At 51.8% G+C, this 230686-nt stretch carries 206 protein-coding genes, 1 tRNA gene and 2 riboswitches (1 of these 209 running past the window's edge); of the genes, 101 read left to right on the top strand and 106 right to left on the bottom strand.

What is annotated here, in order from left to right:
- A protein-coding gene (locus IE117_RS12090) for a GH3 auxin-responsive promoter family protein (RefSeq protein ID WP_189564671.1) crosses the window boundary here: on the bottom strand, window positions 1–79 show its start. It extends 1424 nt beyond the left edge of the window; only the first 79 of its 1503 coding nucleotides appear in the window; it begins with the start codon at window positions 77–79; its stop codon lies off the left edge, out of view.
- A gap of 172 nt (window positions 80–251) precedes the next feature.
- On the opposite strand from IE117_RS12090, the gene IE117_RS12085 reads away from it, so the two are divergent.
- The 7 genes from IE117_RS12085 to nadD all read left to right on the top strand — a co-directional run bounded on the left by IE117_RS12085 (window position 252) and on the right by nadD (window position 5005).
- Entirely contained in the window at window positions 252–1277 is a 1026-nt protein-coding gene (locus IE117_RS12085; RefSeq protein ID WP_189565354.1) for a rod shape-determining protein, read from the top strand.
- A gap of 36 nt (window positions 1278–1313) precedes the next feature.
- Window positions 1314–2156 (top strand): rod shape-determining protein MreC, encoded by an 843-nt coding sequence (mreC, locus tag IE117_RS12080; protein ID WP_189564670.1) that lies wholly within the window; start codon window positions 1314–1316, stop codon window positions 2154–2156.
- 44 nt (window positions 2157–2200) lie between these two features.
- Entirely contained in the window at window positions 2201–2659 is a 459-nt protein-coding gene (locus IE117_RS12075) for a hypothetical protein (RefSeq protein WP_308439290.1), read from the top strand.
- Window positions 2660–2913: 254 nt separating this feature from the next.
- Window positions 2914–3498: a sigma-70 family RNA polymerase sigma factor gene (locus IE117_RS12070; protein WP_189564668.1), complete on the top strand. Its 585-nt coding sequence runs from the start codon at window positions 2914–2916 to the stop codon at window positions 3496–3498.
- 83 nt (window positions 3499–3581) lie between these two features.
- Complete coding sequence (locus tag IE117_RS12065) at window positions 3582–3863, top strand: phosphohydrolase (protein WP_189564667.1); 282 nt, start codon at window positions 3582–3584, stop codon at window positions 3861–3863.
- A gap of 6 nt (window positions 3864–3869) precedes the next feature.
- Complete coding sequence (gmk, locus tag IE117_RS12060; protein ID WP_189564666.1) at window positions 3870–4436, top strand: guanylate kinase; 567 nt, start codon at window positions 3870–3872, stop codon at window positions 4434–4436.
- Window positions 4433–5005, top strand: coding sequence for a nicotinate (nicotinamide) nucleotide adenylyltransferase (gene nadD, locus IE117_RS12055; RefSeq protein ID WP_189564665.1), 573 nt, complete (start codon window positions 4433–4435; stop codon window positions 5003–5005). Before gmk ends, nadD begins: the two co-directional genes overlap by 4 nt.
- 6 nt (window positions 5006–5011) lie before the next feature.
- Here nadD and IE117_RS12050 read toward each other — a convergent pair whose 3' ends face one another.
- From IE117_RS12050 to cysS, 5 genes are read right to left on the bottom strand one after another with little or no spacing between them, the layout of a single operon-like run.
- Window positions 5012–5440, bottom strand: coding sequence for a PIN domain-containing protein (locus IE117_RS12050; protein WP_189564664.1), 429 nt, complete (start codon window positions 5438–5440; stop codon window positions 5012–5014).
- Window positions 5441–5743 (bottom strand): hypothetical protein, encoded by a 303-nt coding sequence (locus IE117_RS12045; RefSeq protein WP_189564663.1) that lies wholly within the window; start codon window positions 5741–5743, stop codon window positions 5441–5443. It abuts the gene before it with no gap.
- 55 nt (window positions 5744–5798) lie between these two features.
- A complete protein-coding gene (locus tag IE117_RS12040) occupies window positions 5799–6206 on the bottom strand; it encodes a hypothetical protein (RefSeq protein ID WP_229580779.1) in 408 nt (135 codons plus the stop codon).
- A 10-nt stretch (window positions 6207–6216) separates the two neighbouring features.
- Complete coding sequence (locus tag IE117_RS12035; protein WP_189564662.1) at window positions 6217–7239, bottom strand: M28 family peptidase; 1023 nt, start codon at window positions 7237–7239, stop codon at window positions 6217–6219.
- A gap of 46 nt (window positions 7240–7285) precedes the next feature.
- The gene (gene cysS, locus IE117_RS12030; protein ID WP_189564661.1) at window positions 7286–8770 is read right to left on the bottom strand and encodes a cysteine--tRNA ligase; all 1485 of its coding nucleotides are present in this window, start codon (window positions 8768–8770) and stop codon (window positions 7286–7288) included.
- 230 nt (window positions 8771–9000) lie between these two features.
- On the opposite strand from cysS, the gene IE117_RS12025 reads away from it, so the two are divergent.
- Window positions 9001–10185 carry a hypothetical protein gene (locus IE117_RS12025; RefSeq protein ID WP_189564660.1) on the top strand — a complete coding sequence of 395 codons (1185 nt, stop codon included), beginning with the start codon at window positions 9001–9003 and terminating at the stop codon, window positions 10183–10185.
- A gap of 93 nt (window positions 10186–10278) precedes the next feature.
- Here the strand turns inward: IE117_RS12025 and IE117_RS12020 are convergent, their stop codons facing one another.
- Together IE117_RS12020 and IE117_RS12015 are read right to left on the bottom strand one after the other, a co-directional pair.
- The gene (locus IE117_RS12020) at window positions 10279–11067 is read right to left on the bottom strand and encodes an NIPSNAP family protein (RefSeq protein WP_189564659.1); all 789 of its coding nucleotides are present in this window, start codon (window positions 11065–11067) and stop codon (window positions 10279–10281) included.
- A gap of 35 nt (window positions 11068–11102) precedes the next feature.
- Complete coding sequence (locus tag IE117_RS12015) at window positions 11103–12134, bottom strand: PorP/SprF family type IX secretion system membrane protein (RefSeq protein ID WP_189564658.1); 1032 nt, start codon at window positions 12132–12134, stop codon at window positions 11103–11105.
- A 325-nt stretch (window positions 12135–12459) separates the two neighbouring features.
- Between IE117_RS12015 and IE117_RS12010 the strand changes: the two genes are divergently transcribed.
- Window positions 12460–16377, top strand: a complete 3918-nt coding sequence (locus IE117_RS12010; RefSeq protein WP_229580777.1) for a PKD domain-containing protein — start codon at window positions 12460–12462, stop codon at window positions 16375–16377.
- A gap of 154 nt (window positions 16378–16531) precedes the next feature.
- Here IE117_RS12010 and IE117_RS12005 read toward each other — a convergent pair whose 3' ends face one another.
- On the bottom strand, window positions 16532–16759 hold the full coding sequence (locus IE117_RS12005; RefSeq protein ID WP_189564656.1) for a hypothetical protein: 228 nt from the start codon (window positions 16757–16759) through the stop codon (window positions 16532–16534).
- 125 nt (window positions 16760–16884) lie between these two features.
- Here IE117_RS12005 and IE117_RS12000 point away from each other — a divergent pair, with 125 nt between their 5' ends.
- The 7 genes from IE117_RS12000 (at window position 16885) to IE117_RS11970 (ending at window position 24642) form a co-directional block, all read left to right on the top strand.
- The gene (locus IE117_RS12000) at window positions 16885–18264 is read left to right on the top strand and encodes a leucine-rich repeat domain-containing protein (RefSeq protein ID WP_189564655.1); all 1380 of its coding nucleotides are present in this window, start codon (window positions 16885–16887) and stop codon (window positions 18262–18264) included.
- 308 nt (window positions 18265–18572) lie between these two features.
- A complete protein-coding gene (locus tag IE117_RS11995; protein WP_189564654.1) occupies window positions 18573–18926 on the top strand; it encodes a YtxH domain-containing protein in 354 nt (117 codons plus the stop codon).
- A 186-nt stretch (window positions 18927–19112) separates the two neighbouring features.
- Window positions 19113–21575, top strand: a complete 2463-nt coding sequence (locus IE117_RS11990; protein WP_189564653.1) for a penicillin acylase family protein — start codon at window positions 19113–19115, stop codon at window positions 21573–21575.
- Between the two features lie 3 nt (window positions 21576–21578).
- On the top strand, window positions 21579–21947 hold the full coding sequence (locus tag IE117_RS11985; RefSeq protein ID WP_189564652.1) for a hypothetical protein: 369 nt from the start codon (window positions 21579–21581) through the stop codon (window positions 21945–21947).
- A 139-nt stretch (window positions 21948–22086) separates the two neighbouring features.
- On the top strand, window positions 22087–22710 hold the full coding sequence (locus tag IE117_RS11980) for an OmpH/Skp family outer membrane protein (RefSeq protein ID WP_189564651.1): 624 nt from the start codon (window positions 22087–22089) through the stop codon (window positions 22708–22710).
- A gap of 83 nt (window positions 22711–22793) precedes the next feature.
- Complete coding sequence (selD, locus tag IE117_RS11975; RefSeq protein WP_374757968.1) at window positions 22794–23852, top strand: selenide, water dikinase SelD; 1059 nt, start codon at window positions 22794–22796, stop codon at window positions 23850–23852.
- Between the two features lie 28 nt (window positions 23853–23880).
- Window positions 23881–24642 (top strand): SDR family NAD(P)-dependent oxidoreductase, encoded by a 762-nt coding sequence (locus IE117_RS11970; protein ID WP_189564649.1) that lies wholly within the window; start codon window positions 23881–23883, stop codon window positions 24640–24642.
- A 7-nt stretch (window positions 24643–24649) separates the two neighbouring features.
- Here IE117_RS11970 and IE117_RS11965 read toward each other — a convergent pair whose 3' ends face one another.
- Window positions 24650–25957: a glucuronyl esterase domain-containing protein gene (locus IE117_RS11965; protein WP_189564648.1), complete on the bottom strand. Its 1308-nt coding sequence runs from the start codon at window positions 25955–25957 to the stop codon at window positions 24650–24652.
- A gap of 61 nt (window positions 25958–26018) precedes the next feature.
- Entirely contained in the window at window positions 26019–26330 is a 312-nt protein-coding gene (locus tag IE117_RS11960) for a hypothetical protein (RefSeq protein WP_189564647.1), read from the bottom strand.
- Between the two features lie 224 nt (window positions 26331–26554).
- Here IE117_RS11960 and IE117_RS11955 point away from each other — a divergent pair, with 224 nt between their 5' ends.
- Window positions 26555–27358 carry a transglutaminase domain-containing protein gene (locus IE117_RS11955; protein ID WP_189564646.1) on the top strand — a complete coding sequence of 268 codons (804 nt, stop codon included), beginning with the start codon at window positions 26555–26557 and terminating at the stop codon, window positions 27356–27358.
- Between the two features lie 108 nt (window positions 27359–27466).
- On the opposite strand, the gene accC is transcribed toward IE117_RS11955, so the two are convergent.
- The 9 genes from accC to IE117_RS11910 all read right to left on the bottom strand — a co-directional run bounded on the left by accC (window position 27467) and on the right by IE117_RS11910 (window position 34469).
- Window positions 27467–28810, bottom strand: a complete 1344-nt coding sequence (gene accC / locus IE117_RS11950) for an acetyl-CoA carboxylase biotin carboxylase subunit (RefSeq protein WP_189564645.1) — start codon at window positions 28808–28810, stop codon at window positions 27467–27469.
- A gap of 18 nt (window positions 28811–28828) precedes the next feature.
- Window positions 28829–29305 carry an acetyl-CoA carboxylase biotin carboxyl carrier protein gene (accB, locus tag IE117_RS11945; protein WP_189564644.1) on the bottom strand — a complete coding sequence of 159 codons (477 nt, stop codon included), beginning with the start codon at window positions 29303–29305 and terminating at the stop codon, window positions 28829–28831.
- 44 nt (window positions 29306–29349) lie between these two features.
- Window positions 29350–29916 (bottom strand): elongation factor P, encoded by a 567-nt coding sequence (gene efp, locus IE117_RS11940; protein ID WP_189564643.1) that lies wholly within the window; start codon window positions 29914–29916, stop codon window positions 29350–29352.
- A 107-nt stretch (window positions 29917–30023) separates the two neighbouring features.
- Window positions 30024–31028, bottom strand: a complete 1005-nt coding sequence (locus IE117_RS11935) for a beta-ketoacyl-ACP synthase III (protein WP_189564642.1) — start codon at window positions 31026–31028, stop codon at window positions 30024–30026.
- A 27-nt stretch (window positions 31029–31055) separates the two neighbouring features.
- Complete coding sequence (gene plsX, locus IE117_RS11930) at window positions 31056–31994, bottom strand: phosphate acyltransferase PlsX (RefSeq protein ID WP_189564641.1); 939 nt, start codon at window positions 31992–31994, stop codon at window positions 31056–31058.
- Window positions 31995–32127: 133 nt separating this feature from the next.
- A complete protein-coding gene (gene rpmF / locus IE117_RS11925; RefSeq protein WP_189564640.1) occupies window positions 32128–32322 on the bottom strand; it encodes a 50S ribosomal protein L32 in 195 nt (64 codons plus the stop codon).
- A gap of 116 nt (window positions 32323–32438) precedes the next feature.
- Window positions 32439–32996 (bottom strand): YceD family protein, encoded by a 558-nt coding sequence (locus IE117_RS11920; protein ID WP_229580774.1) that lies wholly within the window; start codon window positions 32994–32996, stop codon window positions 32439–32441.
- A 42-nt stretch (window positions 32997–33038) separates the two neighbouring features.
- Entirely contained in the window at window positions 33039–33671 is a 633-nt protein-coding gene (locus IE117_RS11915; RefSeq protein ID WP_189564639.1) for an acetyltransferase, read from the bottom strand.
- Between the two features lie 111 nt (window positions 33672–33782).
- A complete protein-coding gene (locus IE117_RS11910) occupies window positions 33783–34469 on the bottom strand; it encodes a hypothetical protein (RefSeq protein ID WP_189564638.1) in 687 nt (228 codons plus the stop codon).
- A gap of 118 nt (window positions 34470–34587) precedes the next feature.
- Here IE117_RS11910 and IE117_RS11905 point away from each other — a divergent pair, with 118 nt between their 5' ends.
- Window positions 34588–36057, top strand: a complete 1470-nt coding sequence (locus tag IE117_RS11905) for a M61 family metallopeptidase (RefSeq protein WP_189564637.1) — start codon at window positions 34588–34590, stop codon at window positions 36055–36057.
- Between the two features lie 4 nt (window positions 36058–36061).
- Window positions 36062–37567 carry a bifunctional metallophosphatase/5'-nucleotidase gene (locus IE117_RS11900; protein ID WP_189564636.1) on the top strand — a complete coding sequence of 502 codons (1506 nt, stop codon included), beginning with the start codon at window positions 36062–36064 and terminating at the stop codon, window positions 37565–37567.
- A 3-nt stretch (window positions 37568–37570) separates the two neighbouring features.
- Here the strand turns inward: IE117_RS11900 and IE117_RS11895 are convergent, their stop codons facing one another.
- The 3 genes from IE117_RS11895 to purU all read right to left on the bottom strand — a co-directional run bounded on the left by IE117_RS11895 (window position 37571) and on the right by purU (window position 39905).
- Window positions 37571–38407, bottom strand: a complete 837-nt coding sequence (locus IE117_RS11895; protein WP_189564635.1) for a fumarylacetoacetate hydrolase family protein — start codon at window positions 38405–38407, stop codon at window positions 37571–37573.
- A gap of 57 nt (window positions 38408–38464) precedes the next feature.
- Complete coding sequence (locus IE117_RS11890) at window positions 38465–38980, bottom strand: gamma carbonic anhydrase family protein (protein ID WP_189564634.1); 516 nt, start codon at window positions 38978–38980, stop codon at window positions 38465–38467.
- Between the two features lie 115 nt (window positions 38981–39095).
- Window positions 39096–39905, bottom strand: a complete 810-nt coding sequence (gene purU, locus IE117_RS11885) for a formyltetrahydrofolate deformylase (RefSeq protein ID WP_229580928.1) — start codon at window positions 39903–39905, stop codon at window positions 39096–39098.
- A 276-nt stretch (window positions 39906–40181) separates the two neighbouring features.
- Between purU and IE117_RS11880 the strand changes: the two genes are divergently transcribed.
- The 4 genes from IE117_RS11880 to IE117_RS11865 all read left to right on the top strand — a co-directional run bounded on the left by IE117_RS11880 (window position 40182) and on the right by IE117_RS11865 (window position 44640).
- Window positions 40182–41048, top strand: coding sequence for a sugar phosphate isomerase/epimerase family protein (locus IE117_RS11880; protein ID WP_189564632.1), 867 nt, complete (start codon window positions 40182–40184; stop codon window positions 41046–41048).
- A 64-nt stretch (window positions 41049–41112) separates the two neighbouring features.
- Window positions 41113–42495, top strand: coding sequence for an ATP-binding protein (locus IE117_RS11875; protein WP_189564631.1), 1383 nt, complete (start codon window positions 41113–41115; stop codon window positions 42493–42495).
- 99 nt (window positions 42496–42594) lie between these two features.
- Window positions 42595–44256 carry a response regulator gene (locus IE117_RS11870; RefSeq protein ID WP_189564630.1) on the top strand — a complete coding sequence of 554 codons (1662 nt, stop codon included), beginning with the start codon at window positions 42595–42597 and terminating at the stop codon, window positions 44254–44256.
- A 114-nt stretch (window positions 44257–44370) separates the two neighbouring features.
- Window positions 44371–44640 (top strand): UBP-type zinc finger domain-containing protein, encoded by a 270-nt coding sequence (locus IE117_RS11865; protein WP_189564629.1) that lies wholly within the window; start codon window positions 44371–44373, stop codon window positions 44638–44640.
- Between the two features lie 9 nt (window positions 44641–44649).
- Here IE117_RS11865 and IE117_RS11860 read toward each other — a convergent pair whose 3' ends face one another.
- The 5 genes from IE117_RS11860 to IE117_RS11840 form a co-directional block, all read right to left on the bottom strand.
- Window positions 44650–45387 (bottom strand): redoxin domain-containing protein, encoded by a 738-nt coding sequence (locus IE117_RS11860; RefSeq protein ID WP_189564628.1) that lies wholly within the window; start codon window positions 45385–45387, stop codon window positions 44650–44652.
- A 122-nt stretch (window positions 45388–45509) separates the two neighbouring features.
- Window positions 45510–46217: a peroxiredoxin family protein gene (locus IE117_RS11855; protein ID WP_189564627.1), complete on the bottom strand. Its 708-nt coding sequence runs from the start codon at window positions 46215–46217 to the stop codon at window positions 45510–45512.
- 105 nt (window positions 46218–46322) lie between these two features.
- Window positions 46323–47318: a polysaccharide deacetylase family protein gene (locus tag IE117_RS11850; protein WP_189564626.1), complete on the bottom strand. Its 996-nt coding sequence runs from the start codon at window positions 47316–47318 to the stop codon at window positions 46323–46325.
- Between the two features lie 74 nt (window positions 47319–47392).
- On the bottom strand, window positions 47393–49153 hold the full coding sequence (locus tag IE117_RS11845) for a DUF4153 domain-containing protein (protein ID WP_189564625.1): 1761 nt from the start codon (window positions 49151–49153) through the stop codon (window positions 47393–47395).
- Window positions 49154–49171: 18 nt separating this feature from the next.
- A complete protein-coding gene (locus IE117_RS11840; protein WP_229580772.1) occupies window positions 49172–49741 on the bottom strand; it encodes a Riean_0653 family protein in 570 nt (189 codons plus the stop codon).
- 121 nt (window positions 49742–49862) lie between these two features.
- Here IE117_RS11840 and IE117_RS11835 point away from each other — a divergent pair, with 121 nt between their 5' ends.
- The 3 genes from IE117_RS11835 (at window position 49863) to IE117_RS11825 (ending at window position 53464) form a co-directional block, all read left to right on the top strand.
- Window positions 49863–50846, top strand: a complete 984-nt coding sequence (locus IE117_RS11835; protein WP_189564623.1) for a hypothetical protein — start codon at window positions 49863–49865, stop codon at window positions 50844–50846.
- Between the two features lie 150 nt (window positions 50847–50996).
- Window positions 50997–52607, top strand: a complete 1611-nt coding sequence (locus tag IE117_RS11830) for an amidohydrolase family protein (RefSeq protein ID WP_189564622.1) — start codon at window positions 50997–50999, stop codon at window positions 52605–52607.
- 41 nt (window positions 52608–52648) lie between these two features.
- Window positions 52649–53464 carry a DUF6602 domain-containing protein gene (locus tag IE117_RS11825; protein ID WP_189564621.1) on the top strand — a complete coding sequence of 272 codons (816 nt, stop codon included), beginning with the start codon at window positions 52649–52651 and terminating at the stop codon, window positions 53462–53464.
- A 1-nt stretch (window position 53465) separates the two neighbouring features.
- On the opposite strand, the gene IE117_RS11820 is transcribed toward IE117_RS11825, so the two are convergent.
- Window positions 53466–54065, bottom strand: coding sequence for a GNAT family N-acetyltransferase (locus IE117_RS11820; protein ID WP_189564620.1), 600 nt, complete (start codon window positions 54063–54065; stop codon window positions 53466–53468).
- 95 nt (window positions 54066–54160) lie between these two features.
- Between IE117_RS11820 and IE117_RS11815 the strand changes: the two genes are divergently transcribed.
- The 8 genes from IE117_RS11815 to IE117_RS11780 all read left to right on the top strand — a co-directional run bounded on the left by IE117_RS11815 (window position 54161) and on the right by IE117_RS11780 (window position 59882).
- Window positions 54161–55084 (top strand): DUF72 domain-containing protein, encoded by a 924-nt coding sequence (locus IE117_RS11815; RefSeq protein WP_189564619.1) that lies wholly within the window; start codon window positions 54161–54163, stop codon window positions 55082–55084.
- A 257-nt stretch (window positions 55085–55341) separates the two neighbouring features.
- A complete protein-coding gene (gene hisH / locus IE117_RS11810; RefSeq protein ID WP_189564618.1) occupies window positions 55342–55932 on the top strand; it encodes an imidazole glycerol phosphate synthase subunit HisH in 591 nt (196 codons plus the stop codon).
- Between the two features lie 70 nt (window positions 55933–56002).
- Window positions 56003–56728, top strand: coding sequence for a 1-(5-phosphoribosyl)-5-[(5-phosphoribosylamino)methylideneamino]imidazole-4-carboxamide isomerase (gene hisA, locus IE117_RS11805; RefSeq protein WP_189564617.1), 726 nt, complete (start codon window positions 56003–56005; stop codon window positions 56726–56728).
- Window positions 56722–57504 (top strand): imidazole glycerol phosphate synthase subunit HisF, encoded by a 783-nt coding sequence (gene hisF / locus IE117_RS11800; RefSeq protein ID WP_189564616.1) that lies wholly within the window; start codon window positions 56722–56724, stop codon window positions 57502–57504. The genes hisA and hisF overlap by 7 nt, the downstream gene beginning before the upstream one ends.
- A 117-nt stretch (window positions 57505–57621) precedes the next feature.
- Window positions 57622–58221, top strand: a complete 600-nt coding sequence (hisIE, locus tag IE117_RS11795) for a bifunctional phosphoribosyl-AMP cyclohydrolase/phosphoribosyl-ATP diphosphatase HisIE (protein ID WP_189564615.1) — start codon at window positions 57622–57624, stop codon at window positions 58219–58221.
- Between the two features lie 100 nt (window positions 58222–58321).
- On the top strand, window positions 58322–58657 hold the full coding sequence (locus IE117_RS11790) for a phage holin family protein (RefSeq protein ID WP_189564614.1): 336 nt from the start codon (window positions 58322–58324) through the stop codon (window positions 58655–58657).
- Between the two features lie 107 nt (window positions 58658–58764).
- Window positions 58765–59541, top strand: coding sequence for a phosphoglycerol geranylgeranyltransferase (locus tag IE117_RS11785; RefSeq protein WP_189564613.1), 777 nt, complete (start codon window positions 58765–58767; stop codon window positions 59539–59541).
- Window positions 59542–59702: 161 nt separating this feature from the next.
- Window positions 59703–59882, top strand: coding sequence for a hypothetical protein (locus IE117_RS11780; RefSeq protein WP_229580769.1), 180 nt, complete (start codon window positions 59703–59705; stop codon window positions 59880–59882).
- A gap of 85 nt (window positions 59883–59967) precedes the next feature.
- On the opposite strand, the gene IE117_RS11775 is transcribed toward IE117_RS11780, so the two are convergent.
- Entirely contained in the window at window positions 59968–61425 is a 1458-nt protein-coding gene (locus IE117_RS11775; protein WP_189564611.1) for a M20/M25/M40 family metallo-hydrolase, read from the bottom strand.
- A gap of 229 nt (window positions 61426–61654) precedes the next feature.
- On the opposite strand from IE117_RS11775, the gene IE117_RS11770 reads away from it, so the two are divergent.
- A complete protein-coding gene (locus tag IE117_RS11770; protein WP_189564610.1) occupies window positions 61655–63754 on the top strand; it encodes a S9 family peptidase in 2100 nt (699 codons plus the stop codon).
- A gap of 102 nt (window positions 63755–63856) precedes the next feature.
- On the opposite strand, the gene IE117_RS11765 is transcribed toward IE117_RS11770, so the two are convergent.
- The 4 genes from IE117_RS11765 to IE117_RS11750 form a co-directional block, all read right to left on the bottom strand.
- A complete protein-coding gene (locus IE117_RS11765) occupies window positions 63857–65200 on the bottom strand; it encodes a Gfo/Idh/MocA family protein (protein ID WP_189564609.1) in 1344 nt (447 codons plus the stop codon).
- A gap of 107 nt (window positions 65201–65307) precedes the next feature.
- Window positions 65308–66156, bottom strand: a complete 849-nt coding sequence (locus IE117_RS11760; protein ID WP_189564608.1) for a sugar phosphate isomerase/epimerase family protein — start codon at window positions 66154–66156, stop codon at window positions 65308–65310.
- A 184-nt stretch (window positions 66157–66340) separates the two neighbouring features.
- The gene (locus IE117_RS11755; RefSeq protein WP_189564607.1) at window positions 66341–67012 is read right to left on the bottom strand and encodes a CBS domain-containing protein; all 672 of its coding nucleotides are present in this window, start codon (window positions 67010–67012) and stop codon (window positions 66341–66343) included.
- Between the two features lie 17 nt (window positions 67013–67029).
- Window positions 67030–67812: an alpha/beta fold hydrolase gene (locus tag IE117_RS11750; protein WP_189564606.1), complete on the bottom strand. Its 783-nt coding sequence runs from the start codon at window positions 67810–67812 to the stop codon at window positions 67030–67032.
- A 379-nt stretch (window positions 67813–68191) separates the two neighbouring features.
- On the opposite strand from IE117_RS11750, the gene IE117_RS11745 reads away from it, so the two are divergent.
- On the top strand, window positions 68192–69439 hold the full coding sequence (locus tag IE117_RS11745; protein ID WP_189564605.1) for an NAD(P)/FAD-dependent oxidoreductase: 1248 nt from the start codon (window positions 68192–68194) through the stop codon (window positions 69437–69439).
- Here the strand turns inward: IE117_RS11745 and IE117_RS11740 are convergent.
- Both IE117_RS11740 and IE117_RS11735 read right to left on the bottom strand, forming a co-directional pair.
- Entirely contained in the window at window positions 69429–70238 is an 810-nt protein-coding gene (locus IE117_RS11740; RefSeq protein ID WP_189564604.1) for a cysteine hydrolase family protein, read from the bottom strand. The two genes, IE117_RS11745 and IE117_RS11740, sit on opposite strands and share 11 nt — an antisense overlap.
- 29 nt (window positions 70239–70267) lie before the next feature.
- On the bottom strand, window positions 70268–70816 hold the full coding sequence (locus IE117_RS11735) for a hypothetical protein (RefSeq protein ID WP_189564603.1): 549 nt from the start codon (window positions 70814–70816) through the stop codon (window positions 70268–70270).
- Window positions 70817–71038: 222 nt separating this feature from the next.
- On the opposite strand from IE117_RS11735, the gene IE117_RS11730 reads away from it, so the two are divergent.
- Window positions 71039–71326: a hypothetical protein gene (locus IE117_RS11730; protein ID WP_189564602.1), complete on the top strand. Its 288-nt coding sequence runs from the start codon at window positions 71039–71041 to the stop codon at window positions 71324–71326.
- A gap of 60 nt (window positions 71327–71386) precedes the next feature.
- Here IE117_RS11730 and metK read toward each other — a convergent pair whose 3' ends face one another.
- From metK to IE117_RS11710, 4 genes are all read right to left on the bottom strand, one after another.
- The gene (metK, locus tag IE117_RS11725) at window positions 71387–72667 is read right to left on the bottom strand and encodes a methionine adenosyltransferase (RefSeq protein ID WP_189564601.1); all 1281 of its coding nucleotides are present in this window, start codon (window positions 72665–72667) and stop codon (window positions 71387–71389) included.
- Between the two features lie 104 nt (window positions 72668–72771).
- Window positions 72772–72871: riboswitch (SAM-I-IV-variant riboswitch) on the bottom strand.
- Between the two features lie 36 nt (window positions 72872–72907).
- Entirely contained in the window at window positions 72908–74068 is a 1161-nt protein-coding gene (locus tag IE117_RS11720; RefSeq protein WP_189564600.1) for a lycopene cyclase family protein, read from the bottom strand.
- Window positions 74065–74943, bottom strand: a complete 879-nt coding sequence (lipA, locus tag IE117_RS11715; RefSeq protein WP_189564599.1) for a lipoyl synthase — start codon at window positions 74941–74943, stop codon at window positions 74065–74067. Before lipA ends, IE117_RS11720 begins: the two co-directional genes overlap by 4 nt.
- A gap of 139 nt (window positions 74944–75082) precedes the next feature.
- A complete protein-coding gene (locus IE117_RS11710) occupies window positions 75083–75832 on the bottom strand; it encodes a hypothetical protein (protein ID WP_189564598.1) in 750 nt (249 codons plus the stop codon).
- Between the two features lie 127 nt (window positions 75833–75959).
- On the opposite strand from IE117_RS11710, the gene IE117_RS11705 reads away from it, so the two are divergent.
- A complete protein-coding gene (locus tag IE117_RS11705; RefSeq protein ID WP_189564597.1) occupies window positions 75960–76388 on the top strand; it encodes an OsmC family protein in 429 nt (142 codons plus the stop codon).
- A gap of 59 nt (window positions 76389–76447) precedes the next feature.
- Here the strand turns inward: IE117_RS11705 and ytxJ are convergent, their stop codons facing one another.
- Both ytxJ and IE117_RS11695 read right to left on the bottom strand, forming a co-directional pair.
- Window positions 76448–76801, bottom strand: a complete 354-nt coding sequence (gene ytxJ, locus IE117_RS11700) for a bacillithiol system redox-active protein YtxJ (RefSeq protein WP_189564596.1) — start codon at window positions 76799–76801, stop codon at window positions 76448–76450.
- A 134-nt stretch (window positions 76802–76935) separates the two neighbouring features.
- On the bottom strand, window positions 76936–77274 hold the full coding sequence (locus IE117_RS11695) for a phosphoribosylpyrophosphate synthetase (RefSeq protein WP_189564595.1): 339 nt from the start codon (window positions 77272–77274) through the stop codon (window positions 76936–76938).
- Window positions 77275–77343: 69 nt separating this feature from the next.
- Here IE117_RS11695 and IE117_RS11690 point away from each other — a divergent pair, with 69 nt between their 5' ends.
- Window positions 77344–78621 (top strand): 3-deoxy-D-manno-octulosonic acid transferase, encoded by a 1278-nt coding sequence (locus tag IE117_RS11690; RefSeq protein WP_229580767.1) that lies wholly within the window; start codon window positions 77344–77346, stop codon window positions 78619–78621.
- A gap of 22 nt (window positions 78622–78643) precedes the next feature.
- Here the strand turns inward: IE117_RS11690 and IE117_RS11685 are convergent, their stop codons facing one another.
- Window positions 78644–79864 (bottom strand): ROK family protein, encoded by a 1221-nt coding sequence (locus IE117_RS11685; RefSeq protein ID WP_189564594.1) that lies wholly within the window; start codon window positions 79862–79864, stop codon window positions 78644–78646.
- A 243-nt stretch (window positions 79865–80107) separates the two neighbouring features.
- Here IE117_RS11685 and rsgA point away from each other — a divergent pair, with 243 nt between their 5' ends.
- On the top strand, window positions 80108–81034 hold the full coding sequence (gene rsgA, locus IE117_RS11680; RefSeq protein ID WP_229580765.1) for a ribosome small subunit-dependent GTPase A: 927 nt from the start codon (window positions 80108–80110) through the stop codon (window positions 81032–81034).
- Window positions 81035–81066: 32 nt separating this feature from the next.
- On the opposite strand, the gene IE117_RS11675 is transcribed toward rsgA, so the two are convergent.
- Window positions 81067–82074, bottom strand: a complete 1008-nt coding sequence (locus tag IE117_RS11675; protein ID WP_189564593.1) for a Gfo/Idh/MocA family protein — start codon at window positions 82072–82074, stop codon at window positions 81067–81069.
- Between the two features lie 210 nt (window positions 82075–82284).
- On the opposite strand from IE117_RS11675, the gene IE117_RS11670 reads away from it, so the two are divergent.
- On the top strand, window positions 82285–83115 hold the full coding sequence (locus IE117_RS11670; RefSeq protein WP_189564592.1) for a DUF547 domain-containing protein: 831 nt from the start codon (window positions 82285–82287) through the stop codon (window positions 83113–83115).
- 18 nt (window positions 83116–83133) lie between these two features.
- Here the strand turns inward: IE117_RS11670 and IE117_RS11665 are convergent, their stop codons facing one another.
- Window positions 83134–85080: an SGNH/GDSL hydrolase family protein gene (locus IE117_RS11665; RefSeq protein ID WP_189564591.1), complete on the bottom strand. Its 1947-nt coding sequence runs from the start codon at window positions 85078–85080 to the stop codon at window positions 83134–83136.
- A 125-nt stretch (window positions 85081–85205) separates the two neighbouring features.
- Here IE117_RS11665 and IE117_RS11660 point away from each other — a divergent pair, with 125 nt between their 5' ends.
- The 7 genes from IE117_RS11660 (at window position 85206) to IE117_RS26245 (ending at window position 90199) form a co-directional block, all read left to right on the top strand.
- Entirely contained in the window at window positions 85206–86552 is a 1347-nt protein-coding gene (locus IE117_RS11660; protein WP_189564590.1) for a M24 family metallopeptidase, read from the top strand.
- Window positions 86553–86608: 56 nt separating this feature from the next.
- On the top strand, window positions 86609–87673 hold the full coding sequence (locus tag IE117_RS11655) for a hypothetical protein (protein WP_229580762.1): 1065 nt from the start codon (window positions 86609–86611) through the stop codon (window positions 87671–87673).
- A gap of 230 nt (window positions 87674–87903) precedes the next feature.
- A complete protein-coding gene (locus IE117_RS11650) occupies window positions 87904–88512 on the top strand; it encodes a hypothetical protein (RefSeq protein ID WP_189564589.1) in 609 nt (202 codons plus the stop codon).
- The gene (locus IE117_RS11645; RefSeq protein WP_189564588.1) at window positions 88509–89498 is read left to right on the top strand and encodes a DUF262 domain-containing protein; all 990 of its coding nucleotides are present in this window, start codon (window positions 88509–88511) and stop codon (window positions 89496–89498) included. The genes IE117_RS11650 and IE117_RS11645 overlap by 4 nt, the downstream gene beginning before the upstream one ends.
- A gap of 77 nt (window positions 89499–89575) precedes the next feature.
- Window positions 89576–89875 (top strand): nucleotidyltransferase family protein, encoded by a 300-nt coding sequence (locus IE117_RS11640; protein ID WP_189564587.1) that lies wholly within the window; start codon window positions 89576–89578, stop codon window positions 89873–89875.
- Complete coding sequence (locus IE117_RS26250; protein WP_229580760.1) at window positions 89868–90026, top strand: hypothetical protein; 159 nt, start codon at window positions 89868–89870, stop codon at window positions 90024–90026. The genes IE117_RS11640 and IE117_RS26250 overlap by 8 nt, the downstream gene beginning before the upstream one ends.
- Complete coding sequence (locus IE117_RS26245; protein ID WP_374757967.1) at window positions 90002–90199, top strand: HepT-like ribonuclease domain-containing protein; 198 nt, start codon at window positions 90002–90004, stop codon at window positions 90197–90199. The genes IE117_RS26250 and IE117_RS26245 overlap by 25 nt, the downstream gene beginning before the upstream one ends.
- 7 nt (window positions 90200–90206) lie before the next feature.
- On the opposite strand, the gene IE117_RS11630 is transcribed toward IE117_RS26245, so the two are convergent.
- A complete protein-coding gene (locus IE117_RS11630; RefSeq protein ID WP_189564586.1) occupies window positions 90207–91238 on the bottom strand; it encodes a PDDEXK nuclease domain-containing protein in 1032 nt (343 codons plus the stop codon).
- A gap of 210 nt (window positions 91239–91448) precedes the next feature.
- Between IE117_RS11630 and IE117_RS11625 the strand changes: the two genes are divergently transcribed.
- Complete coding sequence (locus tag IE117_RS11625) at window positions 91449–92057, top strand: hypothetical protein (RefSeq protein WP_189564585.1); 609 nt, start codon at window positions 91449–91451, stop codon at window positions 92055–92057.
- Window positions 92058–92132: 75 nt separating this feature from the next.
- On the opposite strand, the gene IE117_RS11620 is transcribed toward IE117_RS11625, so the two are convergent.
- The 15 genes from IE117_RS11620 to IE117_RS11550 all read right to left on the bottom strand — a co-directional run bounded on the left by IE117_RS11620 (window position 92133) and on the right by IE117_RS11550 (window position 110547).
- A complete protein-coding gene (locus IE117_RS11620; RefSeq protein WP_189564584.1) occupies window positions 92133–93530 on the bottom strand; it encodes a RagB/SusD family nutrient uptake outer membrane protein in 1398 nt (465 codons plus the stop codon).
- A gap of 44 nt (window positions 93531–93574) precedes the next feature.
- On the bottom strand, window positions 93575–96589 hold the full coding sequence (locus IE117_RS11615) for a SusC/RagA family TonB-linked outer membrane protein (protein WP_189564583.1): 3015 nt from the start codon (window positions 96587–96589) through the stop codon (window positions 93575–93577).
- A gap of 483 nt (window positions 96590–97072) precedes the next feature.
- Window positions 97073–98251: a sensor histidine kinase gene (locus tag IE117_RS11610; RefSeq protein WP_189564582.1), complete on the bottom strand. Its 1179-nt coding sequence runs from the start codon at window positions 98249–98251 to the stop codon at window positions 97073–97075.
- Window positions 98252–98271: 20 nt separating this feature from the next.
- A complete protein-coding gene (locus IE117_RS11605) occupies window positions 98272–99096 on the bottom strand; it encodes an alpha/beta fold hydrolase (protein WP_229580756.1) in 825 nt (274 codons plus the stop codon).
- A 167-nt stretch (window positions 99097–99263) separates the two neighbouring features.
- Entirely contained in the window at window positions 99264–99956 is a 693-nt protein-coding gene (locus tag IE117_RS11600) for a DUF3592 domain-containing protein (RefSeq protein ID WP_189564581.1), read from the bottom strand.
- A 185-nt stretch (window positions 99957–100141) separates the two neighbouring features.
- Window positions 100142–100822 (bottom strand): DUF2490 domain-containing protein, encoded by a 681-nt coding sequence (locus tag IE117_RS11595; RefSeq protein WP_189564580.1) that lies wholly within the window; start codon window positions 100820–100822, stop codon window positions 100142–100144.
- A gap of 3 nt (window positions 100823–100825) precedes the next feature.
- A complete protein-coding gene (locus tag IE117_RS11590; protein WP_189564579.1) occupies window positions 100826–101404 on the bottom strand; it encodes a hypothetical protein in 579 nt (192 codons plus the stop codon).
- On the bottom strand, window positions 101401–101913 hold the full coding sequence (locus IE117_RS11585; RefSeq protein ID WP_189564578.1) for a mechanosensitive ion channel domain-containing protein: 513 nt from the start codon (window positions 101911–101913) through the stop codon (window positions 101401–101403). Before IE117_RS11585 ends, IE117_RS11590 begins: the two co-directional genes overlap by 4 nt.
- A 3-nt stretch (window positions 101914–101916) precedes the next feature.
- Complete coding sequence (locus IE117_RS11580) at window positions 101917–102141, bottom strand: hypothetical protein (RefSeq protein WP_189564577.1); 225 nt, start codon at window positions 102139–102141, stop codon at window positions 101917–101919.
- Window positions 102142–102149: 8 nt separating this feature from the next.
- Window positions 102150–103079, bottom strand: coding sequence for a COG2958 family protein (locus IE117_RS11575; protein WP_189564576.1), 930 nt, complete (start codon window positions 103077–103079; stop codon window positions 102150–102152).
- Window positions 103080–103375: 296 nt separating this feature from the next.
- Window positions 103376–106606: a S41 family peptidase gene (locus IE117_RS11570; protein WP_189564575.1), complete on the bottom strand. Its 3231-nt coding sequence runs from the start codon at window positions 106604–106606 to the stop codon at window positions 103376–103378.
- A gap of 185 nt (window positions 106607–106791) precedes the next feature.
- On the bottom strand, window positions 106792–108051 hold the full coding sequence (locus IE117_RS11565; RefSeq protein WP_189564574.1) for an alkaline phosphatase family protein: 1260 nt from the start codon (window positions 108049–108051) through the stop codon (window positions 106792–106794).
- A 154-nt stretch (window positions 108052–108205) separates the two neighbouring features.
- On the bottom strand, window positions 108206–109258 hold the full coding sequence (locus IE117_RS11560) for a VOC family protein (protein ID WP_189564573.1): 1053 nt from the start codon (window positions 109256–109258) through the stop codon (window positions 108206–108208).
- Between the two features lie 87 nt (window positions 109259–109345).
- The gene (locus IE117_RS11555; RefSeq protein WP_308439285.1) at window positions 109346–109756 is read right to left on the bottom strand and encodes a DUF6157 family protein; all 411 of its coding nucleotides are present in this window, start codon (window positions 109754–109756) and stop codon (window positions 109346–109348) included.
- 71 nt (window positions 109757–109827) lie between these two features.
- Window positions 109828–110547: a TIGR04283 family arsenosugar biosynthesis glycosyltransferase gene (locus tag IE117_RS11550; protein WP_189564572.1), complete on the bottom strand. Its 720-nt coding sequence runs from the start codon at window positions 110545–110547 to the stop codon at window positions 109828–109830.
- 183 nt (window positions 110548–110730) lie between these two features.
- Here IE117_RS11550 and aroB point away from each other — a divergent pair, with 183 nt between their 5' ends.
- On the top strand, window positions 110731–111768 hold the full coding sequence (gene aroB / locus IE117_RS11545; protein WP_189564571.1) for a 3-dehydroquinate synthase: 1038 nt from the start codon (window positions 110731–110733) through the stop codon (window positions 111766–111768).
- A 99-nt stretch (window positions 111769–111867) separates the two neighbouring features.
- Window positions 111868–112440, top strand: a complete 573-nt coding sequence (locus IE117_RS11540) for a DUF4136 domain-containing protein (protein WP_189564570.1) — start codon at window positions 111868–111870, stop codon at window positions 112438–112440.
- Window positions 112441–112482: 42 nt separating this feature from the next.
- Here IE117_RS11540 and IE117_RS11535 read toward each other — a convergent pair whose 3' ends face one another.
- The 5 genes from IE117_RS11535 to gldB all read right to left on the bottom strand — a co-directional run bounded on the left by IE117_RS11535 (window position 112483) and on the right by gldB (window position 119594).
- Window positions 112483–113670 carry a M20 metallopeptidase family protein gene (locus IE117_RS11535; protein ID WP_189564569.1) on the bottom strand — a complete coding sequence of 396 codons (1188 nt, stop codon included), beginning with the start codon at window positions 113668–113670 and terminating at the stop codon, window positions 112483–112485.
- A 111-nt stretch (window positions 113671–113781) separates the two neighbouring features.
- Complete coding sequence (locus IE117_RS11530) at window positions 113782–114762, bottom strand: NAD(P)H-quinone oxidoreductase (protein ID WP_189564568.1); 981 nt, start codon at window positions 114760–114762, stop codon at window positions 113782–113784.
- A 109-nt stretch (window positions 114763–114871) separates the two neighbouring features.
- Window positions 114872–116671 carry a MutS-related protein gene (locus IE117_RS11525; RefSeq protein ID WP_189564567.1) on the bottom strand — a complete coding sequence of 600 codons (1800 nt, stop codon included), beginning with the start codon at window positions 116669–116671 and terminating at the stop codon, window positions 114872–114874.
- Between the two features lie 58 nt (window positions 116672–116729).
- A complete protein-coding gene (locus tag IE117_RS11520) occupies window positions 116730–118559 on the bottom strand; it encodes an ABC transporter ATP-binding protein (protein WP_189564566.1) in 1830 nt (609 codons plus the stop codon).
- A 36-nt stretch (window positions 118560–118595) separates the two neighbouring features.
- A complete protein-coding gene (gene gldB, locus IE117_RS11515) occupies window positions 118596–119594 on the bottom strand; it encodes a gliding motility lipoprotein GldB (RefSeq protein ID WP_189564565.1) in 999 nt (332 codons plus the stop codon).
- Between the two features lie 63 nt (window positions 119595–119657).
- On the opposite strand from gldB, the gene IE117_RS11510 reads away from it, so the two are divergent.
- The 6 genes from IE117_RS11510 to IE117_RS11485 all read left to right on the top strand — a co-directional run bounded on the left by IE117_RS11510 (window position 119658) and on the right by IE117_RS11485 (window position 125437).
- The gene (locus tag IE117_RS11510) at window positions 119658–120509 is read left to right on the top strand and encodes an NAD-dependent epimerase/dehydratase family protein (protein ID WP_189564564.1); all 852 of its coding nucleotides are present in this window, start codon (window positions 119658–119660) and stop codon (window positions 120507–120509) included.
- A gap of 285 nt (window positions 120510–120794) precedes the next feature.
- Complete coding sequence (locus IE117_RS11505) at window positions 120795–121307, top strand: RNA polymerase sigma factor (RefSeq protein ID WP_189564563.1); 513 nt, start codon at window positions 120795–120797, stop codon at window positions 121305–121307.
- 323 nt (window positions 121308–121630) lie between these two features.
- Complete coding sequence (gene crtID, locus IE117_RS11500) at window positions 121631–123160, top strand: bifunctional phytoene desaturase/3,4-desaturase (RefSeq protein ID WP_189564562.1); 1530 nt, start codon at window positions 121631–121633, stop codon at window positions 123158–123160.
- A 139-nt stretch (window positions 123161–123299) separates the two neighbouring features.
- A complete protein-coding gene (locus IE117_RS11495; RefSeq protein WP_189565346.1) occupies window positions 123300–124151 on the top strand; it encodes a phytoene/squalene synthase family protein in 852 nt (283 codons plus the stop codon).
- A gap of 132 nt (window positions 124152–124283) precedes the next feature.
- Entirely contained in the window at window positions 124284–124964 is a 681-nt protein-coding gene (locus IE117_RS11490) for a MotA/TolQ/ExbB proton channel family protein (protein ID WP_189565345.1), read from the top strand.
- 80 nt (window positions 124965–125044) lie between these two features.
- Complete coding sequence (locus tag IE117_RS11485) at window positions 125045–125437, top strand: ExbD/TolR family protein (protein ID WP_189564561.1); 393 nt, start codon at window positions 125045–125047, stop codon at window positions 125435–125437.
- 67 nt (window positions 125438–125504) lie between these two features.
- Here the strand turns inward: IE117_RS11485 and IE117_RS11480 are convergent, their stop codons facing one another.
- From IE117_RS11480 to lipB, 11 genes are all read right to left on the bottom strand, one after another.
- Window positions 125505–126956 (bottom strand): Gfo/Idh/MocA family protein, encoded by a 1452-nt coding sequence (locus tag IE117_RS11480; protein ID WP_189564560.1) that lies wholly within the window; start codon window positions 126954–126956, stop codon window positions 125505–125507.
- Window positions 126957–127107: 151 nt separating this feature from the next.
- Window positions 127108–127587, bottom strand: a complete 480-nt coding sequence (locus IE117_RS11475; RefSeq protein WP_189564559.1) for an energy transducer TonB — start codon at window positions 127585–127587, stop codon at window positions 127108–127110.
- Window positions 127584–129542, bottom strand: coding sequence for a M56 family metallopeptidase (locus IE117_RS11470; protein ID WP_189564558.1), 1959 nt, complete (start codon window positions 129540–129542; stop codon window positions 127584–127586). The genes IE117_RS11475 and IE117_RS11470 overlap by 4 nt, the downstream gene beginning before the upstream one ends.
- 31 nt (window positions 129543–129573) lie before the next feature.
- Entirely contained in the window at window positions 129574–130734 is a 1161-nt protein-coding gene (locus tag IE117_RS11465; RefSeq protein ID WP_189564557.1) for an energy transducer TonB, read from the bottom strand.
- A gap of 190 nt (window positions 130735–130924) precedes the next feature.
- Complete coding sequence (locus IE117_RS11460) at window positions 130925–132979, bottom strand: M56 family metallopeptidase (RefSeq protein ID WP_189564556.1); 2055 nt, start codon at window positions 132977–132979, stop codon at window positions 130925–130927.
- 45 nt (window positions 132980–133024) lie between these two features.
- Window positions 133025–134872, bottom strand: a complete 1848-nt coding sequence (locus tag IE117_RS11455; protein WP_189564555.1) for a TonB family protein — start codon at window positions 134870–134872, stop codon at window positions 133025–133027.
- 57 nt (window positions 134873–134929) lie between these two features.
- The gene (locus IE117_RS11450; protein ID WP_189564554.1) at window positions 134930–135298 is read right to left on the bottom strand and encodes a BlaI/MecI/CopY family transcriptional regulator; all 369 of its coding nucleotides are present in this window, start codon (window positions 135296–135298) and stop codon (window positions 134930–134932) included.
- A 181-nt stretch (window positions 135299–135479) separates the two neighbouring features.
- Window positions 135480–137837, bottom strand: a complete 2358-nt coding sequence (rnr, locus tag IE117_RS11445; protein WP_189564553.1) for a ribonuclease R — start codon at window positions 137835–137837, stop codon at window positions 135480–135482.
- Between the two features lie 163 nt (window positions 137838–138000).
- On the bottom strand, window positions 138001–138735 hold the full coding sequence (locus IE117_RS11440) for a 3'-5' exonuclease (RefSeq protein ID WP_189564552.1): 735 nt from the start codon (window positions 138733–138735) through the stop codon (window positions 138001–138003).
- An 87-nt stretch (window positions 138736–138822) separates the two neighbouring features.
- On the bottom strand, window positions 138823–139236 hold the full coding sequence (locus tag IE117_RS11435; protein WP_189564551.1) for a hypothetical protein: 414 nt from the start codon (window positions 139234–139236) through the stop codon (window positions 138823–138825).
- 101 nt (window positions 139237–139337) lie between these two features.
- Entirely contained in the window at window positions 139338–140054 is a 717-nt protein-coding gene (gene lipB / locus IE117_RS11430) for a lipoyl(octanoyl) transferase LipB (protein WP_189564550.1), read from the bottom strand.
- 86 nt (window positions 140055–140140) lie between these two features.
- Here lipB and IE117_RS11425 point away from each other — a divergent pair, with 86 nt between their 5' ends.
- Window positions 140141–140497 carry a YraN family protein gene (locus IE117_RS11425; RefSeq protein ID WP_189564549.1) on the top strand — a complete coding sequence of 119 codons (357 nt, stop codon included), beginning with the start codon at window positions 140141–140143 and terminating at the stop codon, window positions 140495–140497.
- Between the two features lie 120 nt (window positions 140498–140617).
- Here the strand turns inward: IE117_RS11425 and msrC are convergent, their stop codons facing one another.
- From msrC to IE117_RS11410, 3 genes are read right to left on the bottom strand one after another with little or no spacing between them, the layout of a single operon-like run.
- The gene (msrC, locus tag IE117_RS11420; protein ID WP_189564548.1) at window positions 140618–141103 is read right to left on the bottom strand and encodes a free L-methionine (R)-S-oxide reductase MsrC; all 486 of its coding nucleotides are present in this window, start codon (window positions 141101–141103) and stop codon (window positions 140618–140620) included.
- 4 nt (window positions 141104–141107) lie between these two features.
- Window positions 141108–142187 carry a YncE family protein gene (locus IE117_RS11415; protein WP_189564547.1) on the bottom strand — a complete coding sequence of 360 codons (1080 nt, stop codon included), beginning with the start codon at window positions 142185–142187 and terminating at the stop codon, window positions 141108–141110.
- Between the two features lie 2 nt (window positions 142188–142189).
- Window positions 142190–144127, bottom strand: a complete 1938-nt coding sequence (locus IE117_RS11410; protein ID WP_189564546.1) for a TonB-dependent receptor plug domain-containing protein — start codon at window positions 144125–144127, stop codon at window positions 142190–142192.
- A 94-nt stretch (window positions 144128–144221) separates the two neighbouring features.
- Window positions 144222–144435: riboswitch (cobalamin riboswitch) on the bottom strand.
- 135 nt (window positions 144436–144570) lie between these two features.
- Here IE117_RS11410 and IE117_RS11405 point away from each other — a divergent pair.
- Both IE117_RS11405 and IE117_RS11400 read left to right on the top strand, forming a co-directional pair.
- The gene (locus tag IE117_RS11405) at window positions 144571–145551 is read left to right on the top strand and encodes a DMT family transporter (RefSeq protein WP_229580749.1); all 981 of its coding nucleotides are present in this window, start codon (window positions 144571–144573) and stop codon (window positions 145549–145551) included.
- A gap of 145 nt (window positions 145552–145696) precedes the next feature.
- Window positions 145697–146452 (top strand): class I SAM-dependent methyltransferase, encoded by a 756-nt coding sequence (locus tag IE117_RS11400; protein ID WP_189564545.1) that lies wholly within the window; start codon window positions 145697–145699, stop codon window positions 146450–146452.
- Window positions 146453–146500: 48 nt separating this feature from the next.
- Here IE117_RS11400 and IE117_RS11395 read toward each other — a convergent pair whose 3' ends face one another.
- The 6 genes from IE117_RS11395 to IE117_RS11370 form a co-directional block, all read right to left on the bottom strand.
- Window positions 146501–147016 carry a DUF6691 family protein gene (locus tag IE117_RS11395; protein ID WP_189564544.1) on the bottom strand — a complete coding sequence of 172 codons (516 nt, stop codon included), beginning with the start codon at window positions 147014–147016 and terminating at the stop codon, window positions 146501–146503.
- A 74-nt stretch (window positions 147017–147090) separates the two neighbouring features.
- Window positions 147091–147666, bottom strand: a complete 576-nt coding sequence (locus IE117_RS11390; RefSeq protein ID WP_189564543.1) for a YeeE/YedE family protein — start codon at window positions 147664–147666, stop codon at window positions 147091–147093.
- A gap of 89 nt (window positions 147667–147755) precedes the next feature.
- Entirely contained in the window at window positions 147756–149162 is a 1407-nt protein-coding gene (locus IE117_RS11385) for an MBL fold metallo-hydrolase (protein WP_189564542.1), read from the bottom strand.
- A 123-nt stretch (window positions 149163–149285) separates the two neighbouring features.
- Window positions 149286–150083 (bottom strand): sulfite exporter TauE/SafE family protein, encoded by a 798-nt coding sequence (locus IE117_RS11380; RefSeq protein ID WP_189565343.1) that lies wholly within the window; start codon window positions 150081–150083, stop codon window positions 149286–149288.
- 146 nt (window positions 150084–150229) lie between these two features.
- On the bottom strand, window positions 150230–151615 hold the full coding sequence (locus tag IE117_RS11375) for an MATE family efflux transporter (RefSeq protein ID WP_189564541.1): 1386 nt from the start codon (window positions 151613–151615) through the stop codon (window positions 150230–150232).
- Window positions 151616–151937: 322 nt separating this feature from the next.
- Window positions 151938–153317 carry an MATE family efflux transporter gene (locus tag IE117_RS11370; RefSeq protein ID WP_189564540.1) on the bottom strand — a complete coding sequence of 460 codons (1380 nt, stop codon included), beginning with the start codon at window positions 153315–153317 and terminating at the stop codon, window positions 151938–151940.
- Between the two features lie 205 nt (window positions 153318–153522).
- Here IE117_RS11370 and hflX point away from each other — a divergent pair, with 205 nt between their 5' ends.
- The 4 genes from hflX (at window position 153523) to IE117_RS11350 (ending at window position 156719) form a co-directional block, all read left to right on the top strand.
- Window positions 153523–154782 carry a GTPase HflX gene (gene hflX / locus IE117_RS11365; RefSeq protein ID WP_189564539.1) on the top strand — a complete coding sequence of 420 codons (1260 nt, stop codon included), beginning with the start codon at window positions 153523–153525 and terminating at the stop codon, window positions 154780–154782.
- A gap of 53 nt (window positions 154783–154835) precedes the next feature.
- Window positions 154836–154907 (top strand) — tRNA-Arg (locus IE117_RS11360).
- A 133-nt stretch (window positions 154908–155040) separates the two neighbouring features.
- The gene (locus IE117_RS11355; RefSeq protein WP_189565404.1) at window positions 155041–155874 is read left to right on the top strand and encodes a HipA family kinase; all 834 of its coding nucleotides are present in this window, start codon (window positions 155041–155043) and stop codon (window positions 155872–155874) included.
- Window positions 155871–156719 (top strand): DUF3037 domain-containing protein, encoded by an 849-nt coding sequence (locus tag IE117_RS11350; RefSeq protein WP_189564538.1) that lies wholly within the window; start codon window positions 155871–155873, stop codon window positions 156717–156719. Before IE117_RS11355 ends, IE117_RS11350 begins: the two co-directional genes overlap by 4 nt.
- A gap of 113 nt (window positions 156720–156832) precedes the next feature.
- Here the strand turns inward: IE117_RS11350 and IE117_RS11345 are convergent, their stop codons facing one another.
- Window positions 156833–157840, bottom strand: a complete 1008-nt coding sequence (locus IE117_RS11345; RefSeq protein ID WP_189564537.1) for a YpdA family putative bacillithiol disulfide reductase — start codon at window positions 157838–157840, stop codon at window positions 156833–156835.
- 108 nt (window positions 157841–157948) lie between these two features.
- On the opposite strand from IE117_RS11345, the gene IE117_RS11340 reads away from it, so the two are divergent.
- Together IE117_RS11340 and IE117_RS11335 are read left to right on the top strand one after the other, a co-directional pair.
- The gene (locus tag IE117_RS11340; protein ID WP_189564536.1) at window positions 157949–159004 is read left to right on the top strand and encodes an aminodeoxychorismate synthase component I; all 1056 of its coding nucleotides are present in this window, start codon (window positions 157949–157951) and stop codon (window positions 159002–159004) included.
- Window positions 158946–159560 (top strand): aminotransferase class IV, encoded by a 615-nt coding sequence (locus IE117_RS11335; protein ID WP_189564535.1) that lies wholly within the window; start codon window positions 158946–158948, stop codon window positions 159558–159560. Before IE117_RS11340 ends, IE117_RS11335 begins: the two co-directional genes overlap by 59 nt.
- Before the next feature lie 117 nt (window positions 159561–159677).
- Here IE117_RS11335 and IE117_RS11330 read toward each other — a convergent pair whose 3' ends face one another.
- Complete coding sequence (locus IE117_RS11330; protein WP_189564534.1) at window positions 159678–164060, bottom strand: SdrD B-like domain-containing protein; 4383 nt, start codon at window positions 164058–164060, stop codon at window positions 159678–159680.
- A 116-nt stretch (window positions 164061–164176) separates the two neighbouring features.
- Entirely contained in the window at window positions 164177–164497 is a 321-nt protein-coding gene (locus tag IE117_RS11325) for an IS1/IS1595 family N-terminal zinc-binding domain-containing protein (RefSeq protein WP_189564533.1), read from the bottom strand.
- A 173-nt stretch (window positions 164498–164670) separates the two neighbouring features.
- Between IE117_RS11325 and priA the strand changes: the two genes are divergently transcribed.
- The 11 genes from priA (at window position 164671) to IE117_RS11270 (ending at window position 177066) form a co-directional block, all read left to right on the top strand.
- On the top strand, window positions 164671–167178 hold the full coding sequence (gene priA, locus IE117_RS11320; protein WP_189565342.1) for a replication restart helicase PriA: 2508 nt from the start codon (window positions 164671–164673) through the stop codon (window positions 167176–167178).
- 96 nt (window positions 167179–167274) lie between these two features.
- Window positions 167275–168711 carry a pyruvate kinase gene (gene pyk, locus IE117_RS11315; protein WP_189564532.1) on the top strand — a complete coding sequence of 479 codons (1437 nt, stop codon included), beginning with the start codon at window positions 167275–167277 and terminating at the stop codon, window positions 168709–168711.
- Between the two features lie 308 nt (window positions 168712–169019).
- Window positions 169020–169937 carry a 3-keto-disaccharide hydrolase gene (locus IE117_RS11310; protein WP_189564531.1) on the top strand — a complete coding sequence of 306 codons (918 nt, stop codon included), beginning with the start codon at window positions 169020–169022 and terminating at the stop codon, window positions 169935–169937.
- A 126-nt stretch (window positions 169938–170063) separates the two neighbouring features.
- Window positions 170064–171707, top strand: coding sequence for a TldD/PmbA family protein (locus tag IE117_RS11305; protein ID WP_189564530.1), 1644 nt, complete (start codon window positions 170064–170066; stop codon window positions 171705–171707).
- A gap of 220 nt (window positions 171708–171927) precedes the next feature.
- Window positions 171928–173274 (top strand): TldD/PmbA family protein, encoded by a 1347-nt coding sequence (locus tag IE117_RS11300; RefSeq protein ID WP_189564529.1) that lies wholly within the window; start codon window positions 171928–171930, stop codon window positions 173272–173274.
- 163 nt (window positions 173275–173437) lie between these two features.
- The gene (locus IE117_RS11295) at window positions 173438–174538 is read left to right on the top strand and encodes a DUF262 domain-containing protein (protein ID WP_189564528.1); all 1101 of its coding nucleotides are present in this window, start codon (window positions 173438–173440) and stop codon (window positions 174536–174538) included.
- Window positions 174531–175160, top strand: coding sequence for an MAE_28990/MAE_18760 family HEPN-like nuclease (locus tag IE117_RS11290; RefSeq protein WP_189564527.1), 630 nt, complete (start codon window positions 174531–174533; stop codon window positions 175158–175160). Before IE117_RS11295 ends, IE117_RS11290 begins: the two co-directional genes overlap by 8 nt.
- Window positions 175161–175537: 377 nt before the next feature.
- Window positions 175538–175762 carry a UPF0175 family protein gene (locus IE117_RS11285; RefSeq protein WP_189564526.1) on the top strand — a complete coding sequence of 75 codons (225 nt, stop codon included), beginning with the start codon at window positions 175538–175540 and terminating at the stop codon, window positions 175760–175762.
- Between the two features lie 2 nt (window positions 175763–175764).
- Window positions 175765–176214, top strand: a complete 450-nt coding sequence (locus IE117_RS11280; protein WP_189564525.1) for a PIN domain-containing protein — start codon at window positions 175765–175767, stop codon at window positions 176212–176214.
- A 196-nt stretch (window positions 176215–176410) separates the two neighbouring features.
- Window positions 176411–176689, top strand: coding sequence for a hypothetical protein (locus IE117_RS11275; RefSeq protein ID WP_189564524.1), 279 nt, complete (start codon window positions 176411–176413; stop codon window positions 176687–176689).
- 8 nt (window positions 176690–176697) lie between these two features.
- Window positions 176698–177066, top strand: a complete 369-nt coding sequence (locus IE117_RS11270; RefSeq protein WP_189564523.1) for a type II toxin-antitoxin system VapC family toxin — start codon at window positions 176698–176700, stop codon at window positions 177064–177066.
- Window positions 177067–177233: 167 nt separating this feature from the next.
- On the opposite strand, the gene IE117_RS11265 is transcribed toward IE117_RS11270, so the two are convergent.
- Entirely contained in the window at window positions 177234–177590 is a 357-nt protein-coding gene (locus IE117_RS11265; protein WP_189564522.1) for a winged helix-turn-helix transcriptional regulator, read from the bottom strand.
- Window positions 177591–177635: 45 nt separating this feature from the next.
- On the opposite strand from IE117_RS11265, the gene IE117_RS11260 reads away from it, so the two are divergent.
- The gene (locus IE117_RS11260; RefSeq protein ID WP_229580747.1) at window positions 177636–178322 is read left to right on the top strand and encodes an NAD(P)H-dependent oxidoreductase; all 687 of its coding nucleotides are present in this window, start codon (window positions 177636–177638) and stop codon (window positions 178320–178322) included.
- A 119-nt stretch (window positions 178323–178441) separates the two neighbouring features.
- Here IE117_RS11260 and IE117_RS11255 read toward each other — a convergent pair whose 3' ends face one another.
- The 11 genes from IE117_RS11255 to IE117_RS11205 all read right to left on the bottom strand — a co-directional run bounded on the left by IE117_RS11255 (window position 178442) and on the right by IE117_RS11205 (window position 197319).
- A complete protein-coding gene (locus IE117_RS11255; protein ID WP_189564521.1) occupies window positions 178442–181021 on the bottom strand; it encodes a cation-translocating P-type ATPase in 2580 nt (859 codons plus the stop codon).
- Window positions 181022–181259: 238 nt separating this feature from the next.
- Window positions 181260–182210, bottom strand: a complete 951-nt coding sequence (locus tag IE117_RS11250) for a fasciclin domain-containing protein (RefSeq protein WP_189564520.1) — start codon at window positions 182208–182210, stop codon at window positions 181260–181262.
- Between the two features lie 224 nt (window positions 182211–182434).
- Window positions 182435–183670, bottom strand: a complete 1236-nt coding sequence (locus IE117_RS11245) for an FG-GAP repeat domain-containing protein (protein WP_189564519.1) — start codon at window positions 183668–183670, stop codon at window positions 182435–182437.
- Window positions 183671–183773: 103 nt separating this feature from the next.
- Entirely contained in the window at window positions 183774–185207 is a 1434-nt protein-coding gene (locus tag IE117_RS11240; RefSeq protein ID WP_189564518.1) for a sulfatase, read from the bottom strand.
- 188 nt (window positions 185208–185395) lie between these two features.
- The gene (locus tag IE117_RS11235; RefSeq protein WP_189564517.1) at window positions 185396–187774 is read right to left on the bottom strand and encodes a GH92 family glycosyl hydrolase; all 2379 of its coding nucleotides are present in this window, start codon (window positions 187772–187774) and stop codon (window positions 185396–185398) included.
- Window positions 187775–187857: 83 nt separating this feature from the next.
- Window positions 187858–189717 (bottom strand): RagB/SusD family nutrient uptake outer membrane protein, encoded by a 1860-nt coding sequence (locus tag IE117_RS11230; protein WP_189564516.1) that lies wholly within the window; start codon window positions 189715–189717, stop codon window positions 187858–187860.
- A gap of 19 nt (window positions 189718–189736) precedes the next feature.
- Window positions 189737–193069 carry a SusC/RagA family TonB-linked outer membrane protein gene (locus IE117_RS11225; RefSeq protein WP_229580745.1) on the bottom strand — a complete coding sequence of 1111 codons (3333 nt, stop codon included), beginning with the start codon at window positions 193067–193069 and terminating at the stop codon, window positions 189737–189739.
- Between the two features lie 201 nt (window positions 193070–193270).
- Window positions 193271–194383, bottom strand: a complete 1113-nt coding sequence (locus IE117_RS11220; RefSeq protein WP_189564514.1) for a FecR family protein — start codon at window positions 194381–194383, stop codon at window positions 193271–193273.
- Between the two features lie 130 nt (window positions 194384–194513).
- On the bottom strand, window positions 194514–195125 hold the full coding sequence (locus IE117_RS11215; RefSeq protein WP_189564513.1) for an RNA polymerase sigma factor: 612 nt from the start codon (window positions 195123–195125) through the stop codon (window positions 194514–194516).
- 199 nt (window positions 195126–195324) lie between these two features.
- Window positions 195325–195939: a DUF6134 family protein gene (locus IE117_RS11210; protein ID WP_189564512.1), complete on the bottom strand. Its 615-nt coding sequence runs from the start codon at window positions 195937–195939 to the stop codon at window positions 195325–195327.
- A gap of 426 nt (window positions 195940–196365) precedes the next feature.
- Window positions 196366–197319 (bottom strand): fasciclin domain-containing protein, encoded by a 954-nt coding sequence (locus tag IE117_RS11205; protein ID WP_229580743.1) that lies wholly within the window; start codon window positions 197317–197319, stop codon window positions 196366–196368.
- 276 nt (window positions 197320–197595) lie between these two features.
- Between IE117_RS11205 and IE117_RS11200 the strand changes: the two genes are divergently transcribed.
- A complete protein-coding gene (locus tag IE117_RS11200; RefSeq protein ID WP_189564511.1) occupies window positions 197596–199131 on the top strand; it encodes an RtcB family protein in 1536 nt (511 codons plus the stop codon).
- A 91-nt stretch (window positions 199132–199222) separates the two neighbouring features.
- Here the strand turns inward: IE117_RS11200 and IE117_RS11195 are convergent, their stop codons facing one another.
- A complete protein-coding gene (locus IE117_RS11195) occupies window positions 199223–199963 on the bottom strand; it encodes a DeoR/GlpR family DNA-binding transcription regulator (protein WP_189564510.1) in 741 nt (246 codons plus the stop codon).
- A gap of 189 nt (window positions 199964–200152) precedes the next feature.
- Between IE117_RS11195 and IE117_RS11190 the strand changes: the two genes are divergently transcribed.
- Both IE117_RS11190 and IE117_RS11185 read left to right on the top strand, forming a co-directional pair.
- Window positions 200153–203311, top strand: coding sequence for a SusC/RagA family TonB-linked outer membrane protein (locus tag IE117_RS11190; RefSeq protein ID WP_189564509.1), 3159 nt, complete (start codon window positions 200153–200155; stop codon window positions 203309–203311).
- Window positions 203312–203379: 68 nt separating this feature from the next.
- Window positions 203380–204636 carry a RagB/SusD family nutrient uptake outer membrane protein gene (locus IE117_RS11185; protein WP_189564508.1) on the top strand — a complete coding sequence of 419 codons (1257 nt, stop codon included), beginning with the start codon at window positions 203380–203382 and terminating at the stop codon, window positions 204634–204636.
- Here IE117_RS11185 and IE117_RS11180 read toward each other — a convergent pair.
- Window positions 204629–204820, bottom strand: coding sequence for a hypothetical protein (locus tag IE117_RS11180; RefSeq protein ID WP_189564507.1), 192 nt, complete (start codon window positions 204818–204820; stop codon window positions 204629–204631). The genes IE117_RS11185 and IE117_RS11180 overlap by 8 nt on opposite strands.
- A gap of 105 nt (window positions 204821–204925) precedes the next feature.
- Here IE117_RS11180 and IE117_RS11175 point away from each other — a divergent pair, with 105 nt between their 5' ends.
- The 3 genes from IE117_RS11175 to IE117_RS11165 are packed head-to-tail and all read left to right on the top strand — an operon-like array spanning window position 204926 to window position 207633.
- On the top strand, window positions 204926–205420 hold the full coding sequence (locus IE117_RS11175) for an RNA polymerase sigma factor (protein ID WP_189564506.1): 495 nt from the start codon (window positions 204926–204928) through the stop codon (window positions 205418–205420).
- Window positions 205421–205431: 11 nt separating this feature from the next.
- Window positions 205432–206034, top strand: a complete 603-nt coding sequence (locus IE117_RS11170) for a hypothetical protein (RefSeq protein WP_189564505.1) — start codon at window positions 205432–205434, stop codon at window positions 206032–206034.
- A gap of 60 nt (window positions 206035–206094) precedes the next feature.
- The gene (locus tag IE117_RS11165) at window positions 206095–207633 is read left to right on the top strand and encodes a serine hydrolase domain-containing protein (RefSeq protein ID WP_229580740.1); all 1539 of its coding nucleotides are present in this window, start codon (window positions 206095–206097) and stop codon (window positions 207631–207633) included.
- Between the two features lie 9 nt (window positions 207634–207642).
- On the opposite strand, the gene IE117_RS11160 is transcribed toward IE117_RS11165, so the two are convergent.
- On the bottom strand, window positions 207643–209232 hold the full coding sequence (locus IE117_RS11160; protein WP_189564503.1) for a M81 family metallopeptidase: 1590 nt from the start codon (window positions 209230–209232) through the stop codon (window positions 207643–207645).
- Window positions 209233–209476: 244 nt separating this feature from the next.
- Between IE117_RS11160 and IE117_RS11155 the strand changes: the two genes are divergently transcribed.
- From IE117_RS11155 to IE117_RS11110, 10 genes are all read left to right on the top strand, one after another.
- Entirely contained in the window at window positions 209477–210442 is a 966-nt protein-coding gene (locus IE117_RS11155) for a dihydrodipicolinate synthase family protein (RefSeq protein WP_189564502.1), read from the top strand.
- Window positions 210443–210453: 11 nt separating this feature from the next.
- Window positions 210454–211845 (top strand): DUF3748 domain-containing protein, encoded by a 1392-nt coding sequence (locus IE117_RS11150; RefSeq protein ID WP_229580738.1) that lies wholly within the window; start codon window positions 210454–210456, stop codon window positions 211843–211845.
- A gap of 186 nt (window positions 211846–212031) precedes the next feature.
- Entirely contained in the window at window positions 212032–212340 is a 309-nt protein-coding gene (locus IE117_RS11145; RefSeq protein ID WP_189564501.1) for a nucleotidyltransferase domain-containing protein, read from the top strand.
- Window positions 212337–212726: a HEPN domain-containing protein gene (locus IE117_RS11140; protein WP_189564500.1), complete on the top strand. Its 390-nt coding sequence runs from the start codon at window positions 212337–212339 to the stop codon at window positions 212724–212726. The genes IE117_RS11145 and IE117_RS11140 overlap by 4 nt, the downstream gene beginning before the upstream one ends.
- 5 nt (window positions 212727–212731) lie before the next feature.
- Window positions 212732–214360, top strand: a complete 1629-nt coding sequence (locus tag IE117_RS11135) for a M1 family metallopeptidase (protein WP_189564499.1) — start codon at window positions 212732–212734, stop codon at window positions 214358–214360.
- Window positions 214361–214429: 69 nt separating this feature from the next.
- Window positions 214430–214663 carry a hypothetical protein gene (locus IE117_RS11130; RefSeq protein ID WP_189564498.1) on the top strand — a complete coding sequence of 78 codons (234 nt, stop codon included), beginning with the start codon at window positions 214430–214432 and terminating at the stop codon, window positions 214661–214663.
- Window positions 214660–215127: a PIN domain-containing protein gene (locus tag IE117_RS11125; RefSeq protein WP_189564497.1), complete on the top strand. Its 468-nt coding sequence runs from the start codon at window positions 214660–214662 to the stop codon at window positions 215125–215127. The genes IE117_RS11130 and IE117_RS11125 overlap by 4 nt, the downstream gene beginning before the upstream one ends.
- Entirely contained in the window at window positions 215124–217094 is a 1971-nt protein-coding gene (gene dnaG / locus IE117_RS11120; RefSeq protein WP_189564496.1) for a DNA primase, read from the top strand. Before IE117_RS11125 ends, dnaG begins: the two co-directional genes overlap by 4 nt.
- A gap of 46 nt (window positions 217095–217140) precedes the next feature.
- Entirely contained in the window at window positions 217141–218133 is a 993-nt protein-coding gene (locus IE117_RS11115) for an AAA family ATPase (protein ID WP_189564495.1), read from the top strand.
- A gap of 100 nt (window positions 218134–218233) precedes the next feature.
- Window positions 218234–219331 (top strand): Gfo/Idh/MocA family protein, encoded by a 1098-nt coding sequence (locus IE117_RS11110; protein WP_189564494.1) that lies wholly within the window; start codon window positions 218234–218236, stop codon window positions 219329–219331.
- A 79-nt stretch (window positions 219332–219410) separates the two neighbouring features.
- Here IE117_RS11110 and IE117_RS11105 read toward each other — a convergent pair whose 3' ends face one another.
- The gene (locus IE117_RS11105; protein WP_189564493.1) at window positions 219411–223367 is read right to left on the bottom strand and encodes an ExeM/NucH family extracellular endonuclease; all 3957 of its coding nucleotides are present in this window, start codon (window positions 223365–223367) and stop codon (window positions 219411–219413) included.
- A 226-nt stretch (window positions 223368–223593) separates the two neighbouring features.
- Here IE117_RS11105 and IE117_RS11100 point away from each other — a divergent pair, with 226 nt between their 5' ends.
- The 4 genes from IE117_RS11100 (at window position 223594) to IE117_RS11085 (ending at window position 227210) form a co-directional block, all read left to right on the top strand.
- Entirely contained in the window at window positions 223594–224013 is a 420-nt protein-coding gene (locus IE117_RS11100) for a hypothetical protein (RefSeq protein ID WP_189564492.1), read from the top strand.
- 134 nt (window positions 224014–224147) lie between these two features.
- Window positions 224148–225281, top strand: coding sequence for a Re/Si-specific NAD(P)(+) transhydrogenase subunit alpha (locus IE117_RS11095; RefSeq protein ID WP_189564491.1), 1134 nt, complete (start codon window positions 224148–224150; stop codon window positions 225279–225281).
- A gap of 134 nt (window positions 225282–225415) precedes the next feature.
- Window positions 225416–225697, top strand: a complete 282-nt coding sequence (locus IE117_RS11090) for an NAD(P) transhydrogenase subunit alpha part 2 (protein ID WP_189564490.1) — start codon at window positions 225416–225418, stop codon at window positions 225695–225697.
- A gap of 118 nt (window positions 225698–225815) precedes the next feature.
- Window positions 225816–227210 carry an NAD(P)(+) transhydrogenase (Re/Si-specific) subunit beta gene (locus IE117_RS11085; RefSeq protein ID WP_189564489.1) on the top strand — a complete coding sequence of 465 codons (1395 nt, stop codon included), beginning with the start codon at window positions 225816–225818 and terminating at the stop codon, window positions 227208–227210.
- A 21-nt stretch (window positions 227211–227231) separates the two neighbouring features.
- Here IE117_RS11085 and kdsA read toward each other — a convergent pair whose 3' ends face one another.
- A complete protein-coding gene (kdsA, locus tag IE117_RS11080; protein WP_189564488.1) occupies window positions 227232–228050 on the bottom strand; it encodes a 3-deoxy-8-phosphooctulonate synthase in 819 nt (272 codons plus the stop codon).
- Between the two features lie 227 nt (window positions 228051–228277).
- Here kdsA and IE117_RS11075 point away from each other — a divergent pair, with 227 nt between their 5' ends.
- From IE117_RS11075 to rnc, 3 genes are read left to right on the top strand one after another with little or no spacing between them, the layout of a single operon-like run.
- The gene (locus IE117_RS11075; RefSeq protein ID WP_189564487.1) at window positions 228278–228514 is read left to right on the top strand and encodes an acyl carrier protein; all 237 of its coding nucleotides are present in this window, start codon (window positions 228278–228280) and stop codon (window positions 228512–228514) included.
- A gap of 48 nt (window positions 228515–228562) precedes the next feature.
- Entirely contained in the window at window positions 228563–229816 is a 1254-nt protein-coding gene (gene fabF / locus IE117_RS11070) for a beta-ketoacyl-ACP synthase II (RefSeq protein ID WP_189564486.1), read from the top strand.
- Between the two features lie 20 nt (window positions 229817–229836).
- Window positions 229837–230586 (top strand): ribonuclease III, encoded by a 750-nt coding sequence (rnc, locus tag IE117_RS11065; protein ID WP_189564485.1) that lies wholly within the window; start codon window positions 229837–229839, stop codon window positions 230584–230586.
- Window positions 230587–230686: the final 100 nt, after the last annotated feature.

Here is a 230686-nt window from a genome sequence, read left to right as displayed (position 1 = left end):
GGCCATTTGCCATCCAGCGGCGTTGTTTTTTTACGATGTGGTGCGCCAGCGGGCGGCTTAGCCATGATCTGATTCCCATAGGTCGTAAAGGTAATCGTTTTTGCAAAAAAGTAGATATGAGGGGCATTTGCCAAGTACCTCCCACCTGAAAATTAGGCACTTGGGTTATTTATACAAAGACCTTTGTTTGTGGGTAATAATCACTAATTTTGCGGACTTCTAACCAAAAGCTGATCTTTTACGGACAAAACATGGGATTGTTTGACTTTTTGACGAGTGATATTGCGATAGATTTGGGTACGGCCAATACTCTAATAATCAGCAAAGATGAAGTGGTAGTGGATGAGCCTTCGATCATTGCGATCGATAAGGCGACGGGAAAAGTGCTGGCGATTGGTCATACGGCCATGCAGATGCATGAAAAGACAAACGAGAACATCAAGACAATAAGGCCGCTCAAAGACGGCGTGATCGCTGACTTTACGGCGGCAGAGATGATGATCCGGGGCATGATCAAAATGATTGACTCTGGCCGCAGCTTTTTCACTCCTTCTCACCGCATGGTGATTTGCATTCCGTCGGGCATTACCGAAGTGGAAAAGCGCGCGGTGAAAGATTCTGCCGAACATGCCGGGGCCAAGGAAGTATATATGGTACATGAGCCGATTGCCGCAGCCATTGGCATTGGCATCGATATCACCCAGCCCAACGGTGTAATGATCGTGGACATCGGCGGGGGTACTACCGAAATCGCCGTGATCGCCCTTTCTGGTATTGTTTGTGAACAGTCGGTTCGCATCGCCGGAGACGTATTCACCCGCGACATCGTGGACTACATGCGCCGCGAGCATAATCTGCTTATCGGGGAGCGTTCGGCCGAGATGATAAAAATCGCCATCGGCTCAGCCCTTCCTGAACTGGACGCACCACCCGAGGATTACCAGATCCGGGGCCGCGACCTGATGACCGGCATTCCCAAGGAGATTAAAGTAACGTATAGTGAGATTGCTTACGCGCTCGACAAGTCTATTTCCAAGATTGAAGAAGCCGTAATGAAAGCCCTTGAAATCTCGCCGCCCGAATTATCAGCAGATATTTACCGGAACGGCATCCACCTGACTGGCGGAGGGGCTCTGTTACACGGTTTGGACCGGCGCCTGGCGGCTAAGACCAAACTACCCATTCACGTGGCAGACGAGCCATTGCGGGCCGTGGTCATCGGTACGGGCGATGTGCTGAAAAATCTCGAACTCTACAAGCCGGTACTAATTACCTAGATATAATTTTTCGGCTGCCAAGCTTTTTCCCGGCTCATGCTGCAACTCGTCGAGTTCTTCTCCCGGAACCGCAACTTTATTTTCTTTGTCCTTCTGGAAGTGTTCAGTTTTTGGCTGCTCGTCCAGAGCAATTCCTATTGGGGGGCTACGTACTTCAACACCTCGAACTACTACGTGGCCAGACTTTTGACGGTATCCAGCTCCATCCGGGAATATACCCGTCTGCGCGACATCAACGAAAATCTGGCCCAGGAGAACGTAAAGCTCAATGCCCTGGTGGCACGGCTTCAGGAGCGAAGTCCGATGGACGCTCCCAGTGATTATAATCCTGACTCTCTGTTTGCCAACCGTTTTGAGTTCGTCGTAGGGAAAGCCATCATGGTCGAAACCAGCCGGGCCAACAACTACATCACGATCGACAAAGGAACCCGCGATGGCATCGAGCCAGGTATGGGTGTTATTTCGGCTACTGGCGTGGTGGGGAAAGTACGCTCCTGTTCTGAGCATTTCTCGGTCGTGACATCTATTTTGCATTCACAGTTCATGGTGTCTTCGCGCTTGGTGCGCAGCGACGAGATCGGTCCAGTACGATGGCAGAGCAAAGACCCGACGGTGGTTTCAATGATGGATGTATCGCGCTATAAGAAGGTTATCAAGGGCGACTCGGCAGTTACCTCCAACTTCAACTCCGTCTTTCCGCCGGGCATTATGGTGGGTACGGTCAGGAGCGTCAGGAACAGACCGGACCAAACCTTTTACGACATCGATCTTAATGTGGCAACCGATTTCAGTAACCTGTCTTACGTATACGTAGTCCTGAACCGCCTCAAGCTCGAACAGGATAAGTTGCAGCAACCATTAGAAGAAGAACGCCGATGAGCCTGGGTGAAATCATACGATATTCTTTGTGGTTTGCATTTTATGTGCTTTTGCAAATCCTCATTACGCGCAATATCGTGCTATTCAACTACGCCTTTTGCTTTGTTTACATTGGCGCCATCCTGCTACTGCCGGCTGAAGTAAACCGCACATTTTTGCTCATTTTGGGGTTTCTGACGGGCTTAGTGGTGGATGTTTTCTACAATACTCTTGGCCTGCACGCCGCCGCCACATTGCTGGTGGCCTACCTGAAACCTTTCTGGGTCGATATTCAGCTGGAAACCAAGGGTGCAACCGACCGTGTGGAAATTACTCTGAGCGAATTGGGAATTGGCACGTTTCTGACCTATTTGCTGCCGCTGGTAGTGATTCACCACGCCACGCTGTTTTTTATCGAGATGAGCCATTTCGGCATGCTTGGTTATACATTGCTGCGGATTGTAGCAAGCGTCGCCTTCACCACCCTGTTCATTGTGATTATTCAGCTCTTTTCAAAGCGATAGCCTGCTTCATCCGCTGACATTTTGGCCGTATTTTTTGCAGCTGGCGCGAATTTTGATATATCTTAATATTTCCAGTCTGCCATTTATCAATAAACCATTTCCCGCTTTCCGGGTTGGTAGCTTTAACCACCTTCCCAGCTACATCATGATAAACTGCTACTGATTGATTCCAGAGACCGTTCGTCAAGCATTAACGGGCTGCGTTTGGCTCTATTTCTAAAATTCGTAAATTGTGCATCCCTATGCCAGCTATCATGTCAGAAGCACCTAAAAAGAAAGTTTACACGGACACGCAGAAGCACGATATCTTCAATCGTGAATTCATGCCGCACATAGACTCGATGTACAACTTCGCCTACCGGCTTACCACCGACGAAGACGATGCCAACGACCTGGTGCAGGATACTTATTTGAAAGCTTTTCGGTTTATCACCTCCTTTGAGCAAGGTACCAACGCAAAAGCCTGGCTGTTTCGCATCCTGAAAAACAGCTTCATAAACGACTACCGGAAGAAAAGCAAGCAGCCTGCCAAGGTTGACTATCAAGAGGTAGAGACTACCTACAATTCGGAGGACGCTGATGCTTCGCATACGGTGGATCTGCGCACGGATTCGGTGCAGGACATGATTGGCGACGAGGTGGCCAATGCACTCAATGCGCTGCCCGTAGATTTTCGTACGGTTATCATCCTTTGCGACATCGAGGGCTTTACATACGAAGAAATGGCCAAAATTCTGGACATACCTATCGGCACAGTACGCTCGCGACTGCACCGCGCCCGCAATCTTTTGAAAGAAAAATTGCGCGACTACGCGGATTCAATGGGGTATGATGCTTAAACACTGAAACTTTTTTTGCGGGGCTTTCGGTTATAGGAGCAACTGTATCACTACTACTGGTTTTACGATTACCCGATTCCGCGATGAATGTATCATCTAAAATGACTGAGGTCAAGCAGGCGCAGCCCATCAAGCAAGAGTGCGAGAATCATGCCGAGTGCATGAAAATGATCCAAATGATCCTGGATGGTGAGGCTAACGCCGAAGACAAGGAGCATTTCCGTCTGAATATGGACAAATGCATGCCTTGCATCAAGACGTACCACCTCGAAAAATGCATCAAAGAATCTCTCCATAACAAAGTAGAGCGCCGCCCCTGCCCCGAAAAACTGGTGGCCGCCATCAAAGCTCAACTCAATAACTAAAAGAAGGTGGAAGGAAAGCTCCTCATTTTTTCCGCACCCTCCGGCTCAGGTAAAACCACTATAGTCCGGCACCTTCTCGATACATTTCCCCAACGACTTGCCTTTTCCGTTTCTGCCTGTACTCGCCCACGGCGCGACTACGAAGTAGATGGTCGTGACTACTATTTTCTGTCGATCACCGAATTTCGCGAGAAAATTGCGGCAAAAGGATTTGCCGAATGGGAGGAGGTGTATGCAGGGAATTATTACGGTACGCTCAAAGCAGAAATTGAGCGCCTGTGGGACGAAGGCAAACACGTGCTGTTCGATGTGGATGTAAAGGGCGGCTTGAAACTCAAAGAAGCCTACGGCGATCGCGCTATGGCCGTATTTGTTAAAGTCTCTTCCGAAGAAGAAATCAAACGCCGACTTAACTTTCGGGGTACTGAAACCGAGGCGACCATGGCCGTAAGAATGGCCAAAGTACGTTACGAATCGAGTTTTGAGAAAGAATTCGACGAAGTACTTGTCAACGATGACCTGGAAGCAACCCTTCGCAAAGCGGAGCGATTGGTAGAAGCATTCACACAATGAAAATCGGGTTATTTTTCGGTTCCTTCAATCCCATACACGTTGGCCATCTCATCATTGCCAACACAATGGCCACCGCCACGGATCTTGAACAAGTCTGGTTCGTTGTGAGCCCGCAGAACCCCTTCAAGAAAAATAAAAGCCTGCTGCACGAATTCGACCGTTTTGATATGGTTGAACGAGCCATCGCCGATAACGCCCGACTGAAAGCCACCGATTTTGAGTTTCACCTCACCCGGCCCAGCTATACCATCGACACGCTCATCCGGCTGCTGGAAAAGTACCCTCAGCATGAGTTTCGACTCATTATGGGAGAGGATAACCTAGCTCAATTCCCTAATTGGAAGAACTACGAGAAAATTCTTGAATACGTAGGACTGTACGTGTATCCACGGCCTAATGCGGCGCCTCATAATTTTGGCAACCATCCGCGTGTCACCTTCGTGGCTGCACCTTTGCTGGATATTTCGGCGACTTTCATTCGGGAAAGTTTACGAAACGGGCGTTCCATTCGCTATCTGGTGCCTGAGGTAGTTGAAGAAATGATCGGGCGGAAGAAGTTTTTTGTATAGAGACTTTTAATTGAGGCTGTCGTTTCTTGCCTCAAGATACGCCTCGGGAGTCATTACCCGGATCTTGCTCTTTCTGTAGTCTTTCACATTCCTAGTCAGGATGATACCGATCTTCTTACTTTGGACGGCAGCAAAATATTGCAGTGAATCCTCAAAATCAGTAAAATCCGAGTTGAGCGCGTCCAAGACAGTCATCCGGCTCATTTCTAAGATTTCTACTATAGAAAGCAATTGTTTCAACTTTTCGACTACTACGTCGCGGCTGTTCTTCCGTCTTAGTATATAATGTGCGTTCGCAACAATTACCGGGGTCAAATGGCCTTCTATGACTTTGGTCTCACAAAGTGCAAATATTCTTATAGCAAATTTGTCAAAAGGCACCCTCTCAGTTAGATAGTCGATCACTACATCCGTATCAATAAGTACCTTCTCCATTTAAAGATACTTACTAGCCAACCGATCTGATTTGAATTTTTTGTAATCAAAGTCATCAGGTGCTTTAAGGGAGCCTGCCAATGATTTGGTTATCGGAGGAAGGTCATCAAAATTAAATTCCTTATCACGCGCGATTTCTGACTTTTCAGCTTCGTCCTTGGCTCCCAGGGCCGTTCCTGAGGTATGCTTCCCTGGTTCCAGAAAACCTTTTTTCTCTTCCTGAATAGAAATCAACCCAAGTTCAGCCAAATCGTGTAGAAGAGCGGCGGCTTTGGGATGGATGATGCTTACTTTGTAAGTCATGATTCAATTATCAAGGTGATATTTCTGAAAATCGCGCAGCAAACTAACCAACAAATTAATCCGGCAAATCATTCTGATAGGTGATCTCTGAGAGCAGGCCAACGGCATTGAACCTGAGGATCACTTTTAACGCCGTAGAACTTTTAGTGATATCTTCGCACTGTGACCCTTTCTCCAAAAAGTACACGTAAAATTTCTGATTCCGAGACCCTAGCTGGTGAATGTCCGGCTTGCCCAGCATCTCTCCGACCTCGTCGGCAAACTTCCCCATCAGGTTTGCCTGTTCGATTTTGAAACCCTTCACCAGTGTCGGACGGATACCATTACACGCACTCCGATCCTGCCGCCACTTTACCAAATCCAACTGCCCCAGTCTTTCTGGCGCCGATGAGCAACCCGCCATCAATCCCAGCAGCGCGAAGCACAGAAGTCTGCGTTTGAAAACTCTCAACTTATCATTCATAACTCATCACTCAAATAGCAGGTTGCCCTTCATTATAAAGTACCTGAAGCAGGGTTTGCCCCACGGCTTTCAGGGTATTTGGGTCAATATTTTTCATATCGTCACCCGTCGTATGCCAGTCGTCAAAGAAAGTACGGTTTGGATCGTTCATTCGTGTATGAATTATATCGATCATGGGGATTTTGGCAACATCGTTGACCGGAAGATGGTCGTCGGTGATAGATGGCCCCTGCTGGTCGATAAAATAATTACTATATCCGAGTTGACTGGCCGTATTCCAAACGGTTCGCACTACTTCATTGGCACGTTGGGTAGAGAATCCCTCCTTCAGGAAAGTGGCCCCTTTGGCCCCTACCATGTCCAGTAAGATACCGAAGTATGCCGAATAGCCGGGAATATGTTTGTTGGCGGCCCAGTGTTGTGACCCCAGCGCAAAGCCAGAATACGGGTCGCCCTGAATCTGGCCGGAAGTACCCCAGTCTTCCACATCAAAGAAAACGATGTCCACGCCCAAGTCGGGTTTGTTTTGAGTTACGTGCAACACTCGTGCTATTTCAAGCAGAATACCCACGCCGCTACCGCCATCGTTGGCTCCCATGACGGGCAGCGTTTTTCGGGTAGAGTCCTGATCAGAATATGGTCTTGAATCCCAGTGCGATGCCAGCATGATGCGCTTGGAGGCCTGTGGCTGGTAACTCCCGATAATATTACGGGCGGCGAGTTTCTGGCCGTCGTAGGTCGTGGCTGTGAATTTCTGCTCCGTCACTGCAAAGCCGTATTGCTCCAGAGTTTTTACCAGATAATCCCCCGTTGCTACGTGCGCCTTTGTGTTGGGCACCCGAGGCCCGAAGGCCACCTGTCGTTCCACGAAGGCGTAAGCCGAGTCGGCGTTGAAGGTTGGGGCAGGTACCATTTGGACGGTTTGCGTGGTGGTTTGCTCGGAGGAGTCCTTGGTGTTGCAGGAATACCCAATTGCAACAATGCTAAAAAAGAGGATAAAGGAGCGAATCGGAAAACGATACCTTACTTTCATTGACAGAATATTTTTTTATACAATCGTTAGATCACAATGAAACAATTTACTCCTCGTAAGCCCAGTCGATCCGGTGCTTCATGTCCCGAATCACCAGGCCCTGATTTTTGAAGTAAGAACGCACTTCATCTACCTTGTCGTACTGTTGCGCGGCTTTGTATTCGCGGTACAGGTTCAGCATCCCCGTCAATACGGCGGTACCTTCAGCGGGTTCTTCCTGTAAGCCGAGGACATCCTCAAAGAAAATAATGAAGTTTTCTTTCAGTTTAGCAAATAAATCCTCGCCCAAAGCTGCTGCTTTCAACTGATTCATGTACAGCATGTTGACGTACTTCAACAAATTGAAAAGATGCGCGATGGCTACAGAAGTATTCAGGTCATCATTCATGCCATCGTAAAAACCTTGAAGAGACTTCTCGATGTCTTCGCGTTTTTTCTCATCCGAAACTACCCCTTCTTCGGCTACGTATTCCAAAGATTTCAAAACGCGCAGGCCATTAGCCAGTCTTTTAAAACCTTTCTGGGCGGCTTTCAGGGCGTCATTCGAGAAGTCCAGGGTACTTCTATACTGGCTTTGCAACATGAAAAACCGCACCGTCATGGGGCTGTACGCTTGCTCTAAAAGTTCATGATCCCCGCTGAACAATTGAGCCGGCAAAAACGAATTACCGAGTGATTTCGACATTTTCTGGCCGTTGACCGTCAGCATATTCGTGTGCATCCAGTAGCGGACGGGATCGGTGCCGGTGAGGCCCTTGCCCTGCGCGATTTCGCATTCATGGTGCGGAAATTTCAGGTCCATGCCGCCGCCATGGATGTCAAATTGATTGCCCAGGTACTTGGCACTCATGCAGGTACATTCGAGGTGCCAGCCGGGAAAGCCGCGTCCCCAGGGCGAGTTCCACTGCATGAGGTGTTCGGGCGAGGCATTTTTCCAAATTGCAAAATCCAACGGATTACGCTTTTCGGACTGGCCGTCCAGCTCGCGGGTTTCGTTCAGCAGATCTTCCAGGATGCGCCCCGATAGCTTTCCGTAGTCGTTGCCCGCCGCGTTGTAGGCATTTATATCGAAATAAACCGAGCCGTTCGATTCGTAGGCCAGGCCTTTTTTAATCAAATCCTGCACTGCCTCAATCTGCTCAATGAGATGGCCGGTAGCGGTGGGCTCAATGCTGGGCGGCAGAATATTAAAGTCCTCCATGACCCGGTGGAAATCGTTGGTATAGCGTTGCACGATCTCCATCGGTTCCAGTTGCTCCAGCTTTGCCATGCGTCCGATTTTGTCCTCGCCTTCGTCACCGTCACCCACCAAGTGGCCCACGTCAGTGATATTACGGACATAACGTACCTTGTAACCCAGATGCGTCAGATACCGAAACAGCAAATCGAAAGTCATGAACGTGCGCACATTGCCAAGGTGAGCATTGTTATATACCGTCGGTCCGCATACGTACATGCCCACATAGGGCGGCGCAAGGGGAGTAAACAGGTCTTTCTGGCGGGTGAGGGTATTGTATATTTTGAGCGACACTTTTTTTAATGGAAGGTTGAAAGTGGAGAGTCGATAGTACCGTGTACCGGTTGTCAGTAATCAACTACTTTTTTAGAGTAGCGCAAAAATAAGGAATTAGCCGCCGAAATTTGCATTAGGTATTTATTCAACTCTGGTAGTACAAGCATTTGCCCTATCTTCGCGGGTGTCTTTATCCTATCATCCTATCATAACTCACCGGGCAGGCGTTCCTGTCAAAATTGGCCTGAATGAAACTCCTAGAAGTCGGCAATGACCCGTTCCGGCAGAACGAATTCCTGCAACTTCCGGTGCGGATTTATCGAAAAAACCCTTATTGGATTCGTCCGCTGGACACAGATATTGAGGATATCTTCGACCCTGAGAAAAATAAATTATTTCAGCATGGTGAGTGTATCCGCTGGCTGGTGGTGGATCACAGTGAACAGACTGTGGGGCGCGTAGCGGCTTTCATCAATCAGAAAACGGTCCATGAAGGTAACGAACAGCCTACGGGAGGAATGGGCTTCTTTGAATGCGCCAACGACGCCCGTCTAGCCAAACTGCTCTTCGACGCCTGCCGCGACTGGCTGGCCCAACGCGGCATGGAGGCGATGGAGGGGCCCATCAATTTCGGCGAGCGCGACAGCCACTGGGGATTGTTGGTGGAGGGCTACGAAAAGGAGCCCACCTACGGCATGGATTACCATATGCCTTACTATCGGAATTTATTCGAGGATTACGGTTTCCAGAACTACATCGAGCAGTATACTTATTACCTGCCCATGCGGGAGGAAGAAGTACGACCTATGTTGCATCCGGCGGTGTTTCATCGAGCGGAGAAGATTTATGCTACGCCCGGCTACGACTTCCGGCACGTGAAGAAAAGTGAACTGGAAAAATTTGCGGAAGATTTTCGGATCATTTACAACAAAGCCTGGGCCGCGCATCAGGGCACAAGCGACATGAGCGTGGAGCAGTCGCGGGGACTCATGAAGCGCATGAAGCCCATACTGGAAGAAGAGTTGATGTGGTTCGGCTACTACGAAGACCAACCCATGTCCTTCTTCATTATGCTGCCTGAGTTGAACCAGATATTCAAGCACGTAAATGGCAAGCTTGACTGGTTAGGAAAATTAAAATTTCTCTACCACAAGCTGATGAAGACCAACCACAAGGCCTTTGGCGTCATTTTCGGTGTCATCCCTGAATTCCAGAAAAAAGGCGTCGAGTCCGCCATTGCGCTGGCCTACTCCAAAGTCTGCTGGCGGCCCGGATACCAGTATACCGATTTAGAACTAAACTGGATCGGCGACTTTAACCCCAAAATGATCAACTTCGCCAAGATGCTGGGTGGCACAATTGCCAAAAAACACATCACGTATCGTTATCTGTTTGACCGAGACAGGGAGTTCAAGCGGCATCCGATTATTTAGCGGCAAAGAGGATCGGGGTAGCCGGTTATTATTGAGTTAGGCTACTTTTTTTAAGCCGAACTACCAAAACCCCTAATAGCACAATGATTTTTTTTAAATATCCGAATAAGCCGTCGGGCGCACAAACTTCCCTCCGGTCTTCGAGGTGTTTTCCTGGTACTCAGGCATTGATTTGAGTTTGCTCCATTCGGCATCAGCTCCAAACGCTTTCCAATGCGCATCGCGGGAGGCTTTGTCGGAGAAAGTAATCAGGTACATAAGATTGGGCATGTGGCTTCCTGCAATGACCTTGGCAAAAAACACGGGGTTGAAGCCCAATCTTTTGAAGATTTCGACTTCGCCACCATCGTCGAACATTCTCACTTTGTTCAGGTAACGCTTCTCGGAAGAACTTTCGTAGTCGCGCAGTTCATAGACCCGCTCGCCCACCGGTACGGTCAACCCAGGCTTGGCGTGAACGGGCATTGTATCGAATGCTTCCAGAATAACCGTCTCGAAACGCTGGTAGGCGGGCTCCTTCAAAGGTGAGTCGATATACTCTTTCCCCGCTGAAAGGTACGCCTTATCCTTACTGAGTTTCTGCGAAAGCCCGGTCAACTGATCCAGTGACTGAAAAGGCGTCAGTACATACAGCAGTGAATCGTTGTCCAGCGCCTTAAACACACCCACGTTTTTGATCCCCGCCCGGTGCGCAGCAGGTAGGTATGCATTTTGCAAATAATTATCCATCAAGGCCATTTGCGGCCCATGCACGTGATAAATTTTCAGTTCGTAATATTCTGGCTTGGGAGCTGCACTTAGGGAGGAAAGAAGGGAGGAGGAAAGGAGAATGGAAAACAGTAAACGCAAAACAAAACTACGTTGGAGGTACTTTGTATTCATGCTAAAAACTGGGTTGAATAAACTTTAAACTCAAGTCAGAACTTCGGACACGACAACTCTTTGCTTCTCCGCTTGGTGCGTTTCTTGCCTTCAAGGGGTTCAAAGATGTAGGAAAGTGAGATTTCGTGCGCCCCTCCACTACCAAGGCCAAGCGTAGAAATAGTGGCGTCGTAGCTATAGCCGAGCGAGAACTTGTCCTGCCGATAGCCTGCCAAAAATATCAGTGACTCGTGATTGTTGATATTTTCGGCGTACTTTTTAACTGGAATACCCCGATACCAGGCACCAAGCACCAAAGGGGAATAGGTTACGTAAAGCCCGGCATCCAGTTGGTCGAACTTCCCTTGCTTTTTGTACAGGATGGCGGGCGAAATGGTTTTTTCACGGTCGATTTCGTTGCCCAGGTACGTGTAGCCCGCGAACGGGATCCGCAACCCGCCCTGAAAGCTTACTTTCATGGGCAGCGGAGCCGACTCCAACCCGCCGAACGACTGGTTGGGGCGGTTGAGGTGATGCACGGAAATGCCGGCCCAGTACCAATCGGAATAGAGCATGGTACCCGTAGAGAAATCTGCATAAGATACCTGCGGAATGCCATTCTGCACCAGTGGTTCCTGGGTAGGATTGCCGTTATAGCCCGTGTTACTGTACTGATCGCCAAAGGTCAGGCCGAAATAGTCGAGCGTGCGGGTAGCGTAAGCACCCTGCAAACCAAAGCGCAGGGAAGTGACGTCGTTGAGTTGGAGTTGATACGAATACTGCGCTCCAACCTCAGTGGATTTCAGATTACCCAGTCCCTGGCTGTCCATCAGCACGTAGAGCCCGACGCCACTATTGAAGCGCGAGAAATAATTGTCGACACCAAACGAACTGGTAACAAAGTTGGCCGACAGTGCAGGCCACTGGTTGCGGTAGTTGACCGTCAAGCGCGGGGCGAGTGCCCCTCCCGCCAGGGCGGGATTCAAGTACAATGGATTGGCATAGAACTGCGAAAACTGCGGATCCTGACACCAGCCCCGCAGGCCACTGAGGAGCAAAAAGGATAAGAGGAGTAGTTTCTTCATCATAGTAGTTCGTCTGCCACAATCATTCGTCCAAAAGTTGGTGAAGTAAGGGAATTTAATTCTTATTTCAACAAATAAGCCGCATTTTGCGTAATCAGTAGGAAAACCGGGCCTTTTTTATCAAAAAAAATGGCGTGAAATTTAAAGATTTTTTTTTCGTTAAAACAATGCCGCCGCTAAAAAGACGGTCAGGATTGCGAGTTAGTAACGAAGGATGAGGTTGATTTATAATAGACATAGGCGATTTTTTTGGATTTTGAGCGCGGGGCTACTGCTGCTGGCGGGTATGGCTCATGCGCAAACACCATTCGTGGTGAAAAACCAGTGCATGCTGAACCCCGAATGCGAGGATGACGTCACGACATTCAGTGATACGCTCCAAACTTCGGTGGCGTGGCAGTGGAACTTTGGCGATGGGGCCAGTGATGACAACACCGCCACTACCCGCAACACTGGCCACGCCTATCAGGCCCCCGGCACTTATACCGTAACGTTGGTGCGTACGCTGGCAGGTGGCAAGGTTGATAGTGTGAGCCAGACAATCGATGTCGGCCAACTACCCCCTTCTTTTAACCAATGGAAAACCGACACGACGATCTGCCCCGGCCAGACGATTACCCTTGATCCTTATGCAGGGGGCCAGGGTCCGGCGGGTGCGAAGTACATCTGGTACCCCAAGGGCGACACAACCCAGGCTTTGGAAATCGACAGCTCGGGCTGTTATTCGGTGGAGGTGATTTTACCCAACGGTTGCAAGATTCAGGACCGGGTTAACGTCAAGATATGCCTGGAACCCTCACAACAACAGGGAGCCAAGTGGTTTTTCGGCGCAAACGCCGGACTTGATTTTGCGAACGGCACCCCTACCGCCATCACCGACGGCTCGTTGTCTACTCCGGAAGGAACTTCTTCCATCGCCAACTCGAAGGGTGAACTACTCTTTTACACCGACGGGATAAAAGTCTATGATAAAGACGGCGCTGAAATGAAATGCCTGGCCGACTCCTGCAAGCCGCTGCAGGGCAGCAAGAACTCCACCCAGTCGGCCCTGATCGTGCCGCAGCCGACCTGTAAGGGTTGTGAGTATCTGTACAATATTTTCACAACTACCGACATCAACGATTCTACCAAGGCCCTCACCATAAGTGTGGTGGATATGCGCCGGGAAAATGGCAAAGGAGCTATCGTGGAGCAAAACACGGTACTTGAGCGTACTACCACAGAGCGTATCGCCTCCGTCCGTAACGACCGTGACAGTACCTATTGGGTCGTATCCCACGATTTTGGCAACAATACCTTCCGCGTATATCACGCCACGGCAGGTGGTCTGACGGAGGAAAAAAGCTTCGATCTGGGTATGGCCCATGATACCAAGGAAAAGGGCGAGGGGTACATGAAGTTCTCCCCTGCCGATAGTACTACTGGCGAGCGGCGTCTGGCGGTGATTGTTCCCGGCCCACCGCGCAACTACGTGGAAATCTTCACTTTCTCGGACTCTACGGGCGAGATGGCCTACGAACGTACCATAGACCTGGGCCCCGCTCCGCCCAAAGCCTACGGGATCGAGTTCTCGCCCAGCGGGGAGAAAATGTATGTTTCGTTTCAGGGACAGGATACTACCGCCTCCAAACTTGTGCAATATGACTTGACGCTAGGCGACTCCACTCTTATAGCCGATTCACGAATATTAATAGATAGTACAAGAAACCAGAAGTTCGGAGCCTTGCAGATTGGCTCCGATGGCCGGATTTATATGGCTGTAGATGGCAGTGAATATCTGGCTGTCATCGGCGAACCAGAGAATAATTCAGTCAGTGCTATCGAGTACGAGCTGGAAGGCGTAAGCCTGGGAGGCAAGAAAAGTAACCTCGGCCTGCCCAGCCTGGTGCAGAACTTTACCCAACAGAACGACGGTCCCGGCTTCGAGGCTGAAGGCTTCTGTACGGGAGCGCCTACGCAGTTCCAGGCCAGTCCGCTCTGCGACCCGATCAAGGATACCTACACCTGGAATTTTGGCGACGGCAGCGCACCCGTCAACGGCAAGCAGACGCAGGTTTCGCACACGTATAACCAACCGGGTATTTACCGCGTCAGTTTGCGAGCGGTTAATGAATGTAAAGACACGACGTTTTTTCAAAATGTCGAGATATTCGAGACGCCCAAAGCCATTGACCTCGGTCCCGACCAAGACGAATGCCGCAACAGCATTCAACTGGAAGCCAACGTAGACGCTGAGTTGTTCGTGTGGCTCTTCAACGGCCGCCCTGTGGGTCGCGAGAAAATATTTGAGGCTACTCAGACCGGTCAGTATGTAGCTATCGCTGCCAACGGCCCGCAGGGTGTGTGCTTCAGCGCCGACACCGTGGAGCTGACCATCCGCCGCCCGCCGCCCTTTTCCCTGGGACCCGATACGACTGTTTGCAACGACAGCACCATCGTACTTTCTGCCCCCGGCCAGACCTGGCGTGAGTTCAAATGGAGCACGGGTGACAACACCCGCGACATTACCGTCAGGCAAGCCGGGACGTATTTCGTGGAGGTCAAGAATGGTAACGACTGCTACAATGAGGATACGATTCAGGTTGTGGCGCGCCCCCGCGCCCGATTGCGTGCCGACCTCACACCGCCCACGGGCTGTACTACGGCGGATGGTAGTATCAGGGTGACGTCCATAAGCCCAGCGGGGCAGTATAACTACGCCTGGCTAAGTACCGACAGCACCACGCTCGGCAGCACGGCGCAGCTTACCGGACTCCGCGAGGGAAGCTATCGGCTTCGCGTCAGTGGCAATCCACTGGCCTGTACTACAGATACAGCCTTCGCATTGCGATCCGCGGCGAATCCTTTACGTATCAGCCCCGTAGCGAAAAATGCCGCCTGCGCCCAACCCGACTCCGGCTCCATAGGCCTGAACATTACGGGTGGACAACCCACGACTTTCCGCTGGCTCAATGCCTCCGGTCAGGTGGTAAGTACTTCCCAGACGGCGACCAATTTGCAGGCGGGTACATACAGCTTCGAGGCATCCGACGCGGGTGGTTGCACCTTCTCACAGACGGGTATCAAGGTAGGTTTGGATAAAGATAATCTGGCACTACTTGGTCCGGATCGCGGCAAATGCATCGGCGACACCATTCAGCTTTCACCCCGGGCCAATGACTTCGCCGGCAATCAGTACTTGTGGAGCAACGGTACAACTACGCGGACTCTGGTGGTCAGGGAAGCAGGTACTTACACCCTGACTGTCACTAACGCCGAAAATGGTTGCAATGGCACCGACGATGTGCTGGTAAAATTCAGTCCCAAACCCGAAGTGGAAGCGGGTAGTCCGCTCGATTTCTGCGCTAACCAGAGACCACAGCGACTCACGGGCGCAACGCCTTCCAATGGCTTCTGGCGCGGCCCCGGGGTAGATTCGCTGGGATTATTTACTCCGACGGATACTTCTTTGGGACAAAGACGTGTGACCTATTTCGTATCCAGAGACGGCTGCGTGGCCTCCGATGACCGCATTGTTAACGTGAAAGCAGCACCGAATGTCCGCCTCGGGCCGGACACTACGCTCTGCTACGACCCAAATTTCCGTTTGATAGCTGGAACGATCAGCGAGGCAACTTATCAATGGTCAAACGGCCAGACAACGGCCAGCATCAATCCCCGCTTCACAGGTACTTACACCGTCACAGCTACTTTGGCCGGTTGCAGCGGGCGTGATACCGTGCGGCTGGTGTTCCTGCCATCGCCCAAGCTAGAGCTGGCCCCCGAATCGCCCCTATGTACCCCCGAAAACGGCACTGCCGTTTTGGATAGCCGGGGTGGTTCGAACCAAACGTATTTCTGGCCGGAAACCGGCGACACTACCAGTCGTATCACTGTCAGCAGCCTGGGGCAGTACAGCGTGATTGCCACCAATAAGGAAGGCTGTACGCTGACCGATACCACGCAGGTGGTCGACCGCTGCGATCCACGCATTTTTGTCCCCGATGCCTTCACACCTAACAATGACGGCAACAATGATTTACTCGATGTCTTTGGGTTGTATTTCGTGGATTTTGAAATAAAGGTCTACAACCGCTGGGGCGAGGTAATCTATGCCGCCGACAGCATCGAGAAGAAGTGGGATGGTACTTACAAAAACATGAAAGTACAGCCGGGGGCTTATCCCTATGTCATTACTTACGGTAGCGAGTATTATCCTGAAAGGAGTCGCGAGAGGTTGAGGGGGTCGGTCATGGTGATCCGGTAAAAGAGATGTCTGCTACTGCCCCACCTCGCCCGCCGTTGTCTCCTTAAATGGTACTTCTTTCCAGTTCATTCCTAAATCAAAGGTACCATCGTGACTGACAAATACCGGTGAACGAATTCTCAATGCGGCTACACGTCACTCCAAAAAATACCTATTAAGACTTCCCCCGCATATTGGAAAGTGTAATGGCAATCCCCGCCATGCTGGAAAGTACGAAAAGTACATTTGCCGCCAGCGTCAGATAATTTCCGGCAGGGTGAAAACCCCGGTAGAAATCGTTTCTCAATAATAGCAGGAGCAGGTTTAGCACTCCCGCCAGTAGAAGCAGGATAAACAAGACCAAAGTAAGCTTCGCCTTCTGGGGGTTGGATTTCTTTTTCATACAATTTAGGGTGACCAAGACAAACGCATGCTATAAAAAATCAGCGCGTGTGAAATAATACCTTGCAAAAACTAGTTGTTTAGTTATCTTTACAAGATACTGTTTTCAACACAATCAGCCGGGCCATGAAAAATTTATTACTTCTACTGACTCTGTTAACTTTCGGGACCTTACAGGCGCAGCCAAAAGTCATGTCGCGCGATGACTTTAAGAATAGCAACCTCACCACCGAACAACTTTCAAAGGATTACCCTGGCGTATTGGATGCCGAAGTGAGTCGCAAATTCACAGACAGTCTGATTAAGATTATCAAAAGTACGGCTGGCGATCAACACGTGAAAAATTATGCCCTGATGTACACCGCTTACGTCAACGAGACGGGTAAGATCGATCTTTTGGTCTACAAAGTAATTGGTTCAAAAGTACCGGACGATTCCATAGGAGACAACCTGAATACCAAACTACCAAAATCTTTGCAGGACTGGGAGTTGAAAGGAGCCGGAGGAGCGCGCTTTACATTCTCAGGTATGTACTCGGTAGGCCGCCCGACTACTCCCCGCAATGTACGTACCGGAGACAGCCTGATTGCCACGCTGGAGGCGGCTCGAAATGAAGTGGATACCTTGAAAATAAAGGGCCTCCACCTCAACCAACTCGAACTGACCGAAGCCCCTTACGATCTCATCTACCGCTTCCCTAACCTTGAAGTACTCGATTTGCACGAAAATAAGCTGACTGCGCTTGATATTGACATGTCCCGGCTGCCGAAGCTGAAAAACCTGGATCTGCGCATGAACCAGATTGGCCACGACCGACTGAAGCTCACTAAGAACAAGTCGCTTAAAATTCTGAACATGCACACCAATGGTCTGACAGACGTCCCCGATGCGGCTCGCTCGGCCAAACATCTGGAAAGCCTTTGGCTGGGTGGAAATAAAGAACTCGCCCTTAGCAACCGCAGTTTCCGCCGACTGCGCAGTGTCAGCGACCTGAATTTTTACGGCTGCGGCCTCACGACTATGCCGCGGGGCCTGCGCAAGCTGCGCCGTCTGGAAGTACTGGACCTGTACTATAATCAATTCAAGGAACTACCGAAGTCGGTTATCAGACTTCGAAAACTCAGCCATCTGGCTGTGGCCAACAACCAACTTACTACGCTGCCCGAGCGCATCGACCGACTGAAAAGGTTACAGGTACTTTATGCCCACCATAATCACCTTAGTGCCCTGCCCGACCGGATCACACGCCTGTCGAAACTGCAACTGTTAGATTTGGGCTATAATTTTTACAGCGTTCTGCCCGTAGAAATTTTGAAAATCAAAGAACTAAGGGAACTTGATCTTTCGGGCAACAATCTTGCAAGCTTTCCCACTCCACTGACGGAGCTCGTGCATTTGGAGAAGCTGCATCTGCGTGGCAATCCCTTCCTGCGGCAGGAAACCGAGCAGGCGTATCTGCCTTTCATCAAAAAGCTGGAAAGCCACCCAACGGAGGTGTATTATTAGAAATAGCTGAGTGAAAGATGGCTTGGGATTGCTCTCTTTTTTTAAGATAGCAGGCAAATGCAAAGAATACAGCCCCGACTGCAAGGCTCGGAAGCATTCCTCTGATAAGATCCTTCCAGTAAATTTCCGGAAGGACTGAGGGAGGGAAACGCGAAAGTGTCATGAAAAAAGGAGCTAAAAAATGTAGAATTACTACCCCAGGACCCAATGCACGAGAAGAATACCGCCACTGCTTGGTTCTTGGCAGGATTTTAGTGATTTAGGAAATCAATAAATCTTATATCCTGAAATCAAAAATAAACTGAATTATGAAAAATTTCCTGAGAGGTCTGCTGGCTGGCCTGGCCGTTGGCTACCTCACCGCCCCACGTTCCGGAAAGAAAACCCGTGAGCAACTTTCCGATAAACTTAATAGCTACAAAGGAGATCTCGAAAATGCCCGCGACAAAATGGTCGGGTTAGTGGACGAGGTAAAATCCCAGACGGGTCTGGGCACACCTGGTGGCGTGGTTGGCAAAGTGGAGAGCAAGATCGACCACTACAAAAATAAGGCGGTACAAGCCAAGGAAGAAGTCAAAGACAATTACAACCACAAAGTGGAAAACCTGGCTGACGAGGCGAAATCAGGTATTGATACGGCAGAAGAAAAGTTGAAAGTATAGTATTCAGATATAAAACTCATGGCAAAAGATTCAACATCGTAAGAGGTGATGAATGAAGGTGAGTTGTGAAAAGCCGGGCTATGTAGCCCGGCTTTTTTTATGGCTGAAAGCCCAATATTTGCCGCTTTTGCATCGAATTCATACCTTGGAGAACTTATTTGAAAATCAGTACCCTCGACCCACTTTATGAAATATGTAAAAGCGCTGCTAAGCGTTGCCTTCGCCGTTTTTCTGGTGTACGCGCTCAGCCGTCCGTGGGGAGCCATCCCTGCCCTTGGTCCCTTCATCAGCCCTTACACGGGCTTTTGGCAAAATGGCGAAGCACCCCTCTCAGGACACTTTCAGGATCGCGAACTCGAACTCGACAGCCTGCGCGAGGGCGTAACGATCCGCTTCGATGACGTGGGCGTGCCGCACATCTTCGCCCAAAACAACTACGACCTCTACTATGCCCAGGGTTATGTTACTGCCAAGGACCGCCTGTGGCAAATGGATCTGCAAACCCGGGCCGCCGCCGGACGGCTCTCGGAAGTGCTGGGTTCGCGCACTATCGAGATGGATCGCCGCGCCCGCCGGATGGGCATGGGCTACGGGGCTGAGGTCAACCTGAAAACTACCATGAGTGATCCCGTTTCGCGGGAGGCACTGCTGGGCTACACCGCTGGAATAAATGCCTACATTGACCAATTATCAGCCAAGAACGTGCCGATCGAGTACAAGCTGCTGGGCTATGAACCCGAGCGCTGGACACCGATCAAGTGCATGTACATGCTGGAACAAATGACTTTGACCCTGGCGGGCCGCGCCGATGACCTGGCGATGTCGAATCTTTTGAAATCCCTGGGCCAGGAAACGGTAAACGAGTTGTTTCCCAACTACCCGATGCTGAACGAAAGCCCGATTATTCCTGCCGGTACGCCCTGGAATTTCACCCCCTTGCCGATTCCAAGTACTTCGAATCGGAACGGCGCACCGGATTCCACGAAAGCAGGAAACGAAATGATGCCCGCCATCCCTTTGTCCGAACCCAATGTGGAAGGGCTGGGTAGTAACAACTGGGCGATCAGTGCGGCGAAGTCTGCCACGGGCTACCCCATCCTTTCCAATGACCCGCACCTCGAACTGACACTGCCGTCGATCTGGTATCAGGTGCAGCTGCACACCCCCGACATGAACGTGTACGGCGTGTCGCTTCCGGGCATTCCGGGGGTAGTAATCGGCTTCAATCAGAATGTTGCCTGGGGCGTCACTAATGTGGATGCCGACGTACTGGATTTGTATAAAATAAAATTTCGCGATTCGACCCACGCCGAATATTGGTACGATGACGCCTGGCATAAAACCCGCAAACGATTGGAAATGATCGCAGTAAAGGGCAGTACTGACTCGGTACGTGAAAGCGTAATCTATACGCACCATGGCCCGGTCGTGAATTACGAAGGGGAAAAGGGCTATACCGGTCCATCGCTGGCGGCCAAATGGATCGGCCATGAGCCAGGCAACAGTTTCCGCACATTCTATGAGCTAAATATCGCCCGCAACTACGACGACTACCGTCAGGCTCTCACGCACTACGTGGGTCCGGCGCAAAATTTCGTTTTTGCCGACAATAGCAAGAACATCGCCATCACCGTCAACGGCAAGTTTCCTTTGAAGCGCAAAGAGCAGGGCAAATTTCTGCTCGACGGCAGCAACCCCGCCGACGACTGGCTTGGCTGGATTCCGATGGCGCAGAACCCGACCGTCAAAAATCCGCCGCGTGGCTACGTGAGTTCGGCCAATCAATCGTCCACTGACCCTAGCTACCCCTATTACATTAATTGGCGTTTTGCGCCATCGGAACGAGGAACCCGTATCAACGAGCGGCTCGAACAAATGACGCAAGCCACGGCAGATAGCTTACGTATGTTACAAAATGACAATTTCAGCGTTATGGCGCGCACGATTTTACCCACGCTGCTGGAATATTTGCGGGTGGCCCCTTTGGGGCCGGGTCAGAAAGCTGCCTACCAGACCCTGGCCGACTGGGATATGGTGAACAGCGCCGAGGCCATTGCGCCTTCCATATTTGAAGAATGGGTGGGCGCACTCGGCACAGCCATTTGGAAAGATGAACTCCATACCGATTCTCTGGCTTTTCGCTACCCATCCCGCGACCGCACCGAGTACCTAATTCTGAAACAGCCCGATGCCCGCTGGTTCGACAATGTGAATACGCCCGCCAAGGAAACCATTTCGGACATCGTGCAGCAAAGTTTTAAAGTCGCCCTCGACACCCTGACTGCGCAGCACGGCCCGATGAGCCCGGCCTGGCAGTGGGCCACGATCAAGGACACTGAGATTGTCCACCTCAGCCGGGCCTTGAAGCCTTTCAACTCAGCCCCCATACGCAACGGCGGGGGAGGCAGCGTGGTCAATGCCACCACGCACCATCACGGCCCTTCGTGGCGCATGGTGGTGGAGCTCGGTCCGCAGCCAAAAGCCTACGGGCTTTACCCCGGCGGCCAGTCTGGCAACCCGGCCAGCCCGTTGTATATGAATATGCTGGCGAAGTGGGAAAAGGGCGAACTGAACGAACTACTGTACATGAAATCGGCGGAAGAGAAAAACGATCGGCTGCAATCAACCTGGACCCTCAAAAAGAAATAAATTATGCGCGTTTTAGGCAATTATCTCATTATTTTGGTCGCTACGGCCCTTTTGCAATTTTTCATGCCCTGGTGGACCATCGCAGTCGTGCCTTTTCTGGTATGTCTGTGGCGTTCCGGACACCCTGCCGTTGCGTACGCGGTGAGCTTAGCGGCGGTTTCGACCGTATGGCTGGCCTACGCCACGTTCATTCACAACAGCACACAGGGCAACATGTCCGATCGCATCGCCGAGCTGTTCTCATTGCCCAGCGGCACCGCCCTGCTGTTTTCAGTCACGCTGCTGAGCGGCTTGGTCGCGGGCTTCGCCGGCATGGCAGGATACTACGTCAGGCAGTTGTTTGTCAAGGAACCTCTCACTATCCGAACCTAGTTCATACAGCAAATTTCCCGCCGACGCTTAGGGCTTGATCCACAATTCCCTATCTTTGCGGCCTATTTGAAGATAAGGCTGGGTACTCCTAAAACTGACCAGTTAAAAAATCAACGCACAAACAAATCAATAACAACCCGTGAACAACAATACCTCCCTGATCTGGAATGCCATCCTGACCGTTGCGGTCATCGTCCTGTTTTTCCTTCATTTTTCCGGCAACAAAACAGCTGCCTTCTCCGGTTCCGACTCGACTGGCATTGGAGGACGCCGCATTGTGTATGTACAGGTGGATTCACTTTTGACTAACTATACATTCTTTGACGATACGCGTAAAGAACTGGAGAACAAGCGTTATCAGCTGGAAAACGACCTGGCCAACCGGGGGCGCTCTCTGGAAAACGAAATCAAGTTTTTCCAGCAAAAAGCGCAAACAATGACCCTTGATCAGGCGCGCTCCACCGAAGCACAGCTTGGCAAAAAACAACAGGATCTGATCGCTTACCGTGACCGATCGGCCCAAACGCTGGCTCAGGAAGAGGCTGACAAAAACGCCGAACTTTACGACAAGATTTATCAGTACATTGAGAAGTACAATAAGGAAAACAGCTACGAGTTTGTCCTCGGGTACTCCAAAGGTGGTGGCATCCTCTACGCTGACTCCACGCTCAACGTGACACAAAAAATGATCGAAGGGCTGAACAAGGAGTATAAGGACAATAACCCCAACGCAGCCAAAAAGGACTCGACGGCTAAGAAGTAAAGGGCAGTCAGCGTTAGGCATTCGGCTGTCAGTTTTTTGTATGGTACTTCAATCTGCAATTTTTCAATTGAATGAATAATCCTATCGAAGAAAGTGTTCTGCTGACTCAGTACAGCCACGGCGCGGGCTGCGGCTGCAAGATTTCTCCCCAAATCCTGGATAGAATCCTGCACGGTAACGATTCCGCGGCCATGTTCCCCGGCTTGCCCACCTTCGATACGAGTACTTTGCTGGTTGGCAATAACTCGCGTGATGATGCCGCGGTAATGGACCTGGGTAATGGCGACGCGATTATCAGCACCACCGATTTCTTCATGCCCATCGTGGATGACGCCTACGACTTTGGCCGCATTGCTTCGGCAAACGCCATATCCGACGTTTACGCAATGGGTGGGCAGCCACTGATGGCCATTGCTATTCTGGGCTGGCCCATCGATAAACTGGCCCCCGAAATCGCCGGCAGAGTCATTGAGGGTAGCCGCGCGATCTGCGCCGAGGCGGGAATTCCGCTGGCGGGCGGTCACAGCATCGACAGCCCCGAACCCATTTTTGGCCTGGCCGTAACGGGTCGCGTGGCGGTGAAACACTTAAAGCGTAACAACACCGCCACGGAAGGTAATTTACTGTATCTGACCAAAAAACTTGGCGTCGGCATTCTGACTACGGCCCAGAAAAAAGGCCTGCTGCGTGAAGAACACGCCCATCTTGCCGCTGACCAGATGCGGCAACTCAACAAAGTCGGCGTAGCACTGGGCGCGCTGGAATCGGTGCAGGCACTGACCGACGTAACGGGCTTTGGCTTGCTAGGCCACCTCATTGAGATGGCCGAAGGCAGCGGACTAAGCGCCATCATCGATTTTGATGCAGTTCCCAAACTACCCTTCATCGAGGATTATCTGGCACAAAAGTCTTTTCCGGGTGGTACCGTTCGCAACTGGCAGAGTTACGGCCACAAAGTCGCGGAACTCACCGAAACCCAGCGCTATATTCTGGCTGATCCGCAGACCAGCGGCGGACTGCTCATCGCCGTTACGCCCGAGGGGCAGGCAGAGGTGGAGACCATCCTGCGCACGTTTAACATTGAAGCCGAGCCAATCGGGCGATTAGTAGAAGCGCGGGAGAAAGTGGTTTACTTAGGGTAAACCAAAAACATCACCAATCTTCCTGGCTATGCAGCGATTCACCGATCAAGTAGTTCTTATTACTGGTGCCGGATCCGGTATTGGCCGGGGCACAGCCCTGGCTTTCGCCCGAGGAGGCGCGACGGTAGTTGTGTCCGATATCAGTGAAGAGAGCGGGCAGGAAACGGTGTCGCTAATCGAAAATGACGGTGGACAAGGTACTTTTATTCATTGCGACGTAGCCAATACCGAGCAAATCTCCGATCTCGTGCAACTGACCGTGGAGAAGTACGGGCGGCTGGATGTGGCGATCAACAATGCGGGTATTGGAGGAAACATCGCCAAGCTGGCCGAAGTACCGGCGGCAGAATACGAGAAAGTGATGGCGGTGAATTTGGGAGGTGTTTTCTTCGGGATGCAACACCAAATCAGACAAATGCTGACGCAAAAAAGTGGCGGACGCATCGTGAATGTTGCCTCCGTAGCTGGTCTGCGTGCCATGCCCGGCAACTCGGTTTATACCGCCACCAAGCACGCCGTGGTGGGACTTACCAAAGCTACCGCCATGGAATACGCCCGGCACAAAATCCGGATCAATGCTGTTTGCCCGGCCTTTACGCATTCGGCTATGGTGGATAAGCTCTTTGCCCTGGCGCCCGATTACGAGCAAAAACTTCTGAAAAACATTCCTCTGGGACGCTACGGCGAACCGGAAGATATCGCCCAGGCCATCCTCTGGCTCTGCGACCCAGCCAATTCGTTCGTTACTGGCCATGCCCTACCTCTTGACGGGGGAATGATGGCGATGTAGAAACTACCTACTGCTTTTTGCCGAAGTGAAAGTCGGCAAAGTTCATAAAGTGCGTCCAGTCATACAGCAAAATATCATGCTTCCCATTACGCATATGATAGCCCGTCCATGTCTTTTGGCCGACGGGCACTTCTACCGCTGGTGGTGTGTCAGTAGATAGCGTATTCTTCCCATACAACGCATATACCGTTCTGGCGTGATAGGCACTCAGGTACTCACCCTTCGGGTCAGCCCATTGGTCGTCGGAGGCACTGGCCACGTATACCGGACGAGGCGCCATAAGGGCGATTAGCTCGTGATAGTCGACGGGCAGGTCATTTTCACGGCTATTATATTTTTTATAATTACCTGAAAACCAGTGCGGAAAATTGGTATTGATTCGCTCGATCTGCTCGCCGTACCCACGGCGGGTAATCGCCGCGCCGCCTTCACCCGAATCGTTAGAAATAATCAGCGCAAAGCGCTCATCCTGTGCACCGGCCCAAAGCGCGGCCTTCCCCAAACGCGAATGGCCAATGACCGCCACCAGTTTGCTGTTCACTTCCTGGTCCGTTTCCAGATAATCCATTGCCCGGCTTAGTCCCCATGCCCACATCCCGATGGCACCCCATTCATCATCGGCAGGCCGGGCCTGGTCTTTTTGAAAAAATAAGGGATGAATTCCCGCATTGAAGCTATCCGCCCGGTCAGGTTGAAGATCACCGTAGTATACCGTGGCCAGGCCATACCCACGCGCCAGGATTTGCTCCACGGGCCAGCGGCGAGCGCGGGTACCGCGACTTTCTTCGGTGCTGTGATTTTTTACGATACCAGGGTCTTTCCAGGCCGGTACCCAGTTCTGCGTGATAGCTATGTCCGGATCGGCGTGAACAGTCTGATTACCGGCAAAATTCAAACCCAGAAAAACAGGGACAGGTTCTCTGGATATCGGTTCGCCGACGCGGTTTGGGAGATAAATCAGGATGTCCATGTACTTCGCCTTGTCCACCGAAAAGTACCCCCGCACCTGCTTTCGCGTGGCCTTGCCGCCGAGCGCGTTCCTATCCAGATCCGTCACTTCGAAGCGGATGGGAATTTTTTGCGTGGGCGTTTTGCCATACACCTGTTCAGAAAACAAGGCCAAAATTTCGGGACGGCGTTTGGTCTCCCAATCGGTGACGGAGTTCACTCTCCGGCCATCCTGGGTAACCAGTACTTCGGGAAGGGTATAAGCCGGGACTTTGCTTTCGTCGTAGTTGGCTTCCTGGGCCAGGGACTTAGTACCATGGGCCCCGATTGCAGCAAAAAAAATGGATAGCAGGAGAATCTTTTTCATACCGCTAAAAGCTGGCAATGACTACTCTCCTACTATCCAAACCAATCAAATTTGCCCACTCCTACCTGGGACCCCGGCTACCGTAGTTACGATTGCTCCGGCCATTGCCGCGTCCGGCGTAACTACGCCCTGAATATCCTCGCCTGACCCGGGCTTTGCCACGGGGTGCGCTATTTCGGTACACAATACGGGGAGCGGGACGCACCACCACGACGCGGGGCGGGCGAACATAGCCGTAACGATGCGGGTGGCCGTATCCATTGGTATGACCGTAATGAGGGCGCGCCGGATATGATGAGTAACTACAGCTTGACAGAAATACGACAAATGCCAGCAGCAGGAACGGAAAAATACTCGTTTTCAACCTTTTCATAGCTTTTTTCAATTTCATTTTAAACTGGTACCATAACGCTTTTCAGACAATCGAGGTGCCACTTTCCCCTATTTCCTTCGTAGTTTTGCGCACTATATTTAGCGTGTAGCTCCACGTTTGCCTTTCAGGAACAGTTTTTATACAAAAAACAGAGTCAGTGACGAAACTGACTGACAATCAAATAACTGAAATATTTTATCCTATAAAAATACAATTCTCTCCTTATGAAAATGCGAGGCAAGTGCGTCTTTAACTACCAGGTAAATAACCCGACTCCCGTTTCGATGATGTTGCGTCCGCGGCGGCAGGGTGGCCAGGCCATTTATAAAGAAAATTTCGACATCGATCCGTCCGTTCACTTTTCAGAATTCATCGACAGCTACGGTAATTCCTGCCAGCGAGCCACTTTGCCGATGGGACAAGTGACAATAACTGCCGAGGTGGAGGCCGACGTGGTTGAGACACCACAGCTACCCAATCCGTTGCCGGGTTTCGTCAATATCGAAGAACTACCTGATGACATTATGCTCTATATTCTGCCCAGCCGCTACTGCCAGTCAGACTTGTCGCAGATCTATAATTTGGCTTCCCAGATCGTAGGCAATGCTGCACCAGGGTACCAGCAGGTAGAAGCAATCCGTAGCTGGGTGCACCAGAATGTGAATTATCAATACGGCGTTACCAACTCTACAACCACTGCCCTCGATTTGGTGAACAACCGTACGGGCGTTTGCCGTGACTTTACCCACTTGGTCATCGCGCTTTGCCGTAGTCTGAATATCCCGGCCCGTATGACGGTTGGCTATATCGACAAGCTGGAAGTAATGGACCTGCATGCCTGGGTGGAAGCTTACCTGGGTGACCAGTGGTATACCTTCGACTCAGTGCAGGAAAATACCCATGGTTACCGCATCGAAATCGGCCACGGCCGTGATGCCGCCGATGTGGCCATGGTCACGCAGTTCGGTAACATGCAATTACAGAATATGACGGTAGAGACCCAGCTCCTGGAAGCAGAGAATGCTTAGTTGAAAACGAGCAGGTAGTTTCCTTTCATGGCCTATACCGAAAAGCGGCCCTTTCCAGATGGAAAGGGCCGCTTTTTTTGAGATATCGGTAAGAGAAATATCGACAGACTACAAATCGCTGAAATCGAAACTCTCCAGAAACTTTGTCGTGAAGTTTCCGGAACGGAAACCTTCATCGTCCATGAGTTTAATGTGAAAAGGAATGGTAGTCTTGACCCCCTCGATAACGAATTCCTGCAAAGCCCGCTTCATGCGCGTGATGACCTCGGCCCGTGACTGGCCGCTGACAATCAGCTTAGCGATCATAGAGTCGTAGTTGGGCGGAATGGTATATCCGCTATACACGTGGCTGTCGATGCGCACCCCATGACCACCCGGAAAATGCAGGTTGGTGATTTTGCCAGGGCTCGGCCGGAAACCGTTAGCCGGATCCTCGGCATTGATGCGGCATTCCATCGCGAACAGCTTGGGTGTGTAGTTTCGGCCCGAAATGGGTTCGCCCGCCGCCACCTTGATTTGTTCCTTAATAAGATCGAAATCTGTTACTTCTTCTGTGATGGGATGCTCCACCTGAATACGGGTATTCATTTCCATGAAGAAGAAGTCGCCGTGTTTATCCACGAGAAACTCTACCGTTCCGGCCCCTTCGTAACCGATGGCTTGTGCACCTTTGATGGCGGCTTCGCCCATTTTTTCGCGTAGTTCGGGCGTCATGGCGGGTGAAGGCGTTTCTTCGAGAAGTTTCTGGTGCCGCCGCTGGATGGAGCAATCGCGCTCCGAGAGGTGGCAGACTTTGCCGTATTGGTCACCGATGATCTGGATTTCAATATGGCGGGGTTCCTCTACGAATTTTTCGAGGTACAGCCCGTCGTTACCAAAAGCCGCGCCGGATTCTTGCCGGGCGTCGTTCCAGGCTTTCTCGAACTCCGATTCCTTATTGATGACGCGCATTCCGCGTCCGCCACCACCCGCAGTGGCTTTCACGATAACGGGGTAGCCCATCTCTTTGGCAAGTTGCTTGCCTTGTTCAACTGATTCCAGCAATCCTTCGGAGCCTGGAATGACAGGAACACCCGCGCTACGCATAGTGGCTTTGGCTGTAGCCTTGTCTCCCATGCCATTGATCTGCTCCGCCGTAGCACCAATGAACTTGATACCATAATCCGTGCAGATTTGCGAGAATTCGGCATTCTCAGACAAGAAACCATAACCGGGATGAATGGCGTCGGCTCCCGTTACTTCGGCGGCAGAGATAATATTTTGGATACTGAGATAGGAAAGGCGGCTGGCAGGCGGGCCAATGCACACTGCTTCGTCGGCAAAACGAACGTGAAGGCTATCTCGATCAGCCGTGGAATAGACCGCGACTGTCCGGATACCCATCTCACGACAGGTACGGATAATGCGCAGGGCGATCTCGCCCCGGTTGGCGATGAGGATTTTTTTCAGCATGAGGGTTTAGAATAGGGTTCAGATAGGCTCGACCAGAAAGAGCGGTTGGTCGAACTCGACAGGTGTGGCGTTTTCCACCAGCACTTTCACGATCCGACCCGATACTTCCGATTCGATCTCGTTGAACAGCTTCATGGCTTCGATGATGCATACGGGTTTACCGGGTTTGATCTCATCACCGACTTCAACCAGCGTCGGTGCCTCAGGACTAGATGCCCGATAAAAGGTACCTATCATGGGAGACTTCACTGTGATGTAGTTCGTTGCGCTTTCAGCGGGAGCTGCTGCTGCGGGAGCAGGGGCAGGAGTTGGGGCCGCAGGTACAGCCAGAACGGGTGCCGGAGCGGAAGCTACTGAGGCCGCAACAGGAGCCGCGTTGGTCGGCGTCGCGTTGCGCTTCACCTTGATTTTTAGCTCAGAGGTTTCAATGTTCACTTCATCCAGTCCCGACTGGGCAATGAAGTCGATCAATTTCTGAATTTCTTTGGTTTCCATAGTTAGGGGGTAATGGTTCTGAGGGAAAACAAATGGTTGAAATATTATGATTTTACGCGTTCCACGTAGTCGTAGGTACGGGTATCGATTTTTAGTACGTCATCCTGCTCGATAAAAATGGGGACGTTGATTTTAGCACCCGTCTCCACTTCTACTGATTTTTTGGGTGAGTTGGCCGTATCGCCCCGAATGCCGGGTTCAGCATAGGTCACTTTCAGTTCAACAAAAGATGGTAGTTCGCATGTCAGCGGCGCATCGTTCTCGGTATTCATTAAAATCTCCACTTCCTGGCCTTCCTTCATCAGGTCGGCTCCGGTCACCAGCTGTTCTGTCAGCAGAATTTGTTCAAAGTTCTCGGTATTCATGAAGTTGTAGCCAACCTCGTCCTTATACAGGAACTGAAATTTCTGCCGCTCGACCCGTACGGGTGTAATGCTCGCCCCGGAGTTGAAGGTATTGTCCAATACCTTACCGGAAGTCAAGCTCTTCATTTTCGTACGGACAAAAGCATTACCCTTCCCCGGCTTCACATGCTGGAATTCAATAATTTGAAAAAGATCGTTGTTATACTCGATTACTAATCCGTTACGGATGTCAGAAGTAGAAGCCATTTTTTATGAATGGAAAATGAATAATTGATAATGGAAAATTATTCCGGTTAAGTACTTAAAAGATGCACAATGAATTCAAGAACGATCATTAAAATCATCCGTTCTCACTATTCATTATCAGCTGAATAAGCCCACTTCACGTAGGCCGTACCCCAGGTAAAACCACCGCCGAAAGCCGCCAGGACCAGGTTGTCGCCTTTCTTAAGTTGGGATTCGTAGTCCCAGAGGCAAAGCGGAATGGTGGCGGCAGTAGTGTTTCCGTATTTCTGAATGTTTAGCATTACTTTATCCATACCGACTCCCATGCGGTTGGCAGTAGCCTCAATAATGCGCTTATTGGCTTGATGCGGTACAAGCCAAGCTACATCGTCGCCAGACAGACCATTCTTTTCCATGATTTCAGCGGAACAGTCGGCCATTTTCTTCACCGCAAACTTGAATACCTGCTGTCCATCCTGATAAACGTAGTGCTGACGCTGGTCGATGGTTTCGTGCGTGGGCGGGTAACGACTTCCTCCGGCTTTTTGGTTGAGGTGAGGCAAACCGACACCATCCGAGCGGATAATCGAGTCCAGCAATCCATAGCCTTCATTATTGGCTTCCAGCAGCACAGCCCCGGCTCCGTCCCCAAACAGAATACAGGTGGTACGATCGGTGTAGTCGGTGATGGCCGACATCTTGTCGGCACCCACCACGATTATTTTTTTATATTTCCCGGTTTCGATGAACTGCGACGCCAGAGTAAGCGCATACACGAATCCCGAACAGGCTGCCTGTATGTCGAAACTACCGATGTTGCGGATACCCACCATATCACAGATAAGATTGGCAGTGCAAGGGAAAATGAAGTCGGGCGTGGTAGTGGCGCACACCAGCAGGTCAATTTCTTCGGGTGAGGTATTTGTTTTTTCCAACAGTCCCTTTACCGCCTCGGCCCCCATGTGGGAACTCCCTTTTCCCTCACCTTTCAGGATCCGCCGCTCCTTGATACCTGTTCGGCTGATGATCCACTCGTCGTTGGTATCGACCATTTTTTCCAGCTCGGCGTTAGTCAGAACGTAGTCGGGAACATAGCCAAATACGCCGGTGATGGCGGCTTTTACGTGGGTCATGTTGTGTGTTTCTTTTTTTTCCAATGGTCAGGCGAGGGCTTGGGCTATGTGTACGTAGGCATTGGCTTCTACTTGCTTCACAGCCCAGGAAATCATGTTTTTGATGGCGAGTGGCGATGACATCCCGTGTGCGATCATTACGTTGCCATTTACGCCGACGATGGGGCTGCCGCCCACCCCCTCGTAGTTGGTACGGGCAATGAACTCATCCTCAACGCCCCTGCTTTTCGTAACCTCATAGAGCGATTCACCAAGCTTGAAAAGGATGTTTCCCGTAAAGCCATCCGTCACGATGACATCGGCTTTATTGATAAACAGGTCTTTGCCCTCAATATTACCAATAAAATTGATGCGCTTATTATCTTTCAGAAGTTGATGCGCCGCCTGAGCGATGAGCGAGCCTTTCGTCTCTTCTTCGCCAATATTCATCAGCGCAACACGCGGTCGTTCGATCTGGAAGGTATGCTGAGCGAAAAGCGAACCGATTTCCCCGAATTGCCCGAGCACGTCGGGCTTGCAGTCGGCGTTGGCACCGATATCGATCATGACGGCATACTGCCCGTTCACCTGAGGCACAAAACCCGCAATGGCAGGCCGTAAAATACCTTCAATGGCCCTGATGCTGAAAAGTGCCCCCACGTGCATGGCTCCGGTGTTCCCTGCGCTGCAAAAAATATCCACCGCTTTTTCCTTTAAAAGCTTAAACCCAACTCCAATACTGGAATTGGGTTTCTGCGAAAGAGCCTTGGTAGGATGTTCGCTCATCTCGATCACATCCTCTGCATGGACGATTTCTATCGATGAACCGGTAAATTTATGCTCCTGTAATATATCGCGGATGGCATTTTCCCGTCCAATCAGGACAATCTTCGCGTCGGCCGGCAGATCGGAGACGGCCATAATGACGCCTTCGACAATCGCCTTTGGAGCGAAATCACCACCCATCGCATCTACCGCAATCTTCATTTACACACCTTTTTTTATTGACTAAAAAATGAAAACGTGGGGGTAAATTTAGCAGATGCCAGCCAGTAAAAAAGAATTTCGCAACAACTATTTGCAAAGCTGTTGCGAAACCAGGGCCGTAAGCCACGTCCAATCAGACTACTTTCGCGTAATCCTCGATCATCAGCTTACCCTTGTAGTAGAGATTGCCCTCATATACATGGGCGCGGTGCGAACGGTGAACTTCGCCCGTCGTAGGATCAACCGACAGTTGCTTGGAAATCAGCTTATAGTGCGTGCGACGCTTGTCGCGGCGAGTGGTGGAGTGTCTCCGTTTAGGATGTGCCATTATTTAATTGTAAATGAGCGGTTCTCCGCCCGGTGAATTATTGAATAAGCTCTTCGCTCTATTTAAAAATCTAAAACTTTATGATTAGCCGGATATGCAGCGCTAATCAGGCTCTGCTATTCGTTTTTCAGCTTCTTTAACGCCTCCCAGCGAGGGTCAGTTTTATCAGACCCTTCACTGCTGTCTTGTTTTTCGGAACTGTATATCAGGGTTTCCGTTTCGTCTCCGTCCTCCTCCTGATTACGCAGGTCAGGATGAATTTTCTTCATGGGCAGAGCCAGGGCGATGAACTCGTAAATGTAGCCCGCGACATTGATCTGCGTCGCGTTGCGATTGATAATGGAAATTTCTTCAGTCAACTCTTCTTCACGGTCTCCGAACTTCAAAATCATCCGATTCTGCGTGTCCACAGGCTCATCGAATGGTTCCAGTGATCGGTCGCAGGTCAACTCTGCACTTCCCTTGATGTCGAACCAAAGCTGAATCATCGTGCTGGACTTCTCCAACCGCAAATGTACCTGAAAATCACCTCGTTCAATTAAGTCCTGGGCTATTTCCTGGAAGAATGCCGGGCCAATCTCATAATCGAACTCGTACGGCTTGTCCTCCAAACCGTAGATACCAATGTTATATTTGCTCAGCTCTTTCACTTCGTTCTGCAAAAAGGACTGCAAAGATAAGGTCTTTTTTTTTAATTAAAAACGGGCTCCTCCTTTTCAGACAGGTTGCGCTGGATTCCCAAATACAGTCGCATTGTCTGCCACATCGGCGATGACCAGGGACCCGGCCCCGACGCGGGCGTTTTTACCAATGCGGATCCCCGAAACAATGACCGCTCCCGTACCTACGAATGCGCCCTCTTCAAGAGTGGCATGATCGCCGATGATGGCTCCCGCTCCAATATTTACCAGATCGCCGATTGTGGCAAAAGGCTCTACGATGGCGGCTGTCTGCAAATGCACGTGCTGACCAACGACAACCTGCGCGCCCACTGTAACACGGGCACCCACAAAGTTTCCGTGGCCCAGCGTGGCCATTTTGGACACAACCGCCGTATCGTGGATGGCATTGACAGGCATCGTTTTGCGACGCTCGTTGAGCATAGCCACAAGCCGCTCGCGTACAGGCCGCTCACCGATGGCCACAAATGCTTCGCACTTGTTCCCGATAATTTTTAAAAAGCCACCGTCATCCGTATCACCGAGAATGCTCACTTCACCGATTTCGGTACCGTGCAGCTCTTTGTTGTCGTCCAAAAAGCCATAAACGACCACGCCGTTGCGCTGAAAAATATCAAGCGCCTGGCGGCCCGTAGCCCCTGCGCCAAAAATAAGTACTGGATTTTCCAATTTTTTAATTTTGAATGAGTGAATGAGTGAATGAGTGAATGATAGAATACTGGCAAAAGCAATCCTTAACGCACGGCCCTGTCGTTCTATCATCCACTCATTCAAAATTGATTACAGAAACGTGATCCTAAAAATGAAGGGACTGGAATAAGGGGATATGTTACGTCCGGTATAGGGGCTGATCTGGCTATCGTAAGAGAGGTTGTAGAGCGCCGTCATGAGAATACTGCGCGTAAACCGCCCGCCCAGCGGCTGGGTGTAGGCACCACCGATAAGTGGTGAGCCGATCCAGGTACGGTCAAGATCCCGGCCGTTGCTGTACTGCACATTGAGTCCTTCGTATTCGGCCTGCAGCGTCACCATCGGGAGAAGGGTGTACATCAAAAAAGCCCGTGCGCCGTAATTGCTGCTCGACACCCGCTGGCTGGCACTGGCTCCAAAGGGACGGTAGCTCGCGAACATATACGTAAGTCCGCCGCCCGCCAGCAATTTGTCGGTGAGGTTGAGGCCAGCCATGGGTGAAAGGTTGATATTGGTATAATTGCCCAGGGACAGGCCGAAACTACCTCCAAGGCGCAACCGGTCCAGCATGGACATGGGTACTTCCGAGACAGGCCTCCCCTCCACGGGCTTTGAATCGACCGGATTCTGGTTATTTTCGACCTCGTTGGGGATAATGATCGTACTTTGACGACGTTGTTGAGGAAGTGTATCTTTCTTGTAATACTCTTCGTTTTGGGCAAAAGCCGTCAGATGCAGCCCTAAAAGAAGAGTGAATAGTGGAATAAACCTTTTCATATCAGAAACGATTGTTAATTTTACTTTCCAGTAACAACGAACTACCCCGAGCCTTTGGTTTGTTGGCGGCTAAGCCATCACCGCGCCTCCACCTCACGACTACCCTACCCTCAACCTCATGCACTACCGCATCGCCGTGCCGGTCCCCGAATCACACTTTGCCGAAATCACTTACACATTAGACACATACGGCAGTCAAGCCATTGAATTACAACTACCTGCCTGGCGACCCGGTCGTTATGAGATTCAGAACTTCGCTAAAAACATTCAGCGTTTGGAGGCACGCGGTGGCTCCGGCCAGCCACTTTCGGTGCGCAAAGTTACCAAAGATCGCTGGCAAGTCACGACGACGGGCGAAGAATCCATCGTAGTCACCTATAATTTCTACGCCAACATTCAGAACGCCGGGAGCAGTTATGTCAATGGTGAACTGTGGTATCTCAATTTTATCAACTTTACCCTTTACGCCGTTGATCGCATTCAGGAACCCTGCATTGTAGAATTGGCTCTGCCCGAAGGCTTTCGCATCGCCTGCGGTTTGGTGGCCACGGAAAACGCCAATGTGTTACAAGCCGACGATTACTACCAACTGGTAGACAGCCCGTTGCTGGCCTCGGCCACGCTGCACCACGAAACCTACGAGGAAGCGGGTGTCCCCTTCCACGTCTGGATGCACGGCAATCTGCAGCCCAACTGGAAACGCATCTGCACTGACTTCGCGGCTTTTTCCCGCGAGCAGATCGCCACGATGGGCGAGTTTCCCGAGCAAGAATTTCATTTCATAAATCTCATTCTGCCCACAGCTTTTTTCCATGGTGTCGAGCATCATAACTCCACGATGATCGTGCTGGGGCCAGATGATGAAGGCGAAGGGCTTTACAATGATTTGCTGGGTGTGAGCTCGCACGAACTATTTCACGCCTGGAACGCCATTCGCATTCGCCCCAAAGAGCTTTTGCCCTACGATTTTACGCAGGAAAACTACTTCACGACCTGCTTCGTGGTGGAGGGGTGCACAACGTATTACGGCGACCTCTTCCTGCGTCGCGCGGGCGTCTTCGATGACGAACTTTACGTTAAAGAATTGCAGGTGTACATGAAGCGTCACTTCGAGCATAGTCGCAACGCCACGCAGTCGCTGCTCGAATCCTCCTGGGATTTGTGGCTCGACGGTTATGAAAAAGGCATTCCGGAGCGCAAAGTGTCGGTGTACCACAAGGGGGCGTTGGTCGCATTGATTCTGGATTTGTATCTGAGAAAAAAGACCGACCACGCCCGCTCCCTCGACGACGTCATGCGGATGCTATGGCAGCGCTACGGGCAGCCATTTGTCGGGTACTCTTACCAGGATTACCAATCGGTGGTGGAAGAAGTGGCCGGAGAACCGCTGGATTGGTACTGGGCCGAGTGCATCGCCGGAACGACACCACTTGAAAGCCGCCTGAACGAAGCCTTAGCCTTTATCGGGTTGCAGATGACGACATTCAGCAACGGAAACATTCAGCTCAATGTGCTGGACGATGCCCGCGCGGCCCGGCAATGGCAACGCTGGCTGGCTTCGGCACAGATGCTTTCTCCCCAATCCTGACCCTATGTTCCAATCCCTTACTTCCCGATTTACGCTTCTCCGCTGGGTATGGCTGCTGATTATTTTGACGGGCTGCCAATCAGGCCGTACGATCACATTCCTGCACATTAACGATGTCTACGAAATCGCGCCGCTCGATAATGGCAAAGCGGGCGGTCTGGCGCGGGTGGCGTATCTCAACAAGCAATTGAAGAAGGAGAACCCCAAAGGTACTTTTTTTGTGCTGGCGGGCGATTTTCTAAGCCCTTCGGTTACCGGGACGCTGCGCTACGAGGGCGAACGCATCAAAGGCAGGCAGATGGTGGACGTACTCAACGCGGCCGGCCTGGATTTGGCTACCTTCGGCAACCACGAGTTCGATTACGACGATGATGCACCCTCGACTTTAAACCAGCGGATCGAGGAATCGAAATTTCGCTGGGTAATCGCCAACATGCAGCTTCGGCAGGGCAACAAGGCCGTGCCGTTCAGCAAAGACGGCGCCAACTTCCCGACTTCACTGGTGCTGGACAATGGCAAGGTGCGCGTGGGAATTTTCGGCATCTGCATTCCCGTGAATAAAGAGTATGTGCAGGTTACCGATCCCTTTGATGCTGCCAGGCGCGAATACGAAGATCTTAAAAACCGCTGTGACGCCGTGGTGGCCCTCACCCATCTCGACGTCGTTGACGACCAGCGCATGGCCGAACAAATTCCCGGCCTGACGCTCATCATGGGCGGGCACGACCACGACCACATGCAATTGAAAGTAGGCAGCACCGTGGTCGCCAAGGCCGATGCCAACGCCAAAACGGTCTATATACACCGCCTGCATTTCAACCGAAAGAATCAGCTGATCAATCTCGAATCGGAACTAAAAACGATTGACGAAACTACCCCCGAAGACCCGGCGACCGCTGCTTTGGTGACCAAGTGGCAAACTATCGCCAACGAGAGTTTCCGCGAGCAGGGCTTCGACCCCAATGAAGTGGTGTACACTACCCCCGAGCCCTGGGACGGACTCGAGGCTACGGTCCGCCGCGAACACGGTACGTTAACTACGCTCATCGCCGAAAGTATGTTTCAGGCGTTTCCGGGCAGCGACCTGGCGGTATTCAACGGCGGTTCCGTGCGGGTGGATGATGTGTTGGAAGGACCTATCTCGCAGTATGACATCGTGCGCATTCTCCCGTTTGGCGGCGGTATCAAACAAGTAAACATGACGGGCGACTTGCTCCATAAAGTACTGGAAGCCGGGCGGCTGAGCCGGGGGAAGGGCGGTTTCCTGCATCACGCCAACGTCCGCTACGCCGACGATTCCCGTACCTGGTACATCGCCGGGCAGCCACTCGATCAGACGCGCACTTACCAGGTAGTTTTACCGGAGTTCCTGCTTACGGGCAAGGAGTTTGGGATGAGCTTCCTCATTCCCGCCCACCCCGGAATCATACAGCCCATCTTCACCCCCGCCCCCGATGACCCGCGCTCGGACGTGCGGAAGGTGTTTATCGATTATTTGAGGAAGAAGTGATGGTTATTCCACTGTATTCACCAGCGTCCCGATCGGCTCGATGGTAATGTAGATTTTATCCCCCGACTGCAAGGTGAATTCCGAAGGCGGAATGATGCCCGTTCCTGTCATCAAATAGACACCCGTCGGAAAGGCCATTTCGCGGAACAGGAAGCCGAGCAGCTCGTCGGGTTTGCGCTTCATTTGGGAAAGGAGTACCGTATTACCAAAAACCTCCTCGCCGTCGCGGATGATGGCGATGCTGATTTCGGTATCGGGCGAAAGTACTTCGTCGGTCACGTACAGGCAGGGACCGAGGGCCGCGCTGCCATCGTACGATTTGGCCTGAGGTAGATAAAGCGGGTTTTCGCCCTCGATGCTGCGCGAACTCATGTCGTTGCCAATCGTGTAGCCCACCAGTTTACCGGAAGACGTAGCGAACAGCGTCAGTTCCGGCTCGGGAACGTCCCAGCCAGAGTCTTTGCGGATACGCACCTTTCCCGAATCTCCCACGACACGCCAGGCATTGGCTTTGAAGAATAGCTCTGGCCGCTCGGCGGAGTAGACACGATCGTAAAAACTACCCCCACCCGCTTTTTCCGACTCCTCCATCCGGGCCTCACGGCTGCGAAAGTACGTCACGCCCGACGCCCATACTTCCTGCGTGCCGATGGGCGCGATCACCTCGGGCATGGGCGAGCCATCGGTAAAGGGCAGCAGCAGTAAACTCTCGGTTTGGGTCACGAGCCAGGCGTGCAGGTCGTCGCGGTTTACGACAGTGTCCCAGTCGGACTCGTGCAGGCGGTAGTACTGGTTTTCTTTTTCCAGCAGAATTCCGTGTAGGGTGCGGTAAAGTTTCATTGTTTTGCGGATTTAGGATAAATTCAGGAAAGTAGATTAATAAAATTCTTTTGCGCCTTATTGCGATCGATACCAGCCCGCGTAGGTGACGTAGTTCATCGCCGTGCGGTCAATCATGGCATCCAGTTCGGGCGTGATTTTCTTCAGAAAACGGGCCGGGTTGCCGGCGTATATGCTGCCGGGTTCAATCTGCGTACCCTGCGTGACAATGGCTCCGGCGGCGATGATCGACCCCGTGCCGACCGTCGCTCCGTCCATCACGATGGCTCCCATACCGACCAATACGCGGTCTTCAAGGGTGCAGCCGTGCACGATGGCGTTGTGCGCAATCGAAACATAGTTACCAATGGTAGTTGCGAAACGCTGATAGGTACAGTGAATCACGGCCCCATCCTGGACATTGGAAAAGTCGCCGATGCGGATGCTATTGACATCACCACGCACCACAGCGTTGAACCAAACGGTACAGTTCTGGCCCATCACCACATCACCTACTACGGTGGCGTTGTCGGCCAGCCAGCAATCGTCGCCGAAAGCGGGGGTCAAGTCACGAACAGTTTTAATGAGGGGCATGGCGTGAGCGTTTTGGTTTTATTAGGAAAGCCCGATTACAAAGAAACCTAATCCTCGACGGCCCGGCGGTCCGGTAAAGACAGACAAGGTTCGCCGTAGTCAAGGTATAAGCGGTCTACAAAATTACCGTCCGGTTGTCGTGAATGAAAACGCGGTCGTTAAAGACCAGTTTGAGCGCCTTCGATAGTACTATTTTTTCGGTGTCGCGGCCCAGGGTAGCCATGTCGGCGGCCGTAAGCCGGTGATCTACCTCTTTTACGTCTTGGGCAATGATCGGACCTTCATCCAGGTCATTATTGACGAAATGTGCCGTGGCCCCGATGATTTTCACCCCCCGATTGTACGCCTGACGGTAAGGATTGGCCCCCATGAAGGCGGGCAGGAATGAGTGGTGGATATTGACAATGCGGTTATTATACTGCTGCACAAAAGTCGGCGTCAGTACCCGCATGTACTTGGCCAGCACCAGGTACTCCGGCTGGTACACCTCCAAAGTCCGCAAAATGGCTTCCTCGTGTTCTTCGCGGCTCTTGTGTTCGTGCGTCACAAAGTGGAACGGAATGCCGAACTTGCTCACCAGTGGTTGTAAAATATTATAATTGCTGACTACTGCCTGAATATTGGCATCCAGTTCGTCGAAAGCATAGCGGATGAGTAGTTCGGCCAGACAATGGTGCTCCTTGGTCACCAACAACACGATGTCTTTTTTTTTCGTGGGGTTAATGCGCAGCCCGATGCCTTCGGGTAGTTCGGCATTCAGTGTTTCGGTAAGTTTCGTCAGGTCGGCTTCGCCTTCGAACTCCGTCCGCATGAAAAACTGCCCCGATGGGCTCACGTATTCGTCGTTCTTAATGATATTCTGATTATTTTCGAACAGAACACGGGTCACGAGGTAGATGAGCCCCTTATGATCGGGACCATTCATCAGGAGGATATGACGATGGTTTTTGGGCGGTTGGCGGTCGGCCATTTTTTTATTTTTTGTGGCGAAACATCAAATTCTGAACGACAAAGTAACGACAAAGCTGACTTGTACAAAAGCAGCATGGCCGCAAGTCGGATTTTAACGATTGAAACAGCGAATCTGACTTTGGTTTTGTATGAGTAAAGCTTTGCGAAAGTTAACTTTGTCAGATACAGGTCGATTCAAAAAACCGACCTTCCACAAGTGCCTTAAAATCAGTAACCTATCTTTTTTATAATGAAAAAACTTCTTATCCTCATTGCGGCGATCGCCTTCCTGGGTCTGGATTGCTCCGATGTTTTAGCACAGAAAAAGGGCAAGGCGCTCTACACGCATCCGCTGGGCGTACAAGCCTACACTTACCGCAACCACTGGGACAAAGGCGTGGCGGCGGTGCTGGACACGATCCAGAAACTGGGCATTACAGAGATCGAGGCAGGCGCGCCCGGCGGCCTGACGCCCCAGGAATTCCGCAAGATGTGCGCCGCTCGGGGTATCGACATTGTCGGCACCGGAGCGGGCTATGAGCAGATCGTGAAAGACCCGATGAAAGTCGTGGAGCAAGCCAAAGCCCTGGGTTCCAAGTTTGTGATGGTAGCCTGGATTCCGCATCAGCGCGGAAATTTCACGCTCGACAACGCCAAGCAGGCAGTGGAGGACTTTAACCGGGTGGGAAAAGTACTGGCAGACAATGGCCTCACATTCTGCTACCACACCCACGGCTATGAGTTTCAGCCATACGAAGAGGGTACTTTAATGGACTACATGATTAAAAATACTGACCCAAAGTACGTTTCCTTTGAAATGGATGTGCTATGGACACACTTCGGTGGCGGCGATCCGGTGGCGCTCCTCAACAAATACGGCAGCCGCTGGAAACTGATGCACCTCAAAGACCTCAAAAAGGGTGTGAAAGGTGACCTGACAGGTGGAACGCCCCACGAAAATGACGTCCCCCTCGGCACCGGGCAAGTGGATATCGAAAATATCATCCGCGCGGCTAAAAAGGTCGGCATCAAGCACTTTTTCATTGAGGACGAAAGCGAACAGGAGCTGGCTTTTGTACCAATCAGCATCGAGTATCTGAAGGGGCTGAAGCAGTAATCGGAAAGGAAACTTTCCGTTGCCCGGTCTGCGTTAGCCCCACATCCCCTCACTCAACGTTAATATGGACATCCTGAAAGAATTGAAAGGCAACGAAAGCCTTTCCTCCGTTCCCGAGCCGGAGCTGCAGTGGCTCGTGGAGAACTCCGAAATTATTGAGGTAAAGGAAGGCGACTACCTTTACCGGAACGGCGATCCGGTAGACTATCTGCTGATCATCATTGCAGGTCGGCTGCGGATGTTTGTCAACCGCAATGGACAGCACCGTGAACTCGGCTTCAACGAAAAAGACTACATCGGGGGGCTCCTGCCCTATTCACGGATGAAGATCGGGGCCGCTAGTGCCGTAGCCCTGGAAAAAACCACTGCGTTGCGGTTGCACCGGGACAAGTTTCCAGAGATGATCACCACCCAACACGAACTGGTCGAGAGTTTCGTCCACCTGATGCTGGATCGAATTCGCAGTTTCACGAAGCTGGACCAGCAAAACGAAAAAATGATCTCGCTTGGTAAACTTTCGGCGGGCCTGGCGCATGAACTCAACAACCCGGCGGCAGCGGTTGTGCGCAGTGCATCAGCCCTGAAAAAACATCTGGGTTTTGTACCCGAGAAATTCAAGCAGGTCATTTCCATTGAGTCCGACGAGGCGCGGGTAGATCGGATAAATGAAATTTTGAGCGCCGTACTCCAGCGGGGTGCTCCGGATCAAACGCTGATGGAACGCTCCGGGCTGGAAGACGAACTGACTGACTGGCTGGAAGATCATGAAGTGGAGGAAAGCTTTGAGATCGCCGAATCTTTCGCCGAGTATGGCATAAAGATGGAGGAACTCGAGGAGATTGGCGAACTGATCCTACCCAAGGATCTGACGGCCGTGCTCACTTGGGTCAACAGCGTACTGACCACCGAAAAAATGGTGGATGAAATCGCCGAGGCCTCCCAGCGCATCGGCGACCTCGTGCATTCCATTAAGGAATACTCCCACATGGACGGCGGAGCTGACAAGAAGATGATCGTGCTGCGCGATGGGGTAGATAGTACCCTGCGTATCCTCCAACACAAAATAAAAGCCAATAACGTAAAGGTGAAAGTGGACATGCCCGACGACCTGCCTCAGGTATGCGTAAGTCCGGGCGAGATGAACCAGGTGTGGACCAACTTAATCGACAATGCCATCGATGCCTTGCCCGAGGCGGGCGAAATACGCATCGAGGCGCGGCAGGATCGCGAATTTGTCATTACGAAAGTGATCGACAACGGCACTGGTATTCCGGCCGATGTTCTTGAACAAATTTTTGATCCTTTTTTCACGACCAAAGAAATTGGCAAAGGCAGTGGCCTGGGCCTGGAAATCGCTCAGAATATCGTCAAACGCCACAACGGCCAGATCAAGGTCAATTCGCGCCCGGGGCACACGGAGTTCAACGTCTGTCTGCCAATAGAGTGATCCGATTTTGAATTTGTGAATTATGGAATGACCAGGAAACGGAAGACTCCCCTGCTTATTCCGACATTCACTCATTCACTCATTCCAAATTAATAGCATATGAAGCAGCCCATTATTATTGCCGTGGATGACGACGCGCAGGTACTTCGCGCCCTGACGCGGGATCTGCGTAGCCAATACCGCAAGGAATATAAAGTCATGAGTACCGATTCGGCGCAGGAAGCGCTGGATGCGTTGAAAGATTTAAAGCAGAAAGGCGAAACCGTGGCCCTCTTCGTTTCGGATCAGCGGATGCCCGAGATGCTCGGCGTCGACTACCTTACGGAAGCGAAGAAGATTTTTCCCCACGCCAAGCGGGTGCTGTTGACGGCCTACTCCGACACCGATGCGGCGATCAAGGCCATTAACGACGTGCAGCTGGACTACTACCTGATGAAGCCCTGGAATCCGCCCGAGGAGAAGATGTACCCCGTGCTGACCGACCTGCTGGAAGATTGGCAGATGAACAATATTCCCGAGTTCGACGGCATCCGGGTCATTGGCTACCAGTTTTCACCCAAGTCGCACGAGATCAAGGATTTCCTGTCGGGCAATCTCCATCCTTACCAGTGGTACGACCTCGAAACCAGCGAGCGTGGTCAGGAACTCATGACCCTTAATAATCTGGAAGCCAAGGATGCGCCTTTTGTGTTTTTTGAAGACGGTAGTTTTCTGGTGCAGCCCGAACTTCGGACCATTTCCGAAAAGCTGGGCCTCAGCCTGCAGACTACCCATGAAATGTACGATGTCGTGATCGTCGGCGCGGGACCGGCGGGACTATCGGCGGCGGTGTACGGTGGATCGGAGGGTTTGAAAACGCTGATGATCGAGAAGCGTGCTCCCGGCGGACAGGCGGGTACGAGTTCGCGGATCGAGAACTACCTCGGCTTTCCATCGGGATTGAGCGGGGCCGAACTATCGCGCCGCGCCATCACCCAGGCCACGCGTTTCGGGGTAGATTTCATGTCGCCCGAGGAGGTGGTAGGCATCGAAATCAAAGACAACTACAAAATTCTGACGCTGGGCAACGGCAAGACGGTCAACACCAAGAGTATCGTCATCACGACGGGTGTCAACTACCGCAAACTGGAAACCCAGGGAGTCGAAAACTTCACTGGTGCGGGCGTGTATTACGGGGCAGCCACCACCGAGGCCAACGCCTGCCGCGACAAGGAAGTGTACATCGTGGGTGGCGGCAATTCCGCCGGCCAGGGCGCAATGTACCTTTCGCAGTTTGCCAGGAACGTTTACATCCTCGTCCGCAAGCAAGATTTATCCGCCACCATGTCGTCGTACCTGATCGACCAGATCGACGCTACCGATAACATACACCTGCTGCCCTGCACCGAAATCGCGGAAGCCAGGGGCGACGGGCATTTGCAGGAATTGGTATTAGAAGACCTGAACGATTCCAGCACCCGGACGGCAGAAGCGGACGCGCTATTTATTTTCATTGGTTCGAAGCCTTACACCGAGTGGATCACCACCGAAATGCTCATCGATAAGCGCGGCTTCATCGAAACGGGCCGCGCCCTGGTCAACTACCCCGATTACAAGAAAATCTGGAAGAAAAAACGTGAACCCTACACCCTCGAAACCTGCGTGCCGGGTGTGTTCGCGGCGGGTGACGTCCGCGCCTCGGCCATGAACCGTGTCGCCTCCGCCGTTGGAGAAGGTGCGATGGCCATTAGTTTTGTGCACAAGTACCTGGCGGAAATGTAGGTTTTTAGCGGTCGGCCATCATCTAATGGCCGTCTGCTTTTTTTTGCCTCGAAAGCAAGCGAATTCCATTGTCCACCGCTCGGGCGGCCCCGTATCAATTATCCATTGACTAATATGGCTGAAAAACTTTGTAATCACCTGACCGCGATTGAAGAAATCAAGACGGCGGAAGGGCGCGTCTGCGAGGAATGCGTGAAAATCGGTGGCCGGTGGCTACACCTCCGTACCTGCCAGGAATGCGGCGTTACGCTCTGCTGCGACTCTTCTCCGAACCGCCACGCCACGGCGCACTTTCACGAGACGGGCCACCCCGTGGTTGCCTCCGCCGAACCGGGTGAGCAGTGGCTGTGGTGCTACGAGGATGAGCAGTTTGCGGAGTATTAAAGGCGGGGGCTATTTTTTGAAGTACTTTTCCAGTTTCAGGGGCGATCCCCGGTCGATGATTTCCAGCAAAACGCCATTGGGATCAATAAGAAGGAAACTGCCGGGATTTGGCATATTATATTTCCGAGTAAAACCACGGGCATTGGGAACAGGGATAAATCCAAGGCTGTATTCGTCCATTGCCGCCAAACTTTCTTCTTGAGAATCGAGAGTAATACCCAGTGATACTACTTTCGCTCTGTTAGCTTGCGCTTTTTTAAGTAAGGCCATGATGTCTTTGGTAGACTCATCTTCCTGAAAAAACGGTTTGCTTAGCTTTACCCAAAAGCTTAACAATACGTAGCTTCCTTTTAAATCTTCCAGACGATAAGTTTTTCCATCGGCCCCTTCCATGACGAAGGGGGGGAGCGGTTGGCCAATTTCGGGACGCTTCCGATCTTTGTAGGGATTGATTCGTCCCGTTTCCCGCTCCTCTTCGCTGTTTTTTTTGAGTACATAGTAAGCGGGCTTACCGTATTCATTGATTTCCGGGTCGAGACGAAAATCCCTGGGTGTATCGTGGTTTATTTGACCAAACTCTTGGATCGTGATGCGACGGCCCGTGGCTTCGTCGTAAATGATTGTGTTCTCATCCATCCGCTCGCCCTTCGTTACAACCTTCGCGGTCCTGACTTCGATAACCTGAGCAAAAGCAGCTGAGCATAAAACTGCGATAAGTAGAAAGGTATTCAACAGGCGATTCATCATGGCTTTTTTTGCCAAATGTATCTGTTTTCCGGAAAATCTTCAAGCGATTTCCAGTCAATTATTTTGGAAGAAGTAGCCGTCGTGCGCACCTACCAGGAATGTGGCGTAACGCTACGTTGAAGCTACTTCTTGAAGTACTTTTCCAGTTTCAGGGGCGAGTCGATCTCACTTGTAGCCAGCACTTTTCCGTCTGGGTCAATCAATAGAAAAGAAGGTGTATTCAGAGACGCATACCGTATTGTAAATCCTCGTGAATCAGGAATTGGCACGAATCCCAAGTCGAACTCTTCCATTGCGGCGCGGCATTCCTCCGCCGAACTGTACGAAACGCCCAGCGAAACCACGGGAATTCCTTTTGCCTTTACGCTGCTTAGCAATGCTACCAGATCCTTGGTATTGCCTGGCCCAAAAAAAGGTTTCTTAAATTTCAGCCAGAAACTAAGCATTACATAACTACCTCTCAACTGTTCAGAATCGTATGTCTTCCCGTCGGCGCCCTGCATTACAAAAGGTTGCACAGGCTTTCCGACAATAGGTTTTTCAAGCTCGCCGAACATATCCACTTGTCCCGTTTCCAGCTCTACTTTCAATTTTTTACGAACCAGGTAATAATCAGTATTACCGTATTTGTCGTAAACCGCGATGGGAAGATATTGATTAGGAAACTCGCGATTCAGCCGCTGAAAATCTTTGTATGTTAATGGCTTTCCAGTTTCCTTATCGAGAAAGCGGGTTTGGTCGTCCATGCGGTGGACGGTTTCGAACTGGGCTTTTGCCAGTTGGACAAAAGTCAGGGTAAAAAACAGGGTGAAGATCAGGGGTAGTTTCATGGCATTTTTTGCGCCAAAAATATCTGATTTTCATTGAATTTTTAAGCGATTTCCACCCAGTTTTCGCTAACAAAACCGGTGAGATTTCGCCGGGAAATTCCCCACTTACTTCACTTTCCCACGTCGCTGCATGGCCTCGCGCCAAGTAGTTAGAATGATGCCTTCCTTTTCTATGTAAGCTTTCAATTTGGGATCGAGCATGGCGAGCAGGTCGCCCTCGCGGGTTTGGGTAGAACCGGAAATAATGGGGAATATTTCGGTGGGGTCAGTGCAGTGCATGATGACCATCGTCAGGCCGGGTTTCAGATCGCGCAGCCCTTCGATGTACTTCTGAGTTTTGAAGCTTTGCAGATTCTCCTTGGTGGCTTTGGTACCTTCGGGTAGTTTCCAGCCGTAGCTGGTATTATGCAGATCGTCAAGCACCGGCAACCCCGCATTCCAAAGCTGTTTGCCGATGGTCTGAGTCATCGCGTACATATCGTCGCTCATATTTTCGTCCACCCGGACGGCGGTATTGTGCCCGCCTGGAAGCATAACCGGGATTTTTTCCTGCATCCCTACCTTGATGTAGCGCTCGATGAAAGCGGGCGTAGCGAACAAAGTACCCATGTGCGAATCCAGGTGCGTAGGTTCAAAACCCATCGTGCGGGCGCGTTCCAGTTGTGCCCGGATTTCGATTTCCACTTCGTCGGCGGTAGCGTGTTTTACCACATCGGCCACGCTGGGCCACATCGCTCCTTCGGCATCGACGAGGCCTTTCACAGCGGGCTTACCGGCCAACGGTCCCCAGCGGTACTCTTTCCATTCCGAAGTCAGTGTCAGGTGCAAGCCGGCGTCGATGTCGGGATATTGCTTGAGATAATGCACAAAACCCGGTACCCAGCCGCAGGGCATCATTACGCTCACCGAGGTAGCCACGCCGTCGCGGATGGCTTTGAGCGATCCCTCGTTGGAATCGTAGGACATTCCGGCATCGTCTACGTGCATGATAATCACCTTTTTACCCGCCGGGTAGCCTAATTTTTCAGCGTAGGTAGTATTCTGGGCAGAGGTTTCCTGCATCATGGCAAAGATCAGTAGTAGGGAAAAAATGGTTTTCATGATAAGAACGGATCAAAGTTTGGATAAACAAAGTACTGGTAGCTACTATCATACTTTTTTCCACGCGATTCGGCCTATCTTTCTTTCATCAGCAACACCCCCTGGTAGGAGTAATAACCGCCACTTCTGGAAAATTTTTCCAGTTTAAGTCGCATACCGGGGCGGTCAAAGGTGAGGAATTTTGAGTCGACCAGGAATGTACTCATCCCGTATTGCTTCTCGATTTCCGTAAAGCGGGCAGCCATATCCCAGGCAGCGATCTCTTCATTGTTTATGTCCGAAAGTACCAGCTTAGAGCCCCGGTCGGAGGCAGTCAATTTCCACTTTCCGGCTTCATCCTCCCGCGAGGCATCGCTGTACAAGTTGAAGGAAATCATGTAGTCGAAGCCGCGAATATTCACTCCGAACATGTCGGTATTGCCGGAAATTGCGTAATCGACTCGCCCAGAATTACCTAGTTGCAATTCCTTTACATTCACAGCCTTATTAAGCTGATACTCCATTTGCGTAGCTACCTCCTGCTGATTTTTAGTATCGGGCAAAGCAGAGAAAAACGGAGTCAGCGTATTGATTTCATTACGATCGCGAAAATAACGGATGCCCGACACCAAGCGCTCGTAATCTTCCCTTGGCAAAGTATCGGCACTGGCAATTTTCCCACTGTTATCCAGCAATTTATATTCCCGCAAAAGCGACCCAAACCTCTCGGCCTGATTCTGCCGGGAGTAAGCAAATATGCTCCACGGCCCCACCGCCAGCAGAAAACTCGCCACGCAGAGCGAGAGCGGAATCCAGCGGATGTCGTCTTTTTTACTGATCAAAAAGTAGAGCGTGACGCCCGTAAGCCAAACCGCCAGCGCGGCCACCAGATAGCGGTTTTCGGTGACGCCATACTCACCAATGCGGCGAAAAATAGCCACACCCAGCAGCACGATAAGAGGGAAAAGCGCCAGATAAAAACGCTGGGAATAAAGCCTGATCCAGCGCTCTTCGGCGCTGTCGCGGATGGGGTAAAGCAGCAGCAGGGCAAAAATTCCCGCCACCGAGAAGGCCATCACGAGGTAGGCCACGCCGCCTTCGGGCAGTTGCCATTGAATGAGAATTTTGGCTGTATAAACGTACAAAATCAGCAAGTACACTACTTCCAGCGGCAACAGCACGTACTGCGTAAACAGTTTCACGCCGCGCGAATACGACTTCTGGGCTTCCAGCAAATCCAGTTGGGCAGGAAAGCCATTCAAGAAAAACAGCGTATGAAAAAATCCGCCGATCAATACAAAAAGGTCGAGTTCTATTCTGGTGGAATACGTCACGTCGAACAGGAAGCGGACTGTTTCGACAGCGATGATGATGCCGATGTATAACGTTCCGGCGTAGAGCGTAGCGGTCAGGAATTGCAGCAGCATGGTTTTGTTGAACTGCCAGAAACCATTGGGTTCGTCGTAGCCTACGAAGGGCGCGAACGATACCAGCAGATGCGCACAAACCAAAAACATCCCGAAGCGGTAATAGTCGCGCTGAATCGGGCTTGGACTAATAGTAAAATAGTAAAGAACCAGCAGAGCCACCACGCCTAAGACTCCGGCGGCCAGTACTCCCAGACTCCACTTGCGCCGCTCGGCCACCAGATGCAGGCTCAGGAACAGTGGCAAAGCCAGGAAAAGTACCAGTGTGGTTTTAAGATATAACGGCGGAGGGTTGGGAACAGGAGGGCTTTCAATCAAAATGTAAAGCATCACAGCTTTAAAAGCCGCCGCAACCACTACCAGCGGAAAGCGGCGAACTACCTGCTCAACGCCGTAAGTGAGGTTTTTAATCGAGGGAAATCGGAGCATTTATTATAGTTAATGAATTTATTGGCCAGCATAGTTGACGTCAAAGCGCCCCTTCGTGACCTTATGCGTTCCAGTTGCCAAATTACTCGCTGGCCCCGCCTCAAATTCAAACGTTCCCGATACCGTACCTGTTGTCGTATCGGCCTTGGTAATCTCAATATATCCTGTATGAAGGGAATCCGTTGCGAAGGCTACTCCTTTACCACTATGGTATGAAGCAAAGCTTACAGGTTTCAGGTAACCTTGATAGGGTGTGGTATCTCGATTCAGCAAGTACTTACCCACTTTGCTATCAAATACGAATAAATGTATGGCCTTACCGTCCTTTGACCGTGCTGTTACACTAATCACAATACCCTTTTTAAAGATTATGTCACGAGCAAATCCTCCTTCGACTGGGCCGGGGGCCATAAACCCCTTAGCACCATTCGGAATCCAGTTTTCTCCATCAATCTTGCAACCAAAGGTGTTGGCCCCTGTTTGAGTGGGCTCAGGCAGCGGGTCCTTGATCTGGCAACTATTGAAAATGGCAAGAAACAATGACAGGCAAATCAGTACGCTTAGTCGTTGGGGATGAAGCTGCTCCATAACAAAAGGCTGTTTTCTGAATAAGAACACTTTATCAAAACTACCCAAACCGCCGCCGCATTCCAAGCAATAGCCTTTTACCTTTGTCGTTAATTGGCAACGAAATCACCCAACGCTCCCCATGAAATCCACCGCCGCTCTTTTTCTCTTTATGTTCCTTGGAATTACCACCTCAACCCAGGCGCAGCAACTCGGCCTTAGCCGTCTTTTCTACCCTAATGCTACTTTAAGCGCCAACTACATCGTCCCGACCAACTCGGCCACAACCCCCAACTTCGGCCTGACACGCACGAGTTTTCTGGGCATTATTCCAATACAAAGCGAAGTGCAGGGTAGTTTTAGTCTGAAAAAGAGATTCGATTTGCGGGCCGTCCACACGGTGCTGATCGGACAATTCACGCAGCTACAACCAACCGTCGAAGGCACAAACTTTCCTGACAATGGCTACAAAACGATATCATTGGGCGCGGTACGAATGCAGGCCAGCGTTAAGGACAAATTATGGGTCTATGGTGGGGCCATCGGCATGACGGAATCCAACGAGACGTTTTTTACGCCGCAGCCTTTCTTCTGGGGCGGCGCGGCGCGGATGCGAATCATCGGCTTGCGCAGCCAGATTGTGTACGGCTCCATTCTGGCTTACAGCCAAAAACTGCGCGTCGTTCCGGTCTTTGGGATCAACCAACGGCTGGGCAAACAATGGCGGGCCACTGCGCTGCTGCCCTTCATGGTGGATCTCAACTACCACCCCACCAAATGGTTCAGCATGGATGCGCTGGCGGGGGTAAACGGCTACAGCGGCGGCTTTCAGGTGCAGACCGCCGAGGAAAAACTACTCCGCCGCCAGAACTACCAGCACGTTAAATTGGGAGTGTCAGCCAACCTGCACTTACTGACGGTATTCAATATTTCCGCCGAAGCGGGCGTGGCGGGCTTCCGGCAGCTGCGGACGTTCAACGGTGCGCGCGAAAACCTGACTTCCTCTACCCCGCCCTTTGCGCCTTACGTTGGCGTGAGCGTCCGGTACCTGACTTCGCGCTCCAAGTTTTCGTCCAAGTTCATCGGAAAATTCGGACTGGGTGATAAGGGGTCAGTCAACTTTTAGGGTAAAGTACCCTTCGATCGTTCCGGCGACCCGGCGCACCGGCGACCCGGTTCGCTCGAGATTATTCCCGATTTTGCGGAAATAGCTTAGCGCTTTGCATAATTTGCTATTTTTGGCAGATGTAGAAATTATCAACTGCCAATTGATCAAATGCTAAAACGTTTCCTCCTCCCGCTCTGCCTTTTTTCCGTTCTTCTTGCGAAAGCCCAGATCACCGACGCACCCGCCCGCGCGGAAGGTGACGGGCCCTACGACCGGCTCATCATCCGGGGCGTGACGCTCGTCAATAGTACCGGCGCACCGCCCATTGGCCCGGTAGATATTGTGGTGGAGAAAAACAAGATCAAATCCATTCAGCAGGTAGGCAATCCCGGCGTGCCCATCGATCCTAAACGCCGTCCGCAAGCCAAAGCGGGCGATAAGGAACTCGACTGCTCGGGCATGTACCTTATGCCGGGACTCATCGATATGCACGGCCACATCGGCGGTAAGGCGCAGGGTACACCTTCGGAGTACGTCTTCAAGCTGTGGATGGCCCACGGCATAACTACCATCCGCGACCCTTCGGCGGGTAACGGGCTGGACTGGGTGCTTGAACACAAGAAGAAAAGTCAGGAAAACAAAATCACCGCCCCGCGCATCCTGGCGTATACGGCTTTCGGTATGGGTGCAAAAGAACCTATAAGTACCCCCGAGCAAGCCCGTGACTGGGTGCGGCAAAATGCCAAGAACGGAGCCGACGGCATCAAGTTTTTCGGGGCCGAGCCGGAGATTTTCAAGGCTGCCCTGGACGAAAACAAAAAGCTGGGCCTGCGCTCGGCCTGCCACCACGCGCAACTGGAAGTAGCGCGCATGAACGTGTTGGCTACGGCCAAAGCCGGACTGACCACCATGGAACACTGGTACGGCCTGCCCGAGGCAATGTTCGAGGACAAAACCATCCAAAACTACCCCGCCGACTACAACTACAACAACGAACAAAACCGCTTCGAGCAAGCCGGGAAACTCTGGCAGCAAGCCGCTAAACCCGGCTCCGACAAATGGAATCAGGTGATGGACGAACTCATTGCCCTGGATTTCACCATCGACCCGACTTTCAACATCTACGAAGCCAACCGCGAACTGATGCTGGCCCGCCGCGCCGAGTGGCACGATGAGTACACGCTGCCGTCGCTCTGGCGTTTTTATGGGCCTAGCCGCGTGTCGCACGGGTCGTACTGGCACAATTGGGGTACCGAGCAGGAAGTAGAGTGGAAGCGTAACTACCAGCTGTGGATGCAGTTTATCAACGAGTACAAGAATCGCGGCGGCCGCGTCACGGCGGGTTCCGACTCAGGTTTCATCTACCAACTTTACGGCTTTGCCTACACCCGCGAGCTGGAACTACTGCGCGAGGCGGGCTTCCACCCGCTGGAAGTGATTCGCGCCGCGACCATCAAAGGTGCAGAGGCCCTTGGCATGGCTGATCAGATCGGTTCAGTGGAAATAGGAAAACTGGCTGATTTCGTGATCGTGGAAGAAAATCCGTTGGCCAATCTCAAGGTACTTTACGGCACCGGAGCCATTCACCTCGACGAAAACAATGAAGTGACCCGCGTCGGTGGCGTGAAGTATACCGTCAAGGACGGCATCGTCTATGATGCTAAGAAGCTACTGGCAGATGTCCGCGCCATTGTAGAAACAGCTAAAAAGGACGAGAATTTCCAGATCGTGCAGCCGGGCATGCCGCAGCCTGCCGGGAAGCTGGGGAGTGGAAATTGAGTAATGGAGATCTATGATAATCAAATTTAATTAGAAAAAGTATGAATGTTATTCTTGACGCAATAGAAGAAAATTTACGGCAGATGAGGGTGCAGTTTGAAAAAACGTTGCCTTCATTTACTAGAGACAGGAAGCAAACAGGGGATATAAAAGAAGTGTCTGTTCAAGAACTTATTCAAAGTTTTCTATTAGATACTTACCAAGTGAAAAAGGGAGGAATCTTTCACGAACAAGGTCAGACAAACGAGATAGATTGTATAATTTTAGCTCCCAATCATCCAAAATTGTTGACACCAATCAGAGAAATAATTATTGCTGAGGGAGTTTATTGTGCGATTGAAATCAAACCTGATATAGCGACACTCACTTATAAATCAGAGTTTTACCGCTCCTTAGTACAAATCAAGTCAGTAAAGGCTATTAATAGAAAATTAAAACTGCTATCCACTCAGAAGGATCTACCTGATCACCTTCATAGAATACCAAGCTGCATTTTTTCAAAAGACGCTCGCCCAGCAGAAGATACTGTCGCTTTTATGCTTGATTGCATCAACCAAGGTAAGCTTACTACATACGAGTTACCAGATGCTATTGTCGTAATTGATAACTATATCATATTTCATTCCACGAATGTAGGTAGCACAATATTTAAAGATTGGGCGAGTGATAGAACGGCTGAAGAAGACGTATTCTTAATACTGAAAACCGAAAAAAGTTCGATTGCGATTTTTTTGCTAATCTTGTTTAATTTTCCATCGCCTATTCCTGATATTACAGAAAATATTCTATTAAAATATCTTAAAGTTGGGACGGTAGATTATGATGTTGTGCCGATAGCATCAGTATTGAATAGATAATTTATGGCCGTACCTTACTCATCTCAAATTCCAGCGACATTTTCACGGTTTTCCATTCCGATTGGATAATGGAAAATACCACGGTATCGCGCAGCAATCCCTGTTGGTCGATGCGGTGATTTCGTAGCACTCCATCCTGTTTCGCCCCGAGCCGGAGGATGGCGTTGCGCGAGCGGTAGTTGAACCAGTTGGTTCTGAATTCTACCGCTATCGTATGGAGACTTTCAAAGGCGTGTCGGAGCAGCAGGTACTTGCATTCGGTGTTCACGCCCGTGCGCTGAACGCTTTTGGCGTACCAGGTATGGCCTATTTCCAGGCGTCGGTTTGCCGAATCGATATTGCAGTACCGTGTCGTGCCGATTATTCTGCCATCCGCTTTATTGACCACCGCGAACGGTAGAGACTTCCCATTCTCCTGCTCCCGAAAAGCATTTTCCAGGTAGGTGTCGATTGTCTCTTCTGTGGGTATCAGTGTGTACCAGATATTCCATAATTCGCCATCAGCGGCGGCTTTCATCAGACCTTCCCGATGCGATTTTTCCAGAGGGACCAGGTCTACTTTTTTTCCTTCCAGTTTTATGGAATTCAACCAGTTTGGCATAGTATTGTTGTTTTTATAGTTTAGGAAACAGGCAAATATAAATAGCCTGTCGCTCTAACCGATTGCCCTACTTTTTATTCTTTAATTGGCTTCCTATGGATTTCGGAAAACTGGACAACATTGAAGGCGTAGACTTCACGCTTCCTAATACGCATACGTTCACCACAGAAACGCTGGCAGACGCCGCGCTGACAAGCGTTACGCCTTCGCCCAAAATGGAGGTGTACGTCGGGCCGCCGATTTGGGCCAACAAAGAGTGGGTAGGCAAGATTTACCCGACCAACGCCAAAGACAAAGATTTCCTCTACCACTATACCCGGCAGTTCAACACCATCGAACTGAACGTGACGCACTACCAGATACCCACCGACGACACCATCGACCGCTGGCGCGACACCGCCCCCGACGGCTTCAAGTACTGCCCCAAGTGGCCGCAGGCCATCAGCCACGATGCTCAACTGGTGAACGTGATACTGCCTTCGGATGAATTTGTGCGGGCAGTCCTAGGCTTGGAAGACAAGTTGGGGACTACTTTTCTGCAATTGGGGCCTTCGTTCGATACGTCCAAATTCTCAAATCTCGAGTTTTTCCTGAAAGCTCTACCCAAAGATTTTCCCATTGCGGTCGAGTTTCGGCACCCGAGCTGGTTTACCGATGACTATGCCTGGCAGCGCACGCTTGAATTGTTTCACGAATTGGGTGTCGGCACGGTGATGTCCGATGTGTCGGGTCGCCGCGACGTGCTGCACATGGCGCTCACCACGCCTACGCTCACGCTGCGCTTTGTGGGTAATGAGCTACACCCGACCGATTATTCGCGTACCGACGAATGGCTGCAGCGTATCCGGGCGTGGATGGAGCAAGGCTTGCAGCGGGTTTTTATTTTCATCCATACCGAAGACAATACCTATTCCCCGGAATTGGCCAAGTACTGGATCGAAGGCTTCAATGCCAAGATGGGCCTCTCCGTTCAGCCGCCCGAAATCAGGGCGCAGGTGATTCAGGGAGAATTGTTTTGAGCAAGTATTTCTATTTTCCATCAAAAACATTTTTTATCTTTGCCCCATGTCAAAGACAATATCCCGCTGCCTGCTGCATCATCGCCTTTTTGGTTAAAGGCTTCGGGAGGAGTGTCGACAAAAGATAATACTGTGTAATAAGGTTGAATACAGTGTACCCCGAAGCCCGGTTCCGCAAAGAATCGGGCTTCTTTTTGTGAATTATTCAGATTATACTTCGACGGATACCCTAAACAATTCATTACATCAACAGCCCTTTGAAAACTGTCATTATCAAATACAACGCGGGTAACGTCCAGTCGGTCATGTATGCACTGGATCGCCTGGGCGTAAACTACCTTTATACCGATGAGGAAGAAGAAATCCGCTCGGCAGATCGGGTGATTTTCCCCGGCGTAGGCGAGGCAAGTACCGCGATGGCCTACCTGCGCAGCAAAAAGCTGGATAAGCTCATACCGTCGCTAACGCAGCCCGTGCTGGGTACCTGCATAGGAATGCAGCTCATGTGCCGTTATTCCGAAGAAAACAGCACCGACTGTCTGGGGATTTTCGATGTGGATGTAAAAAGGTTTCCAAAAACTCCCGGCGTCAAAGTACCCCATATGGGCTGGAACAGCATCTACGACTACCAAAGTACCTTGCTGACAGGACTGGAAGAGAAAGCCTATGTCTATTTTGTCCACAGCTACGCGCCGCCCGTCTGCGACTACACCATTGCTACCTGCAACTACATCCATCCATTCAGCGCCATGCTGCACCGTGATAATTTCTACGCCGCCCAGTTCCACTGCGAAATCAGCGGCGATGTGGGCGAAAAGATTCTAAGTAATTTTTTAAAAGGTGAATAAATCAATCAAAACGCTTCCCGCCAAACTACACTTTTTGCCTCTGTACCTTTGAAACTTTGCCCCTTAAAAAATGAACATCATTCCCGCCATAGACCTCATCGAAGGCAAGTGCGTTCGCCTCACACAGGGCGACTACGCACAGAAGAAAATCTATAATGAAAAACCGCTCGAAGTAGCCAAACAGTTTGAAGACGCCGGACTCACACGCCTGCACCTGGTGGACCTGGACGGAGCCAAAGCCAAGAAGGTCGTCAACTGGAAGGTACTTGAAACGATCGCCGGCAAAACAGGTCTGCACGTAGATTTCGGCGGCGGTGTTCAGTCAGACGACGACCTGCGGGTGGCTTTCGAGTGTGGTGCCAAACAGGTGACGGGCGGCAGCGTAGCCGTAAAGCAGCCTGATTTATTCGAGCATTGGCTGAAAACCTATGGCGGCGAGAAAATCATCCTGGGTGCCGACGCCAAAAACGAGAAAATTGCCGTCAGCGGCTGGGAGGAAGGTACCGAACTTTGGGTGTATGATTTTGTGGAAAAGTACCAGCAAAAAGGCGTGAAGTACATCATCAGCACTGACGTCGCCAAAGACGGCCTGCTGCAGGGTCCGTCTTTTGACCTGTACAACAATCTGCAAGACAAATGCCCCGATCTGCACGTCATCGCCAGCGGCGGGGTCAGCGACATGGGCGATCTCGAACGGCTGGCCGAGATGGGACTTTATGGCGTCATCGTGGGCAAAGCCATTTATGAGGGCCGCGTAACGCTGGCCGAACTAAGCAAATTGAACGAACTATGCTGACCAAGCGCATTATTCCCTGTCTGGATGTCAAGGACGGGCGTACCGTAAAGGGTGTCAACTTCGTGAACCTTCGTGATGCAGGCGACGCCGTAGAACTCGGAGCGCTCTACGCCGCACAAGGGGCCGACGAACTGGTATTCCTGGACATCACTGCTACCGTGGAGGGCCGGGGTACTTTCATTGAACTGGTAAGACGCGTGGCGCATACGGTCAATATACCCTTCACGGTGGGAGGCGGGATTTCTTCCAAGGCCGACGTGTCGGCGCTGCTTCATGCCGGCGCCGATAAGGTTTCGATCAATTCGGCCGCAGTGAGGAACCCGGCCCTGATCGACGAACTGGCGCTGGAATTTGGTAGTCAGTGCATCGTGGTGGCGATTGACAGCCGATACGTGCCGCACATTGAGGACGTGCCCGACGCGGGCGGTGACCACCTCGTCCACACCCACGGCGGGCGTACACCCACTGCTATTAAAACAATTCCCTGGGCCAAAGAAGTAGAAGACCGCGGCGCGGGCGAGATCCTGCTGACCTCGATGGACACGGATGGCACTAAAAACGGCTTCGCGCTGGAACTCACGGCTACCATTTCTGGTGCCGCCAATATTCCTGTAATTGCCTCGGGCGGCGCCGGAACGATGGATCACTTTCAGGAAGTGTTTACCACCGGCAAGGCCGATGCCGGACTCGCCGCCAGTATTTTTCATTTCCGGGAAATCGACATTCCCGATTTAAAGCAATATTTGCAAGACAAGGGACTACCGATGCGCTTGTAATGTGGTACGGCCAGCCTGGCCGTCTTATCGCGTCGCTGGAAAGCCGTATCGCAAGTTCTACCCAACTGCTGACGCATGCCGGGCGGACACACAGCCCTCCCCTCAATAATTTGAACTATGAATCTTGATTTCCAAAAATCCCCCGACGGCCTTCTCCCCGCCATCATTCAGGACCACGCCACGGGCAAAGTACTGATGTTGGGCTATATGAACGCCGAGGCGCTTGACAAAACCAAAGCCGAAGGCAAAGTGACCTTTTTTAGCCGTAGCAAGCAACGGCTCTGGACCAAGGGCGAAACAAGCGATAACTTCCTGCACGTTAAGGAAATACTCACAGACTGCGACGGCGATACGATTCTGATCAAAGCCGACCCCGCCGGACCCACCTGCCATACCGGGGCCGACACTTGTTTTGACGAAGTCAATGACGGTCAGGCTCCGTTCTTGAATTACTTACAAAAGAGGATCATCCGCGACCGCAAACAAAACCCTTCCGACACCTCTTACACAACTTCCCTATTCCGAAAAGGGGTCAACAAAATTGCTCAGAAGGTTGGGGAGGAAGCCGTGGAAGTCGTGATCGAGGCCAAAGACGATAACGACGACCTGTTCAAAGGTGAGGTTGCCGACCTGCTCTTCCATCTTTTGGTACTTCTGGAACATAAAAATATTGACTTAGACGAAATAATCAGCGTTCTTCGTACCCGTCACCAATAATTGAGTTCATGAGTCGGTAAGTTTATGAGTACATGAGTTTTGCTGACTCCTGAACTTTATCAAACTTATACACTCATAAACTTTAAACTCATAAACTCCAATGAACCTCCTTCTCCGTCTGGTCATCAGCACCGTCGCCATCATCGTTGCGGCCAACCTGCTGGATGGCGTCGTCGTCACCAACGTCACCACTGCGCTCATCGCCGCCATCGTGCTGGGCTTTCTCAATGCCTTCGTGCGGCCCGTACTGCAAATCCTTGCCCTGCCCATTACAATTCTGACACTGGGGCTCTTTTACTTTGTCATCAATATTCTGATGGTGTACTTCGCCGCCGCGCTGGTGGATGGCTTTGCGGTGAATGGCTTTATTTCGGCAGCCCTTTTCGCCCTTATCGTCGCCGTTATTTCGGGGATTCTGGGAATGTTCCTGGACTAAGCGGAAACCAGAATCAGTCCAAATCAGAAAGCCTTTGCCGGCAATTCATTACTTTTGGGCAATTTCGTGAGCAGTCAGCAATAAGTGACACTACCCAGAATCACCGGATGCAGCAGAAGAATACTAAAATAGCGGCCCTTTTGAAGAAAAAGCGTCACGAGCAAAAGAAATCTTTTGCCGTGCTGTTGGACCCTGATAAGGTAGATTTCTCCAATTTTCCGGAATTTCTGGCAAATGCCGCCTCTTATGGCGTCGATTTCTTTTTTGTGGGAGGCAGCCTGGTCACCCGTTATGCCATCGACCAGTTGGTGGCAGCCATCCATGAGCATACCAGTATTCCAGCGATCCTTTTTCCTGGAAACAGTCTGCATATCGAGCCGAGTGCGGATGCGATCCTGTTGCTTTCCCTCATATCCGGGCGCAACCCCGAATTACTGATTGGCCAGCACGTCATCGCTGCTCCCCTACTACGGCAGAGTCAGCTTGAAATTCTGCCAACCGGCTATATGCTGGTCGAGAGTGGCAAGCTCACTACGGTTTCCTACATGAGCAACACGACCCCCATGCCTCACGATAAGCCCAGCGTGGCCGCCTGTACTGCCATGGCGGGTGAGATGCTTGGCTTGAAGCTCATGTACCTTGACGCGGGCAGTGGCGCGCAGTATGCCGTACCGGAAGCCATTATAGCTGCAGTGAGCTCGGCCACCGACACCCCGCTGATCGTGGGTGGCGGCATCGACTCCGGCGAGAAGGCCTATACGGCGCTGGAAGCGGGGGCTGATGTAGTCGTGATCGGCAACGGAATCGAGCGCAACCCACTCCTGCTTCCCGAAATAGCACAATGCGTGAAGGCCTTCAACCAAAAATCTGTCAAGGCTGTCTGAGCAAAATATATATCTTAGAAGCTGCTTTGTATAAAAACAAGCACTTGCATCATTTTCTAAGGAAATTCTAAGTTCTGGGAAAAATACAACCCAAATAATTTTGCAGATCATTTTTTCGTAGTACATTTGTCCCATCAAAAACCTTATTAACACTACAAAAAATGAAAAAAGTACTTGCATTCGCATTCGTTGCCGGCATGATGGCATTCGCTTCTTGCACCAGCAAACCTTCTGAGGACGCCGCTATGGAAGATTCAACTACCATGACGATGGACACTGACACTATGATGATGGACATGGACACTATGTCTATGGACACCATGATGACTGACACTTTGTAATAAAAAGTAAAGTCGAACAAATAAAAAGGCCAATCCCAAATGGGGTTGGCCTTTTTATTTGTGTCAAACCTTCGTTATTTCTTATTTACCACCGCCAGTCCTGACCAAGTACCAGCTCCTGCTTGAGCCCCTGCGTGGTGAGGTAGTCGCGGGTCTGGTTGTCGTTGAGCCGCTTGGCGGTAAGTGTTTTTGCATTTGCCAGGGCATAGAGGTACATCGAGCCAATACGGACAGTGTTTTCCAATTGCTGCTTATCGACCAGTTCAAAGCGGTCGCAGTCGGCATGATAGCATTGGAGAACCGACATGGGCAAACTACCCGACAAGCCTGCCACCGGCACTCCCTGCAGCATGAACGGCTGGTGATCGCTGTGCAGGCCGGCACGACTGGTGAATTGATTTCCGAAAGCCGGATCGACCTTTTTGATATCGGCTCCCACCTGCTGAAAAAAGTCAGCCATATCGGCGCGTCCGAAGCCGTTGGCCCCTTTGGGGTCATTGGTCATGTCAAGATTCATCATGTAGGCCACCTTCTCGATGTCGCCCGTCCGGACAAGTTCCCGCACCATGTGCTTGGAGCCGAGTAACCCCTGCTCTTCGCCCATGAACATGACAAACTTGATGGTACGCCGGGGCTTGTCCTTCAACGCTTTGAACGTACGGGCAATATCCAGTACGCTAAAAGAGCCGATCCCGTTATCGATTGCACCCGTGGCCAGGTCCCAGGAGTCGAGATGTCCGCCGACGATCACGCACTCGTCACTCTTTCCTTTAAGCGTAGCGATGACATTACGCGCCTTGATGGGCTTTGAGAAATTGCGCATATTGATATGGGCTTCCAGCGGGCCTTCTTCGCCCAGCCAGGTGCGCAACTCACGGCCACTGTCGTTGGATATGCACACCGCCGGAATAGCGATGAGGGCCCCCGTCACTGAGGCCGTGCCCGTGAGCAGGATTTTGCCCGGTGCCTGATTGACCATGATAATACCGCCCGCGCCGTACTTGATGGCCAAGGCAGTTTTTTCGGAGCGGTGCAGATTCTTTTTTCCCGGCCCGCCTACGAGCCCAATGTTGGCCACGGCAATTTTGCCTTTGATCTTATCCTTTACGGCTTCAAAGTCCTCTTCCAGCCCGTTACCCACGTCCACGATGCCTGCTTTCATGTCGGACATCACCGGTGAATGTGCCAGCGAAACCACCGGAACCTCCCGGTAGTTGTCGCTGCTCTCGGGAACGATGCTCAGCGTTACCGTGTCGCGGCTCCACGACTCCACCTCAAAGGGTTGGTACTGTACATCGTTGTAGCCATAGCTTTTCAGCAGATTGAAAGCATACTCTTCGGCTTTCATGCCTTGGGTACTTCCCGTCAGTCGATGGCCGATTTTCCTGGTGGCTTCGCCGAGGGTTTCGTATACCCGGCTGCGTTGTCGTACTTCGGTATCGATACGGCGGAAGGATTTTTCCCAGCCTTCCTGATCCGGGCCGAATCCGGCTACCACTATCACCACACCGCCCGCGAGGGCCATTCGTAATTTTTTATTCATGGGTTAGAAAAATGGATATTAAAAAGCTGACAAAGACACGAGTGTCATTATCAGTAATGGAGTGACATTATAACAGATTTCGGGGAAATAGGTGCGCTGGAATTGCCTTTTAAAGAACTAAAATAGGCAAGAATTCCATTTCTAGGGTAATCTTGACGGTTAAACTGCTGTTAAATTTTCATATTCATTCCATTTCACTTCCAAACACCGGCCCCAATTCCAAAAAAATATGCTTTTTGATAAAAAAAATACGGCCCCCAAAGCCGCAAAACTACCCACTACCTTTAACCTTCACGACGACACCCGCACCGACGATTACTACTGGTTGCGCGAGCGGGAGAGTGAAACCGTACTGGCCCACCTCCGCGCCGAGAATGCCTATACCGATTCCGTAATGGCTCCGTTACAGGATTTCAAAGATCATCTTTTCCAGGAAATGAAGGGCCGCATCAAGGAGAAAGACGAGTCGGTACCCGTTCGTGACGGTGCTTACTGGTACTATGCCCGCTACGACGAGGGGGCCGAGTATCCGCTATACTGCCGCAAGCACCATAACCTGGAAGCCCCGGAGGAGGTCATGCTCGACCTGAATGAGCGTGCCGCCGGACATGGTTACTACTCGGCCACCTTCCCCGAAACCAGCGACGACGATATTGTAGCCGCCATCGGCGAAGACACCGTGAGCCGCCGACTCTACACGCTGCGCTTCCGCAATCTGACCACAGGCGAGTGGTATCCCGATGTCGTCCCTAATACCGAAGGGGGTAGTTACGCCTGGGCCGCTGACAATCAGACGATTTTTTATATCCGTAAAAACGTGGACACGTTGCTGGGCTACCAGGTGTGGCGGCATAAGCTGGGGACCGACGTCCGTGACGATGTGCTGCTTTACCAGGAGGCCGACGAGCAATACTACCTCGGCTTATACCGGACAAAATCCAAGAAATACGTTGCTCTGGTAGCCGCCCATAACGGTGTGGCTACGGAATACCGACTTCTGAATGCTCAAAATCCTACGGGGGAGCTGGAGGTGGCGATTCCGCGCCGGCGTGGGCATGAATACTCGCTGGAACATTATCAGGACATCTTCTACCTGGTCACTAATCAGAACGGCGCCGAGAATTATAAGTTAGTGCAGGTCGCTGAAGCTAAGGTGCGGGATGAAGACCAGTGGCGGGAAGTTATCCCTCACCGCACCGATGTATTTCTGGAAGGGATCGAAGTATTCAGCCGGTATTTAGTGGTGCAGGAGCGCCACGAGGGCCTGCTGCGCATTCGGGTGATTCCGCAAAATGCAGGAGAAGAAGAGCATTATCTCGATTTCGGCGAAGCGGCCTACACTGCCTACACCAGCAGTAATCCGGAGTTCGAAACCACCACGCTACGCTATGGCTACACGTCGCTGACCACACCCAGTTCGGTGTATGATTACGACATGAGCACGCGCGCCAAAACGCTCATGAAAGAACAGGAGGTCGTGGGAGATTTTGACAAATCCCAGTATACCACCGAACGCCTTTATGCCCCCACCCGCGATGGAGCCAGGGTGCCGATTTCAGTGGTTTATAAAAATGACTTTGTGAAAGACGGCAACGGTCCGCTGCTCCAGTACGCCTACGGTTCCTATGGCTCATCCATGGATCCCACTTTCAGTTCAGCTCGGCTGAGCTTGCTCGATCGGGGATTTGCCTTCGCAATCTGCCACATCAGGGGTGGTCAGGAGATGGGGCGTGCCTGGTACGACAACGGGCGGCTATTGCGAAAACTCAACACCTTCACGGACTTTATCGATTGTGCCGAATTTTTGATCAAGGAAAAATGGACATCGCCCGCCAGCCTGTACGCCATGGGTGGCAGTGCGGGCGGCCTGCTGATGGGGGCGGTCGCCAACCTTCGGCCCGACCTCTACCACGGCATGGTGGCGCAGGTACCCTTCGTGGACGTGGTAACGACGATGCTCGACGACACCATTCCACTCACTACGGGGGAATATGAAGAATGGGGGAATCCGAATGAAAAGCCGTTTTATGACTACATGAAGACGTATTCGCCCTACGATAATGTCAGGGCGCAGGCTTATCCCAACCTTCTTGTCACCACGGGCCTTCACGACTCGCAGGTACAGTACTGGGAACCCGCCAAATGGGTGGCCAAGTTGCGTGAATTGAAAACCGATGAGAACCTCATCCTGTTGCATTGCGATATGGAAACGGGCCACGGCGGAGCCTCTGGCCGATTCAAGAAACTCCATGACATAGCGCTTGAATTCGCCTTTTTGTTAGGGCTTGCGGAAAAGGCTTCAAAACCAGTGGAAGACCTCGTTAGTTAGCCTGACCATTTTGGAGCTTCCGTATTCGTAACGTTTCATACATAAGAAAGCCGCAGGAAAAATGATTTTCCTGCGGCTTTCTTATAAACTACCTCTGAGGTATCAGAGCTTTGGTTCCCAGCCTGGCTGGTACTCACGGTCCCAGTATTTCATGGCTTTCTTGTCCATGATTTTGCCATTCTTGGGATCAACATCCAGCGGCTGCCCTCCCGTGCGATAAGCGATGTTGGCCAAATGGCACAAGTGTACACTCTTGGCCCCTTCGGCGATCGGCGAGTTCTGCGTGGCCGTACCGCGCACGGCGTCGAAGAAATTGACCACGTGCAGCGTGCTCATGTCGCCTCCACCGCCCAGGGCGGTACCGGCTTCGCTGCCTTTCGATTCACTGCTTTTGATCAGCTTACCACTGCGGTCGTAGAGTTTGTAGCCCCCCCGGTCGACGTAAACATTGCCCTCGGTGCCAAAGATCAATGTCCCGCGGTCGCTGCCGAAGGTATTGTAGCCATTGCGGCTTTGGCCCTGCCATTGAACTATTTTATTGCCTGGAAAACGGAACGTGGCTTCCATTGTATCGTACATCTCCCAGCCATCGTTGGGAAAGTACCGCTTGTCAGCCTCGATTTCAACCCGTTCGGGATAATCGGCCTGCAAGGCCCAGCGTGCCACGTCAAGCTCGTGCGTTCCGTTATTTCCCGACTCGGCGGTACCGTAGTTCCAGCCGTACCAGTGCCAGTTGTAATCCCAGGTTTCACTGGTGTAGTCACGGTGTGGAGCCGGCCCCTGCCACAGTTCCCAATCGAGTCCTTCGGGAATGGGCGCCTTCTGCTGTTTGGGTACTTCGCCACGCGCACTGGCATAAAAGGCAATGGCTTTATAGGGCTTGCCAATGGCACCATTATGGATTTCCTTGATGATCTCCTGCGATTCAGGGGCTGAGCGCTGCTGGTTACCCATCTGAATCACCTTGTTGTACTTTTTCTGAAACTCTACCAGCAACTCGCCTTCCCGCGGATTGTGGCTACAGGGTTTCTCGACATACACGTGCTTGCCTGCCTTCACAGCCATCCAGGTGCCGGGCGCGTGCCAGTGGTCGGGCGTGGCATTGATGAGGGCGTCAATCTTCGGATCTTCGATGACCTTGCGGATGTCGTTCTCCAGCTTGGGAGCGTAGTCGATGTGCTTGGAAAACTTCTTCGCCGCCGACTCACGCTGGCTTTTCATGACATCACAAAGATAGACCAACTCTACATTGCTGCTTTTTAATCCAATGGGCTGATAGTAGGCACCCAAGCGACGGCCCAATCCGGCGATGCCGATCTGCAGACGATCATTGGCGCCAATAATCTTGGCATAGCTCCTGGCCGACATGCCTTTTGTTACGCCCGCTAACGTGATTCCTGCTGTGCCAAGCGCAACTTTTTTTATGAATTCTCTTCTTTTTTCCATGTTTCTAATGTTTGTGAATGCGCCGATAGACGCCCCCCAGGTACATTACCCAGGTAGTCGATTTCGATTCGTTGTAAATAAAGTCTCTTCTGCCGACCCTTGCTGTTTTACCCCTTCCGTGTTGCATCCAGTACTCCCCGGAAATAACCGACGGATTCGGCAATACCAGCCAGCGGATCACTCATGTCTTTCTCATATTCCAAAGCGCAGACGCCGCTGTATTTAACCTTGCGGAGCGTCTTGACCAATTTGGGAATATCGATGACCCCACGTCCGAGTTCATTAGTCTTGCCATCGCCTGTGGCAGCAGTGACGTTTTTCAGGTGCATGTCGAAAATTCGCTTGTGGTACTTTTCGAAATCGGCGATGGGGTCGTTGCCATAGCGCATGTCGTGACCGATGTCAAAACACATTCCTACGCGCGGATCGAGGTCTTTGATATAGCCATTAACCGTTACGGCATTGGGGTACACTTTGTCTCCCGGTCCGTGGTTATGAATAGCGTAACGAATATTGTATTCCTTTACCTTTTGCTCCACATAAGGGAGATCGCCGGTTTCGGGAATGCCTACGATCAGGTCGACGCCGACGCGCTTGGCGTAATCAAACGCCTGGTCGATGGCTTCGCGGGTTTTCATGTAAATCGGCCCTACGGCGTAGCCCTTTATGTCCGATTCCTTAAGCTTGGCATGAAATGCTGCGATTTCTTCCGCGCTGCTTTTCATGGGCAAGTGAAAATCTTTGATACACAGCCAATGCACATCCACCTTCTTGATCATTTCTAAAGCAGGATCAAGCTTGAACTTCACGAAAGTGTAGCCCGCTATTCCCAAGCGGAAGCTCTCTTCTTCCTCATGAAGCATATTGTCCCCATTGGCTCGCGTAAAGCCGGGAGTCAACAAAGATAGCGCCGCCGCTCCCGATGCGCCTTTAATGAATGTTCTACGTGATGACATTTTATTTGATAGAAAATTGACGATAGACAATGGATAATCAAATCCACTACCTATAAGGACGATAATGCCAAACATTACCCTTAGAACGGAAGGGAGCTAACAGAAAAAGAGGGAGGACGGTGTCGAAAGTGGTATCAGAGTCCAGCGCCTGATTTTGCATTGTCCATCTTCAACTATACACTGACTAAGTGGCCAGATACCGCAGCAGCATATCGAACCGCTCCTGGTCGATACTCTCGACCGGGTCGTTGGCGTGGGCCTCCTCAATGGCGTAGCCGTAGCGCTCGAGGGTGGCGATGACAGGGTTGATGTCGGTCCGGTTGAGCTTGAGCGTCAGGCGGGCATCACCGGGATCGGCGTAGGTCGCGGCTGAAGCGTAATAGCTACTGATGATTTTAGTACCGTTGGACTCGATCAGGCGGCTCAGTTCTGAGAGGGAGTAGTCACGCTCGGCTATCTTGAGAACCAGCACAGCACCGATCTCCTGCACGCCAAGTACTCCGGCAAAGTTTTCCAGGAGGTCGTTCATCAGGATAGTCCCCGCCAGCTGCCCTTCCCCGTCGATAACCGGAATCACTTTCAGCCGGTACTGGTTTGCCAGCCGAAGCAGCTCGTACACATGCTGCCCCTCGTTAGCGTACACATCTTCATGCTGCCGGATGATGTCGGCCAGTGGCACGGTGTCGTCGATTACATCGAGCAACAGATTTTCCGATACAAGCCCCTTATAAGTACCATCCTCTCCCACGACCAGCTGCGGAGTAGCATACTCATCCATCCAGGCCAGCGCCGTACCCACTGTATCAGTAAGTTTCAACGTGGGCAGCATGGGATTGAGTAGCGTGGCAGCAAGCATAGGTGTGGGTGGGATTTTTAATTAATAGGAACGGGTTCTAATAACGTATGCTTGGCCAAAAATTGTTCGAGGATGACATTGAACTTACCGGGGTGCTCCATCATAGGGGCGTGGCAGCATTTGTCGATAAAGTGCAGTTCGGAGTTTTTGATCAGGCGCTTGAACTCATGACCCACGTAAGGCGGTGTGATCGTATCGTTCAGTCCCCACACCAGTAGTGTCGGGATGTTGATACGGTGCAGTTCCTTGGCCAGGTTATGCCGCTGGGCCGATTTGGCAATACCTACAATGCTCATGCACTTGGCGATGCTCGAAGTCGTCTCGAACACCTCGTCGATCAACTCTTTGGTAGCTACCTTGGGATCGTAAAAAGTATAGGCGACACGTTCGGCGATGTAGGAATAGCTACCTCGCTTCGGGAAGGAGCCTCCCATTGAGTTCTCGAACAACCCCGAACTACCCGTAAGGATTAGTCGTTGGACGTTTTCGGGATTTTTGAGGGTGTAGAGTAAGCCGATGTGTCCGCCCAGAGAATTTCCCAGCAGCGTGAGGTTTTTCAGCTCTTTGAAATCCAGAAACTTTTCCAGAAAATCCAGAAGGGCCTCCAATCCGGCTTTACGGGGTGGGAGTTCGTAGATTGGCAGAACCGGAATCAGCACCCGGTAGCGATTGGAAAAACCGTCGATGACACCGTCCCAGTTGCTCAAGGCTCCGAAAAGGCCATGCAGCAGCAGCAGGTTTTCGCCCTGGCCCTCGTCGATGTACCGGAATCCGCCTTCCTCGTGTACCTGGTATTTCATTTATTGTATGGATAAAAAGTTGTGTTGTATTGGAGGATGATATTTTGTACTTGCGTTGGGAGTCGACGGGACAGCCTTCGCTGCTTTACCTTCATTGATACAAAGTACGGGTGCCCGGATGCTCACCCGCGCAAATAATCGCCAATGTAGTGGGAGCTTATTTTATGACTAATCAAATCCACAATTAAACGGAACCGTTCGCTATAATAAGCAAAATGCACGGATCGTGTATAAAAATATGCCTAATTTTCCAGAATTATAGATGCGTACGGGTTCAAAGCTACGGTTTTTTCAAAAAAACAAGGGTACTTCCACAAAAAAAATCTGTTACTCAATCTTATAAATTTTATATTAAAACAAAACATTTAGCTCAATAAACATGGAAACGTCCTATCCCATTGTGATCATAGGCGGCGGCATGGCAGGCCTGACGTGTGCACGATACCTGCAAAAGGCGGGCCGTAAGAGTCTCATACTGGAAGCCGGCGACGCTGTTGGCGGGCGCGTTCGCACTGACCTGCACGAGGGTTTCCGGCTCGATCGTGGTTTCCAGATACTGCTCACTTCATACCCCGAGGCAAAACGCCTGCTGGACTATGACGCACTCGATTTGAAGGCTTTCCGCTCGGGAGCGATCATCCGGCAGGAAGGCAAAGGCCGCGATGGCTTCACCGAAATGCCGAATCCCCTGAAAGAGCCGCTTGGCATTTTCAAAGCGCTGGCCGCGCCGGTAGGTTCGCTGGGCGATAAACTGCGGCTGGTGGAACTGATGCGGGAGGTAAACGAGGTGACGCGGGCGGAAGATTTTTTTAAGGATGCGGACACTTCTACCCTGGAATATTTGCAGGATTACGGATGGAGCCAGGAAATGATCGTTGATTTTTTCCGGCCCTTCTTTGGCGGAGTTTTCCTGGAAAACGAACTGGTCACGTCTAGCAATTTCTTCCGCTTCGTATTTAAGCAATTTTATAACGGAGATGCAGTCGTTCCGGCGAAGGGCATGCAGGCCATTCCCGAGCAGCTGGCGGCCAAACTTCCTGCCGATTCGCTGCGGCTGAATACGCCCGTCACGGCTATCGAAGGCCAGACTATTTATTTGAGAAATGGCGAAAAGATTCAGGCCGATACGATTGTCATCGCCACCGATGCCGCCGCCGCCGACCGCCTTTTGGGAAATAACCAGGAGCGGGAATACAACGTAACTACCTGCACCTACTTTGCAGCAGCGCAGTCGCCCTCGCGTAAGAAAATGCTGCTCCTGAATCCCCACCAACTTTCTGCCGTAGATCACTTGTGCGTCCCCAGCGACGTTGCGCCCGATTATGCTCCCGCCGGGCAGAGCCTGATTTCAGTCAGCACGCAGAATCTCGAACTGTCGGATGACACCAAGCTGGCTGATGACATTAAAATGGAACTCAGCGAGTGGTTTGGAGAAGAAGTGCGGGCCTGGCAGCATCTGCGCAGCTACCATCTGCCGCAGGCCCTGGTACGCTTTGCGGCAGGTAGTTCAGCTGAAACTCTGCGGTTATCCCCCGACCTATACCGCTGTGGTGACTATACGGCTTATCCGTCGCTGAATGCTGCCATGCAGACTGGCCGCGAAGTGGCAGAAATGATCATTGGGTAGAATCCGCCGACAGCTGGGATGACGTGGTAAAATTCAGGCCAAGGTCGCGGGCTTCGGCGTAGATGGGTTCAGCCAAATGGCCCAGCCCCGCAACGTCGGAGGTACAGTCGGTAAGCAGCGTTACTTTTTTCGCCAACTCAGGGGCGTGGTGGAGAAGCTGGCGGAGACTTGTAGCCACACAATGCGAACGGGCTTCTCCGGCCAGCCATATGTGGTCGTACTGAGCCAGGTCGTCGAGCAGTGGGCGGTTCAGGCCCGTTTCGGGCGAACCCGGTACCGGAATTTGGGCCTGGAATACGCCAAAATGTTCGGCCAGCGGGTGCAGCCCTTTCATCACTGCCGCATAATTTTTCTGCTCACGCTGCGACCACTGCCGCAGCACCGTTGCCAGCGGCTCGGCCAAGGATGCCCCGCGCGTACCGACCAGGCAATGCTCGGGCCAGATAAAATGCTGGAACTCGCCCTGCGCTTCCAGTTGCCGAAGGTAGTTTTTCACGTAGTCGAACTCAAAAACGGGCTGCCAGGTACCTGCTTCCACATCAGCCAACCCGATAGGCGTAAAGGGAACGGGTGGCTTGCCGTCAGCATCCTGCCAAAAGCCAGGATGCGCGATATCCAGCACATGGTGCGTGTCAAGCGTAACGATAATGTGGTCGATACGTTTACCACTCCGCTCGACCAAACTTGCCAGCCGCTCCACATCCTGGACGGCCCCCGGTACAAATAAGGCTCCGTTCGGGTCGCAAAAATCAAACTGCGCATCGATAATCAGCAGAACGACGTTTTCTTTTTCAGGCATAACCGCTACTTAAATTTTTGTCAAAAAAATTAATTCCACTCCCGAGGCAATTCCATCTGCCTGGCGTAATGCTGGGAACACATGCTGTGCACGTATTGCAGCAACTTCTCCACGCTTTCCGCGAAATCCACGTAGTAGTCTTCGTCCAGCTTCGCGAGTTGCTTCAGGATTGTCTGAGTTTTCTTGGTAATATACAGCGCGCACTTATCCGAGCGTGAGGTGTAGTTGGTGAGTTGCTTGGGATGATTCTCGAAAAAATCGTTTAGCAGGGCGATGTTCAGTTCTATCTCGCCGTATTTGTCCTTCGTAATCTTCACATGGTGAGTGATATCCCCGCTCAGGGAGCGCATATCCATCATAATCCAGCCCGGCGAATGCTGGCTCATCTGGGCAACCTTAGCGATCCTCGACCGGATGGCTTCCCGTCTTTCGGGCAGGGTACTTCCATCCTCGATCAGCTCAAAGTGCAGCCGGTCGACCAGATTTTTGTCCTTATTGATCAGCCTGAGCAGTAGCTTATCTTTCTCTTTTCCGGGCATTTGCAAGATCGCTTTTTTGAGCGAGTCGGGTAGAGCCATGTCAATAATCTGTTTTTGTCAAAACATTGTTTTCGCACCAGAATCCCTGTGAAAAGTAAATAAGGCAAAATGCACGAGAATTTACCGCCTGGGCCGGGCATGATGGCTTGTAACCCCGCCTGGCCACCAACTACCTCTATTGAGTAAATAAGTCGCCTCGTTTGTTTTTGTGAACGATTCGGTCGAATCAGTTTTTCCTCAACTCCCTAAACTTTCAGTATTATGAAAAAAGAAATTACTCGTGTTGATGTAGGTTCCGTTGCCCTCATGTACGGGGGAATTCTGGCTTCGATCGGCTTGGTCATTGGCATTCTTTTCGCCATTTTTGGCTCAATGCTGATGTCATTGAATGCAAAATCTTCGATGCCGATGGGTGGCGGGATCGTATTGGCCGTTCTTTTGCCAATCATTTACGGCGCCATTGGTGCAATTCTAGGTGCTCTGTTCGCCGTTGCCTATAACTTTATCGCCGGGCGCATCGGCGGCGTGAAAGTTTACGTACGGGATTAAATATAAAAAGCCGGAGGATGATCCCTCCGGCTTTCAGAAAAAAAGCAGGCGGTTGAATTATTACAATCCAAACGCTTCTTTTATCTTTTCCACGAAATCCAGCTTCTCCCAGGTAAAAAGCTCTACTTCCATTTCCTTCTCGGTGCCATCGGCGCCTTTGAAGGTTTTCTTCACTACCTCGTTTACGCGCCCCATGTGTCCGTATGCAGCCGTTTCAGAGTAAATCGGGTTGCGGAGTTTCAGGCGTTCCTCGATCGCATAGGGGCGCATATCGAAAATCTGCTCAATCTTGCGGGCAATAGCCCCGTCGTTCATTTCTACTTTGGCCGTGCCTTTAGTATCCACAAACAAGCCGCAGGGCTTGGCTACTCCGATCGCGTAGGAAACCTGCACCAGCACCTCGTCGCAGAGGCCGGCAGCGACCATATTTTTGGCAATATGGCGTGTTGCATAGGCCGCCGAGCGGTCTACCTTGGAAGGATCTTTGCCTGAGAAAGCGCCACCACCGTGTGCCCCCTTGCCACCATAAGTATCCACAATAATCTTGCGGCCCGTCAGCCCCGTGTCGCCGTGCGGACCGCCGATTACAAACTTTCCGGTAGGGTTGATGTAATAGGTGATGTTGTCAGTGAACAGCTTTTGCATCTCTTCATTCAGCTTTTCCTTCACCCGTGGAATGACGAAAGAGATCACATCGGAATTGATCTTCTTCAACATGTCGGCCTCGCTGGCGAAGTCGTCGTGTTGGGTCGATACAACAATCGTGTCAATGCGCTGCGGTACATTGTCATCGCTGTACTCAATGGTCACCTGCGCTTTGGCGTCGGGGCGGAGGTAAGGAATCAGTTCAGGTTCGTTATTCCGGATATTGGATAATTCTTTCAGGATGCTATGGGCCAGGTCGAGGGCCAGCGGCATGTAGTTCTCGGTTTCGCTGGTCGCATAGCCGAACATCATGCCTTGGTCGCCCGCGCCCTGGGCGTTGGCTTTAGCCTCGAAGTCCTGACTTTCCGAAGCCCGATCCACCCCCTGATTGATATCAGCGCTCTGGTCGTGAATGGCCGAAAGCACACCGCAGGAGTTGGCCTCAAACATATACTCGCTCTTGGTGTAGCCGATTTTACGAATCACTTCCCGCGCGATTTTCTGAACATCGAGGTAGGTATTGGTCTTGACCTCACCGGCCAGCACCACCTGTCCGGTTGTGACGAGAGTTTCACAAGCCACCTTGCTATTGGGGTCCCACGCCATGAAGTTGTCGATGAGGGCATCCGAAATCTGGTCGGCTACTTTGTCGGGGTGTCCTTCCGACACTGATTCCGAAGTGAACAAATAAGGCATTTTTTTAATAAATTATGAGTGATGAATTATGGAAATGCGGCCCCTGTAAAAAATGGACACAGAAATGCCGGTTCGGAATTGCAGAATTCAGGAAGCAGGGCGGGAGAAGAGAACTTTATTGGCTTTTGACCCGCATCGTTCTTTTTCCACCGTGGTGTTCTGTCCCGGTTGGCGCTTCTTCGCAGAAGCTTCTGGATGCCGGCGCAAAATTGATTTTTTTTGAGAAAATAACCAAACTTGTCAGAATCTCTTTATCAGCGTATGGACCATTCCCTTGGTGAAAGCCCAGAGTGGAACAGTGGACATAATGCGCAAGTCATCCCATAAGGAATTTTTTCCGTCCAGAAACGCCAGGAGTACTGGGGTAGGACTTTTCCGATAGAGACGCGTGAAAATATCTTTTCCCGAGTGACGCTCATTCAACAAGACATTGAGTAATGTACTGTCCAGCAATCGCTTGAACCACGATCGTAGTGTTTCTTTCGGCGGCGATGGCTTGCCTGCTGTCAGGAGTTGCCTCACCAAATCCTGAGTAAACCACTGCGTGCGTTTGAAAGCGTAACCCGAGGATGCCTTCACGTAGCCACCGGAAGTACCGATCCTGATGACCTGACTGTCGCGGGATGTTTCAGGTACTTCATCCGTCATCGGAATAACGCCAAACTCTTCATGATGAATAGTGAAGTCTTCTACTCCCAGGATGTCGCGCAGGTAAGTGTGAAGCTCACGGTCGTAATCGGCGGGAGCCAATAATTTGTCGGAAAACACCGTGTACTCCACAAAAGCACGTTTTTCGTCAATGGGCAGCACATAACTGAACCGAACGCCGAGGCCGGCTTGTGCCACCCGGTAGTCCATCATGATCGGCACATTCGGGTCGAAGACGGGTTGTGGGGTGGTGATTTCCCAGCCCTTAAAGTGCTGGAGCATGTTTTCCCGCTTCTCGTTGTCGAGCCGCAACGGCGTCACACTGTCAAAAACATAATCGGCAATGAACTGCCCCGCTTCCGTGATTACAAAGCCGCCGTCGGCAGTACTGGTGAGGCGTTCAATATGGGTGTGCAGGAAGGTGATGTTGGGATTGGCAGCAAGATCGGTCTTGACAAAATCGTAGAAATCGATGCCCCGAATCCATTTATAAGCATAGTCGCCGAGGTCAAGTTTTTTCTCAAAACCGCCACTACCGTAGAAATAGACTTCCGGCCATTTACGGAAGATGATCGGATCAAACGGACTCTTCACATCGGTTTCCCAAAAGCACCAGGTCCGGTCGTTTTTATCCTTGCCATCTTTGTCAATGATAAGGATGTTTTTGTTACGCAGCACCGACTGATTCATGTAATAAGCCAGGCTCAACCCCGCCAAACCACCGCCCGCTATGATGTAGTCGTAGCGTTTCAAATCGGCACGTTCACGTGCCGTTCGGCATGGTAGCTGGAGCGTACAAGCGGGCCGGACTCAACATATTTCAGTCCCCTGCGCAGGCCTTCTTCGCGGTACATATCAAACATCTCGGGCGTAATCCATTCGATCACTTCGTGGTGCATCTTGGTGGGCTGGAGGTACTGGCCGAGCGTCAGGATATCAAGTCCATGGGCGACCATGTCATCCATTGCCTTGAACATTTCGTCTTTTGTTTCACCCAGGCCGAGCATGATGCCCGACTTGGTGCGCTGCCTGGCTTCCTTGGTACGGCGGATTTGTTCCAGACTGCGCTCGTACTTGGCCTGCGGGCGTACGCCCCGGTACAAACGCTCCACCGTCTCGATATTATGTGATACTACTTCCTGTCCGCCTTCGATCATCCGGAACAGCGCATCCCAGTTGTTTTTTACGTCGGGAATCAGCGTCTCAATGGTGGTCGAAGGGCTTTGTTCTTTTACCTGACGCACGGTTTGGTACCAGATTTCGGCCCCCCGGTCCTTTAACTCGTCACGGTTGACCGAAGTGATAACAGCGTGTTTGACGCCCATCAGCCGAATGGCCTCGGCCACGCGTTGCGGCTCCTCGGTATCGTACTCGGGCGGGCGTCCCGTGGCCACGGCGCAAAAGCTACAGCTACGGGTGCAGACATTGCCCAGAATCATGAAGGTGGCCGTACCTGCGCCCCAGCACTCGCCCATGTTGGGGCAACTACCGCTCTCGCAGATCGTGTGTAGTTTGTAAGTATCCACCAGCTGCCGCACCCTCAGAAAATCGGGGCCTGCAGGAAGTTTTACGCGCAGCCAATCGGGGCGCTTTTTGCGTTGGGAGGGAATGACGGGGAGTTCAATCATTTCAGGTATTCGGTTCTTGGCGGTCGGCTTTCGGCTGCTTTCTTCAGGTAGCCGTATCGGGTCAGACCGCTCTTACCGTAAATTTATTTTTACAAAAACTTGACGAGAGAGGGTACTAAGTCAATTCAGTTTCAAGGTGTCACTTCTTAAGTCCGTAATACAGCGTCACGAAGCCGGAGGTGAACAAGCTGCGGTTCTGGGCCTGAGGCATGATGATGATTTCACGGGAGAATGCTTCCGTTATGAAACCGATTTCGATTCCCGTCATGTTTTCACGGAAGGCGCTCAACTCAAAGCTGAGGGCTGCCTTGATATGCAGCCCAGGCACTATTTTGGCTTTGTCGAAGCCGGCAAAAAAACTACCCGCCCCAATAATGTCACCCGGCAGGTCTGGTGTGTACGGCACCGAAGTGACAACCCCCGCGCGGGGCTGCAGCTGCACATAATAAGGTTTCTCGATCCCGATGGACGGGCCGGCCGCCAGAATGCCGCTGATTGAAATTCCCTCATTGGAGTGGCGGTTGTAGAACATCAGTTCGCGGCCATACTCGGGGCGCAACACAAAAAAGTAGTTTTGCTTACCGTAGGTAAGACGAGAGCCATTGCCAGGATAAGGTGACGAAAATTCCTTCGGATGCTTTACATTAACCGCTTCCAAAGCCAGGTACCGGAACTGCTGCTTGCCGAAGAGAGTCCCGGGAAGGGCCTTGGAACTACGAACGACCGCACCTCCCAGCAGACCGGAGTTCGTATTGGTGGTCACACCACCCGAAAACAGCGAATTATACGTCTCGATGTCGGTATCCGGCTGGCCGCGCCGTTGCGCCCAGCTAAGGGTTGTCAGTAAAAAGCACAGGCTGCCGAGCAGTAAAGTTTTTGTATTCAGCATAGTATGAAGTTGCCAGGAAAGTGTTCCAAAGGGTGAAAATAGAGAATTTTGTTTGTTTCTCTATTTAATAACGCACCTTCTTAACGGTTTTTTATAATTTTATGTTCTTCTCACCAATCAGAAACTCATGCCGACGATCAAAACCGACTATTTGGGCGAATTACGCACGCAGGCCGTTCACCTGCAATCAGGCACCCAAATCCTCACCGACGCTCCCACCGACAATCAGGGCAAAGGCGAAGCTTTTTCACCCACTGATCTCGTAGCGGCGGCACTAGGCAGTTGCATGATGACAATTATGGGCATCGCCGCTCGTCGCGACGGCCTCGAACTGCAAGGCTCCGAAATGGAAATTACAAAGGGAATGTCTGCCGACGCCCCGCGCCGCATCGCCCGCATAGAACTCGAAATGAAAATGCTCACCGACCGGGAGTTGTCTGATGCGGAACGCGCCAGGCTGGAGCGTGCCGCTCGCACCTGCCCGGTCGCCCTTAGCCTGCATCCAGATGTAGTGCAGGCCGTGATCTTCACCTGGAAGGTATCTCAGGAAGCATAAAAAACGGGCGTGTCAGGAAATATTTTCCCGGCACGCCCGTCTTTACCTTTATACAAACCCTACACGAATTCTATACGGCTGGCTTGCTGGCTGATTTCATCGAAACTGATGTCAAAGTGCGACGCATCGTACACGCATTCACCTTTCGAAATAAGTAATACTTGCGGCGACTCGTGACGAACACCGAAAGTCTCTGCTATCTCGTTGGACAAAGAACGTAACGAAACCAAATCCAGATAGTAGGGAGCGAGGTCGCCCGCTTCATCGTCTTTCCATTTCCTTTCAAGCCTTGCCTTGGCCGTTGCACTGATATTACAGCGGGTGCTGTGTTTGAATATCAGAACCGGATGCCGCTGCGATTCTTCTCTAATTTCTTCCAGCTGTGAAGCCTGAGTCAGTTGGTGCCAATTCATAGTGTTTGTTTGGTAGCTTGTGCATTTGGTTGGGGAGGTCTCAAAAACCTATTGTAATAACAAATGTCGAATCGATCAGTTCCGACTTGCGCCTTATGCCATAAACGACTCAACGCCTCCCTCCCAAACAAAGGCTACTGCTTCACATGTCGCGTATCGAGTTTCTTAATCATCTCGGATGACAATGCATCGGCATAAGTACCATAAGCGTTGACGAGGGTTCCCTTCAGTCCCCCCTCTGACTCGATCGCATACAGAATCGAGTTGTCTGAGGGGTTCGTCATTCCTTCGAAACGGTGTACTTCTGTGATATCGAACTCTCCGGGCGAAAGCTTGATAACTTCCTCTTCGTTTTTGTGTTCCAACCCATCAGACAATAGGTTGAAGTTACAGGTATATCCTTTTTTTTCCAGAGCGGCGAGTGCCTCAGTCATGGTGTCGTAGCCGCCGTCTTCATTTGGTTGCGCTTTCATGGTAGTTGCTGTTTAGAGAATGGTTATTATTGAGAATAGGTACATTTGCAAAAATCTTACTAGCCTTCTTTGTTCACCGTATTATATCCCCTTTCTGTCCGTGCTTACGCATTGCTGATGCGTCTGGCAGCGTTTTTTCATCCCAAAGCCCGCCAGTGGGTAAACGGTAGAAAAAATCTCCTGCCCCGGCTCATTTCCGACCTCCCATCGCTGGTTCAGGGCCGGCCGATAGCCTGGTTTCACGCGGCTTCGCTCGGCGAATTCGAGCAGGGGCGTCCGGTAATGGAGGCATTTCGCGCCCGTTATCCTGACTATTTCATTTTCCTGACTTTCTTTTCGCCGTCGGGCTACGAAGTACGAAAAAACTATGCCGGAGCCGATTTTGTAACGTACTTACCCATCGATACGCCCGGCAATGCCCGACGGCTGGTAGGCTTACTGCGTCCACGCGTGGCGTTCTTCATTAAGTACGAATTTTGGTACAACTACCTTCGGGAGCTCCGGCTCAGCGGAGCCGTGATCCTGTCTTTCTCGGCCATTTTCCGCCCCGACCAGCTCTTCTTCAAATCGTACGGCAGGTTTTACACCGAACTCCTGCGCTATTTCGACCATATTCTGGTTCAGAACGATGAATCGGCCCGCCTGCTGGGAAGCATAGGTATCTCGTCAGTGACGGTGGCGGGAGACACCCGCTTCGACCGGGTGCGGCAAATTGCCGATGCCGCCCGCGACTTGCCCGAAATCGCTGCCTTTGTCCGGAATGAGCCCTGTCTGATAGTGGGCTCGGCTTGGGAGGCTGACAGAATGGTGATTACCCCGGCTTTGAATAATTTAAAGAGGCCGCTGAAAGCGATCATTGCTCCGCACGAAATCCACGAAACCGAGCTCGCCCGTTGGGAGCAAAGCCTGGCCGGACAAACGCTCCGTTACTCGGCGTACCAGGCTGCGGGATTTGAGATCAATAAAAATAAAGCGGCCCGATATTTACTTATTGATAACATAGGAATGCTATCGTCGCTATATCGCTACGGGCAGGTAGCATACATTGGTGGCGCATTCGGGGCCGGGCTGCATAATATTCTGGAAGCTGCCACCTTCGGCTTACCCGTCATATTCGGAAACAAGAATTTTGAGAAATTTCAGGAGGCCGTCGATCTCATCCGGCAGCAAGGCGCGTGGGCGGTGGGCGATGCCTCTGATTTTCAAAATAAACTGGAACTGTTTCTGAGCAACCCTTCCGTCCGGGCGGAAAGCGGGGCAATCAACCGTGCGTATGTTCAGACCCGCACGGGAGCCACCGACGATGTGATGCAGCGGGTGGCGGAGTTGTTGACTACAAAGTCCTGACCGTACGGTCAATTGCCGGTTGCTAACTGAATTCCCGCGCGACCAGCTGCTCCACCAAATGCACCTGAATACCCCACTGCCGGGCTTTGCTACCCAGCTGTGACACCCGTAACGAAAGGGTGTCCCTGAAATCAGAGAGGCAGTATTGATGAATAGCCTGCTTCACGGGATCGGCGATGAATGGTCCGGCCTCAGCCAGTAAGCCCGTAATGATTACAATCTCGGGATTGAACATATGGACAGCAGTGGCGATGCCCTTGCCCAATTCCGTTCCCAGGTCAGTCAGGAGTTCAATACAAAAAGCATCGCCACTGTGGGCGGCCCTGATGATATGGTGCGTGTCCAGCGGCTCGCTTTCCTTCTTCATCTGCAACAAGACCGTACTCCTACCGGCTTCTATCCCCGCCTGAGCTTCCCTGATCAGGGCAAAACCTGAGGTGATCGTATCCAGGCAGCCTATTTTTCCGCAGTGGCAGAGTAGCCCGTCGGGCTGTACCTGAATGTGGCCCAGCTCGCCCGCAAAGCCTGAGGCGCCGTTGAATACTTCGCCGTTGAGCAAAATACCCAGCCCCACACCCCAGTCAATATTGATCGTCAGAACGTGTTTTTTCCCCTTGGCCAGACCAAAGCGATGTTCGCCGATGGTGGTGGCGTGGGTGTCGTTGACAAGTATTACGGGTAGCTGAAACTGCCCTTCGAGCCTCGCCGCCAGAGAAAGATCGGCCCCCGTCAGGTGCGGGTAGGTTTGGTTGGTTCCCTTCTGAACATTGATGAGGCCGGGCATAGACACCCCGATTCCCCAGAGCCGGTTGTGGTCAAGATTATGCGCTTTCAGGAAAGCGCCCGTTTCATCAATGAGCGTATCCAGAAACGTTTCCGAATCGTCGAGTTTGAGGTCGATTTGCTTTTGGGCGACAAATTCGTTGGCAAGGTCAAAAACGACCAGCCGGGTATCGTGCCGCGTGATGTCGAGGATGAGCGTGGAGTATTTTTGCGTGTTCAGGCCGTACAAGGCGGGCGGCCGGCCGGCCCGCGCGACCCCGGTACCCGTTTCCTGAATCCAACCCTCCCTGATCAAGTCGTTGACAATTCCCGTCGCTGACGGGATGCTGGCGTGGAAGAGACGAGCCATTCGGTTGATCGAGGTCTGCCCGTTCTGGTATAGTTCGAGAATCAAATGGCTTCGCAGACGATTGCGGCGAATATCAATGACAGAACTGGCTTCGGCGGGAGGAGTGGTCATGAGGAAATAGAATATAGGGACGAAATGAATATCGTCCGTCGGAATCATATTAATCGAACTTGCACTGTGAAACAAACTTACACCAAGGTAATCATCCGGCAAAGGAATCTCGTTCACAAAGAAAAGGGAAAGCCCGTTTTTACTCAATGAAACAACAACAACCGGCGAATTCTGCGCAATAAGCCGGAATTTCTACCTTAAAATCATTACTTTCGTCATTTCATCTAATCCAAAAGTACTCATTTGAAGCAAGGATTGGTAATGCGTTCCACAGGTTCGTGGTATGATGTCCGTGATTCCGGCAGCCATCTGTGGCAATGCCGCCTGAAAGGCAAATTCAAGATGAAGGGTTTCAAGGTCACCAACCCCATTGCGGTGGGCGATCGGGTGACGTTCGAAATTGAAGACGAAACGGAGAACACCGGAATCATCACCGATATTCTGCCGCGCGAGAATTACCTTGTCCGGCAGTCAGTTCATAAAACAGCCCACGCGCATCTGCTGGCGGCCAACGTGGACCAGGCGATTCTGGTCGTGACCCTGTATTTTCCTCGCACTTCACTGGGCTTTATCGACCGGTTCCTGGTATCGGCGGAGTCATTCCGCATTCCGGCGGTACTTATTTTCAACAAGCAGGATCTGCTGGACGATGCCATGCGCGAATTCCAGGCCGAGCTCATGGCCCTTTACGAGAGCCTGGGTTATCGCTGTCTGGCCACCACCGCCACTGCGGGCGAAGGACTGGACCAGGTGAATGAATTACTGATGGGGAAAGTGTCGGTACTTTCAGGGCATTCGGGCGTTGGAAAATCCTCCTTGCTCAACGCCATCGCGCCCGGCCTGGCGCTGCGAACAAAGGAGGTTTCCACCTTTGCCAACAAGGGGGTCCATACCACGACTTTTGCCGAGATGTTCGAGCTCGCCCCCGACACCTACCTCATCGACTCGCCTGGTATTAAGGAACTGGGTTTGTCCGACACCGAAGCCGTTGAAATCAGCCATTATTTCCCCGAAATGCGCGAATTGCTGAATGAGTGCCGCTACCACAACTGCCAGCATATCAATGAGCCCGGCTGCGCCGTGAAGGAGGCCGTCGAGGAAGGACAGATCGCGATGAGCCGCTTCGACAGCTACCTGAGCATGGTGGGTGCGCAGGATAACCGGCGGTAGGTGCCAATCGCGGTCAGAAGGGAAGGCTGAACTTATTTATTCTTCGATCGGGCTTTTTTCAGCACGCTTTCCAGCGTTACCGCCGCACCGGCCTGCCGCTTGCTTTCGTCGGCAGCTTCCATGAAGGCATAGATTTCCAGCGTTTCCTGCGACGATACCGGCGGCTTGCCGCTCTCAAAAAACTTCACGATTTCCTGCAATAAAGGCTCGTAGCCCGCGTAAGGCCCAAGGACGACATTTCCGTTTTGAGTAAAAACCGTCCCGCCGTACTCATGCTTGCCCGAGCGAGTCCCCCGGAAAGTACCCACGCGGCCATCGGCCCAGGTACCTATCACGATATCGGTCAGGTCAGTATGGATGCGTTTCACGCTCCGACAGCCTGCACCCATGGCCGTAAATAGGGTCTCGACGCCGTGAATTCCGTACCAGAATAAATCAGGATGCGTTTTTTCGAGTGTGGCCGGGCTGAACGTATCGGCCCCTAGGACCGTGCTTTTATCCAGATCCTGCACCCCTTTGATGTACCGCAGCGAAGACGCCGAGAAGAGTGGTACGTTGTAGCGCTCGGAAGCCGCGAAAATAGCGACCGCATCAGTAAGCGAACCGGCAACGGGTTTGTCCACGAAAACCCTTTTTCCTGCTTTCAGCACCGGAAGTACTTGTTCAAGATGCGGACGGCCGTCATTGGTCTCCAGCAACACCACATCTACTTTATCCAGCAAATCCGGGATAGAATTCACAATCTCGACGCCAAGATTCTTCACAGTCTCGGTGTATTCCGGAACGCGTTTCGTGCTGGATTCGATGTCGGAACTGCCCTTCGGATAGGCTGCCACTACCCGGTAGCCCTGGTAGGCGGCGTTGGGTTCGGCAGCGTTGAGAACCTTGGCGAAAGCCACACTATGTGAGGTGTCGAGGCCAATGATCCCGACGCGCTTTCCGGCGGCACTTCCCGGGTTGCCAAAATCGGCATAGGAAAGTCCGATGCCTGCCAGCGTAGCCGACTTAATGAATGTCCGGCGGTCTTGGGTGTTTTTCATATATCAGGAAAGGAAAAAGTGTGTATTCTCTACCTTTCTTGCCCTGATTATGCTCCGGACTAGTTGCCCGAATGCCAGCTGAGATGTTTTTATCAGGACGAGGGCAAAAAATTGCCCATGTTTTGTTCAATGTCAGGCCATTCCATGGATGAGCAAATTGGCCTGACTGTTTTAAGCAGCAACAAAAACTTTTTGTAAAAAACAGAGTATATGAAAACCAATAATAAAATCCTCCATGCCTTCTTTCTGCTAACCATAGTGGCAGGATGTGGCCCCGATAACAAACCAGACTCTGAGAAGTCTGCCGAGGAAATAAAAGAGGACAAGTCTGAATGGAAATACGCCACTTTACCCATCAGCCACCAGAAATGGGACGAATTGCTGCAGGCTCACGTCAACGACGAGGGCCGCGTAGACTACAAGGGCATGGCGAAGGATGAGGCCAAACTTGACGAGTACCTGGCCCTGCTCAGCAACACGCCTATCGTGAAGGACGAATGGACCGAAGACCAGCAAATGGCTTACTGGATTAATGCCTATAATGCTTACACGGTGAAGCTGATCCTAAATCACTACCCCGTGAAAAGCATCAAGGACATCGGCCCTGATTTTCAGGTAACGTTTGTCAATACGCCCTGGGACATCAAGTTTTTCGAGATTGGCGACAAGAAATACGACCTCAACAAGATCGAGCAAGGGACGCTCCGCAAGCGTTTTAAAGACGACCCGCGCTTTCACTTTGCGCTGGTCTGTGCTGCCAAGTCATGTCCCAATCTGCGGCAGGAGGCGTACGTGCCCGAAATTCTGGATCAGCAGCTGCGGGATCAGGGAAAGCACTTCATCAATAATCCGGCGAAGAATAAAATCACCGACGCCAACAACGCCAAGCTCTCGCCTTACTTCGACTGGTACAAGAAGGACTTCAAGCGTGGCGACGACACAGTCGTCGACTGGGTCAACGAATATTCGGATATCAAGCTGAACAAAGACGCTAATATCGCTTACATGGATTATGACTGGTCGCTGAACGAGCAGGAATAGCAGGGTATCAAACTACCACTACTCGTTCACCAGCAAATGCACGATCCGGCAGGCAGTTCCGACGCTTGCCGGATTTTTTGTGTCGGCAATGGTCAGTTTGAGTTTGTGTTTTCCGGGTTTCAGCTCATTATCCAGCACCAGGTACCACGGCAGGTGCAGACTCGTACTCCATTGGGTGAAGAGATCAAGCGTTTGCGGTTTCTTACCGTCGATTTGGTAAGAAATCACGCCTGCGTCGGGTCCTGAAATAAGCGCGAGACCCACGGCTCTTCCCGTAAAAGTAAATTCAAACGAGTCGCCCGGCCTTTCGCCCACCAGCATGGGTACATTCACAAAACCTTCACGGGTAGATTTCGGCGGGTCGGGCTTCCAGGACGGGTCGACGGAGAATCCTTGGAGTGCTTTTGCTTCGCCGATGGAATGGTAGCCGGCTTTATTGTAGGAAGCTTTGTTGAGCGGAGCAGGAAGTTTGGCTGGCTGCCCTTCGTCCTGCATCGGCGTATTCTGCAAGAGGTACTTGATGGTCTGGAAATACACCTCCTGTCCATATGGCGAAGGATGAAGATTTTTGAAATCATATTCCCAGGAAAACTCCCCGGCCTTTACGCGGTCGTATACTTCCTGCGAAAGGTCGATGAACGCCGCGCCGTAATGCGCCGCCACTTTACGGTGAACTTCTACCTCTACGGGCTTCCTCCCGGCATCATAATCACCGAACTTATCCGGATCTGCGAATGCCATCATCACTATATTCATGGCCGGATTGGCGGCGTAGGCTTGCTGCAAAATCCCCTCCAGCGCACGAACTTGCGCCTCTTCTGAAAAACCGTTCGAGCGATCATTGACTGCACTTTCCACGAAAAGCAGATCGGGGGTACCCTGCGTCAGGACATCACGGCCGAAGCGGAAAGCGTGGGGCGTACTTCCCAATGACGGAATCCCGGCAGCAATAAAAGTGAATTTCGTCTCGGGAAAACGCTCGCCCAGGTATTTGGCCGTCTTGTTGCGCCAGCCCGGATTGTGGGTAATCGAACCGCCCAGGAAAGCCACCGTTGCCTCTTTGCTATTTTCAAATTTGGCAAAAGCCGCCCCCAGGCCACGGTTAGCCACTACATAGGCGTCCCTGGCCAGGGGCTTTTCTACCGGAACGCTATGCTGCTGAATAAAATCCGCCCAGCGGTCGATGTGCTCGATCACGAAGTGGTGGCCTTCCAGGGTCTGCTTGCCCCGGCTCATGGGGTACACTGCGGCCGGACCACCCAGCCGCATGTACTTCTCAATGAGCGGGAAAGTATTTTCCTCAGGCGGCACGATCTTGTCCTGCAGGCTCACGACGTGCAGCACCGGAATCTTGAAAGCCGCCATTCCTTCCAGGTCGTCGAGCGGACTATCTTTAAAATCATTCGCCGTAGTTTCAGTCAGACCATTCAGTTCCAGCCAGCTTTGCCAGTCCTTGGGTGAGCCCTGGCCTTTCCCTTTCCCGCCTGGCCAACTTCTGGGGTCGCAGACGGGTGCTTCCGCGTAGATGCAGGCTACTTTATCGGGATTGCGCTTAGCCCAACCGTATGCGTACAGCCCACCCCGGCTAATGGCCTCCAGTGCCACCCTGGGCGCAAAGTTCTTCTGCATTGTGAGATAGCGGTAGAACTTATCCCAAACCTGCATCGCCTTCGGATGACCGAACAGATTGTTGGTATTGACATAAGCCAGATGAAAGCCCCGTGCTACCAGCAAGCTGTCCATTTCGGCGTGGAAGCCGGGAAAATGCGCCCTCCAAACCCAGGGGTTGCCGGGCAGGGGTTGTTTGGGCTTAATGTAATAAGCCGTGGTGTTTTCAAAAGGAAAATCTATTTTCTCGAAGCCCTTCCAGGAGGAGGTAGTTTCGGCGGGAGATTGCGCGAAGACCAGGCCGGTACCTTCTAGAAGTGCAAAAACGAATAGTATCAGGGCGGGGTTTCTTTTCATTTTACCAAAAGAAATCGAAGCCGGAAGTTTACTATCGGTTTATCGTCAGCTGAAAAATTTGAACCGCAAGTTTTTCCACCCTAATTTTAGAACCTCAACCCAGGCGCAATCTCATAGCGATACCCATGTTTCAAAAACTACTGCTTCTCTGCTTTTTACTTTCCGCCAATGCATTTTCCCAGTCCCTCCCCGTCGTTATTTCCGAGCGAGAACGCGCCGAGACCGTGGACGCCATTCTGGAAGATCGCTTCGAGAACCTGCTTCCCCGGCTGATGCGCCGCGAAGGCGTGGATATGTGGGTCATCATCTCGCGCGAGTACAACGAAGACCCCGTCATGCGCACCATGCTGCCAAGTACCTGGCTCTCGGCGCGGCGGCGGACCATCATGGTCTTCTATGATCCGGGCGGCGAAAAGCCACTCGACAAGCTGGCCATCGCCCGCTACGATGTGGGTACTTTACTCAAAGGCGAGTGGGACCTCAGCTCCAACCCCGATCAGTGGGAAGCGCTGATGAAGGTGATCAAGGAAAAAAATCCGAAGCAGATTGCGCTCAACTACTCCAAAAACTACGCCCACGCCGACGGCCTGACCTACACCGAGCAGCAGGAATTCATGCAAAAGCTGCCGAAGGAGTTTCAGGCAAAAGTCACCTCCGCCGACCGCCTGGCCGTGGCCTGGCTCGAAACCCGCACCGAGAAGGAAATGGCGATTTACCCGATGATCTGCCGCCTGTCGCACCAGATTATCCAGGAAGGCTTCTCTGAGAAAGTGATTCAGCCCGGCGTAACTACCACCGACGACGTGGTGTGGTACTTCCGGCAGCGCGTCACGGATCTGGGCCTCGACACCTGGTTTCACCCGACGGTGGACATCCAGCGCGCCGACGCCAGCAACTTCGACCACCTCCGCACCTTTGCCAAGCGGCCCGGCCAGCAGGTCATTCTGCCCGGCGACCTCATTCACGTGGATTTCGGCATTACCTACCTCCGCCTCAACACCGACCAGCAGCAGCACGCCTACATCCTGAAACCCGGCGAAGACGACGTCCCCGACTACCTGAAAAAAGCCTTTGAGCAGGGGAACCGTCTACAGGAAATCCTGACGGAGCAGTTTACAGCGGGCAAGTCGGGCAACCAGATTCTGGCTGACGCCTTGGCGCAATCAGAGCGCGAAGGCATCAACGGCACGATCTACACCCACCCCATCGGCGTGCATGGCCACGCCGCCGGCCCCACCATCGGGATGTGGGACGCACAGGGCGGCATCAAAGGACCGGGCGACTACCCGCTCTTTCCCAACACGGCTTACTCCATCGAACTAAATGCCGCCGTCAAAATCGACGAATGGAACAAGACCATAAGGATTATGCTGGAAGAAGACGGGTACTTTGACAAGGATGGCTTCCGCTACATCGACGGACGGCAGCGGGAGATTTATACGGTACCGAGGAAGCTGGGGTACGTGCGATAATTTTGAAACTCCAACTTGATCAGAACCTAGTTACAAATCGAAAAAGCGGCCTGGCTATGAAGTTCCTGATACTCAATTTACTGGTAATGTTTAGCCAGGCAACCATTGCTTTTGGACAGAAAAATAATCTTGCTGATAGGTATATAGACTCTTACAAGCAGTACCTGGGCGCGTCATGTCCGTTGGAAAAAGATGCCATAAAGCACTTTGTCTATTTTGCCCGCGATAGGCAGAACATGCGCGATCATTCCTTTTTGAGGGTGGGCCGATTTGAGGGAGCCCAGATCATGTACGCGTGGAGGGAGTTGGAGCCGGAGAAGGACACCTACGACTTTACGATCGTACGGGAAGATTATGAATACCTCAAAGCCCACGGCAAGAAATTATTCATCCAGTTTCAGGATGCGACCTTTTTGCCCCAGTACAAAGCAATACCGGCCTACCTGCTTGCCGCGGAATACGACGGAGGCACAGTGACTCAGCTCGACGACAACGGCAAGGTGGAAGGATGGGTGGCGAAGCGCTGGAACCCCGAGGTACAAAAACGGTTTGCCTTATTGATGTCGGCTTTGGGCCAGGAATTTGACGGAAAAATAGAAGGGATCAACCTGCAGGAGACGGCCATTGGAGTTACGGCGAAGGTCGATGCAAGTTTCACTCCCGAGAAGTATGTGCAAGGTTTGAAGGCAAATATGCTATCCCTCAAAAAGGCCTTTCCCCAATCCACAACCATGCAATACGCCAATTTCATGCCCGACGAATGGTTGCCTTACGACGACAAGGGGTACCTGCGCGCGCTCTATGCCTACGGCGAGCAGATCGGGGTGGGCCTGGGTGGCCCCGACCTGATGTACACCCGCAAAGGAAACCTCAATCATACCGTGGCGATGATGCACGAGTCTGATTACAAGGTACCTCTCGGCATTGCCATTCAGGATGGGAACTACGTGGGTACCACCGGCAGCAACGAGGTAGTAGCCAAACGGAAAAACCTCGTCCCGGTTCTGCACGCCTTTGCCAAGGACTTTATGAAAGTAGACTATATGTTTTGGGTGGCTCAGGAACCCTATTTCAGCGAGGATGTGGTACCTTGCTTTGCGCCGGGAGAAGGGAAGAAATAACAGCCAAAGTACTTGGTATTTAAGGGTTTGGAGAAAATTGGTATTGGTGTCTACCCTAGCTAGTTTCGTTGTATTGACTGTTGATAGGGAGATAACTGACCTGAGGGCTGAGGGATAGTTGTCACTTGGCAAAGCCGAGCGACTGCTGAGGAAAGATTGAGTACGTACGGTGAATAATTTGGCATAAACACTTTAATCGATATATTACGGAAGCATTATTTCATAAAACCATGGAAGATTTTTTCAAATCGTTAACTCAAACAAAAGACGAAGAAGAATTAATCGATTTTTGTAGAAAAAATATCTTACACGGAACCCCAAAAATATTTATAAACAAAGAAGGCGACTACTACGATTTTAGAAAGCGTATTTCGAACGAATATTTCATTGATTTTCATGAAGTTTATATTACGGGATCAGCCAAGCTTGGATTTAGTCCTTATAAAAGAAAGGAGTTTGATCTAGAATCTGATATTGATGTTACAATTGTTTCTGTCAAACTTTATGAAAGGATAATGAATTTTATTCAAGACTATCAATTACAACTTAGAGAATCTAGAAAAACCGTCTCCGAAAAGGAAATAAAAGAGTATCATAAATTCTTAGAATATACTGCTATTGGTTGGATGAGACCTGATCTACTACCAATATCTTTTAGGGGTAATGAAATTAAGAGTTCATGGTTTCAGTTTTTCCAATCAATTTCATATGGCAGGTCAGAAGTAGGAAACTACAAGGTAACAGCCGGAGTTTTTAAATCTCATAAATACTTAGAAAGATATATTGTAAGTGGCATTAAACAATTAAAAAAATCAATAGAAATCGAGAAATTGTCATGATAGATCAAATCAAGCCATCTGTTACCAACCCTACAATTGCTGATATTTATGAATCTATCAACTCAGGTAGACTTATTTTAAGGCCTGATTTTCAAAGAAAATTTGTTTGGACTAGCGACCATCAAGAAGATTTTATTGATACTATATTGAATGGTTATCCTTTTCCTGAAATCTATGTCAGCCAAGGTGAGATAGATTTACAATTTTTAAAGACGACTCGAAATGTTATAGATGGACAACAGAGACTTACTACAATTAAAAAATATATTGAGGGAGATCACGAAAAAAAATTTACGAAAATCCTAAAATATGATCAGTTAACAGAAGATCAAAAGAAAGGCTTTTTATCATATCAAATAGTAATGCGAGACATTGGCAATGTCAAAGAAGAAACTGTAAGAGAAATATTTAGAAGAATCAACCTTACAAAATTTAAACTTGAAAATATTGAAATACATAATGCTATCTACGACGGAAAATTTATTCAAACTGCAAAAGATATCCTTGACAATATAGACCTTACTGAATATGGAGTTCTTAAAGAATCTGAATTTACAAGAATGGCAGATTTACATTTTATTTTACTAATTATGTCTACAATTGAAAATGAGGGTTATTTTGCACAAGATAGAGAAGTAGAAAATAAAGTGTCAAGCTTGAATGAGGAATATCCCAATATGGATAAAATGAGAGAAGTATTAATTCGTACATTTTCCATTGTTTCATCATTAGATTTACCTACTGACTCTATGTGGTTTAGAAAATCTAATTTCTTTTCACTAATTGTCGAAACTGCTAACCATATTGATTCAATACCACATGACTTAAAAGAAAGACTTCTTAAATTCGAAGATATGGTCATGAGCAATAAAACCAATACAAGCTCTGAGTTTAGAAACTATTATTCTTACATGTATCAAGCTACGCATGGAAGAACAGCAAGGGTTACGAGAGGAGACTTTATAAACAAGTATGTATTTAGCTAAATCCGCGCTAATCTCTATTTTGAATCAACTGGCATCTGTAATGATATAATACTTTTTCAATATGACCTATTCAAAGAATGACTCTGAACCACTTACAAACCGAAGAAATGAAAAACCTTTGCAAAGCAAACATAGTAAAATCTCTTTTTGCCTTTGGTTCAGTTGTAAGGGATAATTTCAACGAAGATTCGGATATCGATTTAGTGGTTGATTTTGAGGAAAACGATCCCTTCAAATACACGGATTTATATTTTAGTCTTAAAGAGAAGCTGGAAGCATTATTCAACCGTCAGGTTGATTTATTGGAAGAGCGAGCGATTCACAATAAGCTATTCAGGCAGCAGCTCGATCGTACTAAAATTAAAATTTATGGATAGTAAGGTCCAAACCTGGCTGCTGGACATCGACCAATCCATTGATAAAATCTTTGAATTCCTGGGAGATAAACGAGATTTCTCAGATTACAAGCGCGATTTAAAACAAAGAAGGCGGTCGAGAGGAATCTGGAAATTATCGGTGAAGCAATGAGCCGGATTCTTAAACAGGACAGTGCCTTCCCGATTAAAAATGCCAAAAATATAATCGGAACTAGAAACAGAATTATTCACAGTTACGTTAATACCTCTGACGAAATCATCTGGACCATCATTGTCCGTGAGCTTCCCAATTTGAAAATTGAAATTGGGAAGTTGTTAACTTAGCTACCCCTCATCCAATCCCCTTCAACTCTTCCTCAATTTCTTCCACCGTCGGCAGGCTGCTTTTCAATTCGTCGGGTAGTACTTCCGTAAATTGAAATTCACTCACGCCCATGGGTTTGTTGAGGTCGCGCAGGGCAAACTCGGCCTCCACGTTGTTTTTATCCCGGCAGAGCAGGATGCCAATCGTGGGCTTATCGTCCGGTTCTTTCACTAAGGTATCCACCGCCGACAGGTAAAAATTGAGTTTTCCCGCGTATTCTGGAATGAATCTGGTATTTTCCAGCTCAATGACCACGTGGCATTTTAGTTTGGTGTGGTAAAAGAGCAAGTCGAGGTAATAATCATTGCCAGCCACTTCGAGATGGTACTGCTGACCGAGAAATGCGAATCCTTTGCCCAGTTCCAACAGAAACTTCATGACGTGCGAAACCAGTTGATTTTCGATATCCCGCTCCTTGTACGGCGCGGTCATGGTCATAAAATCAAAGATGTAGGGGTCTTTGAGGGTTTGCTCGGCCAACTCGGACTGGGGTGAAGGAAGCGTATGCTTGAAATTCGTGATGGCTTTCCCCTGCCGCTCGTAGAGCCGGGATTTGATCTGCAAGGCCAGTACATCCCGGCTCCAGTTGTTTTCCAGCGTTTGCTGCAGATAAAAATTCGCCTCCTTAATATCGATCGACTTACTGAATATCAATACATTATGCCCCCAGGGAATTTGGGCAACAGGCTGTTGGCTGAATTCTGCAACAGGCTGTTGCAGAATTGAAGATGAATAAAAAAGATAAAACTGACGGCATAAAGCAAGGTTTCGATAAGATAGCCCCTTCATTTCAGGAAATTCAGATTTCAGGTCTTTGGATAGTACGTCCAAAAATTGGCTTCCGTAACCCGTATGCCTTTCCTCGATCATTTTTCCCAGTTCCCAATAGAATTCAATCAGGGCGGAATTGACCGCTATGGCGGCTTTCAGCTGCACGGAGCGGATTTTGGCTTTCAGTTCAATCAGCCAGGATTTGTATTCGGGATCGGATAGGTTCATGGGAATTAGTTAGGTAATAGCAAGATAGGCAGGAAAATTGAAAACTGAATCTGCTTTGCAAACGCCAGCTTGCCAGTGTCCTATATCCGATAGATCAAGGTATCTTCATGTTGAAATGATTGTTATGCAACTTTATTACACAAGGGATGTTCACCGAATCGACCGCGGTAGTATATTTGATAAACTCATGTACTACATAACTCCCACCTTATGAAAAGTGTAACACTTTTGGCCTGCTGGCTTGGGGTTGTATTTTGTGGGCCCGCTCAGGCTCAAAAAGTAAAAATTTTTCAGGCGAAAGTCATTCATTATGACTACTCTTCAATTAAGGGAATCGTGTATGATGTCAGCCCGCAGGGGCTGGTTATGCTTGACAAAAAAACGGTAGCGGCCATGTCAAAGAAAGAGGTCAGACAGGCCCTGCTGGACAATCAACTACCCACTTTTGTGGTTCCTTTTCAGGAAATAGGCCAGATAGCTATCAGGCGCCTGAACTCTGCCGGGAGAGGCTTCGGAATAGGCTATCTGGCCAGCTTCATCACCCTGGAAACTTCCATGGTAGTAAGTACCCTTTCGGACAATTCCATGGGTTGCGATGGCACTCAACGGAAACCAACGCTTGGCGATGCGATCATTGGAGCAAGCTGCGCCGCCCCTCCGGGTATCCTGGTCTTTGGTGTGGTTTCTCTGGTTGGAGGCGGCATAGGTAGTTTGGTAGGCCTGATTCCCCGCAAACAGATCCAGCTTAATTCTATTTATCCGGAAGAAGATGCACGAAAAAAACTGGGACCCTACGCACTTGCACTTCAAGGCAAGTAGACCTTAAAACACCGGCCCCACGCTGACAGTCAGCGTGGGGCCGGTATAAACCACAGATCGTACTACCTTACAGAATCAATAGCCTTGATTCTGAGTAATATTCTTATTGGCATCGAGCTCTACCTGTGGAATAGGCAAAATGCGGCGCGTGTCCGTAAAGTCAATCTGTGTTGCCGAGGCAGGGTACTGCGCGTTGCGAGCGATGGGACGGCCCAGGCGGTTGAGGTCGGCAAAGCGGTTGCCTTCGAAGGCCAGTTCCTTACGCCGCTCGGTAATAATGTTCTCAACGAGGGCATTGCCCGACGAGCTGTATCCGGCAAAAGCCGGGTCGCGCGTCTGGGCCACCTGGTTCAGATACTTGAGCGCATTGGCTTGGTCGCCCGTACGGGCGTAACTCTCAGCCAACTGAAGCAAGAGCTCAGAATAGCGCAGCACCTTGGTGTCGTCCTTATCATCCGGATTCGTGATGTTCTGGTATTTATTGACAATATTGACGCTTTCGCCACCACGGGTACCTGGAATAATTAACGATTTGCGTACGTCGGTATTGGAGTACAGGGCAAACAGATCATTGGCCACCAGTCCGTCCCCGTAGCCGCTCTGCGAGTACATGTTGACCAAGGCATCAAAGCCTGCATTGTTGACGCCATCGGAAGCCACTTCAAAAATCGTTTCAAGCTTATTGCTTACCGGAGCAGGATTTTTCCAGTATGCTCCATACTCGGCCGCCGGAGCAAGTTTGTAGCCGCCTTCGTTCACAACTACCAGCCCTTCCTGAATGGATTTGGCGTAATCGCCCATGTAGAAATACACTTTCGACAGCAAAGCCTTGGCCACGTATTTAGAAACATACGACGAGTTCTTGGTAGTGTTGGTCATCAACGAGTAAGCCTGAGTGAGGTCGTTGATCATCTGAGTATACACTTCCTGAACGCTGTTTCGGGAAGGTTTTAGCGTAGGATCGAACTCAAGTACGATAGGTACTCCCAGGGCCGAAGGATTGCTGGTGTACGGCAGTGCATAAATCCGGATCAATTCAAAGTACATCAGCGCACGGACCGTCAGCGCCTCGCCCCGAAACTGATCGGCTTGAGCCGAGCTAACCTCGGCATTGATAATGTTGTTGGCCCGCAGGATGGCAGTATAGGCATTGTTCCACGTCCCCAGGTTATCGCCATTCTGAGAATTCACTGAATAGTTGAACAGGGGTAAATAACGTCCCGAATTCTGCACTGACAGGTAGACATTGTCGGCCAGCAGGTCGTTTGTAAACGGAATGGTACGGCCATACAGGCCCACCGAACGCAACATGGAATACAACCCGTTGGTGGCCACCTCCATGTCGGCAGCCGTGGTGATGGCCGTAGAGGCCGGCAAAGCATCGTAAGGATCCAGTTGCAGAAAAGATTCCTTGCATGAGCCCAGCGACAGTAAGACTGCCAGGCTCAGCGTATATATCATTTTGTTTTTCATGTCTTGATTTAAGCTAAAATAAAATTTGTCGACTAGTTACCATCTTAGAAACCCAGGCTCAACCCAAAAGTCATTGTTTTGGGTATGAACACATTAAGGTTGTTACGACCGTCTACCCCGACCTCGGGATCAAACGTTACCTCATCGTCAAAAGTATAGGTCCAAAGGTTAAGGCCCCGGGCAAAGACGCTGACGTTATCCATCTTGATGCGCCCCGTCAGGGTTTTCGGCAACGCATAAGTGAGCGTCACGGTCCGTAGTCTCATATAACTACCATCGTAGATGAAGCGGCTTGAGTATTCCTGCGAATTGGTCGTGTTGTTGTAGACATACTTCGGCACATTGGTGATATCACCGGGATTTTGCCAGCGCTCCAGCAGCTTCCGCGATTTATTGAAGCTGGGGTTCCAGCCGTCACTTTCGGTATAGCGAGCCCAGATGGCGTTGATGGAGTTACCGGTTACGAAGTTGAGTTGGGCATCCAGGGTAAATCCTTTGAAGCGCATCACACTCGATAATCCGCCAAAGGCATTGGGCATGGCTTGCCCGACTATGACACGCTCGGCATCGTTATACACCGTAGTTTTTTCCGTTTTGGCGGCATCTTTCCACCATTGAGGCGCGCCCGTTTGTGGATCTACCCCGGCCCAGTCGCGGGCGTAGAAGCTGGTGAAGTTCTCGCCCACCCGACGAATGAACGCACCATCGATGTATTCGTCCTGACCTTCCGCCAGATTCAGAATTTTGTTTTTATTGAACGATATGTTGAAGTTCAGATCCCAGGTAAAAGGTCCCTCGAATGGGGTGCCATTCACCGTGAATTCCAGGCCCCGGTTTTCCATGGACCCTACGTTATCGAGAATGTCGGCAAAGCCAGACGTGCGGGACAACGGTACGCGCAACAGCAGGCGGTCGGTTTTACGAATGTAGTAGTCGACGATGAAACTTAGCCGGTTATTGAACAAGCCCAGATCCAGCCCTACGTCAAAAGGTTTGTTCTGTTCCCAGGTGAGATTGCTGTTTCCGATCCCATCGGGAGCGCTACCCGGCTGCTTGTTGTAGTTTCTGCCGAAGCCGTAGGTAGCCTGCCACTCGTAGTTGCCAATACCCGCGTTGCCGTTCACGCCGTAAGAGGCACGCAGCTTGGCCGAAGATACCAGAGAACTTTCTTTCAGGAAGGCCTCTTCGTCTAAATTCCAGGCAGCGCCTACCGACCAGAAGTTACCATAGCGGTTGTTGGAACCGAAGCGCGAGGAACCATCACGACGGAAACTGCCACTCAGTGAGTAGCGGTCTTTGTAGTTGAACGCAGCGTTGCTCAGGATCGAGTTGAAAGAATAGTCGGAGCCAAAAGCGGAGGCCGTAGTAGGTGTAGCCGCCACGTTAGGCAGAATCAGGTCCGTGGTGGGCGGGAAGCCCTGTCCCTGAGCAGAGATGCCGTATAGTTTCGATTTCTGGGCTTCGTACCCGAGTTTCAAATCCAGGTAAATATCCTTGGCATCGCTCAGGTCCAGCCGGTAATCCAGGATGTTGGTCCAGTTCCAGTTGAACGACCGCGTGTAGTACGTAAAAGAGCGTCCGTTGGTATTGCGTCCGTCGCCGAAGAAGGGGTTGTCGTACTGCAATTCCTCGATGCTGTTGGCATCCAGGCCCAGCTTAGTGCTGAATGTCAGGTTGTTCAGGATACGGTAGTCGGCTCCGATATTCCCTAGCCCCCGCAGGTTGGCAAAGCGCCGCTTATTGAAAGCCACGAGTGCCACCGGATTATAGATGCTGGGAAAATCGGCCTGCGAATAATTGGGATCGCCGTTGGCGTCGTAAGCAGGGCGGGTAGGTAGCAGAAAGTACGACGACAGAATAGGGTTGGCAAAAGCTCCACCGGCGTTCGGAGCGGTGGATTTGGTATGGCCCAGGTTGACTCCTATTTTGAAAGACAGTTTCTTGGTGGCATTGTGGGTTACATTCACATTGCCCGAAATGCGGTCAAAATCAGAACCGATGACCGGGGCCGTCTGCTGATAGTACCCGGTAGAAGCGAAAAACTGAGTCTTGTTATCGCCCCCCGAAGCCGAGATGTTGTACTGCTGCTGGGTTCCCTGGCGCGTCACAAGGTCGTACCAGTCGGTACTGACCGGCATATTGGGATTCTGTGGGTCCATAGCATTGGCTCCCAACGAATTGAGCGTAGTATTTATCTGAGCCTCGGTACGCCCGATATTCCGCAGTCCTTCGGTGGTGAGCATCAGGTATTCGTCCCGGCTCAGGGGCCTGGCCTGATCGTTTAACGCAATGTTGGTCACGCCGTTTTCAGCATCTACCTTGAATCTTGTTTTGCCGTTGCGGCCTTTCTTTGTTGTGATCAGAATGACCCCGTTGCCTCCTCTAGATCCATAGATAGAGGCTGAAGCGGCGTCTTTCAAAACCGTGATCGATTCGATATCGGTAGGGTTGATGCCCGCAAGCGCATTGGTAGAGGTAGTTAGCCTTGATTGGTCGCCCGCATTGATAGGAATTCCATCCACGACGTACAGGGGTTCCGAACTGGCGGTGATCGAGCCTATACCCCGAATACGAATCTGCTGAGCCGCCCCAGGCTGACCGCTGCTGGACAATGACTGTAGACCGGCCACTTTACCCTGCAGTGCCTGATCTACCGAAGGCAGGGGCGTGTTTTCGATTTTTTCGGCCGAAATATTAGACTGAGCCCCGGTCAGGGTTTTGCGCGACTGAGTACCATAACCCACTATCACTGCTTCTTCAAGCAGCCGGGTGTCAGAGTCCAGGCTTACGTTAATTGTGCTTCGATTTCCTACGGTTTCTTCAAGTGGGGCAAACCCTACAAAGCTGAAGACCAGCACATCGTTGGCCGACGCCTCGATCCGGTAGTTACCGCTGGCGTCGGTAGTTGTGCCGCGTGTGGTACTCTTAACCTGCACGCTGACACCAGGCAGAAAAGAACCGTCGTCTGCCGTGACCCTCCCGGTCACGGTTCTGTCCTGAGCCAGCGCTAAGCCGACAATCAGGAAGGTCCCAATGAATGATAGCAAAAGTTTTCTCATACTTTAATAGATTAGTTTGGTGAAAGAGTTGATACTTGCAAGTTAACACCAAAATCGGTAAAAAATGTTTGAAATATTGTTACAGATTTATAACGAGAATAGGCAAGTACACAAAATATAACGATTGCGCGTACCGATTAATCTCTAAATATATTTTGGCAGAAGCTTATTTCGCAGTTAAAAACACCATAAAATACGTTTATAAAAACATAATTATTACTATAAAAAATTAGCTAAAAGCAACTATAATGAAAACCCATTTACCCTTGCGATGAGCAAATCTTTGGGATATCTCCAAGTACCCAGTGAGCGGTAGCCGGAAGCTCACATTGCCGCCAGTTCACAATGAGTGGCTCATTGCAAAGCAGGTCAAAGACTTGCGTGCTCTTACCAGACATATTTCAAAACCGCCCGCTTACCAATGTCAGGTATCCGACAAATCACGTCTTCGTCAACCATCTACTAACTGTAGCGCCATACCACTCACGCCACGGGCAGCAGCACCGTAATCTGCGTACCCTGTCCCGGCTCGGAATTCGCCGAAATCTGGCCGTTGTGTTTTTCTACAATTTTCTTTGAAAGGGCCAGGCCCAGCCCGATACCGGGCGAGCGGGCGTCCAATTTTTCCATGATTCGGAAGATGTCCTCGCGGTAGCGGTTATCGAAGCCGATGCCGTCGTCGGCCACGACGATGCGCACGTAGTCGTTGTAGCGGTACTTGTCGGGCAAGTGCTGAAAACTATTCACACTCAGGACGGTGCCACTGATCTGAACAGTGAGTGGACGATCGGGATGCCTGAACTTCACGGCATTGTCGAGCAGGTGCCGGAAAAGCCGGATCAGTTCTTCCCGGTCGCCCAGCACGGCGGGTAGTTTTGTTACCTGAAACAGGGTGTCCGCTGCGCTGTACTCTTCAGCAACAGTATGCACGAGTGCTTCGGTATCCACCACTCCGACCTTATCCGAGGAGCGCACGTCGTGGCTGAAGTACAGCTGCAGGTCGGTGATGAGGGCCCGGAGCCTGGCCGAAGACCGGGCGACGCCATCCAGCGCGCGGCGTCCCATAGTCGTGAAAGCAGCGGGTTCTTCGCGGGTAAGCAGATCGGCAAAGAGATTGATCTTACGCAGTGGCTCCTGCAAATCATGGGATATGATTTTACTGAACTGCTCGAGTTCATCATTGCGATGCCGTAAAAGTCCTATTTGGCGGTCGAGATCAGCCTGTTGCGATTGGAGTTGCTGCTGCAGCCGGCGTAGCTCATCGTTGCGCAAGAGGGCATCTTCGGCAGACTTTTTGGCATTGATGAGCTCCTGCTCGAATTTACGCCGCTGGTAGACGGGGATAAATGCATAGTAGGTCCTGATCTCACCGTCCTGATCGTGGGTGGAAACATTGAGTAGTACGGGAATCCATATACGCTCACGCGTTTGCAGGGTCAGGTATAGCTCATCGGCTGCTTTCTGGAGCGTAATCAACGGGTACAGGTGGGTTTGGAAATAAATCCGGCTGGCCGTTGTCAGCAGTCTATCTATCTTTTCGCCCAGAAGATCGGCCTCATCGTACCCCAGAAGCGTGCAGGCGTAGGGATTGATGGTAATGATGCGACTTTCGGCGTCCAGCACCAGCACACCGCCGGGAAGAAGCGCAGTCGGATCAGGCATGGTTTGGTTCGTTGGCCCACTCAGTTAGTGCGCGACAAGTACTCACGAATGGCTTCGACTGTTTCGGTGGGAGCGCTCAAGTGGGGACAATGGCCCGTGGCCGAAATCATGCGAAAGCTGCTGTTGGGAATATTTTTGGCAACGTACTCCCCCACCTCGACGGGAGCAATCACGTCTTCCAGGGATTGAATGACCAGCGAGGGCGTTCGCAGCTTCGGCAGATCGCTGCGATTGTCGCCGTAGAACGTTACGCGGGCAAACTGCTGCGCTACGTCCAGGTCGGTCTTGCAGAAACTTTCGGTCAGTTCCTGGCTCAGTTCGGGACGGTCGCCGTTGCCCATGATCGTGGGACCGAGTGCATTGGCCCAGCCCAGGAAATTGCCGTCCATCATCTCCAGCAGGCTTTCAATGTCCTGCCGCTCAAACCCTCCGACATAGGCACCATCATTGATGTAGCAGGCCGACGGCCCCACCATGATAAGGCGGGCAAAACGGTCGGGCTCCTGGATGCAGGCCAGCGCGCCGATCATGCTGCTGACCGAGTGCCCCACCAAGATAACATTGTCCAGCTCGAGAGCGTGACAGATGTCCAGAATATCCTGAGCGTAGCCTTGCAAACTGGCGTAGCGATCCCGGTTGTAATGCTCGGGACTGGTGCGCCCGTGACCGATGTAGTCAAACATCACGAGCTTGTAGTCCTGCTCAAAAGCAGGGGCCACATAGCGCCACATGTTCTGGTCGCAGCCAAAGCCGTGTGCAAACAGGATCACCTGCTCACCCTGACCGTGAAAGGTAATGTTGTAACGATCAATAATGCTCTTTTGCAATGGGTTTGAATGGATCATCGTCGGAGGTTACAGGATAGCAGAACAGGACACCTTAGAACCTAGGTTTTTCGAAAAGAGCCGAAAGGTAGCGAAAAGCCACCAGACAGTGTTAGGAAATTGTGCTTTGGGCGTGCGGTGCGTAAAGATTTGGCCCTGGCTCAGCTGAGCGGTGTCATCCGTTCACTTTAAGCTTCGACGGGTAGAAAGGCCGTGTCGACGTAATATCTTTTTTTGGGGTTCAGGGGGTCGATCCAGACCTGAACGAGGCGGTTGACCAGGAACGGAGTGGGATCAAAATAGAATTTTTCACTGTCGAAAAGATATATTTTCCCATCCTCCGGGTTGTGCCACTCCGATCGAACGTAAAATTCCGTCTTCGATTTCGATTGAACCTTTTCGGCTCTTCCCGGTAGTTCGATCATCCTGCCTGTCCGGGGTAGTTCCTCCCGCAACCGGTTGAGGCGCATGGCGGCAACGATAGTACTGATTCCGATGGCCAGAAAAATAAGACCAAGACCCGCCGCTATCGAAACGATGCCCCATATCTCCCAAAATGCCGCGATTACGGCCGTTGAAGGCTTGCCTGCCTCGTAGCGCACCCTGACAGACTCACCGATCTCGTAGGAAGCGGGGGATGACCCCACGCTTGAAACAAAGGTCTGTTCCCGCCCTCCGGCCCCCCGGTAGGTGATGACCGGGTAGTAGGTTCTGCCGTTTTTTGAAGACCTGGAATCCAGGTCACTGACCACGCCATCGACCACCACAGAGTTTTTCAGAAATTCCAGCTTCCCTACAAAAAGGTAGATTCCTCCTACCAATGCCAACGTCCCGACCAAAAGCAGGACGATGGTCGTGTTTCTTTCTGATCTTTTTTTCATCGGAGAGGGCTTTTTACCGGTTGAAGTAGAAAAGCACCCGGTAGCTGTCAACTACTGCCATCAGCGGGAGCATGACGGACTTGACCAAGGGGTAGTTGCCACCGACAAATTATCGCACTGACGGAATAAGTACTTTAAAACTGCATGAGCTGGAAAAGAAGTCCAACGGCGGGACTCCTCGGCAATCAAATCCCAATATACCAGGTCAGAGGCAACCAAAAGGCATTTTCCGGGGAACCCGTGAGAAAATCAGATAGCCGGTAGTCGACCCCGAACTCTATTTTATTATTGTCATTGAAAGCATAGCCCAGCGATGGCACAAAACGTATTTCCAGCCCGTACTTTCCTTCGTTCAAGGCGTTGAGGTACTCGTGGTTAATTTTCAGATAAAACTCCCGGTCGTCCACTTCCCGCCCGTTCAGCGGAATGTCGAACGAAATCCGGTAGCGCAGGCGAACTTCCGCAGCTTCGGTTCTGGAAAAAGTCTGGTCGGCAGAAAAGCGGTGGGCCAGCCGGAAATAGTCAAAGCTCCTGACCAGGGTGTATTGCTGGATCAGACGGTGGGCGGGGCCGCCCTTTTCCAGGCGAATCAGATACCCACCCGCCAGTGAATTGTTCAGCCCCACCTTCCGGGAAGCAACCACCGCCAAGTCGGTCAGGCTGTGTTGCACTTCAAGAGGCGTCGGTTCGGAGAAACGCCCCTCAGCGCCGAGCAACCGGGATTCCACCTTATAGTTGAGCCGCCAGGTTCCGGTTATTTTTTGGTTGACATTCAGAGCGGGCAGCAGCCCCGCTAGATAGGTACTCTGCGCCAGGAGGGGGGTACTTAGCAGGCAGAGAAAAAGAAATGAAACAAGCTTTTTCATCGCTCAGTATTCCAAGTTATCCGTATTCCTGAAAACCAATTTCGCCCTTTTTTCCAGCCTGCCTTCAGCCGAGAAGGTGTACTCAAATTCATCCGTTTCCCCATCTTTTCTACCTCTTAATACTAGCTCGTATTTGATGGTCAGTCGATTGCCATTGCCACGCTGTCCGAGGTAGTTCAGTACATCTTCACTTTTTCCCGTAAACTGCCGTTGTACTTTTCTTATTCTGAATCGTTTAAATTCATTTTCCAGGTTTTGTTCGATGTTTTTCCGAAGGGCTTCCGGCAAGTCTCTCCAACTCACTTCAATTTCTACGTCCTGCAGCCGCCCCGTAGTATCGAACTCCACGCTGTACTTTTGTCCTCCCCGCTTACTTTTTGCTTCGATGGACTTTCCTTGCTGGCTCACCTCCACGTACCACCGCACGCGCCGTTCAAAGTCCAGCGAATCCACAAACTGCCGGGCTGCGGGCGGGATATCCACCGCTTTGAGCCGGTACTCCTTCTCATACTTGATCTGCCCCAGCGATACTTGCGCGGTTGAAAAAGAAATCAGGAAGCAACAGATTATAAAGCGTTTCATTGAGGTTTAGGCGGGGCTTGTACCCCAATTTTCACCATCTTCTGAAAAATCATTGAATTGGGGATCGTTATTTCGTTATTCTCATCCGTAGTGATGGATATAAAAAACAGACCAATATCACTAATGTCTCCACTGATGTTGAAATCTTTGTCCAGTACCTGCACGCGATCCCCCACTTTGGCCGGATGGTTGACAAACAAAATAATCCCAGCCGTAATGTTGGACAACAGCGACCATTGGGCAAAAAGCGTGATGCCCAGGATCGTCAGAAAAGAGCTTACAAACAGCAGCACGTCACTCTGCCCGACTGACCAGATGGTCAGAATAAAGACCAGCGCTACGGCGTAAAGAATAATGTCCTTGATCTTATTGATCAGCCGGAAGCGGCGTTCCTGCAGGTCGAGATTCTGGTATATTTTCTTTAAAACACCGCCAAGGATTCTTCGTCCGACGATCACGGCCAGCACGACCAGCGCGGTTTCCAGGAGTTGAATTTCGGGTAGTTTCATGGATTACTGCTTCGCTCGTTGATATTCACATCTGCGCTTTATTATTTCCAGAATATTTTCCTGAATGTCGAGCATGATGCGTCTGCTCCAAAAACCACTGTAAAAATTAAACCTTATGGATAACCGAAACTGAGCGCTGAGGTGCAGGCGGATTTCACCATTGTTCAGTTTTTCAATTTCGTATTTGCCTTCCAGCGCATCGAAGTACTCGCCGACTTTGCGCGGCAAGTAAATAATTATCTCTTTTTAGTAATTGATTTAATTAATTCTTCCGGTTCATAAACTCTGTCATACTCTTCTTTACGGATTTCATTACTGGTCAAATCATTTTTGATCCTTTTGAGAAAATCTTTAAAATCTCTATTGAGCGTGAGCTTATTGATTGTTTCCCAATCTAGATTTTCTCTTGTTCTTGCTGGTAAAATAACTTCTGACGAAAGTGGATTCTCGATATCTAACCTTATAATACCGATTCCAAAAGATGTAGAAAGTCTGGTCAATTCATTCAGAAAATCTTCGTTTTTAGAGATCTCGGCCGCTACAAGATAACTCTCGTTTGCCCAAGAGGAGTTAGACACTGTTTGAAAAAAATTCTCACGTAACGAACCTAGATTCAATTCCCTTTTTAGTTCAAACGATTTGATATTTATAGAGTTATTCCCTACACTCGAACTCAAATTCAATACTTCAGTGCTCCATTCCCCAATCGGAAAATTACAGCCTACAACATCCGGATGCACCCATTCCCCAAACTCCTTTTTATTTGATTTAGAGTGGTTTATAGTCTTGGTGTAACACTTTAAATAGTAATAGGCGAAATGAGCCAAAAATGGATGTAAATCCTTTTCAAGGTACTGAGTTCTGGTTTTCTTGTCTGTAATCTCTTCGGTATTCTCCGTAGTTTCAATTTGTTCTAAGTCGAATAAACTAGCTTGTTCTTTTAAATAAAAACGCTTCGGCCTTTTCCCTACAACAGCAAACGGAGTCTGGCTATTGTCCCTCTCATTTACGTAAATCTGAGCTCCCAGCGTTGCCCACGGTGTCTTTCCCTGACTATTTAGCTGGGAACTGTATCCTTTATTTTCGGCAACTTTCCATATCTCATTCGCCGTTAGAGGAGATTTCTCTTCTCTCAAGACTCTTTCTGCTAATTCGATAAATGTCATTGAAGTGTTTGCCACTTGTGTTTTTAATTAATTGTTTAGCTCAGCCATTGGGCGAACACCTAGATTCGCTCCCACAATTTGACAACAAACTGCCGCGAACCATTAACCGCTTCACCTTTTATTGATAGGCGAATTGATTTGAAAAGTAAAGTAAGCGCGATCTGTTTTTTCGACCCCTACGGGGTCACCTGTTTATAGCACTTTGGTTTTCTATAAGCATATGAACCCGAAGGGGTCACAACTTTCAAACAACTTGTATTTTGCAACTTTGCTCATCCATCAATAACTTTCTACCTCTACTTCACCTCCGCCATAAGTACCTCCACCGCCTTCTCCAGCTGAGCGTCTTTGCCCTTCGCTACCTCTTCGTAGGCATTCCAGACTTTCACATCCGGTTCGGTTTGGGCGTTTTCGAGGTACTGTCCGGTCATGGCTTTCACGCCCAGCGGGGGTACCCCCCAGCGAATGGTGTTGTCCTGCAAACTTTCCCAGCCCGCAAAAGTACAGGTACCCGGCACCGGCTGCCCGATAAGCTTGTTGATTTTCTGATCCTGCACCATGAAAGCGTAGCAATGGCCGTCGGAGTAGTTGGCTTCGTTGGCCAGCGACACACTCGGCTTGGTCCAGCGGAAGTTGGGCTCGTAGCCATTGGAACGGGTATCGGTGGTGTAGTCCATGAACTTCTTGCCGCTCAGGAACATCGCCAGGTCGGCCACCAGGTCGCCGCCGCCGTTGAAACGGGTGTCGATCACGATGCCTTTTTTGCCCGCGTACTTGCCCATGATTTCCTCGTAGGTGGTGCGGTACGCGCCGTCGTTCATCCCTGGAATATGGACATAGCCCAGGGTACCTTTGCTCAGTTTTTCCACTTCCTCCTGGTTACGCTTCACCCAGCGGGTGTAGAGCAGGCGGCTTTCTTCCGAAGGCTTGATAGGCTTCACCACAATGTCGCGGCGCTTGCCGTTTTCCATCAGCGTGAGCAGCGTATTCTGGTCGGCCTTGCGGTTGAGATACTGCGCCAGATCGCGGTCGGGCGCGATGGTCTCGCCGTCGATGGCTTCGATGACAGTACCGGGCTGCACGTCGAAACCCGCCTTGTCAAGCGGTCCGCCCCTCACTACCTCCGTCACGCGGACACCGTTGCCGCTATAGTCATAATCGTAAAAAGCACCAAGCGCCGCCGTGGCGTCGTCGGTAGGTTTGGAATCGGAGTAGCGCGCGCCGCTGTGTGACACGTTTAGCTCGCCAAGCAATTCACTAAGTAGCTCGGCAAACTCGAAATTGGTGCCGATGTGCGGCAGGTACTTTTCATAATCCGGGCGGTAGCTGTCCCAATCCACGCCGTGCATGCTGGCCGTGTAAAACGTGCTCTTGGTGCGCCGCCACACGTGGTCAAACATGAATTGCCGCTCGGCGGCCAGATCGACCATCATTTCGCCGTTGATCTTGATGGTTTCCTGCTTGGCTTTTTCGGGATCTATTTTCAGGATTTTGCCGTCAGCATTCAGGAAAATATTTTTCTGCTCCCTGTCCCAATCCATCGAGCCATTGCCCGAATTCATCACAAGTACCTGCTTGGTCTCTTTAGTGCGCAGATTGGTACTCCACAGATTGTAGCCTTTCTCGAATTTGGCGAGGTAGTACAGCGTTTCACCATCCTTGCTCAACAGCGCATCCCCGAGGCTCGACGAGTGAATGGTCAGTTTGGCCTTGCGCATGTCCAGCCCGTCCCACTCGATGGTGACGGTCGTGTCCTTGGGTGCCTCTTTCTTTTTGGTAGAATCTTTTTTTGTCGAATCACCCTTGGCGGCTTTCTCAATGTCTTTGGCCAGGGCGGCCTCTTCCTTACTCATATTGAAATCGTCGAACGCCTTCTGGGTCAGAAACATGGCGTACACATCTGATTGCGCCCCGCCACTCTGCGCCTGGCTGCGCAGTCCGTCACGAGTACTGAACCAGAGAATCTGTTTGCCCCCGTTTACCCACTTGGCGCGGTAATCCTGAAAACCATTTTGGGTCAGGTTGACCACTTTTCCCTTGCCATCGGCCGCGATCAGGCCAATTTCGCCGCTGGCAATACCGGGGACGCTGTAATCAAAGGCAATCCATTTGCCGTCGGGGCTCCATTGGAAGTACTGGTCGTTGTCGCGCATCGAGAATAACTCCTGGTTGGTCAGCAGCGTGCGGGATTTTTTGCTATCCAGATTATAGACTTTTAGCGTCATGCGATCCTCGATGTAGGCGACTTCCTTGCCATCGGGCGAGTACACGGGCTGGTAGTTCTCCTGCTTGTTTTCAATGATCGGCGTTTCCTTCAACACCGTGGAAGCATAAAAATACGGCTCTTCCTTGCGGTTGATCCGGGATTCGTAGATATTCCAGCTGTTGCCACGCTCGGAGGCGTAAATGAGTGCCTTGCCGTCGGGCGAAAAGCTTACTTCCTGCTCCTGTTCGGGCGTGTGGGTGATGCGTTTGGTCATGCCTCCTTCCACGGCAGTCACAAATACCTCGCCCCGGTAGATGAAGGCTACCTCTTTGCCATTGGGCGATACCGCCATCCCGCGCGCACTGCCGCTCACGGTCATCACTTTTTCGTTGTTGCTGCGGGCATCGGACGCGATCTGCACGTTGACTTTTTGCGGCTTGGCGTCGGGTTTCAAAGTATATAGTTCTCCGTCGTAGCTGAAACACAAGGTACCGTCATTGGCACGGCTCAGGAAACGGACGGGATGTTTTTTGAAGGAAGTTAACGTCTCAACAGTCGCTGGGTTATCCAGCGCAAAGCGGTGTACGTTGAACGAGCCCTGTCGCTCGCTGAGGAACGTGACGGTCTTGCCGTCGTCGCTCAAAATAGGGTTACGGTCTTCTCCGGCGAAGGTCGTGAGTTTGGTATGCTTGCCCGATTTGGTGTCGTACACCCAAATATCCCGCGCGATGGAGGAAGTGTGGTGCTTGCGCCAGGCATTCTCGCCCCCTTTTTTGTCATGATACACTAATTTACTGCCATCTTTGCTGTACTTCACGTCCTCGGCGGGCGTACTGAAAACCTGATCTACACGCCCCCCTTTGGTAGGTACCTGGTACAACTCCGGCTGCGAACCCGTGGGAAACTGGCGGTTGGCGGCCAAATCCTGCCGCGCCGAACCGAAGATTACATTTTTGCCATCCGGCGAAAAGTCGTAGGGAAACTCATCCGCCGAGTGGAACGTCAGTCGCTTGGGTTCGCCGCCCGTGGCAGGCATCACAAACACATCGAAATTGCCGTAGCGATCCGACGCGAAGGCAATGCTCTTGCCATCCCGTGACCATACGGGCATGAAATCCTGCGCCTCGTGCAGCGTGAGCGGCGTGGCGTTACCGCCAGCGGCGGGTACTTTCCACAAGTCGCCTTTGTAGGTGAAGACGATGGTGCTGCCGTCGGGGGAAATGCTCGGATAGCGGAGCCAGGTGGGGGTAGTTTGGGCGTGGGAGATTGACGCTGCAAACATTGAGGTCAGCAGCAGAATAGCGAAGAAGATCTTTTTCATGAAAGACAGGCGGACGAAAAATTGTTGTTATATCAACAAAAATAGGTGAGTAAGAGCAGGTTTGCAAGGAGACAGACGGTGGGTTACTCCATGCTGTGCATCGAGACAATTCACTGGCGCGAATGAAACGTTTGACGATACGACCGGGCGCGGTTTACCCTAATTCAGTGACTCCGGTTCCTGATTTACTCCACCACCCAGGTGTTCAGCGCATTGTGCTGTCCTTCAACGACAATTTTGTAAAACTTCGAAGGTACCTTCGACACATCGAGCCGGGCTTTTTCATCGGACAGGGGTACCTCGGCCATTAGCAGATAGCGGTCCTGGCCGCCTTCCTTGAATTGATTGGTGGGTGCGAGCCAGATTTTCACTTTTCCGGCTTTGGCAACTGATTTCCAGGTCAGGTCGATGTGGTTGCCGTTTTTGGTGGCGGAAAGTTGCTGCGCCGAGAGAGGACCGATCAGGGGTACCCCGTCGATCTCGAAGGCTTGTTCTTTGGGCAGCGCAATATTCAGGTGCCTCGCCAAAGTAGGCATAATATCCACGATGCCCGGCGTGGATACGTCGGGTATGGAGGTGAAATGAGCGTTGCGGTTTTTGGCATTGGTAACCATCCAGGTACTGCGCTCCCGGTCCGACTGTCCGCCGTGTCCTTTGCCGGTAGTGGCGTCGCGGCCGTGGTCGGTGGTGATGATAAGCAGCCAGTCCTCGGCAAAGTTTTTCTCCCGGAATTGAATAGCTTTCCACAGGCGCCCCATCTGATCGTCCATCAGGCGGATGGCTTCGTGAAATTGTTCGCTGTCGCCGTAGCGGTGGCCCATGTCATCCGTAAACTCCAGATACACCCAGCTCAAATCCGGAGCCTCTGTCTGGATGTAGGCGGCGGCTTCGTTCGTTACTTTTTCGTCAATCGTGCGGATGTAGTGCTTTTCCTTATCGTGGGGAAAATTAACGGTATCCAGCTCAAATCCATCGAAGGGGTATTGAATCCGCAGGTAGTTCGTCTGGGGCAGTCCCTCGCCAATCAGTTTGGTACGGTTGTCGAGCCAGGTGGAGAATACCGCGCTTTGCTTATGCGGATATTGCTCCCGCAGAAACCGGAATATGGTCCAGTAGTGGTAGTTGGGGTCTTTGATACCGTTGCCCCACACGTTGTGTTTATTCACCCAGGTCCCCGTCAGCAGACTATTATACCCTACTGCCGAAATGGTAGGCGTTTGCGAGTAAGTACCCTTACCACCCCCCACATGGGCGCGGGTGTATCCGCCCACCGCTGCGATGGCATCGAGGTTGGGCGTTTTGATTTTCTCAACCACATCGCTGGAAATGCCGTCCACGATGACAAAAAGAGCTTTCTTCTGCCGGGTTTGGGCCAGGGAAGCGTGATCGCCAAAAAGGAGCGATGCGTAGAGAAAAATGATGGAAGACAGGAATAGGATGCGCATGGGATCGACTGGTAATTACAAATCCAAAAGTAAAGACTATCCCTTTGGTCCATGTTAAGCGGATGTTATCAAAAGCGAATCGATGACGATTCGGTCTCTTGGCCTTGGGTGATCGACTTTCGTTCACATCTGTTTCAATCCCCTCCCTTTTCCCTCAGTCTTTCACCCGACCCAATCCCAGCAACCGCAACATCCAATTGGGCAGCGGGCGCTGGTCTTTCCGCTTTTCGATGTTGAAGTACCACCCTATTTTTTTCAGAATGGGTAGTTTGTGAATTTCCACGAGTTCGACCAAAGTACCGTCCGGATCTTCAACGTAGGCAAAGCGTCCCGCCGCCGACTCCATACCGAACGACCCGCCGCTGTCCACCGTGAGTGGGTAGTTGTTTTCGGCCAGGCGCTTTTTCATGGCGTCCATGTCCAGCGTGTCGAAGCACACGTGAATAAAGCCAAGATCCCCCCAGTAGCGGTTGGCGAAAAGCTTTTTCGGCTCCCGGTCGAGGGCCTGTAGAAGCTCGATATTGACATTGCCGAGCATTTTGCTGAACGCTCCGTGCGCGGTGACTTTCTTGCGCACCACCACCCGCCGGAACCGCTGGTTGGGCACGGAAGTGGGCAAGTCCTCAAAGACTGAGATTTTGTCATACACGACCTCGCATGGGTTCAGGATGGTCTGGTAAAACGCAATCGCCTTGTCCATATCCGAAACACCGATGACAACCCCCGCCACGCCGCCGACGGCCTGCTCGGTATGTCCGAACCACGACGAGTCTTCCGCGATTTGGAAGGCATTTCCGTAGGGATCGACGCCCCAAAAACCCGGTCCGTCGGGAAATTCACTCAATGGTCCGACCTGGGTTTTTGCCTGTTTTTGGAGCCATTTGTGTGCTGAACCAGCATCGGGGGCTTTGATCCTGACCGCAAAAATCCCCAGATCGCCCGGCTCGGGCTGAAATGAAACGGCCTCCGGCGTACGGCTAGTAAACTGCCATATTTCCAATCCGCCGCCGCCCGCCATATTGAGGGCCATCACAGCGTGGCGTCCGTGTACTTCGCCACCCGTGTAGTCGATCATCAATTTAGCCTCGGCGTGATCGTCGAAAATAGGCACATCGAAGCCCATCACGCGGCGGTACCATTGCCAGGCTTCGCCGGCGTCCGCGACGCCGATGCCTACTTGCTGAATGGCGGTAATGAGTGGGGTCATTTAGTAAATAAGGGATAGTTGAGAGTTGAGACGGGGCCGCCCGTTTGGCGACTTCTGGTTAAGCGTTTGGCTCCGGACAGAGATTGCCTAGGCTCTTTTCGAGCGCATGGCTTTGGTATGTTTCAGTTTTTTGTTTTCAGCCAGTTTTTGATAATCATCCGATTCGACGGCGACCAGGGCTATTTTTCCTTCTGCATCGCTATGGATGCCCCAGCCGTACCTTTTAGGCAAGGGTGAAGCGCGAAAACAAGGCTGGCCTTTCGAGAAAAAAGCATTTCTTCCCTCTTCCTTCTCGCTGTCCGTCAAATCCTGCTTCTGGGCAAATACTTCGAAAACTACGTCATCCGACGTAAATTGGTAGGGGTTTTGATGCACCAGTTCGAATTGCAGATTCGCGGCTGACTTCTTCCCACCCTTTATTGGCGGCACCTCCGCCCTGCCCACCGGACAGTCGTCAGCTATTTCAATGAATGTATCGTAGTAATTGGTGGTGTGCATTTTAATTATTCGATCAGTAACAGCGGACAGTGCGGGTACCCCGTGGCGATACTTTTGTATCACTTTCATTATCAGCTGTCCACTGATTTGACGCCGTATTTCTCTGTTTTTATAAGTGACTTGTATGTATCGATCAGTTTTTGTTGCGAAGCCCCCCGGAAGTACATCCACATCACCACGGCATTGGCCAGGTTTACGCGGAAATAGGAGTTTTCGTCGTACTTACGGGACGACACGATGATGTTCTTCGGGATAATCTTGAAGCGATGCTGTTTCCGCGCCCTGATGATAAACTCGTAATCTTCCATCACGCGGTGTTTTTCGCAGTAGCCTTCGAGTTGATCGAATTCTTTTTTGGTAATGAAAAGCGTCTGATCCCCTCCCCGGCTCCAAATCCGGTCGAAACGCTGGAAAAAGGCGTTGATTTTCAACAGTAGCCGGGGTGAGTCGAACTGGTAGCGGTAGCATCCCAGAGTGTAACCCTCCGCCACGGCCTGCTCGATGTCGTCGACGTAGTCGGGGTGAATATGCACGTCGGCATGGACGAAGTACAGTACCTCACCCGTGGCAATCTGCGCTCCGGCATTCATCTGGCAGGCGCGACCCGGCTGGTCGGCCACCACGACTTTCGCCCCGGCTGCCTGAGCCACCTCGGCGGTGCGGTCTGTGCTGGGGGCATCCACAACGATTACCTCCGCCAGTTGCGTGCCGCCGTATTGCCGCAGCTCGCTAACCAAACGGCCGATATTATCCTCTTCGTTATAGGTTGGAATGACAACGCTTATCCGCATACTCTCACTGACTCGCCATCTGGTTCGGCTTCGTTTCTATGAAATATTCCGAAAAACAATGCTACGAAATAAAACCCTAAAAGTACGTAAAATTCGGGGAGTAGTACTTTCACCAACGGCCAACTCTCAGACATCCCTCGTATCTTTGACCCCTACCCATCCTCATTTTTTAACCGAAAATAAATGGACAACTCCGTACACATCAATCCCATTATCAGTAGCTTAGAAAGCCTCCTGGAAAATAAAGACTATTCTAAAATAATTGTAATCGCCGATACAAATACCCGGAAATTCTGCTACAACCGATTTAAAAGCAACCTTCCGAAGCATTCTGTCGTAAGTGTTCCTGTTGGTGAGGCACATAAGACTTTAGCGACCTGTGAGCAAATCTGGGAAGCCATGACCCGTGCCGAACTCGACCGCCACGCGTTGGTTATCAACGTCGGTGGGGGTGTTATCGGCGACATGGGTGGTTTTTGTGCCGCGACCTACAAACGTGGCATAGATTTTATCCAGGTACCTACCACGCTACTCGCGCAGGTAGATGCCAGCGTGGGCGGCAAGTTGGGTATTGATTTTCAAGGGTTCAAGAATCACCTGGGCGTTTTTCAGTTGCCTATTCGGGTACTGATCGATCCGGTTTTTCTGGAAACTTTGCCGGAACGTGAGCTGCGCTCGGGCTTTGCCGAAGTTGTGAAGCACTGCCTGATCGCCGATGTTGAAAAGTGGCACGAGATCAGGGAAAGGGATCTGGAAAGGCAAAACTGGCCTGATCTGATTGCACACTCGGTGGCCATCAAACAGGCCATCGTGGCGCAGGATCCCACCGAAAAAGGATTGCGGAAGATCCTGAACTTTGGCCACACGCTGGGCCATGCGGTAGAAACGCTGTTTTTGGCCAAGACACCGAAGGAGCGCCTAATGCACGGGGAGGCTATTGCGGCGGGGATGGTGATGGAGAGTTACCTGGCTTACCAGAAAAAAATGATTGATCGCCAAACCCTTGAACAGGTTGAGGAGTTTATGTTTTCGGTGTTTGGCAAAACCGCCATTCAGACCGACGAAGTAGAGACAATCATTTCGCTTACCCGGCAGGATAAAAAAAATCGCGGAAACGAAGTGCGCTTTTCGCTCCTGAATGCCGCCGGAAACTGCGCTTACGACGTTGCTGTGGCCCCGGCAGAAATGAGAAAGGCATTGCAATATTACATCGGCCTTTGAGTTACGACTTTGTGAATAATTTGTTAACGAGTTGATTGTTACGTTTTAATAAACTATATTTCGTTCCTTTTTCTTAACCTTTAAAACCTGAAATAGTATATGTTGAAATCTACTACGCTTTTGGCTGCCCTGGCGGTAGCTTTCATTCTGGCGGGCTGCTCTTATGGCCGTAAAGTATTCGTCGAGCATGATTACAGTTACGAAACCAATTTTAAGGACTACTCAACTTATACATTTCTGGAATGTGAGCGCGATACAAACAATCTCTGCACCGAAATTTATGAATCCATCCGCCGCCAAATGCAGGCGCGGGGCTACAAGCTGACCGCCGAGCGTCCGACGCTGCTGGTCAACTACGGCATCTTCTATGACAACCTGCGCTATCAGGGCTATATGCAGCCCGTCATCAAGACCTGGGTTGATACCGAGAACGACGGCTTTCGTTACGAACCAATCAAATATGCGCTCGACAAAGGCACACTCATCGTATCATTGATCGACGCCGAGAGTGATCAGGTCGTGTGGCGTGGCTACGCTTCGGGCCTTTTCAACGCCGGGCAGGATAATCCCAACAACTACTACCGGAACGTCGTCCGCCGCATCTTCGACCAGTATCCGCTGTTCGCCAAGGGTTACGACCCGCGGCGCTATACCGAGGAAATCGGCAGATAATCTGCCAATACTTTTTTGAAATTCCGACCCGACCAACTCCCCTTAGCGTTGGTCGAGTTCTTTTACGGCCAACCAGGCCATCAGTCCCGGCCCGATTTCCAGGGCACTTTCGTCAATATCGAAGGTTGGGGTGTGAACGCCCGAGACGATACCCCGCGCTTCGTTCCGGGTACCGAGTCGATAAAAGCAGGAATCAACCACTTGTGAGTAAAAAGCGAAGTCTTCGCCCGCCATCCACAGATCCAGATCCACCACATTGTCAGCGCCCATGTACTCCACAGCAGCGGCTCTGGTACGGCGGGTGAGTTCAGGATGGTTTTTCAGGAAAGGATACCCGTTCACGATTTCAAAGTCGCAACTGCCGCCCATCGCCTCAGCCATACCCTCAGCCATTTTCTTCATCCGGCGGAGTCCGTCGGCCCGCCATTCCTCGTCCATGCAGCGCCAGGTACCCTGAATCTTGACCTCATTGGGAACCACATTCGTGACGCCATCGGCAATAAACCGGCCGAACGAAAGTACCGACGGATTGGCAGGTTGCCGGTTGCGGCTGATGATCTGCTGCAAAGCCACGATAATGTGCGAGGCAATCAGGACGGGATCGATGAGTTGATCGGGAACGGCACCGTGGCCGCCCTTTCCGATAACGGTCAGGTAAAGCTCGTCGGTGCTGGCCATGTACATTCCCTCGCGGAAACCGATCTTCCCCACGGGTACATTGGGCGCGACGTGCTGCCCCAGCATTCCGGCGGGACGCGGATTTTCCAACACGCCATCCTTAATCATCAAAGAAGCACCACCCGGTGCCTTCTCCTCGGCGGGCTGAAACACCAGCTTAATCGTTCCCTCAAATTCGTCCCGCAACTGCGTCAGGATTCGGGCTGTCCCCAGTAGCGACGATGTGTGCACGTCATGACCACAGGCGTGCATCACGCCGGGATTTTGGGATTTGTAGGGAACGTCATTAGCCTCCGTAATCGGCAGTGCATCCATATCGGCCCGCAATCCCACCACGCGGCTCTCGGGATTGCGGCCTTTGATTAGCGCCACTACGCCCGTATCGGCCACGCCCTCCTGCGGTTCCAGTCCCAAATCTTTGAGCCGGTCTGCCACGAAACGGGCCGTTTTGTGCTCATTGAAAGACAATTCGGGATTTTGGTGTAAATGGCGGCGAGTCGCCACCGCATCAGCGGCCATTTCGCGGCTCAGGTCTTTTATTTTTTGAATCATAAAGTTTTTTTTCGGTTAAAGGTCAAGGGTGAACGGTGCTCAGATTTTGATAAAAGTAATCGAAGAACACCGTTTAACCTTTTCCCATTCACCCTTTAACCCAAAAACTAACTATTCCTTAATCTGCAAAACTACCTTCCCCGCACTGAGATTGGCTTCCATGTAGCGGTGCGCCTTGGCAACGTCGTGCCAGGAGAATACTTCATCCACGACCGGGCGAATGGTTTTGTTTTCCAGGGCTTCGTAAGCAAAATCCTTAAACTCCTGGGTGAGTTTGATCTGATACGCACGGCTACGGGAACGCAGGGTCGTGCCTGAAATCTGCAACCGCTTGAACACAATGGGTCCGATGTTCGCCGACGTCTTACCGCCCGCCATCACGGCCAGCATCACCAGCCGACCATCAGTTTGCAGCGCTTGAATATTCTGGTCAAAATAATCGCCGCCGATTGGGTCCACGATTAGGTTTACGCCTTTGTCTTCGGTGAGATCTTTCAATTTTTCCAAGAAAGGCCCTTTGCGGTAGTCGATGGCATGTTTTGCGCCAAGTTCCAGGCATAGCTCGTGCTTACCGGACGAAGCGGTTACGATCACTTCGGCCCCCATGAGTTGGGCGAGTTGGATGGCGGCGGTACCTACGCCGCTCGCTCCCGCGTGAAGCAGCACGGTTTCGCCTGCTTTCAGGCCTCCTACCCAATGCAACGCCTGGAAAGCCGTCAGGAAAACCTCCGGCACCGCGGCGGCATCGGTAAATTCCCAGCCGTCGGGTATAGGCATTGCCATGTCCTGGTGCATCACGGCAAACTCCGCGTAGCCACCACCCGGCAGCAGGCCGAACACCTTATCGCCAATCTGCCAGCGGGTGACGTCCTCGCCCACCGACTCTACTTCACCCGCGATTTCCAAGCCCATGATCAGGCTCGCGCCTTCGGGTGGCGGGTACTTTCCCTCGCGCTGCATGATGTCGGCGCGGTTGAGGGCCGTCGCGTGGACACGGACGCGGATTTCGTTCGCCTCGGGTTTGGGCGTGGGAAAGGGAGCCAGGTACAGTTCGTCGGCGGAGCCGGGTTGTTTTATTTGTATTGCGAGCATTTTTTTACTGAGAGTTTGAGAAATGGGCAGACTTGTTCATCATTTGCAAAATAATCTTGCCCATACCCCGATAAAACTATTCAACCAGTCGGACATCCACTTTAACACCTCACTCCCCCACCGCGATTCCCATCATGCGCATTAGTTCACTGGCGTTGAAGCTCTGGCAAATGCCTTCGTGCAGGCGATAATCGAAAACCAGTTTGCCATCCTGCACGTCGGAGCGGAAGTGGAAGTTCTGCACGAAAGGCTGAGTAACGCCCCATTCGCCCAGTTCGAGGTCGTGGGTGGATACCATGCCAGAGGCGGGCAGCGGGTGTAGTTGCTTGATGAGCGCTTCCGCTCCCCGATGGCGGTCGGCGGAGTTGGTGCCTTTCAGAATTTCATCCAACAGGTAGAAGATAGGTAGTTGCCGGGCAGAATCACCAGCCAGTTCCAGTAGTTGCCGCAGCCTTTTGAGTTCGGCGTAAAAAGAGGAAGTATTCTCGACCAGCGAATCCTGTGTCCGCATGCTACTGAATACCTGCACGGGTGCACAGGCCAGGCTCTCGGCGCAGACGACAGTGCCCATTTGCGCCAGCACCAGGTTGATGCCAACGGTGCGCAGAAAGGTACTTTTACCCGACATATTCGATCCCGTCACGAGCATCGTGTGTCCCGTACCCACTAACGAAAAATCGTTACTTACCCGCGCCTCAGCGGGAATGAGCGGGTGGCCCATCTGTGCGGCTTCGATGTGAACGTCATCTTCCCAGGCTACCTGCGGCAGCGGGTAGTTTGGGTGAGCAAATGCGAAGCCTGACAAGCTATTCATGGCTTCTGTATCAGCCAGGGCGTCGAGCCAGGCGGCCAACTCGGTACCGTGCGCCTTTTTCCATTTTTCAAGAGCCGCCAGACAGTGCAAATCCCACAAGAAAGGAATTCCTACGAATATAAGGAAGATAGGGTGCAGGCGATAGTCGAGCCGGGCAAACCACTGACCGACCGTGCGGATGGCGGCGGAGGCTTTGTTGATTGCATTCTGTCGCAATTGCCACCAGCGCGATTGGTGTGGGGCGTCATTAGCCAGTTCCAGCAGGTCGGCGTAGGCCACCAGCGTCAGTCCCAGGTCGGTAGTGCGATTAGTGAGGTCCTGAATGCCCGCGTTGTAGCGTTTCAAGATAAAGCCCTGCCACAAAATACTCAGCCAGAAAAACCAGCTTGACAATATGCCAAGTGCAGCCAACACGCCGAGCACTACCGTTACGGCGGGCCACCACCGCCAGCGCAGCGATTTTTGCAGCGACTCATCCATAACTTCATTCACCCAGGTTCGAAGCGCGCCCACCTGCTGTGAGGCGTGATCGTGGAGCAGGGCGGTCGCCTCCCAACTTTGCCGCCAGTCGACGTGTGACTTGAATTCCCGCACGGCTTCCTGCCGCATCAGAATTTCGTCCAGCGGGGCGGGGCGGGTGAGCCAGTGCGCCAGGCGGCGACTCCCTTCGTCGGTGCGGGTGCGGTTCAGAAGCCGGTACAGCGAGTGTTTGCCAAAAACATCGAGATCAGTGGCATAAGGATGGAGCGGATCAGTGTACTGTTCGCCCGTTTCGGAACGCAGGAATTTGAAATCAAGACGCGCCAGTTCATCGGTGTTGGTAGTTTGGAGATTGCGCAGAAAGTTGCGCCGCCGCTTGGCCTTTTGCTGCCGACCCATCAGGGCTACGAACAGGATACCCGCCGCTAATCCGAGGACACCCCAAAGTGGCTCATTCTGGTTGCTCCATAAACCCAGCGAAACTACCAACGCCACAAACGACAACAGCCTTCCTCCGGCCAAGCCGTTGAAAAGCTGTTGCGCAACCTCCTCCTTCCCGGTGGCATCTTTTAATTGTGCCTGGAAGTAGTCGGCGGGTGAAAAATTTTGCTCCATAGTTTTCTTTTCACCCAAAATATTGATGATCGAATTTTAAATAATTGCAACTGTTGTTTTACACTTCTGCGGCTTCAAACTGCAATTTGATCAGGTTGGCGTAAAGGCCATTATCGATCAAAGCCAGCTGGTTGTGTGAGCCGGACTCGACGATCTGCCCTTCTCTGATGACGTAAATCGTGTCCACCTTGCGGATGGTGGCCAGCCGGTGAGCAATGACGATCGTCGTGCGGTTTTTCATCAACTCATCCAGTGCCGATTGTACCAGTTGCTCGCTCTCGGCGTCGAGCGAACTTGTGGCTTCGTCCAGGATCAGAATTTTCGGATCTTTCAGGATGGCCCTCGCGATAGCCACACGCTGCCGCTGCCCTCCCGAAAGTTTCACACCGCGCTCTCCGACGATGGTTTGCATTCCCTCGGGGAAAGAGTCGATGAATTGCAGAGCATTGGCCTTGCGGGCCGCTTCCCTGACCTCATCCGCCGCCGCACCGGGCCGACCGTAGGCGATGTTTTCCTGGATCGTGCCCCCAAACAGCATTACTTCCTGCGGTACGATGGCCATCATGCTCCGTAATGCGCTGAGCGGATAGGCGGCCACATCGACGCCGTCCACCAGGATTTTACCGTGTTGCGGATTGTAAAAGCGCATGAGCAGCTGCACAATCGTGGACTTGCCCGCGCCGCTATAACCAACAAGCGCGATTTTCTCACCCGCCGCCACGTCGAATGATATACCTTTCAAGACCTCCACATCAGGACGGGAGGGATAGTTGAAGCGAACATCCTGGTAAGCAATATGGCCCTCCACATTGGGGATAACCTTATCCTCTTGGTCAAGATCGACTTCCGAAGTCTCACCCAGAATCTCGACCAGCCGCTCGGACGAGCCGATAGTCTTGTTGATTTGGGCATACATATCACCCAGGCCGCCCATGGCACCGCCGATAAACGTAGTGTAGAGCACAAAAGTGAACAGGTCGGCGATAGTCAGCTCGCCAGTCTGCACCAGATTGGCGCCGTACCATATGACCCCTACAATACCCCCAAACAGGGCAAAAATGATGAACGAGACGAAGCCGCCCCGGAAGTTGGCCGCTTTCAACGCATTTTCCACTACGCGGTCGAGAGCGGTTCGGTAGCGATTCACTTCCAGCCGCTCATTGGTAAAGGCCTTTACTACCTGCACCGATTGCAGGGTTTCCTCGGCGATAACGTTGGCTGCCGCCAGCTCGTCCTGTGCTTTCTTGGAAAGTCGCCGGATGTACCGCCCGAAAAACATCGCCGCTACGACCATGATCGGGAAGGTCGCCAGCATAAACAGGGTCAGCTTCCAGGAAGTGAGCGAAATGAGAGTGATGCCCACAAAAAGCGTGGCGATTTGCCGGAAAAATTCGGCGATGGTGAACGACAGCACATCCCGCAGTTGCGTAACGTCGGAGGTGATGCGGCTTGTCAGCTCGCCCACGCGGCGTCCTTCCAGAAAAGGAATGGGCAATGTGATGATGCGGCTGTACACATCGCGGCGGACATCGGCCATGGCCCACTCGCTTACCCGGGAGAAAAGATAGATGCGGAAATAGGAAAATACGGCCTGAAACACCAAAATCACGATCAACACGCCGGTGATCTGGTTGATCGTATAGCTGGATTTCCCCTCGATGACCTCGATGATACTGCCAACCAGCTTGGGAAATGCCAGCGAAGTACCCGTAGAAAGAATCAGAAAGATAAATCCAGCAATAAAGTAGGATTTATAAGGAAGGGTGTATCGGAAAATTTCCAGGGTTTTCTTAAGACCCGTCCAACTCAACTTCTTAACGGCAAAAGGCGACTGCGAAGATTTGTCTTCTTCATCGTCGTCACCTCGCCCAAATCTGCTTTTAGCCATTTTCTTCTTAGTTATTGAATTTGAGGATGTGTTTCATCACTCGTCAATCTGCCCCTTGTAGCCCGACTGCTGTAGTATCTGCCGGGCGTCGGGATTTTTCATCAGTTCCTGTAAAGTAACTTCGGGATTGTTGGCCAGGTACATGCTGACAATGCGCCAACCGAGCCAGCGCCCGATGCCGCCCGGTACGTCTTCCCCTATTTCGGGGGTAAAGGGCCGCTCTCCCACGTATTTCTGTTTAATCTGTTCTGCCTTTTCATAAAGCAGTTTATTTTCCACCACAAATGCCCAAATCTGCGTCTGGCTATTATACGTACGCACGAGGTCGCGCTCCGAAAAACCGAGGATAAGGCTGTCGGGCGTTTGGGGCACGCAGTGCTTTACAAACTCGAACGCTTTGCCATAACCAATCATATCAGCCAGTAAAGTCCTGTCCTGCGGATCGGTGCGCACATAACGATCTGACATAAAGAACAGGATGGATGGAACCAGGTATTCCTTCTGGTACCGACTGAGCTGATAAGTGTACACCTGCGGACGGTAGGTGGCTTTCGGCCCGCCGAAATATTCCAGACCAATGATTATCAGGCTGTCTGATACATACAGATCATTACCCAGAAACCCTGTCACAATGGTTTCTACACGGGGCGGCTGAAAATCAGGGTAGTAGTACTTAAGATGCCGGAAGGCTTCTTCCAGCGGCTCTTCCAGAGTGTCCTGCGGCTTGCCAAACAAAGAATCTACCTGGTTTTTGAATCTCTGAAGTTCGTTATTACGTATCTGTTCGTAAAGTCGACTGGCCAGAGAAGTATCCTGGGCGTATCCTTCAAAATAGACCTTCTGAAGGTAAGAATGCCGGTTGAGGAATGATTTTACTTCTTCCAGGCTCCGGCAGGCGAACAAAGCGCCTTCCAGTGATTCCACTTCTACATCTGCCCGAATGCCGCTCAAGTCGGGTTCGCGGTTGGTGAGGGAGTCGCAGCCAGCCAGGAGAACGGCCAGGCAAAGAAAAGCAAAGATTCGGTTGAGGTACATTCGCTCGAGATCGGGAAACACGTTAGTCGAACACGCAAAAGTAATTAAAAAGTTGCAGTCCCTATGCCCGACCCGACCATCAAAACAATAAGCATCATCGGCTGCGGCTGGCTGGGTTTCCCATTGGCTACTCACCTGCTGGAAAGTGGGTACCCCCACATCAAGGGTAGTACCACTTCATCTGAGAAATTGCCAGTGCTCCGGCAGGCAGGAATCGATGCTCATATAGCTTCGCTTACCCCCGAACCGCAAGGCCAAAACTGGCCCGACCTGCTGGCAGCCGATACGCTCATCGTGGACATTCCACCCCGGCAGTCAAAACAAGGTGAGGATTTCCATCCCCAACAGATGCGTAATTTGGCTTCACTGATTGAAAACTCCCCCCTGTCGGAAATTATTTATGTGAGTTCTACCTCTGTTTACCCCGAGTTGAACAAAACAATGTCCGAGGACGACGTACTAGACCCTCAGCAGTCGGCCTCCCCCCATTTGGTGGAGGCCGAACAGATAATCACTGGACTAAGGAAAGCAGGCAAAACGGTGACTATTCTGCGTTGCGGCGGTCTGATGGGCTACGACCGTATTCCGGGAAAATACGTGCGGGGCAGAAGGGACATCACGACGGGCGATGTACCGGTCAATTACATCCACCGTGACGACGTGGTGGCAATCATTAGTGCCCTCCTGACGCAGGAAATCGGCAATGAGACCTTCAACGTGGTGGCCCCGGAGCATCCGCCGCGCCGCGCGGTCTACGAGAAATCCTGCCTTGAGAACCATTGGGAAGTACCCACTTTCACTCAGCCTGAGAGTCCTGAGTCATTCAAGGTAGTGTCCTCAGAGAAAATAACCCGTCGCCTGTCCTACACTTTTGCTTATCCCAATCCCCTCGACTTCCACTATTACAAAGGCTAAAAACATAGCGGCACAATTGTTTAACCTTCTGTGCAAAAATCGAGCATCCCGTTATACGTAGACCAATCGATCGAACGGACTCTAAATAATGAAATTCCGACTTTTTTTTTAAATATTAAACACCGATACTATTTTATTTTTCAACATAAGTAACGTGTTTAATATTAAAACCTTCTATAATCCGTTAGTATTTTAAAAAATAATTGAGGTTAGAATTTGGAATTTTGTTTAACATTCATTTATTTTGGTTCAACAAAACGAGGTCATTAAAAACAGCTACCCACTATGACTGCCCTTGAATTCACTTACAATCTGGACCAGGTCTCCAAGACGCTGCGTCCCTTTGCCCTCCGGCTCACTCGCGATACCGAAGATGCAAACGATCTGCTACAGGATACAATGCTGAAAGCGTTTACCAATCGCGAAAAGTACACTGATGGTACCAACCTGAAGGCGTGGCTTTACACGATTATGAAGAACACCTTCATTACCAACTACCAGCGCATGGTGCGGCGGAAGACTTTCATCGATACTACCGACAACCTGCACTATATCAATACGGCTGATAACAGTACAGACAACCAGGCGTATACCACATTCGCAATGGAGGACATCACCCAAGCCATTGAGTCACTGGACGGAGCGTATAAAACGCCCTTCATGATGCACTTCCGGGGATTCAAATACCATGAGATTGCGGCGAAGCTCGAAATCCCCATTGGCACGGTCAAAAATCGCATTCACATCGCACGCAAAGAGTTGAAAAGAATGTTGCGGGTGTACTCGCGGCTTGATTGATGAAGCTATGAGCGGTTGACCGTGCAGCGAATATGGCTGATAGCCCGGTAGGGTGAATCCGCTCCAACCAATGGTTTTACTTGAACAAAAGGCCAGATCAGTACTTTCTGGCCTTTTACTTTTTCAAGCAATCCACTTTTCCTATTCTTGCCGGAAAATTAATGTTCTTTGCAGGACATAATACGATGAATGGAATCTGTGCCTGTATTTTGTTTTGAATTGTCGTTCACCGCTCAGAAGGCGAACCAGAATTTGGTGGGCCGCAGCGGTAACTACCCACCTGGCCATGCCACCATTCTATCATTCACTCATTTTATCGCCGCATGGGCGGTTCCGTCAAATTGAACAGAGTCATCGTCATAGGTTCCGGTTTTGCCGGGCTTTCAGCAGCCACGCGACTGGCACAACGAGGGTATGATGTCACGCTATTGGAAAAAAACAGCGTCCCCGGCGGACGGGCGCGCGTGTTTGAATCCCACGGCTTTACTTTCGACATGGGGCCAAGCTGGTACTGGATGCCCGACATATTCGAGGATTACTTCGCCGAATTTGGTAAAAAACCCGCGGACTACTATGAACTGGTCCGGCTGGACCCTTCCTATAAAGTGGTCTTCGGGCCTACCCAGGACATGGACCTTCCGGCGGATATGCCGGGACTCAGAAGTCTGTTCGAGTCTGTTGAACCGGGAAGTGCCGCACAGCTGGATGAATTTCTGCGGCAGGCGGCATATAAGTACAAAGTGGGAATCAAGAAATTCGTGTGGAAGCCCAGCCGGAAAGTCTCGGAATTTTTGAGTTTGAAGCTACTCTACGACGTTACCAGGCTGGATGTCTTCCAGCCTTTTGCCACGCATGTGCGTAAGTTTTTTAAAGACCCGCGACTGCTGCAACTTGTCGAATTCCCCATCCTGTTTTTGGGTGCGACCGCCCAGAAAACACCCGCCATGTACAGCCTGATGAACTACGCCGAGATGACCATGGGGACCTGGTACCCAATGGGGGGCATGCACGAAATCGTGCGCGGCATGGTGGCTTTGGCCGAAGAGGTGGGCGTCAAAATCATTATGAACCAGAACGTCCGGCATATTTCGGTCAAAGAAGGCCACGCCGACCGCGTACTTACTGAGGAGGCCACCTACGAAGCCGACATCGTGGTGGCCGGGGCCGACTACCACCACGTGGACAGTCAATTGCTGGCCGAACCTTACCAGAATTACGACGAAGGCTACTGGGATAAGCGCGTCATGGCCCCGTCGTCGCTGCTTTTCTATTTGGGAATCAATAAAAAAGTACCCAAACTAACGCATCACAATCTTTTCTTCGACGAGGATTTCGCCCTGCACTCCCAAGAAATTTATGAAGACCCGAAATGGCCCTCGCGTCCGCTATTTTATGTTTCGGCCCCTTCCAAAACAGACCCTGGCGTTGCTCCCGCAGGCAGCGAGAATTTATTCGTCCTGATTCCGGTCGCACCGGGGCTGAGCGGCGACACCGAGGAAGTGCGTGAGAAGTATTATAATCTGGTAATGGAGCGGCTGGAAGCCTACGTGGGTGAACCCGTCCGTCCGCACGTGGTATTCAAGAGAAGTTATGCGCATGCTGAGTTCATAGCCGACTATAACGCTTTTAAGGGAAATGCCTATGGGCTGGCTAATACGCTGCGGCAAACGGCCATCCTGAAGCCCGGTCTGAAAAACAGGAAAGTAAAGAACCTGTACTATACGGGTCAATTGACTGTTCCCGGCCCCGGCGTTCCGCCCTCTCTGATCTCCGGGCTTGTCGTAGCCGGGGAAGTAGAAAAAGAGTTTCCCGTGGTACAGGCGGCGCGACGGTCGCCAGCCAGCCTGTCTTAGTTGCAGTGGCATTTTGTTACTGTCCAGGACTCAGTTATACCAGACTTTGCGTGCTTTCAACGGCACTCAAATCTAACAAAGCCAAAAAAATCAGGTTATATTGACAAGAAATTCTGCCAAGCCCCGAAAGGCCTACCCTATGCTGGAACTATTCAACCGCGCGAGCCTGCAATGCAGCAAGATAATTACGGAGCATTACAGCACCTCCTTCACGTTGGGAATCCGTACCCTCGACCGCAAGTTCCACCTGCCGATCTATGCGATCTATGGTTTTGTTCGCTATGCCGATGAAATTGTGGACACATTCCATGATTTTGATAAAAAAGACTTGCTGGATCGCTTCCGCGCCGATGCTTTTCAGGCCATTGAAGAGAAAATAAGCCTCAACCCCATCCTCCATTCCTTCCAGTTGGTCGTCAATCAGTACGGCATTGAACACGAGCTGATCGAGGCTTTCCTGCACAGCATGGAGATGGATCTCTACGAACACGAGTACACGCCCGATGGCTATCAGGAGTATATTTACGGCTCAGCTGAGGTAGTTGGACTCATGTGCTTGCGTGTGTTTTGTGAGGGTGACACTGCACAGCACGATCACCTCCGGGAAGGCGCCCGAAGTCTCGGGGCGGCTTTCCAGAAAGTCAATTTCCTGCGCGATCTCAAAAGCGATTTCCAGGACCGGGGCCGGGTCTACTTCCCCGGCGTGGACTTCAAAGCCTTTGATCCTGAGGCCAAGAAACGCATCGAGGACGAAATTCAGGCCGATTTTGATGCTGCCTACCAGGCTATCCTGCAACTACCAAAAGGAGCCCGGCAGGGCGTGTATCTGGCTTACGTGTATTATTGCACCCTTTTCAATAAAATAAAAAGCCTTCCCGCCGCCCGCATTCAGGAGGAGCGCATCCGCGTTCCCGACAGCCACAAGCTGGCCCTACTGGCGCAGACCTACGTCAAGTTCAGGATTAGTGCCCTGACGGCTTCAATGTGGTAAGGATTATTTTCAGTAGGGAATTTTTCTATCTTTGCTTCCCAAACAATAAGGCTTATACGCTTCCGTTTATTTCAGAAGCCAGTGGCCGCTGTGCTGAACAACCCTTTAACCATTCACCTTTTCACTCCAAAAATAATGCTGCTGCAAGCACTCACTGACTCTACGATGGTTGCCCCAGGGTCGGGCGACGGTCTTTCCGTTCTCGATTTGTTGATAAAAGGTGGTTGGGTCATGCTTCCCCTTGGGTTTTTGTTTGTCGCTACAATCGCCATGATGATCGAGCGTTGGATGGGCATCACCAAAAACGCCAAGATAGAGCAATCGTTTGTGAACAACGTGAAGGATTTCATTCAGCAGGGGAATCTCAAGTCGGCCGAATCGCTGTGCCGCAACCAGAATAATGCCGCTGGACGAATTCTCGAACGTGCTACGGGCCGCATCGGCTATCCGATCAAAGACATCGAGTCCACGATCGAGAACGCCAGCCAGATAGAATTGCAACGCATGGAGGGTAGTTTGCCTTACCTGGGCGTCATTGCCGGTATCGCACCCATGCTGGGTTTCGTAGGAACGATCGCGGGTATTATCCGGATTTTCTATGACATCTCCATCTCCAACGACTTCAACATCAGCACTATTTCGGGTGGTATGTACGAGAAGATGATCACGTCGGGTTCCGGCCTCATCATCGGTCTGATCGCCTACGCGGGTTACCACCTGCTCAACATGAAGATCGACCGCTTCGCCCTGAAACTACAAATGGCCGCCTCCGACTTCCTGGATGTGTTGCAGCGTCCGGTCGCATCGAGGTAGTTCAGCGCGACAACCACAACTGTTTTTACTGAGCATGAGAATGAAGTTAATTCATCACTCATCATTCCATCACCCGATACATGAAAATACGCCGTAAAGCCCGTTTTGCCCCGGAAGTGTTTACGCACTCGCTGAACGATATCATGTTCTTCCTGCTGCTGTTCTTCCTGATCATCAGCACGATGTCAAACCCTAACGTCATCAAACTGATGCTGCCCAAGGCATCGTCGTCGCAGCAGGTTTATAAAAAGCAGATTACGTTATCGGTAGACGATCAGAAGAATTACTTCATCGACAAGGACCAGATTCCCGCCGGACAGCTGGAAACGGAGTTGGCTACTATTTTTACCAACGTGGAAGAACGCACCGTGGTGCTTCGCGTTGACAAGAATCTCGCCGTTCAGGATTTGGTGGATGTGCTGGAAGTAGGCGCGAAGCTGGACATTAAGATGGTGATGGCGACCGCGCGCTGATTCGCGTAAAAGCATAGGAAAGCCCCGGAACGACTGACGTTCCGGGGCTTTTTATTTTGCAGATACCTCAGACTTTCAGGTCTCCCCAACCGTCGCGGTAGTCGCGCTTTACAAACTGGTTGGCAGCGTCGTAGTTGGTAACCTTCATGTTCTGCGCATCCCAGAACAGCTTTTTGCGGCCCATGTACTTGTCCACCGCCCGCTTGGCCGTGGGATTGTCGCGCAGCATCCAGCTCCTGATTGCCAGATTTCCAATCAGGATGCTTTCCGTAAACGGCCCGGCGTATTCGAAGGGCGAGCTTGTCACACCCTTGCCGTAGCCTTCCAGACAGGCGTTGACCCATTGCAAATAGTGGTCTTCATTAGGCACCCGGGCAATCGTTTCGGGAATGTTAATGATTTCATTTTCTTTCAGGGGAAGCAGGCGCGGCTTGGCCCCGTAGCAATCGGCCATCAGCTTGCCTTTGGACCCGATGAAAAGTACCCCACCATCCGAGTTACCAAAGGCTTCGCCGGGCAGCAGTTCTTCAGGTAGCTCGGGCAAAATCCCGCCGTCGTACCAGCTCACCTTGATATTGCCATTACCATCGTTTCGGGGGTAGTCCAGGTGTATGGAGGTCGTGAAAGGTGTCCAGGCGGGATTGTCGTCTTTTTCGCGCAGGGTGAAAGTCCAGGTACCGCCCACACTGCACTCCACCGAGGTCGGGTACAAAATGGGCAGGATGCGGTACACCGGGTCCATGATGTGGCAAGCCATGTCACCCAGGGCGCCCGTGCCGTACGGCCACCAGCCGCGCCAGTTCCAGGGCAGGTACTCTTTGTTGTAAGGTACTTTGGGCGATGGACCCAGCCAGAGATCAAAATCCAGTTCCTTCGGAATCGGATCGACGTTGTCGGTAGGGACCGCTTGCGGCCACACGGGGCGATTGGTCCAGCAAAGTACCTTGTGTACGTCGCCGATAATGCCCGAATCGTAGATTTCCTTCATGCGCCGCACGCCGTTGCCCGAGCCGCCCTGATTGCCCATCTGAGTAATAACTTTGTACTTCTTGGCTGCCTGTCCCAACATCCGCGCTTCGTAGATGTCGTGCGTCAGGGGCTTTTGGGTGTACACGTGCTTGCCCAGCTGCATTGCCGCCAGCGTGGCTACGGCGTGGGTATTGTCGGGCGTGGAAATAGAACAGGCGTCGATATTCTTATGCTCCTTTTTAAGCATCTCCCGGAAATCCTTGTAGTAGGTCGCCTTGGGGAAACTCTCCCGCGAAGTAACAGCCTGCCGGTCGTCCACGTCGCAAAGGGCCACGATGTTGACATTAGGACTTTTGGCAAAACTGGCCAGATCGCTTCTGCCCTTTCCCCCGACACCAATACCGGCGATGTTCAGCTTATCGCTCGGCGCTACGTAGCCTTTGCCCAGGACGTGGCGCGGCACGATGAAGAAAGAAGACGCGGCCAGGGAAGAGGCCTTGATAAAAGTCCGGCGGGTAGGTTTTCCGTCCGGAGTTAGTGAGTCAGCCATTCGTTAATAAGGGTTTAGATGGGAATAAAAGAAAGGGAAAAGAACGTGTACAATACCGCCCAATCTCAGGATTAGGCTATTAAAATCTGCAATCCTACATAAAAAAAGCGCAGAACCTTTCAGTTCTACGCTTCCTGTGATGATCTCATGCTCACAAACCCTGTCTACTGATAGCGCGCTGCTTCAGCGCAAAGCTGACTGGCAAGACGTATTTGACCGAGACTTTTTCACCACTTTGTCGGCCGGGCGTCCATTCGGGCATGGCTTTCACTACCCGCAAGGCCTCTTCGTCTAGGCCAAAACCTATTCCCTTCAGTAGTTTCACATCACGGATTTTGCCGTTAGAGCCGACGATGAAGGACACAAAAACCTTCCCCGTCACGTTTTTTGTTTTGGCCTCGTCGGTGTAAACAATGTTATCGCCCAAGAAATCGTACATCGCACTCATACCACCGGGATATTCGGGTTGCTCCTCCACAACTGTGTAAACCTGTTCGTCTATGTTCTCGTAGTCGGACTGTTCGGCTTCCCTATTAGAGCCTGAGATTCCATCTGAGTCCTTGTTGCTGGTATTGCAGCCGCAGAAGGTGAGGGCCGTGACAGTCAGCAGGCCGAGGATGATTCTTTTCATTTCAAATTTTCGATAGAACGTAGTGGGTTTTGATAATTCATGAACCTGGCGGGCTGAATACTATCCTTGATGAAAATTATCTGCTCAGTACTGATATCTTCTGTAAATTTTTGCTTTGAATAGATGCTGTTTGGCATGCGCACCCCGCGTATTGTTGAGAAATTTGAGCCATGTCCTGGTATTCCAAGATCCACCGCGTCCTCAAATTTAAAATCAGGCACTGACATTCGCATGGTTCTAAAATTATTGGCCTTTCCCTGCCGCTTTTCCTTGTCTTCCTTAGGTTCCGGCTTTTCCAGTTTGAACTCGATCGGCAGTACATACTCCATCGCCACGGGACGTCCATTCTGTATAGCGGGCTGCCAGGTGGGCATACTAAGCACCACGCGCAGGGCTTCTTCGTCGGTACCACCGCCCACCCTTTGAATCACCTGAGGGTTGCGGATGCGGCCCTTGTCGCTTACGGTAAAGGCAACTATCACTTTTCCTTCCAAATCATCGCGTACGGCCTCGGTGGGGTACTTGATTTTACGAGCCAGGAATTTGTACATTTCCTGAATGCCACCCGGAAACTCAGGCATTTGTTCTAGCACCAAAAATTCATCATTTCCAGAACCCAATTTGGTACTATCGGCACCGGACCGAGGTCGGGTACTTACTCCTCCTACGGGTGGGTAAGATACTACTACTACGCTTCCCAGTGCATTCTGCTGCCACTCCAACACAATATTCACTACCTGATTTTTCTTCGTGATCTCTAGCACTCTGGTTTCGAAACCCACGTAGCTAATCGCCAGTTTGCCGTCGAGCGGCACTTCTTCCAATTCAAAAGCCCCATTGGCGTCCGTGGTGACTCCGCGCGAAGTACCCGCCAAGATCACGTTTGCCCCCGGTAAAAGATCTTTGGTTTTGGAACTGCGGACGGTACCATTCACGGTCGTGGTTTCGGCCAGAGCCCCCCCCGCTGCTTGTATAAGCAAAGTACTGGCTGGGGTCATCACTTCGGTGCTGTTTTCGATGACATCCACCACGCGTTCGCGGGCGGCAGTAAGAATCAGCACCAAGCCGATGAGCGGCGCGACGGCCAAGTACTTACCCAGCGCCCATTTCGAGTTTCGGTTTTTATAAAGCATCTTGATTCGGTTTTTCAGGTTGGAAGCGTTCAGGAAATTGTTGGTCAAAGCATTCGAAGGTTTTTTCAGGGCGTAGGACAGCAGGAAATCAGCGTAGCGGTCACGCTGTGGGGCGGCAGCATCGGCCAGGTACTCGTGGACTTGCTGCAACGATTTTTTGTACAAAACCAAAACCGGGTTGAACCAGAAAACTACCCGCAACGCCTCCACCAGAAGAATGTCCCAACTGTGCCGTTGCCGCACGTGGACCAGCTCGTGGCGTAGGACGGTATCAAAATCATTTTCGTAATCATGGCGGTTGATGACAATGTAGTTCAGGAAGGAAAAAGATCCCGGCGACGCCTCGCCGGGCGACGCTTCACCCGTTCGGTCGTCATCCAGCAGAACCAGCGAATAGCCATCCAGGGCAATGCGATCACCTTTTCTAAGAAAAGAAAATAACCGATAAAACTGCCAGAATAGCCTGACGAACATAAAAACCACCCCGGCGGCATACAAGGCCAGCAGCAGGTCCAGCCAGGGAAACGGCGCGGCGGCAGTAGCTTGCGGCCTGACGACAAAGGGCTCGGCCACTGCCATCGTGGCGGATTCCAGCGGCAGAGCAGCCATCTCGTACACGGCCACCGGGATGGGCGACATAGTGATGTCCGGAGCGGCGGCGGGGTATTGCAGCAGCGGCAAACCGAACGGCAGCACCAGCGCACCCAGCAAATAGGCGCGATTCCAGACGAAAAACGTCTGGCGGCGCAGCAATAGCCAGTAGCAGCCGTACAGCAGCAGCCAGTAAAGATTTAACTGAACCAGGTAAGGGAGAATCGTCATACGTTAGAGATTGAATAAAGTGCCGTTGCGCTTACATTTTTTTCGCTGCCTTTTTGGTGACAATGGCCACGACACCGTTCGCTCCTTTCTCACCGTAGAGTTTTTGGGCGGCGGCTCCTCTCACGATATTGACAGACGCGATGTGATCAGCAGGAATCTTGCCCATCGCTTCCTGGTTGCCGACAGGTTTGCCATCCAGCACGTACAGCGCGTTATCCAGACCATATTTATCGCCGAACCCTTTGAAGTAAACCATAACGGAATGAGGTCTTTGGCGGATGGGTTGATAAAATCTGACTACCGCATAACTCGCAGCTTCGCCATACAGATAGGCTCGGGCTTCGAGCGTACCAGCTTTCCGAGAGTCGGTAGCCAGACGATAATCGAGGATGAGTTGGTAAGGCATTTCGACCTTTTTGCCGTTTTGCTGGCCGGGTACCCAGGTCGGCATAGACGCGAGCAATTGCAAAGATTCTTCTTTTAGGCCAAAACCCGGACTTTTCAGAACTTCCACATTTTGTACTTCTCCATTTTCTGAAACCACAAAACTCAGTAGTGCTTTTCCTTGAACATTGGCTCGGGAAGCTCTGGCAGGATAAGTGACGTTACGCGCGATGAATTCACGCAAGCCATCACTGCCGCCGGGAAAAGCGGGTGGCTGGCTGTTGTCGCTTAGGAAATGGTATTTTAACGTTAGCGCCGAATCACTCCTGGGCTTCGTGTCGGGCATAAACTTTGGAATGAGTTGTCCAAATCCACGCCGATCAGGATCCACCGTTTCTTCTTTTATGATGGGATAAACATTCGCAACCGACGAATCGGTGGCGTCTGATGCCGCCAGAACGATGTTTACGATTCGGTCTTCATCATTTAAGTCAACCACGATGGGCTTGTATTTTTGTCCACTGAATTGCAGTTGGCTACCCGCCGGGACCATCATCTCATATTGGCCCAATAGATCGGTGACAAAGACGTTCCGGCGCTTGGAGGTCTTCACAAGAACGTCCGGCAAAGGCATCTTGTAGCTATTCACGACAATGCCTTGCACCTTTATCATCTGGGTAGTTTGGGCAAACGTCTCATTCTTCACCGTAGGTTTGAATGCCATCAGGAGGGCTACGCTTCCCACAAATGCCACCACGGCCAAGTACTTACCCAGCGCCCATTTCGAGTTTCGGTTTTTGTAGAGCATGGCGATACGGTTTTTTAAAGTGCTAGAATTTAGGAATTTATTGGTCAAAGCATCGAAGGGGTCGCCCAAAGCGTAATCGAGTAGGAGTTGGGCGGAGTGGCATACACGGGTAAAACTAGTTTGACGGAGATGCGTTGGTATTTTCATAGAAGACAAGCTCTAATGATATTTTCAACTTAAAATTCATCTGCTATTTTACATTCTGTTGATTTTTCGCGCCCTGTTTTGTAGTGACAAGTACCACGCCGTTCGAACCACGCACCCCGTAGAGTTTTGTGGCTTTTTCGCCTTTCAAAATTTCAATTTTTTCAATGGCGTTCGGTGAAATATCATTAAAATATTTTGGGTTTTCGATTGGTGATACAACGCCATCCAGAACAAAAAGTGGTTCGTTTGAACCAATGAATCCCCTACCACGAATACTCACCTTAAAGTTTTTGTCAAACTCTTCTCCGCTATTTGGCAGACGAAATTTTAGACCAATCAAACTATCCACCTCCGCGTTTGCATCTGGCTTTCGTATTACTGTCACGATCGGTAAGTCTTTCTCCACTAGCACTGCCTGCCCAATCTCCTTTTTCTCCTTCGGGAGGACGAAACTGATCGGAAGGTTGTACTTCACGTTTACTTTTCTGCCGTCTTCCTTAGCACCGGGCTGCCATCGGGGCATATTCTTCACCACGCGGATAGCTTCTTCGTCGGTGCCGAAGCCCATCCCTTTCAATACTTGTATATTTTGGATGCTGCCGTCAGCATTGACCACGAACGCCAGGAATACCTTCCCTTCTACCTTGGCGAGGCGAGCGGCGGCGGGGTACTTTATGTTGTCCTGAATGAACTTGTACATGGCTTTGAGGCCGCCGGGAAATTTCGGCTGCGTGTCCACGACGGTGAAGACCGAATCTTCTGCGTAGTCGGAAGTGAGCGCTTTCTCAACTCTTTGATCCATTTGAAGCCTGCCGGTTTCGGTAGACACGCGTTCCGCCAGGGAAGTTTCCGAAGCCTTTTCTTCGGCCAGCGTCACGCGTACACTGCCTTGCTCCCGCATTTCGAGGGAAGCCTTTTTGAAGCCCATGAAGCTAAAATCCAATTCGCTGCCCGCCGGAGCCATAATCCTGAATTCTCCCTGCGAGGTAGTTGTGGTCCCCATTTGGGTACCTTTCACAACGATGACCGCTCCCGGCAGGGGTTGGCCTTGTTTGTCCAATACAACGCCCTCTACCAAAATAGGTTGAGCGGTAACGGCGGCCGTTGGCTCGTCGTCCTTATTGGCTTCCCGGTTGCAGGAGGCCACCAGCAACGACATAAAGCCAATCAGTAGGGCCACGGCGGCGTATTTGCCGAGCGACCAGTTGGAGTTTTTGTTTTTGTAAAGCATAGCGATTCGATCTTTTAAAAGTGATGACTTGAAGAATGGATTGACCAAAACTGCCGATGGCGTCCTGGTCAGAGCGTAGGAAAGCATGAACTCGGCATAGCGATCACGATGTGTGGCATCCCATTCGCAGACTTCGCGATCGGCCAGGTACTCGTGGACTTGCTGCAACGACTTTTTGTAAAAAATCAAAACCGGATTGAACCAGAAAAACACACGAAGTACCTCCACCAATAGAATATCCCAACTGTGCCGCTGCCGCACGTGGGCTAGTTCGTGGCTGAGGACAGTGTCGAAATCGTATTCGTAATCGCGGCGGCTGATGACGATATGGTTCAGGAAAGAGAAAGAACCCGTTGTGTCGCCCGGCGTGGATTCGCCCATCGCATCGTCATCGAGCAGATACAAAAGGTAGTTCTTCATATCCAGACAAGTCTTTTTGTGAAATAAAGACGCCACGCCGCGCAGATGACGGAACAGCCGCGCCGCCATGAAAACCACACCCAAGACGTAAATAACCGCCAGCCAATCCATCCAGCCCAATTTTGGCATAGCGCTTGCCGGGGTAGTTTCTGTCTGCGAAATTTCATTTGCTATGCCGTAGTTTATGGCAAAGTCAGTCTCCTCCAAACTACCTACCTCGACTTCTGCCAAAGACGCCGGAGACATCTCGAACCACATCGGCAATGGAGGCATAGCGATGCCCGGCGCCGCTTCGGGGTACTGCACCAGTGGCAGCGCGAAAGCCACCACGAGGGAACCGAGCAAATAGGCCCGGTTCCAGTGCAGGAAGGTGTGCCGCCGCAGAAATAGCGCGTAACAGAGGTACAACGCGACCCAATAAAGATTGACTTGGGTGAGGTAGTTCATCCTGGTGAAAGGGTTAAGGTGAACAGTAAGCGGACGATTGATTTACTACTTCTTGGTCGTGATTTCGATGACGCCGTTGGCCCCTTTATCACCGTAGGCTTTGGTGGCCTTTTCACCTTTCAGCACATTGATCGACTTGATGTTATTGGGGTCAATTTTTTTTACATCATAACCAGCATCTTGCATTACCCCGTCGATAAGCACAGTAGCCTTTCCCAATCCCGACTTATCGACGAAGCTCATGCTTGCTGCCTGTCCTTCGTGAGGGTGGAGGGAGAATGAACTGTTCTTTATTCGGTCAAGGATAATAGCCTCATTTTCCCCCATGTTTTTATCTACCCCTTCGATTTTCGCTTTTTCACCACCTTCTGTCTGAAAAGCAATCGGCAGATTGTAGCGTACATTCACTGCTTTGCCACTTTGCATGCCAGGTTCCCAGCGGGGCATCTCTTTCATTACCCGGATAGATTCCTGGTCGGCACCGAAGCCTATTCCTTTCAGGATTTGGATGTCTTTAATCTCCCCTTCGGTGGTCACGATAAAGGATAAGAATACCTTACCCGTCACGTTGGCTTTTTTCGCCGCTTCGGGGTACTTGATATTCTCACCCAAAAACTTGTACATGGCCTGAATGCCACCGGGGAACTGTGGCTGCTGCTCCACGACCGTAAAAATCATGTCGCCGTTCAACTCCCCGGTCTGAACCGCCACCTTTACGGATTGCCCATCCGACGAAGGCACAAACCGCATATTGGGCCTGCCGTCTTTTGTGGACATTACGATATCGTAATCCGCGTTTCGGTACTTTGGATTGACATCCAGAACCATGCTCCCGAAGCCACTGGCATTCACACCCAAATGGCGGTTGCCTGCCGGAACTTTGAGTGAGAATCGGCCAGCGTTGTCTGTAGTTGCGCCTCTCTTGCCATCAATATCCATGACGGTAGCGCCAGCGAGAGGCTTGTGATCGGGCGTATTAATAATACCCGTAATGTTAATATTGCCTTTTACTATCTCATCGCCGTTAGCGGACGAAGGAAGTACGTCGCGTTCGCAGGAGGCTACCATCAGGGAGGCAGAACCGATCATCAGGGCTACGGCGGCGTACTTGCCGAGCGACCAATTGGAGTTTTTGTTTTTGTAAAGCATAGCGATTCGGTTTTTTAAGAGTTTAGGATTGAAAAATTGATTGGTGAGGATAACTGTCGGCGCGTCAAGGGCATAAGCCACCAGGAATTCAGCGTAGCCATCGCGGTTGTCGGCTTTCGCCTTTTCATCGGCAAGAAACTCGTGAACCTGTTGTATAGTTTTCTTATATATTATTATAATCGGATTGAACCAGAAAACTACTTGCAGGATTTCTAAAAAAATGATGTCCCAGCTGTGCCGCTGCCGCACGTGGACCAGTTCATGATTGAGAATCGTGTCGAAGTTGCGCTCGTAGTCTCCGCGGCTGATGACGATCCAGCGCAGGAAGGAGAAAGTACCTACCTGATTATCATCCAGTAACACAAGCGAATGGTCGTCCATATCGATGCTCTCGCCTTTTCTGATAAAGGCAAAAAGCTGGCGAAAATGTCGGAACAGGCGAACGAGCATGATCGCCACACCAAGAAAGTATACGGCCCAGAGCGCATTCTCCCAGGTCAGCAGCGAGGGCGAAGGTGCCGCCACCACCGTGAACGACGACACCGAAACTTCGTACACTACGGGCAGCGGCGGCGCGGCTTCGGGGTAAGTCACCAGCGGCAATACGAAGCCCGCTACCAGTGAACCCAGTAAATAAGCCCGGTTCCAGCGCAGGAAAGTCTGCCGCTGCAGCAATAGCGCGTAGCAGAGGTACAGCGCCAGCCAGTAGGCGGAGAGTTTGAGGATGTAAGGAAGGATTTCCATGAGGGTTAAAAGGTTAAGGGTTAACGGTCAAAGGTTAGACGAAGCTGCCTATCCCAACTATGATTTCCCTTTTTTCATAATCTTCATAATCTCGTCCAGCTCCTTCTCGTCCAGCGGTTCGTCTTTGACAAAAAACGAGACGAGCTGCGGCAGGGAATTATCGAAGTAGGTCGAGATCAACTGCTTCATTTCGGAGCGCTTGTACTCGGCCCGGGTGATGAGCGGGTAGTACTCGTGCGACTTGCCATACGCATTGTAATGGACGATGCCCTTCCGTTCCAGAATGCGAATGATCGTCGAAACGGTGTTGTAGGCCGGCTTGGGTTCCGGCATTTCGGCCAGAATGTCCTTAACGAAAGCTTTCTTTAAGCGCCAGAGGATGAGCATAACCTCTTCCTCAGCGCGGGTCAATGTGCGAATTTCCATAGGGGTGATTGTTTTGGTTTCGGTACTTTTGGTTTACTCTTCCAAAGTAAAGACTATTAACTTAGTTTCAAAACTATTGTTATAGTTTTTTTTTAGAATATTTTATTCTTTAAGCCCAAAAAGCCGTCCTGCGAATCGCAGGACGGCTTTTTGGGCTTAAAAATTTCTCAGATAGATTCAGTTATTTTCTTCTTCTTCTCCCCCCACCCTTTTTCTTGGGCATGGGCACCGGACTACCGGCCCGTTTCTTCTGCTTTGTTGCGCCAATAGATCTCTGATTACCGCGAGGGGACGACGACTTCGCGGCTTCGTTGCGGCGGCTGCGCGAGTGTGAATCAGGGCTATCGGCCAAAAGCAGATCCATGCTGCGACGGGCAAGGTTAGTATCTTTCACCTTTACTTTCACGCTGTCGCCGAAGGTGTAGATTTTCTTGGTTCGCTGTCCGATAAGGCGGTAGTTTTCCTTGTCCAGTTCATAGTAATCACCGTCGAGATCAGATATGCGGATAAGCCCTTCGGAGGCGGTGGCAGTGATTTCGACAAAAATACCGAAATCGGTTACGCCCGTGATGATACCGTCGAACTCCTGGCTGTGGTCCATCATGCTCATGTACTCGACCTGCTTGTACTTGATTGAGGCGCGCTCGGCTTCGGCTGCCATGCGCTCACGCTCCGAGGAGTGCTTGCAGGCTTCGTCGTAAGGTTCAGCCTTGGGCGAAGCGCCGCCGTCGAGGTAGTGTTGCAGCAGGCGGTGGGCCATCACGTCGGGGTAGCGGCGGATGGGCGAGGTAAAGTGCGAGTAGCGTCGGAACGCCAGGCCAAAGTGACCGAGATCCTCGGTGGTATAGCGGGCCTTGGCCATTGTCCGCACGGCCAGCGACTCCACCAGATTCTGCTCGGGTTTACCCTCCACTTCTTCCAGCATGTGGTTCATGGATCTGGCAATCTCCTTTTCCTCATCGGTCTCGACCTTGTATCCCAGCTTAGCTACGAAAGTGGCAAAGCTTTTCAGCTTCTCGGGATCGGGTGCTTCGTGCACGCGATAGACCATCGTGTTCTTGTTCTTGCCCTTCGAGAGTTTATAAACAAACTCGGCCACCCGGCGATTGGCCAGCAGCATGAACTCCTCGATAAGTTTATTGGAATCCTTACGCTCTTTCTGGTAAATGCCCAGCGGTTTACCGTTCTCGTCCAGCCGGAATTTCACTTCCACCGTCTCAAAGTTGATCGCGCCTTTGCGGAAACGTTCTTTGCGCAGAGTTTTGGCAAGATTATTCAGTAGTGTCAGAATTTCGGGATAATCGCCCGCGCCGGTTTCGATGACTTCCTGCGCTTCTTCGTAGCTGAAACGGCGATCTGAGTGGATCACTGTCCGGCCAAACCATTCGCCCACGAGCTTGCCCTTGGTGGTCATTTCAAAGACGGCGGAAAACGCCAGCCGGTCTTCGTTGGGCCGCAGCGAACAAAGGCCGTTGGAAAGCTTTTCGGGCAGCATTGGCACGGTACGGTCCACCAGGTACACCGAGGTAGCGCGGAGATAAGCCTCTTTTTCCAGTTCAGTATCGGGCCGCACGTAGTAGCTTACGTCAGCGATGTGAATCCCGATCTCGACATTGCCATTTTCAAGGTACTGTACTGACAGCGCATCATCGAAGTCCTTAGCGTCGGCGGGGTCAATAGTAAAGGTAGCTACCTCCCGCATATCGCGGCGATTTTCGATTTCCTTTTGGGGAATCTTATCCGGAATAGCTTCCGCCTCGCGCTCGACGTGTTTTGGAAAATGAATCGGCAGGCCGAATTCGGCCAGGATGGCGTGCATTTCGGCGTTGTTCTCTCCCGCCTTACCAAGTACCTCGATGATACGGCCTTCGGGCTTGCGGGTACGGCTGGGCCACTGCTCGATGAGCGCGATGACTTTTTCGCCATCGTTGGCGCCGCCGATTTCATCAATCGGAATATGAATCGGATCGTAGATTTTGCGGTGATCCGGCTCGACCAAAGCGTACTTGGGCCAAATCTCGATCACGCCCACTACCTCGGGTCGTCCGCGCTCAAGTACCTCCACGACGCGGCCTTCGGTCCGCTTACCGTCGCGCCCGCCGCCATCGCGGGTTACTTCCAGTCGCACGATGTCGGTATCCATCGCCCCTTTCAGATTCTCGGTTTCGACGTAAATATCGTCATCGCGCCCGTCGATGATGACGAAGGCAAAGTTCCGGTTAACGTGATCGACCTTACCGACCAGGGCCGCATCGGGCGTGGCAGCGGTGGCGCCATAGGTATTGCCGGAATGGCGACGAAGTTTTCCTTCTTCTTCTAACTCATGAATAGTATCGTTGAGCAGATTACGGAGTTTCTTATCCTGTGCGCCGAAATGATCGTGTACTTCCTGGGCGCGGAACGTTTCGCCCTCATTGGTTTCGAAGAAAGCAGCGACTTCGGTTTTCAGTTTGTCCACGAAGGACAAGAGATCATGGCTGCTTTTGGAGCTGGGTTTCTTTTCCTTTGGCTCCCTTTGGGGTTGTTTTTTAGAACGCATGTATATTGGCTGTAGGCTTTCAGCAATCGGCTCTCGGTTTTTTTGTTCCGATGGGGCGGCAATTGTTAGCCTGATTATATCTTGGTTTTTGTAAAATAAAAAAATTTAGAGAGGGTATACGTTGGGCAAAATAACATAGCAACTGGGATTCAGCATGCAATTATCACTCCACCCGGATAATATTCTCGTCGGCTACCATCTTTTGGCTATGCAGACATAAGTATAACTGTGCCAGCACGACTACGTCTTCGCGGCAGTAACGATTTATTTTTTCAATGTCGTTGTCTTCATAAAAGGTGGGCGTCACTTCGGCACCGCTCATTTCGTTTTTACTGCTGGCAATCCCGAACACGGCGGCGAGCAGGTCCAGTCCTGTGTAGTTCTTGTAATCACCGAATTTCCAGAGTTCCAGTGTATCCTGGTGCAGGATTTCCCAGGGTTTCTTACCCGCGAGCTGCATGGCGCGGGGTAGTTCGATCCCGTGAATCAGCATCCGGCGACACAGGTAGGGGAAATCAAATTCCTTGCCATTGTGGGCGCACATCACCAATTGCTCGGCAGGGTACTTTTCAACCAGTTCCTTGAACTCCCGCAAAAGCGCGGCCTCATCGGAATTGGAAAACGACCGCACTTTGAAAGCCAGTTCGTCTTCGTCATTCCAGAAAAAGCCGCCAAAAGCGATGCTCACCACCCGGCCAAACTCAGCGTAAATCGCGCCCTGTTCATAAAACATTTCGGCGTCGGTGCGCGCGTCGTCGGGCTTGCGGAGACGGGCCGCTTTTTTATTCCACAACGTCTGCATCCGTTCGTCGAGCTGCTCATAGGAGGCGTGGGAAGCCACGGTCTCTATGTCGAGCATGAGCAAGTTACGGATACGGCGTCGGAATTCTGGGGACATAGAGGGCAATTTGGAATGTGGGAATTAGTGAATGTCGGAATAAAATCTAAACTCTATTCACTCATTCCGACATTCACTAATTCCAAACTAAACATGCAGCACTCCTTTCAGGCCTAAAATCTCAATATCGATCAGGTTATCGGGAACGATGCTGTCTGGCACGAAGATAAACTTTTTATCATAAACCTGCTTGCCAATGAAATAGCTGACCCAGTACTCGTTGGTGAGGGCAAATACTTCGGGCATGATCGGCTCGACGATGACGTTACCGTCGGGCAGCACCTCGGGGAAAAAGTGCCGAAGCGTGGACGTTTTCTGGCCGGTATCCTGATCGAGCTCGGAGCTGGCGTATCCTTTGGAAGTAACGAAAACGTTGTCGATCGGTTCGTCATTCCGGTTGATGAGGACCACGTGCCACTCCTCGGCGTTTAACTCGTTGATTTTGCGAACGATGGCGACTTGAACGCCTTCAACGGGGAGAAAGGGGATGTCTTTTTTCATTGTTTAATATAAAGTAGCAGAATGCGGGGCGCAAAACGACAAAGTAAAAATTCGATTGCCGTTGGCTTCAGCCAACGGATGCAAAAGAATAAAAATCTACATCAGATGATTTCAAGACCAAACAACTCCGCTAAGTGTGCCCTTAGTTTCTCCTCGACCTCCTGCATATTGACGGTTACCCCCAACTCTTGCTGCATAGAGGTAACGGCTTTGTCGTCGATGCCACAGGGAACAATGTGATTGAAGTACCCAAGGTCGGTATTGACATTCAGCGCGAAGCCGTGCATCGTAACCCAGCGGCTGGCTTTTACGCCGAGGGCGCAAATTTTACGAGGATTTTCAAGAGTTTCGTGATCAAGCCAGACGCCCGTCAAGCCTTCGATTCGTCCGGCAGTGAGTCCATAATCGGCCAAAGTACGAATGATGCTCTCTTCCAGCGTCCGCATGTAACGGTGGATGTCGGTAAAGAAATTGTCCAGATCCAGAATCGGGTAGCCCACCAACTGACCGGGGCCGTGGTAGGTGATGTCGCCGCCGCGGTTGATTTTATAGTATTTGGCCTCAACATCGACTAGCCTGCCTTCGTCCAATAAAAGATTTTCCGGCTTCCCGCTCTTACCGAGCGTGTACACATGCGGATGTTCGCAGAAAAGCAGGTAGTTGGGCGTCGGCGCTTGACTTTCGGGCGGGATGCCCCGGTTGGCTATTTTGGTAGCGACGACTTCGGCAAAAAGCTCCTCCTGCAAATCCCAGGCTTGCTGGTAGTCGATGAGGCCGAGGTGCCGGAATTGGGTCTTTTTATTGAGGTTGAAATTCATGCAGGGTATTGTTCCAAAAAACGCAGCCGGAAAGTCCGGCTTTGTTTCCGTCACCAATAACAGTACTTTGGAACAAAAATGTTCAGATGGCAACTCATAATGACACCGGACACTGGGGCGAAGTAAAGGCGGCGGAGTACTTACAAGCCCAGGGTTACGAGATCGTGGTCAAAAACTACCGCCACCGCCACGCCGAAATCGACCTGATCGCCAAACAAGGAAAGTTGATGATTTTTGTCGAGGTCAAAACCCGCAGCGGCACGGGCTTCGGCATGCCGGAGGAATTCGTAAACTACGCCAAGTCCCGCTTGATCATGAAGGCCGCCGAAAACTACATCTTCGATCATGACTGGCTATACGACGTCCGTTTTGACATTATTTCAATTCTGATCAGGCCAAACGGCGATCTGACTATTCGCCACATAAAGGATGCTTTTTGTTGATTTTTCAAGCGACAGAGGCGCAGAACGACAAAGGCACAAAGGGTAGGAATGCTGTTCGTGTTCCTAACCTTTGTGCCTTTTGACCGCTGTGGCAGCGACGAACCGCCGTTGACCGAAAAACTAAATTTTCCTCACCAGCAAGCCTGCGATCTTTTCCAGGCCTACCCGGTCCGCTTCGCTAAAATCGTCCGGTTCGTCGCTATCCACGTCAAGTACCATCGCCACCGTTCCGTTCAGACGAAAAACGGGCACAACGATTTCGGATTTTGAAGCCGAACTGCACGCTATGTGGCCGGGAAATTGCTCGACGTCGGGAACGATGATCGTTTTTTGCTGCGTATAGCACGCACCGCAGACGCCCTTGTGAAAGGGGATCCGGGTGCAGGCAATCGGTCCCTGAAACGGACCGAGGACAAGTTGGCCTTCTTTTACCATATAAAACCCTACCCAGAAGAAACCGAAGGCTTCTTTCAAGGCCGCTGCGACATTGGCCAAATTGGCGGTCAGGTCGCTCTCGGTGGCCACCAGGGCTTCGATCTGCGGATAGAGCGCGTCGTACAATTCGGCGCGACTGGTAGTTGTGGGGAGCGTGAGCGTTTCAGCCATAATTTTACTTGAAGACAAAGCCCGAGGGCGCGATACCTACCTTGATCGAATCCAGTTTCTCGCCGCTGGGCCGGTAGCGGACCACGTAACCCGCCTGCTTGTAGGAAGGCGTCACACCGCCATAAATCAGTCCTTGTAAAGGGTCGACCCCGAGGCCCGTGAAAGCGCGGTTGATGACGGGTTTGTTGCCGGGAATCGACGTATCATCAATACCGAAATAGTGAGTTTCACCCTTATCCACTCCGCTCACGGAATCGTAGAAAGAGTAGATGTAGTAAAAGCCCCGACCGTCTGGTGTAATGGCAAAAGAGGAGGGCGACTTGCGGGGATCGGTTCCCACCCGCATGTTGGCCTCGACCTGATCCGTTTTAGGGTTTAAACGCACGACCGAGAAGCCCGTTTTTACCCAAAGTTTGCCGTTGACATCGGGCGATATTGGCTGAGGGCCAGCCCCGATTTTGAGGGTTCGTTTTACGGCGTCGGTCGCAGTGTCGATTACCAACAGTTCGGCCGCGCCGCTGGCATTGCCCAAAAAGACATCATTGCCCAGTTTCACCATTTTCTCGGCTCCCATGGGTGCCGGAATTTTCTTGACAACCTTCAAGGTAGTTAGGTCGATGACCGCCACGTAGCCGGGATTTGCGAAGTAGTTGGGGTAAACTCCGGTAGCCCCGTAGCATGAAACATACGCTTTGGTAGGACTAACACCCACCACCGAACGGGGGTTCTCGATGTCGGGCGCACCCAGCGAAGCTTCCGAAGTCCATTTGCCGAGGTTCACGATTTCCACTTTATCCAGCCCAACTTTGTCGTTGTCTACCAGGATGAGCGAGTGTTCGCCCGTTTCGGCGTAGCCCTGCACGCCACCATTGAATGCGCGGTTGTTTTCCTTCTCGAATAGATCAACGATGGCGGTAGTTTTTTCCCGCTTGAAATACGAAATACTGCCGTTATTATCGAAGAAATTTCCGGAGTTCAGCACCATCACACCCAGTTCGTAGACTTCGGGTTCCGGGTCTTTTTCGCGACAGGCGTTCAACGACCCCACCAACAGCACTACGCCCAACACTTTGAAAAACTTCATTTTCATTTTGATTCAGAATTATAAGTAAGTAAAAGATTCAACGAAAAACTGCGCCCCGGCATGGCGTTCCGGCCTACATTTAAGTACAGGGCATTAAAAATATTATTCGCCTGCGCCTGCAGGTCGGCCCGCCAGTGCCCCCGCTGTCCGGTGACCTCAGCCAGCAAATTGACCAGCACATAACCGGGCAAATCTCTTGAATTATCGAAAGTAGTAAAACTCCGCGTTTGGCCGCGCACCTGGGTGGTAAAGCGAAAAACGCCGCGCTGCGCATACGCATTGAAAGTACCCTGGTGCACGGGGACATACACCAGTTGCTTGCCCACGATGTCTCCGGCGTAGGCGTTATACACCCGCTCCTGCGAGGAACGGTTGAGCGCATAACCCAAAGTGGACCCGGTCTGCCAAGCCGGAAAATCGGCCCGCCATTGCGCCTGCATTTCCACGCCCCGCGCCACGACGAGTTGCAGGTTTTCGACGCGGTAGTTGCGGTCGGGATTCCAGTACGTCCAGTCGTCCACGCGGTTGTGGTAAGCGGTGAGCGAAGCCGTGACTTGCTGCGATTCAGAGGGCTGCCATTTGGCTTCCAGACCCAGTTCTTTATTCAAGCCGCTTTCGGACCGGATTTCCGGGTTACCAAGTACCTTCCAGTAACGCTCGTTCAGCGTCGGAACGCGGTAGCTGCGGCTCACCGAACCTTTGGCGGTTAAGTGGTACTTTGGCCCGTTCAGCAGGCGGTACTCCGTACCGAGCGAAGGGGTGAGCGGCGGATCGAAGCGGGTAACGAACGCCTGCCGCACATTGGCCGATACCAGCCAGCGCGGACCGAATTGCCAACGGCTCAACGCAAAAAGATCGGCGCGGTTTTCTGAAATGAAAGCTGCTGTGTAGTCGTCTACACGGGTACGGTAGTGCGCCGCTTCGCCGCCTACCCGCAGATTGACCGTCGCGCTCCCTCCCCCTAGCTGCCACGCCATTTCTTTTTCAAGATGCGTCAGGAAACGGTCGGTGGCGGTGTGGTCGAGCTGCGAATAATCGCCCGCGCCGAAGTCGATCAGGTCACGGGTGAAGGCGGTGCGCCACGTCCAGGAGGGCGTTTGGTACTGTACCAGCGCCCGGCGCGACTGGGTACGGGTAAGTTGACGAGCGTCGGGATTTTCGGGCGTCAGGGTACTTCCGTTGTCGGTGAGCCACAGGTGCGCCGAGAGTTTTCTTCCTTTTTTTCCTGCCAAAATTAAGTCCTGCACGAATCCCCGCTGCTCGGCGGCGGAAGGTTCCATATAGTAGCCGCTTCGCTCGGTGTAAGGGTACTTGTTTTTCATGCGCCCGTCGTAGTAGAGCGTCTTCCCCGAAAAGTGGAGCACATCGCCAACCTTCGCGCCGTAAGTACCTCCGGCCTGCGTCTGCTGGTTGCCGAAACTCGCCTGCCGCCGCCCCAGAAAAAAACGGATGCCTTTCGGTTGCGTCCCGCTGCTTTGCAGCAAAATACCACCCCCTACCGCGTCAGTCCCCACTGCGCTGGCCGCCGCGCCATACTGCACCGACAAACGCTCGAAACCTGCCACGGGTAGGGTGGAAAAATCGGTTTGCCCCAGATTGGGTTGATTGATATTCAGCCCGTTCCAAAGTACCGCCGTGTGCTGGGCCGATGTCCCCCGGAACGAAACGGTATTCAGCCGCCCCGGCCCGTAATTTTTGAAAGCCAGCGGTGTGTTGAACGCCAGCAGGTCGCCGATGCTCTGAAACCGGAACTGCTGCAGCGTAGCCGAGTCCAGACGCTGGATTTTCAACCCCGCCATGAACCGCTCGGGCGCAAAGCCTACCACCGTCACGGGTTCCAGCGCGATGGTATCGCGCTGCGCGAAAGCAGTAGTGCTTATGGCCAAAGCCAAAAAAATGTGGTACAGGCCGCTGGCCCGTCTTACCGCACGTAAAAACATGAAACTCCAAAAAGTAAAACCACGCAGTTGGTTCAAGAAAACTGCAACAATCTTAAAGAACCAACGCCCTCCCGGTCTTTCCTCCGAAAACCGGAACAGCGGATCATCCTTGGCAGGTCTCCTGACTCGTCTCGCGGGTTCCGGGCCTTCCCGCATCCTGAAAAAATGCAGTGGCAAGTGGATCGAACCAGCTATTATATATTGAGACTTACAGTTGCGGGGACAGTTCCCGGTTCGCACGGGATTCCCTTTTCAGCCTTGAAAGCTTTCTTGAAAAAGCATCAGGCACCAAAAACTGCGACAAAGGTAGTCAACTTAATGAATAGTGGATAATGGACCATGAAAAATTAATGGCTCTTTATCATTCACATTGGGGGGCAGGTTAGCAAAGGTGGCCTTTTTGAACGGCCGGGCGGACCTAGTTATTTCCGGAATAGCTACCTTTGGCCGACTTCTCCGATTTGAACACAAGGTACCAGCACTTGGCCCTCACTACCACGACCGAATTGCCGCCCGTTTCCCGCAAGGGGATTTTCTACATGCTCGGCGCAGTGATGTGCTTCGGAACCGTGGGGGCCATGGCCAAGTGGCTCAGTCGCGATTTTGACACGGTTGAACTGGTGTTTTTCCGCAATCTCGTGGGCGTTGTATTCGTGTTGATCAGTATGCTCAACCGTCCCCTGCAACAAACCGGAGGCCGTCCGCTGCTGCTGGTGTGGCGCGGTGTCATTGGCACGTTGTCGCTGTACTTGTTCTTCTACGCCGTGCAGACGCTCGGCCTGGGTGCAGCCACGACTTACCAGTATAGCTACCCTATTTTCCTGGCTCTGCTATCCTGGGTTTTTGTGGGCGAAACGCTCACTAAACGCGAATGGCTGGCAATCTTCGTAGGATTCGCGGGTATCCTTTTTATTTTCCGTCCCGACCTGACCGCCCCGCTGGGCCACCACGCCATCGGTCTGAGCAACGCGATTTGTACCGCCATTGCCTACCTCTCGATCCGGCAGTTGAGTACTTTTTACGACACGCGGGCCATCATTCTGTCGTTCATGCTATCAGGTATTCTGATGCCGATTCTTTCGATGCTGGCGGGCGAGTACCTCGATGTCGAGGGGTACGGCTTTTTGATCGGGCATTTCATCATGCCCGTCACCCTTACGCACTGGCTGGGCTTCCTGGCCCTGGGCATCGTGGCGATGGTCGGGCAGTACTTGCTCACGATTGCCTTCCGCTACGACAAAGCCGGACGCGTGGCGTCGGTGGCTTACGTGAATATCCTGTTTTCCGGCCTGCTTGGTCTGTGGCTCGGCGATCCCTTTCCGGGTACGCTGACCCTCATCGGCATGGGCTTAATTATAGGCGGCGGGGTGTTGGTGTCGTTGCGGGGTTACAGGGAGCGACAAAGCGACAGAGCTTCAAAGTAACAGAGTTTCTAAGCGAGCGCTCCCACTTGTCTATTTGCAAATAATATCTGCGGCTTTGCTAGTGTAACAGTAAAGGCAGAAACCTAACTTTGCCGCTCTGTCGCTTTAAATCTTTGTTGCTTTACAAAACTCAACTACTAAACTCATGGCCTGGTATCGTACCTTTTTTGAGGGCTTGCCCCAAACCGCCTGGAAAGAAAGTCAGTCGGAAGAATACACCGACTGGGAAGTGGATTTTCTGGCCGATGTGCTGGAATTGAAAGAGGGCGACCGGGTGCTGGACGTGCTGGCGGGATACGGCCGCCACGCCCTGCCGCTGGCCGAGCGCGGTTTCGAACTGACTGCCGTAGATATTTCAGAGGAATACTGTCAGGAATTGCAGAAGGAAGCCCACACGGCAAAGCTTCCTGTGACGGTAGTGCAGGGAGAATTTGACGAAATAAAACTACCTGAAACTACCTACGCGGCGGCCTATTGCCTGGGAAACAGTTTCAGTTTCTTTCCCCGCGAGAAGATGAAAAGCTTCTTGCGAAAAATAGGGGAGCAAATTCAGCTCGGAGGCTACTTTGTGGCGCACACACAGTTACTGGCGGAAAGCGTCTTTCCCAACTTCCAGGAACGCACCTGGATGCCCGTGGGAGATGACATCACGTATCTGGCCCACAATGAATTCGACGTGGCGGAGGGCGTCATCCGCGCTGAGCTTACCTACACCCGCGGCTCCGAGAAAGTAACGCGGAGCATCGAGCAGTACGTTTACTCGCTGGCCGAGCTATCCGCCCTGCTGCAGGAAGCCGGGTTGACCGTCATCGAAACGTTTGGCAGCCTCGACGGCGAACCCTTCGCGCTGGGCGATGAGCAAGCCTATATTTTAGCGCGGAAGTCAATTTTGAATGAGTGAATGTTGCTGTCGCCAGCTAATATTTATTCTCTCATTCAAAATTAATAATCAATGCGGCAGCCGCTCCCGAAAGTACCCGTACGTCCAGGTACCTAACATCGCGCTGAGCAGGGTGATGATGACGACCAGAAAACCACTGCCGATTTGGGCGTAGAGCGGCCCCGGACAAGCACCGGTCAAAGCCCAGCCCAGGCCAAAGAGCAACCCACCGTAGATCTGACCTTTCTGAAAAGTCTTGGGGGCAATGGTGATTTTATCTCCCGATAGCGTCTTGGCATTCCATTTCTTAATCAAGAAAATGGACAGCATACCTACCATGACGGCCGAGCCGATCACGCCGTACATGTGGAAAGAATCCAACCGAAACATCTCCTGAATCCTGAACCAGGAAATGATTTCGGCCTTCACGAAAACGATTCCGAACAACACTCCCACAATCAGGTACCTGCCCAGGTTGGCGACATTTTCCGGGTTGCGCTGTTCGTTCTGAACACCCGGTTTCTGTTCCGGGGTCAAATCAGGAGCAGACGGACTGACAACGAAATTTTCTTGTGTATTTTTCATATTCTATAAAATCCTTATGTACATCTGCCTTAAATAAAGGGAGTTACTCTATGCTATTGCAACTTTACCCCTTTCTACCCCACTAATCCCATCAACCAGGGAAGCAGCACGAGCGTGCCGACAAAACCGCCAATCATGAAGCAGATAGTAGCGACCAGCGAAGGCCATTGCAGGTTGGCGATTCCCATGATGGCGTGCCCCGAGGTGCAGCCGCCCGCGTAGCGAGTTCCAAAGCCCACGAGAAATCCACCAAAAACGAAGAAGATCAAACCCTTGAAGTTGAAAATGTTTTCAACCGAAAAGAGATCGGCGGGCATCAGTCCCGAAAAATCGGTAATGCCCAGCGCGGCCAGGTCTTGCTGGGTGTCGGAGGCAATCACGATGGCGTTGGGGTCGGCCAGGAACTGCGTGGCGATAAAGCCTCCTAAGGCAATACCCAACACGAAGATCAGGTTCCAGGATTCCGCTTTCCAGTCGTACTTGAAAAAGGAAATATTGGCCGGAACACAGGCCGCGCACGCATGGCGCAACGAAGAAGAAATGCCAAAAGGCTTATTCCCGATGATTAGCAGGGCCGGAACAGTGAGCCCGATGAGTGGCCCGGCTATGTACCACGGCCAGGGCTGCCGGATTAATTCAAGAAAATTCAAGAGAAAAAAATTATAGTGTATGTATAGAAATACTGGTACAGAAAACTTTCCGGTCTGATGAAAAGTTTCTGGGCAAATAGCCTTGGCTATTAGTTACTCGCTGCCGACTCCTGGCCACTGACGGCAACGCCTGCCTTCGTCATGGCTCCGTAACCACCTTCGATGTTGACGACGTTGTCGAAACCACGGGCTTTCAGGATCGAGGAAGCGATCATGGAACGGTAGCCGCCCGCACAGTGGAGGTACATGGGCTCATTTTTGGGAAACTCCGCCATGAGGTCGCTGATATGATCGAGCGGCAGGTTTTTAGCTCCTTCAACGTGCCCCTCGTCAAACTCGGTGGGCTTGCGCACATCGATGATCGTCAGGTCGTCACTTTTGAATTTTTCCGCGAAATCGTCCGCTGCCACCGACTGTACCGTGTCCGTTTCACTCCCGGCATCCTGCCAGGCCGCAAAACCTCCTTTCAGGTACCCCAGCGTGTGGTCGTAACCCACCCGCGCCAGGCGCGTAACTACCTCTTCTTCGCGACCCGGTTCGGTGACAAGCAATAGCGTTTGTTTCAAGTCGGGAATTAAGGCGCCCACCCAGGGAGCGAAACTACCATCGATGCCAATATTTATAGAATTGGGAATAAAGCCTTCGGCAAAGTCCGCCGCTGCCCGGGTATCCAGAATCAACGCACCCGTTTCGTTGGCGGCCACCTCGAAGGCCGCCGGACTGAGTGCTTGTGCACCACGTGCCAGCACGTCATCGATGCTTTCGTAGCCTTCCTTGTTCATCTGGACATTTTGCGGGAAGTACTGCGGCGGCTCGTCCAGTCCGTCCGTGACTTCCTTGACAAATTCTTCCTTCGTCATGTCGGCCCGCAGGGCGTAGTTGAACATTTTCTGGTTACCCAGCGTATCGGACGTCTCCTTGCTCATGTTCTTGCCACAAGCCGAACCTGCCCCGTGGGCCGGATACACGATCAGGTCGTTGGGCAAGGGCATGACCTTATTCCGCAGGCTATCGAACAAATGTCCGGCTAAATCCTCCGTCGTCAAGTCGCTCTTTTGCGCCAGGTCGGGCCGACCTACATCGCCGATGAATAGCGTGTCACCGCTGAAAAGAGCCGTTTCCTTACCGTTTTCGTCCAGAAGCAAATAGCACGTTGACTCCATGGTATGGCCAGGCGTGTGCAGGGCTTTGATGGTGATTTTTCCGAGTTTGAACTCCTCTCCGTCAGCCGCGATATGCGCAGCAAAGTTCGGATTGGCGTTCGGCCCGTACACGATGGGCGCGCCGGTTTTCTCCGAGAGATCGAGGTGTCCCGACACAAAATCGGCGTGAAAGTGCGTCTCGAAGACATACTTGATCGTCGCGCCTTCGCGCTGCGCCTTGTCCAGATAAGGCTGCACTTCCCGCAGCGGATCGATCACCGCTGCTTCACCTTCCGATTCGATAAAATAGGCTCCCTGCGCCAGGCAGCCGGTATAAATTTGTTCTATTTTCATGATTTTTAAGTTAATGAGTACCCTAGTTCCTAAGTACCTAAGTTTATCTTATTGTCCCCGCCAAGTGCCAAAAAAGTATTGGTGAATACAGCGCTCAGGTAATCAAGGACTGAGGTACCTCTTTCAATAAAATTCTTTCCACAAAATCACCGCTGCCATCCCCAGTACAAACCACCCGAAGACTCGCTTGAGTTTCTCCCCGGAGATAAACCGGGTGAGGTAAGAGCCCAGAAAAATCCCCGAAATCGACAGCAATGTGAACACGGTCAGGAAGTGCCAGTCGATGGCTTGCTGCCCCAGGTCGCCCAAAAAACCGATGAGTGACTTGGCAGCGATAATCAGCAATGAAGTCCCTACGGCCATTTTCATAGGAATTTTGGCCAGCAAAACCAGGGCGGGGATAATCAGGAAACCGCCGCCCGCACCGACCAATCCGGTAAGCAGGCCCACGGCGGCCCCTTCCAGAGCAATAAGTGGCAGATTAAAGCTGACCTCGCTGCTTTCTGACTCGTCGCTGGCATCTTTGCGCTGCCTGATCATGGAAAAGGCCGCCGCCAGCATGATCAGGGCGAAAAGACCCATGATGCCCGCCCCCTTTTGCAACGTAAAGTCGCCAAGTGTGAATACCGGGTCGGGAATGGCTGGGACGATGAACTTACGGGTTAGAAAAACGGTAACGAAAGAAGGTACCGCAAATACCAGCGCGGCCCGGTAGTTAACCAGCCGCTTCTTCATGTAAGTAAAAGAGCCCACCAGCGAGGTCGTCCCGACCACAAACAGCGAGTAAGCCGTAGACAGGACCGGGTTCAGCCCAATCAGATACACCAGCACAGGCACGGTGAGGATGCTGCCGCCACCGCCAATCAGCCCCAAACTGACACCAATTAAAACAGACGATAAATAACCCAGTATGCTCACAATAGCTTTTTTACAAACCTGATGGCCAGACGATTTCGTCCTGCCCTTGAATCACTGACACAAAAGTAGGGGGAAAAGATTGGCCGTTCTGTGACAATTATCACGCAGGCTAAGACTTCAACTAAACCGATCAATACTAGGTGCGTCCGTCATACCTGGGTTTGGCGCCATCGCCCGCGCCGGAAGGCTACAATTCCTAAAACAGCCAGTAGTGTCTCCCCGGCGGGCACGGAAACAAACACCCCGATCGGGCCCCATTCAAGTACCAAACCCAGCAGGTAGGCCAGCGGAATCTGGACCAGCCAATAGCAAATCAGGTTGAGGTAGATGGGTGTTCGGGTATCGCCCGCGCCGTTCATGGACTGCACGACCACCATGCCGTAGGCGAAGGCTCCGTAGCCCAAGCAAAGTACCCGCAGGGTGGTGACGCCCGTCTGCACCACGGCCGGTTCCGTGCTGAACCAGCCGACAATGGGTTCAGCGGCGATAAAAAATAACGCAGCCACACCCAGCAGGAACCACATGTTGAGCTTGGCCGTGCGCCAAACGGAACTTTCAGCGCGGTCGGGTTGGTCGGCTCCGAGGTTTTGGCCCACCAGCGTGGCGGCGGCATTGGCCATGCCCCAGGAAGGTAGCAGAGTGAAAATGATAATCCGGATAGCAATCGTGTAGCCCGCCACCACATCACTGCCAAATTCGGCCAGGATGCGCGTCAGGAAAATCCAGCTCGCCGAAGAGATCAGGAATTGACCCGTGCCACCTGCCGAAATATTCAGGATGTTTTGGATAATTTTCCAGTCGGGCGTAAAATCCAACCACTTTATGGAAACCGACTTTTTGGTATTGTATAAAAAGTACAACTGGTACCCTACACCCACCGAGCGGCCAATGGTAGTTGCCACCGCCGCCCCCGTTACGCCCATTTCGGGAAAGAAACTGATGCCAAAGATGAACAGCGGGTCGAGTATCATGTTGAGCCCATTCGCGATCCACAGCGATCGCATGGCCGCCGAGGCTGAACCCGCCCCGCGCAACGCCCCGCTCAGTGAGTACAGCAGCACGATGACCGGACTACTGAGAAACGAAATCTGCGCGTAGCGCGTCCCGACGGCAATCACCTCGGGATCGGCCCCCATGAGTTGCAGCACATCCCCGGCAAAATAGGTGCCGAAGCCCGCCATGACCACCGAAACGCCCACGGAAATGAGTATCACCTGCCCGATGGCCTTCCCGGCCTGGGCGGGGCTACCCTCCCCCACGCGCCGCGCCACGATAGCCGTGGCGGCGGTACTTAGCCCGATGGCCACGGAGTAAATGAGCGTAATAACCGATTCCGTCAGGCCGACCGTCGCCACGGCTTCGGTGCTGACTTGCGAGACGAAGAAAACGTCAACCACCGCGAAGAGCGATTCCATGACCATCTCGAGGATCATCGGAACAGCCAGCAGAAAAATAGCGCGGTCGATGCTGCCGCTGGTATAGCTCTGTTCGGAGCCATCCAGGGCCGCTCGGAGCAGTTTTAGGTACTTTTTCAAAATTTCAGGAGGATTGTAAGCGGGTTTTATTTCTTGAATAGGCAAAAGGTACGACGCTCCCATTTGGACACAGGCTGCGTCAGTATTTCTGTTTATTTAAGAAGGAAAACCTGATTTTGGATAGAAAATAGTACCCGGCTTTTTGCAGAAAAAGCGCTATGGTACTGGCAGGAAGACCGATGGGGATCGGCTTGCGGGCAGGCTGAACGGAGACAGCCTAGACCCAAGTGAGGAACTTCATGGGCTTGGAAATTTTGACAAAGCTAGAAAAAATATTCTGTCAATGATTAAATTCCATCATAATTATCTAACCATTAACAGATTAAACTTGTGACATTTTCCACTCACCGCTTCGGAATACCAGTATACTGAGAATAGCCAGTAGTGATTCCCCGATGGGGATGGAGGCAAACACACCGATGGCCCCGTATTGCTGGCCCAGCAAATATGCCAGCGGGATTTCGGCCAACCAAAAACAGATGAGGTTGAGATAAAGGGGGGTCTGGGTATCGCCCGCGCCGTTGATAGACTGGATAATAACGATTCCGTAGCCGTAAAAGCCGTAGCCCAGGCAGAAAATCCGCAAAGCGGAGACGCCTGTATTCAATACCGCCGCGTTGCTGCTGAACCAGCCGATGACCGTTTCGGCCTGGAAGAAAAGAACGACGGCAATTACGAGCAAAAACCACATGTTGCAGCGAGCCGTACGCCATACCGACACGGCGGCCCGGCCCGGCTGCTGTGCGCCCAGATTCTGACCGACCAGCGTGGCGGCGGCATTGGCCATGCCCCAGGATGGCAGCAGGGTAAAAATAAAAATCCGGATGGCGATGGTGTATCCCGCCACTACCTCGCTGCCAAAACCCGCCACGATGCGGGTCAGGAAAATCCAGCTGGCCGACGCGATGAGTAACTGTCCCGTTCCACCCACCGCCAGGTTGAGCAGTCGGCTTAGGTAGGTGCGGTCGGGTATCAGGTCCGACCATTGGACCGAAATCTTTCTTTGGCTGGCGTACAGAAAGTACAGCTGATACCCCACGCCCGATGTCCAGCCAATCGCCGAAGCGACCGCCGCTCCGGTAATTCCCATTTCGGGAAAGGGGCCGAGACCGAAAATGAAGAGCGGGTCCAAAAGGATGTTGATGCCATTGGCAATCCACAGCGACCGCATGGCCGCCGAAGCCGCCCCCGCCCCGCGCAACGAACCGCACAGCGCGTACATCAGCACAATGACCGGGCTGCTCAGGAATTCGATTTGGGCAAACCGGGTGCCTACCGCAATGACTCTCTCCTCGGCTCCCATGAGGCGCAACAAATCTCCGGCGTAGTGCCAGCCCGCTACCACCAATGCGGCGGAAAAAACCAGCGCAATGAGAATGACCTGCCCGACTACCATTCCGGCCTGCCGGGGCTCTCCTTCGCCTATCCGCCGCGCCACCAGGGCACTGGCCGCCACCCCAAGACCAATCGCCATCGCGTCGACGAGCATCACTACGGTGGCGGTCAGCCCGACGGTGACTACCGCTTCGGTGCTGAGCAGGGAGGCGAAGAAGATATCCACCACCGCGAAAAGCGACTCCATCCCCATTTCCAGTACCATCGGCACTGCCAGCAGGAAGATGGCGCGGTCGATGCTACCGCTGACGTAGCTCTGCCGGGAACCGTTGAGTGACAGCTTGAGAAGTTTGAACCATTCTTTCAAAACGTTGGGTTTGCGTTAAGGGAATGATCTAAAGTACCGGGCTTGGCGGGCAATGCCTAGGAATCAGCCGCCGACTTAGTGAACGGTCATCAGAACTAATCCGACGAAGAAGAGGTTATTTTCTGCTTGCCGAATGCTTTTTCGTACATGCTTCTGCAGGAAATAACCAAATAGATAAGACCTAACCATTTAACAGCTGATAGCTTTGGTAGATAAAAGAGCAACCAATTCCACCGAGAAAAAACAGGAAACCGCCGTGCTGGTGGCCGTGAGCCCCCAAAAGCAAAGCGCGGCTCAAACCCAGGAATACCTCGACGAACTGGCCTTTCTGGTGTCGACGCTGGGTGTGGAAACTACCCATACCTTTACGCAAAACCTGGAAAAGCCCGAGTCACGCACCTACGTGGGAAGTGGCAAATTGCAGGAAATCAAGACGTTCATCGCCGCCGAACCCGTGGACATGGTGATTTTCGATGATGACCTGTCGCCCTCGCAAGTACGCAATCTGGAAGCGGCGTTTGAGGAACACGAAATTAAAGTACTGGACCGCAGCCTGCTGATTCTGGACATTTTCGCGATGCGCGCCAAGACCGCCCAGGCCAAAACGCAGGTCGAGCTGGCCCAGTACCAGTATGTGTATCCACGCCTGACCCGCATGTGGACGCACCTTAGTAAGCAGAAAGGCGGCGTCGGGATGCGCGGACCCGGTGAGAAAGAACTCGAAACCGACCGCCGGATTATCAACGACCGGATCTCTTTGCTGAAAGAAAAGCTGCGCAAGATCGACCGCCAAAGTACCACGCGCCGCAAGGAGCGTGACCGTCTGGTGCGCGTGGCGCTGGTGGGCTACACCAACGTGGGGAAGTCCACGCTGATGCGCCGCCTGGCCAAGGCAGACGTGTTTGCCGAGAACAAACTCTTCGCCACCGTGGACTCGACCGTGCGAAAGGTCTCGGTCGGGAATATTCCGTACCTGCTGACCGATACGGTGGGCTTTATCCGGAAACTACCCACGACGCTGATCGAATCCTTTAAATCCACGCTGGACGAAGTACGTGAGGCCGACATTTTGGTCCACGTCGTGGATATTTCGCATCCGGGCTTTGAGGAACAAATGGAGGTAGTCAGCAGCACGCTGGCTGAAATCGGCGCGGCCGACAAGCCGACCATTATCGTTTTCAACAAAATCGACCTCTACGAGCAACCCGAAGAAACGCAAGACGAGCAAGACTGGCAGGAAGTGACTGAAGACACAAAGCGCCTACCGATGGACGCTCTTATCGAGCAACTTCGCAAGAGCTACCACGCCAGCAAAGCCGAACACGTAGTGTTTGTTTCGGCGGAACATAACGAGAATATGGCCGAGCTGCGCCGCCACCTCGCCGACCTCGTTCGCGACAAGCATTTCCTGATCTATCCCAACTGGCTCGACGTGGGCTACTACGACGAAGAATACGCTGAATAGCGAAGTTTTGGTGAGTCAACGAAAATTACCGAAATTCGCGGGCTAATTCACCAGACCCCGTAGTTCAACGGATAGAATAGAAGTTTCCTAAACTTTAGATGTGGGTTCGATTCCCGCCGGGGTCACGTTTTTTGAATCCCCTGCAAGAATGTCTCTTGCAGGGGATTATTTTATGGCTTTTATATTTTCGATACTGCTTTTTTTTCACAAAAGTTTATATTACCGGTTTTATATTCTTTTTATTACAAAAAATGATGGATGCTGAAAATTACAGATGAGGGCTACTCGTTGCCTGTTATCCACGCCTTAGCCAGCTTTAGAACCTTATCAAGCGGATCGACCGAGCCGATGCTCGTGAGCGGTGTAGACGAAATCACTGGCGCGCGGGGTCAATATGTGGTCAAATTTATGAAAGCCCCTAGGATGAGTACTAAGGCGGCCTGTTGTGAACTGCTCGGTGCCTGGATTGGCAAAGAGTTGGATATGACTGTTGCCGAGCCTGCCGTTATTCGAGTTAGTGCAGAATTTGCGGACACACTTGCTGGGCAGGGTAGCTATAAAAATGTCGCAAACAGCGTTGGGCTAAATTTTGGCACTATGTATGAGGCTGGGTACTCCTCTATAATTACTTCAAGCATATCGTCCGGTAGTCGACTATTTGATCAAGCCAAAGACGTTCTGGCCCTCGACACCTACTTGTCAAATGCTGACAGAGGATCTGCCAAGCCAAATTTGCTAACGAACGGGAATCACTTTTTTTTATTTGACCATGAGTTGGCCTTCTCATTCACATCCTTGCTCTCATTTTTGAGGAATGCCACTCCTTGGATGCTAAACGACTCAGAAAAAGATATGTGCAGAAAACACTGTCTATACGTATCACTAAAAGATAACGTTGTTGATTTCAAGGGATTTGTGGATGAATTTTCGAGAATCAATGATTATTTTTGGGAGAGGGTAGAGTACTTTATTCCTGCCGCCTGGCTTAGTGAGCAAAAAGATTTTCTCAATGATGTTAAAATGCATTCGCAGGCCATAAACGCTCACAAGAAAGAGTTTTCCGACAGCTTAACTAACGTTCTGATCGCATGAAAAAATATCAATATCAACTACTCAGATACGTTCACGACCAGTTTACGGAAGAATTCGTGAATGTGGGCATCGTAATGTATGCGCCCGATGCGGTGTTTCTGCAAACCAGAATGCTTCATAAGTTTAGCCGGATCACCTCCTTTTTCCCGGGTGCCAACGGACGCCACCTTATTCAATCATTGCGCCGATTTGAGCAAGAAATTAGCCGGGTAGCCTCTGAATGCTTTGAGCTATTCAAGCCTTCGGAGGATTTAAGCCAGATTACATGTAAAATCCTACCGCCGGACGATAGCGCCCTGGTACTTACCGAAGTACATTACGGTATAGATTTGGATCTTAAAGCGGCGCTTTCCGGTTTGTATGAGGATTTAGTAGAAAAGTACCTTGACCAAAATACGGCTCTATCTCTTACCAACGAGGAAGTTTGGAAACAGAAGTATAAGGCTTACTTCGATAAATACAGAATTACCGAAAAGCTGGTCGAGCACAATGTCGTCACAAAAAACGACACCTTCATTTTTGACAAATCTTGGAAAAACGAGATTTGGCACTGCTACCAACCTTTGTCTTTCGATTTGCAAAACGCTGAAGCTATAAAAATGAAAGCATATCGATGGTCTGGGAAACTGAAGGAAATCAGTACTACATCCGAAAGCATTCACCTTACGTTCTTAACTACTTTGCCCAAGGCTGACAAATCTTTGAAGGAGTTTATTATCGATGCCTTGAATTGGGATCATGGTGACCTGAAGATTGATGTGATATTGGACTCCGACGCCGAAAAACTGGCGCAACATATAAGTTACCAGTTACAGGAGCACGAGGATAAAGTTACCGATTTATAGACGTAAACCCCACTCGCCCAAGTATTGCTAAAAAACCACACATCTTCTATCCCCAATCTAAAATGAGAACTACGTCTCATTTTAATACGGGAGTGTGTAGTATGTCATCAACCCTAAATCCTGTCAATCAACTCCGGCACCTTCCTCACTTCACGCCCCGTGAGGTGATCGGCGATCGCGGCGGCATGGTCGCGTCCATTTTCGATAAATACTTTTTCAGTACGGACGCCCGCCATGACCGTGCCGCAAAGGTACAGGCCCGGCACGTTAGTTTCAAAGGTTTCGGGGTCGTAGGTCGGTATTTTCGTGACGGTGTCGAGTTCCACGCCACAGCGACGCAGCAGGGCTTCGTCGGGCAGGTACCCCACGAGCAGAAATACGAAGTTGGCGGGTAGCCATTGCTGCTCGCCCGTCAGGGTACTTTCCACCAAAACCTGGTCGGGCTCGATGGCCTTGACGACGCTGTCGAACATGGTGTTGATCTTGCCTTCCTTCACGCGGTTTTTTACGTCGGGAACAAGCCAGTACTTCACCGTTTTACGGAAATCGTCGTCTTTATGGACAATAGTCACGTTTACATCGTGGCGGTAGAGTTCCAGCGCGGCTTCCACAGCGGAGTTGGAGCCTCCCACGATAATTACATTGGTGTAAGAATATTTGAATGGCTCGTCGTAGTAGTGCGACACGTGTGGCAGATCTTCTCCGGGGATATCCAGCATGCGCGGGAAATCGAAATAGCCCGTGGCCAGCACTACATTTTTGGCCTGGAAAGTGCGCCCGTCGGTGGTAAAAACGAAGAAAGTACCATCCTCCTGCCGCTCCGTGCGATCCACTTCCACAAATAACTCAAAGTTAAGATGGTAGTAGCCTGCCACCTTCCGGTAATATTGCAAGGCCTCGTCGCGGTTGGCTTTCACGCCCGAAATGGGAAACGGAATGCCACCGATCTCGATATTTTCGGCGGTGGAGAAAAACCGCATACGTTTGGGGTAGCGACGGATGGACTCCGTAACGCTACCTTTTTCCAAAATCAGGTGATCCAGCCCGCTTTTGGCGGCTTCGATGCCCATCGCCAGGCCACAGGGGCCACCACCGATGATAATAACGTCGTGTAAATGCATGATTTTTTGCTCAAAATTCCACTACGCAACACCTTGTACGTGCGAATGGTTTCTGAACTTTGTGCAAAACCGGACTGTTAAAAATCGTTCTCTCAACTGATCCGTCCCTTGTTTTTTCCTCCGTCCAGTTCCACTGAATCTTTCGTAAACCACCTGAACGCGTGGGGACGAGCGGGCATCCCGTTTCTATTCCTGATCGACTTTGCGGGCAAAGTACCCCTTGCCTGGCGTATGGATGAAGTCGATCCGGCCCGGTTGCGGTTCAATCTCAACGGCATCACTAACGACCCCGCCGATGACAGCCCGTTGCCCACTTTACCGCCTTATCATTTTAAAAAGTACCCTCTTTCACTCGAGGCGTATCGGCCAAGATTCGACTATGTGTTGAAGAATATTCAGCGCGGCAATTCTTTTTTGGTCAATTTATCGGCCCCGACCCCCGTCGAGACTAGTTTGTCGTTGCTGGATATTTACCGGCACAGCCGTGCGCCGTTCCGCTTCTGGTTTCGCGATAAGTTCGTTTGTTTCTCTCCCGAGGCTTTTGTCCGGATCAAGAATAACCGCATCTCGTCCTTTCCCATGAAAGGCACGATCTCGGCACACATTCCCGACGCCGGGCGGATCATTCTGGCCGATGTCAAGGAGGCGGCCGAGCATGCCACCATTGTCGACCTGATCCGTAATGATCTGAGCATGGTCGCTGAAAAGGTTTGGGTCGAGCGTTATCGCTATCTCGACAAGGTCACCACCCACGAGCGTTCACTTTTGCAAGTCAGTTCGGAAATAGCGGGTTTGCTGCCGGACAACTTTGCCGGAGCTTACGGAGACTTACTTGTGAAACTACTTCCCGCCGGGTCGATCAGCGGTGCTCCCAAGCCCTCTACCCTCCGTATCATTCAGGAAGCCGAGGGATACGACCGCGGCTACTACACCGGCATTATGGGTAGTTTTGACGGCGAAGTATTTGAAAGTGCAGTCATGATTCGGTACCTCGAGCAACAGAACGAAAATCTGGTTTTCAAGAGCGGCGGAGGGATCACTGCCCGCAGTAGCGCCGAGGGCGAGTATCAGGAATTAATCGATAAAGTGTACCTTCCTTTTAGTGATGAATCAACCCCAGCTTTGCTTCGAGACGATTTGCGTCCATCAGCGGAAATTCAGTGAGCGGCTTCCCTACCACGAAGCACGGATGAACCGGACCCGGCAGCTATTGTGGCGCGCGCAGGAGCCTCTGGCTTTGAAGGATTATCTCGAAATACCCCATTCGGTGAACGACGGCAAGCACAAATGCCGGATTACCTACGGCGCGGAAATAGTAAACATCGAATGGGAGAAGTACCAGCCCCGTACCATTGGTAGTTTACGGGTGGTGAAAGCGGACGGTCTGGATTATGCTCACAAGTACAAAGACCGTCAGGCGCTCAATTCTTTATATGATCAGCGGGGTAGTTGTGATGATGTGCTTATAATGAGGCAGGGCTTTATTACCGATACCAGCTACGCCAATATTGCGCTGTTCGATGGGGCCGGATGGTACACGCCGGAGCACCCTCTTCTGGCGGGAACGCAACGTGCCTATCTATTGGACCAAGAGATCATCAAGCCCAGAGCCATTCGCGCTGATGACATACCTGCTTACGTTCACCTCCGGCTATTCAATGCCATGCTTCCCTGGGAAGAAGGTCCAACGTTGGAAATCGAAAGGTTGTTTTTTGAATAAAACGAGGGTAAGGACCTTTCAAAGAACCGTAAAATTGCCTAAAAAAAGACCTAACTCTCTACAAAAAATGGGTCCTCAAAAGCAGGGACCCATTTTTTGTAGTTGCTGAAAAACCACTTACATCTTCTTTACCCTTTTCACTGAAACAGGAACGCACACAACCGGACACTGGCAATCGACCGGGCCAAGTGAAACGAACAGATCCAGGAAACAGCCCGCCTCATTGAATACCCGCATGGTAAACGGCGTATCGACTGCCGGACTTGCCCAGTCTGAGCCAAAGTTGCCATCCTTTGGTACTGCGGCGGCGGTAGAAAAGGTAGCATCACCCGAGTAATCAGCATCTTGCACCAGATCATATCGCATGGGCGCCTGAATGCCCGAAAGGGTCATGATGCCATTGGCCAATGGGATTCCGTCGTTACAGGTAGGCGGGGTAATGCTCAAAAACCCAATCGGCATAGGCTGTATCACAAATTTCACGGAGGCCGTGTCCGCACAACCACTCTGATTGCTGGCGGTCAAAACGTAGGTCGTGCTCTCGTCGACCTGCATACCATTCGTAACGGGTATAACAGCACCACTCGCGCTACCCAGATGCCAGACCGGGTTAACCAGATTGGCATAGCCGGGGATATAGCTCGTCAGGTTGACGGCAGTTGCATTACAAAACGTAGCGACGGTATCCCGCAAGGCCAAAGCCGCACTGCGGACAATGCGCATGGCTGCCGCACTTGTACAAACACCTTCCCTTAGTTTCACTTCATATACGCCATTCGCAGTAAAGCCACTTACCGAATTCTGAACATTATTGATTTCGATGGGGGCCGCATTGTTGAACTCAGTGAACCACTCCTGTCCCAGGCCGATGGGCGGAGCCTGTACCTGGGAGGTAGGTTCGCAAATACCGACGGATGCCAGGGGTAGCTGCGGCGGAACCAATTCTTCCAAAACATCCAATGTATCAGCAACAGAAGAACATCCGTCTGCTGCCAGGCCGGTTAAAATGTATCTCCCGGACTTGCTGACGGAAATTACGGAATCCGTACTGGTAAAATTATCGGGTCCTGTCCATAGGTAGGCGATATCACTGGCATCGGATGTGGCCGTCAGGGTCACCGAGCGTTGCGTACAGGTCAAAATTCCATTGGCCAGAGCCGTGAGGGTAGCCGAAGGTACTTTTATGAACTGAACTGTGGCCGTGTCAGTGCAACCGAACCTATTGGCGGCAATCAGCACGTAGGTGGTACTCTGTTCAAAGGTGATTCCATTGATATCGGTAACTGTTGCGCCAGTAGCACTGCCCAGGTGCCACGTCTGGCCGGTGAGGGTATCGTAGCCGGGGATGTAGTCGGGCAGGTTGACCGTCACGGATGCGCAAAGGGTGACACTGGAATCTTTGAGAGCCAAAGATGGATTACGGGTAATTTTCAGCGAGTCGGAGCTAATACAAATGCCTTCCCGCAATCTTATATGGTACGTTCCGTTCGCGGACAGGCCACTGGCTGTGTTTGCCACCGTGTCGACAGCTACTGTTACGGGATTGAAAGCACTCACGAGCCACTCCTGCCCCTTCCCGATGGCAGGTAGTTGCACGGAGGTGAGGGGCTCACAAATGACGAGTTCGGGAGTTGGAAGGGCGGGAGGTAGTTCCTCTTCTACAACGATTACCGTATCAGGGGACGAGACACAGCCTTGCGCCGAAGTACCAACTACAACGTAAGTACCCGGCACACTGACCGGCGCAATGGAGTCGGTGCTGACATGGTTACCGGGCCCTGTCCACGAGAAAGAAGCAATACTCATGCTTGATCTGGCTTTCAGATTGACGATGCGCTGGGTGCAATTCAGCGTTCCGTCCACAGTCGCCACTACCACCGGAATTGGGCCGATCGTGACGGTGCCGTTGTCCACGCCCAGTACCGCCGTATCCCTGGTCAGCAGCAGCGCACATACTACATACGAAGCGGAGTCTCTGGTTGCATTGACCGGGAAAATCACGTTGGGTAAGGTCGCCAGCCCCGTTCCGTCAGGCGCCACCTTGCCGAGCACCGTTCCTGAATTGAGCTTTTCGTCAATGGTACCAGGAATATTATCGTATAGGACAAACGCCACGCTATCCCCGGGGAGGACGCTTGCGGCCTGCGCAATCAGCACTGTCACTTCTCCTGAACATATCCGAATCGAGTCGGTTACCAGCTCAATTTTCGATGCCGGACCAAAACCGTAGTCGTAGGTATGGTCGTTCTGACCAATACCGCCTGAAGTTACCTCAATTTTCACATAAGGCTCCTCGGCCAGGGCGGCAGCCAAACGGCCATTCTTCGCACCGGGTCCGGGAGCAGCACCAGGGATCACCAGTATACCGTCCGAATCGGCAACCGGGTCACCGATATTGGGCGGGGCAGGCTGCAGGCTATCGGTAGTAATGGCGGGCTGAAGCATGCTTATCCGCACCTCGTATTTATGATTAAATTCCACTCCTCCGGGTACGTTGGCATTCGTAAAGTAGTACTCACCTTTGGCATTCGTAGTGTCGCTGGCAACCTGGGAAAAGCCATTTTCAGCGTCGTGCAGCGTCAGGATAATTCCTTCGACGCCCGGTTCACCCGCATCCTGCACACCGTTACGGTTCCGATCGAGCCAAACGCGATTGCCGATCTCGACGGGGGCGGCGTTGCAGGCCGCCACGATATCGCCCAGGCCCGCCGACTTACCGAAAGTCCCGACGTAATCCTGGTCGTACACCACAAACTCGCGAACCACACGGCCCGCCATCGCGCCACTATTGCGGTAGGCCTGCCAGCCTGAGGCAAGGTAAACACTGTTATCGTCTGTGCTGAGCGGGTCCATGGCAGTGGAGATGACTTCATCGGAGCCGGGCACCAAGGCCAGAGAACCATTATTGATTTCGCCGTGGGCCACTTTACCGTAAAAAACCCATTCGTCCCCGCAGTAGAACTCGCCGCCGCCCGGCCCTTCGTCATTGCCCGTGCCGCAGCCCGTCTCATCCCCAACCATTCCGTTGAACTCCAGGGTATAAGTACCATCGGCGTTCAGGCCGGCCCGCATCAGATCGCCGCCACTGAAGCCCGTGTACACATTGCCAGCGGTGCTGCTCCCGCCGTAGTTGTCACGGCCCGACTGGTGACCGAACCGGTCCATGATACCCAGAATCATATCGCCGTTCACGTCGAATTCAAGGTCGGAAATGATCGGTTGAGGATTCAGGACAAAGCTGCCGTTGCAAGGCGCCGGAAAGGCATCGTCCCAGGTACTCCAGTAATTGCGCACGCAACCGACCGACATGTCCGGAGAGCCTCTTTTGAATGAAAAAGGAAAAGAAAGTACCTGTGTAAAGGTGGGGTTGGTTTCCTTCGGATCAAATTTGTACACGATGCCCCTGAGCTTTGCCGTATCCCCGCTCGTCTCGCCCGAACATACAGTCCCCACGTAGATATCGCCCCGGTAACCTTTCAGCGCCCAGGGCCGGAAATCCCCGGGATCGGCACAGTTGTTGGGAATGGTGAAGGCGCGAACGCTATCCCGGGTTGGCGTGTTGAGATTTCCGCTCACATACAGGCTGTACACCTTGCGATCATTCAGGTTGCTGAGGAAAATCCGCTCCCCGCTCTCATCGACGGCCAGGGCCCCCAAGCTAAGTTTTCCGATTTTTCGTAAGGCGACAGTGTCCAGGCTGGGATCTCTGAAGTCGGCCGATAAACCTATATGCGGGTCGTCGCCGGTGTCGATGCCCAGGGTTTTCACATCAATGAAAGGAGTCGATATTCCGGTAAGGTAGTTGGTAAGGTAAAGCCCTCCCGTGCCCAGCGGGCCAAAACCAGCGTGACGTTTGAGAATGGCCGATGTTACAAATTTCTTGCTTCTCATGTGGTATAGCACGCCCCAAATAGCGCCGACTTCTTTGACCAGGCCCAGCGGTGTGGCCGGAAAGTTGGCGGGGCCAGTCAGGCCCGAGGCTTCGTAAGGAAAACTAACCAGAGCGACCTGGTCGCCCGCGTTTCCACCCGCATTGGGGTCGCCATTGATGAAACAGGAAGTGACGATGACCGGAGACCGCGTGTCGCAGTATTCAGCAGGATAGAAAATGCCAAAGGAGATCCGGTCGTTGGGCGCCTGCACGAATTGCAGGCTTGTGCCGCTTTCCGCGCCATAAGGCCCGCTATAATTCATTTTTCCCAGATCATAAAATTCCAGTTTGACCTGGCTGCCTGCCGGAATCTGGGTGGCATTGAACGAAAACACGCCTTGTTCGTCCGTCGTGGACAGCAGGGGAGTTGAACTGTTGCCAACATAGGCCCGGACTTTTACGTCACTGGCCCCGATCTCATTGGGATTGACCGATGTGCGGGTGCCGCTCCCATCGAAGTCGCGGTACACGACGCCGCTAATCTGGGCGTAGGCGGGAAGATGAAACAGTGAGGCTGAAAATAGCAAAAGGAGCGCAATGCGCCTGGTGGTGGAGTAATGAGAGGACATTCAAGAAGTAGTAAAGTATAACGAAGAGGAATATGCATGCTATCAAATCACAGATATGTGATAGTGGTAAACATGTAATGCTCGATTTGCAAAATTGATGCCAAAAACGCTGTCCCTCAGCTTGATTCACCTGATTTGGAATCTGCCTTTCCGAAATCGGGCACTTCACCAGAAATCCCCTTCTCACCCGAAAGATTTTTAGTGAAATCCAGCACCCAGGGGAGGCTGACACCCAACACCCGACTAATAGCCCGCATAGACAAACCCTCCCTGAAAAGACGGGCGGCCAGCTCTCTATCCTTTTGGCTTACAATCTTTTGCTGAGGATTTTCCACAAAATTTCGGCCGCAGGTCTTGCAATAATAGTTTTGTTTACCGTTGTGGATATGCCCGTTCTTCTTTATATCTCCTGAACCACAACGTGGGCATTTTTCCATTCTTCATATTTGTCTCAATAATCGTATTAACCGGTTGGTGTATAGTCTTATTTCGAGCATGGCGCGCGTTTCAGTGTCAGAAGTGCAGCAATTTCCCTGCCATTTTTGATCAGGCGACTATCTAAATGTTCCTTAACTTGCAGCATTATCCCGATACCGCGGTTCCCACCCAAATGCTTGTCCAGAATACCCTCCCATTCGAAGAAGAAAGCACGGTCTTTGCCGACTTGATTCTGCCCGTTCCCATCCCTAAACTGTTCACCTACCGGGTGTCCCGGGCAATGAGCGGCTTGATTAAAGTCGGTGCCCGAGTCATCGTACAGTTTGGGAAAAACCGGGTGATCACGGCCGTAGTCGGCAAACTGCACCACACGCCGCCCGCGAACTACCAGGCCAAATACGTGCTGGAACTCCTTGACGAAGAGCCCCTGGTAATGGCCAGCCAACTGGAGCTATTCCGCTGGATGGCCGACTACTACCTGTGTACCATCGGTGAGGTGATGAACGTGGCCCTACCGTCGGGTTTGAAGATCACGAGCCAGTCGAAAGTGCAGTTCAACCCTGACTTCGACTACGCCGAACTGCTTACGGAAGAAGAAGTGGGCTTGCTGGAAGAAATAAAAAAGCACAAATCCCTTTCATACGACGAAGTGGCCCGGCTAACGGAGGGCGTAAACGTCAATGCCGTCATCAAGTCGCTGGTAGGAAAACGGGCGGTGATTCTCTTCGAGCAGGTCAAGGAAAAGTACAAGCCCAAAATATCCCGCAAAGTACGCCTGACGGAAAGCTACGCTTCGGCAGCAGGCGTGAATGGGCTGATGAAAGAGCTGGAAAGACAACCCAAGCAGCAGGAAGTCCTGCTGCGCTACCTGAGCTTTGTCCCCGTCCAAAGCAACGCCGGGCTGAATCAGAAGGGCCTGGAGAAAGCAGCCTTTACGCAGGACGACAACTCTTCAAACTCTTCGCTTCAGACTTTACTGAAAAACGGGGTATTCGAGCAGTTCGAGGTCACGGTGTCGCGCTTCGCCGACCTTCCCGAGGCACCCGCGGCGGTCATCAATCTCAGCGAAAGTCAGCAGGGGGCCATACGGCAGATTCAGGACCATTTTCAGGATAAGGAAGTGGTACTTCTGCACGGCATCACGGGCAGCGGCAAAACGGAGGTGTATATCCACATGATCAAGCAGGCGCTCGAAAGCGGTACGCAGGTACTTTTCCTGTTGCCCGAAATCGCCCTGACGACCCAGATCGTAGTGCGGCTGCGCAAAGTGTTCGGCGACAAGATGGGTATCTACCACTCCAAATTCTCCGACAACGAGCGCGTGGAAGTATGGAAAGGCATCATCGAAGGAAAATTTCAGTTTGTCGTCGGGGTACGGTCGGCGGTGTTTTTACCCTTTACCAATCTGGGCCTGATCATCGTCGACGAGGAACACGAGACGTCCTACAAACAATTTGACCCCGCGCCCCGCTATCACGCCCGCGACGTGGCCGTGGTGATGGCTTACATGCACCACGGCAAGGTAGTTCTCGGCTCGGCCACGCCTTCCCTCGAAAGCTACTACCACGCGCAGCATGGCCGCTATGGCCTGGTGGAGATGTTTGAGCGCTACGGCGATGCGGCTTTGCCGGAGTTCCTGCTGGTGGATATCAAGGAAGAGAAGAAATCGCGCAAGATGAAGAACGAGTTTTCGTCGGTGATGCTGAACTACATGCAGTACAACCTCGAACACAACGAGCAGACGATTCTTTTCCAGAATCGTCGCGGCTACTCTCCTTACATTCAGTGTGAGGAGTGCGACTGGATTGCCCAATGCAACAACTGCGACGTGAGCCTGACCTACCACATGAAGGTGGCCGAGCTGCGTTGCCACTACTGCGGTCATAAAGAACAAGTACCCCGCACCTGCCCCAACTGCGGCTCGCCAAAAGTGAAGACCATGGGCTTCGGCACCGAAAAGATCGAGGATGAGCTGCACCTGATTTATCCCAATGCCCGCGTGCAGCGCATGGATATGGACACGACCCGCGCCAAAAACGCCTACCAGCAGATCATTCAGGATTTCGAAAACGAGCAGATCGACATCCTGGTCGGTACCCAGATGGTCAGCAAAGGGCTGGATTTTGGCAACGTGAGCGTTGTCGGCATTTTTGACGCCGACCGCATGATTCACTTCCCCGAGTTCCGGGCATCGGAGCGGGCCTTTCAGATGCTCACGCAAGTGAGCGGGCGAGCGGGTCGTCGGGCGGGCAAGCCCGGCAAGGTGTTGATCCAAACCCACAACCCGGGCCAGGAAATTTTGAGGTGGGTGATCAGGAACGATTACCGCACGATGTACAACACCGAAATTAGCGAGCGGGAGGAGTACAACTACCCGCCGTTCAGCCGCCTTATCAAGCTGATTGTCAAGCATACCGACCGCGACACGGCCCAGCGGGCCGCTACCACCCTTGCCGAATTACTGCTCACCGAACTTGGCCAAAGTCGCGTGCTGGGCCCCGAACCGCCGCTGGTCGAGCGGGTCCGAAATCAGTATTTGTTCAACATTCTCATTAAACTTGAAAGGGAAAAGATTAATTTTAAGGCCGTAAAGTCATTCATCCAGGAAAAAGTCACCGACATTCTCACCGATAAAACGCTGAAAAACGTGAACGTGGTGGTGGATGTCGATTCAATGTAAATTCCAATTTGGAATTAGTGAATTTGGAATGTCGGAATACTCATACCTTCCTTCTTATTCCGACATTCACTAATTCCGACATTCACTAATTAATTCATGTCCCAAAAGAAAACCAAAATCGTCGCCACCGTTGGCCCCACATCAGAAAGTAAGGAACAGTTGCTGGCACTGGCCCGGGCCGGGGTCAATGTCTTTCGCCTGAATTTCTCGCATGGCAGTCACGCCGACCACCTCGAACGGCTGAACCGCATCCGCGAAATCAACGAAGAGCACGACATGAATCTCTGCGTATTGCAGGATTTGCAGGGCCCGAAGATCCGTATCGGCAACGTAGCTGAGAAGGATGGCGTCCTGATCACGGCCGGTCAAAGGCTGGTGCTGACCAATGTCGAGGTACTTGGTACCGCCGAAAAAGTGAGCACGCCGTACGACGGCATGTACAACGACGTCCGCATTGGCGACCGCATTCTGATGGACGACGGCAAACTGGAAGTGAAGGTGACGGGCATTGAGGATAGCGACGTAGTGACTGAAGTCGTATACGGTGGCTATCTCAAATCCAAAAAAGGCGTCAACCTGCCCAATACGCAGGTGTCGATGCCTTCCGTGACTGAGAAGGATTACGAAGATCTGGACTTCGGCCTGGAACACGGTGTTGAATGGATCGCGCTGTCGTTTGTCCGCCGTGCGTCGGACATCCAGGAAGTGAAAGATTACATTAAGTCCAAAGGCAAGGAAGTACGCGTGGTCGCCAAACTGGAAAAACCAGAGGCGATCAGGAACATTGACGAGATTATCGCCGCCACCGACGCCGTAATGGTGGCACGGGGCGATCTGGGCGTGGAAATGCCCGCCGAGGAAGTGCCGATGATCCAGAAGATGATCGTGGAGAAATGCAACCGGGCGGGCAAGCCCGTGATCGTGGCGACGCAGATGCTGGAAAGCATGATCGAAAGCCCGCGCCCAACCCGCGCCGAGGTCAACGACGTGGCCAATTCCGTCCTCGACGGAGCCGACGCCGTGATGTTGAGTGCCGAAACCGCTTCGGGAAAGTACCCGCTGCTGGCCGTGCAGAGCATGACCAAAACCATTGAGCAGGTCGAGAAGACGGGCGCTGTGTACTATAAGTGGCACACGCATGTCAACCAGAATCCCAGCGAGGATCAACTGAACGACAACGTGGTGATGAGCGCCTGCCGCCTGGCCCGCGACACCGAAGCGAAAGCCATCATCGGCATTACCCGCTCGGGCTACACGTCATTCCGGCTGTCGCACCACCGCCCTAAGGCCAACCTCCTGATTTTTACCTCCAACCGCCGCCTGATGAACACATTGGGACTGTACTGGGGTACCCAATGCCATTACTACGAAGCCGATGAGGAAGCTTCTACCGACGAACTTATCAACGACATTAAACAACTCCTTGTCGAACGCGGTGAATTATCCTCGGGTGATGTGTTTATCAATACACTGAGCATGCCCATTTCCAAGCATCGTAAGACGAATGCCTTGAAGCTGAGCGTGGTGGAATAAATTTCCGAGTTCCAAAGTATCTAAGTACCTGAGTAAAAAATACTCAGGTACTTTCTTTTTATACGCCCCAATAAGTACTATCCTCCCGGCTGCGCGGCGGCTTTCAACAGGATAGGGCATTGTGCCAGCAAAGCGCTGTCTGCCCCAATGGAAAGAAGCTGGGGTGATTCTTCTCAGCCGCCGAACCTAGGCCTTCTTTGCAAAGTACCCTCATTCGCACAGCTGTGTGTCTGCACAGACAGTAGTATTTTGTCCAAATCACCTTCTCGAAGGAAAATCCGACGCAGCAAAACCAACTACCGACTACCATGAGAAATCTGCTATCCGCCCTGCTCCTTGTTTGTCTGACCACAGGTATGGCCCGGGCCCAGTCCAATGCCCCCAAAGCCAGCGATTGGATTCAACTCTTCAACGGCAAAGACCTTACCGGCTGGGATGTCAAAATCGCGGGCTACGCCATGAACGACAACTATAAAAATACGTTTCGGGCCGAAGACGGGATGATTCGGGTGATGTACGATGGCTACGACCGCTTCGACGGACGCTACGGGCACCTGTACTACAAGCAGCCTTACTCTCATTATAAATTGAAGTTCGAGTACCGTTTTCTGGGCGATCAGTTGCCGGGCGGTGATAGTTGGAACGTCCGCAACAGCGGCGTGATGCTGCACTCCGAACCCGCCTGGAACCTGGGTAAAGACCAGACCTTCCCCGTGTCGCTGGAAATGCAGCTACTGGGTGGACTCGGCAGCGGCGAACGGCACACCGGCAACCTTTGTTCGCCGGGTACTATCGCCGATGTCAATGGCAAACTCAACATGGCCCACTGCATCGATGCCGCTTCCAAAACTTACAACGGCGACGTCTGGGTGAAAGGCGAAGCCATCGTGTACGGCGACTCGATCATCCACCATCTCATCGACGGCGACACCGTGCTGACCTACACCCACACGCGTGTCGGCGGAGGATTTACCAGTACCAAAAACGATAGCTTCGAAGTGGCGCACTTCACGCCCGAAAGCGCTGCCGCCTGGCGCAAACTGGACAACACCCCGCTCAGTGAAGGGTACATCGCCCTGCAAAGCGAAAGCCACGCGATCGACTTTCGTAAAATTGAACTCCTGCCCCTGAAAGGCTGCATGGACCCGAAAGCATCTAACTTCAAAAACTACTACGAAATTTCGGACAAAGGGGCTTGCGAGTACGGAAAAGGGAAGAAGAAATAGTTAGCACAACAAAATGTTTGGCGTTCTCAGTGCAAAGCGGCATTTTTGCTAAGTTTTGACACAGTACCCGTATGTACTGTCTCCGATCGTGCAACGTCCTAGTAGCTAACAACCCAACACCAAAAAATGCAACGTAGAAAATTCATGCAACTTTCCGGCCTGACGGCGGGCGCGGCCATGCTGCCGTTTGGCCTGGTCATGGGCCGCGAAGTCGATGCCGCCCAATTGCTGGAACCCGCCGCCGACGCGGCCGCGAAGAAAAAAATGGCCGACATTGCCCTCAACGCTGCCCGCAGCAAAGGCGCCACCTACACCGATGTCCGCATCGGCAGGTACCTGCAGCAGTTCCTGTTCACCCGCGAGATGAAGGTGCAGAACGTCACCAACGCCGAGTCGTATGGGATTGGCGTGCGCGTGATCGCCAACGGTACCTGGGGATTTTCGGCCACCAGCGACGTGACGCCCGACGGCATCGCCAAATGCGCCGAAACCGCGGTGGCCATCGCCAAGGCCAACTCCAAAATTCAGACTGAACCCGTGATTCTGGCCGCGCAGAAAGGCGTGGGCGAAGTCGCCTGGAAAACGCCTTTGACCAAAAATGCCTTTGAGATTCCGGTCAAGGAAAAAATTGATCTGCTGATGAAGGTCAACGGCGCGGCGATGCAAAACGGCGCGGGCTTCGTGACGTCCAACCTCTTTTTTGTTAACGAACAAAAGTACTTCGCCTCCACCGACGGCTCTTACATCGATCAGGATATCCACCGGATCTGGCCCACCTTCACCGTGACGGCCATCGACAAAGCTGCCGGAAAATTCAAAACCCGCGACGCCATCAGTTCGCCGATGGGCATGGGCTACGAGTACCTCGACGGGCTGGCTTCCGAGAAGATCCCCGGCCCCAACGGTCTGGTCGGCTACCGGAACTCCTACGACATGGTGGAAGATGCCACCAACGCCGCCAAGCAGGCGAAGGAGAAAATCGGGGCCAAGTCGGTCACGGCGGGCAAGTACGACCTCGTGCTGGACCCCAACCACCTCGGCCTGACGATCCACGAGTCCGTCGGTCACCCGCTGGAACTCGACCGCGTGCTGGGCTACGAGGCCAACTACGCCGGCACCAGCTTCGCCACGCTCGACAAGTGGAAGGCGGGCGATTTCAACTACGGCAGCAAGGAGGTTACCATCGTGGCCGACCGACTTCAGCCGCATACGCTCGGCAAAGTCGGCTACGACGACGAAGGCGTTCCCAGCAAAGAATGGAACCTCATTAAAGATGGCGTTTTGGTAAACTACCAGGCCATCCGCGACCAGGTGCATATCATCGGTGAGAAGGAGTCGCAGGGTTGCTGCTACGCCGATAGCTGGGATTCGGTGCAGTTCCAGCGCATGCCCAATGTATCACTGAAAGCAGGTACCGAGAAGCGCAGCGTGATGGACATGATCAAAGGCGTGGACAAGGGGATTTACATCATCGGGCGTGGCTCCTACTCCATCGACCAGCAGCGCTACAACTTCCAGTTTGGCGGGCAGCTTTTCTACGAAATCAAAAACGGTGAGATCGTAGGCATGCTCGACGACGTGGCCTACCAGTCCAACACCCAGGAATTCTGGAACTCCTGCGCCCAGCGCTGCGACCAGGACGACTACCGCACCTTCGGCTCGTTCTTCGACGGCAAAGGCCAACCCTCCCAGGTCAGTGCCGTCTCCCACGGCAGTGCCACCACGCGGTTCAACGGGGTGAATGTGATCAACACGGGAAGGAAGATATAGTTGACAGTGGAAAGAATAAGGGCAGGAAGGAAAAGTTGTCTTCGATTAAAGCACCCGGTATAGGTGAAACATTTGTAGAAACTACCTACCCAAGACCACATTAGACGCCGTGGGGTCACACAATACTCTACTTTTCCATTACTATAAATATGTCAACCCTACGGGTTTTCTATCGCTCAACTAACAGAAACCACCTACTATTCTAAAAGCGAATAATTCAATGGCAACTCTATCCAAAGCAGAAGCTAAAAAAATCATAGATAAAGTCCTCTCCTACTCCAAGGCCGATGAAGCGAGCGTGGGGTTGGGCGGCAACCGGACGGGCAACATCCGCTACGCCCGCAACTCGGTAACTACCAGCGGCGAAACGAACAACCTGTCGCTGGCCATAACATCCGTATTCGGCAAGAAGTCGGGTACGGCGACGATCAACGAGTTCGACGACGCCTCGCTGGAAAAGACCGTCCGCCGGGCCGAGGAAATCGCGCAACTCGCGCCTGAAAACCCGGAGTACGTGCCGATGCTCGGGCCGCAAAAGTACCTTGAACCCAAGAGCTACGTGGAAGCGACCGCCAAAATCGACCCCGACTACCGCGCGCAGGCAGCCCTCGACAGCCTCGATCCCTGCCGTAAAAAGAACCTCGTCGCGGCGGGGTACCTGGAAGATTCCGCCGGATTCAGCGCCATCGGCAACAGCAGAGGGCTGTTTGGCTACAACCCCTCGACTTCGGTGGATTTCTCGATCACCGTCCGCACCGCCGACGGGTTAGGTTCGGGCTACGCCATTCGCGACGTGAACGACGTGACCAAGCTCAGCACTAAAAATGCCACCGAGATCGCGATGCAGAAGGCGCTGGCCTCGGTCAACGCCCGCGCCCTGGAACCCGGCAAGTACACCGTGATTCTGGAACCCGCGGCCGCCGTGGATCTTCTGGAAAACATGATGCGGAATTTTGACTCCCGCTCCGCCGACGAAGGCCGCTCGTTCCTGAGCAAAAAAGGCGGCGAAACCCGCCTGGGCGAAAAGCTTTTCGACGAGCGCGTCAACATCTACTCCGACCCTATGAACCTCGAAATCCCCGGCTCGCCCTACGGCGGGGGCGGCGGACGCTTCGGCGGCGGTGGCAGTGACGGACGCCCCCAAACCAAGATGTCGTGGATTGAAAACGGTGCGGTCAAAAACATGTACGCCTCGCGCTACTGGTCGCAGACTAAGGGCGTGGCCGATATCCCGCCGCCTTCGGGTTTCATCATGGCGGGTGGCACCGAATCGCTGGCCGAGATGATCAAAAACACTGAGAAAGGCATCCTGGTCACGCGCTTCTGGTACATCCGCGCCGTGGACCCGCAGACGCTGCTCTACACCGGCCTTACCCGCGATGGTACTTTCTACATCGAAAACGGCGTCATCAAATACCCCGTCAAAAACTTCCGCTTCAACGAAAGCCCGGTCATCATGCTCAACAACCTCGAAGCGATGGGCGTCCCGCAGCGCATCGGTGGCAACCTGATTCCACCGCTGAAAATTCGCGACTTTACGTTTTCGAGCTTGTCGGACGCGGTGTAGGTAGTTTCAAATCAACGAATAATTAGTAAATAGATCCGAGACACAGCTTTTGGCTTTGTTCTCGGATCTTTTTTTGCGAACGCTAGGTAAGGTAACCCCAATCACAGATCAGGTTAGCGGGGTGTATATCGTAATTCTGATTGTTAATTAATTGAGATTATAAATGCTTAAAAGTGAAATCGAGGAAGCAAAGCGTGCAGTTAATACTGATACGGTTCAAATCACCATAGGCGAGGTTGCAAATATGTATAGTCAGGATGAGCTGAACATTTTACCTGACTTTCAGCGTCTTTTCCGCTGGTCTAATGAGCGAAAATCTAACTTCGTTGAGTCTATACTAATCGGAATTCCTATCCCGCCTGTTTTCGTATATGAAAACGGAGATGCCACATGGGAACTTATAGATGGTCTTCAGCGCATTTCGACATTATTGGAATTCATGGGTATCTTAAGGGATGTTGATAGCGGTGAGATAAGACGGAGCATATTACTTAAAACAAAATATCTTCCGTCATTAGAGAATGTTGTTTGGAACGCATCAACACCAGGTGAAAATGAATTAGAAAAATCATTACAGCTTTTCTTCCGTCGTGCTCGTATTGACTTTCAAATCCTGAAGCATCCGAGCGATCCGAAAACCAAATTTGACCTTTTTCAACGTCTAAACCGCGGTGGAGCGTATGCTAATGAACAAGAAGTTCGTACTTGTTCGATGGTGTTGGCTAATAGCAGCTTTACCCAAAAAATCAGGGATTTTGCGTCACGCACGGATTTTCAAAAGATATTCCAAATTAGGGGAGAACAGCGTGAAAATCAGCGAGACATTGAGTATATCGTACGGCTTATTGTTCACGGGAATGTGGATTTTGAGAAGGGCTGGGATGTACAGGAGTTTCTTGATTATACAATTGTAGATATTTTCACGAATGAAGATGAAGATAATTTGTTGCTACCCATCGGATGGACAGTTGAAACACTTTTCCGACTCTTCGGTGAAACTGCACTTATTCCTCCTATTGGTTCACCAAATTCAATCGCCTCCAGGTTTTCTCTTAGAGCTTTAGAGACTATTGCAGTTGGTATGATTCGGAACTATTCATCTATTAAACAGTTAGATAATCCTGATGCATTTGTTAAGGAAAAAGTTGTAGAACTTTGGCAGCAGCCTCAACTTGCAGAAATGAGCGCATCTGGCCTTCGTGGAACAGTGCGCATTCAGCGTACGGTACCTTTTGGCTCCAATTGGTTTAATCCGAATGGATAACATTGATAAGTTTTTCGACGATATCGATATCGCACGTTTGCGGCGCGCCCGCGAACTTTCTGAAATAAAACGATCGTTTGCTGAACTTGTGCGAACAGATTTGTCGGACATCGCCTCTAAGGCTGTCGTAGTGCTTACATACGCTAATTGGGAAGGTTTTTACAATGAGTGTGTCCAAACTTATATCGAGTTTTTGCGACATAAGGGTGGCCGGGTTCGCGATTCAGATTGGATGTTATTGTTGAGCGCGCTCAATGCCGACTTCGAAAGCATGAGAGATCGAAACCATTCTCTTGAATCACGATTAAAATTTGTTGATGACCTAAACTCAAAAATTGACTGTGGATTCGAGCTTGTCGACGCTAAGCTTATTGAGGCTCGTTCAAATCTCGACTTCTCTCGTCTTACACAAAATTACCGACTTTTAAGTTTCGACTTGGGAATTTGGCAACGCTGGCGCAATCGACTTGATAAAGAATTAGTTGGGTGGCGACATTCTGTTGCGCATGGAGAATCCCCTAACCTAAGTAGTTTAGACGTTAATGATCACATCGATTTTACTTCAAATATGCTAATGTTAGTATCAGATCAATTCCAATATGCAATGTTAGAGCGAGTCTAACTCTACTAGTGTGTGTATTCTGCTAACCTTAGTTATGTGTAGTCTTCCTCGCCATTGTGCGGGGTCTTCCAAAGGATAACCGCGTACCAAAGATGACAGGCCGTTTGCAACGGCCAGCGTCGTTAAGCACTAAACGATCCATTTTTTCGTATCTTCATCGCTCATAAAAGTTTACCAATCATGACTCTTATACTGAAATAAGGCCAGCGGCTGGAAGACGTACTTTCAAAGACGAACGCGAAGGTACCCGCCAAGCGGCTCAATGCTATGAAGTACGTCGGAGTGCTAAAAATTGAGGAGCAGCCTATGGAAATTCAGAAAAGAATGCGCGATGAGTGGGAATAGGGCTTAAGGAATCGTTTTAAAAAAATTTAAACATGAAAGTACTTAACACCGAGCTCCCTGACGAAGTGGAGCCATACGAAGCAAAAATGGTACTAGCCGCGTACATGTTCGATAGAGAAATCTTATCCTCAGGCCAGGCGGCTGAATTTGCTGGCATTTCCCGGAAGGAGTTTCTGGAAGAGGTCGGTAAATACGGCATATCGATATTCGGAGAGACAGGCGAAGACCTGGCAGCAATCCGTGGGCTGAAAATCTGACTATGCGAAAAGTCATAGTCGATGCAAGCTGTTTAATTTTATACAAAAAAATCGACAGGCTGGACATATTACAAGCATTGTTTCCTGAATTGATAGCTACCCAAGAAGTTATCGAAGAGTGTGGATTCAAGCCTGGTTGGATACAAGTGAAAAGTTTCACATCCCCAGCAAAGTACCTGGCTCTGATAGTTGGCTTGGGCAAAGGTGAGGCAAGTTCGATTGCCTTGGCTATGGAAACTGACCATAGCTTACTTATCATCGATGAGAAGAAAGGACGGAAAAAAGCCAGAGAGTTGAATCTTGAAATAGTAGGCTGTCTCGGCATATTGTTACTTGCCAAGAAGTTGGGGGTGATCGAATCGGTGAAGCAAATAGTTGATCTGATTGACAACACGAATTTTAGATTATCACCAACACTTCGAGCCAAAATTCTGAAAGAGGCTAACGAATAGATTTCTCCGAGCATGGCGTAGTATTCCGCACAGCGCGGTTGTAGGTGGTCCTCCGAAGAATGACCCCGTACTAAAAATAAGAAGGTAGTCTCCGACTGCCCACTGCCAAGTTAACGCCAAAGCCAGAAAACCAGCAATCCACTACTTGCCGCATGGGCGGCTCCGTTCTTTTTCCTTATATTTGAGAAAAAAGATTATGAACGCTCTACGCCAATTCGTCACTTCCAGTGACGGTATCATTCAGATCGAGGTACCTGCCGAATATACAAAGCGCCGTTTGGAAATCATCATCTTGCCCGCTGACGACGCCAATCAAACTGATTATGATGAGGAGGGAGCCGTAATATCATCATTGGAAAGCTTGCAGGAAGCGCACCGGATTATAGATGAAGGAGGTGGAATTGAAAGTCCGGCGAAATTCTTAGCTGATTTCGAGCGGAGTCGTCAAGATCGCTCCCTACCCTTTCGAGACTGATTTTCTCTATGCGCATCCTCGACAGTAACCTCATCATTTATTCGGCTCTGCCTGAATTCGACTACCTGCGCTCTTTGATAAAAGATAAAGATAGCCGGGCTTCCATATTTTCAAAATTAGAAGTACTGGGATTTCATGGCTTAGATTCGAAAAGCAAAAGGTACTTCGAAAGCGTATTTTACAGTCTCCCTCTTTTTCAAATTACCGATGCGGTACTATCGTCGGCCATTGGACTACGTCAGCAGCATAAAATGTCGGCGGGAGATGCTGTCATCGCGGCTACGGCATTGCATTATAATTTTGAACTTCATACCCGAAATGTTGAAGACTTCAAATGGATTTCTGGTTTGAGAATTGTGAATCCCATCTTATCCTAGCTAAACTAATTGTCTCACGTCTTGCCTTATTGCGAAATTTCCGTTCGTCGTATCGTAATGTTGCGCGCTGCAATGTTGTAGTCAATCTTCTATAGAATGCGCCGCACCATAGATAAAAGTTAGCAGCAAGGTCGACTCTGCCCTTTTTCCTGGTTCTCCCCTTTCTGTTACTCTTCCGTATGGATAATCTTTTGGCGATGCTCACTTCCCCACTTCGCCAAACTTTCAATAACCGGAAAGATCGTTTTACCATAATCTGTTAGCTCATAAGAGACTACGACGGGCTGCGTACTTTTTACCGATCTTTCAATGAGCTGATTGATTTCCATATCTCTTAGCTCCCGGCTGAGCATTTTACCCGAAATCCCGCTGATGTCTTTCAGAATTTCCGAATAGCGCTTCTCGCCATAGCGAAGGGAAGCCACAATGTGCATTTTCCAACGGCCGCCCAAAACGTCCATCGCATCGTGTACGGCTCTAATCGTGCCTTTGCAGGCTATATGATCTAATTCTGGGTTACTCATAGGTTATCTGGTTACCTGGTTGTCCTAATAACATTTTGTCATCAAGTGACAAAAGTAAACTTTGTCGGCTTACTTTTGCAACATCACCAAAGAAAAAAGACAATGGATTTATTAGAAACGCTCCAATGGCGATACGCTGCCAAGAAATACAACGACCAAAAACTGAAAGATGAACAAGTGAACGAGATTCTGGAGGCAATTAACCTGTCTGCTACTTCCGCAGGTTTGCAACCATTCAGGGTGTTTGTGGTCAACGATAGGGCGATCCGGGAAGAAATCGCAAAAGAATCATTCAACACTCAAATCCTGGAAGCATCCCATCTGTTAGTATTCGCCGCCTTTGATTCACTAACGCGGCTGCATATTCAGGACTACATGGAGTTGATTGCCAAAACGAGGGATATTCCTGTGGAAAGCCTATCCGAATTTCAGAGTGCTCTCGAAACGAATCTGCTCGCCAGAACAGACGAAGAAAACTTCATTTGGGCAAGCAAACAAGCCTACATTGGATTGGGTACCGGCTTGATTGCCGCCGCCAATCTGAAAGTAGATGCTACCCCCATGGAGGGATTTAATCAAGAAAGAGTAGATGAGCTTTTGGAGTTAAAAGAGCAGGGGTTACGCAGCGTGGTACTACTATCTCTTGGCTATCGTGACAAATCACGGGATGTTTTCGGGGGCATGAAAAAGGTTCGGCTTCCACTGGATGTCTTTGCCACGGCGGTATCCTGACACGTTTTGAAATACGTCATTTTCAAAAGCCTTCAGGAAATCTGGAGGCTTTTGAAAACTACGTATTTCTTCCCTCACCGACCGTGATTTACAATCAGGAATATCGGTCACCTTCCTATTCAAGCCACCGCGCGGCCACGTCGGCGTTTGATCCATTTTTCTACCTCAACCGCTACAAAAATAATACTTGACACACCCAGGCAGGCACCCAGTTCTCCCCAGCTCAGCGCCTGGGTATGGAACATGTTCTGTAAGAAGGGAACATAAATGACCGCCAGCTGCAAAAGGACGGTAAAGGCCACGGCCAGAGTCAATTGTTTGTTACTGAGAAGTCCCTGCTTGAATAAAGAGACCTTATCGCTACGGATGGCCAGGGAATGCCCCAACTGGCTCAACGCAAGCACGGTAAACACCATAGTCTGCCATTTCGGGTCGTCCAGCCGCATACTGACTACCTGGGTACCCAGGCAGATGCCCCCCATCAGGAGCCCCACCCAGGCAATATGAATCACCAGGCTGCGGTTGAATATTCCCTCTGCCGGATCGTAGGGCGGGCGCTGCATGGTGTTTTTTTCCACGGGCTCTGCGGCCAGGGCGAGGCCGGGCAGACCGTCCGTAACTAGGTTAATCCACAGGATGTGGATCGGCAGCAGGGGAAGGGGCAGGCCCAGCAGAGGTGCCAGAAAGAGGGTCCAGATTTCGCCGGTGTTGCTGGTGAGCGTGTATTTAATAAACTTCCTGATATTGTCGAATATCCGCCGCCCTTCGCGCACGGCTTTCAGAATGGTGGCAAAGTTGTCGTCCAGCAAAATCATGTGGGAGGCTTCTTTGGTCACGTCCGTGCCCGTGATGCCCATCGCTATCCCGATGTTGGCCTTCTTCAGCGCCGGGGCATCGTTGACCCCGTCGCCCGTCATGGCGACAAACTGACCTCTTTTCTGCAAAGCCGTCACGATATTGAGCTTCTGTTCAGGCGATACCCGTGCATACACTTTAATGGATTCAACTTCCTGCTCAAACTCCTCGGGAGACAGCTTTCCCAGCTCTTTGCCCGTAATCACCTTATCGCTTTCCTGCCGCAGGATACCCACCTGCGTAGCGATGGCTTTGGCCGTGGCCGGATGGTCACCCGTGATCATCACGGGCGTGATACCGGCGTCGAAACATTCGGCAATAGCATCAGGCACGGCCTCGCGGGGCGGGTCGATCATGGCTACCATGCCCACAAAATCAAGGTCAGATTCGGCCGTATCGGGATTATTATCCTCCGGAAGGCTATCCATCACCTTGTAGCTGTACGAAATCACCCGCATACCCTGATTTGCCAGTTCTTCGGCCCGCCTTAGAATGGGCCCCGCTTCCTGAACGGAAACATCGTCCATGGCTTCTGAAGCACCTTTGGTAAGTACCAGGTAGCTGTCTCCAAACTCATGAATGGTGGTCATGCGCTTGCGGGTCGAGTCAAAGGGTACTTCATCGGCCCGGGGATACTGCTTTTCCCAGTCCTGCTCGTAGCCTTCCTGCTGCCGGACGTATTCCACCAGGGCGATTTCAGTCGGGTCACCCAAGTAGTTTCCTTCGTCATCCTTCTTCACGTCATGATTCAGGGCCATGCAAAGCAGCAGCAGTTGTTCTTTGGTCAGATCGGCCCGTCCGGGTAATGCCACGTCATCGGGCTGCCAGGTTTCCTGTACGGTCATCTGGTTTTGGGTAATGGTCCCGGTTTTGTCCGAACACACATAGGTCACCGACCCCAGCGTTTCTACCGCCGGCAGTTGCCGGATCAGGGCGTTTTGCTTTACCATCCGTTTGGCTCCCAGCGCCAGCGCGATGGTCACCACTGCGGGCAGGGCTTCGGGAATGGCCGCCACGGCCAGCGAAATGGCCGTCAGCAGCATGCGAAGCGGTTCCTCGCCGCGCAGTAGCCCCACGCCATACAGCAGCGCACAAATGACGATCACGGCAATGGATAGCTGCTTGCCGAAGGTCGCCAGGCGTTTTTGAAGGGGTGTTTCGCTGTCGCTTTCGTCGAGCATCTGCGCAATGCGCCCCATCTCGGTTTTCATGCCGGTGGCTATGACTACCCCCTCACCCCTTCCGTCCTTGACGATGGTACCCTTGTAAGCCATATTGAGACGGTCGCCGAGGGGAGGGTCGTCGTCGGCAATGGGTTCGGTCGTTTTGGTTACGGCTTCCGATTCACCGGTGAGGGCGGCTTCCTCTACTTTGAGTGATGCAGCCTCGTACAGCCGCAGGTCGGCCGGCACCAGATTACCCGCTTCCAGCAGCACGATGTCGCCCGGCACCAGTTCGGTAGCCTCCACTTTTTTCTCAGTGCCCTCGCGGCGTACCACCGCCTCCGGGGCCGACATGTTGCGCAGAGCCTCGATGGCCTTCTCGGCCCGGTATTCCTGCACAAAGCCAATGACGGCATTCAGTACTACGATGACCAGAATCACGATAGCGTCACTCCCCTCGCCCACCAGCACCGATACCACGGCCGCGGCCAGCAGGATCAGAATCATGACATCCAGAAATTGATTCAGGATCAGCCGCCAGATGGACTTTCCGGATTTCCCTTCCAGTTCATTGGCCCCGTGCTCTTCGAGTCGTTGTCGGGCTTCCTCGTGGCTGAGGCCATCCTTCCGGGTAGTTAGTTCTTTAAATGCCGCATCAGTGGTAGCGCTGTGGTAGTTCATTCTTATGAGGAGTTGAGTTGTTGGGTAGAGGTAAAAGCAAAGATACCCCGGTTCACCGTAGTGTTCCGAGCATTGTAGTGATGCGTGGGCTTTCCAGGATTGTGGAAAACAAACAGAAATCATGGCACAGCTTCGGCGCAGACTCAAATCTGTCCATCTTTTCAACAAAAGCGCCGGACGCAGGAACGGTGTCTACCATTCCTGCGCCCGGCGCTTTACTAAATCCATTGCTCTATTATTATGGGAGCAAAACGCGGTCGATCACGTGAACCACTCCATTGGTAGCCAGGATATCGGCCTTGAGTACTTTAGAAGCCATGGTATTTCCATTGCCTTTAACGGTAACGCCGTTGCTGACATCCACGGCAAGTTGACCACTTCCCGCCGTAGTAACATTCCCGTTAGCCAGAGTAGGGCTGAAGGCCCGATCGGCAACGACATGATTAAGTATTACAGCCGCAAGCGTAGCCGCCGGAGCTGCCTGAATGGAAGCAATACTCGGAAAACCAGCGGCGATGAACGCCTCATTGGTAGGCGCAAAAACGGTAAAAGCGTTACTAGTAGAAGTAAGCGCACTGACTACGGCCGGGTTGCCCGTTGCGGCACGGGTGGCAGCCGCTACCAGATAGGTAAGGCTGGGGTCTCCCTGAGCAATTTCCAGCAGGTTCAGAGTTGGAGGCATCAATACCCGGTCAATGGTGTGTATCAGGCCATTTTCGGCTCGCATATCCGTTGCTGTCACCCGCGCATTGTTGACCGAAACGGCCGAGGCGGTTTTAGTAACATATATGTCGCCCCCCTGCAGGGTGGGTACTGCCGTGTTTTTTCCAACTACCAAGGCCGAGGCAGGAACATTGAAACCCAGCATATGGTACAACAGCAAAGATCTTACCGTACCAGTCGCCAGAGTCTTAACCGCTGCCGGATCGGCAAAGCCTGCAGCCTGAAAGGCGGCGTTGGTCGGGGCAAAGATGGTTACCGTGTTCAGGCGAAGGTCGCTTGACAATCCTGCGTACTCAATAGCGTCTCTTAAAATGGAAAAATTGCTATTGGCCGCCACAACGTCCACCAAAGTCTGTCTGGGGGGAGGGGGCGTGGTGTTATCTGTACAAGCACCCATAAAACCTACCATCAGCAGGGCCATGCCTATCTGCCTGGTTCTGCGTATCCACTCACTTGCTCTTTTCATAAAAGTTTTGATTGTTTTTTGTGAATATTTACATTACTGCTTCAACCCGCTGCGACTCGATAAGTTTGTAGAAGGCTAAAAAAACAACCAACCGGTAGTATTTTTTATCGATAACTCTATGGTTCAGACCATGGTCCATCGGAAAAGTCGCGTTCATCGACGTAGCAAATCGGGCAGAGAAAAGCTGTAAAAAGAGTATGCCATCGTTGAAGATCGGTTGCTGTTCACTTAGCTGGGTTTTCGTACCAGATCACCCCCAACCCTTTGCTATTCACTCCGTAGTTTTCCTCACAGATCAACACATCGAGGTCACCGTCCTGATCCAGATCAAGAAGTTCGGCTTTATCATACTTGGCGTTGTGAACACCCGATATGCTATGAATGGGAACCGTCGGCTTGTAAAGGTCTTTTCCGTTGATCCAGCCCAGGCCATTTTTTTGTAAACCTGCGGTTTCGGTACTATACACTATGTCTATTATTCCATCGCCGTTTATATCTCCCGCTTCCACAGACTTGGGGCGGCCGTAGTCATCAGGGATCGGAATTTTTACCCTCTCTTTCCAGCCAATCCCTTGTTTATCGAGCCGCTGAATGATGCGGATGGTTTGGTGCGTTTTTTCGGTAATCAGTGCTTCTTCCACGCCGTCGCCGTCCATATCGGCCATCGTCATGAACATCACTTCTAGTCCGGCGCCGGCTATCATATGGCTTTTCCAGCTCGCCTTCTGAGCTTCGCCCAGCCCGGGATTTTCGAGCCAGCGGGCTCCCCGTAGTGCCCCCTGCCGATCCGTGATCACCACGTCGCTATCGCCGTCACTGTCCATATCCCGGAAAATAATTGACATGATCCAGCCCGCCGGAGTCATGGTGTGCCATTTCCATTGGCTCAGGTCACGCGGGCTGGTCGGGGCTTCAAACCAGCCGACCTCAGCTTTGGTGTCTTTCCCGCCCACAACCAGATCGACTCCGTTCTTACCGTCAATCTGCAGCGGCTGGGCATACATCCACATCATACGGTCGATTGAGGCGGAAAGAACCTGCTGTTTCCATTGGTTAGGGCCCAAAAGATTGTCGGACTGCGACCAGTGCACGTAAATCTTTTCGGTCCCTTTTTCTGTACAACTGATTATTTCCAATTTTCCATCACCATCCAGGTCTGCAAGCACCGCATCCTCCACATTGGGGGTGACGCCCACCGTCACGGCTGGCCAGGGTACTTTGACCCTGGAAACGCCCGGATTCAGGTACAATCTGGTGCGCCCCCCTTCTTCCCAGCCCGTCACGATGTCGGGCAGTCCGTCTGCGTTAACATCCGCCATCTTGACCCCGTCGGCTCCGGTCGAGGAAGAATCAATGGTATGCCGGGGCCAGGGTTGTGCCTGGGCAGAAGTCATGTAAACCGGGTAGAGGATAATACCCAATATTGCCAGCCGACGAAGTACCCTGTTCAGAATCATCATTTCAGCTCAATTGTTGTCGGCTATACTTCGTTTGAGGTGTCGTTAGTTTGACCATCCTCTCCCGGATTTTATTCAGAAGGACTTTTAAAAAACACTCCCTGACTCAATTCTCCGGCTTTTCCTTTTTGCCATCGCCCTGATAAGCGGTGAGCAGGACGGGATTATGTACTTTGATGTAGGCCAAAAGACGGGCATCCAGCTCTTTTGCTTTTTTGGGATTCTTCGCGGCCAGGTCCGTCACCTCGCCCTGATCTTTACTCAGGTCGTACAACTCCGTTTTTCCCGTTTTCCAGAACCGCACCAGCTTATCATTGCCCGAAATAATGGCCGAATGGGGATAGCCATTGTTATAGCGGTGGAAATAGAAGTCCTTCGTCGTACGGCTTACCACTCCTTTGCCCCCGTTTTTCAGAACGGACAGAAAACTACCCCCATCCCTATCTTTTTCGGGGCGGGCTGTACCGCCTGCCAGTTCGGCAAAGGTGGGGAGCAGATCCCAGCCAATGACAGGCACATCACTCTGACTTCCAGCTTTGATGCCCGGCCCCATCACGATAAAGGGAACCCGGATGCCCCCCTCGAAAAGTACCCATTTTCCGCCACGGAGCGGGTAGTTGCGCATGGGCTGGTCAAATTTCGAGGGATGGTCCAGCCGGTTGCGCACCGGAGGCAGAAACTCGGTGGCCCCGTTGTCGGCCATCAGGAAAATGTAGGTATGGTCGGCAATCCCCAGCTTTTCCACCTTATCCAGGATGGAGCCGATACCCGTATCGAGATCGAAAAGCATTCCAGCCCAGGCTGGGTTACCATGCCGTTTTCCCTCCTTCTTTTTGGTAAAGTAATCAAGCGTAGACTGCCTGGTTTCCATATTGACGTGAGTGGCGTAATGCGAAATCTGCAGGTAGAACGGAATTTGTGCAGCGGCTTGCTTTTCCATGAAACCAATGGCCCTTTCGGTCAGGGAATTGACTTTTTTGGGATCTTCGGTAAGGTAGTGGTCGTCCCATTTGTCGCCTTTTACCTGCACCAGATTTCCGTTTCCGTTGCGGGTGTCGCCATCACTGAGGTCATACCCAAACTGTTCCGGTGCCATTTCCGCCCTGAAATCCCACTTCCCCAAATAAGCGGCCTGGTAGCGGTTATCGATTGCTTTCAGTACCTGCGGCAGAGCGCGCGGCGCATTACTACCGGGCTTGTAACGGTCGGGGAATCCCTCTTCGCCCTGACGAATGGGCGTTTGCCCAAACTGAATACTGCGGCGCGTGGGAGAACAGATCGCAGCCGGAGCGTACCCGCGTGTAAACCGCATCCCCGCCCGGGCCATCCGGTCGATATTGGGCGTTTCGTAACAGTCGCTGGCAGACTCAGGCAGATCATTTTGCATCCTTGACGATAAGGAGGTCCACCCCTGATCGTCGGTCAGGATAAAAATAATGTTGGGAGGCATGGCCAATGGCGAACGGGCGGGCCTGCTACCGCTTCCCACCAGCAAGCCCAATGCCATTACTAACAGGGTACTTTTATGGTAGTTTAGCATCGTCGTTCAGTCTAAATACAGTCGATGATTTTCAGGGTACTTTTCCAAACAGCTTACCTTCTCTTTTTAAAAAAAGAAGTACCTGCTGGATTGACAAAGGAAATTACTTCTTTGTTTCCTGGAAGCAGGCCCAGTTCCACCCTTTTGCCCATCGCTTACCTGGCTTTCCCAAAATTTCTTATCCTGATCTAGCGCAAATTCGACATCGAAGGGGGGGCATCCTCGGGTCGGCTGCCCCAGTTCTTATTGGGATTAGCGCCCATTTTCAACGTCAGCGTTCCTCCTTTAACCAGGGTTTCGTGAAGGACCCAGGGGCGTGTAAAGGGACTTCCATTCAGAGTAGCCTCCTGGATATAAGTACCCTTCCCTTTCGTGTCAATCGTAAAAGTACCTCCGGGATAGTAATCAGGGTTGAGGTGAATGGTGATTTTGGAAAATAACGGGCTCGTTATTTCATAAAACGGTTTCTCAGAAGTACCCCCATTTGTCGAGAAGAGGCCCGTTTTCAGCAATACCGCCAACGATCCCATCAGCCCCTGATCTTCGTCGCCGCTGTACCCTTCCTGGGGCGAAATGCCGCTGTATACTTTTTCGATAATCTGCCGGGTCCAGTGCTGAGTGAGCCAGGGCGCTCCGGCGTAGTTGAACAGCCAGGGCGTTTGCATGCTGGGCTGATTGCCGTAGTTGATGTATACCCGCCGGTACTCTTCCAGGGTTTCTTTGTCGTGCGATTTACCGGAAACAAAATCATGATTTTCGGCTTTTTCAAATGAGCCGTTCAGCTTGGTTACGAAAGCCTCGTTCCCACCCATGAGTTTGATCAGGCCCTGTACATCATGAGGCACAAACCAGGTGTACTGCGCGGCGTTGCCCTCTTCCCAGCCATTGTCGTAGCGCAGGATATCCACCGGCTCCGCCCACTTGCCGGTGGTATCGCGCACCCACATCCAGCCCAGTTCAGGATTCCAGATATTCTTGTAGTTCTCGGCTCTTTTTGTAAAGAGCGCATAGTCGTCTTTTTTGCCGAGTTGGTGGGCCAGCTGGCCAAGCGCGAAATCCTGGTAGGCGTACTCGAGCGTTTGGGCCGAACCGTCCTGATGTCCGCCGTAGCGGCGCTTGTACAACGGATGGGGTACGTAGCCCCGCTCCATGTAGGCTTCGATCCCTCCGCCTTTGAACGTGTTGTGCTCGTAACCTGCTTTGCTCATCATGCCGCCGGGAAAGTGGTTCTTGCGCAATCCTTCGTAGGCTTTATTGATGTCAAATCCACGAATGCCTTTCAGCCAGGCACTGACGATGAATGGCGTGGACGAAGCACCCGTCATCACGTACGTATAGTTCCCTCCGGAAGGGCCGCGCGGAATGAGGCCGCCGTCGTCGTACATCATGAGCATGGAATTGACGAAAGACTCGGACACTTCGGGATAGACCAGGTGCCAGAGGGTATTGAGCGACCATTGCGCCCCCCAGAAGGAGTCGGAGTTGTGGTGGTTGAATTTGGGTTTGCCGTCGGCGCCAAGGGGTATCTGCCCGATGCGCCGCTCCGGGCCGGTCATGTCAAGGTACTTGCCGTTGACGTCGTTTACAATACGCCGCCCCTGCAAGGCATGCCACAGATCGGTGTAGAAGCGCCGTTGCTCGGTGAGGGTGCCCCCTTCGATCTCCATGCGTCCCAGCCAGTCGTTCCAGTCGGCGCGGGCTTCGGTGCGGGTTTTGTCAAAATTCCAGTGGGGTAGCTCGGTGGTCAGGTTGAGGCGGGCCTGTTCGGTACTTACGTAGGAAATAGCCACCTTCATCTGGCGGACCTCGCCTTTTTTGGTCGGGAAGCTGACGTAAGCTCCGGTTTTTTCGCCTTCGATTTTATCTTCAACTGTAACAAGTTTGCCATCCTTCCAGCCGCTGAATTTTTCGAAAGGTTTATCAAAAACCGCTACAAAGTATATGGTAAAGGGTTTAGGACGGCGGGAGGTAGGGGCCATCACCGTATAGCCTTCCAGTTCGGTGGTACTTACCTTGTGAATGGATCCACTTTGCTGCTCCGAGTTGCCCAGAATCGTTGCAAAGTCAAACAGGATGTGGCTTTGCTCCGCCTGGGGATAGGTGTACTTATGGAAGCCCACCCGGGTAGTGGCCGTCAGTTCGGCGGTGATCTGATAGTCGTCCAAAACTACCTTGTGGTACCCGGCTTTGGCGAGTTCGGTCTTGTGCGAGTAGCGCGAGCCGTACGCATCCGGGCCGAGGTGCCCCTTAAAAGTACCCGTGGTAGGAAGCACCGGAATGCCCGACATCTGCCAGGCGTGCACATGGCTGAAACACTTGATCGAATCTTCATTGTAGCGGTAGCCCGAGTTCCAGGCACCGTTCAGGGCCATGTCGGGACTCAGGTTCACCATGCCAAACGGCCGGGTGGCCGAGCTGAAAAAGAACCAGCGCGAATTGGCCGAATCGACCAGCGGCTCCACTAGGTCGGCCGGGGCGGTTTTGGCGGGGACGGATTTTTCGCGAAAAGAAGAGGAAGCTACCAGCAGTCCGGCGAGCGCAAGGACGTAGGCTTTTTTGTGAAGCATTGGGGTAAAAATCAGGTTAAAAAATGCCAAGATAAAAAAAGGTCTGCCCTTTGAAAAGGAGCAGACCTTTTAGTTGAGTTGCGTCAATACCCCGGGTTTTGGCTCATTTTCGGAAAGGACAAATCGATTTCACTTTGCGGGATGGGGCGCAGGTAGTGAATATCCGAAATCGACTGCCCGGTTTTCCACGGATTGTATTTTTTGACCCGCTCCACCAGCTTGCCCGTTCTTTTCAGATCGAACCAGCGGTCGTATTCGCCCATAAATTCACGGGCCTTCTCGTCCAGAATCATATCGATGGTGACGTTGCCCGCCGTGGCGCGATAGGGTGTCGTTTCCAGCGAACCCTGGTTTTCAGGGGCGGCGGCACGCAGTGGGGTGGCCCCTTTCTTGGCACCCAGGGCCCGATCCAGCACGCGATTGTAGTACACGTCGGCACCACCCAGTTTGCCTCCTTTGGCCCCTTTCACAATGGCCTCGGCGGCAATCAGGTACGCTTCGGCTGAACGGAAGATGATTTCGTTGAAAGTACCAAAGGCATCGCCATAAGGAATGCCAGGCTGCCAGAATTTCCACATCAGGGGCTGACCTACCTGAAAACCGGAGTTGATGATGGGGTATCCACCGCCGAATTCGCTGGTATTGACCACCGCGTATTTTTTGGTTCCACCCAAATCTACGCCCCTTTGCGCCAAGGTAGTAGCAGGTTTGTTCCAGGGGCGCCAGTACACCACGGTATCGCCCTGCGCAATGTTGATCGTGAGGCTCGGATTGGTGATGGGTAACGGTTTGAAATTGTTGACCGCCTGCAGGGCATAGCCTACTTCTACAAAGTTATGATCGTAGCGCAGGTCGATGTCCGGATCGAACATCCGGTAGGCTGCTGCTGTGGGATTATGCTCGCTCAGGTTGCGGTTGTAGTCGGAAGTACGTCCCTTGGTGCCGGGCAGGCTTTCGCCGCTGGCACCGAATTTGGAATGCAGGTCATTTCCCCCCGCCGGGTCCTGCGCGAAGGCCGGATCCGTTTTGTTAGTGAGTACGTCCGAATTGTACTGTACGGAAAACACAATTTCCGCATTTTTGTCATTCTGTGCGCCCGTGTATTGTTTCAGGGGGTTTTCAGATCGCTTGGGGAACAAATCGCTATAATTGGCGGCCAAAGGGTAGGCATCGATGATCTTGTCGGCGTATTGCAGAGCCATATCAAAATCAGCGTTTGATCCGCCCAGAGCGTTGTTGAAGTTCCAGCCGCGGGTCAGGTACACGCGGGCCAGCAGAAACTGAGCCGCACCTTTGGTAACCCGGCCATAGTTGGTGGCAGTTGCCGGCAGCTTGGCTTCACACTCCGTCAGGTCGGTGATGATTTGCTTGTACACCGTAGCCGAAGGTACCCTGGGAAAATCTTTGCCGGGACTGGTGACCTCAGCCAGCGGCATGGGAATGTCGCCCCAGTGCTGCACGGCGTAGAACAGGCATAGCGCCCGCAAGAACTTGGCCTCCGAAACCCGGGCATCTTTGAGCGCCGCGGCCATGGTGGTGATCGCGGGAGCGCGGGAAACAACGGTGTTGGTCCGGGCTATTTCGGCGTACAGCTGTTGCCAAAGGCTTTGCAATGAACCCATTCCGGCGTTGAATCGCGCATCGTACACATCCGACACGCTGGGTTGGGTGATGGTGCCGTTGGCGGCAGGATTCCAGCCGGTACGATCGGTAAACACATCCGTGCCGTTCAGCGCCAGAATCCGATTCTGATGAATGGTACGCAGGAGGGGGTAACAGGATTTCACCAGATCCTCAAAACCCGCTTCGGTTTTGTAGTAGGAATCAGTGGTGAGGGTCGAAACCGGTTTTTCAACCAGAAAGTCATCTTTGCAACTGGTTTGAACGAAAACGAGCAGAGCGGCTATCCAGAAACTATGGGGCTTGAATACTATTTTTTTCATGGGATTCGGTTTTGATCGTTTAGAAACTAATGTTGACTCCGAGCGAAACGGTCATGGAAGGCACGTCGTCCTGGTAGATATTGGAGTTGAACTCAGGATCGAATCCAACGTATTTCGTCAGAATGACCGGGTTTATCACCTGGGCGTACACCCGGGCTGCCGATAGCTTCCACCTGTCCATCAAGCCTCTGGGCAGCGTGTAGCCCATCGTCACGTCCGACAGTCGCAAAAAACTGGCATCCTGGTAGTTGATGGCGTTGCGGTAGGGGTTGGAGGCCACTACCCCGAAGTAGGTGTTGGATGGATTGTCGCTGCGCCAGTAATCCAGCTCGGCCAATTTGTTGTAGCGGGTGCCACCTATCTCCCCAAAAGTACCCGACAGCGTGCCGTTGTAGTATTGCGTGCCGTTGCGGTAATAGAGCAGGAACGACAGGTCGAAGTTTTTATACTTCAAACGGTTCGTCAGACCTACCAAAAAGTTGGGTAGCTGCGACCCTAACACTACGCGATCGTCGATGGCATCAGTTGACGAAATGATTCCGTCATTGTTCTGGTCCACTACCTTCACCGAGCCGGGTACCTGCTTGTACTTGGTAGCCTCATCTTTTTCAGAAGTTTGCCAGATGCCGTCGAACTCGTAATCGAAATTGGACTTGACGGGATACCCTACGAAGAGTTTGTTCCCCTTATCCACCGTCTGTCCGTCGCCGTACAGTTCCAGAATCTGGTTCCGGTTGCGGGTAAACGTCAGGGCAGTGCTCCAGGAAAAATCAGGTGTGGAGACATTGACGGTATTCAGCGAAAGCTCTATTCCCTTATTTTCGATCTGACCTACATTGGACGTAACCTGCGAAAAGCCGGAGGCCGTGGGCAGTTTCTGGTTCAGAATCAAGTCCTCCGTTTTCCGGTTATAGACTTCAATAGAGCTGGAAATCCGGTTATTGAAGAACCCGAAGTCCAGACCAAAATTCAGCTCTTTACTCCGCTCCCAGCGCAGATTTTTGTTGGCCAGGTTGGCCGGAGCAAAACCGTAAGCCGCCGTACCATCAAAATCATAGCCCGTATTGAGCAGTCCTGCCTGTGTGCTGTAAGGACTAACGCCTGCATTGCCCACCTGCCCGTAGCTTACGCGCAGTTTCAGGTTCGAAAACAGGTTGAGGTCACTGATGAAAGGCTCATCGATCATGCGCCAAGCAAAGGCCACCGATGGAAAAAACGCCCATTTGTTGCCCTCGGAAAGCTGAGAGGCACCGTCGGAGCGGCCCGTCAGGGTAAGCAGGTACCTGTCCTTGAAGGAGTAGTTCAACCGACCCATGAACGACAGGATGGAACGCTCCACCAGCGAACTCGAAACGCTGTTGATCGTCCCGGTGTTCAGCGCATACCAGTCCGAATCATAAGGCAGGTCGATGACGGCAACGGTGTAGGCCTCGTTGCGCTGATAGAACGCACTCTGCAAACCTGTGAAATTGATCCTGTGAGCGCCGGCACCCACTTCGTAGTTCAGGATATTGTCCAGCGTGTAGCTGCCCAGAGTACGGTTGTCGTATTGGGCCCGTGGCTTTCTACCAATCTGGGACTTGGTCCAGGTACCCCGGAAATCGCCCTCCCGTTCGGTGTTGTAAATAGCCGAGAGCGACGAGCGAATGCTGAGGCCTTTGACGGGAATGTACTCCACGTAGGTATTGCTCATGATGGTCGAGGCCGTGGTCTGCAGCTTGGAGTACTCCGGCTTAATGTCCGACAGCGGGTTAGGTACCTGCTTGTCGTTGATACCCATCCAGAACGCATAACCATCGATGTTGAAGTCAGAGTTTTCGGAAGGGTTGGCCAGATCATCGAAATACACCGTACCCGTGGGTCGGGCCCGGTAGGCATTGCGCAGCGACTCGCGCGAGCCCAGATTCTGATTGGAGTACGTGAGGTAAGCCGTAAAACCTACCTTGAAGTGTTCACCAAGCTTGCTGTCCAGCCCGGCGTTCAGGTTGTATCGCTTAAAGTCCGTGTATTTCACGTTGCCGTCTTCGTTCAGAAAACCACCCGAAAAGCGGTAGGTAGTTTTCTCGGTACCGCCCGTCACGCTGATGTTCTGGCTCGTTTGCAGGCCGGGCTCGGTAATCAGGTCGGCCCAATCGGCCGTTCTGCCCGCTTCAATATTGGCCAGCTCCGCCGATGTAAACGTTGCCCCGGTCAAGCCCTCGAGCAGGCGGTCCGTGTAGGTCGCTTTGTAAAACTGCTCGCTGCTCATCAGCTTGGGAATGTGGGCGGGAATCTTCACGCCCACGTAGCTGTCGTAGCTTACTCTTGGTTTGCCGGACAATCCTTTTTTAGTGGTAATGATAATCACGCCGTTGGCCCCCCTTGACCCGTAGATAGCCGTCGAGGAGGCGTCTTTGAGAATATCCATGGACTGAATGTCATTGGGATTGAGGTTGTTAATATTTCCTCCCATCAATCCGTCGATTACCACCAGCGGCTCGGTGGAATTATTGATCGTGTTTTCGCCCCGGATCGTGATACTATACCCCACGCCGGGCCGGTTGTTTTGCTTGGTGACAGTCAACCCGGCTACCTGTCCCTGCAGGGCTTTGGAAGCCATCACCGGATTGGCCCTGACAATGTCCCGCGTCTGAATGGATCCCACGGCACCCGTCAGGTCGCTCTTTTCCACAGAACCGTAGCCCACTACTACTACTTCGTTGAGGGCATTTTCGTCGGGCTTCAGTTGAAGTGATATCGTGCTCTGGTTGCCGACGGTGATCTCCTGCTTCAGATAGCCGACAAAGCTGAATATCAATACGGCCTCATCGTTAGGGACATCTACCTCAAACGCCCCATTGGCGTCAGTCGTGGTGCCGCGCTGGGTGTTCTTGATTACTACGCTCACGCCCGGAAGAGGAACATTCTTATCGTCCGAAACCGTCCCCCTGACCATTCGCTTGGGAGCGATCGCCTCGATCGGAAGCTCCGTACTGACACTGGACTGCGCATTGTCACGTTTCAGGAGAATACGCTTGTTGATCACTTCGTAGGTGACCTGCTGAGGGGCAAGTACCGTGTTCAGAATGTTCGACAAAGCTTCTTCCTCAAATTTCAGATTGTAGCGTCGCTGCGAACCAAAAATCTGAGGGTTGTACATAAACTTCACATTCGTAACCTTCTCCAGTTTGTCGAGAATCTGAATGACTCCCGCATTGGTTAACTGGATAGTTACTTTTTGTTCGAGAACCTTTTGGGCATTCACGCGGTGCGCCTGCGCAAAGGAGACGAACATGATTGCCAGGATCGCTTGATACAGACTTATACGCATAATTTTCTGTAAAGCAGTTTGATAGTGTAGGCGTTTTCGCATAGTTTTACATTTTGTCGGATGAGAAAATCTTGGCAAAAAACTTCTGAGCCGCGTAGCGGAGAGCGTTGTGAGAATTCGCATTCAGGAGCTTTCTGAAGTCAGTGGTGTTGGCGCACTGCTGACTTTTTTGTTTAAAAAGGTTTTGAAAAGGGTTTATTCATAGGCAAGCACTGGTTGTAGAGGTTAGGGGTTGTTCGGAGGCTAGCATCCATGGCTGGAAATAACAATTTGCCCATCTATCTGCTGGTAGTTGGCGCTGATGGTTCGGGTGATGAGGTCCAGCTTTTCAAACAAGGGCTCGTCCGCAAATGAGCCCGTCAGGTAGCAGTTTTTCATGAGCTCTTTATCATACACTATTTCAATTCCGTAGGCTTTTTCCAAAGCCCCGAATACATCTTCAATAGGCGTCGCCTTGAAAGTAAAGGTCAGTTGCTGGGGGGTGCTTTCCAGTACTTCGGGTTGCGCCACCAGACTGCGGGAAAACTGATTTTCGTCAGCCAGAAAAACAAGTTTCTGATTGGGTTTAAGAATAATCTCGTTTCCTGTTTCAGGGGCTTTTGTGCGCTCAGACAGCGCTCTGCCATTGTTCTTGAATACCGATACCCGTCCGGTCACTACCTCAACCTGTACCTGATCGCCGCCAGGGCTGGCTTTAACGGCGAAGCTGGTGCCAAGCACTTTTGTAACCACCGTATTAGCATATACGAAGAAAGGTTTCGCTGGATTTTTGACAACATCAAAGAAGCCTTCACCCGCCAGGTAAACTACCCTCTGATCCCCGGCAAATTCTTTTTGATAACTTACCTTGCTTCCCGGTTGAAGCACAATGGTACTTTCATCAGGCAACGCCAGGGTATGGGGTAGTTTGTCGGTATTGACATACTCGACAAGCTGGTCTTCCGCATTTTCAACCAACTCAGCATACGTGAGGGCAATAGGTCCGGCCGGGGTACTTTGCGTCAGCCACCAAGCCAGGCTGACCACCCCTATGAGCGATGCCGCCGCCCAGATCCAACGACTCCGGCCCGGCCAGAGAGAAACCTCCCGGCTGTTCGTTTCGGCGGATGGCTCGTCCAGCCGCTGCGCGAGGCGGTGTAATTCATCCCGGATTTCAAACTCTGTGATCTGATCGAAAGTATCCCCGACGGCCTCAAGAAGAAGTTCCGCCTTTGCAACATCATTCTGCTTATGAGGATGCAACTCGATCCACTCTGTCCAGAAACGGGCATCTTCGGCGTCGCCATCCAGCTTCCAGCTTCTGAAAGACCGATCGGCGGCCAAATCCTCGGGACGGTACTTAGTATAATCGAACATAGAAAAAATAGGACATGCTTATTTTTTCTGAAGGATGTGAAAAGTACCCTCCAATACTCTTTTGTAAAGAAGTTTTTTGATAAAAAAGAGAGAATAAATTCTATCTATCTAACTATCAGTGCAATAAATATTATAAGCCGATCAGGAAAATAGTAGTGATGAAGTAGTGGAGCTTGTCGAAAGATAAGCGGAGATTGAGGATGGCTTTGTGAAGAAGATTCGCCACCGATTGCCGGTTCACGACCATCAATTCAGCAATCTGCTCGTTGTCGAGTCCCTGATAATATTTTAGAAAGACAGCCTCTTTTTGCCGTTTAGGCAAGCCGGAAATTGCTTCGATCACCTTGCTTTTTTCTTCGGAGACTGCTTCTTCGAAGATCAGTGCTTTCTCGATGGTAAAATCATCGGATTGGTCGTGCAGCGTAGCGTCAATGGAAACGATCTTGGTTTTGGTGTCCCTGAAAGACAGGTACAGGTTATTCCGAACGGAGCGTAACAGGTAAATCGTAAGATGCTGGATTTGGAACGTCTCCCTTTTTTCCCAGAGGTGAATGAACAGGTCCTGCAAAGTATCCTTGATCAGTTCCCGGTTGGTCGTGAAGTTGGTACCGTAGTTAAAAAGTACCTGATAGTGTGCCTCCACCAACTCACAGAAAGCCCCCTTGTCTCCGGCAACCGACTGCTGCCAGAGAGCAATGTAGTGTTCATTTTGATCGGGCCGGATGTAGTGATCCTTCAGCATCTATCGGTTTTTCAAGGAGGGGTATCACATAGGGTAAGTCAGTGCAACAAAGATTCGGAAGGGTAGTACAGTCAGGTACCCGAACCTGAAATCCAAGCGGGAGATCCTAGTACGATATTTTCACCATCAGATACTATACCAAAGACGAACAGGCCCGGGCTCTACCCTGATTCCCCGAAATCCCGAGGCAGGTAGGTGGCTACCTCGCCACGCTATCCGGCCGGATACGGAATATCAGGTTGAGGCCAGCAATCTGGGACTTGACCTCCCGGCATTGGCCTTGTGAATAGTGGTAGAGGGTCTTTTTGCCGTCAGGCATCATTACTTCATAAGCTCCGGTGGCTACCTTCTGCACCGAACACATTTTTCCGTAGCGGTCGGAGTAAATCTGTTTCATGTTCAGGGGTTCCCGGTAGTACAGGCTAGTCACGGTGTAGTTGATGGGGTGAGGTATCTGGGTGGTTTCCGTGGCGGCGGAATTACCCTCGGCAAAAGTCACCCGATAGTTGCCGGTAGTCTGGACGGTATTGGTTTTTTCTTTCAGCTTGCCATTCACTTCCTGGCTCGACATGGACGTTTTCAGCACGCCATTCTCAAACCGGTTTTCACTCACATACACCACGTCGTACAGAAAAGTGTCGATTGCACCCCTCACCCGAAAATGATCAGCGCCATCGCCCGAACGGGGAGGCGTAATCGTCAATTCGCCCACGGAGCGCCCGGCAAGTAAAATATCGTAAACGACGGATTGCGAGGAGGCGGGCGGATGAAGGAGTACCAACCCAAAAGCCAAAGTAATAATCAGTTTTTTCACAAATTTTTTCAGGTTGATATTTTCTCCAAATTGATCTTGCCGGGGCAAAACTACCCGCCATCATGCCGGGATGGTCCAGGCGGTCAAAAAATGATCAACCTTTTGCCCATGCGTAGTTCCTTGAAACGAAGCAAGGCCAAACGTAGTACAAATCCTCGTTTATAGCCCGTTTTGATGGAAAATACTACGTGAATAAATGGTGCAGGAAAAATCCTTCCATCCAAGGGCGCCACGAATGTTCTCATTTTTCCTTCACACCTACATAGCTAAAGACCGGAACCTTGTACCTGCAAACTGTCATGGTTCCAAATGAAAATCAACCTTGCCGAAAGATTGTGCAATCACCCGCCCACTCGCCAATCAAAAAAGGGGGCGCGCCACCTGGCACGCCCCCCTTTTGGTAAAAGAACTCTCATTGCCCGCAAATCAGGGCAGCAACACGCGGTCGATCACGTGAACCACGCCATTGGTGGCAAGCATGTTAGCGCTCGTCACCGAAGCCGCGTTAGTTCCGTTGCCCGCACCAGTAATGGTCACCCCGGTTCCAACGTCCACTTTTACGGGCGTCGTGGCGGCAGTTGCTACATCACCCGTAGTCAGATTGGTAGAGAAAACGCGCCCCGGTACCACGTGGTAGAGCAGGATGCTCGTCAGCGTAGCCGGATCGGCTGCCGCCAGTGAAGCTTCGGTAGGGAAGCCTGCATCGATAAAAGCCTGATTGGTAGGCGCAAATACGGTAAAGGCACTACCCGGGGAAGAGAGCGCATCGACCACAACCTGGCTACTGGCCGCAGCCCGGGTGACGGCAGCCACCAGATAAGAAAAATCAGAATTCCCCTGCGCAATTTCCAGGAGGCTTCGGGTGGGTGGCATAAGTACCCGGTCAATTACGTGGATTACGCCATTGGCCGCGTCGACATCGGCCGCTATCACCATTGCACCATTTACCGATACGCCTCCGGCGTTCTTCGTAATGTACAGATTCTGTCCGCCCAAAGTACCCACTTCCTGATCAGCAGCCGTTGCGATGGCGCTCGACTCGACCGTAGAATTCAGTACATGGTATTCCAGAATACTTTTAAGCGTAGCCTCAGGCAGGGCATTCACGGCAGCAACGTCGGGAATTCCAGACGCAATAAAGGCGGCATCATTCGGCGCGAAAACCGTCAGAGTACCTGCATCCAGCGCATCGGCCAATCCCGCACGGGTGACAGCCGCCCTGAGAATCGTGAAATCGTTGTTCATAACTACGATGTCCGTGATGGACTGCGGCTCGACCGTATTATCATCGTCGTTTTTACAAGCAGCAACCATACCGACCAACACACCTACCATCATTAGTTTCGTTGCATAGCGCACGAAAAATTTCACACGTTTCATAATCAGTAAAATTTAAGGTTTATACTAAATATTGGAAGTGCATATAACCGAAGCGGATAACCATTGTTTTCAGTTTTGTTTATTTTTTTTTAAAAAAGATTAAACAATCTTACGGTTACTAAAAGGACTCGCTTCAGCTCAACCTCCTTGCATCTTGTGTCCACCATGTAAGCAGGGGCAAAAAACCTCTCTCAATATTCTGATGTACTGCCACTTATCGCTAGTTGTGATTATTCAAGCAAAAAATCGTTTATTCTGAAAATAAAGAACCCAACCATGGAAACTACCCCGATCACCATTGACGATATTCAGATCCTGGGGCCCATTCCCGCTGAACTGCATCCCGCTTTTCTGCGGGTGGCCAATGGCCTGACGCAGCGGGCCAAATACCCCAAAGAAAATGTGCTTGCCCTGCTGGCGCAGATGCTGCAGAATCCTAAGAAATACGCCTATTCCAAAAACAAGGTCACCAATCTGGCCCGGGCGGTTTACGACCTTGGCAAACAGGGCATCGCCATCCCGCTGAGCGAAGCCGGGGCCGCCTATCTGCCGCCGGAGCCACCGTCCTACCCGGTTCACGCCGGGGGGAAGCAGGAAGCCATGAACTTTGAGCTGCGGGCCGAGCGACTACCCTACGCCATTTTTGGCCGAGAGCATATCGAAGTGGGTGCCTTGCAGCAGATGGAAACAGCCGCGAGTCTGCCCATTGCGGTGGCCGGGGCGCTCATGCCCGATGCGCATCAGGGTTATGGCCTCCCCATTGGCGGGGTACTAGCCACGGAACCGAACACCGTGATTCCGTTTGCCGTGGGCGTCGACATCGCCTGCCGGATGTGCCTGTCAATTTTCGATCTGTCGCCGGATTTCCTAAAGCGCGAGCCGCACCTGCTGAAAAAGACGCTGGTCGAGAAAACCAAGTTCGGGATGGGTGGCGAAGTACGCGACAAGTTCGACGAGAGCGTGATGGATTTGCCCGAGTGGCAGGCAACCAAGGTAATCCGCGACCTGAAAGACAAGGCCTACCGGCAATTGGGTACTTCCGGCACGGGCAACCATTTTGCGGAGTGGGGCATCGTGGACACCTATGCCGCAGCCGACATCAATGGCATGAAACTACCTCCCGGCCAGTACATGGCCCTGCTCACACATTCGGGTTCGCGGGGTTTTGGCGGGAATGTGGCCAATTATTATTCGAAGCTGGCCATGCAGAAAACCCGTCTGCCCAAGCAGGCTGCCCACCTGGCCTGGCTCGACCTGAATACCGAAGAAGGTCAGGAGTACTGGATTGCGATGAATCTGGCGGGCGAATATGCCTCGGCCAATCACCACGAAATCCACAGCAAAATAGCCAAAGCCCTGCGCGAAAAACCGCTGCTGATGATCGAGAACCACCACAACTTTGCCTGGAAAGAGCAGTTGGCCGATGGTCGGGAGGTGATGGTGCACCGCAAGGGCGCTACCCCCGCCGGCCCCGGCGTGCTGGGCATCATCCCCGGCTCGATGACCAAGCCCGGTTTTGTGGTACGCGGTCGGGGTCAGGCCGATTCTCTCAATTCGGCGTCACACGGAGCCGGGCGGCTGATGTCGCGAACGCAGGCTTTAAAAACCATCACCCAATCGCAGCTGAACAAGGCTTTGCAGGAAGCAGACATTCAGCTCATTGGCGGCGATCTGGACGAAGCCCCGATGGTGTATAAAGACATCGAAACCGTGATCGGAGCGCAAAGCGAATTAGTGGAAGTACTGGCAAAGTTTACGCCCAAGATTGTGAGGATGGCCGATGCGAATCGGAAGGAGGGGCGGGAGGATTGAGGGGGTCGGGCACAAATGATAAATTGCCAGACATTGTAGTTTACAGAACACAGAATTAGCCCATTCCTGTTTTTTGCAAACTACTTTCTCATCAAAGTACCTCACATGATTTTGCGTAGTCCTGCAAAGCCTCGTGGGCGGGGGGTAGTTCGGTAATCAGGTAATCCAGCCCATTCATCGGGCTGATATGGAACCGCTCCACGGAGCCCAGTTTTTCCGAAATCGTCACCACCGCTACACGTTCCGAGGACTTGATCATGGCCTTTTTGACCTGCACCGACTCATAGTCCGAATCCGAAATACCCGCCTCCGCGTCGATTGCATTCGTACCCAGAATACATAAGTCGGCCCGTACGTCAGCCAGGTTCATGATGGTATCGCCCCCCGTGCAGAAGCGGGTGTGCCGCGAAACTTTTCCGCCCAGCAGAATCACCTCGTAGTTGGTGTAGTTGAGCAGCTCGGTGGCGGAAGCAAGGTTCACCGTGATAAATATGAGCCGCAGGTCCCTGGGGACTATTTTGAGAATTTCCCGCACGGTGGTACCTCCGCCGACCATGATGTACATCCCTTCCTCGAACAGACTGACTGCCTTGGCGGCAATGATGGCTTTTTCCTGCCGGGCGTATATTTCTCCCTGCGTATCCTGGTAGAGGGTATTGGACAGTGCCCCCCCATGTACTTTGAGGATTTTCCCGTCGCCCGCCAATTCGTGCAGGTCGCGCCGCACGGTATCTTCCGACACCGCGAGCTTCGTACAGAGATCCGCAGAAAGTACCTTGTTGTGCCGGTTGATTTGCTGGAGTATGTATTCCTGACGCTCTTTTTTAAGCATAATATGTTCCGCTTTTTTACCTGTTTGTGCATGTATCTTTTATAAAAGCAGCATAAACCTACATTTTTAATTGCATATAGCGTAATAAACATTTGATTTTTGCGGTTATTTACTCACTTTTGTTAAAAAATGCAGGTTTGTGCAGGTTTTCTGCGTCCATCTTACTCTCATCCTAATTTTATTATTTTCATGATCGAAAGTTTAGCCCATTTTAAACCCGGTCTGCTGCGTGTATCAGCGGGTTTGCTGCTGATGCTGCTCGTGGCTTCGGCCGCTTTCTCCCAGCAGGCGTCCTATGTTATCAAAGGCAAAGTGAAGGATGCCGACGGCCCCATCCCCGGTGCGACCGTCAGTATCAACCAAACTACCCTCGGCACCATTACAGGTGCCGACGGAAACTACACGCTGGGCGTCAGCCTTCCGCCAGCTACCTACACGATCAGCTTTGCGTCGATCGGCTACGCTACGGTTCAGAAAACCGTGACGCTGAACAGCCAAACCGAAATTTCGCTGGATGCTACCCTGAACAGTGATGTCCTGAATCTGGACGAACTGGTCGTGACCGGTTCCACGGTGCGCGAGTCGCGCCGGCAACTGGGCAATGCCATCAACACGGTAAAAGCGGACGCGATCCAGAAGTCGGGCTCCAACAATTTGCTGGGTGCCCTGCAGGGCAAAATTCCCGGTGCCCAAATCACTCAGAACTCGGGCGATCCGGCGGGCGGAATTTCCATCCGGTTGCGCGGGGTAAAGTCCATTCAGGGTAGTTCGGACCCGCTGTACGTAATCGACGGCGTGATCGTGAGCAACAACACCGTGAACGTATCGCAAACCGCCGTTCAGAATCAGATCGGCTCTACGGCGCAGGCCGGTACCAACCGCCTGGCCGACATCAATCCCAACGATATTGAAAGCATTAACGTGGTCAACGGGGCTGCTGCTGCCGCCCAGTATGGCTCACGCGCGGCCAACGGTGTGGTGATTATCACTACCAAGCGGGGCAAATCGGGCGTGCCCAGAATCAACTTTACCACGAGCTTCAATGTCAACGAACTTCGGAAAAAAGTACCCATCACTACCTACGGCAAGCAGTTTGGCTACCCCGGACTGCGCCTGCACACCATAGCCGGAGTATCGGCCGCCGCGGCCACCGCCAACAACGCTACGACCATCGGCGTCAACCGTAACGGTGAAGCCAATACTATGCTGGCCAGCAATCTGGTGGATGTGACGCGCTACGACTATCAGGATAACATTTTCCGCACGGGTGTTGGTACCGATAATAACCTGTCGGTCAGTGGCGGCAATGACCGGACCACCTACCTTCTGTCGGTGAATTATGCCAAGAATCAGGGAATTATAGTAGGCACTGATTTCCAGCGCTACGGGCTGCGTACGCGGGTCGATCAACGGCTGGCTTCCTGGGCGAAAGTATCGGTAGGGCTAAGCTATACCAATAGCGCATCCAATGAGAAGGCCAACGGAAACGTATTCTACAGCCCGATCAACTCTATCAATATCACCAACAATATCTACGACATTACCAAGCGCGATGCCAACGGCAGCCTGCTGGCCGTAGAACCTACCCGCGTGAATCCGCTGACTACCGTGGAGGCCATGCAGTTCAGCGCGACCGTCAACCGGACCATCAACGATGTACAGCTGAATCTCACGCCCCTCAAAGGCCTGACCGTAGATGCCATCCTGGGTGTGGATACCTACTCGCAGGTAGGTAGAAACCTGATTCCGCCCTACCCGTATCAGGCGGCAGCCGGCTTGCCGCTGGAGCGCTACCCCTTCGGATTTGCCTCGACGGTTACCAATGCAGCTACTTTCTACAACATGGACCTGAACGTCGGCTATGAGAAGGATCTGGCGCCGGAGCTTAAATTGAACCTTCTGGCCGGTGCCAGCTACCAGTACAGCAGCTCCAACCTATTGCGGGCCAGCGGCGAGTCTCTGGCGCCCTTCATCGAAACGCTCAACGGCGGCTCCACGATCTCGGCGGGTTACGGTTTGGATCGGTACAGCTTGAACGGACAATTTGTGCAGGCAACTCTCGGATTCCGGAATATCGCCTTCCTGACCGGGGCCATCCGGCGCGACCGCAGCTCCAAGTTTTCGGCTTCCGAATCCAACCAGTACTACCCCAAGGTTTCAGCCAGTTTTGTGGCCTCTGACCTGGAAGGCTGGAAAAATGGTAGCATCGGTAAGGTGGTCAGTACCCTCAAACTACGTGGCTCCTACGGACAGGCCGGTAACCTGACGGGTATCGGTTCTTACGACCGTTTCTGGCAGTACAATCCGGTGGCTTACCTCGGAAAAAACACCATCGTTCCGAGCCCGCAGCTGGCTAACCCCGCGGTGCGTCCCGAACGAATGAAGGAGCTGGAATTTGGCGCGGATGCTTCATTCCTGAACGATAAAATCGGTCTGACTTTCTCGGCTTATCAACAGCAAATAACCGACCTCGTTGTCAACCGGGTACTTGCCGCTTCGGCGGGTGGCACGAGCATCGTGAATAACACCGGGGAAATGTCAAATAAAGGTATCGAAATCGGCCTGAACGCTACTCCGGTCCGCACCAAGGATCTCAGCTGGGATGTCACGGTACTTTTCAACCGCAACAGCAACAAGATCGAAAAGCTGGGTACGCCGCTGGTGGCCGTCAACAACGTGGCCGGTGCGCCCGTGTTTCTGGTAGAGGGACAGCCCGCGTCGCTCTTCTACGGCGTTCCCTACGCCCGCAACGAGCAGGGCGACCTGATTCTGAATTCGCAGGGCTTTCCCCAGCGCGAGCAGGGTACCCAAACCGGGGCGACCTTTGAACCCAAGCGCACCTCAGAAGGACAGCCTACCGGTGGCTTCGTGAACGGCATCATTGGCAATCCTAATCCCAAATGGACGGGTTCGTTTGTCAGCCAGCTGAATTACAAGCGTTTTGGTTTCCGCTTCCTGCTGGATGCCGTACAGGGTGTCGATGTGTTCAATGCCGACTTCCGTACCCGTCAGGGAGTGGGAGTTGGGGAAATAGCCGAAAAAGAATTGAAAGGCGAGCTGCCCCGAGGCTATATTTTTGCCAACTACCTGATCGAAGAATGGCGGATCGACAATGGCTCTTACGTAAAACTGCGCGAACTGGCTCTGACTTATCAGCTGCCCAAATTCCTGGGAATCAACTCTTCGGCCCTTTCGCTGATTGGCCGTAACCTGTACTCCTGGGATCACTACCGGGGCTACGATCCCGAAACCAACGCGGGTGGCAACAGCGACCTGATGCGTGGGGTGGATTTTGGCAATGTACCCATCCCCCGCAGCTATCAGGTACAATGGACGCTTTCGTTCTAATCGCAACAAACGTCATCAAGTCATACATCAGTAAGAACCGGGAATTTCCCATAAGATATTTCAAGAAAATGAAAAGAAAACTCATATACAGCATAGGGCTGGCCCTTTCATTGGGTATGTCGTCCTGCGAGCAGGAGTACCTCAATCCAGGCTCAGCCAGTCAGGGACAGGTAGTCAACGACCAGAATGGTCTGCTGGCGATGGTCAACGGTCTGCAGCAGCAATACACCATTTCGCGGGCCGGAGCCATGTACAGTGGACTGACCGCCAACGGACTCACTACCAAGGAACTCATCAACCTGAACGTAGGAAACACCGACGAGGCTAACTTACAGACGGGTACCACGGCCGTGCAGGGCAACAACTCCCTGGTGACCAACCTCTGGAATAAGAGCAATATCGTGAAGTCCAATGCGGACATTATTCTGGCCAACATTGCCGCCGCCAAAGACCCGTCGGTAAACGCTCAGATTCTGGCCAATACTCATTTTTACCGGGCACTGGCCCTGGGTACTCTGGCTACTTTCTGGGAAAAAGCCCCCATCGCGGTGGGTGAGAATGCTACCTTTTCCAGTCGGGAAGATGTGCTCAAGGAAGCACTTGCTTCCATTGGGGCCGGTCTCACGGCCGCGGCCATCAACGCGACCAGCACCGTGGGTGGGATTGACATCAAAAATTCGCTGCTGGCTTTGCAGGCGCGCTACAACCTGATGCTGGGCAACTACGATGCGGCGTATAATGCGGCCAATCAGGTAGACCTGACCAAAAAATCAGCGTTCCTTTTTGATGATGTGTCACGCAATCCGTTGTTCGAGACCAGCTTCAGCAACCGCAACGTGGCCGAGCCCGTCGCCGATTTCGGTTTACCCGCCAGTCTGGCACCGCCCGCCAACGACGGACGCCGGGCGTTTTACTACAACATGACAACGGGCCTCAATGCCGGACGCGCCAGCTTCTTTACCGCCAGCAGCGCGGCAGTACCCGTGTACCTTCCCGGCGAAATGCTGCTGATCAAGGCCGAAGCCAAAGCCCGGCAGGGTAGTCTTAACGAAGCCGTCACTGAACTGAATAAAGTACTTACCAAGCAAACGGACGTCTGGGGTATCGGGGCCAACTTGCCCCCTTACTCTGGTCCCATGACACAGGCAGCGATACTGACCGAAATCTACCGTCAGCGTTCCATCGAGCTTTTCCTTTCGGGGCTTCGGATTGAGGACAGCCGCCGTTTTGGCCGTCCGGCCAGCGAGCGCACCCGCGATTTTTATCCTTACCCCCTCGCGGAGCGCAATAACAACACAAGCACGCCCGCCGACCCGGCTAAGTAGGCTTCAATTCTGAAAAAAAACGCCCCGCCAGAAAACCGGCGGGGCGTTTTTTTTTGATTTTAAACCAGAATACTTCAAGTGGGCCAGGCTCGATAAGTGGGTCATGCCCGATACGTAATTCGCGAACTGCAAATCGGGACTCTGGTACACTTTCCAAATAGAGACTGCTTTTGGGGTCTTCCATTTGTTTCCTATTTTCTTCAAAAAAAATCTCCCATTCCTGTGACAGATTAGATTCGGCTGCGAATAATAGGGCAAAAACGTACTTGAAACGATACTTACTTATACGTTGGAAGACACAGCAGAACACGAACAATTTGGAACCTACCTCGAAGGGTATAAAAAACTCATTGTCAAAGTGGCGGGTGCCTACTGTTCGGATTATGAAGATCGGAAGGATTTGATTCAGGAAATCATTCTGCACTTGTGGAGGGCTTTTCCAAAGTACGATGGTACTTCGGCGCTCTCAACCTGGACGTACCGCATCGCCCTGAACGTATCTATTTCGTACCTCCGAAAAGAAACCGCCCGGAAGCGGAGAGAGGAGTACTACCAGCAGCAGCGCGATATTCTGGAATGGAGCAACCCGGCGATGGACGAACGGCTTGAACAACTCTACCGGATCATTGACCAACTCAGGCCGCTGGACAAGGCACTGATTATCCTGAGCCTGGAAGGCTGCAGGAACACCGAAATCGCGGACATAATGGGGATATCGCCAACCAACGTCTCCACCAAATTGTATCGAATCAAGGAGCATCTAAAATCAATTGTTACCACTTAAAATTTACGAAAATGGAATTTCAGGAATTAGCCACGTTATGGAACACGACCGATCAGGAGCTTACTACCCAAATCGAAATAAAGAAAAAACTATTGAAGGAGGTGGGGGTGCAGAAGGTCAGGACTCGCCTCGCCGGAATCAAATGGACCGCATACTTTGAGCTGGCCGTGAATCTGGCTTTTCTTACGTTTATTGGCCGATACGTGATGGATACCTTTACGGAAATAAAATTTTTCCTGCCGGGATTTTTGCTGTTTGCGTTGACTATTGCCAGTGTCCTTTTCAGTGGCTACCAGCTCTCACTCTACTACGGGATCCGGGCTGGGCACCCGGTGGTAAAAACCCAATTGAAAGTGGCCCGGTTGCGGTACCTGGAACTCCTGGAAACAAACCTTTTACTGGTGGTGATCCCGCTGTTTTTTGCCCCGTTTATGATCGTAATGGCCAACGCACTAGCCCATTACGATCTTTATCGGCACAGCGACTGGCTGATATACAGTACGCTGGGAAGCGTGGTCATTGCCTTGATTATTGTATTTTTTCTGAGGAAATTTCCCAATGAGCGTTTGCAGGAAGCTCAATCGTTTCTGAATGAATTAAAAGAAGAAGAGTAGTGAATGTACTTACGGCATCTCTCGCTATATTCGAAAGCAGAAACCTACCCTCCCTCCATTGTGAAAAACCTAATACTGTCACTTGTCTTGCTTGGAAGTACCGCCCTCGTTGCGCCCGCCCGCGCGCAGTCGTATCAGCCACCCGTTTTTACGGATGAAGCCCGTATAAACAAGATTGAGGCATTATTCCCGGTAATTGACCAGCTTTTTGAAGAGTATGGTGATAAAAACCATTTTCCGGGCTATACCTACGGGCTGGTTGTCGACGGAAAACTGGTACATACGAATAGCAAAGGTGTTGCGAACGTGGATAAAAAAACGCCCGCAACTACCCAATCCCTGTTTCGGGTAGCGTCCATGAGCAAGAGTTTCACGACGATGGCGATCCTGCAACTTCGGGATGCGGGCAAGCTCAGCCTCGACGACCGGGCCGACACCTACATCCCGGAAATGAAAAGTCTCAAACTACTCACTACCGATTCGCCGCCCATTACTTTGCGCCACCTGATGACCCACGCGGCGGGTTTTCCGGAAGACAATCCCTGGGGTGACCGCCAGCTGGATGCGACCAATCAGGAATTACTGACGTTGATCAAAAGTCAAGTGTCGTTTTCCAACGCGCCGGGCGTAACCTATGAATACAGCAATCTGGGCGTGACGTTGCTGGGGTACATCATCGAAAAAGTATCCGGGAAGTCCTATCAGCAATACATCACCGAGAACATTCTGCTGCCTTTGGGTATGACCCACTCGAAATGGGAGTATTCCGAAGTACCTGCAGCCCAACTGGCCCTGGGTTACCAATGGAACGAGGGTACCTGGACATCCGTACCTTTGCTCCACGACGGGGCCTATGGCGCCATGGGCGGTTTGATTTCCTCCATCGAAGACTACGCAAAATACATGGCCTTCCACATGGCTGCCTGGCCGCCCCGCGACGAAACGGATAACGGTCCGCTGCAACGGAGTTCGCTACGGGAAATGCACCATCCCTGGAACATCAGCGGAATGAATCCGGATTTCACTTACCCGAGTGGTCGTCACTGTGGTATCGTGTCGGCCTACTGCTACGGATTGGGCTGGCTGCGCGACTGTGAGGGGCGCGAGTACGTGGGCCATAGCGGTGGTTTGCCGGGCTTTGGCAGCAACTGGCGATTTTTGCCCGAGTACGGCATCGGCATTGTTTCGTTTGCCAATCGTACCTACGCGCCCATGACGCCCATCAATTTGCAGGTACTTGATACGCTCATCGTGAAGGCCGGATTGAAACCCCGCCAACTACCCGCCTCTGCAATTTTGGTGCAGCGGCAAAAAGAACTTACCCAACTCCTGCCCGACTTTAAAAATGCCGAAAGCACCGGACTATTTGCCGATAATTTTTTCGATGATTATTCAATCGATGCCGTGACAAAGGAAACCAAAGCTCTTTTTGAAAAAGCCGGAAGAATAACACAAGTGAAAGCAATCGTCCCCGAAAACCAGTTGCGGGGTACTTATATCCTCGAAGGAGAAAAGGCCGATCTGGCGGTAACGCTTACGCTTTCTCCGGAAAATAAGCCCCTGATTCAATCATATCGGATACAGGAGGTTGAAAAATGATCTACGAGATCAAAGCGTATCCGACGAAGGTACCAGTTTGGCTTTCAGGTCAGGCTCTTTCATGTCTTTATCCAGCGGAAACATTGGGCGTTTGATACGCTTGTAGTCGAGCCGTTCCAGATCCTGATCCACGCCGCCAGGTGTGAGCGCCAGAATCCAGTCGGCCCGCATATCGTATAGTTCTGGCACCAGATACCCGATTTTTACGACCACGATGTCGGCTTTCCGGGGATCGAGTCCCAGCCTTGTAAAGTCAGATTCCAGATGGTACGGCTTGCGTTTTTTCGTGACAATTACATGCACGCTCCCAACCCTTACAACTACCTCGACTTCTGCGTTGACGTCACCTGATTCAATCGACTCCACAACGCCTGCGATTCGTACCGGAGGCGCGTAGCGGGCATCTACTTTGGCCCCGGCAGTACCGTCCACTTTTCCACCCACGCCAGCAGCGATAGCCTTTTCAACCAATTCAGGACCGGGAATGGAGGCGTAAATGAGGGAAGGGCCGTCTTGCGTTTTAAATTCGGGGCGAGCCAGAATTTCTTTCAGCGTCCAGGTGACATCGCCCGCTCCCCCGGCGGTAGGATTATCGCCGGAATCACTAATCAAAAAGGGATGCTTGTCGCTCGCCACGGCTTTGTCGAGGCTTTCCTGCAAAGTACCCGTGGGCGCCACGAATACGAAATTTTTGCGGGCATCCCAGAAACTCTTCGCCAGCCGCTCGGCGGTCTGCGTTACTTTCGCTTTGTCGTCGCCCGTCACCATCACCACGGCGTGGTTGCGCGGCTCGTCGGCCCAGGCGTAGCCTACCCAAATCGCCGCATCGAGTATTCCTGCTTGCTCGGTAGCGGGGGCTACTGCCTCATAAATACTTTTGGCGGGCTCGATTCGGGTACTCGTTTTTTCGCCCGGCAACAGGATCGGTACCGGAATCCAGGCTTTGTAGGCGGGCTTACCTTTGCCACTTTCGATTCTTGCCAGCAGGTTTTCCACGGCCCGTTGCTTGGTTTCCATGGCATCCTCGTGGGGAGCCATGCGGTAGCAGGTAATCAAATCCGTGTTTTCGGCCAGCCGCCACGATACATTTCCGTGCAGGTCCATTGAGGTGGAAATAATGACTTTCTTGCCCAGTACTTCCCGGATTCTAACAATAAAATCTCCTTCGGGATCATCCAGCCCCACGACGCTCATGGCCCCGTGAATATCGAAGAAAAGTCCGTCGTACGGGCCATTCTTGGCGAGAGATTCAAGTGTTTTTTTAACGAGCGATTCGTACGCTTCCCGGGTTACGGCTCCACCGGGAATGGCTTTTCCCACCACCGTCGGAAACCAGGTCGCCCTTTGCCGAATGGATGAGCCAGCCGATAAAAACGGGTAAGAAGAAAAAACCTCGGTTCCGTATTTGGCGTGAAAGGCTTCTTCCTGGGTAAGCGCCGGAGAAAAGGTACTTGACTCGATCGCCAGCCCGGCGATGGCGATGCGCGGAAGGGCAGCCAGGCGTTCCCCTTTTTGATTTTTGGCGGGAGAAGTCGCCCCGCTCGGGGTTGTGAGTAAAGCAAAAAGACCGGCGATTAACAGGAAAAATGTACGTTTCATATAAAAAAATTTAGTCATCGGGGAATTCAATAGTTAGCTAAGAAAGAATAGCCTTTTGATTTAAAAGTAAGTAAAAAGTACCAATAGGTGGAGTAAAAACGAACTTTCCTTTTGCTTCTGACCTGGACACCCCCGATTGCCCGAAATCTGTCATTCTCCGTACTATCATCAGTCAGGCACCAAAGTACCATTTCCTTGGGCTTGCTGTACGATCCTAATCTTTCAAAAAAGAACTATTCTAAAAATGAATCCATCCTCTAATTCTATCAACTCTTTACCCCGTGGTTTTATACCCGTGATGATCACGCCATTTCTGGAATCCGGTCAGGTCGATTACGATTGTCTGTCCCAACTGACGGAATTTTATCTGGAAGCGGGCGCCGCCGGACTGTTTGCCAACTGTCTGTCCAGCGAAATGTACGAACTGACCGAAGAGGAACGCTTAGCGGTGACCCGCCGGGTAGTTGAAACGGCAGCAGGCCGGGTTCCCGTTGTAGCTACGGGTACTTTTGGCGGCCCGCTGGCCGAACAGGCAGACTTCATCAAGCGTATTCATGATACCGGTGTGCAGGCGGTCATCGTCATCACAAGTCTGCTGGCAAAACCCGACGAGAGCGACGAGGTATTTATGGAACGCATGCATCAGCTACTGGATCTGACGGACGGTGTTCCGCTAGGATTTTACGAATGCCCTGTCCCCTACAAGCGCCTCATCGACAGCAAAATGCTGGCCTACTTGCTACCCACGGGGCGAATTGTGTACCACAAAGACACCTGTCTGGACGCGGAGGAAGTGGCTCGCCGCCTGAAAGTAGCCGAAGGCTACCAGTTCGGCCTGTACGATGCCTATATGGTCAATGCCGTTTCGTCGCTGAAAGCCGGAGCGGCTGGCCTATCCTGCATTCAGGGCAATCACTTCCCGGAACTCGTCGTTTGGCTTTGTGACAATTATGGTAATACCGAACGACAGGAAGAAGTGGCCAAAGTACAGCAGTTCTTCGACGATTGCATGGATTTGGCCCATACTGCCTACCCGACTCTGGCCAAATACAGTTTACAAAAGCGCGGGCTGCCCATGTCGCTTTACACCCGGCGGCAGGTGGAGCCGCTTACGCCGGCGGTGACCGATGCCATGGACGATTTGCTGGCGGCAGCGGCACGACTTTCGGATGAATTGGCCGTCGTCCCGGTATCCCGGCTGGCCGTTTGACTACCTTGAAAATGCTGTTTGTACCGTTTTCCACTTTAATCCTATTGCTGTTCAGCGGACTGGCTTTCACTACCCGTCAGTTCACCGACACAGAACTACCCATGCCCCCCGAAACGCAGCTTACCCACAGCGCAAACGGCCATACGCTCAACAACACGCAGGTCTTTTCGCCCGACGATCAGTGGGTAGTATACGATACGCGCAATAATGACACCGAACTGGGACAGACCTGCTGCATCAGGATATTGAACCTGCAAACCGGAGAAGACCGGTTGATTTATCAGACCAAAAATCAAACTGAAAATGGTCCTGGTGTGGGGGCGGCCACTTTTTCACCCGTGCGCCCGAGGGTACTTTTCCTGCACGGATTGCGCAATGCGGATGCCCAACTACCTTACGCCATGACCCGCCGGACGGGCGTAGCCATCGACATCGACCAACCCCAAAAACCAATATTCATGGATGCCAGGGACATTTCCCCGCCTTTCACGCCGGGGGCACTGCGGGGAGGCACCCACGCCCACCAGTGGAGCGGCAACGGCGAACGCATCAGCTTCACCTATAACGACGCGGTAATGGAACGGCTGGCGGCCGCTAATCCGAGCGTGGCGGATCTGCGCACGGTTGGCGTGATGATACCGGGGGTCGGTGTGACGGTGCCAGGCGGGAACAATGAAAACGAATTCAGCGGGGAGGGATTTTCGTTCGTAGTTACGCAGGTCACGCAGTCGCCCCGGCCCGGCAGCGACGAAATCGACCGGGCCTTCGACGAAACCTGGGTTGGGCAGGATGGCTACCAAAAGCCGGACGGTAGTCGGCAGCGGCGGGCCATCGCTTTTCAGGGAAATGTACGCAACAATGCCGGACAAACGATAACGGAGGTGTTTGTAGTGGACATTCCCGAGGGGCTGCCCAAACCTCTGCCAGGCCAGCCTTTGGCAGGTACTTCTGCAACCCGCCCCAATCCCCCGGCGGGCGTTTTGCAGCGCCGAATCACGTTTTCGGAACGCGGCATCGAAGGGCCGCGACACTGGCTGCGCACCACACCCGATGGTACTTTGATCGGGTTTCTGGCCCAGGATTCAGCCGGTCTGATCCAGATTTTTGGCGTATCGCCCAATGGCGGGCCGACGAAGCAATTGACCAACCAGCCCTTTTCTATCCAAACTCCTTTTAATTTCAGTCCGGACGGCAATTCCGTGTCCTACGCGGCCGACAACTCCATTTTCATCACCGATTTGCGCGACGGCCAACCGCACCGTCTAACCCCACGCTCGACGGACGGCAATGGCCCTATCAATGGGGTCATCTGGTCAAATAAAGGCGATTGCCTGGTTTATAATCGTTACGTAAGTACTCCCCAAGGCAGGCACATTCAGATTTTTAAGCTCATGGTAAAGTGAGACCTACTTTTTCAGTAAATTGGGACATTTTCCGGCAAAATTGAAAGCGTCGGCGGCTCCCAATTTCCACCTATCCAATCAAGCTTAGTGTATTTGGCCGACAACACCGGAGGGGCATCAGCTTTTGGAGGAAAATGAATGGACATACCGGGCGATGAGTTGTAATTTACCCATCGATAGGCACTTATGAAAACTATTGATTTAAGACATAAGGTTAAGGAAACGGTCAAAGCGATTGACCCGGAAGCCCGGGTGATTTTGTTTGGGTCCAGAGCGCGAGGAGATAGTCGTCTTTCTTCCGACTGGGACTTCCTTATCCTGACCTCCTACCAAACGGACAAACACACCAAGCAACTCATCAGAGACCGACTTCTCGATGCCGAACTGGAGGCCGAACAAGTGATCAGTTCCCTTATTTTTTCGCAGGAAAAATGGCACGACTACCAAATCACTCCGCTTTATAAGAACATTTCCAGAGACGGGGTTGAACTATGAGTTATGAAAAAGAGGATTTAATTCGTTATCGCCTCAAAAAGTCATCGACGACTTTGCAAGAGGCAAAAGCATTGGGCGAAAACGAATTTTGGAGTGGCGCGGCCAGTCGGCTCTATTACAGTTGCTTCTACGCGGTAACTGCGCTTTTGTCAAAAGACGACATTTCAGCTTCGACCCACAATGGAGTGCGAACTGCATTTTTCAAAAATTACATCAAGACAGGAATTCTACAGAAAGAAGCCGGTAGTTTGTATTCAAATCTAATGAGCAGACGTCACGAAAGCGATTACGATGATTTCATAGACTTTTCCGGGGAAGACATTTTTCCTTTATTTGACAAGGTTCAAATTTTTCTGGATAAGATTCGAGAGTTGATAGAAAGTTAAAAAATATGCCAAGATACCTCCCATTATTCTTTCTCTTAGCCGTCTGCCCGTTGCTCCACGCCCAGACTTTCACGCATCAGGATACTCTGCGCGGGGCCATTACGCCCGAGCGGGCCTGGTGGGATTTGACCTACTACCACCTCGACATCGCCGCCCATCCGGCGGACAGCAGCATCGACGGTAGTAACACGGTGTTCTACAAAGTGTTGAAACCCTACCAAATCATGCAAATTGACCTGCAGCCGCCTTTGGCCATATCCAAAGTTACGCAGGATGGTCAGGCATTGAAGTTTCGTCGCGATGGCAATGCTTATTTTATCTCTTTGCAAAAAAAGCAAAAACCGGGTCAGGCGGAATCAATCAAGGTTTCTTATTCGGGAAAACCCAAAATCGCCACCAATCCCCCCTGGGAGGGCGGCGTGCAGTGGGTACGCGATAATCAGGGGCAGCCGTTCGTGGCGACGAGTTGTCAGGGCCTGGGCAGCAGCGTGTGGTGGCCCTGCAAGGATCACATGTACGACGAAACCGACAGCATGCTCATCAGCATCCGCGTTCCCAAGCCGCTCATGGATGTTTCGAACGGGCGGCTGCGACGCGTCACCGATAACGAGGATGGCACCCGTACTTTCGACTGGTTTGTGGATAATCCTATCAACAACTACGGTGTGAACATGAACGTGGCCGACTACGTAAGTTGGCAGGAAACCTACGATGGTGAAAAAGGCAAACTCGACCTCAGCTACTACGTGCTGCCCGCCGATTTGGAAAGGGCGAAAGAGCAATTTAAAGACGTGCCACGCATGTTGAAAGCCTTCGAATACTGGTTCGGGCCGTATCCTTTTTACGAAGATGGCTACAAGCTGGTGCAAGTACCCTACCTCGGCATGGAACACCAAAGCTCGGTCACTTACGGCAATGGCTTTATGAACGGCTACCGGGGCAAAGACTTGTCCGGCACGGGCTGGGGCCTGAAATGGGACTTTATCATCATTCACGAAAGCGGTCACGAGTGGTTTGCCAATAACATCACCTACAAAGATGTGGCCGATATGTGGGTCCACGAAAGCTTCACCAACTACTCCGAAAATCTCTTTACAGAATACTACTATGGCCAGCAAGCCGGGGCGGACTACGTCATCGGCACGCGCAGGCTCATCAAAAATGAAAGTCCGATCGTGGGAGTCTACGGGGTCAATCAAGAGGGTTCGGGCGACATGTACTACAAGGGAGGGAATATGCTGCACACGATCAGGCAGATTGTGAACGACGACGAAAAATGGCGGCAAATCCTGCGCGGGCTCAATGAAACGTTTTACCACAAAACCGTGGATGGTTCCGAAATCGAAAAGTATATTAGCAAACAGGCAGGCCGTGATTTGAGCAAGGTTTTCGATCAGTACCTGCGTGATATCAGAATTCCCAAACTAGAATATTCTTTATCAGGAAAAGACTTAAAGTACCGTTGGACGAATGTTGTTGATGGCTTCGATATGCCTGTGAAGGTCAGCCTTGCGGATGGCAAAGCACAATTTATTTATCCGGCCACTACCTGGAAAACCATGAAAACCAACGGCAAAGTCGCGCTGACAATCGACCGGAATTTCTACGTAAATGGAATGGCAGTTGATAAATAGTTTTTAAATTTGGTAGAGACAGTATTTGAAAATATCGGGTCTGAGTTTTCAATAAAAAACAACAAAAAGATGCACGAAATCACCATCAGTATAGAAAACGAAAACGACCTTGAATTGATTAAGGGTCTCGCCCGGCGGCTTAGACTACCCACCTTCGAACGCCATGACGGGAAAGTGACCGCTAAGCAAAAAATTGTGTTTGACAGTCTCTTTGGAAGTTGGGAAGGAGAAAAGACCGGTGATGAATTGGCCGCAGAAATTCACAATAGTCGGCATGACTCAATGCGCGATGTGGAGTTATGAAAAACTACCTTCTGGATACCAATATTTGTGTTCATTATTTGAAGGGGCAGTATAGATTACGGGAAAAGATTAACCAAGTCGGTTTATCGTCTTGTTTTCTTTCAGAAATCACCATTGCCGAACTTCTTTATGGAGTCGCAAATAGTTCGGATGAACACCGAACCAAGAATCTTGAAAAAGTAAATCAGTTGCATGAGGCATTTGAAGGGCGTATTCTGCTGATTGGAGAATGCTTTCATGAGTATGCTTCTCAGAAGGCTTCATTGAAAAAGGCTGGAAAAGTGGTTGGCGAATTCGATTTGTTGATTGGCTCCACGGCAATTATCCGTGATTTAACGGTGGTTACCAGGAATACGCGAGATTTCATTAATTTGAAAGACATAAAATTGGAAAACTGGATTGAAGATGAACCAGGTACTGATGATGAACCCAGTGTGTCCCAGCGAACCGCCCCAAAGCCATGATAAACCCCGAAACGGTCGATAGAATCAAGCAGGCCACTGACATTGTAGAGGTAGTGGGCGACTACGTTTCGCTGAAAAAACGCGGCTCCAACTACACAGCCTGCTGCCCGTTCCATAACGAGAAGACGCCTTCCTTCAACGTCAATCCGGCGCGGCAGATTTTCAAGTGCTTCGGCTGCGGAGCGGCGGGAGATTCCATCAAGTTTGTGATGGATATCGATGGCATCGGCTACGGGGAGGCGCTCAAACATCTGGCCCAGAAGTACAGCATCGAAGTTGAGGAAGAGAAGCTTACCGACGAGCAGGAGCAGCGGCAAAACGAGCGCGAAAGCCTGTACATTGTCCTGAATTTTGCCAAGAATTATTTTCAAAAACAACTTACTGAAACCGAAGAAGGTCAGTCGATCGCCCTCAGCTACCTGAAAGAGCGTGGCTTTAATGAGACAATTCGGACGAAGTTTGAGCTGGGGTACAGTCCCGAAGCCTGGGATGCCCTCACGCAGGAAGCGTTGACCAAGGGATATAACGCCGATTTGCTCGAAAAAGCCGGGCTGATGATCCGTCGGGAAGGTAATTCTACGGGCGGCTACGACCGCTTCCGCGGCCGCGTGATTTTCCCGATTCACAATGTGGCCGGGAAAGTCATTGCTTTCGGGGCCAGGATTCTCAAAACTGATCCCAATGCCAAGGGTCATCAACCGAAGTACGTCAACTCCCCTGAAACGGACGTCTACCACAAGAGTGACGTTCTGTACGGTATCTATCAGGCCAAAAACACCATTCGCCAACTTGACGTTTGCTATCTGGTGGAAGGCTATACCGACGTAGTATCGCTGCACCAAGCGGGTGTCGAGAATGTGGTGGCTTCGTCGGGTACTTCACTGACGGTGGAGCAAATCCGGCTGATCGGTCGCTTCACACCCAATGTCACGATCCTGTACGATGGCGACCCGGCAGGCATCAAGGCCGCTCTGCGTGGCCTGGATTTGGTGCTGGAAGAAGGACTCAACGTCAGCGTCGTGACATTTCCGAACGGGGAAGATCCCGACAGCTACGTGCAGCGGGTAGGAGCCGAAGAATTCAAGAAGTACATTCAATCCTCCGCCAGAGACTTCATTAGTTTCAAAGCCGAAACGCTGCTGGAAGACGCGGGCGACGATCCCTTCCGCAGAGCCGCCGTGATTACCGACGTAGTAGGCAGCATCGTCAAGATTCCCGACCCGATCAAACGGCAAATATTTTTTCGACGTACCGCCGAGCGATTGGGCGTGGATGAGCAGACACTCATTTCGGAGGGGAACAAAACCATCAGGAAAGAGCAGGCGGCCAAAGCACGGACGCAGGATCGACAGGCGCAAACCCGCCTTCCCGATGGGCTCGGCGACCTGGCCGTAAGAGAGGAGTCCGGTCCAGCAGAACCAGTGCAAGCTCCCGTCGAGCTGACTAGGCATGATCCGGTGACGCAGCACGAGCAGGAGTGCATCCGGCTTTTAGTCAATTTTGGGCGTGAGGAACTGGAACCCAGAGTGTCGTTGTGCCACTACATGCTTAGCGAACTGTCGGGCGTGGAATTTCACCATCCCATGTACCAGCATTTGCTGACCGTGTTCCGCGAGGGTTTCTCGCGCGGCGAAATTCCTGACACGGATTATTTCCTAAATCATCCTGACCCTGATATCAAGAGCGAAGCCATCGACCTGGTCACGAGTCGCTACCACCTGAGCGAGCAGTGGAAGGAAAAGTACGAGATCATCGTCCCGACGGAACTGGACAAACTACCCGACCTGGCTTTTACCAATATTCTTCGGCTCAAAAAAGGCTACAACGAGATCATTATGAAAGAAATACACGATGGGTTGGCGAAAGTTAAAGATGAAGCCGAAACCAATGTTTTGCTGGAAAAATTTATGAGGCACAAGGCCATCGAAAAAGAAATCGCGAAGCTGCTGGGAACGGTAGTTTCTTAGAATACCGATTTTCTATTCTATCATTCACTCAATCACTCATTCGAAATTGACTTCCACATCCCCGGACTTAACCCACTTCAAAAACCTAGTCGCCAAAGTACCTGCCTTGCGGCAGGAAATTGCCAAAGTCATCGTTGGACAACAGGAGGCAGTCACTGAGATACTCATCACACTGCTGGCGGGCGGACACTGCCTGCTGGAAGGTGTCCCCGGTCTGGCCAAAACCCTCATGGTAAGTACCCTGGCCAAGACGCTCGACATGAGTTTCAAGCGGGTCCAGTTCACGCCCGATTTGATGCCGGGTGATATCGTCGGTACCGAAATACTCGAAGAAGACCACGAAACGGGACGGAAGTTTTTCAAATTCAATAAAGGACCACTCTTCGCCCACGTGGTGCTGGCCGACGAGATTAACCGCACCCCGCCCAAAACCCAGGCCGCATTGCTGGAAGCGATGCAGGAAGGTAAAGTCACCTATGCAGGTACCGACTACGCGCTGCCGCGTCCGTTCCTGATCATTGCCACCCAAAACCCCATCGAGCAGGCTGGTACTTACCCGCTGCCCGAGGCCCAGTTGGACCGCTTTCTGCTGTACGTAAAGCTGGACTACCCTTCCGAACAGGAAGAACTGGACGTATTGAAGAATACCACCGGAACGGCTCGTCCCACGCTGCAAACGATCCTGACCGACCAGGACATCCTCGACCTGCAAACGCTGACCCGACAGGTTCACATCAGCGACGAGCTGATCGCCTACATTAACCGCCTCGTCCGCGCGACGCGGCCGCTGGAAAGTCCATCCGATTTCGTGCGGCAGTGGTGCGACTGGGGTGCGGGCCCCCGCGCGGGACAGGCGCTGGTACTTTGCGCCAAAGCCAACGCCGTGCTGAATGCCCGCTTCTCGGTTGTGCCAGACGACATCCACGCGCTGGCCTATCCTATCCTGCGTCACCGCATCGCGCTCAATTTCAAGGCGGAGGCGGAAGGCATCACACCCGATCGGGTGATTGGGGAATTATTGAAGGCGGTGAAGGTTTGAGGAGAGTTTTTTATCTTGTGTGCGATGAGGCTGTAAACCATAAAGATTATTACGGCTAATAAAAGCACATCCGAGATCCTTCAAACCTTGCTCCAATGCCATGAAGAGACGACAATTCCTTTCACATGCAGGGTATTCTGCTGGCCTCTTGCTAGCCTCCTCGCCGTTAGTTTCGACGGCCAGTACTTCACCTCCCCGTAAGCTGGGCGTTGCGCTGGTAGGTTTGGGTAATTACAGTACGCGGCAATTGGCTCCGGCTTTGCAGCATACTACGAATTGCCGCCTGGCGGGAATTGTGACGGGCACAGCCGCCAAGGCGGAATCCTGGGCCAAGCAGTACGACATTCCGGCCAAGAATATTTACAACTACGAGAATTTCGAACAGATCAAGTACAATACGGACATCGACATCGTGTACGTGGTGCTACCTAATTCCATGCACGCCGAATACACCATCCGCGCGGCGCAGGCCGGCAAGCACGTGATTTGTGAGAAACCGATGGCCATTACGGTAGACGAATGCCAGCGCATGATTGACGCCTGTCGCGAGGCGGGTGTGAAACTTTCGGTGGGTTACCGCCTGTACTTCGAGCCGCATCACCTGGAAGTACGCCGCCTGGGGACAGAGAAAGTGTACGGTGCCGTGAAGATGATGGAAACCAGCCTGGGCTTTTCGATGGCCGACCCGACAGTTTGGCGATTGAACAAAAAACTCGGGGGCGGCGGGGCGATCATGGATCTGGGTGTATATGCCATTCAGGGAGCCCGGCGTGTGATTGGAGAAGACCCGGTGGCCGTAACGGCGCAGGGCTACGTGCGCGACAAGACCATTTTCAAGGATATCTACGAAACGATGATGTTCCAGATGGAATTTCCCGGCGGGGCAATCTCTAACTCAACTACCACCTACACTTCCTACGTCGATCGGCTCTACGCCACGACGGGCTACCGCTGGTTTGGTTTACAGCCAGCTTTCAACGCTACAGGTACCACGGGCGATTCGAGCGAGGGCAAGATAAGCTTTCCCACTCCCGATTTTCAGCAAATCAGACAAATGGATGCCTTTGCCCAAAGTATTTTCGACAACACCGAACCACGCGCTTCGGGTGAGGAGGGAATGAAGGATCTGCGAATTATCGAGGCGATCAAAAACGCGGCAAATACCGGGAAGCGGGTAGAGATCGAGTGGCAAAGCTGAAACCTGTCTAGCCTGAATCAAAAAAACGAGCTTCGGAAGAAATTCCGAAGCTCGTTTTGCATACTCATCAAAAAGCATTTTACTGCCGATGCACCCGCACCACTGCCTGACGGCCTGCGGCGTCGCGGCAGCGAATCAGATAAATTCCGGAGGTTTGACGATTCAGATCTACCGAAATTTCATTTGTTCCTTCGACCAGATTTTCGACGCGTTGCTGTACGGGCAATCCGGCCATATCCAGTACATCGAGTACCGCTGGTCCATCTACCACACTTTGGATGCGAAGCGTCAGCGCGCCGGTCGTAGGGTTGGGATAGGCCTGCACCGAAAGAGCAAATGGCTTCTCGGCAGAAACCTCCTCGGCACCGATGCGGGCATTGCTACCGCAACCACCGATGGTCGCGCCCAGTTTCAGGTAGCGTTCGGCGATTTTTTCCGACACACACTGCGTCACGCCGTAGTAGCAGATCGTCACGTTTTGGTTCTTGTTGCCGCAACGCACGTCATTCACGTTCACTTTCACCTGAGCTGTAGCCGTACAGTTGTTGGCATCGGTAACCGTGACCGTATAGGTAGTTGTGGCCGTAGGGCAAACCTGTACTGTTGAGCCTGAAAGGTTTCCGGGTTGCCAGAGGTAGTTAAGCGTTCCTGTACCACCCGTGGCACTGGCCGAAATATCGGTGCAATTGCTGCCAAAGCCCAGGATAACCGACTTATCAGCGACCGGTGTGACGGCAATAGCCGCTGGTTGAGAAATGGTCACGCTGTCTTTGGCCACCTGGCCCGCCTGGTCCGTGACGGTTACCACGTACTTTCCCGCTGGCAGACCGCTCAGATCCTCGACTGTAGCTCCGTTAGACCACGAGAAGCTGTAGGTGGGCTTGCCACCACTCACGGTCAGTTCGATACTACCCGTAGTTCCTCCGTTGCATAGGACGTTCGTAGACGAAGTGATACTCACCACCAGCTCGGGTACTGGTACAGTCAGTGATAAGCCTACGATGACCGGGTCATGGTCAGAAGTGCGGAACTGATCTGGGTTATAAAGGCTGTTTTGCTGACCAACTGTTTTGTTCTCGGTGTTGTAGTCCAGCACAAGAGGCTCGTCGGCGTTGATGTGCCATTTGGTGGCACCCGTAACCTGCGATACCATGGAAGGACTACCCAGTGCATGGTCGAGCGCACCGAAGAAACCGTCGAACACGTAAGAATAAGTCGTGTTCGGTACCAGATTGACGTAACCCGCATTTTCCAGCGCGGTCAGCGGATCCTCTTCAGCGTAGGCATTCAGGTCGCCCAGCACCAGGTAGTCAGCGTCGCTGGTTCCGGTGGGGTTGGTCGCCAGCCAGGCGGCCAGATCCTGCGCCTGCCGGGTGCGGGTACCGTTTGAAGCACCCTGGCCATCGTTTATATCGGCATCGCCCGCACCGCCCGCGCTGGAACCTTTGGATTTCCAGTGGTTGGCTACAACCGTAAATTCGGCATTCGTGGCATTTTCCTTGAATGTTTGTGCCAGTGGCTGACGTCCCGTGGCGTTGAAGGCAGCGCTGGTAGTCAGCGTGGCGGCTGCACCCACGGGAGTGACCTTGGCGGGCTTGTAAATTATGCCCACTGTGATTGCGTCCGTAGAAATGCTGGTACCTGGATCAATGATGGCAAAGGTTCCCGGTGCGGTAGCAGCGTTCACTCCATTCACCAGATCCTGAATGGCACTGTTGGCCCCGTATCCATCATTTTCAAGTTCGTTAAGCGCAAAAACATCCACGCCCGATTCCACAATGGCTTTGATCGTCTTGTCGCGTTGCCGGGCAAACTCGGTTGGCGTGTTAGCGCCCCGTGCAGTCGGGAATCCGCCCCCCGTTCCATTGCCATTAAAATAATTCAGCAGGTTGAAACTACCTACGTGCAACGTGCCGCCTACCGCCGGAGGGTTGGCCGGACGCTGATTTGTGGGCATAAAGTTAACGCCCGTGGTAGTTTGTAAACGGTACCCTTCGAAACGCTCGTCCAGGATAGCCGTAACGCTGCTCACTTCGTCGCCACCGCGCAACGTATTGTTTGCGCTCAGTGGCTGCCCCCCGCGGCCAAAGATAATCGGATCTGGATTGCTCACAGAACTTCCATCGTCGAGGATGATTTTCCGTTTGGCAACCTCCGCCAGATAAGCGGAAAAACCAGCAGTACTTGGTGCGTTGAACTGAGTGTATTGGTCGAGACGGGCATCCGTGCCCGCCACGTTGCTGGCTCCCGTGGCCGAAAGTACCACCTGACCGAAACGTCCCAGTTGGAAGTACTCCGTAACGGCCAGATTGCCTTCGGTCGCGCTTACTTCCACCAGCATACCTTCATAACGCTCGAGGTCGCTGACATTAGCGACGGGTAGTTTCACGGTAACCACTGCGGGCAGTGGTGCTCCGCTGCTGATTACAGAAGCGCTGGTAAGGTCGGCCAACTGAGTGAGGCTGCTGGAGCCGCTGGTAAACTCGGCGACTGTACCTGTCACCTGCACTTTATCCCCGACGGAGGGAGTTAGTCTGGCACCAGGATCATACACGAAAATACCTTCCGAGGTGGCAGGGTCGGCGTCAGCGTCGGCGTCTTCTTCCTGCACATAGAAACCATTGAGTTGGGTAGAACCGGTGAACGTCCGGGTCACGACGCCTTCGATGGTTACCGCGGTGTTGGTCAAAGGCGATGTAGCACCGTTGCCCTGAATGACATGAATGAATCGAGCGGTGGGCTCGGTGGGGGGCGTTACGATTACCCCATTGGCTGCATTGGGAGTTGGGGCAAGCGCCTGGTAGGCACTGGTGTTTCGCAGGCCGCCCGCGCCGTTGGGGATTCGCTGCAGTGAATGAATAGTCGGATCACCGTCTCCATTTTCATTGATTTGGGCTTGTCCGGGAGTAAGCACGTCTATCAGTCCGCTGTCATCGCTATCGTTTGTATCGTAAACAATGGCGTCCAGCAAATTCGTCTCTGTGACCGACGTGCCGTTTGGAAAATCACTGGCATTAGCCCGGTACAGGGCCACGGCATCCGCTCCGTTTTGTAGCGTATTACTCGAAAAAGTGATCCCTGCATCCACACCGGGAACCCCCGAATTGCCCAGTACGAAGTAGCCATCGGCGTTGGTCGTCTTGCCATCCAAATCGTATGCGGCATAAGATACATCGCCATTGCCGTTGAAAAGCACCACCACCAATCCGCTTAGGTCGGTATTGCCCACCCCTCCGTCGTAAAGTTCGATGAACTCAGCCGCATCGTTAACGGGCTCTGTCGGACTATCGGAGTCTATCTCGTTGATCACCACGATGGGGGCCGTGGCAGCGCCATTGGGCGTCAAGCTGAAATCGTCTACAGCCAGCCCATCATCAGCGCCTGACGCATCCGTATCAGTAAATCGAATCCAGAAAGTAGCTCCATTGGCGATTGACAATCCGGTAATCGTACCTGACAGATTTGTTCTATTCTCACTAATATTTCCATCTCTGACTCCCGCAGTAGCCGTAAAAGGTGTTATGAAATTAAGTTGCGAAACGCCCGTCCAACTGCCCGTAGTCAGGTTAGTCGCATCAGTGCTGTACTCAAAATTCAGTTGGTCGGTGCGGTTGGCCGTTCCTAACCGCCACTCCTCTCCTGTATAACTAATTTCAATCGAAGCGATTGTACTCCCGGTGTTATTAGTGAAGGAAGCCCCAAAAACGGGGACCAGAGATCCGCTTCGCAATCCTCCTATTGCCCGATCTGTACTACCCGTACTTCCAAAACTGTACACATCGCCCGAGTTATCACTCCCAGTACCCACAGCATACTGGCCATTATTTCGTACGCTGCTTCCCGACTCGCTCAGAAACCATCCGGAAATAGTAAGATCATTCGTCGTAGAACTTGCCGTATTCGACAACGTGTTAAAATCCTGAGTATAGGCGGTTCCGGAGGTAGTAAGTGATATACTTTGACCGAAGATATGCCCGGAGCCCAGGAGTGCGGGTAGAATTAGAAAAAGACAGAATTTTAGTAATTGTTTGTTCATAGGTTCTATTGATTTAAGGTTTGTTTGTTGATGAGCCGCAAAAATAGGCGGGATGCTAATTCGTTAGTGTTATCAAATTGTTACCAAACTGCTAATAACCCCTGAGTACCCGTATAGTTTTCAAAACCGGCCGATGGCGTCTGCTAAATTGGCTTACTCGCGGATTCTTGTTTATTTTGGAGTCATTTCAAGCTCAGAAAAGGTCAAGCGGTTCAACGAATTTCATATGCAAAAGACTGTCGTTTTTTTATTCGTGATCGCCGTAATGATGGGCCTGGGTAGTTGTGCCAGGGAAGACGCCCCACCGGGCGTAGCTTACCCGCCGCTGGTTGGTACCTGGAAACTCGTATTGAAGAACGTGCCGAACGATTCTTCCTTTACCGTCAAAAAGATCGAAGCAATCGACCCGCAAACCCTTACGTTTGAAAACGACGGCAAAATGTCGTCTATGGGAGAGGAAACCAGCTATTACCGCAGCAGCCAGGCTTATCGGGTAGATTCTACCCGCAAAGGGCAGCAGATCGGCTTCATTCAGGGCAACGTGTATTCCCCCTTCTATCAAAACTTCATCCTCAGGGCGGATTCGCTCACTTTACTTCCCTGTCCCAATCGGGAATGTGACTTAATTTTTGTAAAAAGTAGATAAATCAGATCCCCATTCAGTAATATTTGTGCCTTTGCGCCTTCTATCCTGAATCACTACGGCGAAATATTAGGTGCTTCCTTATACATTTGTCGTCTCGATTGACAGACTCTTTTTACAAAACCCCGTATCTACCCTTGAAAATAGCTGTTCCCAAAGAAACCAAGCCTTTCGAAAGGCGCGTTGCCCTTACACCCGACGTAGTCAAGTCCCTCCAAAAAGCCGGCTTCACGTGCCTGATTGAGACTGGAGCAGGTGAGGCTTCTTACTTTTCCGACGAGAAGTACCACGATGCCGGGGCGGGCATCGCTCCCACCGCCCAGGCTGCATTCGCCGATGCCGATGTCATTCTGAAAGTCAACGCCCCCACCGAGGAGGATGTAGCCGCGATGAAAGAAGGCTCAATCGTCATTTCTTATCTCTACGCCTATACCATTCCGGAGGTTGTGGCGGCATTGAACAAAAAGAAAATCACGGCCTTCTCAATGGATGCCGTACCGCGCATTTCGCGGGCCCAGAAAATGGACGCGCTTAGTTCCCAGGCCAATCTGGCGGGCTACAAAGCCGTAATTCTTGGCGCTAATGCGCTGGGCAAAATATTCCCTTTGCTGATGACTGCCGCCGGCACCATCACGCCCGCGCGAACGCTGGTGTTTGGCGTGGGTGTAGCTGGCTTGCAGGCCATCGCCACGGCCAAGCGGCTGGGCGCGGTGGTGGAAGCCACCGACGTGCGGGCCGAAACCAAAGAGCAGGTCGAGTCGCTGGGCGGGCGTTTTCTGCAGGTAGAAGGCGCCGAAGGTGTAAAAGTGGAAGGCGGCTATGCCAAAGAGGTTTCGGCCGACTACCTCGAAAAGCAGCAGGCGCTCATTAAAGACCGCATCAAGGAAGCCGACCTGGCTATCACTACGGCGTTGGTTATTGGCAAAAAAGCTCCCGTTCTCATTACCGAGGACATGGTCAAGAGCATGAAGACGGGTTCCGTCATTGTGGATATGGCCGTGGAGTCGGGTGGCAACTGCGAACTGAGCGAATTCGGCAAGACCGTGGTCAAACACGGCGTAACGATCATTGGCGAGGCCAATATGCCCTCGCTCCTACCCGTCAACGCCAGCGAACTCTACGCCAAAAATATCTCTACGCTCCTGCTCCACCTGGCCACCAAAGATGGCTTTAAGTGGGAAATGGAAGAAGAAATCACCCAGGGTAGCCTTATCACGCACAATGGTGAATTAGTGCATGGGTTTACAAAAGAAATATTGGCCCGGAAGTGAACCATTTGCCTTCGTGGGTTAAGGGTGAAACCGTTAAACGGCGTTCTATCGCCATCCTCTGTTCCGCCCAACTTTACATTAACTGCCTTTTGCCGTTCAACCATTAACCGTTTTACCCAAAAACCAAAAGCATTATGTCCCTAGAAAATTTCATTTTCCTGCTCTACATCCTCGTGTTGGCGAGTTATTGCGGTTTTGAGCTGATCGCGAAAGTACCACCAACCCTGCACACGCCACTAATGTCAGGCTCCAATGCCATTTCGGGCATCACCATCGTCGGGGCGATTTTGTGCGTGCGCGAAGGAGATATCAGTAAGTACCTCGGCATGGTAGCGCTGGTCATGGCGACGATCAACGTCGTCGGTGGCTATGCTGTTACTGACCGGATGTTACAGATGTTCAAGAAGAAGAAATAGATTCTGAACACTGGATTTTGGATAAAAGACTTCTCAAAGTCTGATCCTTCTCCCAAAAAGCTTTGGACAATATATTTTACCCTCAATAATAGCCGACTGCCGAAAGCCGACTGCCCTTATGAACATCATTATCCAACTTACCTACCTCATCGCCACGATCATGTTTATCGTGGGTATCAAGAAACTTAACAAAACTCAGGAAGCTCGACAGGGTAATATCCTGTCAGCTGTCGCCATGCTGCTGGCGGTGCTGGCTACTCTGGTGGATTCGGGTCTACTGACGCCCATCGAAACATTCAGCTGCATGCTCGTCGGAGGGGCCATTGGCCTGGTATGGGCGCGGCGCGTCGAGATGACACAAATGCCTGAGATGGTCGCCATTTTTAACGGCTTCGGCGGCGCGGCCTCCCTGTTCGTTGCCTTTTCCGACTACTGGACCCGCGCTGTGGAGCAGCCCGACCTGTCCACCGATCTGATTACCATCATTAGTATTCTGCTTTCGGTACTGATCGGCGGCATCACCTTCACGGGTTCACTGACGGCCTATGGCAAACTAAGCGGGAAAGTGAGCGGCAACGCCATCGTTTTCCAGGGCCAGCATTTGGTAAATCTTATCTTACTGCTGGTCGCCGTAGCTTGCGGGGTACTTGTCGCGATCAACACGAGTTCGGTCACGGCCATGCTCGTGATGGGCGCGGTAGCTTTGGTACTGGGCATTTTGGTAGTGATTCCGATCGGCGGAGCGGATATGCCTGTCGTCATTTCGCTGCTCAACTCTTACTCCGGTATGGCCGCCTGTACGACGGGCTTTGTCCTCAACAACAGCGTCCTGATCGTGACGGGCGCGCTGGTAGGCGCGTCGGGTATCATCCTGACCCAAATCATGTGTAAAGCCATGAACCGCTCGCTTATCAGCGTGTTGCTCGGTGGCTTTGGGGCTACCTCGGGTGGCGCGGCAGCGGGCGGCGACGGTACCGAGATGGTCGTAAAGGAAGTGGGCGTAGAGGAAGCCGCCATGATCTTCGATTCCGCTTCGTCGGTAATCGTGGTGCCGGGCTATGGCATGGCCGTGGCGCAAGCGCAGCACGTGGTCCGCGAGATGATGGATCTTTTGGAGAAAAAAGGAATCAATGTCCGCTTCGCGATCCACCCGGTGGCGGGCCGGATGCCCGGTCACATGAACGTGCTCTTAGCGGAATCGAACGTCCCCTACGACAAACTCATCGAGATGGAGGAAATCAACGACGACTTCGGCAACACTGATGTAGTTCTGGTAGTTGGAGCCAATGACGTGGTTAACCCCGCCGCCCGAACCAACCCGGCCAGCCCCATCTACGGGATGCCGATCCTGAACGCCGACAAAGCCCGCACGGTGATTGTCAGCAAGCGCTCGATGGGCGTCGGCTATGCGGGCATTGAGAATGAACTCTTCGGCTATCCCAACTGCCTGATGCTATTTGGGGATGCTAAATCAACCTTGACGAAGATGGTGGGGGAGTTGAAGGAGATGTAGGAGCCACGACAAAGTGATCAGTCATTTCTCATTCAAAGCCTCTTTGATTCGCACCAATTGCGTCAGCAATGCTTCTAGCTGATCCAGAGGCAGCATATTGGCCCCGTCGGACTTAGCTTCGGCGGGGTTAAAATGGGTTTCGATGAACAGCCCGTCGGTCCCTACGGCGATGGCGGCTTTGGCGATGGTTGCAATGAGCCGGGGTTTCCCGCCCGTCACGCCACTACCTTGATTGGGCTGCTGCAGGGAATGCGTACAGTCCATCACCACCGGAACGCCGAATGATTGCATTTCCGGCAGGTTACGAAAATCCACCACCAGATCGCCGTAGCCGAAGGAGTTGCCCCGGTCGGTCAGGATCACATGCGCGTCAGGATTGGTTTCCCGGATTTTTTCTACCGCAAACTTCATCGAACTACCCGACAGAAACTGGCCTTTTTTCACATTCACTGCTTTACCCGTCTGGGCGGCGGCGACCAGCAAATCGGTTTGGCGGCAGAGGAAAGCGGGAATCTGCAACACATCCACGTACTCAGCGGCCATCGCCGCTTCGCCCGATTCATGAATATCCGTCACGGTCGGGATGCCGAAGGTTTCACCTACTTCCTGCAAAATGCGGAGGGCCTTCTCGTCACCGATTCCCGTAAAAGAATCCAGTCTGGTACGATTGGCTTTGCGATAGGAGCCTTTAAATATATAAGGTATCCGGAGACGTTCGGTGAGCTCGACGATGCGTTCAGCGATGCGCAGGGCCATGTCACGGTCTTCGATGGCGCATGGACCAGCCATCAGAAAAAAACGGTTGCTGTCGGTATTTTTAAGTTTTGGGATAGCATGCATACAGGTAAAAAGACAGGTTGTGAATATTTCCCAAAGGTACATTTCTCCGCTTTGTTCTCCATTCAAACCATGGAATCAGAGAATAAAGAATGCGCAAATCGTTGATTTACTGCTTACTTTTTTGTTTTTCAGGTAAATGGGTGGCAGGAAGGAGGGTAAAATATTGTTTGAAAAGTGGTGCGAAATATCTTTCTTTGTGGCGTTTTTAACCAAAAAGCGTTCACAAAATGTCAGAAATCGCAGAAAAAGTTAAGCAGATTATCGTCGAGAAACTCGGCGTAGAGGAGTCCGAGGTTACGACCGATGCCAGCTTCACCAACGACCTGGGAGCAGACTCTCTCGACACCGTCGAGTTGATCATGGAATTCGAGAAAGAATTCAACATTTCCATTCCCGACGATCAGGCTGAAAACATTGGCACAGTAGGTCAGGCGGTAACCTATCTCGAAGAAAACGCGAAGTAGTATCAGAGATATCTACTGTCCGTGACCTCTTCATTTTAAACCTATTTTATGAGTTTTAAGCGTGTTGTAGTTACTGGTTTAGGCGCTTTGACGCCGTTGGGGAACGATGCTCCCACTTTTTGGCAGAACCTGGTGGCGGGGATCAGCGGTGCTGCGCCCATCACGAGATTTGACGCCGAGAGGTTCCGCACCAAGTTCGCCTGCGAAATCAAGGGCCTTGATATGAACGACTACATTCCTCGTCAGGAAGCTCGTAAAATGGACCCTTTCACCCAATATGCGGTCATTGCGGCCGATGAGGCAGTAAAAGACGCCGGCTTTGCGCCCGACCAACTGGATCTCGACAAGGCCGGCGTCATCTGGGGTTCCGGCATTGGCGGCCTGAAAACCTTCGAGGACGAAGTGATGAACTTCTCCGAAGGCGGCCGCAATCCCCGTTTCAATCCCTTCTTTATTCCTAAAATGATCGCCGACAGTGCTTCGGGCGTTCTATCTATCCGCTATGGTTATCGGGGACCTAACTTCATTACCGTATCGGCCTGCGCTTCTTCTACCAATGCTATCATCGATGCCTTCTACTACATTCGTCTTGGTGTTATGAAGGTATGCATCAGCGGTGGTTCCGAAGCGGCAATCACCAATGCGGGTGTTGGTGGTTTCAATGCCCTCAAAGCACTCTCCGAGCGCAACGACTCACCCGAAACCGCTTCCCGCCCTTACGACAAGGATCGCGATGGTTTCGTACTGGGTGAAGGCGGTGCGGCGTTGATCCTGGAAGACTACGAACACGCCAAGGCGCGCGGGGCAAAAATATATGCCGAGATTATCGGTGCAGGGATGTCCTCCGACGCTTACCATATTACCGCCCCGCATCCTGATGGTACCGGCGCTTATCAGGTGATGAAAAATGCAGTGGAAGACGCTGGCATCCGGCCCGACGAAATCGACTACATCAATACCCACGGTACTTCCACACCGCTGGGCGACCCGCAGGAAATCAAAGCCATCGAGCGGTACTTTGGCGATCACGCCTACGCAATGAACATCAGTTCTACCAAGTCCATGACCGGCCACCTGCTGGGCGGAGCCGGGGCCATCGAGGCAGCGGCCTGCATCCTGGCTATTCGCGACGGCGTTGTCCCCCCGACCATCAATCACTTTACCGATGATCCTGAGATCGACCCGCGGCTGAACCTGACTTTCAATAAGGCCCAGGAACGCAAGGTGGATATTGCATTGAGTAATACCTTCGGTTTCGGCGGTCACAATGCATCGGTCATTTTCAAGAAATTTGAGGAATAAATCACGCAACATTACTGATTTTGAGGAAGCGAATTCTTTTACCCATTCTGTCGCTTTTCAAGTCGGGAAGTAGCGAGGTCGAGAAGAATTTCAAGCAGGCAATCGAACACATTCTGGGTGAAAGGCCAGCCAACCTGAGCGTGTATCAGCTGGCATTCCGGCACACGTCGGCCTCGCGCCCTACGGCCATTCAGGGCTTCCGCGAATCCAACGAGCGCCTCGAATATCTTGGCGATGCCGTACTGGGCATGATCGTGGCCGAGTTTCTCTTCACCAAGTATCCCTATAAAGACGAAGGCTTCCTGACCGAAATCCGCTCCCGGATCGTCAACCGCGAATCTCTGGGTCAAATCTCCCGCAAGCTGGGCCTGGACGCCCTCATCGAATACGACGGCGGGCGGCGGGGCCGCTCCTCGCGCTCCTCCATGTTTGGCGATGCCCTCGAAGCCTTTATCGGCGCTATCTACCTTGACAAAGGCTTTAGGTTTACGCGCAAATTTGTGATCAAAAAACTCCTGACGCACTACGACCTCGAAGACATCATCGAGAATAAGACCAACTTCAAAAGCCTCATCATCGAGTGGGCGCAGCGCGAGAACAAGGAGCTCCGCTTTGAGGTACTATCCGAAAATGGCGATCGCCACCACCGCGAATTTATTTCCCAACTTTTCGTTGACGACGAACCCTTTGCCATCGGCAATGGCTTCACCAAAAAGAAAGCCGAGCAGTCGGCGGCGGAGAAGGCCTGCGGAGAGTTGTCGTTAAAGTAGGTAGTTATACGTATCGTAAAAGCGGTTATACGTTTTGTACATTTCTCCCTGTAATCTTTCCTCATAATAGCCTTTAATTGGCTAGTTCGCGCTGAATCTA

It is taken from the genome of Persicitalea jodogahamensis, from assembly GCF_014651615.1.
In the GTDB taxonomy this organism is placed as follows: domain Bacteria; phylum Bacteroidota; class Bacteroidia; order Cytophagales; family Spirosomataceae; genus Persicitalea; species Persicitalea jodogahamensis.
Note: the sequence above shows the minus strand (reverse complement) of the source record. Positions and strands in the feature narration are given on the sequence as shown.

Bases quoted from the DNA above. Each gene is read 5' to 3' on its own strand.
- IE117_RS12085 (WP_189565354.1), top strand. From the start codon at position 252: ATGGGATTGTTTGACTTTTTGACGAGTGATATTGCGATAGATTTGGGT.
- mreC (WP_189564670.1), top strand. From the start codon at position 1,314: ATGCTGCAACTCGTCGAGTTCTTCTCCCGGAACCGCAACTTTATTTTC.
- IE117_RS12070 (WP_189564668.1), top strand. From the start codon at position 2,914: ATGTCAGAAGCACCTAAAAAGAAAGTTTACACGGACACGCAGAAGCAC.
- IE117_RS12065 (WP_189564667.1), top strand. From the start codon at position 3,582: ATGAATGTATCATCTAAAATGACTGAGGTCAAGCAGGCGCAGCCCATC.
- nadD (WP_189564665.1), top strand. From the start codon at position 4,433: ATGAAAATCGGGTTATTTTTCGGTTCCTTCAATCCCATACACGTTGGC.
- IE117_RS12050 (WP_189564664.1), bottom strand. From the start codon at position 5,440: ATGGAGAAGGTACTTATTGATACGGATGTAGTGATCGACTATCTAACT.
- IE117_RS12045 (WP_189564663.1), bottom strand. From the start codon at position 5,743: ATGACTTACAAAGTAAGCATCATCCATCCCAAAGCCGCCGCTCTTCTA.
- IE117_RS12040 (WP_229580779.1), bottom strand. From the start codon at position 6,206: ATGAATGATAAGTTGAGAGTTTTCAAACGCAGACTTCTGTGCTTCGCG.
- IE117_RS12035 (WP_189564662.1), bottom strand. From the start codon at position 7,239: ATGAAAGTAAGGTATCGTTTTCCGATTCGCTCCTTTATCCTCTTTTTT.
- IE117_RS12025 (WP_189564660.1), top strand. From the start codon at position 9,001: ATGAAACTCCTAGAAGTCGGCAATGACCCGTTCCGGCAGAACGAATTC.
- IE117_RS12020 (WP_189564659.1), bottom strand. From the start codon at position 11,067: ATGAATACAAAGTACCTCCAACGTAGTTTTGTTTTGCGTTTACTGTTT.
- IE117_RS12015 (WP_189564658.1), bottom strand. From the start codon at position 12,134: ATGATGAAGAAACTACTCCTCTTATCCTTTTTGCTCCTCAGTGGCCTG.
- IE117_RS12010 (WP_229580777.1), top strand. From the start codon at position 12,460: ATGCTGAACCCCGAATGCGAGGATGACGTCACGACATTCAGTGATACG.
- IE117_RS12005 (WP_189564656.1), bottom strand. From the start codon at position 16,759: ATGAAAAAGAAATCCAACCCCCAGAAGGCGAAGCTTACTTTGGTCTTG.
- IE117_RS12000 (WP_189564655.1), top strand. From the start codon at position 16,885: ATGAAAAATTTATTACTTCTACTGACTCTGTTAACTTTCGGGACCTTA.
- IE117_RS11995 (WP_189564654.1), top strand. From the start codon at position 18,573: ATGAAAAATTTCCTGAGAGGTCTGCTGGCTGGCCTGGCCGTTGGCTAC.
- IE117_RS11990 (WP_189564653.1), top strand. From the start codon at position 19,113: ATGAAATATGTAAAAGCGCTGCTAAGCGTTGCCTTCGCCGTTTTTCTG.
- IE117_RS11985 (WP_189564652.1), top strand. From the start codon at position 21,579: ATGCGCGTTTTAGGCAATTATCTCATTATTTTGGTCGCTACGGCCCTT.
- IE117_RS11970 (WP_189564649.1), top strand. From the start codon at position 23,881: ATGCAGCGATTCACCGATCAAGTAGTTCTTATTACTGGTGCCGGATCC.
- IE117_RS11965 (WP_189564648.1), bottom strand. From the start codon at position 25,957: ATGAAAAAGATTCTCCTGCTATCCATTTTTTTTGCTGCAATCGGGGCC.
- IE117_RS11960 (WP_189564647.1), bottom strand. From the start codon at position 26,330: ATGAAAAGGTTGAAAACGAGTATTTTTCCGTTCCTGCTGCTGGCATTT.
- IE117_RS11955 (WP_189564646.1), top strand. From the start codon at position 26,555: ATGAAAATGCGAGGCAAGTGCGTCTTTAACTACCAGGTAAATAACCCG.
- accC (WP_189564645.1), bottom strand. From the start codon at position 28,810: ATGCTGAAAAAAATCCTCATCGCCAACCGGGGCGAGATCGCCCTGCGC.
- accB (WP_189564644.1), bottom strand. From the start codon at position 29,305: ATGGAAACCAAAGAAATTCAGAAATTGATCGACTTCATTGCCCAGTCG.
- efp (WP_189564643.1), bottom strand. From the start codon at position 29,916: ATGGCTTCTACTTCTGACATCCGTAACGGATTAGTAATCGAGTATAAC.
- IE117_RS11935 (WP_189564642.1), bottom strand. From the start codon at position 31,028: ATGACCCACGTAAAAGCCGCCATCACCGGCGTATTTGGCTATGTTCCC.
- plsX (WP_189564641.1), bottom strand. From the start codon at position 31,994: ATGAAGATTGCGGTAGATGCGATGGGTGGTGATTTCGCTCCAAAGGCG.
- rpmF (WP_189564640.1), bottom strand. From the start codon at position 32,322: ATGGCACATCCTAAACGGAGACACTCCACCACTCGCCGCGACAAGCGT.
- IE117_RS11910 (WP_189564638.1), bottom strand. From the start codon at position 34,469: ATGAAAAGGTTTATTCCACTATTCACTCTTCTTTTAGGGCTGCATCTG.
- IE117_RS11905 (WP_189564637.1), top strand. From the start codon at position 34,588: ATGCACTACCGCATCGCCGTGCCGGTCCCCGAATCACACTTTGCCGAA.
- IE117_RS11900 (WP_189564636.1), top strand. From the start codon at position 36,062: ATGTTCCAATCCCTTACTTCCCGATTTACGCTTCTCCGCTGGGTATGG.
- IE117_RS11895 (WP_189564635.1), bottom strand. From the start codon at position 38,407: ATGAAACTTTACCGCACCCTACACGGAATTCTGCTGGAAAAAGAAAAC.
- IE117_RS11890 (WP_189564634.1), bottom strand. From the start codon at position 38,980: ATGCCCCTCATTAAAACTGTTCGTGACTTGACCCCCGCTTTCGGCGAC.
- purU (WP_229580928.1), bottom strand. From the start codon at position 39,905: ATGAATGGTCCCGATCATAAGGGGCTCATCTACCTCGTGACCCGTGTT.
- IE117_RS11880 (WP_189564632.1), top strand. From the start codon at position 40,182: ATGAAAAAACTTCTTATCCTCATTGCGGCGATCGCCTTCCTGGGTCTG.
- IE117_RS11875 (WP_189564631.1), top strand. From the start codon at position 41,113: ATGGACATCCTGAAAGAATTGAAAGGCAACGAAAGCCTTTCCTCCGTT.
- IE117_RS11870 (WP_189564630.1), top strand. From the start codon at position 42,595: ATGAAGCAGCCCATTATTATTGCCGTGGATGACGACGCGCAGGTACTT.
- IE117_RS11865 (WP_189564629.1), top strand. From the start codon at position 44,371: ATGGCTGAAAAACTTTGTAATCACCTGACCGCGATTGAAGAAATCAAG.
- IE117_RS11860 (WP_189564628.1), bottom strand. From the start codon at position 45,387: ATGATGAATCGCCTGTTGAATACCTTTCTACTTATCGCAGTTTTATGC.
- IE117_RS11855 (WP_189564627.1), bottom strand. From the start codon at position 46,217: ATGAAACTACCCCTGATCTTCACCCTGTTTTTTACCCTGACTTTTGTC.
- IE117_RS11850 (WP_189564626.1), bottom strand. From the start codon at position 47,318: ATGAAAACCATTTTTTCCCTACTACTGATCTTTGCCATGATGCAGGAA.
- IE117_RS11845 (WP_189564625.1), bottom strand. From the start codon at position 49,153: ATGCTCCGATTTCCCTCGATTAAAAACCTCACTTACGGCGTTGAGCAG.
- IE117_RS11840 (WP_229580772.1), bottom strand. From the start codon at position 49,741: ATGGAGCAGCTTCATCCCCAACGACTAAGCGTACTGATTTGCCTGTCA.
- IE117_RS11835 (WP_189564623.1), top strand. From the start codon at position 49,863: ATGAAATCCACCGCCGCTCTTTTTCTCTTTATGTTCCTTGGAATTACC.
- IE117_RS11830 (WP_189564622.1), top strand. From the start codon at position 50,997: ATGCTAAAACGTTTCCTCCTCCCGCTCTGCCTTTTTTCCGTTCTTCTT.
- IE117_RS11825 (WP_189564621.1), top strand. From the start codon at position 52,649: ATGAATGTTATTCTTGACGCAATAGAAGAAAATTTACGGCAGATGAGG.
- IE117_RS11820 (WP_189564620.1), bottom strand. From the start codon at position 54,065: ATGCCAAACTGGTTGAATTCCATAAAACTGGAAGGAAAAAAAGTAGAC.
- IE117_RS11815 (WP_189564619.1), top strand. From the start codon at position 54,161: ATGGATTTCGGAAAACTGGACAACATTGAAGGCGTAGACTTCACGCTT.
- hisA (WP_189564617.1), top strand. From the start codon at position 56,003: ATGAACATCATTCCCGCCATAGACCTCATCGAAGGCAAGTGCGTTCGC.
- hisF (WP_189564616.1), top strand. From the start codon at position 56,722: ATGCTGACCAAGCGCATTATTCCCTGTCTGGATGTCAAGGACGGGCGT.
- hisIE (WP_189564615.1), top strand. From the start codon at position 57,622: ATGAATCTTGATTTCCAAAAATCCCCCGACGGCCTTCTCCCCGCCATC.
- IE117_RS11790 (WP_189564614.1), top strand. From the start codon at position 58,322: ATGAACCTCCTTCTCCGTCTGGTCATCAGCACCGTCGCCATCATCGTT.
- IE117_RS11785 (WP_189564613.1), top strand. From the start codon at position 58,765: ATGCAGCAGAAGAATACTAAAATAGCGGCCCTTTTGAAGAAAAAGCGT.
- IE117_RS11780 (WP_229580769.1), top strand. From the start codon at position 59,703: ATGAAAAAAGTACTTGCATTCGCATTCGTTGCCGGCATGATGGCATTC.
- IE117_RS11775 (WP_189564611.1), bottom strand. From the start codon at position 61,425: ATGAATAAAAAATTACGAATGGCCCTCGCGGGCGGTGTGGTGATAGTG.
- IE117_RS11770 (WP_189564610.1), top strand. From the start codon at position 61,655: ATGCTTTTTGATAAAAAAAATACGGCCCCCAAAGCCGCAAAACTACCC.
- IE117_RS11765 (WP_189564609.1), bottom strand. From the start codon at position 65,200: ATGGAAAAAAGAAGAGAATTCATAAAAAAAGTTGCGCTTGGCACAGCA.
- IE117_RS11760 (WP_189564608.1), bottom strand. From the start codon at position 66,156: ATGTCATCACGTAGAACATTCATTAAAGGCGCATCGGGAGCGGCGGCG.
- IE117_RS11755 (WP_189564607.1), bottom strand. From the start codon at position 67,012: ATGCTTGCTGCCACGCTACTCAATCCCATGCTGCCCACGTTGAAACTT.
- IE117_RS11750 (WP_189564606.1), bottom strand. From the start codon at position 67,812: ATGAAATACCAGGTACACGAGGAAGGCGGATTCCGGTACATCGACGAG.
- IE117_RS11745 (WP_189564605.1), top strand. From the start codon at position 68,192: ATGGAAACGTCCTATCCCATTGTGATCATAGGCGGCGGCATGGCAGGC.
- IE117_RS11740 (WP_189564604.1), bottom strand. From the start codon at position 70,238: ATGCCTGAAAAAGAAAACGTCGTTCTGCTGATTATCGATGCGCAGTTT.
- IE117_RS11735 (WP_189564603.1), bottom strand. From the start codon at position 70,816: ATGGCTCTACCCGACTCGCTCAAAAAAGCGATCTTGCAAATGCCCGGA.
- IE117_RS11730 (WP_189564602.1), top strand. From the start codon at position 71,039: ATGAAAAAAGAAATTACTCGTGTTGATGTAGGTTCCGTTGCCCTCATG.
- metK (WP_189564601.1), bottom strand. From the start codon at position 72,667: ATGCCTTATTTGTTCACTTCGGAATCAGTGTCGGAAGGACACCCCGAC.
- lipA (WP_189564599.1), bottom strand. From the start codon at position 74,943: ATGATTGAACTCCCCGTCATTCCCTCCCAACGCAAAAAGCGCCCCGAT.
- IE117_RS11710 (WP_189564598.1), bottom strand. From the start codon at position 75,832: ATGCTGAATACAAAAACTTTACTGCTCGGCAGCCTGTGCTTTTTACTG.
- IE117_RS11705 (WP_189564597.1), top strand. From the start codon at position 75,960: ATGCCGACGATCAAAACCGACTATTTGGGCGAATTACGCACGCAGGCC.
- ytxJ (WP_189564596.1), bottom strand. From the start codon at position 76,801: ATGAATTGGCACCAACTGACTCAGGCTTCACAGCTGGAAGAAATTAGA.
- IE117_RS11695 (WP_189564595.1), bottom strand. From the start codon at position 77,274: ATGAAAGCGCAACCAAATGAAGACGGCGGCTACGACACCATGACTGAG.
- IE117_RS11685 (WP_189564594.1), bottom strand. From the start codon at position 79,864: ATGACCACTCCTCCCGCCGAAGCCAGTTCTGTCATTGATATTCGCCGC.
- IE117_RS11675 (WP_189564593.1), bottom strand. From the start codon at position 82,074: ATGAAAAACACCCAAGACCGCCGGACATTCATTAAGTCGGCTACGCTG.
- IE117_RS11670 (WP_189564592.1), top strand. From the start codon at position 82,285: ATGAAAACCAATAATAAAATCCTCCATGCCTTCTTTCTGCTAACCATA.
- IE117_RS11665 (WP_189564591.1), bottom strand. From the start codon at position 85,080: ATGAAAAGAAACCCCGCCCTGATACTATTCGTTTTTGCACTTCTAGAA.
- IE117_RS11660 (WP_189564590.1), top strand. From the start codon at position 85,206: ATGTTTCAAAAACTACTGCTTCTCTGCTTTTTACTTTCCGCCAATGCA.
- IE117_RS11655 (WP_229580762.1), top strand. From the start codon at position 86,609: ATGAAGTTCCTGATACTCAATTTACTGGTAATGTTTAGCCAGGCAACC.
- IE117_RS11650 (WP_189564589.1), top strand. From the start codon at position 87,904: ATGGAAGATTTTTTCAAATCGTTAACTCAAACAAAAGACGAAGAAGAA.
- IE117_RS11645 (WP_189564588.1), top strand. From the start codon at position 88,509: ATGATAGATCAAATCAAGCCATCTGTTACCAACCCTACAATTGCTGAT.
- IE117_RS11640 (WP_189564587.1), top strand. From the start codon at position 89,576: ATGACTCTGAACCACTTACAAACCGAAGAAATGAAAAACCTTTGCAAA.
- IE117_RS26250 (WP_229580760.1), top strand. From the start codon at position 89,868: ATGGATAGTAAGGTCCAAACCTGGCTGCTGGACATCGACCAATCCATT.
- IE117_RS11630 (WP_189564586.1), bottom strand. From the start codon at position 91,238: ATGAACCTATCCGATCCCGAATACAAATCCTGGCTGATTGAACTGAAA.
- IE117_RS11625 (WP_189564585.1), top strand. From the start codon at position 91,449: ATGAAAAGTGTAACACTTTTGGCCTGCTGGCTTGGGGTTGTATTTTGT.
- IE117_RS11620 (WP_189564584.1), bottom strand. From the start codon at position 93,530: ATGAAAAACAAAATGATATATACGCTGAGCCTGGCAGTCTTACTGTCG.
- IE117_RS11615 (WP_189564583.1), bottom strand. From the start codon at position 96,589: ATGAGAAAACTTTTGCTATCATTCATTGGGACCTTCCTGATTGTCGGC.
- IE117_RS11610 (WP_189564582.1), bottom strand. From the start codon at position 98,251: ATGCCTGATCCGACTGCGCTTCTTCCCGGCGGTGTGCTGGTGCTGGAC.
- IE117_RS11605 (WP_229580756.1), bottom strand. From the start codon at position 99,096: ATGATCCATTCAAACCCATTGCAAAAGAGCATTATTGATCGTTACAAC.
- IE117_RS11600 (WP_189564581.1), bottom strand. From the start codon at position 99,956: ATGAAAAAAAGATCAGAAAGAAACACGACCATCGTCCTGCTTTTGGTC.
- IE117_RS11595 (WP_189564580.1), bottom strand. From the start codon at position 100,822: ATGAAAAAGCTTGTTTCATTTCTTTTTCTCTGCCTGCTAAGTACCCCC.
- IE117_RS11590 (WP_189564579.1), bottom strand. From the start codon at position 101,404: ATGAAACGCTTTATAATCTGTTGCTTCCTGATTTCTTTTTCAACCGCG.
- IE117_RS11585 (WP_189564578.1), bottom strand. From the start codon at position 101,913: ATGAAACTACCCGAAATTCAACTCCTGGAAACCGCGCTGGTCGTGCTG.
- IE117_RS11575 (WP_189564576.1), bottom strand. From the start codon at position 103,079: ATGACATTTATCGAATTAGCAGAAAGAGTCTTGAGAGAAGAGAAATCT.
- IE117_RS11570 (WP_189564575.1), bottom strand. From the start codon at position 106,606: ATGAAAAAGATCTTCTTCGCTATTCTGCTGCTGACCTCAATGTTTGCA.
- IE117_RS11565 (WP_189564574.1), bottom strand. From the start codon at position 108,051: ATGCGCATCCTATTCCTGTCTTCCATCATTTTTCTCTACGCATCGCTC.
- IE117_RS11560 (WP_189564573.1), bottom strand. From the start codon at position 109,258: ATGACCCCACTCATTACCGCCATTCAGCAAGTAGGCATCGGCGTCGCG.
- IE117_RS11555 (WP_308439285.1), bottom strand. From the start codon at position 109,756: ATGCACACCACCAATTACTACGATACATTCATTGAAATAGCTGACGAC.
- IE117_RS11550 (WP_189564572.1), bottom strand. From the start codon at position 110,547: ATGCGGATAAGCGTTGTCATTCCAACCTATAACGAAGAGGATAATATC.
- aroB (WP_189564571.1), top strand. From the start codon at position 110,731: ATGGACAACTCCGTACACATCAATCCCATTATCAGTAGCTTAGAAAGC.
- IE117_RS11540 (WP_189564570.1), top strand. From the start codon at position 111,868: ATGTTGAAATCTACTACGCTTTTGGCTGCCCTGGCGGTAGCTTTCATT.
- IE117_RS11535 (WP_189564569.1), bottom strand. From the start codon at position 113,670: ATGATTCAAAAAATAAAAGACCTGAGCCGCGAAATGGCCGCTGATGCG.
- IE117_RS11530 (WP_189564568.1), bottom strand. From the start codon at position 114,762: ATGCTCGCAATACAAATAAAACAACCCGGCTCCGCCGACGAACTGTAC.
- IE117_RS11525 (WP_189564567.1), bottom strand. From the start codon at position 116,671: ATGGAGCAAAATTTTTCACCCGCCGACTACTTCCAGGCACAATTAAAA.
- IE117_RS11520 (WP_189564566.1), bottom strand. From the start codon at position 118,559: ATGGCTAAAAGCAGATTTGGGCGAGGTGACGACGATGAAGAAGACAAA.
- gldB (WP_189564565.1), bottom strand. From the start codon at position 119,594: ATGTACCTCAACCGAATCTTTGCTTTTCTTTGCCTGGCCGTTCTCCTG.
- IE117_RS11510 (WP_189564564.1), top strand. From the start codon at position 119,658: ATGCCCGACCCGACCATCAAAACAATAAGCATCATCGGCTGCGGCTGG.
- IE117_RS11505 (WP_189564563.1), top strand. From the start codon at position 120,795: ATGACTGCCCTTGAATTCACTTACAATCTGGACCAGGTCTCCAAGACG.
- crtID (WP_189564562.1), top strand. From the start codon at position 121,631: ATGGGCGGTTCCGTCAAATTGAACAGAGTCATCGTCATAGGTTCCGGT.
- IE117_RS11495 (WP_189565346.1), top strand. From the start codon at position 123,300: ATGCTGGAACTATTCAACCGCGCGAGCCTGCAATGCAGCAAGATAATT.
- IE117_RS11485 (WP_189564561.1), top strand. From the start codon at position 125,045: ATGAAAATACGCCGTAAAGCCCGTTTTGCCCCGGAAGTGTTTACGCAC.
- IE117_RS11480 (WP_189564560.1), bottom strand. From the start codon at position 126,956: ATGGCTGACTCACTAACTCCGGACGGAAAACCTACCCGCCGGACTTTT.
- IE117_RS11475 (WP_189564559.1), bottom strand. From the start codon at position 127,587: ATGAAAAGAATCATCCTCGGCCTGCTGACTGTCACGGCCCTCACCTTC.
- IE117_RS11470 (WP_189564558.1), bottom strand. From the start codon at position 129,542: ATGACGATTCTCCCTTACCTGGTTCAGTTAAATCTTTACTGGCTGCTG.
- IE117_RS11465 (WP_189564557.1), bottom strand. From the start codon at position 130,734: ATGCTCTACAAAAACCGAAACTCGAAATGGGCGCTGGGTAAGTACTTG.
- IE117_RS11460 (WP_189564556.1), bottom strand. From the start codon at position 132,979: ATGAACTACCTCACCCAAGTCAATCTTTATTGGGTCGCGTTGTACCTC.
- IE117_RS11455 (WP_189564555.1), bottom strand. From the start codon at position 134,872: ATGGAAATCCTTCCTTACATCCTCAAACTCTCCGCCTACTGGCTGGCG.
- IE117_RS11450 (WP_189564554.1), bottom strand. From the start codon at position 135,298: ATGGAAATTCGCACATTGACCCGCGCTGAGGAAGAGGTTATGCTCATC.
- rnr (WP_189564553.1), bottom strand. From the start codon at position 137,837: ATGCGTTCTAAAAAACAACCCCAAAGGGAGCCAAAGGAAAAGAAACCC.
- IE117_RS11440 (WP_189564552.1), bottom strand. From the start codon at position 138,735: ATGTCCCCAGAATTCCGACGCCGTATCCGTAACTTGCTCATGCTCGAC.
- IE117_RS11435 (WP_189564551.1), bottom strand. From the start codon at position 139,236: ATGAAAAAAGACATCCCCTTTCTCCCCGTTGAAGGCGTTCAAGTCGCC.
- lipB (WP_189564550.1), bottom strand. From the start codon at position 140,054: ATGAATTTCAACCTCAATAAAAAGACCCAATTCCGGCACCTCGGCCTC.
- IE117_RS11425 (WP_189564549.1), top strand. From the start codon at position 140,141: ATGGCAACTCATAATGACACCGGACACTGGGGCGAAGTAAAGGCGGCG.
- msrC (WP_189564548.1), bottom strand. From the start codon at position 141,103: ATGGCTGAAACGCTCACGCTCCCCACAACTACCAGTCGCGCCGAATTG.
- IE117_RS11415 (WP_189564547.1), bottom strand. From the start codon at position 142,187: ATGAAGTTTTTCAAAGTGTTGGGCGTAGTGCTGTTGGTGGGGTCGTTG.
- IE117_RS11410 (WP_189564546.1), bottom strand. From the start codon at position 144,127: ATGTTTTTACGTGCGGTAAGACGGGCCAGCGGCCTGTACCACATTTTT.
- IE117_RS11400 (WP_189564545.1), top strand. From the start codon at position 145,697: ATGGCCTGGTATCGTACCTTTTTTGAGGGCTTGCCCCAAACCGCCTGG.
- IE117_RS11395 (WP_189564544.1), bottom strand. From the start codon at position 147,016: ATGAAAAATACACAAGAAAATTTCGTTGTCAGTCCGTCTGCTCCTGAT.
- IE117_RS11385 (WP_189564542.1), bottom strand. From the start codon at position 149,162: ATGAAAATAGAACAAATTTATACCGGCTGCCTGGCGCAGGGAGCCTAT.
- IE117_RS11355 (WP_189565404.1), top strand. From the start codon at position 155,041: ATGCTGAAAATTACAGATGAGGGCTACTCGTTGCCTGTTATCCACGCC.
- IE117_RS11350 (WP_189564538.1), top strand. From the start codon at position 155,871: ATGAAAAAATATCAATATCAACTACTCAGATACGTTCACGACCAGTTT.
- IE117_RS11345 (WP_189564537.1), bottom strand. From the start codon at position 157,840: ATGCATTTACACGACGTTATTATCATCGGTGGTGGCCCCTGTGGCCTG.
- IE117_RS11335 (WP_189564535.1), top strand. From the start codon at position 158,946: ATGAATCAACCCCAGCTTTGCTTCGAGACGATTTGCGTCCATCAGCGG.
- IE117_RS11330 (WP_189564534.1), bottom strand. From the start codon at position 164,060: ATGTCCTCTCATTACTCCACCACCAGGCGCATTGCGCTCCTTTTGCTA.
- IE117_RS11325 (WP_189564533.1), bottom strand. From the start codon at position 164,497: ATGGAAAAATGCCCACGTTGTGGTTCAGGAGATATAAAGAAGAACGGG.
- priA (WP_189565342.1), top strand. From the start codon at position 164,671: ATGCTTGTCCAGAATACCCTCCCATTCGAAGAAGAAAGCACGGTCTTT.
- pyk (WP_189564532.1), top strand. From the start codon at position 167,275: ATGTCCCAAAAGAAAACCAAAATCGTCGCCACCGTTGGCCCCACATCA.
- IE117_RS11310 (WP_189564531.1), top strand. From the start codon at position 169,020: ATGAGAAATCTGCTATCCGCCCTGCTCCTTGTTTGTCTGACCACAGGT.
- IE117_RS11305 (WP_189564530.1), top strand. From the start codon at position 170,064: ATGCAACGTAGAAAATTCATGCAACTTTCCGGCCTGACGGCGGGCGCG.
- IE117_RS11300 (WP_189564529.1), top strand. From the start codon at position 171,928: ATGGCAACTCTATCCAAAGCAGAAGCTAAAAAAATCATAGATAAAGTC.
- IE117_RS11295 (WP_189564528.1), top strand. From the start codon at position 173,438: ATGCTTAAAAGTGAAATCGAGGAAGCAAAGCGTGCAGTTAATACTGAT.
- IE117_RS11290 (WP_189564527.1), top strand. From the start codon at position 174,531: ATGGATAACATTGATAAGTTTTTCGACGATATCGATATCGCACGTTTG.
- IE117_RS11285 (WP_189564526.1), top strand. From the start codon at position 175,538: ATGAAAGTACTTAACACCGAGCTCCCTGACGAAGTGGAGCCATACGAA.
- IE117_RS11280 (WP_189564525.1), top strand. From the start codon at position 175,765: ATGCGAAAAGTCATAGTCGATGCAAGCTGTTTAATTTTATACAAAAAA.
- IE117_RS11275 (WP_189564524.1), top strand. From the start codon at position 176,411: ATGAACGCTCTACGCCAATTCGTCACTTCCAGTGACGGTATCATTCAG.
- IE117_RS11270 (WP_189564523.1), top strand. From the start codon at position 176,698: ATGCGCATCCTCGACAGTAACCTCATCATTTATTCGGCTCTGCCTGAA.
- IE117_RS11265 (WP_189564522.1), bottom strand. From the start codon at position 177,590: ATGAGTAACCCAGAATTAGATCATATAGCCTGCAAAGGCACGATTAGA.
- IE117_RS11255 (WP_189564521.1), bottom strand. From the start codon at position 181,021: ATGAACTACCACAGCGCTACCACTGATGCGGCATTTAAAGAACTAACT.
- IE117_RS11250 (WP_189564520.1), bottom strand. From the start codon at position 182,210: ATGAAAAGAGCAAGTGAGTGGATACGCAGAACCAGGCAGATAGGCATG.
- IE117_RS11245 (WP_189564519.1), bottom strand. From the start codon at position 183,670: ATGATGATTCTGAACAGGGTACTTCGTCGGCTGGCAATATTGGGTATT.
- IE117_RS11240 (WP_189564518.1), bottom strand. From the start codon at position 185,207: ATGCTAAACTACCATAAAAGTACCCTGTTAGTAATGGCATTGGGCTTG.
- IE117_RS11235 (WP_189564517.1), bottom strand. From the start codon at position 187,774: ATGCTTCACAAAAAAGCCTACGTCCTTGCGCTCGCCGGACTGCTGGTA.
- IE117_RS11230 (WP_189564516.1), bottom strand. From the start codon at position 189,717: ATGAAAAAAATAGTATTCAAGCCCCATAGTTTCTGGATAGCCGCTCTG.
- IE117_RS11225 (WP_229580745.1), bottom strand. From the start codon at position 193,069: ATGCGAAAACGCCTACACTATCAAACTGCTTTACAGAAAATTATGCGT.
- IE117_RS11220 (WP_189564514.1), bottom strand. From the start codon at position 194,383: ATGTTCGATTATACTAAGTACCGTCCCGAGGATTTGGCCGCCGATCGG.
- IE117_RS11215 (WP_189564513.1), bottom strand. From the start codon at position 195,125: ATGCTGAAGGATCACTACATCCGGCCCGATCAAAATGAACACTACATT.
- IE117_RS11205 (WP_229580743.1), bottom strand. From the start codon at position 197,319: ATGAAACGTGTGAAATTTTTCGTGCGCTATGCAACGAAACTAATGATG.
- IE117_RS11200 (WP_189564511.1), top strand. From the start codon at position 197,596: ATGGAAACTACCCCGATCACCATTGACGATATTCAGATCCTGGGGCCC.
- IE117_RS11195 (WP_189564510.1), bottom strand. From the start codon at position 199,963: ATGCTTAAAAAAGAGCGTCAGGAATACATACTCCAGCAAATCAACCGG.
- IE117_RS11190 (WP_189564509.1), top strand. From the start codon at position 200,153: ATGATCGAAAGTTTAGCCCATTTTAAACCCGGTCTGCTGCGTGTATCA.
- IE117_RS11185 (WP_189564508.1), top strand. From the start codon at position 203,380: ATGAAAAGAAAACTCATATACAGCATAGGGCTGGCCCTTTCATTGGGT.
- IE117_RS11180 (WP_189564507.1), bottom strand. From the start codon at position 204,820: ATGGAAGACCCCAAAAGCAGTCTCTATTTGGAAAGTGTACCAGAGTCC.
- IE117_RS11170 (WP_189564505.1), top strand. From the start codon at position 205,432: ATGGAATTTCAGGAATTAGCCACGTTATGGAACACGACCGATCAGGAG.
- IE117_RS11160 (WP_189564503.1), bottom strand. From the start codon at position 209,232: ATGAAACGTACATTTTTCCTGTTAATCGCCGGTCTTTTTGCTTTACTC.
- IE117_RS11155 (WP_189564502.1), top strand. From the start codon at position 209,477: ATGAATCCATCCTCTAATTCTATCAACTCTTTACCCCGTGGTTTTATA.
- IE117_RS11150 (WP_229580738.1), top strand. From the start codon at position 210,454: ATGCTGTTTGTACCGTTTTCCACTTTAATCCTATTGCTGTTCAGCGGA.
- IE117_RS11145 (WP_189564501.1), top strand. From the start codon at position 212,032: ATGAAAACTATTGATTTAAGACATAAGGTTAAGGAAACGGTCAAAGCG.
- IE117_RS11140 (WP_189564500.1), top strand. From the start codon at position 212,337: ATGAGTTATGAAAAAGAGGATTTAATTCGTTATCGCCTCAAAAAGTCA.
- IE117_RS11135 (WP_189564499.1), top strand. From the start codon at position 212,732: ATGCCAAGATACCTCCCATTATTCTTTCTCTTAGCCGTCTGCCCGTTG.
- IE117_RS11130 (WP_189564498.1), top strand. From the start codon at position 214,430: ATGCACGAAATCACCATCAGTATAGAAAACGAAAACGACCTTGAATTG.
- IE117_RS11125 (WP_189564497.1), top strand. From the start codon at position 214,660: ATGAAAAACTACCTTCTGGATACCAATATTTGTGTTCATTATTTGAAG.
- dnaG (WP_189564496.1), top strand. From the start codon at position 215,124: ATGATAAACCCCGAAACGGTCGATAGAATCAAGCAGGCCACTGACATT.
- IE117_RS11110 (WP_189564494.1), top strand. From the start codon at position 218,234: ATGAAGAGACGACAATTCCTTTCACATGCAGGGTATTCTGCTGGCCTC.
- IE117_RS11105 (WP_189564493.1), bottom strand. From the start codon at position 223,367: ATGAACAAACAATTACTAAAATTCTGTCTTTTTCTAATTCTACCCGCA.
- IE117_RS11100 (WP_189564492.1), top strand. From the start codon at position 223,594: ATGCAAAAGACTGTCGTTTTTTTATTCGTGATCGCCGTAATGATGGGC.
- IE117_RS11090 (WP_189564490.1), top strand. From the start codon at position 225,416: ATGTCCCTAGAAAATTTCATTTTCCTGCTCTACATCCTCGTGTTGGCG.
- IE117_RS11085 (WP_189564489.1), top strand. From the start codon at position 225,816: ATGAACATCATTATCCAACTTACCTACCTCATCGCCACGATCATGTTT.
- kdsA (WP_189564488.1), bottom strand. From the start codon at position 228,050: ATGCATGCTATCCCAAAACTTAAAAATACCGACAGCAACCGTTTTTTT.
- IE117_RS11075 (WP_189564487.1), top strand. From the start codon at position 228,278: ATGTCAGAAATCGCAGAAAAAGTTAAGCAGATTATCGTCGAGAAACTC.
- fabF (WP_189564486.1), top strand. From the start codon at position 228,563: ATGAGTTTTAAGCGTGTTGTAGTTACTGGTTTAGGCGCTTTGACGCCG.